The organism is Nocardia sp. NPDC051756 (genome assembly GCF_040681495.1).
Classification (GTDB): domain Bacteria; phylum Actinomycetota; class Actinomycetes; order Mycobacteriales; family Mycobacteriaceae; genus Nocardia.
Genome location: NZ_JBFAYV010000006.1, coordinates 570,962 through 798,780, shown reverse-complemented (window position 1 = coordinate 798,780; position 227,819 = coordinate 570,962). Strand labels below are relative to the sequence as shown.

Below are 227,819 nucleotides of genomic sequence, written 5' to 3'. Positions count from 1 at the left end.
CCGCGGTCAGCGCCGGGCTCGCGTCGAGGAGTAGCTCGGTGATCAGGCGTTTGTGTTCGGCGGCGGTCAGCTGTCCGGAGTTCGACCGATGCTTGGACTTGTGCGGGGCCGGCGGCGGACTGGGCTGGCCACCGACCACACTCAGATTCACCGCCTTCGGCCCGCGATCACCCTCCGTCATGTCGAATTCGAACACCCTGCCCTGGCGCAACTCGTCTTCATCCAGGCCGATGTCGTTGACGTGCACGAATACGTCCGGCCCGCCGTCCTCCGGTCGAATGAACCCGAATCCCCGAGAGCTGTCGAACGACACCAATTTCCCGATGGACACCAACACCTGCTCCTCGCCGCGCCGTCGCTACCCGGTCACCTTAGCCCGCGTTATCGTTGTCGTTGGACGAAAGCGCCTTTTGCAATGAATTGAAAACGGTGAGTCCCTGACCGACCATTCCGTTGACGAGTTCGCTCACTCCGTCCGGCCCGTTGAGCACGGTCAGATTCGCGCCGGCCAGCCCGTTCGAGGCCTGCTTGACGATTTCCGGAAGTTGTTCGATCAACAACTGGTCCAACGCGATCCGGTTGTTCGACGCGGCCGCGGCGGCCTGAATCCTGGTCCGGTCGGCCTCGGCCTCGGCCAGGATGCGCACCCGTTCCGCTTCTGCCTGAGCAGGTTTCACCACTTCGGTCTGCAACTGCTGCTCGCGCAGCTCCGCCGTCTTGCGGGCCTGCTCGGCCTGCGCGGTGAGCACCTCCTGCAATGCCATCGCCTCGGCGAGCGGACCCGCCTGTGCCGCTTCGGCATTCGCCTTGTCGATGTCGCGCTGATACTGTGCGCGCAGGATCGCGGTCTCCCGCTGATACTCCGCCTGCCTGCGCAGCGACTCCTGCTCGGCCTGCGCGGACAGCTGAGCCGCTTGCGATTGCGCGATCTGCGCGTCGCGCTGCACGGTCGCGTTGTGCGGCGCGGCGAGCGCCTGAATGTAGCCGAGATTGCCGTCGTCGATGGACTGGATCTGGAAGGAGTCCACCCAGAGCCCGATATTGCCCATCTCCACCTTCGAGGCGACCAGCACCTCGTCGGCCAGCTTCTGGCGCTCCCGGATGATCTCCTCGACCGTCATCGAGCCGACGATCGAGCGCAGATGACCGGAGAAGATCCGGCCGGTGAGCACCGACATCTCCCGTTCCTGCTCGGACAGGAAGCGTTGCGCGGCATTCACGATCGAGGTGGTGTCGTTGGCGACCTTGAACGCGATCACCGCGCGGACCTCGAGCTGAATCGCCTGCTTGGTGACGCAGCGCTCCTTGATCTCGGCCTCGAACATGGCCAGCGACAGGTAGCTGACCTTGCGGAACAGCGGGATCACCCAGCTGCCGCGCCCGATCACCACCTTGAACGGCGCGTTGTCCTTGCTCTTGGCGCCGCTGATCAGCATCGCCTCGTCCGGGTCGGGTACGTGATAACCCAGCACGGTTGTCTCCCTTACTGTTTCAGATGGTGTCGGCCGGAGTCGGCGTCAGCGGGATCCAGGGCACCACATCGAGGATGCGCCCCGGATTGACGGCGATGACCAATACTGTTGTCCCTGCCGGAATCGCTTCGACGGCACGTGCGATGTACAGCTCCGTCCCCCCTCGAATTGCCACCAGGACCTCCCCGAGCATCCCCGCTCCTCGGATCGGCGATGTGAGCGTACCTGTCAAACCGACCACTGGGTCGCTCATGGCGCCGATCTCCCTTCGCTCGTGTCCAGGCCCGCCACACTACGTCTCGCACAGCACCATTCGATATCGAAATGGCGTCGGCGAAGGTGACGCAATCGTTGGGAAGCCGGAACGGCCAGGTTGCGGGTGTGTGATCTGCTGGGATAGCACGCGGGTATGTTGCTTGCATGGGAGGACGACTCGCTTTGGTTGTCGGGTCCGAGTGTGTGGCGCTGGGGGAACTGGGGTTCACCGGCGAGCTCGCGACGGGGTTGTACGGGAGTCTGACCGAGGCCGGGGGTTGGCGATCCGCGACCGAGGAGGACGGTCCGGTCCTGAATCCGACTGCGGCGCAGCTGGTCACGGCGGTGGACGCGGCGTTCGAGGCGGCCGGGCAGCGGCAGGCGACGTTGCTGCTCGCGTTCATCGGGCACGGGGTCGCGACCAGCGCCGAGGACTTCTATCTGCTCGGGCACGACTCGCCCGCAGTGCCGAACTCGCACAACGCGTTTCATCTCACCCAGGAGATCAGGGAGCGGCTGAACCAGTCGGCTGTCGATGGTTTGGTGGTGCTGGTGGACGCGTGTGAGACCGGGCAGGGGGTGATCGGCGCGGCGCGGCGCTGGACGGATCTGCTCGCGCAGTCGGCGGGGCGGATGGAGATGCTGGTCGCGGCGGGGGAGGGGCCGGCGTTTTCCGGGTGTTTCACTCGGACCTTGCTGTCGACGTTCGATGGTGGGTTGCCGTTGCGCGGGGAGAACCTGCTGCCCGCGGATCTGGTCGATCCGATCGCCGGGGAATGTATTCATCAACAGCCGCAATATCTTTCGTTCACCTCGGGTGCGGTGTCGGTGGCGCACGGTGCGGACCCGGGGCTGTGGCTGGTGCCGAATACGGCGCGGCATCGCGATGCCGTAAGTGGGCGCTCCGCAGCGGGATTCGTCGATCAGCTGACTCGTGGACTGCTCGTGACGCCTGATGTGCGTGAGCATCTGGACACGATCGTGGATGCGGGGAGCAATCGGCTGCGGGTGGTGATCGGGCCTGCGGGCGCGGGGAAGTCGACCTTGCTGGCGATGCTGATTCGGCCGAGTCTGGTGGAGGGGTTGGCCGTGACTCCTGAATACATCACGGCCGCAGTGTTTCTGACCGCTGCCAGTTCGATCGAGGCGGTGGCGGCCGAACTCGCGGCGCAGCTGAGCGCGCGGTTGCCCGGTTTCGCCGAGGCGGCGCAGACGGTGCACGCGCACCGGGCCCGAGACGAGTTCGACATCTTCGATCTGTCGGTGCGGCATCCGTTGGCGCGGTTGTCCACGTCGGGTCGCCGGGTGACGCTCGTGCTGGACGGATTGAACCAGCCGCAGGAAGGCACCCGGCGGTTGCTCGTCTCCGCGATTGCCGATCTGACCAGGCGTGATGATCTACGGCACGTGCGGGTCATCATCGGGATCCGGGACGGTACGGGGGTCGAGGACGCGCCCGCGCTGGCACACATGTACCGGATCGAGGTGGGTGAACCGGCCGCCGACGACATCGCCACCGCGGTCGGTTCCGCGCGGGGTAGTGGTGCGCCCGTCGACCCGGCGGATTGGGTGAACTGGATTCAGTCGTTGCTGAGTCAAACACCAACGGACGTAGAGGGATCCCACGTCGTTTCGGGTGGTTGGCTGCTGGCCAAGATGCTGCTCGAGGTGGCGTCGAGCATCACCGACGGCGCGGTCGCCGAGGGGATCGGACTCGACCGGATCGTCGCGCTGCGGGTCGACGCGGCGTCGCGCGGAATGTATGCCGAAACAGACTGTGCGACAGGTACTTTCCTCAGCATCATGGTCGCCGCCGGGGTGGGGCCGGTGCTGCCGATCGAGTTGCTCGATGCCGCGTTGACGGCTCGCGGTTTCGATCTGCACATCGCCCGAATCCGGGATATGACCGTGGCTTTGGGTGCGCTGGTCACGCGCAGCCGGCCCGGCACGCCACGCGAGTCGCTCGGCGTCACGCACGGCGCCCTGCTGCCCGGTCTGCGCGCCGAATGCCGGAAGCTCGGTGTGGAACTCGAAGACGCGCACCGGGCGATCGTGACCGCGATCAAGCAGAGTCCGAGTGATCGTGCAGCTGATTACGCACGCGGATCGGCTGTGCGTCACTGCCTCGCCTATCGGGATTCGGCCAGCGCTCTGCACTTCCTGGAGTTGTTGCAGACCGCGAGATCCGCCGACAATCGCGATCTTTGGGCCGCTTGGTTGCCCGCCTTCGTCGAGACCCTCGGCCCTGATCATCCCGATACGTTGACTACGCGCAGCCGCGAGGCCTACCACCGTGCCGAAAGCGGTGACTTGGTCGGCGCGATAACCGCTTTCGAACTGCTGCTCGCCGACCGCCTTCGAGTTCTCGGTCCTGACCACCCGAAAACCCTTGGCACGCGTACGAACCTGGCCACCTGTCGAGCCCGCTGCGGCGACTACATCGGAGCCCGAGCCGACTACAAGCGCCTGTTCGCCGACCAACGCCGCATCCTGGGACCGGACGCTCCCGACACCCTTCGTACCCGAAACGATTTGGCTTCCAACCGCGCCGACCTCGGCGACTTGCCCGGCGCCATTGCCGATTTCGAACAGCTACGCCTCGATCGCGCCCGGGTCCTCGGCGCCGACGACCCCCAGACCCTGCGCACCCGCAACAGCCTCGCCTACTGGCACGGCGAGAACGGCGACGTCACCAGCGCCAGAACCGAATTCGAACAACTACTCGCCGACAACCTGCGCATCTTCGGCCCCGACCACCCCGCCACCCTCGCCGCCCGCAACAGCCTCGCCGCCTTCCGTGCCCGCAGCGGTGACCTGTCCGGCGCGGCAACCGAATTCACCCACCTCCTCGCCGACCGCCTCCGCGTGCTCGGCCCCGACCACCCCGACACCCTCACCACCCGAAGCACTCTCGCCGACTACCACGCCGACACCGGCAACCTCCCCGACGCCATCGCCGAACTCGAACACCTCCTCGCCGACCGCCTCCGCGTCCTGGGCCCCGACCACCCCGACACCTTCGCCACCCGCAACGACCTGGCCTCCCGCCAAGCCCAAAACGGCGACCTCCCCCGAGCCATAGCCGAACTGGAAGTCCTCCTGGTAGCCGAACTCCGCGCCCTGGGCCCCACCCACTCCGCCACCATCCGTACCCAAACCACCCTCGCCCACTGGCGAGCCCAATTCGTCAAGTAGGCGGATCGGCAGACGCCCTTCGGGCCTGATCGAGAACCCGGGCACGGGTATGTTGCTGGCATGGGAGGACGGCTGGCGCTGGTAGTGGGGTCGGAGTGTGCGGCCCTGGGGGAGTTGGGGTTCGCGGGCTCGCTGGCCACCGAGTTGCATGGGCGGTTGCGAGATGTGGGGGAGTGGAGGGCTGCTACCGCCACGGCGGGGGCGGTGCTGAATCCGACTGCGGCGCAGCTGGTCAGCGTTATCGACGAGGCGTTCGCGACGGCTTCGGCGCAGCAGGCGACGCTCTTGATCGCGTTCGTGGGGCACGGGGCGGCGATCGGCGACGGGGACTTCTTTTTGCTGGCGCATGATTCGCCGGCGGTGCCCAACTCGCAGAACGCTTTTCACTTGGCGCAGGGGATTCGGGAGCGGATCGGGACGGCGGCGCTCGATGGGTTGATTGTGCTGATCGACGCCTGTGAGACGGGTCAGGGGGTGCAGGGGGCGGCCCGGCGGTGGGCGGATCTGCTCGCTCAGTCGTATGGGCGGATGGAGATGCTCGTTGCCGCGGACGAGGACGCGGCGTTCGGGGGGTGTTTTACGCGGACACTGCTCGAGACGTTCGCGAGTGGGCTGCCGTTGCGCGGGGAGAATCTGCTGCCCGGGGATCTGATCGCACCGATAGCGCACACGTGCCGGTACCAATTCCCGCAGCATCTGTCGTTCACGGCAGGCGTGCTCTCGGTCGCGCCCGGCAGCGATCCCGGACTCTGGTTGGTCCCGAACAACGCCCGCCGTCGCGACGCGCTGACCGGGCGTCCGGCAGCGGGTCTGGTGGATCAGCTCACGCGGAAGCTGCTGCTCACCGACACCATCCGGGAACGCCTGACCGAGATCGTCGAGTCGGGCGGGCACCGGCTTCGCGCTGTCGTCGGCCCGGCGGGTTCGGGGAAATCGACGTTGATGGCGTTGCTGATTCGCCCGAGCTTGTCCGACGGGGTGCCGATCTCGCCCGAATATGTCACGGCGGCAATCTTTCTCACGGCGCACAGTTCCGTCGAGGCGGTCGCCGCCGAGCTGGCGGCGCAGCTGAACGACCGGCTGCCCGGCTTCGGCGAGGCGCGGTCCGCGGCCCGGGATTTCGCCGATGCCGCGTCGGCGGAATCGGCTGCCTTCGATGTCGAGGTCTGTCGTCCCCTGGCGAACGTGCGCAGACCGGGAACCCGGGTCACTATCCTGATCGACGGTCTCGATCAGCCCGAGGAGGGCAGCAGGCGGCAACTGATCGCCGCGGTCGGTGTCCTGACCTGCCGCCACGACCTCGGCCACGTGCGGGTCATCGCCGGGATCCGCGAGGGAACCGGCGTTGAGCTCGATCCCGTACTCGGGCACATGCACCGCATCGCGCTCGCCGCGCCGACCGGTGCCGAGTTCGCGGCCATCGTCCAGGCCAGCCGGGTGCGGCCGCCGTTCGGTTCCGCGTCCTGGGACGGCGACGCGGTGACATTGGGGCCGAACAATCGACCGGACCTCGGCACCGACGCGGGCGGCTGGCTGCTGGCCCGGCTGCTCGTCGAGAGCGAGGCGGCCCTCGCCGGCTCGGCCGAGCTGGTCGAAACGGAGCTCAACGCCCTTGTCGCTCGCCGTGTCCAGCACGCGCTGGCGACGCCTATCGCCGAGGTCGCGAGCGCGATCGGCCCGCTGCTCGCCGTGCTCGTCGCGGCCGGGGCCGGGCCGGTGCTGCCCATCGAGCTGCTCGACAGCGCGCTGTCGTCGTTTCAGCAGAACCTGAGTCCACCGCGAATTCGCGACATCGCGGTAAGCCTGGGCGCGCTGATCACCCGCAGCCGACCCGGCACCGCGCAGGAATCACTGGGCGTCGCCCACGTGGCGCTGCTCGCGCCACTGACCGCAGAGCTCGACCGGTCCGGCGTGCGCATGGCGGACGCACACCGCGCGATCATCGCTGCCACGACCAACAGCACCAGCGCCGAGGCCGCCGAATACGCGCGCGGATCCCTCGCCCACCATTATCTCGGATGCGGCGACACCGAGCGCGCACTCGCCCATACCCGAGGTCGCTCGACAACCGCCTCCCCACCTCCGACCCACCCTTCCCCACCCGACACCACCTCGCGGTATGTCGAGCTGAGACAAGCGATTCGGCGCGCGCTGAGGCGGGATTGACGGTCGTAACTGGCAAACCCACCACGTTCCCCGTAGGAGACGGGACGAAATGGCCTACCAGCCCGCGAGATTGGCGATGACGGCGTACGCCATGAACCCGACGAACACGGCGAATATGGACGCGACGATGTAGAACCAGAGCATCCCCGGCGATTTCTGTGGCCGTGGGTCGAGTGCGCCGGGCAGCATCGCGACGATCGGCGACCGGTAGTAGGTGCGGGTGTTGTGGTCGTGCGGCACGGGGAGAAAAGCATCGGTGAAGCCGAAGTCGTCGCTCAACCGCTGAAGCCCGATGAACTTGGCCCAGCGCAACCCTGCGGTGCACACACGCACGCGGTAGATGCCCGGCGCGAGCGGGATGAACGTGTCACCCCATCCGGCATCGGGCACCTCTTGTCCATTGACGAAGATCCGCGGTGCAGCGAACGCCAGCAGATCCACCGGCAGATACATCCGAAAATGGGACGCGGTAACCGTAATTCCAGTCGGCCCAGGCTCCGGCATATACCTGGGCATAGGTGACCGCGGATCGCGCCCACCCCACGGTATACAGAAGTCCGCAGGCAACTCGACTCTGCCGTACGGCGGCAGATCAACCGTCTGAAACGGGTTGGCCAGCAACACATCCGACGGAATCAACCCCGCCCGACCCGACGAATCAGCCCACGGACCCGCCTGTGGCGGGTACCCCTGAGGAGAATACGGCTGCGGCGAATACTGACGACCATCAGGCCCCTGCGCCCCAGGCCGCCCCCCGAAAGGATTACTCACCCGTCTATCCCCCTCGTACGTAACAGTTTTCGCCAGTGGCAGTCGAGCACTCTACCTAAGGCGGCGCGTGCCGATTCGCGGCTGGTCATCCTTCGCTAGACCCAGATTTGTCCATCACTCATCCGACGCACCAACCTGCGGATCGGTTCCATCGGGTTCTGGTTTCGTGAGCCTTCCTCTGGAGAAGTCGATCAGTCGGCTAGGCGGGTGAAGTCAGGTCGTGGGTGAGGCGGGTTGCGCCGACGATCATGTAGCTGCCGGTGAATGTGGTTGCGGCGAGGGCGGTTGAGCGGGGGATGTCGGCTCGGAGTAGGTGGGCGGTGCCGTGGATGGTGTCGATGATGTCGACCATCAGGCCGAGGCGTTGCCAGCGGGGGCGTTCGGGGATCGGGGCGGTTAGGTAGCCGAGGCCTAGGGCGATTGCTCGGGAGCCGAAGATGCGGGTCATGTAGGTGAGTTCGGGGGTGGGTTGGGCGCCGCATGCGGTGATCAGGGTGCGCGGTGCGGCGATTGCTGCGGCGCCCAAGGCGATTCGGCCGATCGCCAGGCCGCGCAGTGCGCCGGCGAGTAGGGGACGGGGTGGTGGTGCGATGGTTGTAGTCATGGGTACGAGAGTCCCCGGAAGGCGGCGCGGGGTCGATTACCTCCGAGGTAATCAATGTCGTGCCTAGGTCTTCGACGAGGTGACGTCGGCACCGCCTGATCTCTTTGAGCTGCGGGGGTACTAGGCCGTCCACTTCCCTCGAACACCGTCGAAGACCCGGGCCGCCGGATCCGCGGTGATCTTGTCGGAATCGGTGTCGTAGTCGTACAACTCGGCGTAGCGGCCCCAGTCGATGGCGATATCCAGTTGGCGCCGAGCGTCTTCCGGGCCGAACCCGCGGCGCAGGAGGTCGAGGAAGAAGCCGGCGCGCAGGCTGCCGTCGGAGCTGCCGGTGAGGCCTTTGCAGATGGTGCGGACCAGGGGTGCGCGGTGGCGGGCTTGTTCGGCGAAGATGCGCTTGCTCTCCTGGATGTCGGCGGTGGTGAAGCGGATGCCGATCTCGGTGAGCAGGACGTCGCCGTCCTCGACGGTGATGAAGCCGAGCATTTCGGCGGCGTCGACGAGGGGGAGCAGGTCGTCGATCTCGAAGTTGAGTTCGTCGGCGATGTCGGGGAGGTCGGCGCGGCCGTCGGTGGCGTAGACGAGTTCGACGAGACCGGCCAGGCCGCCGACGGAGGCGTCGGGCAGCGGCTGAGCGGTGGGCGTCGCCTTGTCCGGTTCGGTGACTACGGGTTCGTCGTCGCGTCCGGTGAGCAGGCCGTAGATCTGATCGACCATGGCCTCGAACCACGGTGCGCGCCGGTCGCGCGGACGTGGTTGCGAGACATGGATTTCGGCGATGATGCGACCCGGATTCGAACCGAGCACGAGCACCCGGTCGGCCAACTGCACGGCCTCCTCGATGTTGTGCGTGACCACGCAGATCGCCTTGGTGGGGAAACCATCGGTGGCCCAAAGGTTTACGAGTTCGGTGCGCAGGTTCTCCGCGGTGAGCACGTCGAGCGCGGAGAACGGTTCGTCCATCAGCAACAGGTCCGGCTCCAGCACCAGGGCGCGCGCGAAACCGACCCGCTGGCGCATGCCGCCGGAAAGCTCCTTGGGATAGGCGGATTCGAATCCGTCCAGGCCGATCATGTCGATGGCGGCCAGCGCGCGCTGCTTCCGCTCGGCGGGCGGCACATTGCGCGCGGCGAGTCCGAGCTCGACATTGTCCTGCACGGTCAGCCACGGCATCAGCGCGAATGACTGGAATACCAGCGCGGCACCGGGATTGCTGCCGTTGAGCGGGGTGCCGCGATAGGTCACCTCGCCGTCGGACGGCGCGATGAGCCCGGCGATGATGCGCAGCAGGGTGGACTTGCCGGAGCCGGAACGGCCGAGCAGCGCGACGATCTCGCCGCTACGCAGCTGTAGGTCGATGCCGTCGAGCACCCGCAACTCGTCGCCGGCCGCGCCGGTGAATCGCTTGCCGACTCCCGAGATATCCAGCAGCACATCGCGGTTGGCCTCGGTGATGGTCACGGTCATGATCGGTCTCCCGTCGAACGAGTGGAGAAGGAGCGGGCGTTCACAGCGAGTACCGCCGTTCGGCCAGTGCGTAGAGCCGCCGCCAGAACAGCCGGTTGATGCCGACCACATAGATGCTCATGACCAGCACGCCGATCAGGATCCGTGGTGAGTCACCGACTTTGGTCGCCTCGTGGATATAAGAGCCGAGCCCCGCCGCCACCAGCGTGGTCGACCCGTAGTCGACCACCTCGGAGACGATGGACGCGTTCCACGCCCCACCGGCGGCGGTGATCCCGCCGGTCACATAGCTGGGGAAGATGGCGGGCAGGATCAGGCTGCGCCACCACAGTTTTCGCGGCAGTTGCAGGTTGGCGGCGGCCTCGCGCAGATCGGTGGGCACCGCGCTTGCCCCGGCGATGACGTTGAACAGGATGTACCACTGCGCGCCGAGCGCCATCAGGATGGTGCCCGCCCAGTTCAAACTGGCTCCGCTCCACACCAAGACGGCGGTGATGAACGGGAACAGGAAGTTCGCCGGGAAGCTGGCCAGCACCTGCACCACCGGCTGCGCGAGCCGGGACACCTTGGGGTTCAACCCGATCCACACGCCGATCGGCACCCACACGAGGGTGGCGAACACCAGCAGCACCACGACCCGCAACAGGGTCAGGAATCCGAGCCCGAACGCGTGCCCGACCTCACCGAAGCCAGCCGTGGATTCGATGTAACCGACCACCCGATACGCGCCGTAGGCGACCGCCGCCGCGACGACCGCGGCGAACACCAGATCACCCGCACGACGCCGAACCGGCGAGGCATGCAGCGGGTACTCCGCCAGCCCGAACACGGACATCAGCCGATCCAGCGGCGACACCAGCGGACCGAACACCTTGCCCAGCAACAGCGGAATGTGCGAGCGCCGCAACAGATTCAGCATCACACTGCGCGGCGCGTCGGCCGCCCCGGTGTCCTCCACCCGGAACCGCTCCGTCCACGCGGTGAGCGGGCGCCAGAACAGAAAGTTCACCCCGACGACCATCACGATCATCACGCCGATCGCGATGAACACCTTGCCGAGATCGCCGTCCCCGGTGGCCGTCGCGACGTAGGATCCGATGCCCGGCAACGCGTATTCGTGATTGTTCACGCTGATCGCCTCGGACGCGACCAGGAAGAACCACCCGCCGCCGAAGCTCATCATCCCGTTCCAGACCAGCGGGATCATGCCGCTCGGCGCATCCACGCGCCAAAACCGTTGCCAGCGTGACAGTCTCAGGTTGCGCGCCGCCTCGTCCAGCTCGCGCGGCTGCGCGGCCAGGCTGTGGTAGAACGCGAACGCCATGTTCCACGCCTGCGAGGTGAAAATCGCGAAGATGGAAGCACTTTCGAGCCCCAGCTGCGAACCGGGGAACAGCGCGATGAACCCGGCGACGGTGATCGACAGGAACCCGAGGATCGGCACCGACTGCAAGATGTCGAGCAGCGGCAGCAGCACGGTGCGGGCCCGCCGCAGCCGCGCCGCCGCGGTCGCGTAGACGAAGGTGAACAGGATCGACAAGCCGAGCGCCGCGAACATCCGCAGCAGCGACCGGGCCGCGTAGTAGGGCAGCTGCCCGGGATCGGTTGACACCGTGGCCGGCGCGCTGGCCTGGTCGAACGGCACGTTCGCGCTCGCCGAGACGCGCACGACCAGCCAGATCAGCACCGCCGCGCCGACGAACACCACCACATCGGCGAACCGATTACGCGGCCGATCCAGCGCACTGCCGACCGGGTAGGAACGAAGCAGTGTCATGCCTGCGGGCCTTTCACATCCGAGGTGGCGATGTGCCAACCGACGCTGGTCACCGACGGCTCCAGGCTGAGCCTGCTCACCGCCGACTCCATCTGGCGATCGTCGCGCTGGTCGCCGAACAGTTCGGCGCGCACCTCGACCCGGCCCGGCGTGCCGGTGTTCGCGCTGGAGATCGAGATCAGCTGAAAGTCGGTGCGGGTCAACGCTTGTACGAGCAGGGCGCGCACGTGCGCCTCGTTGTCGTCGTTGGTCACGGCGGCGAACGCGTAGGACGCGGGCTGCTCGTGACCGGCTTCGGGCTGTTTGTCCACGGCCCGCCCGGCGGCGCGCAGCGCGACATTGACGCCGACCACCGCGACCGTGCCCGCCGCCGCGGTGCTGTACATCCCGGCCCCGGCCAGCGCGCCGACCGCCGCCGCGCACCACAGGGTGGCCGCGGTGTTGAGGCCGCGCACGTTCAGTCCGTCGCGGATGATCACGCCCGCGCCGAGGAAGCCGATGCCGGAGACGATCTGCGCCGCGACCCGGGTCGGGTCGGCGTCACCGCCGGAGAAACCGTGGGCCGACAGCAGCACGAACAGTGTGGCGCCGGCGGCGACCAGCGCGTTGGTGCGCAGGCCCGCCATCCGGGCCCGGTATTGCCGCTCGAAGCCGATGGCCGCGCCGAAGCCGACCCCGGCGAGCAGCCGCAGGATCATTTCCACTGTTGTCATGACCGCACTCCCTGAACAATCGTCAGCGCACCGTCGAGAACAGCAGGTTACGGGGCTTTTCCCGAAATGAAATCGGCTGTTGAGGTGTCACCGGGTGAATACTTGGCAAACTGGGGATACGGATAATTACCGCCGGGCATCCGGCTCACCTCCTTCGTCCATCAGCGCACGGCAAATACCGCACGGTACGTACTTGATCGTTGCAGAGCGCAGCAGTGGAATCCGACAAAAACGCCGGTGAGCACTTCTCCTCGTAAGACCTTTGGCACTTCACGGCGTAAACCCGGGGGGCCGGGAGCCAATCGGGATCACCCCTTAATCCGGGGAGATCTGTCCTGACCCGGGGCGTCTCTCGACGTTCGGGGTCGCTGGCCTGTTTCCGTGAAGGAGCCTCAGCGAACGATTGGCACCTTGCGCTGGTCAGTAAACACCCGAACGGAAGCATTGGCAACCCGGATGTGATCGCGATCGCATCCCGCGCCGAATTCCGTTGTGCGCGAGCCTTGCTCGCGGCGGGTCAGGATTTGTACAGCGAGCGATACGCGGTGATGACCGCGACGCAGTGGTCGGTGATCTCGTCGCGGGTGGCGCGCAGCGAGCCGTTGAGCCAGGCGGAGAACATGCCCGCGTTGCCGCTGGCCATGGTGACCGCGGCCAGCCTGCGTTTGACCGGATCGTCGATGTGGGAGAACAGGTGGTCCTGCATGAGCCGGGTGAACACCGGCATCACCGAGATGGTGGTCTGGCCGAGGCCGGTGCTGGAGTACGGCTCGACCAGGAACAGCCGGGATTTGCGCGGGTCGTCGAGCACCTTGTCCACCAGGATCCGGGCCAGTTCACGGTCGCGGGTCGGCTCGTCGGTCGCGGCGAACGCGGTCATCGGTTGCAGGAACTCCTCGGCCACCTGCCGGTAGAGCACATCCAGCAGCTCGTCGCGGCTGGTGAAGCTCTCGTAGAAGTAGCGGTCGGTGAGGTTGGCCCGGCGGCAGACCGCGCGCATGGTCACCCCGCTGGCGCCCGCCTCGCCGATCAGATCCAGCGCGGCCTCGAGTAGCGCGGTGCGGCGCGCCTCCCGGCGTTCGGTGAGGGTCGTGCCGCCCCAGATCCGTGGGCCCGCGTCGTCGTCTGATTCCTGGCCTGATTGCACCGCACCAGACTAGTGCCTGGTCGGCCGCGAGCCGGCCGACCCGCACCGGATGGCCGGACCTGTCTGAGCGGCAACGGCTTCGGGGACAGTCGATCTAGGCCGGCTTCCCGAACGTCGCGAGTAGCGCGACGGTGTGCTCGAAGGCGCGATCCGCCCGCGCGCGATCGCCCGTCGTGACCAGATCGAGTTGCAGTCCGCGGACCTGCGCCAACAGCAGCGTCGCCAGCTCCGGCGCCTGACTCGGCGGGCATCCGTAGCGGATCAGGTGGTCCGCGGTGGAACTCAGCCAGTCATCGATGATCGACGGTGCGAGCCGACCCGAACCGTCCGGGTCGCGCGCGGCGCGGGCGACTACCTCGAACAGCAGCACGAACTGCCGTTGCTCCCGCGGCTCGCACAGATACCGCCATACGGCGGTGGCGTATTCCGATATCGAGGTGGCACAGCGGGTTTCGGCGCTGCCGTCGAGTTGTGCGAGGAAGTCGGTGTGGATTCTGTCCACCACTTGCCGCAACAACTCTTCCTTCGAGGAGAAGTGCCGCAGCAGGGTCGCGTGGGTGACGCCGATGCCCTGCGCGATGGTCCGCAGGGACACGTCACTGATCCCGTGCTCGAGCGTGTATTCGGTCGCCGCCGCCAACAGCTCGGGTTGCCGGTGCTGGTGACGCAGGGTCCGTCCGTCCACGCGTGCTGAGTTCACCACCGGATTCTAACGCTCTCACCAGGCTAATTTATCCGAACCAAGTGGTTGTGATAACCAGGTGGTACTGATATTTTTGCGGAATCGCATGAGCACGGAGGCCCCTGAATGACCGAACCCATCGCCGCCCCGACCGACCCCGCCACCTTCCTGGCGGACATGGGCTTGTTCCGCGGCGCTGCCCAGCACGAGAACTTCTGCCGGATGGCGCGCACACTGCCGTCGAGCGAGCTGGCCCCGTCGGCGCGGCCGTATCAGTGGCCGATCGGCGAGCCACTGGAACTGCCGGACCACCACGAATTCGGTGGTCGGCCGAGATCGTCGGAAGACTTCTTTCGCGAAACCGATACCGCGGCACTGCTGGTCCTGCATGCGGGAAGGATTCGACACGAACGGTACGCACTGACCGGTGGGCAAGCGGTGCAGTGGATTTCGATGTCGGTGGCCAAGAGCTTCATCTCGGCGCTGGTCGGTATCGCCGTCGCCGAAGGTCACATACGCGGCATCGAGGAGCCGATCAGCGCCTATGTCCCGGTCGAGCGCGGGTCGGCCTATGACGGGGTCTCGATCAAGCATGTGCTGCAGATGTCGTCCGGGGCGCGGTGGAACGAGGATTACAGCGATCCGGCCTCGGACGTGGCTCGGCTGAACGCGGCGAGCGCCGGTTACGGCACCTACGACGAGTTGGTCGCGACGATGACCCGAGCGGCCGAGCCGGGCCGGGTGTGCCGGTACAGCTCGGCGGACACGCAGGCGCTCGGGTCACTACTGGTGCATGCGACCGGGCGCTCGATCACCGAGTACATGCGGGAAAAGCTTTGTGAGCCATTGGGTTCGACGTCTCCGGGGTACTGGCTGCTGGACGGCGCCGGCCGGGAGGCCGCGTTCGGCGGGCTCAACCTCACCGCGCGCGATTTCGCCAAGCTCGGGGAGCTCTATCGCAACGACGGTCGCTGGCAGGGCGAGCAGATCGTCCCGCAGGCGTGGGTTCGGGATTCGGTGCGCGCGGACGCCGCGCATCTGGCGCCAGGCCGTCCGATCGTCGGCACGCATCCCATCGACTTCGGGTACGGCTACCAGTGGTGGCTGCCGGCAAGTACCCGGGGCGAGTTCTGTGCCATCGGCGTATACAACCAGTTCGTGTATGTCGACCCGACCGCCGAAGTGGTGATCGTCAAGCTGTCCGCCAATCGCGCCTACGGGACCATCGCCGACGAGAGCGTGAATCGGGAGATCGAGACGATGGCGTTTTTCCGCGCTATCGTCGCCGCCGTGCACCGCTGACCCACCGTAAGCCGCACGGATCGGTGACCCGTGCGGCGCGCGGTGGGAACTCGCTCAGGGCAGGACCAGGCAAACCGGTCCGAGGCTGACCCCGTTGCCGACGGTCGCCGTGGTCGAGACGAATGCGCCGCCGTTCTGCACGGCGTAAACGGTGTGGTTGCCGGGGACTATGGGCGTCCACTTCGCGGTGACCGTGCCGGAGGACGGGACGGTGATCCAGCCGCCGGGATCGAAAACGCCGGTGGCGTCGAAGAAGCCGACCACATCACCGGGGGCGGCGGTGGCCGTCGCGATGTAGGAGCAGGACGTGCCGAACGCGGTGGAGCTGCCGAAGCTGAGGCCTGGCGCCACTCCGACGGCGGTGACCGCGGCCGGCGCGGCGGGTGCGGTGAGCACCAGCGCCCCGGTGAGGGCACCGAAGGAGGTCAGTGCGGCAGCGACGGATTTCTTCGACCGGTACATGATGAATCATCTCTCTCGGGCGTGGACAGCGCTGGGTTGCGCGCGTGCTGAGTAGTCTCCGCGCGACGTGAAAGTGACACGCGCGGAATTGGCGGATGGCCCGCGCGCGTCACCCGCCACTTTCCAGCGGCAGCCCGGCATCCCGCCAGGCAACGATGCCGCCGTCCAGGCTGCTCGCGTCGTAACCGGCCTGCTTGGCCCGGGTGGCGAAGCGCAGCGACAGCTCGCCCACCGGGCAGACGAACACCAGCGGTCGCGAGCGCGGGAACGGGACACCGTGCGCGAACATGTCGTCGAGCTGGTCGTCGCGGATATTGAGCGCGCCGGGCACGTGCCCGATCCGGTAGGCCATCGAGCCGCGGGTGTCCACGATGGTCGGCTTGCCGGTTCGGTCCAGCTCGGCCAGCTCGGCGGGCGAAAGGGTCGGCGTCCCAGCCTGTTCCGTGGCGGTGGGCGGCGGCCGGTGCGCGGCGCGATCGAACAGTTCCGGCCTGCGCTTCTTGATGTAGGACAGGTACGGTTCGAGCCGGTCGCAGACGATGAACACGGCGACGATCGGCCCGTCGGTCCGCGCCGGGATATTCGCCGCCGCAAGGGTTTCCAATGCCGCGGCATAACTGGCACCGCTGGTCGGTCCGGCCAGAATGCCGTAACCGGTTGCGAGACGCAGTGTCGCGTCCACCGCGTTGCCTGCCTCGACGGTCACGATGTCGTCGTAGAAGTCGGGTTGGAACAGGCCGACATCCCACATCTCGCTTTCCGAGCGGATCCCGGGAATGAAGTCGGCGCGGTCGGAAACCACGGCGACGGTGCGCAATTCGGGATTGTGCTTGCGCAGGTAGGTGGCGGTGCCCCTGGTCGAGCCCGTGGTGCCGAGACCGCCGATCAGGTAGTCCACCCGGTTGATGCCGTCGGCGGCCAGGTCCTCGTGGATCTCCCGGCCGGTGCCGTGGTGGTGCGCCTCGATGTTCTTCTCGTTGGTGTACTGCGACGGGTGATAGTAGGTGTCCGGCTGCTGCGCCATGGTCGCCTCGATCACCGAGTACACGTCGTTCGGCGTGGTCGGATCGGGGCATTCGGACAGGCCGGGTAGCTCGACGATCTCGGTGCCCAGCAGCTGCAACAGCTCACGCACCTCGGCGACCTTGATCCGGTTGGTCACCGCGCGCAAGCCGACACCGTGCATCGCGCCGAGAATCCGCAACGCCTTCGCGGTATTGCCGCTCGACGCCTCGATGAACGTCTGCCCGCCGGCCACCATGGCGTCGAGCTCGTCGCGGATCATGCCCCACGCCACCCGGTCCTTGACCGAGCCGAACGGGTTGCAGGACTCCAGCTTCGCGTACAACTCGACATCGGCCAGACCGTGCACCGCCGGGTCGAGCCGCAGCAGGGGAGTGTTGCCGATCAGTTCGGTGATGTGGTCGTAGCGCATCAGGACGCCTCGGTGGGTATGCGCGGCGAACGTCGCGCTGCGGGGTGGTGCTCGATCGGCGGGTCCGGTGCGTAGTCGGCGTCCGGGCACACCTGGAAGTCGTTGCCGCGCTGCGTGACCGCGAGCTTGATCGGCGGCGGCCGCATGGAGGCCGTCGCCGCGGACAGATCCATGTGGTAGGCGCCGGTATTCGGGAACACCACCAGATCGCCGGGGCTCGGCCGATTCGACAGCCACACTTTGTGATTGGTGATCAGATCACGCTCCAGGCAGAGCTGACCGGCGAAATACACACCGACCGGGCCGGTTTCGGTGGCTGCCTGCCGCGGCAGGATGATCGGATCGACCATCACCTCCTGATCGGCCGGTGTCACCGAGTCCCGGCTCAGATCGAGGTTGACCAGCACGGTGCCGTCGGCGATCTCCTTGACGAATTCGACCATGGCCACCGTCACCCCCGCGTGATCCACCAGCGCCTTACCCGGTTCCAGCCACAGGTCGAGCAGATTGTCCGAGATCACCTCGGCGATCGTGCGTCCGCCGTGCCGGTCCAGCGGCGCGGTGAACAGGTCCTCGAGCATCCTGGTCGGCGGAATCGTGTTGGCGTATTTATGAAATACCGGAATGCCGTGCACCGCGCCGCCGGCCACGTGATAGCCGAAGGTGTTGCTGCCCCAGCTCATCCGCTCGCCGCGGCCGAGCAGCGATTCACGCAGCGCGTGCACGTAGTCGTCGAACCGATCGGCGTCGGCGGTGAAGACCTGTCGATAGCCGCCGCCGATATTCAGCACCGACGGCGTCAGCCCGTAGCCGTACGCCCGCTCGACCAGCGCCAGGCACGCGTCGATCGCGCGGACCCGTTCACCCGTGTCACCGGAGTCCAGATGAAACGCGAACCCGAGGAACGTGATTCGGTCGCGATGCGCCGCCAGCAACTCGAAGGCACGAACGACGTGACCGAGCGGTACCCCGAATCGGCTCACCTGTGCCTCATCGAAGCCCGAAATACGCAGTAGCACCGGCACTTCGGTGCGATCGCCGGCCAACTCCGGTATCCGCGCCAACTCCCACAGATTGTCCGCATTGATCGTGATGCCGCGTTCGATCAGATCCCGCAGGAACGCATCACCTTTCGGCCCGGTCACCTCGATCCGCTCGGTCCCGAACCCGGCGGCAACCGCGCTGGCCACCTCCTGCGGCGAGGCGGCATCGACGGCGATCCCCGCCCGCGCGGCCGTCCGGACGAACGCACGGGACTGATTCGCCTTGTGCGCGTAGCAGACTCGGTACCGCGACAACAGCCGATCGAGCACCGACCGGAATTGCGCAAGGTTCTCCGCATATACCTGCGGAAACACCAGGTGCACCGGCGAACCGAACCGATGCAGCGCCTCCGCCACGGCGCCCGGGGTATCGAGGAAGGCGCGTACCAGCGGATCGATCTTCGCGGGTAGCGCCGGTGCCGGTGCCGTCATACCGCGGTTTCCGACGGCTGGGCGGCCGGCGCCCCTTCCGTGGCGATCTCCGGCCGTTCGGCGACCGGGTTGTAACCACCGTCCCGGATCGCCTCGAAGGCCCTGGCCCGGTTGCGCGGGCTGCGGAACTCGGCGACCACCCGCTTGCTGATCAGATCGATCTCGAGCACCCGGATGTCCATCGACTCCAGCACCCCGCCGATCGTCCGGACACAGTGCTTGCAGGTCATATCCGGGACATAGAACACCTGATCCTCGGCGGTGGCCGCCCGATCGGCGGTCTCGCCGTCCAGCTCGGCACTCACCTCGACGAGGTCGCAGCGCCCGGCGACCTGGGCGAACACTGCGACGAACTGATCGACCACGATCGGCAGGATGCTGTAGTGACCGCCGCCGAGATGATGCGGCATCGCGGCCAGGCAGGCCGGCCTGGTTCCGGCCGGCAGCAGCGCGTACTGGCGGGAGATGAGGTCGAGGTCGTCGTGATATTTGGCGAGGGCCTCCGGAATACTGAGCCCCTCGACATGCGTCGCCCGCCGCATCACCGTGTGCGCGTCGGCGATCGTGGAGTCTTTCATCGCGCGCAGCATCGCCACGGTCTCGGCGGAGTAGCGCACCGTGCCGTCGGGCTGGGCGATCAGCGTCACCGGAATCATCCCGCGCCGGTAGGTCGAGGCCTGCAACTCCCAATACCAGCGGGTGGCGACCGCGGAGAAGAGGCCGGATTCGTGCATGCCCAAGGCGAATTCGGCCGCGCCGCGGTACGGCGTCTGCCGGGCCAGCAGCGCATGCTGGGCCAGCGCCCGCCCGGCGGCCTCGATCCCGACCCGGAAGATGTCCAGCGGCTCGTGATCGGTGGTGGTGCCGTCCAGCATCGCGTGCTCGCGCGGACCCAGCGCGGAAATGCGTTCGGCGAACGCGGTATTCGCGCTCAGCGCGTGCCACAGCGCCAGCACGGTCTCGCGCATGGCGATCGGGATCAGCGGGCCGAGGCCGTCGGCGCGATAGTGGCCGGTGTTGGGGATGCCGTCGCTGTCGGTCCAGGTTATCCGGTGGGTGGCGCTGGTGACCTGGTAGGGCCGGCACGGCCGCATGAACCGCTCGAGGTACAGCCGCTGCGAGTAGGTGAGGTGACTGTTCGGCTCGGTATGCAGTGCGGTGCAGGTGAATTCGAACCTGCGCCGGTCGGGGACGGGCACCGGCGCCGCGAACAGACCCGGCTGCGCCAGCCCGGCGAGCACCCGGGACGCGGCCCGCCGGTCGTAGCGCGGGGTGTCCATGGTCATCTGACCTCCTCGGCAATCGTCGTGACGCACTGGGTGAATCGGTCGATCTCGTCGGCGGTGTTGTAGATGTGCGTGCTGACCCGCACCGAATCGTCGGCGTCGGCGAGCCGCTCGTCGACCGCGCTGTCCTTGATCGCGACGGTGCAGTGCAGGCCGGTGCGGACCAGGAAACCTAACTCGCTCAACACGAATCCGAGGTCGGTCGCGGAGATGCCGTCGAGGGTGAACGAGGTGATGCCGTAGCCGACCGCGCTCGGCGCGTGCGCGGGCCCGGGCAGGAAGTCGAGGCCGCGGATGGGGCGCAGGCCGTCGATGAGGCGCAGGGTCAGCTCGCGATTGTGTTCCTCGATGGCGCCGATATCGAAGGACTCCAGCACTTCCAGCGCGCTGCCGAGCGCGAGAATGCCCGGAATGTTGTGCGTGCCGCCCTCCAGGAGCGCGGGCATCGCCGCCGGAATCAGTCCAGCCTCGCTCACCAGCACCCCCGAGTTGCCGCCGGGCAGGAATGGCATCAGACTAGCGTGGACTCGCCTGTGGCAGTACAGGATTCCGGTTCCCGGCGCGCCGAACATCTTGTGCGCGGCGAAGATCGCGAAATCCGCGCCGAGTTCGGTGACGTCCACCGGCACGTGCCCGCCGCTCTGGCTACAGTCGAAGCACAGCAGAATCGCGGGATCGAGCAGGCCGCGCAGCGGCGCGAGGGTGGTCAGGCCGCCGTAGACGTGGTGCAGATGGCTGGTGGTGATCAACCGGGTGCGCGGGGTGACCTTGGCGAGGATGTCGGCGGTGTCCGCCTCGCCGTCGTCGGTCACTCGGTAGGGGACCAGCTCGATCCGGCGCCCGAACCGGGCCAGTAGGCCGCGTAGGTGATACCAGGGATGCACATTGGATGCGTGATCGGCTGGGCTGTACAGGATTTCGTCGCCATCCTCCAACGCGGCCAGACCCCAGGACAACGTGACGGCATTGAGCGCCGCGGTGGCACCCCCGGTGAAGACCACCTCGTCCGGATACTGCGCGCCGATGAACCCCGCGGTGCGATCGCGGATCCGGCTCAGCCGGGTGGTCAGGCTGGTCGCCCAGGGATAGGTGCCGCGTCCGGCGTTGGCGGTTCGTGAGCTGTGATAACGATGAATGGTCTCGATGACCGGCAGCGGCTTCTGCGTGGTCGCGGCGCTGTCGAGGTAGATCTCGGTGGATTCGGCCAGTGCGGGGAAGAGCTTCCGAATGTCTGCCGGGGCCTGCGTGCGCGCGAAATGCGGCCTCGAGGCATGGGATCGCAACGTGACGCTCCCTCCGCAAAACCCGTTCACAAGGTGCGTTGGACGCCACCCACGATACGCACTTTTACCGGCCACTTCGAAGGTTATCGAGGGCAACGGCTTTCACCCACTAGGGTGGAGGCCATGGCATTGACCTTGAAAGAGCGTCAAGAGTTCCTCGCGCAGCCGCACGTCGCGGCGTTGTCCGTGGCCGGCGGCGCCGGCCGGGGCCCGCTATCGGTGCCGATCTGGTACCAGTACGAACCCGGATCCGAGCCGTGGTTGATGACCGGGGCCGACTCCCGCAAACTCCAGCTGATCAAGGAGTCCGGGCGTTTCACCCTGATGGTGCAGCGCAGCGAACCGACCACTCGATATGTCTCAGTCGAGGGCTCGGTGTCGAAGATCGTTCCGCTGACCGATGAACTGCACGTGGAAATGGTCGAGCGCTACCTGAGCGGCGACGCCGTCGACAATTACCTGAAGCAGGCGGCCGGCTTCGGCGATCAGGTCGTGGTGTACCAGCGACCCGAGCACTGGCTCTCGGCCGACCTCGGCAGCGCCTAGCGGCCATCGCGGGCCGCCGGGCTCAGTACTTGCCCTGTAGGTACTCGACCAGGTGCTGACGCTCGGTGGCCAGCTCGGAGATCGCGCTCTTCACCACATCGCCGATGCTGACGATGCCGATCAACCGGCCCTGATCTACGACGGGCAGGTGCCGAATCCGATGCTCGGTCATAGTGTTTCGTAGTCCGTCGACCCGGTCGTCGGGCGCGCAGGTGCGCACGTCGGTGGTCATGATCTCCGAAACCGGGGTGTCGAGCAGCTCCGCTCCGCGCGCGTGCAGGTTGCGCACCACGTCGCGTTCGGAGATTATCCCGACTATCCCTTCCCCGTCACGTGACACGACAACCGCGCCGATATTGTGTTCGGCCAGTGTGGCCAACAAGCTTCGAATTGTCGTGTCGGGTGCGATCGTGGCGACGTCGCTACCTTTTCTGCGCAATATCTCGGCTATTCGCATACTTTCACCATCCAGTGTCCGCGGCAGTTTCAGGATCCCAAGGTTGTGTCCTGGTGACCAGCACGAATCCGTTACAGGTCACGCGACGGTCACAACCGGCGGGTGACGCTGTTGTCCAGATCGCGCGCGAGCAGGGCGATGGCGGCCTGCGAAATCCCCGCCGAGGTGGCGAGGTCGATGGTGGTGAGCTGGGCGATGCGGCGCAGCCGGTAGTCGACCGTATTCGGGTGAACGTACAGCTGACGCGCGGTGAGCTGGCGGTTCATGTCGTTGCCGAGGTAGGCGCGCATGGTCTCGAACAGTTCGGCGTGCGCCTCGAGCGGATCGAGGATGGTGGCGATCCGCCGGGTGGCCGGGCCGCCGCGGGTCAGTTGATACTCCACGGCCAAATCGGCCATTTCATAGAGGCCAGGGGGCTTGCCACCGACGCGCACCAGATTGAGCAATTCGTGTGCCTGGTCGGCGGATTCGGGCACCTCGTCGGTGTCGCTGGCGACCACCGTTGCGGTGAGCGGGACCTCCGCGGCCTCGGCCAGTTGCGCCAAGGTCTCGGCGGTCATGGCGGCTTCCCCGTGGTCGCCGACCGGGATGAGCATGGTGCCGCCCTTGGTACTGAGCAGCGCCAGCGCGCGGGAGGCGAACACGGTGGCGAGCGCGGATTGCAGCCGGCGTAGCTTGCGCCGGGCCGCGACGTTCGCGTCGACCCGGGCATCGCGTTCGTCCGGATGTTCCGAAAGGGACAGGGCGACTACCTGATACGCGTCGGCGATCGGGATGCCGGCCTGCCGGGCGAGCGCGGAACTGCCGCGGCCGCTCAGCAGCGCCGAGGCGAGGGTTTGGGCGGCGGTCTGGTGTTCCTTGGCGACGAGATGCTGCTCGTCGACGTAGGCATCGGCCACGGCCGCGGTGACGGCCTCCAGGAGTTCGAGCATGAGATCGGTGGCGACCAGCAGTTGGTCCACGTCCCCGGCCCTGGCGGGCGCGGTGACCAGGCCGAACGCGATGCGCACGCCTTCGTGGTAACCGCGCAGAATTGTGCTGAGCGGCACGCCTTCTCGGGCCCACTGGGCGGCGGCCTCGCGGACCTCGCCGAATTGTTCCTCGCCGGGAACGGTGCGCCGGTCGAACATTTCGGCGACCAAACCCAGGCAGCTGCGGGTGAGTTTGGTGACGTCCCCGCGCAATTGTTCGCCGGGCAGGGTGCGGCACGGTGCCATGCAGGTGGCGAAATAACCCACCATCCGGGAGGCCACCCGGTCGGTGTTCTGCAACGGCACCGAAGCCGGCTGGCCACCGATTTCGAGTGCCGTGTCGGACGAATCAGCGGGAAGATGCAGCGCGGAGAAGGTCATTCGGGTCGCTCCATTGCCACGTCGGGCGTAATAGAACTGTGCCCGAATCGTTCGGCTCACTATACGAAAGGGTTCTGCGCCGGGGGAGTTATCGGCGAGATCCATTGGGAGCCTACGGCATTATCGGGTGACCCATTCGTGACATCGCACTGTGCCGGGACGGCGCCGTACATCCGCGTTATGCTGCATGGAATGTTCGGTGGATGCGAACATCGATGCGTGCCAAAGGATTCGAGCGACTACTCGTCGTCGAGACCGGCGGAGAGGTAGGCGGCGGCGGCCAGCCACTGCCTGCACTGGGGGCCATGGACCTCGTGGGCGGACAAGATGTCGCGCGCCTGCCGATAGGTGAGGCCGGGTGGTTCGACACCGCAGTCGGATACCGGAACCGGAGCGGGACATTGCCGCAAAGTCTCGACGCCGGTGCCGATGACGGCAACCCGGCGGGGAGTCCGGAATGGCTGGCTCATTCGACCGCCCCTCGCGTGTGGCGTGTGGGGAGTTGCTGTGTAGGCGCCGCCGGCTCGAATCTCCCTGCGTACCTCCCCGATATGGGACTGAGTCTAGGCCGCTGTCGCTTACAGATGCAAGTACATTTGCACTCACGGCGCGGATGAACCGGGGTCGAAATCGAGCGAAACAGCGGTCGTCACCGACCGCCGTCGGACTCCACGCACGGGCTACGGCTTACGAGCTACTCCGCAGTAGGCAGAGATCGGCCTGGTCAGAGCCTTCTCGTCGGATTCGCTGCGCCACTGCGTAAGTGAAACGAACCCTGGCGCAACGAGTTCCAGCTCGTCGAAGACGCCGCGGATCTCGTCCTTGGGGCGCGGGACATACGGCGCGCCGCCGGTGCCGGAGTAGTTCTCGCAGAGCTTCACATACTCCGGGCTGTCGTCGGTGCCGTCCCACAGGGCGAGGTAGCTGCCGGATGGCACGGCGGCCATGATCGTTCGCACGACACGCAGCAGGTCCGCATAGGACGCGGCGTGTCCGAGCACCCCCATGAACATCACGCCGATCGGCCGGTCGAAGTTCAAAACGTTCTGCGCGTCGGCGACGATGAGGTCGGGATCGTTGTAGTCGGCCTCTATATAGGTGGTCACGCCTTCGCGAGAGGTGTTGGTCAACAGGGCCCTTGACTGAACGAGCACCATCGGGTCGTGGTCGACGTAGACGATCTTCGACTCCGGCGCGATCGCCTGGGCGACCTCGTGGGTGTTCTGCATGGTCGGCAGGCCGGTGCCGATGTCGAGGAACTGGCGCAGGCCGGCCTCGCCGGTGAGGTAACGGACGGCCCGGATCAGGAACTGCCGCGACTGCCCGGCCATGGTGACGATCTCGGGGTCGATCTCGATGCCGGCGTCACCCGCGATCCGGTCGATCTCGTAGTAATCGTTACCTCCCATCCAGTAGTTCCAGATGCGCGCCGAGTGTGGGATGTCGGTCCGGATCACTGGCCTGTTGTCCTCTTCTGGCATGCGTGAGGCTCCTCTGGAACGCCGATGCGGGCCTGCTTCGGCGGTGCGCATCGGGGGTTGTCGCGAATGACTGATTCATCCGATCTGCTTTGGGACAGTACAAGATTCAACGCTCCAGGATGCTCCTGATCGCCAGCTGACCAGTCGGTTCGTTGGCTGAAACGTCGGCGGCTCAGATCTCCGACCGAGTGGTCCGAATTAGTAGGCGCGCAGTGGCGAACTTCGTGCTATCGTCCAAACTGTTGGTGCAAATGCAAGAACGTTTGAGCGTGCATCTGCACGAACTGATTGGCCAAACTGGCACAACCGAGGAGTGGGGAACATGTCGGAAACATCCACCAACAAGGTCACTGGCTCATGGCGCAAGAGCACGTACAGCAATCCGAGTGGGAACTGCGTCGAGGTCGCCGAGGCGACCAACGGCCAGGTCGCCATGCGGAACTCCCGCGATCCCGAAGGCGGGACGCTCTTCTACACCCGGCCGGAAATCGATGCGTTCGTGCGCGGCGCGAAGGCCGGGGAGTTCGACTATCTGACGAGTTGAGCGGTAACATTAGCGATCGGTGCGGTGTGTTTCGCGACAGGTGGTTGTGACACACTGTGGGCAACCCCCGAGTATCGGAGACGAACTCAATGATCGCTGAACCGGACGACGATGGTCAGGTGCATCCCGTTGTCGCAGAACGTGGTCCGACAGTGCTGCGTATCGCACTGGGCGGCCAGTTACGCAGGCTGCGCGAGGCAAAAGGAATCACCCGCGAGGCGGCGGGCGACGCCATTCGTGGTTCGCACGCCAAGATCAGTCGTCTCGAGTTGGGCCGCACCGGTTTCAAGGAACGCGATATCCGGGACTTGCTGTCGCTATACGGAGTCAACGACGCCGAAGAGCGGGAGCGGTTCCTCGATCTGGCCAGGCAGGCAAACGAACCCGGGTGGTGGCATCGCTACAGCGATCTGCTGCCACAGTGGTTCGGCACCTACCTAGGTCTCGAACAGGCAGCGAGCAAGATCCGCACCTACGAGGCGCATCTTGTTCCCGGACTGCTGCAAACACCCGAATATGCCAGGGCGGTAGTGGCTCTGGGGTATGAGGATGCCGACACCGATCGGCGGGTCCAGGTACGACAGCGCAGGCAAGAAATCCTGCATCGATCGGATCCGCCGGTTGTGTGGGCCGTGATCGATGAGGCCGCGCTGCATCGGCCGGTCGGCGGGCCCCGGGTGCACCGCGAGCAGATGGAGCACCTGATCAAGCTCGGCGAAATGCCGAACGTCACCGTTCAGGTGTTGCCGTACTCGGCGGGTGAACATGCCGCCGCGGGCAGCTCGTTCAGCATCCTCCGGTTCGCCGAGTCCGAACTGCCGGACATCGTGTACCTCGAACATCTCACCAGTGCACTGTATTTGGATCGGCGGCAAGACCTCGCGCTGTACCTGTCGGTGATGGATCGACTGAGCGTGCAGGCCGAGCGGCCGGAGAAGTCGATAGAGATCCTCGGGAAGTACGCCGAGGGCTACGGTTACTGATCGCCCGCGAGGTGATCATGTGGGAATCCGGCACTACGCATACACCAGAACATCACGTGTCACGAAGTCGGCCGTGGTGCTCTGGAGCGAGTGCTGTTCGGCGCCGGGCGGCTCGATGGAGTCCGGTCTCTGTGCGTGAATCTGCGCGGCAATCCTGCCCGCCGGGTATGTCACGTGACGGCAAGTGGGCTGGACGATTCTATGCGGGGTCGGCTATCGGGAATGCGTCCCCGCCTCCGCTGCCGGCACTGCTCGTCGAGTGGATCAGCGCGTGTGGCGCAGGGCAATTCGGCGGGGGAGACCGACGTGATGCCGCACCATTGACACGGAGCGATCTACGGCCGACGGCGTGGGTCAATTCGGCGCGGACGCAGTGGAATTCAGTGGCGGTGCAAGGCGACTCGGCACGCGCACAAGAGGATTCGGCACCGGTGCAGTCCGGCTCGACGCACGCACGGTGCAATTCTCCAGCAGCGCGGGGTGATTCGACCCGCGCGCGACGCAACTCGACGCCGACGCGGCCTGATTCGCTGCGGGCGCAGTGCAATTCAACCCGGGGACATCACCAGGTAGCACGTGCGCCGACGGGCAGCTCGATCCGGTTCGGTGCCTCAGTGCCTTGTGCCGCAAACCCTGCGCCAGAGGGTAGATCATCGCCAGTGGAGCTAGTTGGTTCAGCGCTTGCGGCACAAGGCAATTCGGCCTTCATCGGACATCGGGATGCCCGGAAGTCTCACTGCCTGATGAAGCTGGAGGCTATCCGCCAGAACGTCGACGGCTGCATGGTATGGAAGTCCCAGTCGTCGACCACATCGTGCGCCGTGGTAACGATCCGATCGATATCGAAATCGTGCCGGGTGGCCGCACCCTTGGACTCGACGGCATCGATGACGAACGCGACGGCGGTTTCCCGCGAGTACGCGGTGTTCCTTTGGCCGCTACGGGCCGACGGTGTGCTCATTTTTGTACCGTTCGCTGGTTTGTCGACCAGTGTGGCGGCGGCTATTCCGAGCCGTGCGCCGGAAAGTGGTTGGTTCATTCGAACGCCCCTGACGTTTGGCGGCGGCGGACCCACGGCGACTTCGGCCTTCGGCTCGACCATCCGGCCTCCCCTGGTTGTCCCCTGTAAAGCGTTGCGCGACTGAGTTTAGGTCGCTGTGCCTTTCAGATGCAAGTACATCTGCACGATCGATTTGCAAGCGCACGTGCGGGATTCGGCGTCTGTATGTTTGCTGACACCGTGTACCAATAAGGCGCTCAGTTCACAAAAAGAACGTCTGTGCTGTAGTGAATCTGGGTACCCGGTTCGACATATCGGTCGGCGGCCGCCCGCATCGCCAGGAAATGGTCGGTGAACCGATGCGCCTCGGCCGCCTCATCATCGGTATATAGCTGGTAGAGGAAGAATCGATGCGGGTCGAGGCGATCGGCGCAGACATCGAAACGCAGGCAACCCGGTTCGTCCCGCAGTGAGGACACGGCGCTGCGCGAGATGGCGTCGAGGAAGTCGGCGCGCGATCCCTCCCGGATCTTCATGGATACGATGCGGCTGAACAAGGTTGCTCACTCCTAACGAGAAGGTGAACGTCAATCGGCAAGGGGGGCGGCATCATCCGAAGTTGCCCGGTCGGCAAGTGTCGCGACGGCCCGGTCGATCGACGTGTCGCCGGCGATGAGTTCGAGTGTCGTGCCCGCGGTGTGGGTCGCGGGCAGTAGTTCGGCGAGCACGGCGGCGACATCGGCCCTGGCGATATCGCCACGTCCGACCGGCGGCACGGCCAGCGTGACCAGGCCGGTGCCCGCGGAATCGACCAAACGGCCGGGGCGCAGGATCGTCCACGCCAGGGCGCGCTTGCGCAGATCGTCTTCGGCCTGCGTCTTGGCATCGATATAGGCGGCCCAGATGTCGTCGCTCCCGGGTGCGGGAGGTTGACCGGCGCCCATCGTGGAGATCTGCACGAAACGCCGTACGCTCGCCCGTTCGGCGGTGTCGGCCAACCGGACGGAGCCGTCCCGGTCGACAGTGTACTTCCGTTCGGCACTACTGCCCGGTCCCGCCCCCGCCGCGAAAACCACTGCGTCCGAACCGGCTACGGCGGCGAGCAGGTCGTCCGCGCCGGCCTGTTCCAGGTCGAGCACCGCGGGCTCGGCGCCGACCGCGGTGATATCGGCGGCGTGGTCCGGGTTGCGGATGAGCGACACCACCTGGTCGCCGCGCCGGGTGAGCGCCTCGGCGAGCAGCAGAGCGATCTTGCCGTGTCCGCCTGCGATGACAATGCGCATGGGGGTCGGTCCTTTCGATCGGGGGTGGGCCGGGATTCAGCGTTCGGGGCCACCCGGGTTGCAGCGCGCGTCGACGGTGGCCTGGTAGCCGACCGCGGGGCGCCAGGGTTCCAGATTCCAACTCGGCTTGTCCGGTTCTACCAGCCGGGCCCACACCCAGTGGCAGATGAACTGATCACGCATGCCGGGCGTGTTCGCGTCGGGTGCTTGTCCGAGTACCTCTTGCCAGGCGCGGTCGTCGGTGCCGGGGGAGGTGGTGCGGCGGCCGGCGGTGGTGGGATAGACGAGTAGCCGGGTGCCGTCGACGGCCTCGGTCCAGTCGGTGTGATCGATGAGCGGCAGTCCCGCATAGGGATCGACGGTGGGGGTGGTGGCCGGTTTCGGGGTGGTTGGCGGCGGCGCCGCGGAAACCGTTGTCGTGACCGGGGATACGGCGGCGGAATCATTGGACGCGCAGCCCGCCGCCATCGGCAGCAGTGCCGCGCACAGCAGTACGAGCAGGAACGGCCGGTTCTGATGCCGCACTCCGGCTCCTTTCACGTCGTGCACGGGCCGTGGCTGACCCGGCCCTGCCCTTCGAGCCTAGCGACCGGCCGGTACCTTCGACAGTTCCCTAGCCCGGCAGCGCGCCTGGACAACTCCCGGCGACGTGCGGGCAAACGGTGCGCAGCCCCCGCATAGGCCACTGATTGTGGTGGCTTGCCACGCGGTGTCGCGGTGGGGATAGTCGTTCGATGATGTGTACACGGATCATGGCGGGGGCGGCTGGGGTCGTGATCTCGGTGGGAGTCGCGTTGGCGCCGCAGGCGATGGCGAGCGCGGGCGAGGCGCCGGGGACGGTGACCGATCAGGTGGAACTGACCGGGCGATTCCGGGTCGACGGCGCGGAGACCGCGGAGCGGCTGACCTATTGGTCGCGCGGTCCGCGCGGGCCGATGCAGAGCACCGGCGTCGTCTACGTGCCGCCGGGGCCGCCGCCGCCGGGCGGTTGGCCGATCGTCGCCTACGCGCACGGCACCACCGGCATCGCCGATCAATGCGCGTTCACCTTGGAACCCCGCGTCTACTACCTGGATTCGCTGTACCCGGAGCTGTTGCGCGCCGGGTACGCGGTGGTGATCTCGGACTATGTCGGGCTCGGCACGCCGGGCACGCATCCTTATCTCGACGGACCCTCGCAGGCCCGAAGCGTGATCGATGGCGTCCGTGCGGCACGGGCGGTGGCACCGGCGCTGGGCACCAAGTGGGCGGTGCTCGGCCAGTCGCAAGGCGCGCAAGCGGCCCTGTTCACCGCGTCCCTCGGTCCCGCCGACGCGCCGGAACTCCAGTTGCGCGGCGCGGCCGCCACCGGTCCGCCGTCGAACCTCGAGCTGCTGATTCCGCTTGCCGGACCGTGGATTCCGCGTCTGCCACTGGAGAAAACTCCCGCCTACGTCGCCATGCTGCTGGCCGGACTGCGGGCCAGCGCACCGGAACTCGACGTGGACAGCTACCTGACCCCGACCGGTCAGGAGGCGCTGCGGGTAGTGGAGACGGAGTGCATCACCGAGGCCAATGCCCGCCTGGCCGACGTGCCGATCGGCGAGATGCTGGCCAAGCCGCTGGATGATCCGGCGCTGTGGGCGGCGGCCCGGGCGATGATGCGCATCCCGACCGACGGCTACACGATTCCGTTGTTCGTCGGTCAGGGGCTGACGGATATGGAAGTGCCGCCGCCGTTGACGGCGAAACTGCTGGCCGAGCTGACCCTGTCGGGCACCGATCTCGAAACCCACCTCTATCCGGGCGATCACCTCGGTGCGGCGCGGGCGGCGCTGCCGGATGCCGTGGCCTTCCTGCATCGAGTCCTGGGGCCCGCCTAGGCGATTACCCTCGCCGGAAGTGCGGCCGGTGCCAACCGGCATGGCCTGCCGATGTGCAGGATGTGCCGAAACCGGCGAGTTCCGGCGCGGGTGCGCCGAAATCCGGTCAGTGCCAGAGTGATCGGCAGGGGAGCCGGCGCAAGCCCGGCCGCAGCATGCCGTCCACCGTGACGGTGAGTCCGGCGTGCACCGCGGCGGAGGTGAACTCCCAGGCCTCCGTGCTGCTGGCCGCGTACTCGAGCACCATCGCGTCGTCGGGGGTCGGGCCGTCGAAGTAGACGGTCACCCGCCGCGTCGGAATCTCGTCGAGGTCTTCGCGGTAAGCCAGTTTGCGCGCAGTGCCGTCCATGCCACCGTCTCCTTCCGGACCGGGCGGGGCAATCGCGCCGGTACTGCTGAAAGGTAGAGCCGCAGCATGGACGAGAACATGTTCCGTCTCGTTGGCTGGACATGTCACAGGACGGCGTCGCGGCGGTCGGGCTGTGTCACGAGCGAATGCGCATAACCATCACAGACTGGTCGCTCCACACTTGTGAGATCTCAACACGATCGCCGCGCTACCTGCCGCTCGATGGCGAAATTGCCGAGGATGAGTCACAACGTTGGACCATTCGAGAGGCACCGATCGATGAGTCAGGCCCTACGTTCGATGGGCAGGGGAGCGACCCGCAGACGAGTGACCCGCGCGTTCGGCGCGATGGCGGCCGGACTGGCGCTCGTCGCGACGATGGCCGGACCGGGCCACAGCGCACCCCTCTATCCCGCACCGGACCCCGACCCCTTCTACGCGACACCGGCGAACATCGCGGACAAGCAGCCCGGCGATGTGCTCGCGACCCGGATGATGCCGCCGCTGCCGATCTTCCCGGACACCACGGTCACCGTCGTCCGCTTCCGCTCCACCAGCTCGGAGAACAAGCCGATCGCGGCGACCACCACGGTGCTCACGCCGCGGTCGCACGCCAAAGACGGCCCGCTGCTGTCGTTTCAGCACATCATCAACGGGCTCGGGGCGGAATGCTCGGTCTCCAAGGTCCTCTACACCGCCGACCCGAACCTGGTGGTGCGTGAGGCGCCGGGCTGGAACGTGCTGCTGCAACGCGGCTGGACGGTCGCGCTGCCCGATCACCTCGGACCGAATTTCGCCTACGGCGCCGCGAAACTGGGCGGCCAGATCACCCTCGACGGCATCCGCGCGGTGCAGCGGGTGGCCGAGCTGGAGGTGCAGCAGAGTCCGGTGGCGATGGTCGGCTACTCCGGCGGCGGCATGGCCACCGCGTGGGCGGCGGCGCTCGCACCGAAGTACGCGCCCGAACTGAACATCGCCGGCGCGGCCATGGGCGGCGTGCCGATGAACCTGGTGAAGATGCTGGAGTCACTCGGCCTCAGCTCGCACCCGGTGTTCGGGCTCGCGCTGGCGGCCGGCCTCGGCCTGGAACGTGAGTATCCCGACCGCTTTCCACTCAGCGAGCAGCTCAACGATCGCGGACTCGCGGCACGCGCGAAGATGGCGAACAGCTGCACCAACGACATCCTCTCCGCGGGCGCCGGGCACGGCGCGCTCGATTTCGCGAAGACGACCTCGATGATCACCGACGACACCGCGCGCGGCGTGGTGGAGGAGAACAGCCTCGAGCTGTATGACGGCGTGCCGAAAACGCCGGTCTTCGAATGGCATTCGCCGATCGACGGACTGATCCCGGTGGATGCCGTGGTGAACACCGACAAGCGCTGGTGTGCAGCCGGTGCAAAGGTGCAGACCGAGCAGATTCCGGTACCTGATCACCTGACCGCGGCGGTGCTCGGCATTCCAGATGCGTTGAACTGGCTCGACGCTCGCTTCAGGGGTGAACCGGCACCGAGCAACTGCTGAATGCGCGACCGCAACCCGGGCCGAACTGATTCGCAACCAGCGACATTCGGCCCGGTTGTTGCGGTTCGGCCACGTGTCACACACAACTCGGTCGTTTCAGCGCGGTGTTGCGTGCACGGCGGGTTAGCCTGACTGTCTGGTACAACCAGGGGGCAATTTCGGGGGCGGAAGCCGCATCTCCCTGGCCGCCAGGTGAACCCGACGTCCGCACCCGAAGGCGTGTGCCATGAGATGCTTGCCTGCCATTGCCGTGGCACTGCTGATCGTCTGCCCGACAGTGACCGGGCAGGCGGCCGCCGAGCCGTTGCCCGCGCCACCGGGTTTGCCCGCGTTGCCGCAATTGCCCCCGCTGCCACAGTTTCCCGGCCTGTTCCCGCCGCCGCCGGACGGCGGCTCGCTGTTGCCCGGCGTGCAGAATCTGATCGATCAGGTGATTCCGCCGCCGCCGATCGCGCCGGCGCAGGAAGCGGGACCGCCGGTGTGGGAGGCAACGAGTCTGTCGCCGCCGTTGGTCGCGCTGCGCGATGCGTCGTTGCCGGGCAACGTCGGTGACGCGATGTTCGATGCCTGGCCGTTCGATCTCGCGGGATACGCCGAGGGTCAGGTCATCGAGTCACGTGACGTCACCGCGACCACCGCGCCGCTCATGCTGCTGCCGATCCAGCGCGCGCAACTGCTGAAGTACCGCACCACCGACGCGCACGGCGCACCCTCCTTTGCCACCGCCACCCTGGTGGTTCCGGCCGCGGCCTGGCCGGGTCCGGGTCCACGTCCGGTCGTGGTCAACAACCTGCCCATCGATGCGCTGGGCCGTAGCTGCACTCCGGGATACACGCTGTCGCACGGCCTCAACCCCGACACCAGCGCCACCGATTTCATCCCGCCGACCACCTATGTCGCCGCGTTGCGCGGATACGCGGTGCTCATCCCGGACCACGAGGGCCCGTGGATGGCCTACGCCGAGCCGGTCGTGGCGGGTCACGCGGTGCTCGATTCGATCCGCGCGGTGCGCGGCCTGCTGCCGGATGAGTTCGGTGCCAGCAAATTCGGCATGGCCGGATATTCCGGTGGTGCGATCGCCACCCACGGCGCGGTGAAGCTGATCGATGGTTACGCGCCGGAATTGGCGGACGTGATCGTCGGCGCCGCGCTGGGCGGCGTGCCCGCGGACTACGAGATCCTGTCCCGCAGTATGAACGGCAACCTCGCCTCGGCGGTGTTCATGGCGGCGGTGTTCGGCATCGGCAGGGAGCGCCCCGAGATCCTGGCCAGGATGAACAATCTGGCGCAGTGGGTGGTCACCTCGCCGGCGAAGGACTTCTGCGGCAGCACCTACGGGTTGATCGGCGTGCTCATGCTGCCGATCGATATCGCCGCGAACATTCCGAACCCGCTGCATTCCGCGGTCGCCGACGATATTTATCGAGTCACCAAAATGGCGGACCTGAAATCCGGAACGCCGCTGTATATCTACAACGGTGAGCAGGAATTCTGGATTCCGGCCGAAGGGGCCCGCAATCTCTATCTCGAGCAATGCCGGCTCGGCGTGCCTTCGGTCTATCGCAGTGTGCTGGGGGAGCATGTCATCGCGGCCGCTCTTGGATATCCAGAAGCAATGCTCTGGCTGGATCAACGCCTACAGGGTGCGCCCGCACCGAATGAATGCTGACGATTTGCCATTGTCCGGTGCGTCGTCAAGGCGGCTGAGTAATCGGTGTTAGCGTTTCCCGCGTTTGCGGCGATCTAACACGGACGAACCCCTGCACCCCGATGTCGGCTGGGCCGAGTCCGGGCCGGCTGCCCCAGCGATGCGACCCTGTCGTGTTTCGGTATTGTGGGCCGGTCCGGGCGAGCTCGACGCCAGGATTCGCGAAAGAGGCACATGAACGACATCACGACCACCGCGTCCGAACAGGCACTGGCCCTGGTGGGACGGCATTACCGGATGACCGAGCACTACGAGGTAGGGCGCGAGAAGATCCGCGAGTTCGCCCGCGCCGTGCACGACAAGCATCCGGCGCACTGGCACGAGGACGCGGCCGCCGAGCTGGGGTACGACGCCCTGGTCGCGCCGCTGACCTTCACCTCGATCGTGTTGATGCTGATGCAGCGCAACATGTTCGAGTCGGTGCTGACCGCCTATGACATCGGCCAGGTGTTGCAGACCGAACAGTCGATCCAGGTGCACCGGCCGGTGCTGGCCGGGGATCAGCTGCACTGCGTCTCCTACATCGAGTCGTTCCGGCAGTTCGGCGACAAAGACTTCATGGTGACCAAGAACGTGCTCACCAACCAGCACAAGGAACTGTTGCAGACCGCGACCTCCACCGCCGTCGCGCAGACCGGCGTGGAAATCGCCACCGAGCTGGTGACCGCGGTCGATGGCGTGATCATGACCGGGCAGTCCGGCGCCGACCGCAGCGATGCCGCGGCGCAGCGGGCGGCGCTCGGCGCGGAGGCGGGCGTGGTCGAGTGCTTCGACGAGCCCGCGCAGGCCGACCCGCTGGACCGGCAGCGCACCCCGCGCACGGTCCCCAGTTTCGACGATCTGTCCGTCGGCATGGAACTTCCGGTGCGCTCGATGCCGCTCTCGCGCGGTGATCTGGTGAATTACGCTGGCGTGTCCGGTGATTCGAACCCGATCCACTTCAGCGATGTGGTCGCCCGCAGCGCCGGTCTGCCCGACGTCGTCTCGCACGGGCTACTCACCATGGGCCTCGGCGCGGGCTACCTGACCTCGTGGCTGGGCGATCCGGCCGCCGTCACCGACTACGGCGTGCGATTCGCCGGGTTCGCGCCGGTCGCGGCCACCAAGGCGAGCGAGATCGAGTTCCGCGGCAAGGTGAAATCGCTCGATCCCGAGCGGCGCACGGGCACCATATCGCTCACCGCGAGCTGTGACGGACGGAAGTTGTTCGGGCGCGCGACGGCGGATATCGCGCTGCGCTGAGCCGGACACGCCGCGCCGAGAAGTTGCGCCGATCTCGGTCCGCGCGCCCTCCGTGGAGGGTGCCGTGGTCCGGGATTTCGCGTTCTGGGCGGCCGGTGGACTGGCGGTCCGACACCGGCACAGGGTCTTTCGTCAGTAGAAACAAATAACCCCGGCATGGCAGACTCGGGGAATGCGTCCTTCGGAGGTGCGAAAACCGGCTGATTCCCCGCTGCTCGGCGCGGTGACGCCGGCGGGCGGGCCGACCGTGCTCCGGATGATGCTCGGCAGCAGACTGCGCAAACTCCGTGAAGGCTGCGGGATGACCCGCGAGGACGCGGGCGAGGCCATTCGCGGCTCGCACTCCAAGATCAGCAGGCTGGAACTCGGCCGCACCGGCTTCCGGGTGCGCGACCTGGTCGATCTGCTCGACCTCTATCAGGTCACCGATCCGACCGAACGCGAGGAATACCTGGAACTGGCCCGGCAGGGCAACGCCTCGGGCTGGTGGCATCGCGACAACGACTGGCTGCCCAAGTGGTACGACACCTATCTCGGCCTGGAGCAGGCGGCGACGCTGGTCCGCGCCTACGAGCCGAGGGCAGTGCCGGAGCTGCTGCAAACCCCGGAGTACGCGCGCGCTTTGCTGTCGCTGGCCCATTCGGGCGAGTCGCAGGCCGCCATCGAGCGGCGCGTCGCGCTGCGGGTGCGTCGGCAGGAGATCCTCGACCGCCCGAATCCGCCGCAGCTGTGGGTGGTCGTCGAGGAGGCGGCGCTGTCCCGGCCGATCGGCGGCACCACCGTGTGGAACGACCAGATCGACCACCTGTTGCGGGTCGTCGCCAAGAACAACGTGACCGTCCAGGTGCTGGCCGATCATGTCGGCGGGCCCGCGCTGGCCGACGGCGCGTTCACCATCCTGCGCTTCGCCGAGGCCGACCTGCCCGACATCGTCTACCTCCAGCAGCTGACCAGCGCGCTGTACCTGGACAAGCAGGGCGACCTGGACGCGTATCGCGCTGTGGCGAACCAACTTTCGGTGCACGCCGCGCCGCCGGAGTACACCATCTCGCTGTTGCAGGCGCTGCGCCGCCGTCAGCCGCGAATCCTCGATCAGCCGTCGAGCATCCGCCGGGTCTGACCCACGGCCCGCCTTCATGATTCGGCCGGGCCGAATTGGGCATCTGATAACCAAGCGAAACTCGTAGCGCGCTCAGCGGGAACCAGCCCGCCCCGTTGAGCGACCCCGACCCGAGCCGACCCTGGGCCCGAAGTATTGTCCCAATGGGACAATAAGGTGGTAAGCTGAGGATATGAGCGACGATGGTGTCGATCTCGATGGCCGACGGCTGCGGACCAGGCGCAGCCGGGAAGCGTTGTCGCGCGCGGCCTTCGATCTGCTCACCGAGCGGGGTCTCGGCGCGGTCGCCGTCGAGGACATCGCGGTGCGGGCCGGCGTCACCCGGCGCACCTTCAGTCGCCACTTCACCTCCATCGCCGAAGCCGTCCTCGGCGATGTCGACCAAGACGTGCACCTGTTCAACGAGGCGCTCTGCCGCCGTCCCCTGCACGAATCGCCGCTGCTCGCCTACCGCAACGCCGTGCACGACTGGTTCGCCGTCGAATACGGCGGCGAACGCGCCGCGCTGCTGGCCCGGCGGTGGACGCTGTTCCAGCGCTTCGAGGACGAACCGGATTTGTTCGCCGGATATCAGCGCATTCGCATCGAAGGTCAGCGAGAATCGGTGCGGATCATCGCCGCCCGGCTCGACGTCGACCCGGAGCGGGACGTGCGCCCGGCCACCGCGGTGGCCGCCGGTGCCGGCCTGCTCATCTCGGCGTTGCAGACCTGGGCCGCCGGCGACGATCCGAGCGCCCTGCCCGATCTCATCGAGGACTATTTCGCCACACTCGTCGCGCTCACCACCGAATTCCGGACCGAGGAGTCACTGTCATGACCACAGGGTCGGTGAATATGTACCGCAGGACGTGCCGCCGCGTCGGGCTGGATCGAAACCCGATGCGCCGCAGAGAAGATCGCGTGCAGACCCTGGTCGCCGCGACGCTGGCGCTGGTGTTCCTGATCGTCGTTCCGCTGCTGGTGCTGACCGTGGGCGTCAGCGTGTATCACACGGAAACCGCTGTGGTGCAGGCGAAGACGGCGCAGCTGCACCAGGTCGACGCGACGGTGACCGAGACCGGCAAGGCGCCGCTCTACGCGCCGATCATGCCGGCCAAGGTGCAGTGGAAGGACGCCGACGGCGTCGTGCACACCGAGGACTACCAATCGACCACCCTCGTGCAGCCGGGGCAGACCGTGACCATCTGGCTGAACGGCGCGGACAAGATCGTCGAGCCGCCCTCGGGAACGCAGGCACTCAGCAAGGCCGTATTGCTCACCGGCGGCGCGCTGCTCGGCGCGACGATCGTGGTGGCGGGCTGCTACTTCGCCCTGCGGCGCAGCCTGGACCGCAGGCGCCTGCGGATGTGGGAAATGGAGTGGGCCACAGCGGATCTGCGCTGGGGCAGCCACAGCTGATCATCAGTGCGGCGTGCGGCCTCGGACATTCGTCCTCGCAAGCGCTCCGTGCCCGCCGGACGAGGGTAGGGTACAGGCGCGGCGGGCACGTCGCGTGCCCGAGTCGCGGCGAACGACGGCCGGGCACGTCCTCGAAATTAGATCATCGCGCCCGAAGTCGTTCGGCGCGAACGTGATCACCGGAAATGCCACGAACCGCTACCCGGTTGCGTTGTGACCCAACACAACCGGGTACGCGCGTTCAGACCGGCAACAGGCTGTGCTTGCGCGGATTCGGCTTGGCCGTGTCCTTCTCGCGCAGCAACCGCAGTGCCTTACGAATCTCCAGCCGCGTCTGCGACGGCTCGATCACCGCGTCGATGTAGCCACGCTCGGCGGCGATCCACGGGGTGGCCATGGTGGCGTTGTAGAAGTCGATCATCTGCTGGCGCACCGCGGCGCGCTGGTCGACCGGTGCCGCCTCGAGCTGCCTGCGCCCGACGATGCCGACCATGCTCTCCGCGCCCATCACCGCGATCCGGGCGGTCGGCCAGGCCAGGCTGATGTCGGCGCCGAGCTGCTTGCAGCCCATCACCGCGTAGCCGCCGCCGTAGGCCTTGCGGGTCACCACGGTCACGATCGGCACGGTCGCCTCGATCACCGCGCGGAAGAAGCGTCCACCGCGCTTGATCACGCCGTTGCGTTCCTCTTCGATGCCGGGCAGCACGCCCGGGGTGTCGACCACGAAGATGATCGGCAGCCCGTACGCGTCGCAGAGCCGGATGAAGTGCGTCGCCTTGTCCGAGGCCTGCGCGTCGAGCGCGCCGCCGAGCGCCTGCGGCTGGTTGGCGACCACGCCGACGCTGCGGCCGTCGACCCGGGCGAAGCCGGTGATCAGGTTCTGCGCGGTGCCCGCGCCCAGCTCGTGGAAGTCGCCGTCGTCGAAGATCCGGATCAGGATCTGGTGCATGTCGTAGCCGACCTTGTCCGAATCCGGGATGATCGAATTCAGTTCGAGGTCATGGCTGGTCACCTCCGGCTCCAGCCCGGGATTCACCACCGGGGGCTGCTCCAGGCAGCTGGACGGCAGGTAGCTCAGGTAGTTGCGCACCCAGTCGAACGCGGCCTGCTCGTCGGGCGCGACGTGGTGCACCGTGCCGTTGCGGGTCAGCGCCGCCGCGCCGCCGAGTTCTTCCGCGCTCACGTCGGCGCCGGTCACCTCCTTGGTGACCTCCGGCCCGGTGACGAACATGTAGGACTTGTCCGTGGCGACCAGGACGTCCATGTTGACCGGCCCGTACACCGAACCGGCCGCGCACTTGCCGAGCATGACGGCGACCTGCGGCACATACCCGGACATGTCGCCTTGCCGTCGGCACATCAGCGCGTACCAGGCCAGCGAGGTCACCGCGTCCTGGATGCGGGCGCCACCGGAGTCGTTGATCGCGACCACCGGGCAGGCGTTCTCATACGCGAACTCCATGGCGGCCGCGACCTTGCGGCCGAACATCTCGCCGACCGATCCGCCGTGCACGGTCTGGTCGTGCGCGATCACCACGACCGGCCGGTTGTCGATGCGGCCGCGGCCGGTGACCACGCCGTCGCCGTACATGGCGCCCGGCTGCGCCGACTGGCGCATCAGCGCGCCGATCTCGACGAAGCTGCCCGGATCGAGCAGCGCGCGCACCCGCTGCCGAGCACTCGGTATGCCCTTGGCTTTGCGCTTCGCGATGCCGGTTTCGCCGGCGGGTTCCTCAGCGAGCTCCAGGATCCCCCGCAGCTCTTCCAGCTTCTCTCGCGTACCGGTCATGTGGTGTGTCAATGCCCTTCGAAACTATGCAGCGTCGCCGTACGGGGGCGCAGCGCTCGATGGTATCCGTGGTGAGAGCTACTGCACAGTTGTTCGTCACATCTCATGGGACAGCTCACAGGTTTGGCCGTGGCGTCGGTGGTCCATGCGATACCCCGGGCTGCCTGCGAAGGAGCGCGGTCTTTGTGCAACTTACCAGTCGGCGGGCGGCGCGCCGATGACCGCTCCCGAGGATCGCCGAGATGTCTGTCCGGCGGCCGGAACATGGCGTTAAGGTGACCTCGACGCAGCGCCGGAATGCGCGGTCGGCGCTGCGTCACACATTATTTCGGGGGTCCGGGGATCGTGGCGAAGTGAAAATCGCCGTGCGCAGAGTACGCTGTCCTTACCGGAATTCTTCGGGTCCAGCACGGTTGACATGGCGAAAATCGCTCCGGTACTTGTGATTTCGCCCAATGAGTGACGTGATGGCTGATGACTTACCTGATTTCGGGTGCGTATCCCGATTCGATCACGATCCGTCGCTAGCCTTCGATAGTCATGACGGCTATGCGGGTTGGTTCGAGTTCCGAGAGTCTGGCGTCGAAACTGCTGGACTACCTGGCGCCCCGGGCGGGCGGTGAGCTATCCGGCGAGGTCACCGCGACCACGCGGGATTGTATGGCGGCGGCGGTCGAGTCGCTCGCGCCGCGGGCGACGGCGCGGATAGTCGAGCCGACCGAAATCGCCGGTGCGGCAATGCGCTGGGCGCGCGAGGGAGTCGCGCTGGAAACCGTGCTCGCGGCCTATCACGACGAACTCCGCTCGGGCCTGGAATTCGTTGCGGCACATACCGAAGACGACGACGGCGTGGCCGGCGCGCAGCTCATTCTGCGGGTGCTGGAAATGGTGACGGTCACCGCCTCGACCGCCTACGTCGACGAACATCGTTTGGTAGCAAGGGAACATCAAACCGCGGCGCAGACGATGGTGTCCGCACTGCTCGGCGGACACGCGGTAGGGGAGCTGGTCAACCAGACCGGGATCGCCGTCGCCCCCGCGTACCAGGTGGTGGCGCTGAGCATTCCGGCCCACCCCGACGAACGAAGACCCGGCGCGGGCACCGCGGCGGCCCGGCGCAAGCTGCGCAGAGTGCAGGCCGCACTGGCCGATCCGCTCGGCTCGCGCGCGTTGTCGCTGCTGTCCGCGGCGGGCGGGACGGTGCTGGTACCGGCCGATATTCGCCCCGCCCGGATCGCCGCCCCATCGATGACCGCCGACGTCCTGACCGTGCTGACCGAGGCCGCCGAGGTGCCGCTGACCGCCGTGGTGGCCACCGGCCCCACCGCGCGGATCCCGGAACTCGCCGCCCGCACCCACGACCTGCTCGACCGCATCCGCGCCGCGGGCCGGGCGCCCGGCCTGTACCGGGTGGCCGATCCGCACGAGGCGACCGATTGTGATCCGGCCCAGCAAGTCCGGATACCCGTCGTCACCTCGACCAATGATCACGAAATCGGGCGTTCTGCTTGATCTTTCCGGCTTAGTGTCGAATTTCGCCGCGCTGCCCGCGCCGAGCAAAAGGAGCACGTGTGACGACCGCGTTGACCGATACCGATATTCTCCGGGAACTGGAACCCGTCGCCGAACGATTGCTCAACGAGCATCTGCGCAAAGCCAAAGCGTGGAACCCGCACGACTATGTGCCCTGGGACGACGGCCGCAATTTCGCCGCCATGGGCGGAATAGATTGGGAGCCCGGTCAATCGAAGCTCACCGAGGTCGCCCGGACCGCGATGGTGACCAACCTGCTCACCGAGGACAATCTGCCGTCCTATCACCGCGAGATCTCGGAATCGTTCTCCCTGGACGGCGTCTGGGGTACCTGGGTGGGGCGCTGGACCGCCGAGGAGAACCGGCACGCCATCGTCATGCGCGATTATCTGGTGGTCACCCGCGCCGTCGATCCGGTGCTGCTGGAACAGGCCAGGATGGCGCATATGACCACCGGAATCGCGAAACCGGTGAAGGGACCGCAGTTTCTGCGTTCGGTCGCCTATGTGACATTGCAGGAATTGGCCACCAGAATCAGTCACCGGAACACCGGAACCGCATGCGACGAACCCATCGCCGAGCGTATGCTCCAACGGATCGCCGCCGACGAAAACCTGCACATGATCTTTTATCGCAACATCAGCGCCGCCGCTCTCGACCTGATGCCGAACGAGACGCTTCGTGCCATCACCGACATCGTCACGCGCTTCCAGATGCCCGGCCTCACCCAGCCGAACTTCCGCCGCAACGCGGTGGTGCTGGCCAAGCACGGCATCTACGACCTACGCCAGCACCTGGACGTCGTGGTGCGGCCGGTCCTGCGGGCGTGGAATGTGTTCGAGCGCACCGACCTGTCCGGGGACGGCGAACGCGCGCGCGACCAGCTCAGCGCCTACCTCGACGAATTGGCCGAGAAGGCAACCCGATTCGAGGAACAACGGGATCGGGTGGCGGCCCGGCAGGCAGAACGAGCCGCCGCGACGCGATGAGATACCGAGGGACGATCAGCACGGCGGCGATGGCAGTCATCGCCGCGGCGGTCGCGGTGCCCGCGGTCGCGGACGCCCCCGGCGTGCCGAGTGCGCCGCCGCCCGCGGTCGATCCGGCGATGACCCGGACCGGGCTGATCTCGGTCGACACCGTGGGCCCACGCCGCGAACACCTGAGGATCGCGTCGGCGGCCATGCGCCGGATCATCGAGGTCGACGTGCTGCGCGGCACCGGTGCCGGACCGCGCCCGACGCTGTACCTGCTCGACGGCGTCGACGGCGAAACCACCTCGGGCTGGCTGAGCAAGGGCGGAGCCGCGGAATTCTTCGCGGACAAGCCGGTCGACGTGGTGCTGACCAGCGGCGGCACCGGCAGCATGTACAGCGACTGGGATCGTCACGATGCCGCCCTCGGCCTCAACCGCTGGGAAACCTTTCTCACCGAAGAACTTCCGCCGATCGTGGAATCGCTGCTGAAGTCCAGTGGCCGCCGCGCCATCGCCGGCGTCTCGATGGGCGCGCAGGCGGCAATGATGCTGGCCCAACGACATCCGGGCCGCTACCGGGCGGTGGCGGGCATGAGCGGCTGCTATTCCACCGCCGACCCGCTCGGCCACGCGGTCACCACGATCACCGTCGCCTCGCGTGGCGGCAACGTCGAGAACCTGTGGGGCCCACCGACCTCCCCGGAGTGGGCCGAGCACGACAGCCTGCTCGGCGCGGAGGAACTGCGCGGCACCGCGATCTACCTCTCCGCCGCGACCGGCGTGCCGACCGGCGCCGACCTGGTCGCCATCGCGCAATCGCCGACCATCGTCGACGCACTGCGCCTGGCCGGCGGCGGCGCGGCGCTGGAGGCCGGCGCGCGCTCGTGCACCGAGCGGTTCGCCGGACGACTGAACGAGCTGAACATCCCTGCCACCGTCGAATACGACGCCGCGGGCATGCACTCCTGGCCCGACTTCGAGGCAGAGCTGCCCCGAGCCTGGGAAGTGCTGTCGAAAGCGCTGGAGCTGCCGTCGCCGAAGTGACCGTCGACGCAGCGCGGAATCACCGGCCGCCCGTCGCGTTGACACAGATATGACCTCGGCACTTCCCTCCGTCCGGTTCTCCATCCTGGACCGCTCCCGCGTCCGGCGCGAGCAGAGCCATCCCGCGGCCCTGCGCGACACCGTCGAGTTCGCGCGCCTGGCCGAGGAGTGGGGCTATCACCGGTTCTGGGTGTCCGAGCACCACAGCGTGCCCGGCGTGGCCGGTTCCGCGCCGACCGTGCTCGCCGCGGCCGCCGCGGCGGCGACCGAACGCATCCGGATCGGCACCGGCGGGGTGATGCTGCCGAACCATCAGCCGCTGATCGTCGCCGAACAGTTCGGCGTGCTGGAATCGCTGTATCCAGGGCGGATCGACATGGGCCTCGGCCGCTCGGTCGGGTTCACCGACGGCGTGCGGCGCGCGCTCGGGCACGACAAGCGCGACGCCGAGGACTTCGACGCCCAGCTGAGCGAGCTGCTCGACTACTTCGACCACGGCCGCAACGGCGTGCACGGCTGGCCCGCCGAGGGCCTGCGGATTCCGGCGTTCCTGCTGGCCACCGGTTCGGGTGCGGAGCGGGCCGCGCGATTCGGGCTGCCGCTGGTCATCGCCGCGGTGGGCGGGCTGGACCGGATGGTCGAGGCGATCGAGCGCTACCGGGCCGAATTCCAGGCCACCGCGTGGGGCGCGGAGCCCTACGTCATGGTGTCGGGCTCGGTCGTCATCGCCGATACCACCGAGGAAGCGCACCGGCTGTTGCTGCCGGAGGCGTGGTCGAACGCGTATTCCCGCACCCGCGGCGAATTCCCGACGCTGATCCCGCCCGCCGAGATCGAGACGCTGACCATGACCGATCGGGAGCGCCGGATCTTCGAGGAAGCGCTGCTGGGGCAGGTGCACGGCACCGAGGACGAGGTCGCCGATCAGCTGGAGCGCCTGGTTACCAAGACCGGCGCCGACGAAATCCTGGTGCACACAAGCACTTACGATCGCGCCGCCCGGTTGGAGTCACATCGGCGGCTGGCCCGGCTGGTGGGCTTGCTCAAGGCCGAGGGTGCCGCGCTCTGATCAATCGCCAAGGGGGAAGCGGACTTCCGCCGCGGCGTAACCGAAGAGCCTGCGCCCGTCAGATCGGGCATCGATCGCGATGGTGGCGCGACGACGGCGCATATCGAGTGAGGTCACCCGGCCGGTGAACTCGATCGTGCTCGTCGCGAACTGCGGAATCCGCAGATAGTGCGTGTAATGCGCGAACTGCGCGCGAAACCTGGTGACCGCGGCCGGATCACCCAGCCAGGAACTCAGAAACGCCGCTGCCATACCGAGTTTGAGCATGCCGGGCGCGACCGCCGACGGGAGCCCGCTCGCCGTCGTGTCATCGCAACCGACCGGATCGGTGTCGCCGACCACGGCCGCGTAGTTCGCCAGATCGCCGTGCGAGAGCCGAACGATCCGCGGCGGCAGCTCGGTGCCGACCGTGAGCGCATCGAAATCGACAGTGCTGCAAGGTAGTCGGCTTCCACACGGCGGCACGACCAGGTCCGCGCTCGACTGCCCGGGCCCGGCGGGGGAGTAGTCCCGCACAACGAGGCCGCGCACGGTCTCCGCCAACCGCGGATCCGCGAGCCCGGTCCGGGCCAGCAGGGCGGTCGAGCCGGTCTGCACCGGCTCGCCGTGCTGATCGACCAGCACGCTCTTGATCGACAGCACGTCGTAGTCAGCGAAATGCCGGACGGATTCGAAATAGATGTCGCAGGTCAGCCGGTCGCCCGCGACCAACGGTCGGCCGAGATCGAGAACTTGGTCGGCGTGCAGAATCCGGGAAGATCGATAGCCGGTGAGCACCGTATCCAGTATTTCCCGCTGCACCCGGCTCAGGATGATCGAAGAGAAGGTGGCAGGCGCGAGCAGTCCGGGAAAGCCGAGATCGGCCGCGGCGTCCGCGCTCCAATGCGCCGGATGATAATCCTGGACGGCGCGGGCGAATTCGCGAATCTTTTTCCGGCTCACGTCATACGGCGTGGTCGAACGATAACGGCGATCGACCAAGGCCTGAACCTGTTCGGCGGCATTCATAGAAATATCGCGCATGATTTGCTCCTTTTACGAACCGGGACCGAATTGCCACGTGAGGCGCGGCACCTGATCGGGCGTGACCGCGCCGACGACCTGGACGCCCGCGGCGGTGAATGTGCCGACGGCCCGGTCGATATGGTCGGCCGAGGTGACCACCACGGCGTCGCGCGCGCCGATCGCGTGCATGATCCGCGCGGACCGTTCGGCGTTCTGCACGGTCGAGTCCGCGTCCGGTTCCAGATGGATTCGTTCGGCTGGAATACCGTGCTGGACCAGCCAATCCGCCATCGCTCGGGCCTCGGTGACGCCGTTGTGCGGGTTGCCGCCGGTGACGATGATCGGCGACGCGGGCGCGAGCAGGGCCTGCACGAATCCGGCGTGCAGGCGGTCGACCAGTTCTGGGCGCATGGTGCCGTCGGGCAGCAGGCCGTAGCCGAGCACCACGATCGCGGTGGCCGGACCGTGCAGTGCGGGCAGGGGTTCCGGCGTCGGCGGAACCAGGCTGCGCAGGACATCCGGCAGGGCGACGTCGGCCGAGCCGGTGCTGTCGGCGACGGCGGCGGGCAGGTGCGCCAAGGCGGCCGCGACGGCGACGGCGCCGAACAGGGTGCGGGCGGCGCGCCGTACCGTGCCCGCGGTGCCGCGGTAGTTCGATAAGACAGCAGCGAACATGGCGATCTCCCGGGGTTTGCCACCGGCGTCGCGCCGCTGGCTGGAAAAGATTCACCCATGGTCGGCCGCCACGGCTATTCGCTCCATAATTCCGTCACTTATCTGGACACCTCACCGTCGTGCACGGCCGGCGCTTAGAGAAAGACACGTGCCCTTGTGGACTGCGGTAAGTGCCCGTCGATTGCACTGTGACTATTCCTCACCGAGCTGTATTCCGGGGCTGGACTGTGCCGTTTAACTAACCGCGACAGCGGCTTTGGTGAGCTGTCCAGGAACCGCGTCGTCTGGTGGGTTGCCCGCCGGTTCGGTTTTAGCGTTGGCGCAGTTTCGGTGCCGTCGACCGGCATACCTCGGCGCCGCTACTCGAATTCTGTGCTCGACGTAGGAAGGCATGCAATGAAACGAAGTACCTTCGGCCGTTCATCGCTGACGGCGGCGGTGATCACGGGTGTCTCGGTGCTGGTCATGGGGATCGCCGGTGTCGGTGCGAGTGCCGAGCCCGCGGTGCAATCCTCGGAACAAGAACTCGCCGACTACATCGCGGCGGGCCGCCCGGCGGCGCCGGTCGCGGAATCCGGCAGTTCGTCCGGCTCCGCGTGCAATTCCGGCAGCGGCGCCGGCTCGGGCAACGGCTCCGGCAACTGCTTCGGCGGCTCCGGCAGCAGCTCCGGGCTGAACGGCGGATACGCCAGCGACACAGTCGGTTACGGCCCGGCGGCATCGTCCTGGCTGGCCGCGTTCGGTTATGGCCTGCTGAACCCCGATGTCGCGCCGCCGGGCGCCAACGATTGGAACTGCAAGCCGACCGCCGAGCATCCGCGGCCCGTGGTGATGCTGCACGGCACGTGGATGAACGCGTACAATGGTTTCGCGTTCATGGGCCAGCCGATCAAGGACGCGGGCTTCTGCACGTTCACCTTCAACTACGGCCGGTCCAACCTGATCCAGGGCGGCGGCCTCGGCTCGGTGCTGCCCGGGGTCATGGGCACCGGCTACATCCAGGACTCCGCCAAGCAACTGGAGACGTTCGTCGATCGAGTGCTGGCCGCCACCGGGACCTCGGAGGTCGATATCGTCGCGCACTCCCAGGGCGGCGCGATGGCCAACTGGTACACCAAGTTCAACGGCGGCGCGGCCAAGGTGAAGAACCTGGTCACCCTCGGCGCGACGCATCACGGCACGTCGCTGGACGGGATCGGCGCGCTCGGCCGGGCGATCAACAACTTCGGCATCGACATCCTCGGCTTCATCGAGATCTTCGTCGGCCACGCGGGCATCCAGCAGACCATCGGCTCGGATTTCGTCAACCAGCTCAACGCCAACGGCGACACCGTCTCGGGCGTCGACTACACGGTCATCGGCACCCGCTACGACGAGGTCACCAATCCGTACGACCTGACCTTCCTGAAGGCGGGCCCCGGCGCGACGGTGCAGAACATCACCCTCCAGGACGGGTGCGAACAAGACGTTTCGGACCATCTGACGATGATGTACTCGCCCCGCGCCCTGTCCATCGCACTGCGCGCCCTCGATCCGGTGGGGCATCCCAACCTGGAGTGCACCTTCAACCCGTGGCTGATCGGCGGCGGAGGCGGGCTGTAGCACCCGAATAGACGTGCATCGCGCCGGAACAGGCGAAACCCTAACCCTCACTGCCTGTTCCGGCGGATGCGCCACCGTCACGGGTTCCGCGGGCGCAGAACGGGTCCTCAACCCCGCCCTCAGTTCCGTACCCCATGTCCGTGGCGAACGTGCCCATCGGGCGGCGACCGCACGCGCCGCCCGATGGGCACTGTGCTGTTCGGACCAGGGCGTTTTCACCGAATCTGGAAGAGGTTTACCGAATCTGGACGAGATTTACGTGCCATTGGCGACGTGGTTATATCCGTTCCATGATTCGGTGTTTGCCTGTGTCAATGAAACGACGGACCTCCAGCCGATCATCGATCGTGGCCGTCCTGCTGGGCGTCACGGCGCTCCTGCTCGGCGTCGCCGGCCCGGTCGCGCACGCCGCCCCGGACGAGTCGATCGAACAGCGCATCGCCGACCGCATCGACGCGCGCGGGCGGGGCACGGCCATCACCGACTACGGCTTCAGCGCCGGCCTGTCCGGCGGATTCGCCAGCGATACAGTGGGTTCCGGCCCGGTGCAACCGTCTTGGCTGTCCGCCTTCGGTTACGGCCTGTTCAACCCGGACGCCGCGCCACCGGGCGCCAACGACTGGACCTGCAAGCCGACCGCGGAACATCGCCGCCCCGTGGTGCTGCTGCACGGCACCTGGATGAACGCCTACAACAGTTTCGCGTTCATGAGCCAGCCGATCAAGGATGCGGGCTTCTGCACCTTCGCCTTCAACTACGGCCGCGCCAACCCGGCGCAAGGCGGCGGGCTCCCGCCGCTACTGCCCGGCGTGATGGGCACCGGCAATATCGAGGACTCGGCGAAACAGCTGGCTACCTTCGTCGACCGCGTGCTGGCGGCCACCGGCGCGCCCGCCGTCGACCTCATCGGCTACTCGCAGGGCGGCGCAATGGCCAACTGGTACACCAAGTTCGAGGGCGGCGCGGACAAGGTGCACAACCTGATCACCTTCGGCGCAACGCATCATGGCTCCACCATCGACGGCATCGCCGCATTGGGCCGCGCCATCAACACCCTCGGCATCGACGCCGTCGGCGCCAGCTCGATCGTGGTCGGGCACGCGGTCGCCGAGCAGACCATCGGCTCGGACTTCGTCAATCGGCTCAATGCCGACGGCGACACCATCTCCGGCATCGACTACACGATCGTCGGCACCCGCTATGACGAGATCATGACCCCTTACAACCTGACCTTCCTGCGGCCGAGCCGAGGCGCGTCGGTGCAGAACATCACCCTTCAGGACGGCTGCGAACTCGACCTCTCCGATCACCAGACGCTGATGTACTCACCGCGCGCCCTCTCCATCGCACTGCGCGCCCTCGACCCGGCCGGCCACCCGGACCTCGCCTGCACCTTCAATCCGTGGCTGATCGGCGGTGCCGGACACCTGTAACCCCACCTCGGCGGCGTGCACGTAGCCGGCCGACAGGCTGGTGGTGATGCCGGTCGCGATGAGCGCCGCCGAGGTCTTGGTCGACAGATACTCCGCCCAGGTCCGCTCCTGTGCCAGGGTGATCTCGGAGTGCGTTGTCGCGCAATGGAACTGCGCGCAGGCCACGTCGTCGTCCAGGGTGAAGACGACATCCACGGCAACGGTCCGGTGCAGCGCGGCGGTGATCGCCGCGACCGGTCTGCGCGCGACGACGTGCTTGGCGCGCACGGTCGCCAGCGGCAGGTCACGCACCCGCGGCGTGCTGATGCCGACGACGTTGCCGTGTCGCCAGCGGCGCGCCGAAGGGCCCCCCGACTGGCCGGCGGCCTCGTGCACCGCCAGGATGAGCGCCGCTAGATCCCCGGCTGAAACAGTCACCTCATACGTTTGTCGTCGGTTCACGATCCGTCCCCACACCTTCCGCATGCGGTCTTCAATGCCCGAGAAGATCGTGGGCGTAACGGATCTGCACAACGGCGCGGTGTTCGCCGGCATACCTGGTCTGTTTCGTCCGCGAACCCTGACGATGTCACGATTCGGCATCGTTGTCTGTCGGTCAATCGTCCGACACCACTGCCGGTGGCAGGGGTTCACGCTCGATTCGCATCGGTCGTTCGAATGATTTCGGCGTGGCTATCGCGGTGTTAGCGTCGAATCGAGAGAAAGACAGTGGCGCAGTGCGACTACAACTCGTCCAGCTCGATCAGGCCGTCCTGCAGGGCCCGCGCCACCAGCGCCGCCTTGGTGTTCGCCGCCCGGTCGACCGCCGCGTACTTGCCGCGAATGCGGGTGATGTGCGTGTTGACCGTGCCGATCGAGAGGTAGAGCTGTTTTCCCACTTGGGTTTTCGAGTCGCACTTGACCCAGGCGACCAGGACTTCGAGTTCCCGCGCCGACAGGTGCGGGTCGCGCCACACTCTCGTCTGGTACGGGTGTGATCGGGGATCCGGAACGATGGAAGTCATCAGTTTTCCCGCTTCATGCAGTGTCCGTCGGCGCCGGTACCGCACCTCCCCGAAGGTTGCAGACCAATAACCGATGTGCCCACTGAATATATGATCCGTTTTCGTTCCTGGGAATTCCCCAGCTCTCAGCCCTTAGGTCTGGGGTCTTGCTTCGCTTCGCGAACAAATTGCCGGTCGTCCAGGTCGGACCGGACCGCCCCGGTGGCCTCGACCTCGATCCGCAGTTCACCGTTGTCGCGCAACAGAATCGAGGCCAAAGTGCTGCGGCCCGGCGGCAGTATTCGGGCGGTGACGGTGCCGCCGTCGGCGTAGTCGAGCGCGTCGCGCAAGACGGTGCGCACCTGTTGCCGAAGCTCCGGGTCGACCTCGTCGAGGCCGCCGCCGTCGTCGAGCACGACGGTGACTCCGCGTTGTCGCGCGCAACGGGCCGCGGCGCCGACCGAGTCATCGATCATCACACCGCCCAGGATGTCATCGCGCAACTCGGCCTCGACCAGCCGGCACTCCGCCTGCTCGTGCGCAGTGAGTTGACGGCCGGACGCGATGATCTCCAGTAGCGGCCGCGCGGCGCTGTCCAACCGGGCGACCCGCTCGTCGCGCTCCTGCTGGGCGGCTTGCGCGGCGGCCTCGGCGGCGGCGCGGTCGGTGTCCTGCTGGCGCAATGCGAGAATCGAATGCGCCATCGGGCGAACGACTCTGGCGAAGAAGGTCGCCATGAGCAGCGGGGTCAGGTTGATGAAGGAGAACCCGACGCCGGTGAGCCAGCCCTGACCGGTGTGCATGGTCCACGACGCGCAGATGACGATCTGCCCGAGCACGCCCGCCCACGCCCAGATCGGCGCGCCGCGCACGCACAGGAAATTCAGGAACGCCGACGCCGCACCGAGGAACCAGATCTGCGTCGAGTTGGCCATCGGCACCGGCAGCTGCCAGATGGCCAGCCCGGCGGCGAGCGGGGCCGCCACGGCGGCGGGCACGGCGAACCGGGCGGGCAGCGGATCGCCCGGCGCGAGTAGCACGACGGTGCCCGCGGCCAGGATGAGCACCACCGCGACCGCGGTGAACCGGATGTCCCGGATGCCGTCGTCGGCGGCGAACGCCTCCGAGGTGATCGCGACGGCGAACAGGCAGCACAGCAGCCAGGCCGCCGGGGTCCGCATGCCGAGGATGTCGCGCACGTCGTCGCGCACGGTCCGGGTCGCCATCATGATGCCACCCACCCGGTGCTGATCCGGCAGCCGCGACCCGGCGCCGCATCGATGGCCGACCAGCCGCCGGGCAACTCGGCGAGCCGGTCGATGATGCTGGCGCGCAACCCGATTCGGTCCGGCGGGACCGCGGCGGGATCGAAGCCGACCCCGTCGTCGACCACATCGACCTGCACCGATTCGGCATCGGCGGTCACCAGCACCGCGCAGGCCGCCTCGCGCGTCGGCGAACCGGCGTGCCGCTGCCAGTTGCGCAGCGCCTCGCCGACCGCGGCGGCCAGCGCGGTCGCCACATCGCTGGGCACCGTGAGTGCGACGCCGGCGACCTGGTCGGTGTGCAACTCGACCGAGTCGTCGACCTCGGCCGCGGTCGCGCGGATGCTCGCGACCACCTGATCGAGGGCGAGGTTGTCCTGCGCGGGTTGTCCGGCGCGCAGCCGTTCGAGGTCGCGCAACGTGACATCGGCGTGGTGGGTCAGCACGGCGGAATTAGGTGCGCGCGAGGCCTCGAGCAGCGTCGCGATCACCCAGTCGTGCGCCAGGGCGTCGAAGCGTTTGCGCTCGAAGCGGCGCGCCTCGCCGGCGGCGCTCGCGGTGGCCTTCGCGCGGACCATGTTCGAGGTCTGATCCAAAATGCGCCCGACCTGGACGAGGACCACGCACGCCGCGCAGGGGAGGGCCGAATAGGCCACGGCGAACAGGAAATCCGGCACGATCGGGTTGTGTGCGTCCGGCCCGCGGGCATACGCCGCATCGATCTGATCGATCGCCGCGGCCAGGACGAGATAGCCGAACGGGATGCGCCGCCAGAACAGTGCGAGCGCGACCGCGGGCAGGCCGGGAATCCAAGTGATCCACAAGGATTGCTCGGGCGGCACCACGGCGTCGACCCGCACGACCAGCCAGCTGATCGCGGCGAACAGATAGCCGAACGCGAAAACCAGTACCGCGCAACGCATCAGATCGAAGCGCCAGCCCAGCGCCGCGACCGCGATGAACACGGCGGGCAGGTAGATCACGACGATCGCGAACGGTGTCCACCAGGAGGCGGCCAGTGTCGACTGGGTCAGCGCGGTCGGCACGGTGAGGGCGGCATAGAACAGCCCACCCGACCCGACGAAAAGGCCTGCGCCACGGACCAGGCGGGCTTCGGCGCTGCGCCGGGGCACCGCCGTTTCGATCATCGGGGCCGTGGGTCGCCGCCGATGAAGCCGTCCCGCTTGGCCTCGCGGTAGAGGTCGACGCGGGACCGGACCGGCCGCCCGGCCTCGGCGTAGCGCCGCCGGATCCGGCTCAGGTAGTCGTTGACCGTGTGCTCGGACAGGCCGAGCTTGTGCGCCACCGAGGCCGCGGTCTCGCCGTTCGCGTAGTGCTCCAACACGTCTCGCTGCCGCGGCGGCAGGTCGATGTTGGTCAGCGCCGGGTCGCTGTCGATGGCCGAGGCCCAGGCCATCGTCGCGACCTGCCTGCCGGACGCGGCGGCGCGGATCATCGCGGTGGTGCGTTCGGCCGGGTCGCTCTTCAACGCGACGCCGAGCACGCCGGCCCGGGCGGCCGAACGGATCAGGTCGCGCCAGTCGCCGGTGGTGTAGACGAGGACTGGGATGTCGAGGTTGTGCAGCATCTCGACGTTGGCGCGCGGGCTGGAGCCGTCGGGTAGGCGCAAATCCAGGATGGCCAGGTCGAGATCCGTTGCCTGCGCGAGCAGTTCGGGCACTGTCGGTGCGATCGCGACCACGGTGAGGTCCGGCTGGTCGGACAGGATCGCGGCCAAACCGACCGCGACCGCCTGGTGGTCTTCGACGATGCCGATCCGGCGCACCGTGCCCGGCGTCGCGTACGGGCCGGGCAGGTCGGTGACGGCCACCCCCGCCATAGTGAGCAGTCGACGGATCACCATGAATGGAATTAAATCACTCGGTCCCGAAGGTGCCAAGTCGGGCGGTTCACTTATTCGCTTTGCGCACTACTCCGGCCCGGAACGAATGATGATCGAATGGCGATGCGGAACCCGAATTCGTACAGCGTAAGCTAATATCGACCGGTCGGTTCCATGATCTGGTGTCCGAATCCGCTTGTGCCAGTGGTGATCAGGGAGCGCTGCCGGTGCCGCAACGTCACCGTTCGTACTGTTCGAAACTTCACGACGCCCAATTACGCATTGTCCCGCGAAATATGGTATCCACTGACCTGATCATTATTTCCCAGAATTTCTTCGATTTACCTATTTTGACTTCGCCTACGCGGGAATGGTTGTTGCCGAAATCCTCGATCATGGAGTGATGTCGAGTGTTCGGCGGACAGACAGCAGGCATCGGCGCCACGAGGCTCACTAGGTGAGGACGCGGGGCCGCTCCGCCGCCCCGCGGCAAGACTCAGGAGAGATGAACGTGCACTCCAGTCGGCACCCGGACCGAGCAACGATGCTGTTGTCGCACCTGCGTTTTCCGGTCGGGAACATCGGTTACGGAATTCGGGCCGGCATTTGGCTGCCGGGTTGCCGGGTCTTCTGTCGCGCCTGCCTCGCCGGAAACACCTGGGTGTTCGACGAATCCACCCGATGCGGCGTCGAGGCGATACTCGACTGGCTGCGGGAGTTGCCCGCCGAGCAGCTCGACGGCGTGACGATCTCCGGCAGCGAACCGACCGGCCATCCCGTGGCGCTGCGCGCCCTGCTCGACGGAATCAACTGCTGGCGTGCGGACTCGACCCGTCCCACCGACATCCTGCTCTACTCGGGCCGCTCCACTGCCGCGCTGGCCGAGCAGCTCCCGTGGCTGGCTACGTCGGTGGATGCGCTGGTCACTGAGCATCCTCTTGCGTCCGAGGCGAGCTGCCCCACGCTGCGCGGCGTGGCGAACCGCGAGGTGGTCGTCGGTTCGCCACTCGGTACGCGACGCTATGCCACAGTCGAATTCGAGAGCGACCTCATGTCGTCCGATAGCTACGCGCGACCAGGGCTGATCGCAGGTACCACAGCCCCGACGGTTGCGATGGGTCGAAGCCGGTGAGCTGACCGATGCGCTTGAGCCGGTAGTCCACGGTGTTGGTGTGCACGTGCAGGACCCGGGCGGTGCGCTGGCGGTTGAGGTTGTTGGCGATGTGCCGCTGCAAGGTCTCCAGGAGTTCCGGGTGCTCGTCGAGCGGGTCGAGCAGCTGACCGAGGTACTCGCGGCCGGGGCCCGGGCGGGTGAGCTGGTATTCGAGCGCGAGTTCGTCGAAGCGGTACAGGCCGGGCACCGCCTCCAGCCGCTGCACCATGTCGAGCAGCTCGTGGGCCTGGTCGGCGGCGTTGGGGATCTGTTCGGGGGTGCCATCGATCATGGTCGCGGTGATGCCGACCTGTGCGGCGTGCGACAGCTGGATCACCAGGGCGTCGTAGCCCGCGTTGTCGAAGGTGGCCGCGGGAATGAGGATGGTGCCGCCGTCGACGCTCAGCAGCGACAACGCGCTGTCGCCGCAGCGGGTGGCGAGTTCGGCCTGCACCCGTCTGAGCTTGCGGCGCGCGACGACCTGACTGTCCAGCATCGGATTGTGTTCCTCCCGATGCGGCGGAATCGCCACGGCCAGCACGGCGTACGAGGTCGCGATGGCGATCCCGCATTCGCGCGCCATGGTGGAGGTGCTGTGCCCGCCGAGCAGCGCGGAGGTCAGCGTGTGCACCGCGGTGTGGTGCTCGCTGACCACCGCGCGCAGTTCCCGGATGTAGGCGACCGAGACCGCCGAGCTGATCATGTCCAGCATCTCCAGCACCATCTTGGCGCCGTCGACCAGGCTGTCGTAGTCCTTGATCGACGCATCCGAGATCACCAGGTCCAGGCCCATCTTGAAGCCCTCGTGGATGGAGTGGTGGATGGTGTCGATCGGCACGCCCTCGCGCGCCCAGCTGGAGGCGGCGTCCTGGAGGCGCTGCAACTTCTCCGGAATGTCCTGGCCGTCCAGCATACTGACCGCGAACTCGAGGCAGACCCTGGTGATGGTGGTGACGTCGCCGGAGATCGCGTCGGCGGGCAGCGTGCCGCAGGGGATGACGTTTTCGACGAAGTGCCCGACCATCTGCCGCGATAACGCGCGAACATCCTTGAGCGGGGACGACATCGGCCTGCCTGCCAGAGTCAGGCTCTGCCGTGCTGAGTTGTCGATCGACATTGACGACTTCCTTCCGCCCCCGGGAGATAGCTGTGCGGCGCATTCACACTAAACGGTCCATACCTGCTGCGGATCGATTACGCGGGTTCTATGACGGCCATCAGAGACTGGTCGGTTGGTGGTTGTGTTGCGTCACAGCGGTTGTCCGGTAAATCCGGTACCGCCGGTTCTGTCGGTTGCCGGGAGTGTGGCGGGCCCTTTCGGTAGGATCGCTGCGCCGGGCTTGTCCCAGGAACCAGGGGCTTGCCGGGCATGTGCCGGGCCGGAGAGGGTGAGCTGTACCCATCTGCCGCACGTGCACGCCAGGGAAGGCAGAGACGACGCGATAGGGGGCTAGGACACATGAGACCGGCTCTGAGATGTCTTGTCTGGGAACTGGACAACACATTGTGGGACGGCGCGGTGAGCGACCGGACCAGCGGCGCGCTCCGGCCCACCGCGCTGCGCACGTTACGCCTGCTCAGCGAGCGGGGCATCTGGCATGCCGTCGCCAGTCGCGGCGATCGCGAGTGGACGCTGGACAAGCTCTACCGGCACGGCGTCTACGAGATGTTCTCCGCCCTCGAAATCGGCTGGGGGCCGAAGTCTTCGGCGATCAGCCGGATCGGTCTCACGCTCGGGTTGACGCTGGACACCATCGGCTTCATCGATGACGAGCCGGTCGAACGCGCCGAGGTGTTGCGCGCGCTGCCCAAGGTTCGCTGCTACGCGGCGCGCAATGTGGACGTGCTGCCGGCCATGCCCGATTTTCGGCCGGTCCTGCCCACCGGGCCCAATCCGACGCCGCCGGTCGGGTTTGCCCGGGTGCCCGCGCTGTAGCGGTTGCGGTGCGGCCCAGTGCTATTGGGGGAGCACCGCCAGATCGAGTTCGAGCAGACGGGCGGGATCGGCGATCACCTCGTAGCCCGCGACCCGATCGTCGCGCACCGTAACCGCAAGGGCGAGCAGCAGTTCGCCGCGCGGTGCGACGACGATGCCGACCGCGCCGCCGACCATCGCCAGCGCCGCCACCCGCGAACGACGTTGCAGTAGAACCGTTTCCTTCGCCACCGCGGCAGCGCCACGCACCACCGCCGATAGACCCGCCGGCAGCGCGGCCGGGTCGGCGACCCGGATCACGTCGGGGGCCAGCACGGCGAGCAAGGCGGTGAGATCGCCGCCACGCGCCGCGGTCAGGAACGCTTCGACCACATGCCGTTGCTCGGCGAGTTCGGTTGCCGTCGCGGTTGTTTCACCCTGTACCCGCTGACGCGCGCGACTGGCCAGCTTCTTCGTGGTCGGCGTGGTCCGCCCGACGATCGGCGCGATCTGGTCGAACGGCAGCGCGAACAGATCGTGCAGCACGAACGCCACCCGCTCGTCGGGGCCGAGCGTATCCAGGACCACCAGCAGGGCCCGGCCGACCGAGTCGATCAGCACCGCCTCGTGTTCCGGGTCGCTGTCGTAGGCGGCGTCGCCCAAGTCGGCGACCAGGTCCAGGGGTTCCTCGCGGCGGGCGGTGCGCGAGCGCAGCATGTCCAGGCAGATCCGCGACACGACCGTGGTCAGCCAGCCGACCAGGTTGTCCAGCTCGTCGGTGTCCTGCCGCGCCAGCCGGAACCAGGCCTCCTGCACGGCGTCATCGGCCTCGCTGACCGACCCGAGCATCCGATACGCGACCGCCCGCAGATGGCTCCGATGCGTGTCGAAACGCTGCGCCAGCAGGTCCTGAGCGGGCATCGGTCACCTTTCCGTTCCGTCATCCGTCACACGGTCGACCAGCACACAGCGCCGATCTGCCATCACGATCGCAGACCGGTCGCAGCACGAAACAGGAGGGTGTCACCCATGTCCATCGCCTACGTCATCGTCACCATCGCCGCGGCGGCCGCCATGCTCATCGCGTCGGGCATCGACGTCTTCCGCGCGCAATGGGTGCGGAACAACATGCGCAGCTACGGCATCCCGGACTGGACGCTGTATCCGCTGGCGGTGATCAAGGCGGCCGGCGCACTCGGCCTGCTCGCCGGACTCGCCGTCCCGCCACTGGGCTTGGCCGCCGCTATCTGCCTCGTCCTCTATTTCCTCGGCGCGATCCTCACCATCGTCCGCGCCCGCGGTTACGGCGACCTGGCCTATCCCATGCCCTACCTGGCCTTGGCCGCCGCGTCGCTGGTCTTGTTCGTCGCGTCCTGAACTACCCGTTCTGGATGAACTTGGCCGCCTGCTCGCCGATGAACACGGCGGGCGCGTGCGTGTGGCCGCGGATGAGCATCGGCATCACCGAGGCATCGGCGACGCGAAGACCCTGCACGCCACGCACTTCCAGGTGTGGCGTGACGACGCTGGCCACGTCGGTGCCCATCCGGCAGGTACCGACCGGGTGATACAGGGTGTGCGAGTAGCCGTTCAGGGTGAGTTCGAGGGTGGCTTCCAATTCGGCCGGAGCCTGCGGCGGGTAGATGATCGGTCCCAGAACGGCTTTCATCGCCGGGGCGGCGGCGATGTCGGTGCAGGTGCGCAGGCCGGACATGAGTGCCGCGCGGTCGATGCCCGCGCTGTCGGATAGGTAGCGCGGGTCGATCAGCGGCTTGGCGGCCGGATCGGCCGAGGCCAGGGTGATCCGGCCGCGGCTGTGCGGGCGCAGCAGCACGGTGGCCAGGATGACGCCGTGCTCAGTGGGGTCGACCAGGCCCTCGTAGTAGAACGGCGCCGGGGCGAAGATCATTTCGAGGTCGGGCAGGTCCAGATCGGGCCGGCTGCGCACGAATCCGTACGCCTCACCGACATTCGAGGTGAGCATGCCGCGATGCCGGACCAGGTAGTCGATGAGCTGGCGCGGCTTCTCGGCGGCGAACAGCGAGTCCTCGGCCACGCCGTAGCCGACGCCGGTGACCAGATGGTCCTGGAGGTTCGCGCCCACCTCGGGCGCGTGCCGCAGCGCGCGAATGCCCTGGCGCGCCAACTCGTCCCGGTCGCCGATCCCCGAAAGCATCAGCAGCTGCGGGCTGTTGATCGCGCCGCCGCACAGCACCACCTCGCGCCGCGCGGTGACCGTGTGCGGGCCGCCGCCCTGGTGGTATTCGACGCCGACCGCCTGGGTGCCCTCGAACAGCACCCGGGTGGCCAGCGCCTCGCTGCGGATGGTCAGGTTCGGTCGGCGCAGCGCGGGCCGCAGGTAGCCGTCGGCGGTACTCCAGCGCTTGCCGCCGCGCTGGGTGACCATGGTTTCGCTGAAGCCTTCCGGCTCCGGCCGATTCGGCGGCTCGACGTCGAAACCCGCCTCCCGCACCGCGGCCAGGTACGCGGCGGTCAGCGAGCGAGGGCTGCGCTGGCGCGAGATGTGCAAAGGCCCGTTGGCGCCCTCGTCCGGATACTGTGCGTCCTCGACGCTTTCGATCCGCCGGAACTGCTCGACCGCGGCCGCGAAACCCCACTCGTCGCCGGCCAGCAATGCCCACTCGTCGTAGTCGGCGCGGAATCCGCGCACCCACATCATCGCGTTCATCGACGACGAGCCGCCGAACATCTTGCCCCGCGGCCAATAGATCTGCCGGTTCTTGAGTTCCGGCTGCGGCTCGGTCAGATAATCCCAATCCACTTCGGAGCGAAAGAGTTTCGCGAAGCCGGCCGGAATGTGGGCGAATTTGTTCTTGTCCGCCGGTCCTGCCTCCAGCAGCACGACCGAGGTATTCGGATCGGCACTGAGTCGATTGGCCAGCACCGCGCCCGCGGATCCGGCGCCGACGATCACGTAGTCCGCGATAAGCCCACCTGGTTGCACTATCCACTCCGATCTGCGCTGCCTACGGCAAAGATACGAGCAAGGGGTGCACCGGGGTTCGATTTCGGCGCATCGGGATAGAAGTCACCGACTGTGGCGCCAGAGGAACAGATAGAGTAGTGAGGTGCGTGAGGACAGTCACAAAACGATCGATCGGTCGTATTAATTGATAGTCTCAGCAGAGACCATGCGGTTCCCTTTGATCGAGAGGCTGTGATGGATATGTATGACGACGAGCGCGAACGCAAGATCGCGATGATCGGGCAGTTCTACGAGTTCATCTCGGCGACGCAGTACGAGAAGCTCTACGAGTTGTGCACCGACGACGTGCGGATGTCGATCCCGTACCAGCTGCCGGGTTTCCCGAATCAGGGCGAAGGCAAGGACAATCTGCGGCAATTGAACGGTGCAATGGACAATTACTCGTCCACCGCGCAATCGGTGGTCAAGGTCGAACCCATGCTGAACCCCGACAGTTTCCTGGTCGAGGTCAAGGGCGACATGGTCGTTCGGGAAACCGGCAGGCCGTATCGCAACGACTATGTCAATATCTTCCGCTTCCGCGACGGCAAGATCTGCGAATGGGTCAGTTACCACGACCCGGTGCGTCAGCTCGTCGCCTTCGGCTTCACCGAACTGCCGATCCCCGCCGAATCCTGATCGTCGGTCGCCGCATACGCCACCCGGAAACGAGACGGCGACGTGCCGTAGCGATCGACGAACGCCTGCCGCAGCGTCTCGGCCGAGCCGAACCCGCATCGGGTGGCGATCCCCGCGATCGGCAACCGGGTGCCGGCCAGCAGCTGGGCCGCGGCCTCGGTGCGTGCGCGGCGGACGAAACGACCCGGCGTATGGCCGAGCTCGGCGACGAACAATCGGGTGAGATGCCGTTCGCTGACCCCGATTTCGGCCGCCAGCACGCTCGCGGACAGATCCTGGTCGAGGCGGCTGTTGATGAAGGCCACCGCGCGCCGGACCAGGTCGTGATCGGCGGGCGGCGGCGCGACGAACATGCTCATCTGCGCCTGGTTGCCCGGTCGATGCAGATAGGTGACCTGCGCCCGGGCGATCTGCCGGGCGATCTCGGCGCCGTGATCGTCCTCGATGAACGCGAGCGCGAGATCGAAGGCGCTGGTCACGCCCGCGGCCGTGGTCACGTTCTGCTGGCGGATGTAGATCGGGCCCGCGTCGACGGTGACCGCCGGATAGCGCGCGGCCAGCCAGTCCGCGAAGATCCAGTGCGTGGTGATCCGCTTGCCGTCGAGTAGTCCTGCGGCGGCGAGGATTTCGGCGCCCGTGCAGACCGAGGCGACCCGGGTGCTGGCCGCGGCGAGGCGGCGGATATGGCCGACGGTGCGGGCACTGTCCGCGGCGATCCGGCTGCCGAATCCGCCGACGACGATCAGGGTGTCCAGCGGTCCGGTGAGCCGTTCGAGGCAGGCTTCGCCGCGCAACACCAGTCCCGACTGTGTGCTGATGTCGTGGCCGCCGGGCGTGGCCAGCCGCACCCGGTACTGCGGATCGGCGCCGAGCCGGTTCGCCACGTCCATGCAGCTGGAGACCGCGGAGATCTCGACCAGCTCGCTGTCGTGGTAACCGACGATGACGACTTCGTGCGCCTGCACCCGTCCAGGGTACGTCGATCGACCGGCTTCCCAAGATTTCGGACATCATCGGGCGGAACCGTTGTCCTGCGGTCTGTGCCGGGGGACGGTGACGTCATGGTCTTCGAATCGTCTACCGCGACCGCGGCTCCCGTATTGAACGCGCTGTCCGCCGTGTTGAAGCGGCGCTGGCCGACATTGCTCGGGCTCGCCACGGTGCTGGTCTTCGCCGTCGCGGCGCCGGACGCGTCCTGGATCGGCGTGCTGGTCCTGATCCTCGCCGCGCTCGCCTACCCGGCGTTCGGCCTGTATCGCAGGCACCTGCACGGCGGGAAGGTGTTGCTGGTGCAGGCTGCGGCGCTGGTCGGCTTCATCGGTCTCGCGACGGTGCTGCTCTTCGTGGACGGCACCGCCGGTCGCCTGGTGCTGGCCTCGGGCTTTCTCGCGCATGCGGTGTGGGATTTCGCGCATCATCGCGCGGACCTGATGGTGCCGCGCTGGTACGCGGAGTTCTGCGCGGTGGTCGACGTGCTGGTCGCGGCGGCGCTGGTGCTGGGTGTCGTTATTTCAGGATGAGCAGGGCGGACTTCTCGATGCGGTTGGCGATTTCGGAGTAGGACGCGTAGCCCATGCCGGCTCGGACCAGCGCGCCCGCGTAGAGCAATTCGAGTGACTCGACCACATCGGGATCCGCGTTCTCGCCGAGGGCCCGGATGATCCGCTTGCGGATCTCGGCGCCGATGCGGCCGCGCAGGTGCACCACATCGGGGTCGCGGCCGAGCAGGGCGCTGGTCACCGCGCCGGAGAGTTCTTGTTCGTCGGCGACGAGCAGCGCGATGTTGCGCAGTTCGGCGACCACCCGGACGGTCGGGTCCTGGTCGTCGCTGGCCGGGGACGGGGTGGAAACCAAACGGCGCCAGAAGATCTCGGCGACCAGGTGTTCCTTCGAGGAGAAGTAGGTGTAGGCGGTGGCCGCCCCGACGCCGGCCGCGGCGGCGACCATCCGGATGGTCATGCCCGCAAACCCTTCGCGGGCAAGCACTTCCACCGCCGACCTGGTGAGCTTGTCGACGGTGTCGGCCTGTTTCCCGGACAGCCTGCGGCGGGTCGCCTCGAGAATCACGGAATCGGGTTCGGACATGTGTCTGGATACTACTCCCGCTGGTAGTTCAGTTCTTCGCGGCGGCGATGCCGGCCCGGCGGCCGTAGAAGCTGCCGTCGCCCAGGGACGCTCCGCTCACGTACCCGCCGGCGCAGAGTCCGGAGGTGCAGCGTCCGGCGGCGAACAGGCCGGGGATCGGCTCGCCGGAGACGTGCAGCACCCGGGAGTCCAGGTTGGTGCGCAGTCCGCCGAGCGTGAAACCCGCGGTGAATCCGCGCATGTCGAACGCTGCGAGGGAACCTTGCAGGGGCCGAACCCATTCCGGCTTCTTGCCGAGCAACGGGTCCTTGCCGTCGGCGGCGTGCAGGTTGTAGCAGTCGACGGTGGCCTGCAATGCCAGCGTGGGCAGTCCCATGTCGGCTTCGAGTTCGGCCACCGTTTCGGCGGCCCAGGTCGGCGGCTGGCGGAAGAACGGGGTGGAGGTCTCGGTGGCGAGTCCGGCCTCGTAGGACGCCTCGTCGATGACCAGGAACGCCTGGTTCTCCTGCTGGATCAGCGTCGCCTGGCCGATCCGGCCGGGGTAGGTGTCCTCGGCGATGAACCGCTGGCCGCGCCCGTTGACCAGGATGCCGCGCGCCATCAGCTGAGGGTCGCCGAAGAAGGCCACCTCGGTCGCGTCCATGTGCGCCAGCTCGGCGCCGAGGGCCTGCGCGACCCGGATGCCGATGCCGTCGTGTTCCTCGATCGCGGCGGCCGGCCTGCCGATCAGGCGCGGTGCGTAGCCCTCGATCATCTGTTGGTGATAGGCGAAGCTGCCGGTGGCCAGGACCAGGCCGCGGTCGGCACGGATGGCCACCTCCTTGCCGTAGCGCTTGGCGATCACCCCGACGACCCGGTCGTCGTCGTCCACGATCAGTCGGCCGAGCCGCAGGTCGTATTCGACTCGGACGCCGAGCGATTCGGCGGTCTCGGCCAGCGGTTTCATCAGCATGTAGCCGCCGCTCTTGCGGCCGATCTTCTTGTCCGCCATCTGCGGAACATGGCCGCGCGGAGCGGGTTTCGCGATCGCGTTGAACGGTGCGGCGTTCTCGCCGCCGGAGTACATGAGTCCCTCGTCGTGCGGCGGCTCCCAGCCGGGCTCGCCCCAGAACGCCTCGCGGAACGGCACACCGTTGGCGACGAGCCAGTTGTAGTGCTCGACGCTGCCGTGGGCGTAGTCGCCGATCTTGGCCTTGTCCACGCCGGGGCCGAGCGCAGCCAGCAGGAACGTCTCCATGTTCTCCGGGGTGTCCTCGAAGCCGAGCGCCTGCTGGAGGGGCGTGCCGCCGCCGAGGTAGATGAATCCGCCCGCCATCGCGGCCGCGCCACCCCAGCCGCCGGTGCGTTCCAGGATCAGCACGTCGGCGCCCGCCCGGGCGGCCTCGATCGCCGCGCAGACCCCGGCGATGCCGTAACCGGCGACGACGACGTCGGCCTGCTGGTCCCACTCGGTGACGCTGCTCGCGCGCAGCGGGCGAAGGGTGCTGGCATCAGACATGTTTCGGGTCCTTCACTCGGTGCGTTCGGCTTGTTGCCGACGGGCGTGGGGCGCTTGCGAGGACGAATGTCCGAGGCCGCCCTTCTTTTGTTGCGCCACAATGGTGCCCACCAGGAGGTCGAGTTTGGTGCCGTTCGGCCAACCTACGTAGTGGCAGAGGAACACCGCTATCTCGTGCAGCTGTTCCTCGGTCAGTTCCTCGTTGCGCAGCGCGGCGCCGATCTGGATGCCCGCGGTGTCGATGGCGCCCTGCGCGGTGAGCGCGCCGAGCAGGATCAGCCTGCGGTCGCGGATGGACAGCGCGGGGCGCGACCAGATGTCGGCGAACAGGTGATCGGCGGTGACGGCGAAGTGGCTGCCGGGGTAGTCCTGGAACTCGGTGCCGTACACCTCGGCCATCTTGGCCAGGCCGCGCTCGCGGGCGGAATCGGCGGAACCGTTGTCGGTCATGGGGTTTGCCTTTCGGAGACGCCGACGCCGAGCCCGGGGCCGAGCCGGTCGAGGGCGAGTTCGGCGAGGGGAATCGGGATGTCGAGCCGGCCGGCGAGGTCGAGGGCGAGGCTCAGGTCCTTCTCGCCGAGGTCGCGCACGTGCTGGAAGATCGGTAGCCAGAAGTCGCCGTCCTCGATGGGGGCGGCGGTGTTGCGCAGCATGATGGCGCCGGGTCCGCCGGTGACCGCGTCGGAATGACGAACCACCTTGCCGAGCAGGGCGATATCGAGCCCGGCGGCCTCGGCCAGGCGCAGCGCCTCGGTGACGGCGGTGAAGGAGACGAAGTGGACCAGGTTGCGCGCCAGCTTCATTCGGGTTCCGGCACCGACCGGTCCGGCGTGCACGATCAGGTCGGCGAAGCAGCCGAACGGCGCTTGCACCCGCTCGAACGCGGCCTCGCTGCCGCCGACCATCACCGCGAGCGTGCCTTTCGCCGCGCCCGGCCGGCCGCCGCTCACCGGTGCGTCGACGAATTCGACACCGTGCGCGGCGCATTCGCCGGCCAGTTCCTCGGCGGTCTGATCGCTGATGGTCGAGTGCACGGCCACCACGGTTCCCGGTGCGGCACTGCGCAATATCCCCCCGGGGCCGGTGAGCACGTCGCGTACCTGTGCGTCGTTCACCACCGCGACCGAGATGATCGTGGCCCGGTCGGCGACCTCGGCCGGTGAGGAGGCGGAATCGGCCCCCGCCTCGGTGTACGGCTGCACCGCTTCGGCGCGCACATCGCAGACGGTGAGTCCGCCCGGCCAGTCGAGCAGCCGTTTGGCCATCGGCGCGCCCATCGCGCCGAGGCCGATGAAGCCGAGCTTGGCGTCGGTCATGCGCGAAACACCTGTCCGCCATCGACATTGAAGATCTGCCCGGTGACCCAGCTCGACTCGTCGGAGAGCAGATACAGGCATGCGCCGACCAGATCGGCCGGGGTGCCCATTCGCTTGAGCGGCAGCCGGTTCACCATGTCCTCGACAATGGCCGCGGGAGTCACCGTCTTGGTCGCGTCGGTGTCGATGGGACCCGGGGCGATGGCGTTGATCCGGATGTTCGAGCCGCCGAGTTCGAACGCCAGCTGCTGGGTCAGGCCGTTGATGCCGACCTTGGCCAGGCCGTAGAAGCTGGAGTAAGTCCATGCGGCGGTAGAGGATTGGTTGACGATCGAGCCGCCCGCCTTGCGCATGTGCGGCCAGACCGCGCGAGTCATGTTCAGCGCGCCGTCCATGTTCACGCTCATGAACTTCTTGTAGTACTCCCACGGCACGGTGAGCAGCAGGTTGAGTTTCATCTCGCCGTAGATGGCGGCGTTGTTGACCAGATGATCGATGGCGCCGAACTCGGCGACCGTCAATTCGGCCAGGGCGGCGGCGGATTCGGGCTCGGCGACGTCGACCTGACCGAACAGCGCGGTGCCGCCGTCGGCGGTGATCTTCTCCACGATCGCCCGGCCGCCCTCGGCATTCTTGTCGGCGACAACGACTTTCGCGCCCTCGGCGGCCAGCGCCGCGGCGTAGGCGGCGCCGATGCCCTGGGCGGCGCCGGTGACGATGACGGATCTTCCCGCGAAACGGGCCATGACAGGTGCTCCTCTTATCCAGCGGTCGCGATCAGCTTGGTTTCCAGGTATTCCTCGAACCCGGCGACGCCCATCTCCCGGCCGATGCCGGATTGCTTGTATCCGCCGAAGGGCGCGTCGGCGGAGTACCAGACGCCGCCGTTGACGCTCAGCGTCCCGGTGCGAACGCCGTTGGTGACGTGCCGGATTCGGTTTGGGTCGGTGCCCCAGACCGAGCCGGACAGGCCGTAGGGGGAGTCGTTGGCCAGCCGGATGGCGTCGTCGTCGCCGTCGTAGGGGATGACGACCAGGACCGGGCCGAAGATCTCCTCGCGGGCGACGGTCGCGGTGTTGGGGACGTCGGCGATCAACGTGGGCTCGAGGAAGAAGCCCCGCTCCTGGTTCTTCGGGCGGCCGCCGCCGACCACGATGCGGCCGCCTTCGGAGCGGGCGATGTCCAGGTAGCGCTCGACGCGGGTGCGTTGCCGCTCGGAGATGAGCGGCCCGCACACCGTGCGCGACTCGGCCGGATTTCCGGGCTTGATCCCGGCAATGGTCGCGGCCGCCGCCTGCACCGCCTCGTCGTAGGCGGCGCGGGGAACGAGTAGTCGCGTGGTGATCGCGCAGCCTTGACCGGCGTGCACGCACACCGAAAACGCCGCCACCGCACAGGCTCCCGCGATATTCGCGTCGTCGAGCACGATGAACGCCGATTTGCCGCCGAGTTCCAGGAACGCCTTCTTGAGTGTCGTTGCGGCGCCGCGCATTACCGCGCGCCCGGTCTGCGTCGAGCCCGTGAAGCTGATCAGGTCGACCAGCGGATGCTCGGTGAGTTGCGCGCCGAGCCCATGGTCGGCGGAGGTCACGATGTTCACCACGCCGGCCGGAATGTCGGTCTCCTCGGCGAGGATCGCGCCGACCGCCGCCGCGCACCACGGTGTGTCCGGAGCGGGCTTGAGCACCACCGTGTTTCCGGCGGCGAGCGCGGGACCGAGCTTGGCGAAGGTGATCTGATGCGGGAAGTTCCACGGGGTGATCGCGCCGACCACGCCGACGGGCTCGCGGCGCAGCACCCTGCGGGTCTTGATGCCCATCGGTTCCGCCAGGCCGAGATCGGTTTCCCAGCTGTAGGTTTCGGCCAGCGACGCGGAGTAGGCGAGGTCGGCGACCGGACCCTCCAGTTGCGGGCCGCGGGTGAACATGGCGGGCGCGCCCGCCTCGGCGATGGTCAGCTCGCGCAGCTCTTCGATGTGCGATTGCAGTGCGGTGCGCAGTTGTTCGAGGCAGTGCGCACGGAAGGCGTGGTCGCGGGACCAGTCGGTCTGGTCGAAGGCGGTGCGGGCGGCGGTGACCGCGGCATCCAGGTCCGCGGCGTTCGCGTTCGCGGCGTGGCCGAGGACCTCCTCGGTCGCCGGATTGATCGTGGCGAAGACGCCGTCCCCGCCCTCGACGAGCTTGCCGCCGATCAGCAGGCGCGCACCGTCAGCGGGCAGAAGGCTGGTCATGCGTATCTCCGATGCTGTCTGGACAGGTGTACGGAATATAGTCTCCGGCGTCGATTGTCGGCAAGAACAGGTTCTAACTCTGCCATTCTGGACCAAGCATCGAAGCGCCGTCGCAGAATCTGCGCGGTTCTCGGGCGCGTCCAGGGGTTCGTGCGCAATGGTGTTGGTAAACCACCGGAAACGTTGTCGGAGGTGTAGGCCGATGGTACCGTCCAGACACATGTCCAGCTATGTGTCTCTGTCCGGTTCGGTGCGCGATTCCGATCGAGAGAACTTGTTCTCGAATGGTGGGTGGGTGTCGTGACGGCCGCGTTGGAGCCTTTGACGTTCGACCCGTACGACTACCGGTTCCACGAGGACCCGTACCCGACCTATCGCCGGTTGCGCACCGAGGCTCCGCTCTACTACAACGCCGAACTGGATTTCTGGGCCCTGTCCAGGCATGCCGACGTGACCAACGGATTCCGCGACGCCGTCCGGCTGTCCAGTGCCAACGGCGTATCCCTCGATCCGGCCGCCTGGGGACCGCACGCGCACCGGGTGATGTCCTTCCTGGCCATGGACGATCCGCGGCACCTGCGCATGCGCCGGCTGGTCTACAAGGGCTTCACGCCGAAGCGGGTGGCCGAAATGCAGGGCCGGATCAAGGAATTGACCCTGTCCTACCTCGAACCGGCCATCGCGGAAGGATCGTTCGACTGGATCGACGAGGTCGCGGGCAAGCTGCCGATGGACGTGATCTCCGAGCTGATGGGCGTGCCCGCCAGCGACCGGGTCGAGATCCGCAGGCTCGCCGACCTGGTCGTGCACCGCGACGACGGCGTGCTGGACATTCCGCCGGCCGCGATCGAGGCCTCGATCAAACTGCTCACCTACTACACCGAGATGGTGGCCGAGCGTAAACGCACGCCGAGCGCGGATCTGACCTCGGCGCTGCTGGCGGCCGACGTCGACGGCGACACCCTGTCCGATGAGGAGATCATCGGGTTCCTGTTCCTGATGGTGGTCGCGGGCAACGAGACCACGACCAAGCTGCTCGGCAACGCGCTGTACTGGGGTGCGCGCAATCCGGGGGAGTACGCCAAGGTCGTGGCGGAACCCGCGCACGTGTCGGATTGGGTGGAGGAGACGCTGCGCTACGACACCTCCAGCCAGGTAATCGCGCGCTCGGCCACCACGGATCTGGACTATCACGGCGGCACCATCCCGGCCGGGGCGAAGGTGCTGCTGCTGATCGGCTCGGCCAACCGCGATCCCGCCGTGTTCGACGACGGCGACAGCTTCCGGATCGACCGCGCCGACAAGGCCGGGCTGGCGAGTTTCGGTGCGGGCGTGCACTACTGCCTCGGCGCGCACCTGGCCCGGCTGGAGGCCACGGTCGCGCTGCGCGAATTCGCCGCCCGGGTGCGGTCGTACGGCGTCGTGGATACCGGGGTCGTGCGCGTGCATTCGTCGAATGTGCGCGGCTTCGCGCAGCTGCCCATCGTCGTGGAGGCGAGATAATGCCCCGATTCGAACCCCATCCGGAGCGCCGCCCGGTGCTCGTCGCCGGCGCGTCGTCCGGCATCGGCGCGGGTACCGCCGTCGCGCTCGCCGAACTCGGGTATCCGGTCGCGCTCGGCGCGCGCCGGGTCGAGCAGTGTGCGGAACTGGCGGACAAGATCCGCGCCGACGGCGGCGAGGCGTTCGCGCACCGCCTCGACGTCACCGATGCCGCGTCGATCGACGAGTTCGTGACCGCGGCCGAGAAGGCGTTGGGCCCCTTGGAGATTCTGGTCTCCAGTGCCGGGGACATCGAGTTCTCGCCGGTGCACGAGATGGACCCGGAGCGGTTCCTGGCGCAGGTCGATGTGCATCTGATCGGTGCGCATCGGCTGGTGCACCGGGTGCTGCCCGGCATGCTCGAGCGGCAGCGCGGCGACGTCGTGCTGATCAGCTCGGACTGTGCTCCCGAACCGCGGCCGCGCACCGGCGCCTACAGCGCCGCCAAGGCCGGTCTGGAGGCGATGGCGCAGCAGATGCGAATGGAACTGGAAGGCACCGGGATTCGCGCCTCGCTGGTGCGCCCGGGGCCGACGCTCACCGGCATGGGCATGAATTCCACGCCGGAAGTGGTCGGTCCGCTGCTGGAAGCCTGGAAGGACTGGGGCTTCGCCCGGCATCCGAACATGTTGCGCCCGAGCGACCTTGCCGCGGCGGTGGTGGCCGTCGTGTCTACCCCGCGTGGCGCGCATCTCGTCCTCGTCGAGGTTCAGCCGGAAGCGAAGGTGAAACCGTGAGAGTCATTGCCGATCTGGACCTGTGCCAGGGCCACGCCGTCTGTCAGGACGAGGCGCCGGACGCGTTCCGCGTGCCCAAGCACGGCCAAGTCGAAATCCTGCTGGACGCAGCGGAACCCGCTGATCGCGCCGGCATCGAGCGTGCCATCAAATATTGCCCGACGCAGGCGTTGTCGCTTGCCCCGACGGAAGGTGGCCGGTGATGGTCGCGCGGGACGAACTCGACGAGATGGTCCGCCGCTGGCGGATCGAGAACCAGCGCTGCGAGGAGAAGGGCGACTGGAAGCCGTTGGCGCAGATGTACACCGAGGACGCCACCTACGGCTGGAACTACGGCCCGACCCAGGAATTCATGGCCGTCGGCCGCGACGAGATCCGCGAGCTCGCCCTCGGCCAGGAGATGCAGGGACTCGACGGCTGGACCTATCCGTATCAGGAGTTCGTCGTCGACGACCGCAGCGGCACCGTCATCGGCTTCTGGAAGCAGGTGTCGGAGGTGAAACGCCCGGACGGACGGCCGTTCTCGCCCGAGGGCATCGGCGGCAGCTGGTTCCGCTACGGCGGCGACTACCAATGGTCCTGGCAGCGGGACTTCTTCGACTTCGGCAACGTCTCGCACATGTTCCTGGAGATGATCACCGGCAAGGTGCTGCCTGCGGGGATGCAGAAGCGCATCGAACGCGCGGGCGGCGGACCGCTGCCCGGGTGGTATCCGGTAGGCCGAGGCCCGGCCTCGCTGTGGTGAATGCCGTGCCGGAGAGCAACTTCGAGCAGCTTTCCCGGGCACAGCTCGCCACACTGCTGCCCGAACTGCTGCTGTGCGGCCATCTGATCGACCGCTCCGGCATGGCCCACACCATCGCGGCGTTCGGCCGGGACGGGATGACCGCCGTCGCCATCGAGGAGTGGCAGCTGGCCAGTCCGATCTACACCCGGCGCATGCAGCGCGCGTTCGGGTTCACCGGTGACGATGTGGTCACCATCTTCAAGGGTTTGCAGCTGGATATCGGCGCCCCACCGCAATTCATGGACTTCCGGTTCCGGGTCGACGACCGCGATCACGGTGAGTTCTGGCTCGATCACTGCGGTGCGCTGCTGGACGTGGAGCCCATGGGGGACGACTTCGTGCTGGCGATGTGCCACGACATCGAGGATCCGACCTTCGACGCGACCGCGCTGGCCACCAATCCGCACGCGCAGGTCCGGCCGATCCATCGTCCGCCGCGTCGGCCCGCCGACCGAAAGCCGATGTGTGCGTGGACAGTTACCATCGACGCCGCGCACGTGCCGCCGCAGGTCCCGCCGAACACGACTCGGATTGCGGCATCGGCCGCCGCCCGGCTGGTGCTTGCCGACATCGATGCCGAAGACGAAGGCCGATCCGACTACGCGGGCCCGCTACTGAGTGACCTTCGCTTCGCGGACTTCTCGAAGTCGGCACTGGTGCGCATGGCGGATGAGGTGTGCCTGCAACACCATCTGCTGACCCTCGGGTTCTTGATCGCGCTGCGTTCCCGGCTCGATCCGACGGCGGCAATCGAGCTGTGCCGCAAGCAATTCGCGGGCATCGCCGGACTGACCGCCGAACGGCTGCGCAAGGCGCTGAACCTGGGCGACGACGCGGCCGCCTTGGCGACCGTGCTGCGTCTACATCCGGCATGGAATCCGCTGCCCTACACCGGCATCCGCGTCACCGAAGGCGACAACGTCCGACTGATCATTCCGCGCGACAGCGCCGCACAGTCCGACGGCGCTTGGCCCGCCCTGATCGACGCCGACCACCTCGCGCCCATCGATGCGATGGCCCGCGGGGTGAACCCCCGATTCGCCGCGCACACAGTCGATTCCACCGAGCAAGAGCTGACCATCGAGATCAAGCTCGGGGAGAAACCGTCCCGCGAGTCGACCGAGGTCGCCCTGACCCGATTCAGCACGGGCGCCGCCTTCGCCTTCGCCGACCGCGGCATCCCGCTGCCGCTGACGGTGGTGTGAGATCCGTATCGAGAGAGTGAATTGCCGTGGCACGTAACTTCGCCGACCTGTTCGAGCATTCCGTCGACGCGATGCCCGATCGGGTGGCGCTGCTGACCGGCGACCGCCGCCTGACCTTCGCCGAGGTGGACGCGCGCGCGAACCGGCTGGCCGCGCACCTGACGGCCGCGGGAATCCGCGCGGGCACCCACGTCGGTTTCCAGATGCACAACGGCATCGAGACGATGGAGACGCTGCTCGCCTGCTTCAAGGTCCGGGCCGTGCCGATCAATATCAACTATCGCTACGGCGTCGAGGAACTGCGTTACGTCTACGCCAACGCCGACCTGCGCGCGCTGGTCTACCACTCCGCCTACGCCGCCGCGGTGCACGCGGCCGCGGCGCAGGTCAGCTCGCTGCACCACCGGATCGTGGTGCCCGACGACACTGTCGATACCGATCCGCCGGTCGACGCCGTGCACTACGAGGACGCGCTCGCCGCCGGTTCCGCCGACCGCGACTTCCCCGAGCGCAGCGCCGACGACCTGTTCATGATGTACACCGGCGGCACCACGGGCCTGCCCAAGGGCGTGATGTGGCGTCAGGAAGACATGTGGCGGGTGCTCGGCGGCGGCATCGACTTCTACACCGGTGTCCCGGTGGCCGACGAGTACGAACAGTCCCGGGTCGGCGCGCAGGGGACGCAGAGCACGTGGTTCGTGCTGCCGCCGCTGATCCACGCGGCCGCCATGATGCCGACCTTCGCCGCCCTGTGGTCCGGCAACGCCGCGCTCTTCGAGCCACGATTCGACGCGAACCTGGTGTGGCAGGCGGTCGTCCGGCATCGCCCGCAGGTCATGGTCATCACCGGCGACGCCATGGCGCGGCCGCTGCTCGACGCCTACCGCGCCGCGCCCGTCGACGCGTCCGGGCTGCTGGCCATCGGCTCCGGCGCCGCGCTGCTGTCCCAACCGGTGAAGAACGAACTGCTGGAACTGTTTCCGGCGCTGGTCGTCACCGACTCCATCGGCTCGTCGGAAACCGGTTTCGGCGGAATGGGTTTCGTGCAGAAGGACGACGATCCCGGGCGCGGGCCGCGGGTGCAGATCGGCCGCGGATCGATCGTGGTCGACGACGACGGGCATCCGGTCCGGCCGGGCGAGGAGGGGTGGCTGGCGAAGGCCGGGTCGATCCCGCTGGGCTACTACAAGGACCCGGTCAAGACCGACAAGCTGTTCAAGACCGTCGACGGCGTGCGCATCGTGGTCACCGACGATCGCGCGCGGATCGAGGCGGACGGGTCGGTCACCCTGCTCGGCCGCGGCAACATGGTGATCAACACCGGCGGCGAGAAGGTGTTCGTCGAAGAGGTCGAGAGCGTGGTCAAGTCGCACGACGGCATCTATGACGCGGTGGTGGTCGGCGTGCCGCACGAGCGCTGGGGCTGGCAGGTCGCCGCCGTGGTCTCGGTGTCCGAACCGGTGGATTACGCCGAGCTGATCGCACACGTCCGCAAGCACCTGGCCGGCTACAAGGTGCCCAGGCGGATCTGGCTGGCCGAGGTCATCGTCCGCGCCCCCAGCGGCAAGCCGGACTACCGCTGGGCCAAGGACTACACCGTGCGGCACGCGCCGGACCATCAGGCGGACTGAGCCATGAGACTGCGCGAACGCCCACGCCGGGCAATAGGAACGTGTTCTAATTCGGGAACGAGTACCGGCCCGATACCTGCGGGGATTCCGCACGTCATGGAGAAGTCCCGATGACCACTGAGACCACCAAGAGCCCGACCGCGGCGCTACCCGCGCGGATCGACGGAGCGCTGATCGAGCGGTTGACCGACCTGGTCGTCGCCGACGGTACCGTCGCACCGTACTCGATGACCGAGGTCTACACCGGCGCTGTGGTCGGTGAACTCCCGCAGTCCAGCCCGGCCGACGTCGCCGCCGCGGCCGCGACCGCCCGTGCGGCACAATCGGAATGGGCCGCGCTGCCCGTGCGTCGCAGGCTCGAGGTCTTCGAGCGGATGCACGAACTGATCCTCACCGAGGTCGAGACCATCGCCGATCTCATCCAGGTCGGTTGCGGCAAGACCCGCCGGATGGCCGTCGAGGAGTCGTGCGACGTGCCGATGGTGATCAGCCACTACCTGAAAACCGCACGCCGCGTGCTGCGTTCGAAGCGGCGCGGCGGTGCGATGCCGATCATCACCAGCTCGACCGAGGAACACCGGCCCAAGGGCTTGGTCGCGGTGATCGCGCCGTGGAACTTCCCGTTCGCCATCGCGCTCTCCGATGCGATGCCCGCGCTGATGGCGGGCAACGGGGTAATTCTCAAGCCGGACAACAAGACCGCGCTGTGCGTCCTGTTCGGCGTCGAGCTGCTGCACCGGGCGGGACTGCCGCGCGGGCTGGTTCAGGTGGTGTGCGGTGAGGGGCCGGATATCGGTCCCAGCCTGATCGACGCCGTCGATTTCGTCATGTTCACCGGCTCGACCGCGACCGGACGAGTGGTCGGCGAGCAGGCCGGGCGCAATCTGATCAGTTGCAGCCTGGAACTCGGCGGCAAGAACCCGATGCTCGTGCTCGCGGACGCGAACCTGGACGAGGCGATCGCCGGGGCCGCGTTCGCGGTGTTCGCCAACTCAGGACAGGCGTGCATGCACATCGAGCGGATCTACGTGCACCGCAGCCGGTTCGACGAGTTCGTGCGCGGATTGGTCGCTGCCGCCGACGAATTGAACGGCAAGATCGGGGCGGCCTACGACTATGCCCCGGAATTCGGTTCGCTGGTCTCGGTGCAGCACCGGGATCGGGTCGCCGAGCACGTCGAGGATGCCCGCGCCAAGGGCGCGACGGTGCTGACCGGCGGCAAGGTTCGTCCCGACGTCGGTCCGGCGTTCTATGAGGCGACCGTGCTCACCGGCGTCACGCCGGAGATGACGCACGCGACGCTGGAGACCTTCGGTCCGGTGGTGAGCGTCTACCCGTTCGACGACGAGCAGGCGGCCATCCGGCTCGCCAACGACACCGACTACGGCCTGAACGCGAGCGTGTGGAGCCGGGACCTGGCCCGCGCCAACCGCATCGCCGCCCAACTCCAGGCGGGCAATATCAACATCAACGACGGGTTCGTGGCGACCTACGCGGCCAAGGGCACCCCGTCGGGCGGGGTGAAGCAGTCCGGCGTCGGCACGCGGCACGGCGACCAGGGCCTGCTCAAGTACACCGACACGGTGAACGTCGGCGTGCTCAAACGGCAAGTGCTGTCGGCACGTTCGGGGCAGCCGTACGAGAAGCAACTGAAGACGACGCTGATGTCGCTGCGGCTGATGCGCCGGACCAGGCTGCGCTGAGCATATTCGCTGCGCCGAGGGGCGCGGTTCGCAGTACCACCTGAGGAGGTAGCCGTGGCGACACCGTCGTTGCCGGCCGGATTCGACTTCACCGATCCGGCGCTGTGGGAGACGCGAAGGCCCATCGAGGAATTCGCCATGCTGCGCCGGACCGCCCCGGTCTGGTGGCAACCCCAGGAGGACGATCACTCCGGTGGATTCCGCGACGGCGGCTACTGGGTGGTGAGCAAACTCGATGACGTCAAGGAGATCTCACGCAACCCAGAGCTGTTCTCCTCTGAACGCAAAGGCTCGATCATCCGGCCGTCCGACACCACCACGCCGGAGCAGTCGGCCGCGGCGAGCGTGCTGCTGGTGAACATGGACCCGCCGAAGCACTCCAAGTTCCGCAAGATCATCACGAAGGGCTTCACCCCGCGCGCGGTCGAGGGATTGCGCGCCGCCCTGACCGAACGAGCGCATGCCATTGTGCACGAGGCGAAAAAAGCGGGCGGCGGCAATTTCGTCGAACAGGTCGCGTGCGAGTTGCCGTTGCAGGCGATCGCCGAGTTGATCGGTGTCCCGCAGCAAGACCGGCGCAAGCTGTTCGACTGGTCGAATCAGATGCTCAGCTACGACGACCCGGATTACGGCGATCCCGCGCTCGCCTCCGCCGAAATCCTCGGTTACGCCTGGAACATGGCCGAGCAGCGGCGCGGCGCCCCGGCGGGGGATATCGTGTCCGAACTCGTGCACGCCGACGTCGACGGCGAGTCGCTCGGTTCCGACGAATTCGGTTTCTTCGTGATCCTGCTTTCGGTGGCCGGCAACGAAACAACACGCAATGCCATCACGCACGGCATGAAGGCGTTCGTGGATCATCCGGAGCAATGGGAGCTGTACAAGGAGCGGCGATCGCGCACCGCGCCCGATGAAATCGTCCGCTGGGCCACGCCGGTGACCGCGTTCCAGCGCACCGCGACCGCCGATACCGAGATCGGTGGCACGCCGATCCGGCAGGGCGACCGGGTCGGGCTGTTCTACGGTTCGGCCAACTTCGACGAGGACGCGTTCGACGATCCGTTCACCTTCGACATCCTGCGCGATCCGAATCCGCATGTCGGCTTCGGCGGCACCGGCGCGCACTACTGTGTCGGCGCGAACCTGGCCCGGCTGGAAATCGACCTCATGTTCAACGCCATCGCCGACGCCATGCCCAAGATCACCGAGGTCGCCGATCCGGTACGGTTGCGTTCGGGGTGGATCAACGGAATCAAGAATTGGCAGGTCCGATACGAATGAATCTTCGAAACGTACCGCTACAGACACTGAGCGGTGAACCCGCGACGCTGTCCGAGCTGGTCGGCGACAACGTGGTGCTGCTGGTCAACGTGGCCTCCAAATGCGGGCTGACGCCGCAGTACACCGGGCTGGTCGAATTGCAGAAGTCCTACGGCCCGCGCGGTTTCAGCGTGGTCGGCGTGCCCAGCAACCAGTTCATGGGGCAGGAGCCGGGTACGGCCGAGGAGATCCAAGAGTTCTGCTCGACCACCTATGGCGTGGACTTCCCGCTGCTGGAGAAGACCGATGTCAACGGTGAAAATCAGCACCCGCTGTACGAAACTCTGGTCGAGACCGCCGACGCCGAGGGCGCGGCCGGCGACGTCCAGTGGAACTTCGAGAAGTTCCTGATCGATCGGGACGGGAAGGTGGCCGGGCGTTTCCGTCCCACCGTCACCCCCGATGCGGCTGCGCTTGTTGCAGCCATTGAATCTCTGCTCTGAGTGCACAATTCGAGGCCCGTCCGGACGGACGGGCCTCGAATCATGTCCGGGGGCTTGGTTATTCGAAAGCCAGCATGGGACAGTTGTCCGGATCTACGATGGACAGGTGTCTGGACGGTTATACGACACAGGTGATCGGGCAACGTGGTCACTGTGGTCAGCGGTACGACTGAAGCTGGCCGGCGCCGTCCTGGTCGTCGTTCTGGTCGCGATTGTTGTTGTGGCGCTGTCGATGTTCGCGGGGCGATATGGCGAGACGGCCACCGTGACGGTCGATGCGCCGCGCAGCGGGCTCGTGCTCGATCCCGAGGCGAAGGTGAAACTGCGCGGAGTGGAGATCGGGCGGGTGTCCGCGGTGCGACGGATGGGGGACCGAGTACAGCTGAGTTTGGCGGTCGATCCTGGGGCGTTGCGATTCATCCCGGCGAATGTGCGCGTGGATATCCGTTCCACCACGGTATTCGGCGCGAAGTACGTGAACTTCGTGATCCCGCGGCTGCCATCGGCCGAACCGCTGCGCGACGGCGGGACAGTGCGCGCGGAGGCGGTGACCGTCGAATTCAACACGTTGTTCGAACACCTCACGCAAATCCTGATGCAGATCGCGCCCGAGCGGCTCAATGCCACCCTGAGCGCGCTCGGCACCGCGCTGCAAGGGCGCGGTGAAGAATTCGGCGACCTGCTGGCGCGGGCGGATGCCTATCTGAAGGACATCAATCCGAGCCTGCCCGCTCTGCATCGCGACATGATCGAGACGGCCGGCGTGACCGACGTCTATGCCGACACTATTGATGACTTGTTGCGTACCACGGCCAATGTCACATCGACGGGTACAACCATCGCGGACCAGACGCCTGACCTGGATGCGCTGCTCTTGAATGTCATCGGCCTCGCCGACACGACCTATGCCGTGCTCACCGAGAACGAACAGCCCCTCGACGCCGCCCTTGCCCTGCTCCGCCCGACCACCGCACTGCTGAACACCTATGCGCCCGTACTGAATTGCGTCGTCCTCGGCCTCGCCCGAACGATGCCGGACGCCGAAGCCTTCGTCGGCGGCGTGCAACCGGGCGCCACCTTCAACGCGAGCTTCATGTACGGGGGCGAGCCCTACACCTATCCCGATGACCTGCCGAAGGTCAACGCCACCGGCGGACCGCACTGCGCGGGCGTCCTCGACCACGTACCCGGAACCCACTCGCCCTACGTCGTCACCGACACCGCCGAACACACGCCCTACGTGCCGTCGACCACGCTGACCGTCAACGGCCCCAAGGTATTCCAACTCCTGTTCGCCGGCCTGCCCGGTGTACCGGCCCCATAACCCGTTGCCAGGGTGCACGATCGACCCATGGGGCAAACAACATTGGAGACCGAACGACTGACGCTCGCGCCGCTACGCGAGGAACACACCGACGCCGTCGTGGCGGTGTTCGCGCACGAGAGCATGAGCACCTACATCGACATCGACTTCGGCGTGGAGGAAAACGCGCGAAAGATGGTGCAGCGACGACTCGCCTACGACGGCCCACCGGGGATGGGGCACTGGGCGATCCTGCTCGAGGACGCGGTCGTGGGCCTCGCCCACCTCCGCCCCTCCTGGGAACTGCCAGGAGACCTAGCCGAGATCGGCTGGTACCTCAGTCCCGACCACGGCGGCCGAGGCCTAGCCACCGAGGCCGCAGCGGCGATCCTCCGGCACGGCCTCGAAGACCTAGGCCTGAACTCGGTTTGGGCCCTGGTCCACGCCCACAACGAACCCAGCCTCAAACTCGCCGCCCGCCTGGGCTTCCTGCTCGTCGGCACCGGCTTCCACTACGGCGCCGAGCACCGCATCCACGTCGCGCTGCCGTGACCCACAGTTGTCGTCAGCCGCGGCGGGTGAGGGGGTCGCGGAGGCCGAGGTGGTGGCGGAGAGTGGTGCCGGTGTATTCGGTGCGGTAGACGCCTCGTTCTTGGAGTTCGGGGACCAGCCAGTCGACGATCTCGTCCAGGCCGGAGGGGACGAGGTAGGGGGAGATGTTGAAGCCGTCTACCGCGCCTTGGCGGACCCAGCGGGCGAGTTCGTCGGCCACCTGGGCGGGGGTGCCGGCGAAGCCGGAGCGTTCGGTGGTGGCAATGACCGTCTCACGGAGGGAAAGGTTTTCGGCCTCGGCGCGGGCGCGCCATTCGCGGGCGATGGCGTGCGGGTCCTGGCCGTGACGCGGGGAGCCGCGGGTTTCGGAGATGGGTCGGTGTTCGGGGTCTTCCTTCGGGAGCGGGCCGTCGGGGTCGAGGTGGGACAGGTCGCGGCCCCACACCTGACCGGCCAGGGACAGCGCGGTCTGGCCGGTGTACTGGCCGTTCTTGACCCAGCGGACCTTCTCCTCGACCTCGGATTCCTTCTCCGCCAACACGATCTGGGTGCCGGGCAGGATCTTGATGTCGTCCTCGGGCCGGCCTGCCGCGCGCAGGCGGGCGCGGATGTCGTCGGCGAAGGCGAGGGCGTCGTCGAAATGCGTTCCGTGCCTGGAGAAGATGACGTCCGCGTTGGCCGCGGCGAAATCGCGGCCGGTGGGCGAGTCGCCGGCCTGGAAGATGACGGGATGGCCCTGGGCGCTGCGGGGGAGCGTCGGGGTGATCGACACCTGGAAGTGGTCGGTGGACCGCTCGACCGGGCTGACCGCGTCCTCGCCGGCCCACGAGGGACTCTGCTGCGAGGTGGCGATCGCGCCGTCGCGCCAGGAATCCCAGATCGCGCGGGCGGTGGCGAGGAACTCCCCGGCCCGCTCGTAGCGCAGCGCATGATCCAAATAGCCACCGCGGCGGAAGTTTTCCCCGGTCCAGGCGTTGTCGGTGGTGACAGCGTTCCAACCGGCGCGGCCGCCGGAGATCAGGTCGAGACCGCTCAACCGGCGGGCCAGGTCGGCGGGCTCGTTGTAGGTGGTGTTCTGGGTGGCGACCAAGCCGATGTGCCGGGTGATGCCCGCCAGCGCGGCGAGCTGGGCGATCGCGTCCGGGCGGCCCGCGATATCCAATTCCAGGATCTTGCCGTCCTGTTCGCGCACCCGCAGCCCCTCGCCGAGGAAGAACGCGTCGAACAGCCCGCGCTCGGCGGTCTGCGCGACCCGGCGGAAGGTCTCGAAGTCGATCTGCGAGCCGCTGGCCGGGTCGGACCAGATGGTGGTGTGGTTGACGCCCTGGAAGAACACCCCGAAATGGACCTGGGCGTCCGGACGTGGATGAGCGGTCATGTCGTTGGCTCCTGTCAGTTCGACGCGGCGTAGCGATTGGCGGGGCGGCCCAGGCCGAGGTTGGCGCGCAGCGTGGAACCCGGCACCGGACGGTGCGCGATGCCGGTGCGCAGCAGCGCGGGCAGGACCTCGCGGGCGAGCACCGGAAGGTCCTCGTCGATGACCGCCGGGTGCAGGCGCACGCCGTCGAGGTGGGTGCTGAGGTGGGTCAGCAGGTCGACCAGCTCGGCCGCGGATCCGGAAAAGGCCAGCCGGGCAGGGGAATTCGAGGGTGCGGCGCCGAGGCGTTCGACGGCGGTCGCGCCGGGAGTGTCCAGGGTGACGTCGATTTCGGCGAACGCCATGGGTGCTGTCGACCGGGCGTGTTCGGCCGATTCGATGGCGGCGGCCACCGAGTCGGCCGCGACCAGCCGGACATCGACGTCGCCGCCCGCGCCGAACACCACCGGTTGGCCCTGCGGTGGGCGCGGCACGATCGCCGGTCCCTTCACCGAGTAGGTCTCGCCGCGAAAGTCGATGTAGTGCAGCTTGTTCCGGTCCAGGAACCGTCCGTTGGGGTAATCGCGGATCACTGCGTCGTCGTCCCACGAGTCCCACAGGCGGCGCGCCACCTCGATGGAATCGTCCTGCTCCCTGGCGAGGTCGTCGCCGGGGACCCGCACGCGTCCCCAGGCGGCCGCGGCCCGCGGGTCATCGATCGGTTCGGCGATCCATCCGGCCCGGCCGCGCGAGGCGTAGTCGAGCGTCGCGATCTGCGAGGAGGTGTGGAACGGTTCGGTGTAGCTGGTGGCGACCGTGGGAACCAGGCCGACGGTGCTGGTCGTCCCGGCCACGAACGACGCGCGGGTCACCGCGTCGATCCGCCCCGCGAGGTCTGCCGGCGGCAGGATGGAGTCGGCGAAGGTGACGAGGGTGAAGCCCGCGTTCTCCGCCGTGGCGACCCGGGTGCGCAGGGTGTCGCCGGTGAGCAGCCGATCCGGCGCGTGCGTGGCGCGCCGCCAGGCCTCGGGGTGGAAGCCTTCGCCGTCGAGTTCTATGCCGAGCGCGAAAACGCCCATTCGACACCTTCTTCCGTGCGATCGAGGATTGCGGTGATGACGCCGTTGTCGGCGAGGAGTGCCGGCCGGGCGTCGCCGGCCAGTCGTTCGGCGGCGGCCCGGCGAGATTCACGGACGCCGACGACGAGCAGTGGGGGATCGAGGTGCGCGATGACCAGATCGTCCTGCGGCGCGGCGGTCAGCGTGGCGTGCGTTGCGGAGCCGAGGATCTCGGCCACGACGACCTCGGCCGAGCCGGGCCGATCCAGGACGACAGGCAGAGCCGTTGCCGCGCCGAGTATTTCGAGCGCCTCGGCGACCGTCGCCGTCGACGGAACGAATTCGACCGTGCCGGAACGGCTCTGACCATCTCCGACGGTGTCCGCGGCTCCGACCTCGAAGCCGAGCCGGCCGACCCACTCCTCGTCGAAATACTTGCTCAGATAGGCCCGTCCGGAATCCGGCACGATCACCACCACCAGGGCCTCCGGCGGCAGATCGGCGGCCACCCGCAGCGCCGCCGCCACGGAGACCCCAGCCGACCCGCCGACGAGCAGCCCCTCCTCCCGCGCCAACCGCGCGATCACCGCGAAAGCCTCTGCGTCACCGACCCGTTCGACCCGCGACAGCACCTCGCGGTGATACGACCGCGGCCATTCGTCCTCGACGGTCTCCGGATGCCGGAAGTGACCGACCGCCTCCACGTAGTACGCGCGCCCGTTCCCGCCGCCGTACACCGAATGCTCCGGATCCGCCCCGATGACCTGCACGCGACCGCCGGAAGCCTCGCGCAGATAGCGTCCTGCGCCGCTCACGGTGCCGCCGGTCCCGATCCCCGCCACGAAATGCGTGACGCGCCCGTCGGTCTGCGCCCAGATCTCCGGCCCGGTGGTGCGGTAGTGCGCCTCGGGATTCGCCGGATTGTCGTACTGACCGGCCAGCCACCCGCCGGGGATCTCCGCGGCGAGCCTGGTGGCCAGATTGCGCACATGCTCGGGGTGATGCGTGGGACGGCCGCCGGGCGTCACCCGGACATCCACCCCCAGCGCCCGCAGAATCGAGATCTTCTCCCGACTTGTCTTGTCCGGCACCACAACCACGGTCCGATACCCGAGCGCCGCGCCGACCAGCGCCAGCCCGATCCCGGTGTTGCCCGATGTCCCCTCGACGATCGTGCCGCCGGGGCGCAGCTCCCCGCTCGCCTCGGCCGCCCGCACCATCGACAACGCGATCCGATCCTTCACGCTGCCACCGGGATTGGTGAACTCGAGCTTCGCATACACCGCCGCACCCCCGGCCGCTGGCACCCGGTTCAACCGAACCAGCGGCGTGTGCCCGATCGCGTCGACGACGGACTCGAAGACGTGCGGCGCACCAACGAGACCGGCTCGCCCCACTGGCATTTCGACACCTCTCTGTTCGACGGGCGAAGCAGCCCTGCTCGAGCATGCGGTCCGGCGCGGGGGAGCGCGACGGTTTGCGTCGGGGTGATTCGAAGCCGGTCCGTACAGCGCGAATCCCGGGCCTGCGGGAGGCCCGGGATTCGCGTGGTGCCGAACTACCGTGCGGCGCGAGCCGAGAGACCCGCCGCGACCAGCACCGTCACCCCCTCGGCGATCGCCGTGCCGCCCAGCGCGTGCGACGCGGACAGCGCCGTACTGCCGGCCAGGCCGAGGAACAGCGTGCCGAACGACGCGATGCCGACCACGATGCCGAGCTGCACATTCGTCACCAGGATTCCGCTGGCGTCCGCGGCCAGGCTCATCGGCACCTTGGCCAGCGTCCGCGTCATCAGCGGACTGAACGCGAACCCGTTGCCCATGCCGCAGAGCCCGAGTAGTACCAGTGCCAGCGGCCCGACCTCCGCGCCGTTGCGCAGCAACACGCCCACGGCCACCATGCTCGCCGCGGCCAGCACGAGCCCGAGCGGAATCATCTTGGCGTGGAAGCGATGTGGGACGCGCTCCCAATTCAGGCCGGCGGCGGCGAAGGTCAAACCCATCGGGATGAACAGCAGGCCGGCATGCAATGCGCTGTAGCCGAGCGTGCTCTGCAAGTGGATGGCCATCACGAACATCCACCCGCCGAAGGTCGCCATCACCACGAACAGGGTCGCCGCGGCGAGCAGCAGTCCCGGCGCGGCCAGCACCCGGTGCGAGAACAACGGCTCGCCGTCGCGCGCCGCGACCGCCCGCTCGATCCCGACGAACGCCGCGAACGCGATCACGCACGCGCCCAACGAGATCCACGACCACAGCGGCCAATCGAGCTCGCGGCCCAGCACCAAGGGCAGGACCAGGGCCAGCACCGCCACGGTGAGCACGGTCAGCCCGGCCAGGTCGAGCTTGCGATCGAATCGCTGGGTCACCGTCGGCAGCACCCGCGGCGCGACCACCAGCAGCACCAGGCCGATCGGCACGTTGACCAGGAACACCCCGCGCCAGCCGCTGTCCCACACGTCGGCGTTGACGATGAGCCCGCCGAGCACCTGCCCGGCGACCATGCCGCCGGAGATGATCGCGGAATACACACTGAGCGCCTTGGCCCGGGCATTGCCGGTGAAATTGCGCTGAATGAGCGTCATGATCTGCGGCACCATTGCCGCCGCGCCCACGCCCTGGGCGAATCGGAACACGATGAGCGAGGTTTCGTTCCAGGCCAGCCCGCAGACCAGCGAGGCGAGCGTGAACAGCGCCAATCCGGCGATGAACATCCGCCGCTGGCTGAATCGATCGCCGAGCCGGGCGCCGGTCACCAGCAGAACGGCATAGGCAATGACATATCCGGCCACGATCAGCTGCAAAGCCGCGCCGGAGGTGTGCAGGGAACTGCGAATCGAGGGAATCGCGACATTGACGATGGAGGCGTCGAGCACGGCCATGAACTGACCGGTGAGAATCACTGCGAGGATGGCCAGGGTGCGCCGCGCACCGTACGCGGCGGGTGGTGCTGCCGGGGGCGCGGTAACCGGCTGCGCGGCTGCCGAATCCGGCGACAAGATCTGCGTCATGTACTGATCCTGCGGGCTGCGCGACACCAGTAACAGGAGCCCAATAAAACTGGTACTGGCAACACCCGGATAGGCGTGCGGTTCGCGAGGAATGTCCGCTCCGCGGCATATTATTCCGGTGAGATGTGGCGGAGACCACCTAATTCGTCGCCGGAACGCTGTCTATCCCGAAATACTTAGACAGGCTAACCTGTTTGAAAGATGCAGGGCGTTTCCAACTTTCTCAGCGAGGGAGATTTGCCATGGCGGTTGGTTCACGCGACGAGCGACTACAGCGCCGAATCGCGCAATTGTTTGCCGACGACGAACAGGTGAAGGCCGCGCGGCCGATCGAGGCGGTGGCCGCGGCCATGCGGGAACCCGAGAAGCGGATCGCCGAGGTCGTTGCCACGGCGATGGAAGGTTATGCCGATCGGCCCGCCGTCGGGCAGCGCGCGTTCGAGTTGGTCACCGATGATGCGACCGGCGCGAAATCGGTGCGGTTGCTGCCCAGGTTCGAGACCATCACCTATGGCGAACTGTGGCGGCGAGTCGGCGCGGTGGCCACCGCCTGGCAGAGTGATTCCGAAAAGCCCTTGCGCGCAGGCGATTTCATTGCGCTGCTCGGCTTCACCAGCACCGACTATCTGACGCTGGACCTGGCCATCATGCATATGGGTGCGGTCACCGTGCCATTGCAGGCGAGCGCGGCGGTCTCCCAGCTGACCTCGATCCTCACCGAGACCGAGCCCCGGCTGCTCGCCTCGACGCCGGATCATCTTGCGGCGGCGGTCGACTGCCTGCTCGCGGGCACCTCGCCTGAGCGCCTGGTGGTGTTCGACTACCAGCCCGCAGACGATGCGCAGCGCGCGGCGGTCGAATCCGCCCGCCAGCGCCTGGCCGACGCGGGCAGCACGGTCATCGTCGAGACGCTGGCCGACGTACTGGAACGCGGCAGCGCACTGCCGCAGGCGCCGGTGTTCGTCCCCGGCCCCGACGACGACCCGCTCGCCCTGCTCATCTACACCTCGGGCAGCACCGGCACGCCGAAGGGGGCGATCTACACCGAGCGCCTGGCGCGGGCGGGGTGGCAGGGGCTGGCCACCGGCGTGGGCATCAATCTGAACTACATGCCGATGAGCCACATCGCCGGCCGGTTGTCCTTGATCGGCGTGCTGGCCCGCGGCGGCACCGCGTATTTCGCGGCCAAGAGCGACATGTCGACGCTGTTCGAGGACATCGCGCTGGTGCGGCCCACCGAGATCTTCTTCGTTCCGCGCGTGTGCGACATGATCTTTCAGCGCTACCGCAGCGAGATCGATCGGCGCTCCGGCGCCGGCGTCGATCCGGCTGCGCTTGAGCAAGAAGTGAAAACCGAACTGCGGCAAGACTATCTGGGCGGACGGCTGCTCGGTGCGATCGTCGGCAGCGCACCGTTGTCCGCGGAGATGCGGGCCTTCATGGAGTCCGTGCTCGACGTGCAGCTGCACGACGGGTACGGTTCGACCGAAGCCGGCGCGGGCATCCTGATGGACAACCGGATCCAGCGCCCGCTGGTCACCGAGTACAAGCTCGTCGATGTGCCCGAGCTCGGCTACTTCCGCACCGATCAACCGTATCCACGCGGTGAGTTCCTGGTGAAGGCGAAGACCCAGATCCCCGGGTACTACAAGCGACCCGACATCACCGCGGAGATCTTCGACGAGGAGGGCTTCTACCGGACCGGCGACATCGTGGCCGAGCTGGGGCCCGATGAGCTGGTGTACGTCGATCGCCGCAACAATGTGCTCAAGCTGTCCCAGGGCGAGTTCGTGACCGTCGCCAATCTCGAGGCGGTCTTCGCGACCAGCCCGCTGATCCGGCAGATCTACATCTACGGCAGCAGCGAACGCGCCTACCTGGTCGCGGTGATCGTGCCGACCGAGGCCGCGCTGCGCGACACCGACACCGACGCGCTGAAATCCGCACTGGCCGAATCGATTCAGCAGCTGGCCAAGGCCGCGGACCTCCAGTCCTACGAGATCCCGCGCGAATTCCTGATCGAGACCGAGCCGTTCACCGTGGAGAACGGGCTGCTCTCCGGCATCGCGAAGTTGTTGCGCCCCAAGCTGAAGGAGCGCTACGGGGAACGCCTCGAGCAGATCTACACCGATCACGCGGCCCGGCAGAGCGACGAAATGCTGGAGCTGCGCCGCGAAGCCGCGTCGCGCCCGGTGCTCGACACGGTGAGCCACGCGGCGCGCGCCATGCTCGGCATCGCCGCCACCGAGCTGCGACCCGACGCGCACTTCACCGATCTCGGCGGCGATTCGCTGTCGGCGCTGTCGTTTTCGAACCTGCTCAACGACACCTTCGGGGTCGAGGTGCCGGTCGGCGTCATCATCAGCTCCGCCAACAATCTCCGGGAGATCGCGAAATACATCGAGGCCGAACGGGATTCGGGCGCGAAGCGGCCCACGGTCACCTCGGTGCACGGCACCGGCCCGGAGATCCGCGCCGCCGACCTCACCCTGGACAAGTTCATCGATGCGCGAACCCTGGCCGCCGCCACCACGATTCCGGTTGCGCCGGCGCCGGCGCGGACGGTCCTGCTCACGGGCGCGAACGGTTACCTCGGCCGCTTCCTCTGCCTGGAATGGCTGGAGCGACTGGATAAGACCGGCGGCACGCTGATCTGCATCGTGCGCGGCAGCGACGCGGCCGCGGCCCGCAAACGTCTGGATGCGGCGTTCGACAGCGGCGATCCGAAACTCGTTGCGCACTACCAGGAACTGGCCGCCCGGAACCTCGAGGTGCTGGCCGGCGACATCGGTGACCCGGATCTCGGTCTGGACGAAGCGACCTGGCAGCGGCTCGCCGAGACGGTCGACCTGATCGTGCACCCGGCCGCGCTGGTCAATCACGTCCTGCCCTACAGTCAGCTGTTCGGGCCGAATGTGGTCGGCACCGCCGAGATCATCCGCCTGGCCATCACCGCGCAGCGTAAGCCGGTCACGTACCTGTCGACTGTCGGTGTGGCCGATCAGGTCGATCCGGCAGTGTTCGAGGAGGACACCGACATTCGCGAGATGAGCGCGGTCCGCGTCGTGCGCGAGGGGTATGCCAACGGCTACGGCAACAGCAAGTGGGCCGGCGAGGTCCTGCTGCGCGAGGCGCACGACCTGTGCGGGCTACCGGTTGCCGTGTTCCGTTCGGACATGATCCTGGCCGACCGTCGCTACGCCGGCCAACTCAACGTGCCCGACGTTTTCACCCGCCTCATCCTGAGCATCGCCGCCACAGGCATCGCGCCGTACTCGTTCTACACAACCGACGCCGACGGCAAGCGTCAGCGTGCCCACTACGACGGGCTCCCCGCGGATTTCACCGCCGAGGCGATCACCACCCTCGGCCTCCAGGCCACCGAGGGCTTCCAAACCTACGATGCCTGGAACCCGCACGACGACGGCATCTCCCTGGACGAATTCGTCGACTGGATGATCGATTCCGGCCGCCATATCCAGCGGATCACGGACTATGCCGAGTGGTTCGCGCGTTTCGAAACGGCCATTCGCGCACTACCGGAGAAGCAACGTCAGGCGTCGGTCCTGCCCTTGCTCGACGCCTACCGTCACCAGCGCGCGCCGATCCGCGGTTCGCTCCTGCCCGCCAAGAAGTTCCAGGCGGCGGTGCAGGCCGCGGGAATCGGTGCGGACAAGGACATCCCGCACCTGACCGAAGCACTGATCGACAAGTACGTCACCGATCTGGAACTGCTCCACCTGCTCTGAGCGGTTACGCCGCTGCGTGGACCTCGTCGGCGACTTCGAGGCCCGCGCGGCGGCGGAACAGGACGATGGTCGCGCCGATGAGAACGATGGCGTAGACGATGACGAAGCTGTTGATCAGCAGTTGCGCGCCCGGCCACCACGGTGGGAACAGGAACAGGCCGACGACTACATAGTTCGGGTCGTACTCCCAGGTCCATGCGCCGATCGAGGCGAAAAGCGCTGCGGCGACCAGCCACCAGGCCCAGTGTGATTGCGCTCGGTGCACGAGGTAGACGAACAGGGGCACGAACCAGACCCAGTGGTGGTCCCAGGAGAACGGGGATACCGCGCAGGCGGTGAGGCCGGCCAGGGTGACCGCGAGCAGGTGCTCGCCGTGCCGGACGAGACCGACGGTGATCGCGAGGCTGACCAGGGTGACTGTGCCTGCGATGAGCAGCCAGAGCCAGACCGGCGCGGGGTGATGGGTCAGGTGGGCGATGGCGCCGCGGATGGATTGGTTCGACGGGTGCATGTCGTCGGCGATGCGATTGGACTGGAAGAAGGTTGAGGTCCAGTACTGCCGGGAGTCGGCGGGCAGCACGATCCACGCCAGAACGATCGATGCGACGAACGCGGCCACCGCGGTAGCGGCCGAGCGCCATTGGCGCAGCGCGAGGAACTGGACGACGAAATAGGCGGGGACGAGTTTGATGCCCGCGGCGATGCCGACGCCGATGCCGCGCAGCCTGCTGCGGTCGGTGCGGGAGAAGTCCCACAGGACGAGCAGCATCAGCATCAGGTTGATCTGCCCGTAGAACAGCGTGGTGCGGACCGGTTCGATGAACGCGAGGGTGATCGCCAGCAGGGCACTGACGGCGACGAGTTGGCCGTTGATCCGGTAGCCGAGGATGCGCCAGCTCAGCAGGACGCAGCCGACGAGCACCAGCAGATTCAAGATCAGCCAGGTGTCGGCGACCCACAGCCACGGGATGGCGACGATGGGGATGAAGGCGATGGTCGAGAAGGGCGTGTAGGTGTACAGGAGCCCAGCAATGGTCGGCTCGGTGTAGAGCGGCAGTCCGTGCAGGATGCGCCAGGCGCCGTCCCGATATACATGCACGTCCAGCCCGCCGTCCAGGATGCCTGCCCGGTCCAGCCACGGGTCGACCGTGGTGAACAGCAGGATCACCGCCAGAGCGGCACTCGCGGCCAGTATGAAAAGTGTTGGGCCCGTGCGTGGAAACTCCAGCATCCGGGACTTGGGCACAAGTGATCAACTTACCGAATAACTCGAGCAGGAGCACGCCCCGAACTATCGGGTGCCGGGGCGATGCTCGAATTGTTACCTCTACCAGGGGATTTGTCGGGTGTGCGACATGCCACGCCGACCTAGACGCGGGCGGGTCCGGGGAAGAACCGGTTGGTGCGCGCCTGATAGTCGCGGTAGTCCGGGCGCTTCTGCACGCTGTAGTACTCGGCGGGGACGGCGCCGGTGTAGAAGACCAGGCACCAGTACATGGTGGCCGAGCACCCGATCAGTCCGATGACGAGCCAGATCGCGGTGTACAGGTTCGTCCGGCCGAGATGGTCGACGAGTTCGGGTAGGCACATGATCGCCACGGCGTTCCACTGCATCCACTGGAAGAAGTAGTTCGGGTGCCGGCTGTACTTCCACAGCCCGACATCGCAGCTGCGCTTGACGCCCGCCCGCTTCGAGGCCGCGCCGAATCGTAGCTTCTGCATGTCCGCGGTGGATTCCAGAATCCAGGAACCCGCCCAGACGACGAGTCCGACGATGGTGAGTGCGCCGAAGGTCGGATTGTCGGTGGAGACGGCGAGCGCGGCGGGCACCGCGAGCACCGTGCAGTTCGCCCAGCCCTGCACGAGGACCTCGGCGACCAGGTCGACGCGTTCGCTGCCGAGCGACGTGCGCCGCCAGCGCAAGCGCTGGAACCGATACCGGGGTAGCTCCTTGTCGAATTCGCCGGTGCGCAAGAGGGCGACCGCGGCCAGGCCCATCCGGGCGCCAACGACCAGATAGAAGCAGGCGATCGCGGCGACGAACAGCGAGAAGTCGCCGAATGCCAGGACTTCCACGCCCAGCACGACCAGACCCCACGGCCACGCGATGTCGACGTAAGTCATCCGACGGGTGCGCCACGCCGGAATGCACGCGACGGCAACGAACAAGACCAGCTGCACCACCGCGTTGACGATCGCGAAGGTGCGGATGTTCTCGTCGATCAGCATCGCGAGGAACAGGGGGATGCAGACCAAGGAGGAAATGAACCGCTTGATCGGTTGTTGGGTCGGACTGTCGGCCACGGAGCCTCCTGGATCGGGTGCCCCAGAGATTATTCCAAGTCGATCGACTTAACAAGTCGATCGACATGTTTTGCTATGCTGGGCCGGTGAGCAGCGCGAAGCGGACGCAGGCCGAACGGCGAACCGGAACTGTCGCCGCCTTGCTCGACGCGACCGTCGCCAGCCTGATCGAGGTCGGTTACGCCGGCACCTCCACGCGCACCGTCGCCGAGCGGGCCGGCGTGAGCCAAGGCGCCCAGCAGTACTACTTTCCGTCGAAGGCCGCGCTGGTCGACGCGGCGATGGCCCGGCTAGGGGAGCAGCTGTTCGGTGAGTTCGTCACGTCCCCCGCGCCGGGGTCCAGCGAACGCGAGATCGCCGCGGTGATGCTGGATCGGCTGTGGCGATTGCATTGCCTGCCCATTGCCCCCGCGGTGCTCGAGCTGTTCAACGTCGCCCGCACCGACAGCGAAATCGCGCGCAGCGCAGTCGAACTGACCACGGTCGGCATGGACAGCTTTCGCAGACAGGCGCGGGCGGCTCTGCCCACCTACGCCGAGTCCGCGGGCTTCGAGAGCCTGCTGGACATGGCCGTGGCCACTGTCCGCGGCGTCGCGCTGGTGGCCGCGATTCCCGGCGCGGCGCCGGAGTGGTCGGACTGGACCGCGATTCGCGAGCATCTGCTGAGCAGCCTCGACGCACTCCTGCGCTAAAACGGGTACTAGCAGCACCTGGATACCGCTACCGATTTACGGCACGATCAGTGGATGACCGATGTGCTCGATGTGCGGGCGGTGCGCAAAGCGCGCCGCGCGGAACTGGGAACCTTCCTCAAGTCGCGACGAGCCAAGATCTCCCCGGACGACGTCGGGCTGCCACCCGGACCACGCCGCCGCACACCGGGATTGCGCCGCGAAGAGGTCGCACAGCTGTCCGGCATCGGCGTCACCTGGTACACCTGGCTCGAACAGGGCCGCCAGATCAACGTCAGCGTCCAGGTGCTCGACGCGGTCGCCCGGACCCTGGCCCTCGACGACGCCGAGCGCGGGCATCTCTACCGCCTCGCCGAGGTCCCGACCGTGCCGAGCCCGCACGCGAACAGCGCACTGCCGGAAGAGATGCAGACCATCCTCGACCACCTGGCGCCGCTGCCCGCCGCGGTGCTCAGCGCGCGGTACGACGTGCTGGCCTTCAACGAGCCGTACGCCGCACTCTGCCCGGGATTCCTGATGGGGGAGCGCAACGTAGCCCGCCGCGTATTCCTCACCCCGCAGTGCTGCAACACCTACAAGCACTGCTGGGACGACCTGCGCCGCATGGTCGCCTACCTGCGCGGCGCCTACGCGAAGAACCTCGACGACCCGACCTGGCAGGAGTTCATCGAGGAGATGTGCACCGCCAGCACCGATTTCGCCACCCTGTGGGCCCGCAACGACGTCGCGATCCCGGCCAACCGGATCAAACAGATCCGCAATCTCGCCGTCGGCCAACTGGAAATGGTCATCACCAGCATGTCGATCCCCGCGGTGGCCGGCGCCTGGGTCCAGATCTACACCCCCACCGACGAAACCCATTGGGCCCAACTGCGTTTGCTACTCGCGATGTCCCCGGAGGAACAGCACGAACCCTGGGCCGAACACCGCCGTCGGTACCACTCGGTGCCTACTGCGGTGTGACCTTGGGCAGCGGGAAACGGGCGCGCACCGAGTCGATGTAGATCTGGCGCGAGGTCGGTCCGCCGAAGCGAAGTCGGTCGTAGTCGGTGAACGCGGGCTCCAGGGCGTCGAGTTCGTCGATCAACGCGTGCAGGCGCTCGTACCACTCGGGTGAACCGACATCGGGTTGGTTGGTCGCGGCATCGATCGCGCTGGTCAGGAACTCTTTGCGCTGAATGTTGGTGGGCCGCACCGAATGCAGGCACACGTACTGTCCGCTGAGGTAGGCGTTCCACTCCTGCTGACCGAGGTCCGGATCGGGCCAGCGGGCGGTGAACCAGGCCTCGAGCCGGTCCACGCCGCCCGCGGCCTCGGCGAGGGCGAACAGGTCGCGCGGCACCATCTCGGCGCCGTCGGAGCGCAGGTAACCCGGAATCGGCAAGTGCCGCGCCAACATCAGCCTGCGGGTTTCGTCGGCGTCGCGACCCTGCGCCGCGCACAGCTCATCGAGCACGACGAACTGTGCGCTGACGTAGGCATCGTCGGCGGCCGTCATCGGATGGTCGCCGTTGACCTCACGAAACCGTTCAGCGAGTTGCCGCCTCAGGTCGTCCTCCGGCATGCGCCACCCTCCGTCAGCCGCCCGGGCACCTCCCGCAGCGTGCCCGCATGCTACCGACCGGAACCTATTGCGGTGCTTGGAAGCCGCCGATCCGCTGCTCCAGCAGTTCGGCCAGCCGCAGCGGGGTGCGGTCCTCGAACATCGGACCGATCAGCTGCACGCCCACCGGCAAGCCCGCGGGGGACAGGCCGGTCGGGATGACCGTGGCGGGCAGGCCGGGCATGGTGGCCAGACCGGCCCAGGCGAACTGGTCGAGGAACGGGTATTCGACGCCGTCGATGTCGATCTTCCGTTCGGTGATGCTCTGCTCGTGGTCGTGCGGGAACGCGGGCGTCGAGGTGATCGGGCAGACCACGGCATCGAACTCGGCGAAGAATTGCCGCCAGCCGTGGCGGTGCTGCTCGCGCCGGTTGTTCGCCTGGACCCAGTCGCGATGGCTGAACACCATGCCGCGCAACCACGTCGTGGCCAGACTCTGATCGTCCGCGCTCAGCCCGGCGGCGTGGGCACGCAGCTGCTCGTACCTGTCCGCAGGAAAATTCGCGGAGAGGTTCGAACCCAGCAGTTGCACATAAAGAGTCGCAGCCTCGGTGAGATCGGGCAGCAGCGGGCTGTGCCGTTCGACCTTCGCGCCCGCCTCGGTCAGCGCGTCGGCCACCCGGTTCACGCCTGCCCGCACCGCGGACGAGGTCGGAATGAGCGGGTGATCCTCGAGGACCAGGACGCGGAAGTCGCCGAGTTGTTCGTGGCGCGTGGGCGGCAGCGTCAAGTTGTAGGCGACGCCGTGGGTAAGCGGGTCGGGCCCGGCCATCACGTCCAGCAGAACGGAGAGGTCACGGGCGGTACGAGCCATCGGACCGACGACGGCGAGGTCGTGTTCGGTCGGCAGGGCAGGTGCCGGCGGCGGGACCATACCGCGATTCGCCACCAGTCCGAGCGTCGGTTTGTGCGCGTAGACGCCGCAGAAATGTGCGGGCGTGCGCAGTGAACCGGCGATGTCGGAGGCGATGGACAGCGCGCCGAATCCGGAGGCCAGGGCCGCGGCCGAACCGCCGGACGAGCCGCCCGGCGTGCGGCTGTGGTCCCACGGATTGTTGGTGGTGCCGTAGATCTCGTTGAAGCTCTGCCACTCTTGCAGCATGAACGGCACGTTGGTCTTGCCGAGGATCACCGCGCCCGCGGCTTTGATCCGCGCGACCTGTACCGCGTCCTCGGCGGGCACATAGTCCTCGAACTGCGGCATGCCCCAGGTCGTGGGCAGCCCGGCCATGTTGTAGGACTCCTTGACCGTCACCGGAATGCCCAGCAGCGGGCCGTCTTCGCCGCGGGCGCGGGCCTCGTCCGCGGCGCGGGCGGCGGCGCGCGCGTTGTCGAAGTCCCGCACGCAGACCGCGTTGATCACCTTGTCGTCTCGCTCGATCCGAGCGATCGCCTCCTCGGTCAGCTCGACCGAGGTCACCGCACCAGCGCGCAAGGCGGCCGAAAGCTCTTCGGCCGCACGAAAACTCCACTCCATGAAATCGACCATACCGGCGGGTTCCGAGTGCTCGGCCGCACCGAAATGCGGCCGACGCACCGTTGCGGAAAACGCCCGGCGCGGACCGCGATCAGCCCGCGGCCGGGGTCTCTCTGATCTGCACGATCGGAAGCACCAGCGCGGCAGGCGCGTTCGCGGGTACCACGGGCTTCGCCGGTGCGACCGGAGCGATCTGCTGATAGGCGGTACCGAGCGCGGGCCGGGTATCCACCTCGCCCTTGTTCGGCCAGTACGCCGCGGCGCGCTCGGCCTGAGCGGTGATGGTGAGCGACGGATTCACGCCGAGGTTGGCCGAAACGGCGGCACCATCGACAACGCTGAGCGTCGGATAGCCGTAAACGCGGTGGTAACCATCGATCACGCCGTGTTCCGCGTCCGCGCCGATCACCGCGCCGCCGAGGAAGTGGGCGGTGAGTGGAATGTTGAAGATCTCGCCCCAACTGCCGCCGGCGATGCCGCCGATCTTGGCGGCCACCCGGCGGGTGACGTCGTTGCCCACCGGAATCCAGGTCGGATTCGGTTCGCCGTGACCCTGTTTGCTGGTCAGCTTGCGACCGAAGAGCCCGCGCTTGGTGTAGGTGGTGATCGAGTTGTCCAGGTGCTGCATGACCAGCGAGATGATGGTCCGCTCGCTCCAGTCCTTGGTGCTCAGGAAGCTCAGCAGGTCCATCGGGCGGCGCAGCAGGATGCCGAGGAAGCGCAGCCAGCGCGGAATGCGCCCGCCGCCGTCCACCATCAGCGTCTGCAACAGGCCCATCGCGTTGGAACCCTTGCCGTACCGGACCGGCTCGATATGCGTGTCCGGCGTCGGGTGGATCGACGAGGTGATCGCGACACCCTTGGTGAAATCGACACCGGGCGTGACCTTCTTGGTCGCCGCGCCGACGATCGACTCGGAGTTGGTGCGGGTCAGCTGGCCGAGGCGATCGGAGAGCTCCGGCAGCGCGCCCTTGTCCCGCATGGCGAACAGCAGCTGCTGGGTGCCCCGGGTGCCTGCGGCGAGCACCACGTTCGCGGCGCTGAAGGTCTTGGGCTGCTTGCGCACCCACGCGCCGGTGCGCGCGGTGGACACGTCCCAGGTGCCGTCCGGGTGCGGGCGCAGGTCGGTCACGGTGGTCATCGGAATGACTTCCGCGCCGGCCTTTTCCGCGAGGTAGAGATAGTTCTTCACGAGCGTGTTCTTGGCGCCGAACTTGCAGCCGACCATGCAGTCACCGCATTCGACGCAGCCGGTCCGTTCGGGGCCGACGCCACCGAAGTACGGGTCCGCCACGGTCTTTCCTGGTTCGCCGAAGAACACGCCGACCGGGGTCTGCACGAAGGTGTCGCCCACCCCGAGGTCGTCGGCGACCTGCTTGAACACCTCGTCGGCCGGGGTCATGTGCGGGTTGCGCACCACGCCGAGCATCTTCTGCGCGCGTTCGTAATACGGCTCGAGCTCGGTGCGCCAGTCGGTGATGTCGCGCCACTGCGCGTCCCGGAAGAACGGCTCCGGCGGCACGTACAGCGTGTTGGCGTAGTTCAGCGATCCGCCGCCGACCCCCGCGCCGCCGAGGATGAGGACGTCGCGCAGCAGGTGGATGCGCTGGATGCCGTAGCAGCCGAGTTTCGGTGCCCAGAGGAACTTCTTCAGTTCCCAGCTGTTCTTGGGCAGCTCGTCGTCGGCGAACCGCTGGCCCGCCTCGAGCACGCCGACCTTGTAGCCCTTTTCGACCAGCCGGAGTGCGGTGACGCTGCCCCCGAAGCCAGAACCGACGATGAGGACGTCGAAATCCGTTGCTCGCTGGTCCATAGGAAGCTCCTCGATCGGGTCGCCAGTGACTCGGCTAACACTACTACCGAGTAGGTTGTGCGCCGAACCAGGGCGGGTGCCGCGGCTTTGGGCAGGCGACACCCGCTTTCCGCACGCTCAGGACTGCGATTTCCACCAGGCGGCGGTGGTGGCGACGGCCTCGTCGAGCGGAGTGGGGCGCAGACCCAGCTTGTGCTCGCTGTCGGTGGAGTCGAGCACGAACGGCCGCTCGAGCTGGTAGCCGAGTTCGCTCAGCTCGCGCAGCAGCGGGTTGGCTACGCCGATCAGCTTCATCAGCCAGACCGGCATGGCCGTGATCGTCGGTTTCGGCGCGCCTGCCGCGTCCGCGATGGCGGTGATGAGCTGACGCTGAGTGATGGCGGGTGCGGTGGGCGCGTGCAGGACGGTGTCGTGCAGGGACTTGTCGGCGGCCGCGCGGATCATGGCCGCGGCGAGGTCGGGGATGTAGGTGAAGGAGTGGGGGAGGTCGATGTTGCCGAGGGCGGTGACTCGCTTGCCCGCGAGGATCGGCGTGAACATCTGATCGCCGGCGATCGAGGCGTGCACGTGCGGGCCGAGGAAGTCGGCGGCGGCGACGCTGACCGTCGGGGTGGCGTGTGCGTCGCGGGCGCGCAGCAACTCCTCGCGCACCGCCCCCTTGCCGGAACTGCCTGTGCGGGTGGATGTTTCGCGGATCGGCCCGTCGGTCGGCAGGTAGGAGTACAGGCTCTCCGGGAAGACGACGACCGCGCCGGCCTTTCCGGCCTCGTTCAGCACGACCTGCTCGGCCGCGGGCATCTCGGCGCGCCAGACCTTCGCGGAGTGCTGCGAGCCGTGGATGCAGTGGTAGACCGCCGTCGCGCCGTCGAACTGGCCGGACAGCTGCTCCGGATTCGAGGCGTCGACCCGGCGGAGTTCGATGAGCGGGTGCTTCGGTCCGCTGCCGGAGCGGGTGAGCACGCGCACCTGGTTGCCCGCGGCGGCCAGCTGCTCGGCGATGGTCGTTCCGACGGGTCCGGCGCCGGTGACGATGTGCAGGTCAGACATGTGGTGAATCCCTTTCGAGGGTGGAGCTTTTCGTTTTAGAGAGCAGCGCTCTCTGATGTGAATGAGCATGCGGCAGCGACTTCTGATTTGTCAAGAGCAGTGCTCACTGTTGTTGACAACGCTCTCTGGATATTGCACCGTGAACACATGCCGACGACCCCGCGCGCCCGAGCAAGGGCCCAGACCATGAACGACATAGTCCGCATCGGCCGCGAGCATCTGGCCACCGACGGCGCCGCGGCGCTCTCGCTCCGCGCGGTCGCCCGCGACCTCGGCGTCGTCTCCTCGGCCGTCTACCGCTACGTCAGCAGCCGCGACGAACTACTCACCCTGCTCGTCGTCGATGGCTACAACGACCTCGGCGACGCCGTCGACGCCGCGCTGGCCGAGGCGCCCGACGACCCGATCGAGCAGCTGCGCGTCCTCGCCCGCACCGTCCGCCGCTGGGCACACGCCGAACCCGCCCGCTACGGACTGCTTTTCGGCACCCCGGTCCCCGGCTACGACGCCCCCGCCGACCAAACCATGGCCCCCGGCACCCGGGTCATCATTACCCTGCAATCCCTCTTCGACCGCGCCTACCGCGCGAACCGGCTCCAGCCCCCGGCCGCCGAAGTCCACGTAACCTCGCCCCTCGCAACAAGTTTCGCCCAGATCCGCGCCGAACTCGACGTAGACATCCCCGACTGGCTCATCGTCCGCGGAGTTACCTTCTGGGCCAGCCTCTTCGGCGCCGTGAGCGCCGACCTCTTCGACATGTACGGCACCGAAACCTTCGCCGACCGCGCCGAACTCTTCGAACTCCAACTCGACGGCCTACTCGACATGCTCGGCTACCGCCCGAACCCCTGACCGCGGGTAGCGCCTCCGGTGGTCAGTCGTCGCTGCTGAGGCGATTGCCCAGGAAGTGCAGAAGGGTGGGGTCGGCGGAGGTGAATCGGTCGACTTCTTGGCCGCCGGTGCATTCGTAGAGGCCGATGGTTACTTGGTCCGGCCGACGGGCGAGGACGCGCCAGATGGCTCCGGAGTGCTGCCAGCGTTGGAGAACCCCGGTGGGGTCTGCGGGTTCGGTCATCGGGGGACGGTGACCGGGTCCAGGCAGCTGGCTGCGGCGTCGACGAAGGAGCAGGGTTGGGGTGCTCGGGTGGGGCGGTAGTCGGGCGGAACGCCGCCGGCCTGCGTGAGGGCCGTGTAGGCGGGGACCGCGTCGGTTGGTCGCCGAGTGAGGGTGGGGTCGGTGAGCACGTCGACGGTGTAGAGGCCGAAACGTGGGGTGTAGGAACCCCACTCGTAGTTGTCGGTGAGGCTCCAGTAGTTGTAGCCGATGACGTTCATGCCGTCGGATTTGGCGCGTTGCAGCCAGTAGATGGTGTCGCGGAGGTTGTCGGCGCGGGTGTAGCCGTCGGCTCGGGGTGCGCCGTTCTCGGTCGGCATGCCGTTTTCGACTATGTAGAGCGGCTTTCCGGGGTACTGGCGGGTGTAGTGCTGGAGGGCGTAGTAGATGCCTTCGGGCTGTAGCGGCTGGGTCCACAGGCGTTCGAAGTCGGGTGGGCCGGCCAGCAGGGATTCGGGGGAGAGGCCGTAGTAGTAATCGATGCCGATGTAGTCGAGCCGGCCGCCGATCTTGTCGAGCAGCGGTTTGTTGATCAGGTCTTCGCCGGTGGGGATGTAGGCGACATTGCTGGTGACCTGCGCGCCGGGCTGCGCGGCATGGATGTAGTCGTAGATGCCGTTGTGCGCCTGCGCGATTCGGTCGTGCATCGCGGGGATGTCGGCGGGTGAGATGCCGCCCTTCTGTAACTCGTTGACGATGTAGAAGGTGGGCTCGTTGAAGGTGACCCACAGCGGGTCGGCCGCGGCGTAGCGGTCGACGAGGGCGCGGGCGTTAGCCAGCCAGTCCTCGACGATGCCCGCGTTGCGCCAGCCGCCGCGGTCGACCTCCCAGCCGGGGTAGACCCAGTGGTCGATGGTGAGCATCGGTTGCATGCCAGCCGCGGTGATCGCCGCGATGACGTTGTCGTAGAAGCGGAGTCCGCTCTCGTCCCACTCGCCGGGCCGCGGTTGCACGCGAGCCCACTCCAGGCCGATCCGGTAGACCTTGACGCCGAGTTGCGCGGCCAGGGCAATATCGGAGCGGTAGCGGGTGAAGAAGTCGATCGAATCGCCGTACGGGTCATGGGTTTTGCCTGCGGTGACGTAGCGCGACCAGTTGCTGTCGGGTGCATGGCCCTCGGACTGGTATCCGGATGCGGCGACACCCCAGCGGAAGTCGGCGCCGAGCGGGGCGACCTGTGCGGGTGGTTCCGGTCGGGCGGCGCCGGTTGCGGTGCTGCCGACCGTGAGCACTGCGGTGGCGGCCGCGAGGATGGCCAAGACGTGGCGACGGCGTGCTGATCGCATCGGACTCCTGTTCAACCGGGGGACCGGGCCATGGACCTGGGGGACAGCGTAACTGGTCGTATGTCCGTTTCAGGAGGATCTGCGGCGGTGGGTTGGTCGGGAAGCGAGGGGAGTGGTCAGGCAGCGAGGCCCTTCAGTGGGGAAGGGGAGTGGGATAGCTCGGCGGGCAGTTCGGTTGGGCTACTTCGGGTTCCGGAGAAGGGCGTGTCGTGTAGGTCAGCTAGAGCTAGTAGGTATGAATAGAGAAAATACATCTAGTTACGTAGATATGCGCATCTACGCATGCTGCTCGCCTGAGGTAATACCCACCACAAATCGCCAGCATTCAAACGCCCGACCCAGCCCTCTCATCAGCTCTGACAAGAGGGGCAGGTCCGGCGCAGCTACTCGGATGAGGCGAGCGCCTCGAGGATCTGCGCACCAGCCGTACGGGCAGCGGCCCGCATGACGAATCGGTCGAACCCCCAACGCTTCTGATGCCCCCGCAACTCGGTGACCAGCTCATCGACCGTGCCGATCAAGACGTACGGCGACCCGAGCAACTCGGCGACACCGGTCGTCGGAATGTCCTCGGCAAAGCGAGCACAGGCCGCCTCTGCGTCCTCGGTGATCTCCACGTGCTGCACCAGCGCCTCGAACGCCGGCCTACGCCCGGCTTGCTCCGCAGCGTTGCGCGCGAGCTCGACCTGCGCGTCGATCTGCTCGCGACCCCACCGAACCTCATGATTACGACCATCGGGCAGCGTCCGCCCGAGCCCGGAGAACCCGACGATCTCCGCGTTGGCAGCCGCATACCGAAGCACCCGATTCCCATTGCCGCCGACCAGAACCGGCACCGGCTCCTGTGCCGGCCGCGGTAGCGCCAGCGCCGCGTCCTGAAGCCGAACATGCTGACCCGCGAACGTCACCGTCTCACCGGCCAGCAAACGCCGCGTCGTGTCGGTGACCTCGATCATTCGCGAAACCCGGTCCGCCGCCGACGGATGTTCGCGCCCCTGCATCGTCCATTCCGCCGGATTGTGCCCGGCCCCGATCCCGAACAGCGCCCGCCCGCCGGACAGCACATCGAGCGTGCCGACCTCACCGGCGAGGATCAGCGGCTCCCACATCCCGGCATTGATCACGTTGGTGCCGAGCCGGATCGTCTCGGTGGCCGTCGCGGCCGCGGCGAGCGCGACGAACGGCGAGACGAACACCCCCGGATGGTCGGGCACCATCAGGGCGTCGAAGCCTTCCTTTTCGCACCCGCGGGCAAAGTCCGGCCAGGACCCGACCTCCATCACATTGGCGGTCATCGAGAATTTGATCGGAGCGTTCATGCTCGCCTCCCTTCGAGCTGCCCACGCTAATTCGGGTGCCCCGATGCCGGAACCGATTCCGCTACGGGCGAATTCAGCGGTGGCTCTGCTCCGCGGTGACGACGGGCAGTTGCACGGTGACCGGGTCGGTGATGGGCGTGGTTTCGACGAGGTCGGTCATGCCGCGGGTGCTGGGGTGTTCGTCGTCGAGGACGGGTTCGCCGAGGCCGACGCGTTGTTGGAGCCGTTTCATCCAGGCCGGCGCCCACCAGCAGTCGTCGCCGAGCAGTTTCATGATGGCCGGTACCAGGAGCATGCGCAGGATGGTGGCGTCGATGAACAGCGCGGCGATCATGCCGTAGGCGATGTACTGCATCATCACCAGGTCGGAGAAGGCGAAGGCGCCGGTGACGACGAGCAGGATCAGCGCGGCGGCGGTGATGATGCCGCCGGTGTGCGCGGTGCCGATGCGGACGGCCTCGGTGGTGGTCGCGCCCTTCGCGCGGGCTTCGACCATGCGCGAGAGCAGGAAGACCTCGTAGTCGGTGGAGAGCCCGTAGATGATGGCGATGATCAAGATGAGCACGTTGGCCTGGATCGGCTGCGGGGTGAAGTTGAGCAGGCCCGAGCCGTGGCCGTCCACGAAGATGAGGGTGAGGATGCCCAGCGTGGAGCCGAGGCCGAGCACGCTCATCAGGGCGGCCTTGATCGGCAGCACGAGGGAGCCGAAGGTGAGGAACATGAGAATCGTGGTGAGCAGCAGGACCACGACGACCATGAACGGTACGCGGCCGAGCATGCCGTCGATGGAGTCCTTCTTGAACGCGGGTTGACCGCCGACGAGCATGGTGACTTCGTCGGGTAGGTCCATCGAGCGCAGGTAGTCGATGGTCGCGTCGGCCGCGGCGGTATCGGTGGAGTCGGCCAGTTGTGCCTCGGTGCGGTAGACGCCGGGCCGGATGGTCGAGGCGGTCGGAGTGGCGAATTCGCCTGGTACGCCTGGTCTGAGGTCGGCGAGTCCCGGCGCGCGGTTGGCTAGTTTGACCGCGGCGCCGATGGCGTTGCGGTGGGCTTGGCGGTTCTCGTCGGTGTCTTCGGTGACGAATACCAGTTGCACCGGGTCGGACTTGCGTTTGGGGAAGGTGGAGTCGAATTCCTGCTGTGCGGTTCGGGTCGGGTTGTCCGGTGGCAGATAGGTTTCGCTGAATGTGCCGAAGGCGATGTTCTTGACCGGGATGATCAGCAGGAGCAGGCCGAGGATCAGCGGGATGGCGATCTTCTTCGGGTGCTGCATGACCCAGCGGGTGCTGCGGCCCCAGAGGCCGTTCTCGACTTCCTCGGCGGTTTTGGTTCGGCTGAACCGTTTGATGCCGAGCAGGTCGACGCGCGGTCCGAGGATGCTGAGGATGGCAGGCAGGATGGTGATCGCCGAGAGCGCGGCGAGCGAGACGGTGGCGATGGAACCGTAGGCGAGGGAGCGCAGGAATCCCTGCGGGAAGAACAGCATGCCGCCGAGGCTGATGACGATCATGGTGGCGGAGAACACGACGGTGCGGCCCGCGGTCATGACGGTGCGGCGCAGGGCGATTCGGGTTTCGTAGCCTTCGGCGACTTCTTCGCGGAAGCGGCTGACGATGAACAGGCCGTAGTCGATGGCGAGTCCGAGGCCGATCATCGTGACGACGCTGGAGACGAACGAGTTGACCTGGGTGAACTCGGTGATGAACCGGACGATGCCGTTGGCGCTGATGATGGTGAGCCCGCCGAGGATCAGCGGCAGGGCCGCGGCGACGAGGCCGCCGAAGACGAAGAAGAGCAGGATCGCGACGGCGGGTAGCGCGAGCAGTTCCATGCGGTGCAGGTCGTCGGCGAGGGTGTCGGTGAGCGCGCCTGCGATCGGTTGGAGTCCGGCGACCTGGACGTCGACCTCGGGGATGTAGAAGACGTCTTTGACGGCGCGGAAGTTGTTGACGATGTCGGTGTCGTTGTCGCCTTTGATGGCCACGGAGGCGAATGCGCGGTTCTCGTCGGGTTTTCCGAAGAAGTTGGGGTTGCCGGGTGCTGCCTCGGTCTGCCAGTAGGCGCCGTTGATCTTGTCGATCTGGGGGTATTTCTTCGGCAGGTTGTTCAGGCTGTCGACGATCTTGGCGCTGAACGCGGGATCGTCGAGTTTCACCCCGGGTGGCGCGGTGTAGACCAGGAGCACGTCGGCGCCGTGGTCGCGCAGGAACGCGTCGTCGGCGATTCGTGCGGCGTGCGCCGATTCGGAGGTCGGGTCGTCGAATCCGCTGGCGCCGAGGTGGTTTCCGAGGTCATAGCCGTATCCGCCGAGCGCGAGCATGCCGGCGCCGACGATGCCGATGACGAGGAAGCGGAACCGGTGGACGAGATCTCCCCAGCGCGCGAACATCAGGCGGCTCTTCGTAGGTGCGGGCAGGTCGGTCGGGTGGGGAGCGGCCTGTGGGCACCGATCATCAAGAGATTGCATCCTTCCGGTGGTCGCGCCCGAGGTGCGCGCTCTCCAAGCTACCGGTGTCGCGGAGCGGTCTTCCTGAGAGTTTTGCTAGGAAATGTCGGTGGGGCCAAGGATTTTGCCGAGTGTTCGGGTGAGTGTTCGCAGTTCGTCGGGGTCGAGTTTGGCGGCGAAGCGTTGGTGGATGCCGGCGAGGTAGCGGGGTGCGGCGTCGTGGAGTCGGGTGCGTCCGGCGTCGGTGATGGTGACGAAGGCGGAGCGGCCGTCGTCGGGGTTGGCTTCGCGGGTGACGAGTCCGGCGGTTTCGAGTTCGGTGACCAGGCGGCTGACTCGGGTGCGGCTGAGTACGACGCGTTCGCCGAGGTCGGTCATGCGCAGGGGAGGGACGCCGTCGAGTTCGAGCAGGACGTCGTACCAGGCGAGGGGGAGGCCGGTGGCGGCGCGCAGGTCGGCGTCGAGTTGGGGTACGAGTTGGGCGTGTACGCGCAGTAGGGCGGACCAGGCGTGGCTTGCCGCGCGGTGGTTGTCGGTCACGGGGCGATCTTACCTACTTGTGTGCGTCCGCACGCATATAGTAGCGTGCACACGCACATAGTTTGGTTTTGCCGGAAGGGAAATCTCATGTCTGACGTCATTGCTCGCGAGGAGCTGGCCGCCGCTATCGAGGCGGGTTCGGTGACGGTGCTCGACACGCTCGGGGCCGGGTATTTCGAGAAGGCGCATCTGCCGGGTGCGCGGGTGCTGGTCGAGTCCGAGGTGGAATCGACTGCCGGGCAACTGCTTCCGGATCGGGCGGCGGCGATCGTCACCTACTGCTCGAACGAGGCGTGCCGCAACAGTGAGAACGTCGCGGTCAAGCTGCGGGCGCTGGGGTACACGAATGTGCGCGCGTATCGAGCCGGGATCCAGGACTGGGCGGAGGCGGGTCTGCCGATCGAGGAAGGTGCCTGAATCGGTGGAGTAGGCGGACTGTGCGGCCGGTCCGGATCGGTCGCACAGTCGTCAGCGCTCGAATTCGCTTGTGCCGTTCGGCGGGCGGAGCGGAGCGGTTCCGTCGTTCGTGGAGCGTTGTCGGTCAACGACTTTGCGTTGTGCGATGTGACTTGCCCCTCGGTCGCGGCCTGCCGCTGCCGGTTCGTCACGGGGACGTGTCAGGATTCTGGCATGGTGTCGAATCCGCTGCCTCCGATTGCTCGCAGGTTGGCTCAACAGCGCTGGGTCATGCGCACGGCGCCCGTCGTCATTCCCGTCGAACGCGCGGTTCGGCGCTGGACCGACGGCCGGATGGGGGTGCTGGATCTGGTCGGGCTGCCCTCGATCGAGGTGACTGTCGCGGGGCGCAAGACCGGCATCGCGCGGACCACGTCGCTGCTGTATGTCCCGCGGGGGGAGGACTTCTTGGTCATGGGTTCGAACTGGGGTAGCCCGAAACATCCGGTGTGGTCGTCGAATCTGCGGGCCGCGAGTAGCGCGACGGTGCGGCACAAGGGGGAGCAGTTCACGGTTTCGGTCACCGAGCTGACCGGTGTGGAGCGCAAGCCCGCCTGGGACCTGGCCGTCGAATTCTGGCCCGGGTATGAGATGGAGTACGAGCTTTCCGGTGGGCGTCAGTTCCGGATTTTCGAGCTGCGTCGGGTCTGAGGTCGCGCCGAAAGGTGTTCTCGGCGTCTGTGAGTCGGGTCTGGCCGACCCGGACGAGTGGCAGCTGAGCTGACGTCGTCGACGTGGCAGACCGTTTGTCGGCAAGCCGGGTTACGGTGGGATGGTGACCACGCATCTGACGCATTGGGGCGCCTTCGAGGCAGACAGCGACGGTGAGCGGCTGACCGCGGTGCGGCCGTGGCGCGATGATCCGGAGCCGATGCGGCTGATCGAGAATGTGGCCTCCGCGCAGCACCATCCGACCCGGGTCGATCAACCCTATGTTCGGCTGGGGTGGTTGGAGCACGGGCCGGGTGCGCCCGGGCGTGGGGAAGATCCGTTCGTGCCGGTGTCGTGGGAGAAGGCCCTCGATCTGCTGGCCGGTGAGTTGGGGCGGGTGTATCGCGAGCACGGGGCCGAGGCGGTGTACGGCGGGTCCTACGGGTGGGCGAGTGCGGGGCGGTTTCATCACGCGCAGAGTCAGTTGCATCGATTCCTGAACTGCCTCGGCGGGTATGTGCGGCACGTCAACAGTTACAGCCTCGGGGTGTCGCAGGTCCTGATGCCGCATGTGCTCGGGCATCTCGGATTGCTGCTGGAACACGCCACGTCGAAGACGGTGCTGGCCGAGCACACCGAGTTGGTGGTGGCGTTCGGCGGGTTGTCGCCGAAGAACGCGGCGGTGGCGCCGGGCGGGGTGTCGCGGCACAACACGCGCGGGTGGATCGGGGCCGCGCGGGCGCGGGGCTGCCGGTTCGTGTCGGTCACGCCGTTGCGTGACGACACTCCCGCCGAGGCGGACGCGGAGTGGCTCGCGCCGCGGCCGGGCAGCGATACGGCGCTGATGCTGGCGTTGGCGCAGGTGCTCGACGTGGAAGGGTTGGCGGACAAGGCTTTTCTGGACAAATACACGGTCGGCTACGAGCGGTTCATCGGCTATGTGCGCGGTGCGGACGGGACGGTCAAGTCCCCGGAGTGGGCCGCGGCGCTGACCGGTCTGCCCGCCGAGCGCATCCGGGCGCTCGCGCGGGAGATGGCGGGGGCGCGGACCTTCGTGACGGTCAGTTGGTCGTTGCAGCGCGCGCAGTACGGTGAGCAGCCGCTGTGGTTGGGGTTGGTGCTCGCGGCGATGCTCGGCCAGGTCGGGTTGCCCGGCGGCGGGTTCGGGCACGGCTATGGGTCGGCGGCCAACGTCGGCGAGCCCGCGCGCGAGTTCTCCCCGCCGCGACTGCCGCAGGGACTCAACCGAGTCGACACGTTCATTCCGGTCGCGCGCATCGCCGACATGCTGCTCAATCCCGGACAGCCCTTCGACTACGACGGACAGCATCTGACCTACCCCGACATCCGGCTGGTCTACTGGGCCGGCGGGAATCCCTTTCACCACCACCAGGATCTGGCCCGGCTGCGCACCGCGTTCGCCCGCCCCGAGACGGTCGTCGTGCACGACCCGTTCTGGTCCTCGACCGCCCGGCACGCCGACTTCGTCATCCCCTCGACCATGTCGATCGAACGCGACGACTACGGCGCCGGCGAAAACGACCGCATCCTGTTCCCGATGAAGGCGATCACCCGCCCGCACGGCAACGCCCGCGACGACTACGCCACCTTCGCCGAACTGGCCGAACGCCTCGGCGCAGGCAAGGAATTCACCGAGGGCCGCACCGCCGAGGATTGGCTGCGCCACCTCTACGAAGAATGGCGGCTCCGCCACACCGGCCACGACCTGCCCGACTTCGACACCTTCTGGGCCAGCGAACACATCGAACTGCCGGTTCCGGACCCGCAGCAGATCCTGTGTGCCGACTTCCGCGCCGACCCCGAACGATTCCCGCTCAGCACACCGAGCGGCAAGATCGAGATCTTCTCCGAAACCATCGACAGCTTCGGCTACCCGGACTGCCCCGGCCACCCCGCCTGGCTCGAGCCCGAAGAATGGCTCGGTGCTCCCGCCGCCGCCGAATTCCCGCTGCAACTGGTCGCCAACCAGCCACGCACCAAACTGCACAGCCAACTCGACGTCGGCGAGTTCAGCCAAGCCGCCAAAATCGCTGCCCGCGAACCGGTCCGCCTGCACCCCGACGACGCCGCTGCCCGCAACCTGCACGACGGCGATCTCGTCCGCATCCGCAGCCCCCGCGGCACCTGCCTGGCCGGCCTGATCATCGACGACGCCGTCCGCCAGGGCGTAGCCCAACTCTCCACCGGCGCCTGGTACGACCCCGACCCCACCAACCCCACCTTCTGCCGCCACGGCAACCCCAACGTCCTGACCCCCGACCGCCCCTCCTCAACCCTGAGCCAGGGCTGCGCAGGCCAACTCTCACTGGTCGAAATAGAACGCTACGAAGGAACCGTCCCCAACCTGTCCGTGAACCAGCCGCCGGCTAAAGCTGCGGCGAACCACCTTTCGTGACGCTGCGGGCATGTTATGCGCGATCTGGCAGAGAGTGCGTACCTGCACCTGATGGCATTCGTTCGCTCAGTCGGTAACGGCACGGGATTAATTGCGGTGCAGGGGGACTCGGGGCGGCGATAGGCTCGCCGGCATGATTCTTCGTCACATCGCGATCGACTGCGCCGATCCGTACAAGCTCGCGTCGTTCTGGAGTTCCGTCACCGGCTGGCCGATGTCGGACGCGGATGAAGTGGACGACGACGAGACGTTGCTGGAAGCGCCGTCGCCCTTGCCCGGGTTTCTGTTCATTCGGGTGCCGGAGGGCAAGACGGTGAAGAACCGGATCCACTTCGATTGGATGCCGACCGAACGGACCCGCGACGAGGAAGTCGAGCGGGTGATCGGGATGGGCGCGACACTGTATGCGGATCACCGTACCGCCGACGGTCGTGGGTGGGTCACCCTCCTCGACCCCGAAGGGAACGAATTCTGTGTCGAGCGAAGCACATCCGAACGAGGGGTCGAAGGCTGAGCCCGCCCACCGGCACGACGGGGAATTCGGCGGCTGCCCGACCTGCGGCCACGACCTGGATCCGCGGGACCGCCACATCCGGTTCCAGCTACCGGACCCGGTACTCGACCTGCCCGATCGGGAGCTGACCGCCGGCACCTGGATGAGCGGACCCGCGCCCAACGATTCGGTGATGATGCAGGTCCCGGGAATGGGGGCGTTCATCCGGGTGCTGCTGCCCATCGACCTCACGGCGGGCTACACCCTGACCTACGGCGCCTGGCTGGCCATCGATCCACGCGAGCTGGTCCCGATCTTCGAGGTCTGGTACGCGCCCGAATACACCGGACTGGTGGTCAACGGGTGGCTGGCGAACGCGATCGAACCGTGGGGCCTGCTCGCATCACCCGTCGTCGCCACAGTCCGCGACGCCGACCAGACCCCGTACTGTGACCACTCCGGCGATCCACTGCTCGATCGCGTCCTGCACGAGCAGTGGCCGCACGAACTGTTCCTCGACGACCTCGGCAGAACCTGACCCGGATGCGCGACACTCCGTAATGACCTGTGCGACCGTGTGATCGGCGCCGACCTCTACGATGCCTCGGTGACCTACGACGACCTCGAGCATCTCGACACCTCCCGCCTGCCGGAGCGCCAGCAACGCATCCTCGCCACCATCCGCGACTGGGTGGTGCGGCAGGGCTACGCGCCGAACTCCCGGCAGATCGGGGACGCGGTGGGGTTGCGGTCTTCGTCGTCGGTGTCCAAGCATCTGAACAGCCTCGAGGAGAAGGGGTTCCTGCGGCGCAGCGAGACCATGTCGCGGCCGATCGATGTGCGGATGTTCCTGCAAGGGACCGCGCCGCGCGAAACCAACGAGGACTCGGTGGCGGTGCCGGTGGTCGGCGACATCGCAGCCGGCACCCCGATCCTGGCCGAGGAGCACACCGACGACATGGTGACGATGTCGCGTCAGCTGGTCGGGCGCGGCACGGTGTTCGGTCTGCGGGTGCGCGGGGATTCGATGATCGACGCGGCGATCTGCGACGGCGACATCGTGGTGGTGCGCCAGCAGAACGAGGCGCACTCGGGGGAGATCGTGGCCGCGATGATCGACGGCGAGGCGACGGTGAAGGTGTATCGGCAGCGCACCGGTCACGTGTATCTCGAGCCGCGCAACCCCGCCTACGAGGTCATCGACGGGGACAAGGCCGCGGTGCTGGGCAAGGTCGTCTCGGTGATGCGGCGCGTCTGATCGGCGGCGTCGTACGCTGAAATGATGTCGGAGATCTCGGAACCGGACTTGCAGCGCGCGGTCGATCTGCTGGCCGGTCGGCGGGTGGTGGTGCTGACCGGTGCCGGGGTGTCGACCGACAGCGGGATTCCGGACTATCGCGGGCCGTCCTCGCCGCCGCGTAATCCGATGACCTATCAGCAGTTCGTCGGGGACGCGGTGTTCCGGCAGCGGTATTGGGCGCGCAACCACATCGGGTGGCGGCGGATGGACGCGTCGCGGCCGAATCCGGGGCATCGGGCGCTGGCCCGGTTGGAGCGCATGGGTGTGGTCAGCGGGTTGATCACGCAGAATGTGGATCTGCTGCATACGAAGGCCGGGCATCGCCGGGTGATCGATCTGCACGGCACGTATGCGCGGGTGCGGTGTCTGGCCTGTGAGGCGTTGATTTCGCGGATGGCATTGGCGGAGTTGCTCGAAGCGGAGAATCCGGGGTTTGCCGAGGGGGCGACGACGAACGGGGTGGAGGTCGCGCCCGATGCCGATGCGGTTGTCGCGGACACCGACAGTTTCCGGATGGTCGATTGCGCCGAGTGTGGGGGAATGCTCAAGCCGGACATCGTGTATTTCGGGGAGAACGTGCCGAAGGATCGGGTCGCGGCGGCGTTCGAGCTGGTCGATGAGGCGGATGCGTTGCTGGTTGCGGGGTCGTCGTTGACGGTGATGTCGGGACTGCGGTTCGTGCGGCATGCGGCGAAACGGGGGCGGCCGGTGGTGATCGTCAATCGGGGAGATACCCGCGGGGACGAGTTGGCGTCGCTTACTGTCGATGCTGGATGTTCGGCGATGCTTGTCGCGCTTGCCGACAGTCTTGGGGATGCGCGCGTGCTCGCTGGATCAGCTTCGGCGTAGTCGGCTTTACTGCGGCGCAATAAGTGTCGTTGCCGGCGTAATGGAGTGGCGTTGCATTGGATGCGTGTCGGCATTTGATGCAGCCAGATAGTCAGCCGTTGCGTGGGACGACCTTTCGCCGTGAGCCAATGGCTTCTACGTCGCAGTTTGCGGAGAATTTCCCATCGAATGACTTATGCGACGCTCACGTTTGCGGTTGATGCAAACAAGCAGGCCATGCCGAACGGCAGCGATTTGGCGGCCGGAAACTCTTCCCACCTCAACTTATATCGCACAGGTGGGCTTGCGGCAAGGCCCCGTCAGTGCCGCATACTCGCAGACCCGAGCCCATCCCAGTCACCGGATAACTGCCGACCGCCGCGATTTTCACGCTGCGCACGGCCGGGCGGTACTGCGGATGACCGGGTCAGGCGCAGACGGTTGGAGTACGAACGCTTCGGCGTCACCACATCGCCGCCGGTGCTGCTGATCATGGGCGGCGGCGCGCAGATGATCAATTGGCCGGACGGATTCTGCACCGAACTGGTCGAACGCGGACTGCATGTCGTGCGCTTCGACAGCCGCGACACCGGCCACTCCACACACATGTCCGACGCGCCGGTCGTCGATATGCCCGCCGCAATGGCCGGCGACCTCACTACCGCGTCCTACAACCTGTCGGACATGGCGGCAGACACTGTCGGACTGCTCGACACACTGGGTATCGACAGCGCGCACCTGGTCGGCCTGTCGATGGGCGGAATGATCGCGCAAACCATGGCGATCCAGTATCCGGACCGGGTCCGATCCCTGACCTCCATCAGCTCCCGAACCGGTGCACGCGGTGTGGGCGACGCCGATTTCGCCGCCATCGGGCCGCTGGGTCCACAACCGCACGATCGGCAGAGTTATATCGACTGGCAGATCCGCGCTTCACGGGCAATCTGGTCGCCCGGATTCGAGTTCGACGAAGCCGCCGTCGCCGACACCGCCGCCCGCGTCTACGACCGCGGCCGCGACCACGAGGCGATGATGCGCCACTTCATCGCAGTCCTCGCCTCCGGCGACCGCACAGCGCAACTGAAGGCACTACACGTACCGACCTTGGTCCTGCACGGCGCGAACGATCGCATGTGCGACGTCAGCGGCGGCCACGCCACCGCAGAAGCCATCCCCGACGCGAAACTGATGATCTTCGACGGAATGGGCCACCACCTGCCACGCGAACTGTGGCCGACCTTCGCCGACCACATCGCCGAACTCGTGCGGACCGCAGAGGCCGCCGGTCACTGAGTTATCCGCGTACCGGCACTCGGCGCACCCCGATGCGGATACTGTCGAGCAGATCGCCTCGGAGATACCCGAGTCGGTTTGTGTGGTGTGCGGACGGCATTGCGGTCGGCGCACCGAAGAGAGGGACTCCCGTGCGCCGCAAGCTGTTTGCCGCCGTCATGCTCACCGTCCTCGCCGCCACCGGGCTCAGCGCCTGCGGCAGCACCGATCCGAACGTGTTGAAGATCGGCACCGAAGGCGTCTACGCCCCCTTCAGCTACCAGGGCCCCGACGGCAAGCTCACCGGCTACGACATCGAGGTGGTCCAGGCGGTCGCCGAAAAGCTCGGCAAGAAGGTCGAGTTCGTGCAGATCCCGTGGGACGCGATCTTCGCCGGACTCGAATCCAAACGCTTCGACCTCATCGCCAACCAAGTGACGGTCAACGACGAACGCAAGGTCAAGTACGCGCTGTCGCAGCCGTACACCTACTCCGAGGGCGTGATCGTCACCCGCACGGACAACAACGCCATCGCCACCCTCGCCGACCTCAACGGCAAGATCTGCGCGGAATCCGCGACCACCACCTGGGCCAAGGTCGCCACCAACGCCGGCGCGAAAATCGAAGCGGTCGAAGGCTTCGTGCAGGCCATCCAGCTGCTGAAGATCGGCCGCGTCGACGCCACCGTCAACGACAACCTCGCCGTCGCCGAGTACACCAAGAAAACCGGTGATACCAGCGTCCGGATCGCCGGCAAGACCGGCGCGGCCAGCCTGCAAGCGTTCGCGGCCCGCAAGGGTGATGCGCTGATGGCCGACGTCGACAAGGCATTGCTGACACTGAGCGCCGATGGCACGCTGGCAAAGATCTCCGAGAAGTACTTCGGCACCGACGTCAGCAAGTAGGCAACCTGATTGTCCGGAAGTGGACGAGCTGAAGACGTTCCAGCTCGTCCACCGAGCGCGGCCAGTCACTGGGCGGCTGGCTCGAACGCGGCAGCCCGCGAAGTCGTTCATAGAGCAGCGGATTCGAGCACGTCCACCTGCTCGGCCGTGGTGTCGATCGGCGCCCGCTTCGGCCGCAACGCGATCACCAACACCGCTGCCCCAGCGAGCGCGATGAACATCGTCCACACCGCACCGACATGCATCGCATGAATGAACGCATCATCAGCGGCTCGCACCAGATCCTGCCGACCGATCGCCGACGCCACATGCCTGGCCTGTTCCGCCGACACCCGCACCCGATCCTGCACCTCACCCGGCAGATCAGGCACCGAACCCTCGATCCCACGCCGGTACACGATCGACATGATCGTGCCGCCCACCGCGATCCCGAGCACACTGCCGGTCTGCCGCACGGTATTGGTGACCGCCGACCCCGCACCGGCCCGCGCCAACGGCAGCGTGCTCAGCAACGCCGCGGTCACACTGCCCATCACGATGCCGATCGACAGACCCTGCACCAGCAACACGATCTCGATCCAGACCAACGACGTATGCAGCCCGAAGACCGCCGAGCAGCCCATCGCCAAGGCCGCCACGGTCAACGCCGTCGCGGTCACCGGCCGCAGCGACCAGCGACGAACCAACCGAATACCCAGCGGCCCACCGACAATCGCACCCAGCGCGGCCGGCGAACTGGCGAATCCCGCTTCCAGCGGCGAGAAGCCCCGCGCACCTTGCAGATAGAAGGCGCTGTAGAAACCAGCCGCGGTCATCGCGAAAAGCAGCAGCCCGATCGCCACATTCCCGCCCCCGAACGTACGCTCCGCGAGCAGCCGAGGATCGAAACTGGGCTCCCGCAGCCGCAATTCGACAACCACGAACGCACCCAACAGAACAACCCCGACCACGATCGGCACCCACACATCCACCGGAGTCCAGGAAGCCACCTGCCCCGCCCGAATCAGCCCGTACGCCAACGCCGCCAGCCCGCTGATCGACAGCAACAACCCGGCCGGATCGAGTGGCCGCGGGGTAGGACTACGGAACCCTGGGATCAGCGTCACGATCCCGACCAGGCCGATCAGCACAGCCGGGACATTGATGAGAAAGACCGAACCCCACCAGAAATGATCGAGCAACACACCGGCGAGCAACGGCCCCGCCGCGATCCCGACACCCGCGGAGGCCGAAGAGATGCCGATCGCGGTCGCCCGCGCGGGCCCGGTGAACGTCCAGGTCAGGATCGCCATCGTGGCGGGCATGATCAGCGCGCTGCCCACACCCATCACCGCCCGGGCGGCGATCAGCTGGTCCGCGTCGCCGACATACGCGGCCCATATCGACGCGGCCGCGAACGTCGCCATGCCGGTGGCGAGCACGGTCCGGTGACCGAACCGATCACCGAGCGCGCCCGCGGTGAACATCAGCGCGGCGAAGACCAAGGTGTAAGAACCGGTTGCCCATTGCAACTGGGCCGGGGTGGCGCCGAGTCCGCGAACCGGGTCGGCGAGGGTCTGGAAGGCCAGGCCGAGGATGGTGTTGTCCATCCAGATCAGGAACGAGGACAACACGAGTACGGCGAGGATCAACCGCTGCCTGGACCTGGGCAACGTAGGAGACACGATCATGGAAACCTTCGCTAAGATTGGCAAGAACCTGACGATTAACTCTGCATAATCGTCAGGAACCTGTCAATACCGAGGAGGTCTTTTCGTTGGGTTCCTACCGGGACGAGGTCGGTTCGCTGACCTTCATGGTCCGCAAGGTCTGGCTGCACATGCGGTCGGCAATCGGCGAGGAGCTCAAGGCTTTCGGCCTGTCCACCTCGCAATACGCCACCCTGATGATGACCGCGGGCCATCCCGGAATGTCGGTCGCCGACATCGCCCGCGAGGTCGCCAGCTCCCGCCAGGCCGCCAACGAGATGCTCAACGGGCTCGAACACGAGGGCCTCATCGAACGCCACCCGCACCCCACCGACGGCCGCACCCATCAGATCGCCGTCACCGAGGCCGGCCGCACCCGGCTCGCCGAGGCGCGCGTCGCCGTAGCTCGCCGTGAAGCCGAATTGGAAGCGTCCTTCACACCCGCTCAGCGCGCCGCGATCCGCGACTGGCTCGAAGGCGTGTCCGACGCCTGCCACTGACCGAAGCGGCCCAACGCCTACCGGGGATTTCCCGCCTCGACGGGTGTGCCGGTCTCGGTGAGCCCGGTCAGCGCCTGCGGCAACGGTCCCTCGTGCAGCACGCCGAGGCGCTGAGTGGCGCGCGTGAGCGCGACATACAGTTCCGCCGCACCGCGAGGGCCGTCGGCCAGGATCCGCCCCGGTTCCACGACCAGGACGGAGTCGAACTCCAACCCCTTGGTCTCCGATGCCGTCACCGTGCCCGGCACGCCCGGCGGCCCGATCACCACGCTGGTTCCTTCGCGATCCTCTTCGTCCCGAACGAATTCTTCTATGGCAGAACCGAATCCGTCCGCCGAGACCTGTCTCGACCACGGCTGCACGCCACACGCCCGCACCGACTCCGGCGGCTTGACGTCGGGCGCGAACTCGGCGAGGACCGCCGCGGCGACGGTCATGATCTCGGCCGGGGTGCGGTAGTTCACGGTCAGCGCGCGGTAGACCCACCGGCCGGGCACGTACGGCGCCATCATCGCGTCCCACGACGTCGCACCGGCCACCGACCGGCGTTGCGCCAGATCGCCGACCACCGTGAACGATTTGCCCGGGCAGCGCCGCATCAGCACCCGCCAGTCCATCTCGGACAGTTCCTGGGCCTCGTCGACCACCACGTGCCGGTAGGTCCAATCCCGGTCCGCCGCGGCACGTTCGGCGAGGTCGCGGGTGTCGCGTTCGAGGAAGCGATCGGCCAGGTCCTCGGCGTAGAGCAGGTCCTGGGCGAACAGATGGTCCTCGTCGTCCATCATGTCCTCGCGGCCGACCATCACGTCCAGCACGCCCGCGGCGTATTCGGCCTCGGCTTTGCGTTCCCGTTCGGCGGTCTGATCGGCCGGCTTGTCGCGGCCCAGCAGGTCGATCAGTTCGTCGAGCAACGGGACGTCCGATACCGTCCAGGCGTCGGCGTTCGCGCGCGACAACGCCGCGTCCGCGCCCGCCGCGCGCAGCCGTTCCGGGGACGAATACAGCTGTGCCAGAAGCTGTTCCGGCGTCAGGATCGGCCACAGCTCGTCCAGGGCCGCGGTGAAGGCGGCGTGGTCGGCGAGTTCTTCGACCAGGTCTTCGCGCAGTTCCTCCCAGGCTTCGCGGTCGTCGCGGGTCAGCCAGTCCTTGCCGATCCGGGCGATCGCGCGTTCGGTGAGCACGTAGGTGATGATCTCGCGGAACACGTCGCGGGCCTCGTTGTGCGGGCGTCCGCTCCCGCGGGCCTCCTCCCGGGCCCACTCCGCGGTCGCGGCGTCGATGCGGACTGTGGTGTCGGTCAGTTCGATCGTCACCGGCTCCGCGGGCAGACGCTGACGATCGGCCACCGCGGCGGCGAGCACGTCGAGGATCTTCAGCGAACCCTTGAGCCGGGCCGCTTCCGGGGTGTCCTCGGCGGTGGTACGCAGTCCGGGCACCAGCTCGCCCGCGGTCGTGAACACCACGTTGGTCTCGCCCAGGGACGGCAGCACGTGCGCGATGTGGTTCAGGAACGCCGGGTTCGGTCCGACGACGAGCACACCTTGGCGTTCCATCCGCTCGCGCTGGGTGTAGAGCAGGTAGGCGACGCGGTGCAGGGCCACCACGGTCTTGCCGGTGCCGGGACCGCCCTCGATCACCAGCACGCCCGGATGGTCGAGGCGGATGATCTCGTCCTGCTCGGCCTGGATGGTCGCGACGATGTCGCGCATCCCCTCACCGCGCGGTGCGTTGACCGCCGCGAGCAGCGCCGCGTCGCCGCGTTCGCCGTCGTCGGGCCGGCCGAGCACCTCGTCGGTGAAATCGACTACCTGACGTCCGCGAGTGTGGAACTGGCGACGCCGGCGCATGTTCTCCGGTGTCGCCGCGGTGGCGACGTAGAACGCGCGCGCCGCCGGGGCCCGCCAGTCCAGCAGCAGCGGTTCGAACTCGTTCGCCTCGTCGTAGAGACCGATCCGGCCGATGTAGGAGCGCTCGCCCGACAGGGTGTCCAAGCGGCCGAAGCACAGGCCGTTGTCGGCCACGTCGAGTCGCTGCACCGCTTTGCTCAGCGCGCGGACCTGGTCCTCGCGCTCCATCGCGGACACGTCATGGCCGCGCAAGGCCTCGCTGTATCGGCCTTTCGCTTGCGCACGTTCGGCGTCGAGGCGGGTGTAGAGCCCGGCCACGTAGTCGCGCTCGGACTGTAGTTCCTCGTCGTACCCCTGAGTTGGCATGTGCCCCTTCCTTTTTGGTTGGCTCGACGTTGTCGTGTCGGTCATCCGAGCACCGGTCCTCGGCGAAACGATTGCCCCAACCGGTGAGACGCCGGCCCCACCTCGCCGTGCGACCCACACGTCGACGACAACACACCCAATTCGTGACTCCCATTCCCACCGGTTCTGGCCTCGGCCAGCGAGTATGCGCCTCGACCGGGGCCTTGCCGCAAGCCCCGGGGTGCGATATATATTGAGTACGGAAAGGAAATCGACTTCCTTTCCCTTCTTTTTGCCCGCACTCGACGGGCAACCTCCCCGCGAAGGCACCCGATCTTGCTGCGTCGTAGTGCGCGAACACCGGTTTCCCGCCTGTCTCGGCCTGCCGGACACCGCGATTCGACTTCACCGAAGCCTGTGAGGTGGATCATGCGGAGCCGCGTTTGACTATGCCGTGACGGCGAACGATGTCCTGGGTTCCGACACCATCAACCAGGAGGATCGACATGGCGTTGCCGGAATTCGTCTCGGTAGAGGATTTTTTCGCTGCACCCTTGAACGCGTCGCCGGAAATCTCGCCCGACGGCACCAAGGTCGCCTACCTCGCGCCGCGCAAGGACCGGCTGAACGTGTGGGTCCAAGACCTCGACTCCGGCGAGGCGCGCTGCGTGACCGCGGACGAGAACCGCAACGTCTACCACTTCCGCTGGACCGACGATCCGCGCTGGCTGCTCTACACCCAGGACAACGACGGCGACGAGCAATGGCACCTCTACCGCGTCGACCTCGACGACCCGGACGCGCCGGCGCTCGATCTGACGCCGTTCCCCACCGCGACGGTCATCCAGTTCGAACTGCCACCCGCACGGCCGGGTAAGGCGCTGCTGCACCTGAACAATCGGCAGATCGAACTGTTCGACCTCTGCGAACTCGACATCGCCACCGGCGACCTCACGGTGCTCGCCGATAATCCCGGGCACATCGCCGCGTGGATGTGCAGTCCCGACGGCGATGTGTTCGCCCGCGGACTGACCGCCACCGGTGATATCGAGTTCTCGCGATGGGATGGCGGGACCTTGCATCCCGTCGCGTTGTTCGACGGCGCCGACTATCCGATGGGTGTTTGGCCGGTCCAACCCACCCCGGACGGGACCGGAGCGTGGGTCGGTTCCAACCGTGGCACCGATCGAACCCGGCTGGTCCGGCTCGATCTGAGTACCGGCGTCGAAACCGAGGTCGACAGCCACCCGACGTTCGATCTGGACCCGCGCGGTGCGGTCGCTCCGGTGCTTCCGCCGCCGCTGATCCTCGACCGGCGAACCGGGGCGTTGATCGGCGCCCGCTACCTCGGCGAACGGCAGGTGATCCACGCACTCGATCCGCAGTTCGCCGCCGTGCTGGAAAACCTCGGGAAGCTCTCCGACGGAGATGTGGCCGCGTTGTCCTCCGATGACACCGGGCAACGCTGGGTCGTCACTTTCACCCACGATCGTGACCCCGATGTCGCGTACCTCTACGACCACTCCACGGGCGAGAGCCGCCAACTGTTCCGGCCCTACCCGCATCTGAACCCCGCCTCGATGGCACCGATGACCCCCGTAACGATCCCTGCCCGCGACGGACTGCCCCTGCTCGCCTACCTGACCCTTCCCGTCGGCATCGATCCCCTCGGCCTGCCGATGGTGCTGATGGTGCACGGCGGCCCGTGGCATCGCGACAACTGGGGCTTCGACCCCGCCATCCAGCTACTCGCCAATCGCGGATACGCCGTATTGCAGGTCAACTTCCGCGGCTCGACCGGCTACGGCAAAGCCCACACCAAAGCCGCGATCGGCGAATTCGCCGGCAAGATGCACGACGACCTCATCGACGCCGTCGGCTGGGCCGTCGACCACGGTTACGCCGATCCGCACCGCGTCGCGATCTCCGGCGGCTCCTACGGCGGTTATGCCGCCCTCGTCGGCGTCACCTTCACCCCTGACGTGTTCGCGGCCGCTATCGACTACGTCGGCATCTCCAACCTCGCCAACTTCCTGCGCACCATCCCGTCGTTCTCCAAACCTCACACCGCCAACAACTGGCACCTCTTCGTCGGCGACCCCGACGACCCACAACAGGAAGCCGACATGCTCGCCCGCTCACCGATCAGCCGCGTCGACCAGATCCGCACCCCACTGCTGGTCGTGCAAGGCGCCAACGACGTCCGAGTGGTCCGCGCCGAATCCGACAATCTCGTCGAAGCACTCCGCGGGCGCGGGGTCGAGGTCGAATACCTGATCAAGGACGACGAGGGGCACGGGTTCGTGAACCCGGAAAACCAGATCGAGCTGTTCCACACCATCGAACGGTTCCTCGCGCGGCACCTGGGCGGGCGAGAATCCTGAAGTCTTTGCGGCGGAGCCGAATTCGCTATTCGGCCGAGGGCACTTTCGCTTCGTGCGGCGACTTGTCGGGGCGCAGGCCGCGCCAACTCGGGTGGCGTAATCCGTCGGCGCTGGCCTCGCGGAATTCGATATCGGCGACGAGGATCGGTTCGACCCAGCGGGCGATTGTCGTGACAGCTCGCGGGGCAGGGATGTCGAAAGGGCTTTCGGGGCTAGCGATTTCGTCTAGGCGGGCCTGGAGGGTGTTGCGGTCGCGCATGGTCCAGCCGGTGCCGACATTGCCGATATGCACCAGGTGGCCTGCCTCGTCGTAAGCGCCCATCACGATGGAACCGAAACTGCCTGTGTAGCGGCCGTTGCCGGGGAGCCAGCCCGCGACCACGATCTCGGTGGTTCGGCGCAGCGGAGTTTTGATCCAGGCGGGGGAGCGACGGCCGGGTTGATAGGTGGAGTCGAGGCGTTTCGAGACGATGCCCTCCAGGCCGTGATCGCGGGCGACGTCGAGCATGGTGGTGGCGTCGACATTCGCGTAATACGGCGGCGTGCGGGCGAGCGGAAGATCGATTGTCAGTTCGTCTAGTCGGGCGCGTCGTTCGGTGTACGGAAGGCCCAGGAGCGATTCCCCGCTGTCATCGAGCAAATCGAAGACCAGATACTGCACCGATACTTCCCGGATCAGTTCTGCGCTGGGTTTGACGACGTGCATCCGACGCTGGAGTCTACGAAACGAGGGAACGCCGGTACCTGGTTCCGGAGCCACGATCTCCCCGTCGATCAGCACATCCCTGCCACCGAGTACATCAGCGAAGACAGTGGTCAACTCAGGGAAGGACCCGCTCAAATCGCGATTGCTCCGGCTGAAGAACCGGCATTCCCCGTCCCGCACCCGCCCGATGGCACGGATACCGTCCCACTTCATCTCGACCGCCCACAGACCGGTGTCTACCGGCGGCCGCCCGGAGACGGCCAGCATCGGCGCCGGCACTGAATGCACAAGATCAGCATATCTGTAGCTATCTGTTTGTCCGGGAAATGGAAGGGGTGAGAGCCGGGCGTGGCAGAACTGCACTGCGGCGGTCGTCGACGCATCTCGCTCTTCCGGCCGAATTGCATCGCACAAAACGTGTGCGAAGATCCGCCAGGTTCCAAAATGACCAGTCATTTTCTCGCACAGTCACTTTCGTCAAATGTGAGGCGGAATTGCTTCGCAATTGATTGCGGATATCCGTCCGAAAGTGTCAGTGCCGCAATGTAATCTCCCTCACCATGCCCCCTAAATACATCCATGAGGGTCTAGTCGAACTGTTCCGCTGTCGGCCCGACATGGCAGCGAGTTTTCTACGGGAGGTGTTCGGGCTACTCATGCCCGACTACACGCAAACCCGCACCGAGGCATGCGATTTCACCGACATGGGCCCGAAGGAGTTTCGGGGCGATGTCGCCTTCTCGATGGCCGATGAGGACGGAAACAACCTCGCCGGGATCGTGGTCGAGGTGCAGCTGGCCCGAGACGAGACGCGCAAGTGGAGCTGGCCGGTGTACCTGGCCACCCTCCGGGCGCGGCTGAGATGCCCGACATATCTGCTCGTGGTGACGCCGAAGTCCGATGTAGCGGAATGGGCAAGGCGGCCGATCGAACTCGGGCACCCCGCAATGGTCCTGTGCCCACTGGTCCTCGGCCCGGAGCTGATGCCCGCCGTAACCGACAACGCCGAAGCGATGGCATGGCCCGAACGCGCCGTGCTGTCGGCCATCGCCCACGCCGACGGTCCACAAGCTGACGAAGTCCTATCCGCCCTGATCGCAGCCTTGGAGAAGACCGACGATGAGCGTTCGAAAATGTACTATGACATCGTGCTCGCGACTCTGTCCGAGTCCGCGAAACATCACCTGGAGGAGCTGATGACGACGGGATACGAGTACCAAAGCGACTTCGCTCGGAAGTACGTGGCGGAAGGACGGGCCGAAGGGTGGGCCGAGGGACGGACGACCGAGGCTGCGCACTCGGTCATAACGGTACTCGACGCTCGAGGCATCCCCGTCAGCGACGACATTCGTGAACGCATCACCAGTTGCAGTGATATCGACCAGCTCGATACCTGGATCCGCCGCGCGGTGCTGGTGGAGACGGCGGACGAACTGTTCACCTGACGCCGGTTGACGCAACGGTCGCTGGTAACGCGGCGGCCGTTGCGTGCGTGCGGTATTCGTCGGGGTTGGTCGGTAGTCTCGGCGGATGAGTACGGTGCCGCCGCGTTCTGGCGTCGAGAGGCGTATCCGGCGGGCTGGTCCGTCGGGGGTCAAGCAGGCGGTTTTCCTGGCGTGTGGGGTTGTCGCGGGCGCTTTGCTGTCCGCGTCGGCGCCGCGGGTGGGGAGTCAACCGTTGTGGTTGTTCGCGTTGATTCCGTCGTTGTGGGTTGCGATGATCGGGCTGATCGTGGTGTCGGCGTGGCGGACGAAGACAGTTGTCGCGGGGGTCGCGCGGACGTGGGTCGGGCCGGTGGAGTACTTGGCCGCGGGCTCTGGAGTTGCGGGTGTGGTGCCGTACTTGTCCGGCGATACCGGGATAGCGCGGCTGATCGGCAGTGGATTGCTGGTGTTCGCAGTGTTTCTGGTTGGACTCGCGGCGGTCGGCTATCTGCACCGGTGGCGGCAGCGGGGTGCGGCCGGAGCATTGCGTGCCCGGTCGGTACGCACCCTCGGTGTGGTGACTTCCACTGGGCTGCAAGAGTTTCCGGCGACACCCAATCCGAAGATGGCGCGGCTGACCGTGGAATTCACCGATGACGCCGGCACTCGCCGATGGCTGACACCGAGCGCTTTCCAGGTACCCGGCAATCCGATCGACATCGATGACGAAGTCGTCGTGTGGTTCGATCCCGAAGACCCCGGCGACATCGCGCGGATCGTGGTCGAGTTCGACAACGGGGTCAGCCGAATCACCAAGGCCCGGTGAACCGGCGGAGGGGGTCCGGCGGCGAAAAGGGGTGGCCCGGAAAACGTTCGCGTTGCTACCCTTTCCGAGACCGTGACATCAGCCGAGGAGGTGAGACCCGTGAACACTGTTTCGACATGGGCCCTCTCGCTCGCCGTCATGGTTGGGCGAACGAAGTAGCTGTCGCCGGGAGCGCCCACACCACTGGGCAATTCCGAAAAGGCGACAACCATGAATTCACAACATTTCTCCGCAACCACGAGCGAACCCACGGTAGAGATCACCCGGGTCGACCCGACGCGATGGCGGGCGGTCGACACGGCCTCGGCCTTCGTGGACGAGACCGCCACCGCCGCACGCACACTGTTCGACAGTCTCGGCGGCGCACGCCGAACAGGCGGCAACCTCGAGCTGGTGCTGCGATGACCACTGCCGGGAAACACAGCAAGGGAATCGAAGTCGAGGGCACCGTCGTGGAGTGCCTGCGCAACGCCACCTTCACCGTGGAGCTGCCGAACGGGCACACCGTGCTCGCGCATATCAGCGGCAAGATCCGGAAGAACTACATCAAGATCTTGCCGCAGGATCGGGTGCTCGTCGAAATCAGCCCCTACGACCTGACCCGCGGGCGAATCTTGTTCCGGTACAGGACATAAAAGACCGCGGCGGATGGGTCGACTACCCAGGAGCCGTCCCATCCGCCGACCGGTGAAGCTATTGCGGGCGTGCTCTATTCGGGTCCGTGCGTTGCCGGCGACCTACTCCGGCATCTCGAACCCGCCGATCTTTTCCTCGAGCAGTTCCGCCAGCCGCAGCGGAGTACGGTCCTCGAACATCGGACCGATCAGCTGCACGCCCACCGGCAGACCTTCGGGCGACCGGCCCGCGGGGATGGCGGTGGCGGGCAGGCCGGGCATGGTCGCCACACCGGCCCAGACGAGCTGGTCGAAGTACGGATACTCGACGCTGTCGATGTCGATGTGCCGGTCTTGCAGCTCTCCGTCGTGGTTGTGTGGAAAGGCGGGTGTGGGCGTGATGGGGCAGACCACGGCATCGAACTCGGCGAAGAGCCGGCGCCAGCCGTGGCGGTGGAGTTCGCGACGGTTGTTCGCCTCGACCCAGTCGCGGTGACTGAGCCCGATGGCGCGCAGCCTGGTCGCGTCCAGGCTCTGGTCGTCCGCGCTCAGGGCGGCGGCCCGGATGCGCTCCTGTTCGTACACCTCGATGGGCAGGCTTGCCGCGGCGGTCGACAATATCAGCAGCATGTACAGCTTCGCGGCCTCGGTGAGGTCGGGCAGCAGCGGGCTGTGCCGTTCGACGCGCACACCTTCGTCGACGAGCGCCTCGGCGACCCGGTTCACGCCCGCCCGCACCGCGGCCGAGGTGGGAATGAGCGGATGATCCTCGATGATCAGCACACGAAAGTCCGACAGCCGTTCGTGTCGCGTGGGCGGGAGGGTGACGTTGTACGCGACGCCGTGAGTCAGCGGGTCAGGCCCGGCCATCACGTCGAGCAACAGCGTGAGATCACGCGCGGTACGGGCCATCGGACCGACGACGGCCAAGTCGAGGTCGGTCGGCAAGGCGGGCGCGGGCGGCGCGACCATGCCGCGGGTCGCCGCCAGCCCGAGCGTCGGCTTGTGCGCATAGATGCCGCAGAAATGCGCGGGCGTGCGCAACGAACCGGCGAGATCGGAACCGATCGACAGCGCGCCGAACCCGGACGCCAGCGCCGCCGCCGAACCGCCGGAGGACCCACCCGAGGTACGGTCGTGATCCCACGGATTGTTGGTGGTGCCGTAGATCGCGTTGAAGCTCTGGATATCTCGCAACGTCGACGGCACATTGGTCTTGCCGAGAATCACCGCGCCAGCCGCCTTCAACCGCGACACCTGCACCGCGTCCTCGCCCGGCACGTAGTTGGCGTGCTCCGGTATGCCCCAGGTCGTGGGCGTACCGGCCATGTCGTAGGACTCCTTGACCGTCACCGGAATCCCGAGCAGCGGCAGGTCCTCGCCGCGGGCGCGCGCCTCGTCCGCGGCTTGTGCGGCGGCTCGCGCGTTGTCGAAGTCCCGCACACACATCGCGTTGATCGCCTTGTCCTCGCGCTCGATCCGAGCGATCGCCTCCTCGGTCAGTTCCATCGAGGTCACTTCACCCGTACGCAATGCGGCCAAAAGCGATTCGGCCGAAAGAAGACTCCATTTCATGAATTCGAAGCTATAGAGCGGCCGCATAAGACATAAAATGCCGCCTTATACAACAAGGAAGCCGAACGGGCCTGCCTCGATCGGCAAGGTTGCCCAGTCATCGGAATATCACGCCAGGTCACGGCATCGAAAGTGAGCCGGTCGGGTCGATGCCAGCCATGAAACGCTGATTCGCACAATGGGATAGATGTCTCACCCCCGCGGCATTAGATGCCCATCAAAAGGCAGCGGTATTGCATTCAAAGGTATTCATCCCAAACGCCCGTCAGAGCCCGAGCTTGGTGACAGCGTTGTCTTCCAACGGATTCGCGGTGCGAATGTATCCGTGCACAGTGCGCGGATTGGACCACCGACCTTGACGCATGATCTCGCGATCACTCGCCCCACCGAGCGCGGCTTGGGTCGCGAACCCCGCCCGCAGAGAGTGACCGGAGAACAGATCCGGGTCGAGTCCGGCGCGAGCCGCATAGCGTTTGACGAGTTCGGCGACCGCGCGACCGGACATCGGAGTGCCGCCGACCGTACCGTGACGATTTATGGTGGGGCACAAGGGTAGGTCCGGTTGCTCGGCGAGAGCCGTTCCGGTGAACCCGTGACACCGGTGGATGTCCGGGTCGGTGACATCCTCGGTCAACCACGCGCGCAGACCCGAAGTGCCTGCGGCAGTGTGTATTTCGAGCAGCCGAACCCAATCGGCGAAGGCGCAGACAGGGCACGTGCGTGGACGTTGACCGCGCGGCAACGCGACCCGCTGTTCGGCGACACCGGTCGGGTCGGTCTTCGTCGACGGCAACCGCACCAGCAGCACCGGCTCACCTGTCGCATGATCGAGCTGAACATCCACATCGGCGATCCGCAGCCCGGCAAGTTCGCTACGCCGCAGCGCCCCGGCGAACCCGATCAACAACACGAGCGCATCGCGACGCCGAGCGGGTTCGGTCGGCCAACCGGGTTCGGGCAGCCCCGCCAGCAACTGGTCGAGAGTGTGAAGCAACACCGGCCGTTTACGTTTCGGCTGCGTACGCCGAGTGCGCCGGATACCGCGCAACGTAAGCCGGACAACATCGGATCGAGTTGGCGAAGGCAGCCCATTCGCCGCGTGCACCGCGGCGATCGCCGCCGACTTCCGCTCGAGCGTCGCCGCACTGAACGCCCACTCCCCGGTATCCCTGCGCGCATCAGCGGCCGCTGCCAGATAAACGGCAACATCGAGCGGATCAGCCGGCATCGCCTGCCGACTCTCCGCCACACACCACGCCGACCACGCAATCCAATCGGTCCGGTACGCACGCAACGTATTCGCCGACTGCGAAGCCTCGAGATACCGGCGCAACGACCCCGCCTGATCATCATCGAACCGCTCCCGCACCAACCGCAGCGCCGCCGCATCCACCAGCACGCTACGCACCCCACGCCGCAACTCGGTCCGCACCGACTCCGGCATCGCGACCACAGCGGCGCGCTCGTCCATCGATCCACTCCCAATCCCTAGACCACCCCCATTCTCAATCTGCCCCAGCCCAATTCGCCGCATAGGCAGTTCCCCCGCGCGTCGGCGCGTCGGTCGCTCACAGCACCCGTAGGTGCTGAAACCGCAATATCGAATCTCCGGAATTGCTGCCGACGTCGAATAGCCGGTCGGAGGATTCGCCGGACGACTGTCTACCGAGCGCGCACCGCGGCACTGCAATAGATCCGCGTGATCGGCTCACCATCCAGGACCCGGGCGACGCCCATAGCTTCGCCCTGGCCGCGCGCGGTGAGTGCCGCCGCCGGGGCAGCTCCGGCCACCGGACATTGAATTCCGTCGAAGGTACGCGACCGATTCCCAGCTCGATCGGAGGATGGGATGAACGACTGGATCAGGGCAGCGCGCAGGCGACTTCGGATAGGGACTCGGGGTCAGGGGGTGGGGGTTCGGGTGGGGCGGAAGCGTAGTGGGGGTTCGGTGTATTCCTCGAGGGTGTGGGCGGTCCAGCCGATGGTGCGGGCGAGGGCGAAGATTGCCTCGCCGGCGTCGGGGCGCATGTGGTAGGCGTGCATGAGGACGGCTAGGGCGAGGTCGATGTTGGGGATGGCGGTGTGGGGGGCGCCTAGGTGGGTGGTGAGGGTGTCGATGGCGGTGAGGGCGGATTGGGCGGCGGGGATGGTGCGGAGTTCGGTGAGGAGGAGCTCGGCTCGGGGGTCGGTGGTTTGGTAGACGAGGTGGCCGAAGCCGGGGAGGCCGCCGCCGAGGCGTAGGCGGTCGGAGGCGGCGGCGAGCGGGTCGGGGATGGCTTCGGCGAGGAAACGGTAGGCGACTGTGCTTGCGGCGCCGTGATATTGGCTGTCGAGGGCGCCGAGGCCGGCGGAGATGATGCCGTAGGGGTGGACTCGGGCGCTGGCGGCTACTCGGGCGGCGACGGTGGAGATGGCGAGGCCGTGGTCGGCGAGCAGGGTCAGGGTCGAGTCGAGTAGGTCGGTGGGGATGGGGTGTTCGGACAGGCTGGGGCCCAGTCGGTGGGCGAGGGTTCCGGAATCGTGGGTTGTGCCGAGGGAGTCGACCTCGACGGCGAGCAGGATTCGGGCGGTTCGCCGGACACCCTGCGGGGACAGGTCGAAGCGGAGTTGATCGCTGGCGCCGGCGACGGTTACCGCGACGCGCATGCGGTCGGTCAGCCGCACACTGTCAGGGAGTGCTGCGACCGCGGCGCGGCAGGTGGCCAGGATCTCGGTGGGAGCGGTGAATTCTTCTGGCGGCGGGGCCAGTTCGCCGGTCCACAGCAGGTTGGCCACCGATTCGACGGGGTGTGCCGTCACCAGATCCGCGACGTTCCGGCCGCGGTAATACAGCTGGTCGTCCTCGATGCGCGAGACCGTGCTGACGATGTCTTCCACCGTTGCCCGGCGATCACCGCCGTGCCGTCGACCGTGCGCCAGCCGCGCGACCTCGTCCTCCCGGAACAGGCTGCCGCGCCGCCCCGACGCCGGGATCTTGGTGAGCAATCCGCGACTGACGTAGGCGTAGACGGTCTCGGGTTTGATCTCGAGTCGGCTCGCCACCTCGGCGGTGGTCAGGTGGCGTGCGTCACCTTTGTCGGTCATGACCTGCCTTTCCCGTCTTATATTGACTTGATCAATATTGACTGTAGTTGAGAGTGATCGCACAGTTCAGTCAAGGAGGTCTGAACGATGACTGTCAACGGTGTCGAACTCGACGAGCTGATCGACGTACCCGCTGGACTGCGCAATGTGGTGGCAGCCGAGACCCGGCTGAGTGATGTGCGCGGGCAGGAGGGGTTTTATCACTACCGCCAGTACTCGGCGATCGAGTTGGCGACGGCGTGCACGTTCGAAGAGGTGTGGTTTCTGCTGTTCGAAGGGCATCTGCCCGACCGGGCCGAGTTGAGCGCGTTCACGGCCGAGGTGGCGCGAGCTCGAATGCTGCCGTCGGAGCTGCCTCCGGTGTTGCCGGCGATGGCGAGCGGGGATCCGTTCCGGCCGATGGTCGGATTGCGGACCGCGCTGTCGATGCTGGCCGGAGTGCGGGACCTGCGGCCGGTGTGGGATGAGGATCCCGCGGCGCGCAAGGCCGACGCGCTGCTGATCTGTGCGGTGACGCCGACGATTCTGGCCGCGTTGCATCGGCTCGATCGTGGTCTGGAGCCGGTGGTTCCGCGGGCGGACCTGTCGACGGCCGCGAACTGGCTGTACATGCTGACCGGGGAATCGCCGCGGCCGCAGGCGGTCCGGGCGATCGAGCAGTACTTGATCTCGACGATCGATCACGGGTTCAACGCGTCCACCTTCACCGCGCGGGTGGTGGCTTCGACCGGTGCCGATGTTGCCTCGGCGGTAATCGCGGCGATCGGCGCGTTCACGGGTCCGCTGCACGGTGGTGCGCCGGATCGTGCGTTGGACGGGTTGGACGAGATCGGCAGTATCGACCGTATCGACGGCTGGGTGCGGGACAAAATCACCCACGGCGACCGAATCATGGGTTTCGGTCACGCCGTGTATCGCACGGCGGACCCGCGCTCGGTTCTGTTGCGCGACATCGGTATTCAACTCGGTGGTGATCTAGTGGAGTTCGCGACGACCGTGGAACGACGAGTCACCGAACTGCTCGCCGAACTCAAGCCCGGGCGGGATCTGTATGCCAATGTCGAGTTCTATGCCGGAGTCGTGATGGAACTCTGCGGGATTTCACGATCGATGTTCACGCCGACCTTCGCCACCAGTCGAGTCGTCGGGTGGACGGCCAACGTGCTCGAGCAAGCCGAGACCTCGAAGGTGATCCGGCCGGCCGCGCGGTACGTCGGTCCGCGCGCACCGGAACCGGTGCCGTCGCGCATCTAAAGCAGATCGAGAGTGTCGAACTGGTGGGTCGACCAGATCTGGCGTGAGCGTTCCTCGGGGTAAGGCTGGGTGGTCGGCTCGGCGGTGTAGACGCGGGTGGATCGGGTGTCCGGATCGTAGGACGGCCAGCCGGGGTTGCCTGTGGTTGCGAAATTCAGCCAGTCAGTACGCATGTAGCGGCCGACGCGGATGGCTTCTTCGGCGGCGTTCGGGTCAGCCGATGGATGGTTTCGGACGTCATCGAGGCTGAGCGTGCCGAACACGAGCAGCATGTCGAGGCTGTGCGAGGCCCCCTGATCGGGGTTGTAGCTCCAGCACAGTTCGTAGGTCCGAGGTCGGCCGCCACCGGCGTGGTGGGCGTTGGCGAGATGCAGGCTCGGCATCCGAAACAGCCAGTCGCAGTTGACGAGTTCGTACAGCTCACCCGGACTGGCCTCAGGGTAGAGAGCCCGGTAACCGCCGTTGCCGTTCGGGGCCGGCGCGAAACGATCAAGTGCCACGGTCAGCTGTTCATCGCTCACCTCGGTGCCGAACAGGGGATTGAACAGTCGGTATTCGTCACGAGTGTGCCCGACGAGCAGATCGACCTCCCGACCGGCACCGGCCGTAAGTGCGCGCCACGGCGCGTAAGGGAGTACATCATCGACGATCGGCGAGAACGGTGTCGGGGTCAGCGCGACCGGTCCCCACGATTCGACGTGCTCGGGCATCTGCTCGAGCACCGCACCCGTTGCTTCGATCAGTGCGCGTGCAGGGATACCGGCCAACTCGCCGGTCGTCGCCCGCACACCGAGTTCCGCGGCGATCGTCGCCGAGATCGCGGCCGCGAGCCCTTCGGAAAAGTAGGTACCGGGAACACTCTGCGCAATCGCACGACGAAACAGACCCGCCGCCAACGGCATTGCGAGTAACGCCGCGATGCAACCCCCGCCCGCGGATTGACCGAACACAGTGACGTTGCCCGCATCGCCACCGAACGCGGCAACATTCTCCTGCACCCACCGCAACGCGGCGACCTGGTCGAGGATGCCCCGATTGTTCGGCGCGCCAGAGATGTACGCGAAGCCCTCGACCCCGACGCGGTAGTTCATGCTGACCACGACCGCACCGGAACCGGCAAGCAGCGCACCATCTTGGTGTGGATTACTCGCAGTGCCCTCCAGATATCTGCCGCCATGAATCCACACCATCACCGGCAGACCAGCACCGAGGTCAGGTGTCCAGACGTTGAGGGTCAAGCAATTACCGGCATCGCCGGACCACGGGCTACCGGCCTGCGAAACAGCCGGACCGAACTCCAGCGCATCACGCACGCCCGCCCACGCCCGCACCGCATCGGGCGCCGCAAACCGTCGCGCACCGACCGGTGACTCGGCGTAGGGGATACCGCGGAAGACCGCGACGGCACCCTCCCATCTACCTCGCACAACTCCGGCAGCCGTACGGATCTCAGGTTCGGTCTTCATTCGGCGACTCTGCTTTCCGTCGGTTGGGCAGCGATCAGGAATCGAGAAAGTCGGCGAGCAACGGCACCAGCATCGCCGGCCGGTCGAGGGGGATGATGTGCCCACAGTCCTCGATCAAATGCCCGGTCAGGGTGTCGGCGATGGGCCGGAGCTGGCTTTCGAGTGCGGTGCCGACCGGGTGGGATCCGATGGCCATCGTCGGCACGGTGAGCCGGGCGGTATCGACAGCCTGCCGGATCTGCCCGGCGCTGGTGGGCATCGCCCGATAGTAGGAGAACGCACACCGCAAGGAATCAGCGCCCGTGTAGGCGGCGACGAAAGCATCGCGGGCTTCCGCGGGTACGCCGCGACCCCGGGTGCCGGTCGCCAGAAACCAGTCGAGGTAATCGGATTCGTTTCCGGCAAGGACCTTTTCGGCCAGACCCGGCACCGAGTGAAAGCCGAACCACCAGGGCGGCCCGCCGGCCAGAAAAGCTTCGGCACCGGGCAGCGTGCCCAATAGCGATTCCATGAGCACCAGCCGGTCGACTCGCTCGGGCCGCCGCATCGCCAAGAGGAACGCCGGAGGAGCACCGGCATCGATCGCGACGACGGAGGCGCTGGTCTCACCCAAGGCGTCGAGCAGTCCTGCGGCGTCGGTGGCGAGCGTGTCCGCGTCATATCCGTCCGCGGCTCGCGTGCTGGCGCCCAGGCCACGCAGGTCCGGCGCGATTACCCGATGACGTTGCGCGAGCGGGCCCATCACCTCGCGCCACAGCTGCCAGGTGTGCGGAAAGCCGTGCAGCAGCAGGACCGCCGGTCCGGTGCCGGCGATCGCCACGTTCGCCTCGATGCCGTTGGTTGCCACCTTCCGCACACTGAGATCTGGCAGTTCGTGCGACATTCGATCCTCCGCAGTTAGGTTACCGATGGTTACTAGCTGACCGTAGGTAACCTGGGGTAACCTGCCAAGACGGCACTTTCGAGACAGGTGGTGAGCTCCAGGTGACTACCTCACCCAGCACAGGCCAGCGCGGGGATCTGTTCGCGCTGGGCTGCCCGACCCGCCAGCTACTCGATCGGCTGGGTACCAAATGGGTGTCCATGGTGGTGAAACTGCTCGCCGAGGCCGCGCCCGACGAGGTGCGCTTCGCCGAACTGCAGCGCAGGATGCCCGGCGTCTCGCAGAAGATGCTGTCGGTCACCCTGCGAAGCCTGACCAACGACGGCCTGGTCGCCCGCCGCGTCGAACCCACCGTTCCGCCGCGCGTGCACTATCGCCTCACCGATCTCGGACTGTCCCTGGAGAATCCGCTCGCGGCACTGCGCGCGTGGGCGGAGGACCACATGGCCGAGATCGACGCCGCAAACTCTGCGGACCACGCCTGATCGCAGTCGCGGACTGAGCAGGTCGCGAATATCAGCTGAGTGCTTGAGTTTCGGTCGCTAGCCTCTCCTGGCTAGCCGCCCATGACGCCAATAGGGCTAGCCCGTCTGCGGTCGCTGTGCCGGCGGGCGCGGTGTAGACGATCAGGAGCAGGCCGGGTTCGGCAGGCAGTTCCATCGACTCGACGTCCAGGTCGAGCTGGCCCACTATCGGATGGTGCAGACGCTTGCGTCCGGACCGGTGGAGCCGAACGTCCTGCGATGCCCACCGCTGCCGAAATAGTTCGCTGCGTGTCGACAATTCACCGACCAGGGCGATCAGCTCCTCGTCGTGCGGATTGCGGCCGGCTTCCATGCGTAGTTTCGCGGCCACATCGCAGGTGATTCGGTCATAGTCGGCGAAGAACGTTTGTGCCGCTTCGGGATCCAGATACACGAACCGCGCGGTGTTCGCCGGCCGTCGCGAGTCGGCCAGCACCGGTGAATACAGCGCGCGGGCGAGGTGATTCATGGCCAGCACGTCGAAACGGCTGTTGCAGATCCACGCCGGCGCATCGGTGATGGCGTCGAGCACCTGCCGAAGCGCCGGACGCACCGTCACCGCGGGTCGCCGGCGGCGTGCACCGCTGGGCGCCCTGGACTGCCGCGCGAGATGGAACAGGTGATCGCGCTCGGCCTCGTCGAGTTGCAAGGCAGCGGCGACCGCGTCGAGCACCCCGTCGGAGGCGCCGGTCAGGCTGCCGCGCTCCATCCGCACGTAGTAGTCGACTGATACTCCTGCAAGTAGAGCTACCTCTTCGCGACGCAGCCCTTTGACCCGGCGGTTGCCGCCGTAAGCGGGTAGTCCGGCCCGCTCGGGCGCGATTCGAGCGCGACGCGAGCTCAGGAATTCCTTGATCTCGGTGCGCAGATCGATCGTGGTCACCCCTTCACCGTAGGCCCTGCCCGCAGGCGGAGGGAGGCTCTGCTGGTACCCCCAACCAATCAACACTCGTCGACGTGCTGAAGCAGATTGCCGACGAAAGGGGATCCACACCAGCTCAGGTCGCTCTCGCCTGGGTGCTGGCGCAGAAGCCGTGGTTCGTGCCGATCCCCGGCACAACCAAACTGCATCGCTTGGACGAGAACCTGGGAGCACTCGAGGTCGAGTGGACGTCCGGGGGTCTGCAACGCATCGAGAAGGCCGCGAATCATATCGAGGGTGCGCGTGTCCCCGAGTGGTTGAAGTCTCTGTTCGGCCGCTGAGCCCCGCTACCTTCTGCGCCCCCTCGATGTGGATCAAGTGACGCAGTTCTGCTGAGAGTTCTCAAACTGGTACGGGCGTACAGGGGTGCACAGTTTTCGAGGGGTTACGTAGCGGTTTCGTTTCGTTTGGCACAACCAAACGTAAACGTAATAGATCCAACCGTTTTGGGGGAGTCTGCGAAAGTCAGTTCGAGTCTGACCGCCGATAATGTTCACTTATCGGCGGTCAGAAACCGAGGTCAGCAAATGAGTCCGTTTGCGACACGGAACTTTTCGTTTCGTCTCAATACGTCACTAATGACGAAATCAACGCTACGATTTTCCGGTGTCCAACGTCTGCAACTACCCGGGCTGCTCCCGACCGATCACGCGCGGCGGGGGACCCGGCCGCCCCTCCGAATACTGTGATCACCCGGACCACACGAGATGGCGCGCGTGGCGGGAACGTCAACGGCAACAACAGGAGTCGGAGGTACCCCTCGCTTCTGTCACTGTGACGCCGCAAGGCCCGGTTACCGTGGCACGTCTCCGGGCAGATGAGCTGCTCACCCAATTCCGTGGACTCGCAGACCAACTGGGCAACACCCTCAACGCCGCCGTCGCTGAACTGTCCACCCTGGGCGACCCGTCTGTCGCCGAAGCGCAGGTCCAGGCAGTGCAGGCCGATGCCGCACGCCGGATCGCCGAAGCCGAAATGGCCACTGTCGCCGCCGAACAGGCCCGCCGCGAAGCCGAGGAGGCCCGCGCCCTCGCCGAAGAAGCCGCCGACGACGCGGCCGGCGCGGCCGAACGCGCGGAAGCCGCCGTCGCCGACGCACACAGCACCCGTGATGACGCACTACGCGAAATGGAACGCGCGACCCGGCAAGCCGCCGACGACGTGTTCGCCGCCCGCAGCGAAGCCGAGGCCGATGTCCGCACCGCCCGCCGCGAAGCCGCCGAGGAAATCGAACGAATCCGCGCCGAAGCCGCCGAACAGGTGGACCGCGCCGAACGCCGCGTCGCCACCGAAATCGCGCACGCCCAACGCGAATCCGCCGCCCAGGTCGCGGCCGCCCACTCCGAACGCGACCTCGCCGTCCAACGCGCCGCCGACGCCGAACGCGCCACCGAACGCGCCGAGCAAGCCGCCATGGAACGAATCGAAGCCGCGAACGAAGCTCGCGAGGAATGGCGCAGGGTCCGCGCCGAACTCGACACCACCCGCACCGAACTCGCCGACATCCGCCGCACCGCCGCCACCGAAATCGCCGCCGCCCGAGCCGAATCCGCAGCCACCATCGACAAGGCCCGCACCGAAGCCGCCCACCGCATCGAGGCCCTCGACCAAGCCCGCACCCAAACCCTCGCCCGAGCCGAACGCGCCGAAGCCCAACTCGACGAACTACTCGCCGACGCCCGTCGCAAACCAACCCCTGCCACGGAGGTAAGCAGTCGCACAGGAGCGTGAGCCGGGAATGGGCTCAAGGCGCGAGGCCTAAGGCAGACGAGGCGGACCGGCCACGAGGGCAAGCCCACACAACCTGGCCGGCCGGTTACTCCGCCAAGTAATCACGGGCGCGACGCCACAAGGGTTTCTTGGGCGGCGGTGCTATTCGAGCCGGCAGCGTCAGGACAATCCGTCCGCCGCTGTATCTCGACATCGCCGCCGCCACTCGCAGCCAAGTCGAACGCTCCGATTCATCGAAGTCGGCCAGCTTATGTCCACCGATCCGGGCCGACCACAAGTCAATCGACGCATCCGCCGGTGCACCCCACACATACAGTGCCAGCTGGGTGTCTTCGGCGGTCGAGGTGAACGCCACTCCGGTGACCGCGGACCATCGACAGTCGATCTTGCTCAACCGGCCGGGCAGGGCGGTCATGTTGCCGAACCGCAAGGTGGTGCCCCCACCGGTATACACCTGGAAAATAAAGCCCATCGGGTCGAACGAGAAATCTCCACCGGCCACTGCGATGGTGTGCGCGCTACTTCCGGTTGGGGTACCCATGCTCGCTCCAAGCGTCGCTGTCGGGGGATACGCTCCGTCACGAAAACACCACCCTAAGAATATCTCGGCAGAGCGCAGGGATATCGAAGAACGCTGAGCCACTCGGCAATTACATCCGAAATCCGGGTGGTGGCAACGGAATCGGTACGGCCGGCGCATCCGGGTCCCATAAACTCGGGGCACAGCGCCGCCTCGGCGCGGAAGCAGGAGGACTCGGAGCATGGCCGTCATCCACGAGACGACGATGGTGCCCACCAAGGTGGAGTTGTTGGCTTCGTGGTTGCCGACCAGGTCGTGGTATCGCGGCGGCGCCGGCCCGGTGCTGGATCGGGTCGGGGGATTTCGGCTGGATGATCCGGACGGTGAAGTCGGGATCGAGTTCGTGGCGGTGACCGATAGTTCCGGCGACGAGCCGGTCACCTATCAGGTGCCGTTCGCCTATCGCGGGGCGCCGCTCGCCGGAGCCGAGGACGCGCTCATCGGCACGTCGATGCATGGTGTGCTCGGGCACCGGTGGCTCTATGACGGGACGCGCGATCCGGTGGTGGTGGCGCAGATCCTGGCGTTGCTCGACGGCACGGCGCAACCCCAGGCGCAGCACGACAGCGGAAAGGCAGACGAGTCGGTCGCGGTGGTGACCCCGGAGATCGCGGTTCCCGCACTGGGTTCGGAGCCGGTGTCGGCGGAGGACGGATCGGCGCGCACCGACATCATGGTGGGAGCGCGGGTGCCGGGCAGTACGGCGATCGTCCGGATCAATCGGATTCTGCAACCCGGTGACGCGCGGTCCGAACGGGCCGGCGCGGGTCACGTCACCGCGCCGTGGCGACTGCCCGACGGTTCCTCGGTGCGCGGGGTGTTCCTGAGTTTCGCCGGGCACGCCGAGGATTAGCGGACGGTCGAAACCTGAACGGCCGCAAGAACGTTCAATCTAGTTGACGAGACACGCGCCGGGTCACCTGGGACCATATCCTTATCGGAGTGAACGGTTAGTGCCGCAGTGGGGGGACGGCTGCTCCGACGACGAAAGGATCTGATTCCTATGTCGAAACGGACTAGACGGTACGCACGGATCGCCCTCTGCGCCGCGGTGATCGGGGCCGCGGGATGCGCGAATACCCCGGCCTCGGACGAGGCTTCGCCGAGCGTCGGTAGCAAGCAGGTTTCCCCCTGTGCGCCAGGCCGGCTCGTGCTCAGCGCGACCGAGGTCTCGCCCGGCGCAACCCATCGCGGCGTGCAGATCACCATCGGCCTGATCAACGGCACTCCAGCCTGCGAGCTCTCGGGCTACCCCGAGGTCGAGGCCGACGAGGGCGGGCCGGCCATCCGTGCCGATCACACGCTCCGCGGCTACCTCGGCGGACTCCCACCCGATCGCGACGCACCACCACCGGTCACCGTGACCGACAGCAACGTCCCCGCCGCCGGTGCCGCCGCGGCCATCGTCGAGGGAATGGCGGTCGACGACGCCGGCAATCCTTGCCCCACCTACACCCGCCTGCTCGTCACCCCGCCCAACGCCCCCGCACCTCGACCCGTCGCCGCCACGATCACCGCGTGCACGTTGGAAGTTCATCCGCTACTCGGCGCAGACATGCACTCGTAAGCGGCGTCGGCGCGGAAGGCTGAGCCGTCCGCCTCGGACGCCAGCGAGATTCCCGCCCGCTACACCACCTTCCGTGCGCTGATCCTCCAGCTCGACACCGCCTGATCACCGCACGCCGATCGCCGCACCGAGTGAAAGCAAACACGCGGCTAACCGAACGATCCCGCCATATCATGTAGCTATGCCCGAAAGCGAGCTAGAAGGGCTTACGGAACCACTGTCCGGGAATGCCCGGCAAGCGATAGTGGTGGCCGGTGCCTGCTCGATGATCGTGGGTGTGGTCGTAGCGGTGTGGCCACACAAGTCGATGCCGACCGCGGAACGGTTGTTCGGTCTATATCTGCTGCTCAACGGCGGTTTGCAGATGGTCATCGCGTTCGGTGCGAAGTTCGCGCCCGCCTTGCGAGTGCTCGTCTTCGCCAGTGGTCTGGTGTCGATGTTGCTGGCCGTGCTGTGTTTCGCCGGCGGGAATTCGGCGCTGCTGCTGTCGTTCTGGATCGGGTTGGCCTGGTCGGTGCGCGGGATCTGCCATGCCACGGTCGCGGTCTGGGCGAACAATCTGGCCGGCGCCGGCCGGCAGGAGGTGTTCGGCCTGGCGACGATGGTGCTCGGCATCCTGGTCGGTGTGCTGCCGTTCGACTCGGTGGACGTGCTCGGGCTGGTGGTCGGCCTGTTCCTCATCCTGATCGGGACGATGGAGGTGCTGAGCGTCGCCGCGGTGCGGCACGGCGTGGTGGACCTGCCGGGAGTGTCGCGCATGCGCGCGGTTCGCTGACGCGGGCGATGCCGATATGCGGCCGTCGCGTAACTCATTACCGCAGTGCCCGGTCCGCGCACGCGGTTGACTTGGACGATGGCATCGCAGCAATCCGCGCCCCGCTCGCAGCCGGAACTGATCGTGGTCACCCACGGCCCGGACACCTCGCTCACGCCGAGCGCACTCAGCGATAGCCGCGGCACCGAGGCCCGGTTGACCGCGCTGCTGCCGGAAGGCGGCCGGCTCGCGCGCATCTTCGGTCCGCCGAATCGGCTGTACGCGCGCGTCGCGGGAACTCCGCACGAACCGGTCGCCGCCGAGTATCTGAAGTTCTTCTCCGTCCGCGGCGTCACCGACGGACTCGCGGACCTCGCCGCCCTGCTCCGCGAAGACGACGCCGTCGACGGCGCCTACCTCAAACCGCCCGCCGAACCACCGATCGCCCCGGTCGGCATCATCGACACCGCCGCCGCCGACGCACCGCCGGCCACCCCGAATTTCGAAGCGCGCCAAGGCTACCTGGACGCCGCACCGCAGGGGATCGACGCGCGCTGGGCCTGGACCGTGCCAGGTGGACGCGGACAAGGCGTGCGGGTGATCGATATCGAAGGCGCGTGGCGGTTCACCCACGAGGATCTGCTCGCCAATCAGGGCGGCGTGATCGGCGGCGACCCCTCACCGGATCAGGGCTGGCGCGATCACGGCACCGCGGTCGCCGGCGAGATCAGCGGTGACGTGAACACCTTCGGCATCACCGGCATCGCACCCGACGCCCTGATCCGAGCCGTCTCGATCTTCGGACCTGGATCGGCCGCCGCGATCCGCACGGCCGCCGATGCGTTGAGTGCAGGCGATGTCATCCTGCTCGAACTGCACCGTCCTGGACCACGATTCAATTACGCGGGCCGCCCGGACCAGGCGGGGTATACCGCGATCGAGTGGTGGCCGGACGATCTCGCCGCGATTCGGTACGCGGTCGGGCGCGGCGTCATCGTGGTGGAGGCCGGCGGAAATGGCGCGGAAGATCTCGACGCCGCCCTCTACGACACTCGCCCAGTGGACTTTCCCGCCGCGTGGCGCAACCCGTTCCGCGGTGGCGCGGCCGATTCCGGCGCGATCATCGTCGGCGCGGGCGCACCACCCTCGGGGTTCCACGGTCACGACCACGGACCCGGCCGGTCTCGACTGGCGTTCTCCAACTTCGGTTCCCGTGTGGACGCCCAAGCGTGGGGGCGCGAGGTCACCACGACCGGTTACGGCGATCTGCAAGGCGGGTCCGACGAAGACCTCTGGTACACCGACGTGTTCAGCGGAACGTCCAGCGCCTCACCGATCGTCACCGGGGCCGTCGCCGGCTATCAGGGGATCAGCACGGCCGCCGGTCAACGCAGAACACCCGCCGAGGTGCGTGCTCGCCTGCGCGCCACCGGATCACCGCAGACGAGCGCACCCGGCCGACCGGCAAGTCAGCGCATCGGCAACCTTCCCGATCTGAAGGCGATGGCCGCACCACACTGAGGTCCCTCGGGCTCGGATTGTGTTCTGGCACAGCATGCGTGCCGGCACAGAATGCTGCCGCACCGTCGAGCCCTGAAATCACCGCGCGGAGACGATCTATCGCGCTCCACGTCCGTCCGGGACCCACAGGCCCGCTCGGGACCTGCTTGCTTCAGCTCCGCTTCAGATCTCGCCGTGCAGCATTCGCAACAGGCGGTCGAGGACGCGTCCGCTGCTGACGCGAAGCCCGTCGTGCTCGTACTCGTTTGTCGCCCACAGCTGTAGGCCCCGGATGGTCTCAGCGGTCTGCAACGAGTAATTGGCGTCGACGTACATGTCGTCGAGATAGACGGCGGCGGCCACGGGGACCTCGTTCGCGGCCAAGCGCTGCGGATCATAGAGGTCGGGCCAATCCTCGCGAGCGAACAGCACCTCGGCGGGCGCGCGCAAAGGTGTGAGACAGGGTTGGTCGAAGTGGCACCGGTAGGTCATCTCGCCGGTGAACAACACGGGGTCGTCCCCGGCCAACGCCCTGCGCGCGTCGAATTGAGGGAACTCGCCCCGCACCCGCTCGGCCGCCCAGTTCGTCGCGCCGGTGCCGCGCTGGGCGTAGGTGAGTTCGTGCATGAGCGGATTCAGCGGGAGTTGGGCGTAGCTGAGGAAAGCCGTGGCGCGGGCGAGGAAGCTGTCGGACAGTTCCGCTCCGGCCCAAGGGTCTTCGAGAAGGTAGTGCAGGACGTCCGCGCCGTCGCCCGTGCCGAGCATCAGCCCGAGCGACTGGAAGACCTCGACGGTGAGCAAGGATCCGTCCGGCATCGGTGCCGGACGTTCGATCAGGTGCGCGGCGATCCGGCGGACCGCGGCGGCGTCCTGCGGGTATCGGCGATAGTAGGCGGTGTTTTTGCGGTGCACGCGCGGATAGGTGGCGCGGTAGACCTCGTTGGCGGTGACGCGCAAACCGGGAAGACCGCCGGTGATGATCGCCTCGCGCAGGCCCTCGGGCGCGAACGAGAGGTAGGTGACGGCGCACATGCCGCCGAAACTCTGACCGAGCAGCGACCACGGTTCGTCGGTCAGTTCGCGCCTGATCAGTTCGGCGTCGCGGACGATGGCGTCGGCGCGGAAATGGGTGAGGTAGTCGGCCTGCGCGGCGGGTTCCCCACGGGCGGGGAGTGTTTGACGGGTGATCGGCGTGGAGCGACCCGTGCCGCGCTGGTCGAGGAGTAGGACGCGGTAGTCGTCGAGTGCGCGGTCGAGCCAGGAGTCCCGGCCGACCGGGCGCGGCGGCAGCATGCCGGGCCCGCCTTGCAAGAACAGCAGCCAGGGAAGTCGCTCGCGTCCGGTGGCGACGACCTCGCGCGCGTAGACCTCGATGTGCTCGCCTTCCGGGCGATCATGGTCGAGGGGAACGGAGAAGAGATGATCGGTCAGCGTGATACCGGGCATGAAAAGCTCCTTTGCGGCAATCGAGTGATCTTGATACAGGCGCAGCTTCGGCGCAGGGTGAACACCGTCGCGGCGTCAAGTGGGCCTCGGCTTTACGAGGATGCTGATGGCGTTGGCCGCGATGATCGCCGCGATGCTCAACCAGGCGGCCACGTCGAGCTGCTGTCCCAGGACGAGCACACCGACAACTGCGGCGATCACCGGGTTGACGCTCATGAACAATCCGAACGCCTCGGCGGGAACACGGCGCAGCGTGAACAGGTCCGCGAGGAACGGCACAGCGGAGGACAGGATCCCGGCCGCGACAGCGGCGCCGAGCGCCCCGGCGGATGGCGGGTGCTGCACCGCGACGACGGCTCCGATCGGCAGAAAGACCAAGGCGGACAGCGCCGCCGCGGCGGCCGTGCCCTGCGCGCCGGGGATGCGTTGCCCGACGGAACGATTCAGCAGGATGTAAGCGGCCCAACCAGCAGCGGCGAGCAGACCGAGCCCCAAGCCGAGGTAATCGGCGGTAGGGCGCGGTCGCATCAGCGCGACGACTCCCGCCACGGCGAGTACGGCGCAGCCCAGGTCCACGCGTCGGCGCGAGCCGGCCAGCGCGATCGTGAGGGGGCCGAGGAATTCCAGGGTCACCGCCAGGCCGAGCCCGATCCGGTCGATCGCGGTGTAGAGCGACAGGTTCGTCACACCGAAGTCGGCCGCGAGCAGCAACACCAGCACCCACTGCCCCCGAGTGAAGGACCGAAAGCGGGGCCGACCGAGGATGAGCAGCACCGCCGCCGCGACGTACTGGCGAACCGCGATGACGCCGGCCGGGCCGAGCACCGGAAACGCCAGCGACCCGATCGCGGCGCCGAGCTGGGTCGAAACGCCGCTGGCGAGCATCGTGCAGACCCCGGTGATGGACACGGCGTCACGCTTCGTGGGCAGGACGGCGCGGTCTGATGGGCGAGTGGGGACTGCTTGCATGCGTCGATCCTGTGCCGCACCGGACCGTGCGCAAAATGCATGGCGCGCAAGAACTATACGATTCGGTTATGGATATCGAGCTGCGTCAGTTGCGCTGCCTCATCGCGATCGTGGACGAGGGCACGTTCACCGACGCCGCGATCGCGCTGGGTGTGTCCCAGGCCGCGGTCTCCCGCACACTCGCGGCACTCGAGCAGCGCCTGGGCGTACGGCTGCTACGACGTACGTCCCGCGAATCCTCGCCGACCGCGATCGGACTACGCGTCGTGGCGCACGCCCGGCGCGTGCTGAACGAGGTCGACAACCTGATACAGGACGCGACATCGGGCCACGTCGAACTGCGAATCGGCCACGCATGGTCGGCACTCGGCCGACTCACACCCGCCTTTCAACACCGATGGCAGCAATCGCACCCGGAAACACAACTGCACCTGCTTCGGATCAACTCCCCGAGCGCCGGCCTGGCCGAGGGGACCGCGGATCTCGCGGTCCTGCGCAGGCCGCTGCCGGACCGCCGCTTCGAGGACGCCATCGTGGGTCTGGAAACACGGTGGTGCGCGATGGCCGCCGCCGACCCCTTGGCGGCAAGCGGCTCGGTGCGTCTGGCCGATCTCAGCAGCCGCGTCCTGCTCGTCGACCGGCGCACCGGAACGACCACCGCGGATCTGTGGCCGGCGAACGCGCGTCCCACGGAACAGGAGAGCCGCGACATCGACGACTGGCTCACGGTCATCGCCACCGGTCGCTGCGTGGGGGTCACCGCGCAGTCCGTCGTCGACCAATATCCGCGGCCCGGCATCGTCTACCTGCCGGTACGCGACGCCGAACCGATCGTCGTACGACTGGTCTGGTGGCGCTACGACCCCCACCCGGCCACCCGCACCGTGATCGAGCTGCTCACCGAGCTTTACCGCACATGACCGCTGCGGGACCGGACGAGTTCACAGGTCGGTGATCTCGAGCGTGGTCTTCGACAGCGGACAACCCACGCACGTCAGGATGAAACCGTCGGCTTTCTGTTGCGGCGTCAGGCAATTCGGTTCGCTCTGCGTGACGTCACCGCCGCGGAGTTTCACCATGCAATCGCCGCAGTTGCCGACCGTGCAGGAGTAGGGCATCGGGAGGCCGGCGGCGAGTCCTGCGTCGAGCAAGGTCTGGCCGGGCTCGACAACGACTGTGCCGACCAGGTTTCCGTCTTGTTCGACGGTCATCTCCTGTGGCGCGGTTACTTCGGCAGTGTCCGTCCCGCTGAGGTAAAGCTCGTGGTGCACCAATTCTTCGGGGACCCCGAGTCCGGTCACCGCGCTGCGGACGGCGTCCATCAGCGGTTCGGGTCCGCAGACGTAGTAGTGGGTGTCCTCGGCCGGCGACAGATCGGTGACCCAGCGACCGATGCCATCCGCGTCGAGCCGCCCGTCGCGCCGAGTCAAGACGTGGGTGACAGTCAGTCGTTCGGGATTGTCTTTCGCCAGCCGGGCCAGCTGCTCGGCGAAGATGATCTCCTCCTCGCAGCGGCTGCTGTAGAGCAACGCGATCCGGGCCCGGCTCGCCGAATCCGCCAGCTGCGTACGGATGATGCTCATCATCGGCGTCACACCACTGCCTGCGGCGACCAGCACGATCTGGTCCGGCGGTTGCGGCTCGAGGTGGAAGGAACCCGCCGGGCCACGCACCGCCAGTTGATCGCCGGCGCGCAGACCTCGGTGCACATGCGTGGAAAACCGCCCGCCCGCAACGTGTTTGACCGTGACCTCCAAACGAGTGGCCCCGGGTGCCGACGAAGCCGAGTACGCCCGCCGCTCCGGACGACCGTCGATATCGGTGACGAGAGTGAAGAACTGGCCCGCGCGGAAGTCGAACGAACCCGGACGGTCGACGTCCTCCAGCACGAGGGTGACCGTGGTCGGCGTCTCCGCACGCATCTCGACGATCCGCACCTCCCGCACGAGATTGCTCGTCTCACGGTCGCCAGGAAGCCGGCGGCCGGTCTCGATGTCCTCGTAGCCCTCCTTCGTCAACCCTGACCGGTAAGCCCAGTTCATCACCAGCCGGACCAACCGAGTCGACCCCGGAATCGCCCCGATGGCGTTGAGCAAGAACCCGGACAGACCACCCTTCGTGGTCGCGGCATTGGCGGCAAGATGCTTCCCGGCCAATCCCATCAGGTCGGGCACCGCACTGCGATCGACCAGCGCGCCCGACGTCCACAGCCTCGACCGCACCACCGCGTCATTGCCGACCACCTCGGCAGCCTCGACATCGATGAGCAGCGCCGCGTGCGGCGCCATCCCGCGCAACGTCAACGTATCGAGCAGCGCCGGATCGTCGGTGATCGAGCCGCGCCCACGCACATGCAGCACACCGCTCCGGCCCGGGACCAGCGCCGCGAACGAGAGCTGATCGTCGAGCAACATATTGTGCAGCGTGTCGGCCCGCTTGTTACCCCGCCGATCCGGGATGACGAGCGTGTGGCCATCCACGATCCGCGCCACCGCCTGCCGATCCCCACGTGGGCTCGTGTCACTCCCGCCGGACGAATCCCACGAGGACAACGCGAGAAACGGTGCCGCAGCCAGGAATTCCGCGACCCCGGGACCGAACAACGGACCGACCCCCTCGATGGCGACCGCGGGCACGGCCGGGACCGGCGGCTGCCACAGTCGCGCCCGCAGCACCGCCTGCGCGCAATGCACGAACGCCTCCTCGATCTCGACGATCGTCTGCGCGCCCTTCCGCCCGGCCACCGAACCGTTGACCCGCAGCACCTCCCCGACACCGGGCAGCAGGAAGCAGAACGACACCGGGCCCTGCGGCGCACCGGACCCGGTCAGCGAGAACGAAATCCGCTTCGCCGACTGCACCCGCACGAACCCCGGCGTGCCGCCGATGAACGTCGTCCGGCTGATCCCGTCGCCGTCCCGGTAGCCGAACGCCGCGATCGGGCAATGCGCGAGCACCGTCCGGCAGCCCTCGTCGAGCGCATCGAGTTGCTTGAGCATGATCACCGACGCCGGGCGTCCGATAAGCGTCTCGATCTCGTCCACCGTCGTCAGCCGGTGCCGGGTCGTCGAGTTGCCGGTCCCGTTGCTCATCGCGGAAGTGGACATGTTCTCCCAGGTCATGCCACTATTGTGAACAATTGCTCACCTTTTTGGCTACTCGCTTTTCGCGTCACTCAGGAGGTACCGAATGCCGTCGGCCGGCCGCCAGCTCGACCCACGTCGCAAGCCCCGGCAGGTGCGCGCGGAGCTCACCCGCGAACGCATCCTGACCGCTGCTGCTCACGTTTTCGCCGAGCACGGCTACGCCGCGGGTACCACCAACCGGATCGCCGAACGCGCCCGCATCTCCATCGGCTCGCTGTACCAGTACTTTCCGAACAAGGACGCGATCCTCGCCGAACTGCTGATCCAGCACGTCGATCGCGGCCGGTGGACCGAGGCCGACCAACTCGATCTATCCGCGGGAAGCCTGCCCGCGACAGTGCGGGCGCTGGTCCGCGACGCCATCGACAACCACGGGGACGACCCCCGGCTGCTGCGCATCATGATCGAGGAGGCGCCGCTGTCGCAGGAGCTGCTCGACACCGTCGATCGGCATGGCAAGCTGCGCGTCGGTCAGCTGCGCGAACTGCTCGCCCGGCACCCGGACGTGCGCGTGCGCGACCTCGACACCGCGGCGGAACTGATCCTGTTCACCGTCGAGATGAACACGCACAAACTCATGGCCGACCCGCGCGGCATCGCGATCGACGCGGTGGAGAACGAGCTGGTGGACATGGTGACCCGGTACCTGCGCGGCTGAATCCAGCGGCGCTACCCGCCGAGTCGGCAGGGTGTTCGCGCTGCCAACCACGGGTGTCGAGTAGCTGGTCACGGGGTATTCGAGTAGCCCGGCACTCGTGGCACAGCTGCCGAATGTTGGCACTGTGAGGGTGGCAAGGAAGGAGCTCACAATGAGTGCAATTCATATTCGCGCCCCCGGACACCATCATCAGCCCGGACTGGCAGGCGGTGCAGGTCTGCACAACATGGTCGTTTTCGGCACCGGCGTCGACTGCTACGTCTCGTATCGGCCGGCGTTCCAGGCGCCCTACAACTTCCAGATCCTGCTCGCCGTCGAACTGGACGAGCGCGGCAGCCGGGCCCTCGGCGCGGATCGGCGGATCGGTTACACCGACATCCATACCTTCGATCCCGAGGATTTCCCGGTCGCGGAGCTGGATCCGAATCGTGCGCGCCCGCGCCGAGCGTTCCACGGCACCCTGATCCGTGGCCGGCGCGAACGCGGCGGCATCGCGATCGCCACCGGCGTGCGCGCCACGGTGCGCGAGGTCGTCCACTTCGCCGAACTCGAACCGGACCGCGAACGCGCCCGCGGCCTGCTCACCCACATCTGCTTCGGACGGCCCGACCGGATGTATCTGGCGCACCACATCACTCGCCAACCCAGCTTCGATCAGATCGTCTCGGCCCGGCTCATCCCCGGAACCGTGACCGACCTGCTCGGCGAGCCGCTGGCCGACGAGGTCGCCGCGGCGGGTTTCACGCAGGCGCAACCGATTATCCTCGGGCAGCGCGAATTCACCGGTTCCCGGTTGCGTGCGGGGGAGTTGGCGGTCGCCGCATTCCCGGCCACTGCCGGTGGCGCACAAGGGTTTCTGGCCGAGATCGCGGTCGAACGGCAGATCTATCTGGAGGTCGCTGACCTCGCGTGAGCGATGTCAATACGCCGTAGGTCGCGGTCGCGGCCGCCAGAGGTCGGGGCGCGGGTCAGCCCGTCGACCGACGCGCAGGCCCGGCCTCGGCGGCTAATTTCGACACATGTCCGAATCGGTTGTCCCCGTCACGACGTCGGGTCGACGGATCGCCGAGGTCGATATTCTGCGCGGGTTCGCGCTGTTCGGCATCCTCGTCACCAATGTCATGGTCGCGACCATGCTGTGGTCGTTCGGCGGAACCGCCGACGACCCGCAGCTGCGCTTCGACGGACCGATCGACCACTTCGTCAGCGCGGTGGTCAACGGGCTGTTCGAGGGCCGGTTCTATCTGCTGTTCGCGTTCCTGTTCGGTTACTCGTTCACCTTGCAGATCGCGGCGGCGCAGCGCGCGGGCGCCTCGGCCAACGCGCGGTTGCTGCGGCGCTGCCTGGCCTTGCTGGCGATCGGGCTCGCCCACGTTTTCCTGCTGTGGATCGGCGAGATCCTCACCCTCTACGCCGTCCTGTGCCTGATCCTGATCCCGCTGAAGAAGCTGAAGCCGCGCACCGCCGTGATCACCGGGGTGATCCTGTACGTGCTGTGGTGCGGCTGGGCGTTCCTGCCGAGTGACACCCCCGACGACGGAATGAAGGCGCTGGCCGGCCTTTTCGACCTGCAACGGATCCACGACGGATACAACGGCAGCTTCGGCGACACGTTCGCCGATCAGATGTGGCTGGCACCCATCTTCATCGCGCTGATCTGGTTCACCCAGGGCGTGACCAGCTTCGCCATGTTCCTGCTCGGCATGGCGGCAGGCAAGCGCGAGCTGCTCACCGATCGAGAGACGTTGCGGCGCTGGGCGCCTCGGGTACTCGCCGGCGGTCTGACGATCGGCCTGCCGGTCTCGGCGGTGACCTTCGCCGCAACGATGCAATGGTTCACCCCGCCCACCATCTGGGCCGGCGTGCAACAGCTCGTCAATCCGCTGATGACCTTCGCCTACATGGCCGGCATCATCTGCCTCACCCAATCGCCGCGGACCGCTCCCTTCATCAGCCGGCTCGCTCCGGCCGGGCGGATGGCGGCATCGAACTACATCGGCCAATCCATCGTCCTCATGGTGATCTACACCGGCTACGGATTCGCCCTGGCCGACAAGATCCCACCGGCCGGCGTCATCGCCATCGCCCTACTCACCTACGCCGCTCAACTCGCCCTGAGCACGTGGTGGTTGCGCAACCACCGATACGGACCGGTCGAGTGGGCCCTGCGCTCCGCGACGTACTTGTCGATCCCGGAGTGGAAGCGTCACCCGGAACGGGTTCCAGCGCAAGTAGATTGAGCGTCAGGTCAGCGAGTCGCCGTCGACAGTTTGCCGAAGGTCGATTCGAGGATCTTCGCGTTCTCGTCGACAACACTGCTGCTGATCTCGCCGCTCAACCCGGTAATGGTGACTCGCGCGCCGGCAGTTGCCTCGGACGGTCGGCCGATCATGCGCTGCTGCACGAAATGCGCGATGTTGCCGGAGCGAGTACCGCCGACCACCGATTCGCTGACGCCGGTGATTCGGTATCCGACGTACGCCATTCCTTTTTGCGGCTCGAGCCCGGCCGGTGTCGAGATTTCGAAGGAAATACGCTGGCTATCGGATTCGGCGACTATCGATTTACATCTGCCCACGAGATCACTCAGGACAGCCAAATCCGGGTCCGGCTCTGGTATCTCCACCAAATACGCCACTGCGACATCGTTGTTCGCCAGACCGGTCGCCGCATGTCGACCGGTGACGGTAGTAGCGACCAGTGGACGGCACGCTTCGTTGTCGAGCGTCATCGCGGAAAGACTGTCGTCGCCCTGCGTGCCGGTGGTCGTCGGCGGGGACGTGACCCGATACCCGGCCGGAAACTCCGCAGGTTGCGGAAGGAACTGAACCAGATCGGCGGGCGTCGCCTGAGCGCTCGATCCCTGGCTGCCACAGCCGGTGACAACTGCGAGCGTCACCGACAGGATCATCACCGTGCCCCCGCCGCGAATGCACCCTTGCCGCGTCATATCGCCTCCATGGGATCAGGAATCGAGGGAGTCCATTCGATGGAACGCATCAGATCGCTCAGGTCATCGTAGGAGATGTCCTTCCATTGACTGGCCGGTCCCGGAATCGGATATCCCTGACCGCCGGGCAGGGGCATGTTCAAAACCTGCTGCTGAATCTGGTACTGCGGTGTCCACAGCACAATAATCTTCCCGTTGTAGTTCACGAGGTATGACGGAGTAAGGCTGACGAGTCGCACCCGGTACGAGATGCCGGTCTGCACGTTTCCACTCGGCACCGACCACTGCGGTTTCCATGGCGACCAGTCCGAGGTGTAGTAGTCCGCGTCGACCGCCGTCTTGGGTTGCGGAGGTAACGCGATCCGCTCGAAGTTCGGCGCGTCGGGATCCGGGAATGGTTCGTCGGTCTGCTGGGAGTACAAGCGGACTATCGAAGGAGACGTCAGGATCGGCACGTCATCCTTGGCGAAGACGACGCCGGGCAGGTCGGAAGAACGCCCGAACCGGCGCCTCCGCAGGGCCGGGGCGAGAAATGCCGCCGCACCGGCCAGAAGCAGCAATGGTATTCGACGGTTCGACTCGGTGTTGTCAGTCGAGACCGCGGACGGAGGTGGTGCCGTCGAGCTTTCCGGAGAGGTAGGCGCCGTCGACGGTGCCACGGGAGCGGTCGCCTCTGCCGAAGGAATCTCAGGGATTGAATTCGGCGGAGGTGGCGCCGGAACCTGCGCAGGTTCAGACGGTGGTAGGTCGGGGATCTGCGGCGGAGCCGCGATGCCTGGCGGCGTGGGGTTTTCGGCACCGGGTACCGGCACGATCGGGGTCCCGTTGCCCGGCGCGACGGGCGGTGGGATGAGCGCGCCGGCGCCGCTACTGCTGGGCGGTTGGCCGGGCATCGCCGGAGCCGGCAGGGGTGGTGGCGTGGCCGGCGGTCCCGGGGGTGGTGTCTGCGGGAGCGTCGGGGTGTCGATGCAAGGCCATCCGGGGTGCATCTGCTGCCACTCCGCGCACGGGACCGCCGATGCGGAAGGTGTTGCGAAGGAAGCGAATCCGATACCGATACCTACGACTGCGGTCGCGAAGGTGGTCGCTGCCAGCTTGATGATCGGCCGCGGCCGGTTCACCGGCCCGACTGTCGATCGCCTCGTCACCGCAGGAATCCCCTCCACTAACAGTAAACTTCCAGCAAACTTCTACATCGCCAGACTGGCACGGGGTCCGCTGTCGCAACAGGTGAATGAGACGCCCATCACGGGACGGCGCGAATGGCGCGGCAGTCACAGCCTTCGGGAGGTTGTGTCAAAGATGTTCTCGCACCGCGCGATCCACGACTGCTCGATCGGCCGCGACGGTCAACCGCCAATGGTCGCGTATCCAGATCGTTACGTTGGCCGAGAGGTGGTTGGTTCCGCAGGTTCCAATGATCCGCCCGCGTGCGCGCGGATCATTGCAGCCTGCGGCCGTGTGCACCCACGAAGGGTCAGGGTTGTGGGGGCCGTTGTCGGACAGTGTAATTGGTGATCGGATGGTTTGAAGCGTGATCATCCACTGAGGCTTTGGCCGGTCCGTTGCGGTGGATCGATGTCACATTTTGTTAGTAGTTAGTAACTGGTAACTTAGCGCTCATGGCGGAGCGGATGAGCGGGGTCGAGCGGCGGAGTCAGGTGCTGGCTATTGCGGCGAAGGAGTTCGCGGAGCACGGGTTGCACGGGGCGTCTACGGAGGCGATCGCGCGGGAGGCGGGGATTACGCAGGCGTACATCTTTCGGATGTTCGGGACGAAGAAGGCGTTGTTCCTGGAGTTGGTTCAGGCGGCGTTCGAGCGGGTCAGCGACGGGATGCGGGCGGCGGGCGAGGGGAATACGGGGCTGGACGCGTTGTCGATGATGGGCGCGCAGTACTTCGATCTGCTGGCCGATCGGACCGGATTGTTGTTGCAGCTCCAGGGTTTTGCCGCGTGTGGGGATCCGGAGGTGCGGGATGCGGTGCGGGCGTGTTTCGCTCAGCTGTGGGGCGCGACCGAGGAGGGCACCGGGCTCGAGCCGGTGACGGTCAAGACGTTCCTCGCGTTCGGGATGCTGTTGAACGCGGGCGCCGCGATGGGTATCGAGCAGGTCGACGGGGCGTGGGCGGAGGGAGTTCGCACCCGGATTCAGCCGGGTCTGTTCGCGCACATCACCACCGAGACGAACCGATGAACACCCGCAGCGATGTCGCCGTTCAGCAGGACGGACGGCTGGGCATCGCACTGGTCGGTACGGCGTTGGCGGGAGCGGTGGTCGGCAGCGTCGGCGCGCCGCTGATCACGCCGGTCGCCACAGGAATGCATGTGTCGCTGAATGCGGCGCAGTGGACGTTGACCATCACGCTGTTCAGCGGAGCGATCGCGGGCCCGGTGCTCGGCCGGCTCGGTAGCGGGCCGTATCGGCGGGTCACGATCCTGGCCACGCTTGCTCTGGTCACGGCGGGCGGGCTGTTGACGGTGTTGCCGCTTCCGTTCGCGGCGTTGCTGATCGGGCGTGGATTTCAAGGGCTCGCGGTCGCGGTCGGGGCGTTGTTGATGAGCGTTGCCCGCACACACCTGCCGCCGGAGCGGTCGGCGTCGACGATCGCGGCGATATCGGTCGCGTCGACGGTAGGCATCGGGGTCGGCTACCCGGCGATCAGCTTGCTCGACCAACTCGCAGGCCTGCGCGCGGCGTACGGACTCGGACTCCTGCTGTCGGTGGCCGCGCTGGTCATCGCCTGGCGAACACTTCCCGTCGAAGCACCCGGCCGGCTGCCCCGAATCGATGTCACCGGCGCGCTGCTCCTCGCAGTCGGCACCCTCGGGATCCTGCTCGTCGTCGCCGAGCCGTCGATGTGGGCGAACGCGTGGCTGGCCGGTGGCATCCTCGCCGGTGCCATCGCGATCCTGGCCATGTGGGCATTCGTCGAATTGCGCAGCACTGCACCATTGGTGAACCTGCGACTCCTCGGTCACGCACCCGTTCTCCGCGCGAACCTGGCGATACTGGTGGCCGGGGGCGGTTTGTATCTGCTGTTCAGCCTGTTCACCCGCTATGTGCAGACCCCGGCCGGCGCCCACTACGGATTCGCCCTTCCCGGTGTCGCCGCGGGTGCGGCGCTGATCCCGTTCTCACTACTCGGATTCGTTGCGGGGAAAGCGGTGCCGCGACTCATCGCGCGCATCGCCGAACGTCGGACGTACGCACTCGCGGTCGTCATCGCCGTCACCAGCGCAGTGCTGTTCACCGTCGCCAGCGGGTCACTACTCGCTGTCCTCGCCGCAATCGCCCTGCTCGGCTTCGCCGTAGGCGGCGTCTTCGCGGTGATGCCCAAACTCGTCCTCGTCGGTGTGCCACACGAAGAGACGGCCAGCGTGCTCTCGATCAACCAAATCGCCCGCAGCATCGGCATGAGCATCGGCAGCGCGGTCGCAGGGTTCCTGCTCGCCGCCAACACCCCGACCGGCGCAGTCTTCCCCGCCCAGAACGGATACGTCACCGCAGCACTATGGGCACTACCCCCGCTCGCCGTCAGCGCCCTCATCATCGCCACGAACAGACCAACTCGAGCATCCTGACCGAGTCGATGCGCAGGACGAAGCGGCCGGCAAGCGCGGCCCGCCGGAGCAACAAGAACTACCGACGATGTCCGGTCATCACGACAGTGCCGGGATGACTTCGGTGATGCTCGCGGCACATTTTGCCGACCGGGGGCGCCACAGGTCCAGGAGAGACAGGCCGCACGTCCGAGCGTCCCGTGGCAGATAGTGCACCCGCACCTTCAGCAGTTGGTCGGCGAACTCAGCCAGCTCCCCGGCGAAGCCAACATGGCCACTGAGGAACTCCGTCAACACGGGCGCCGACTCGCGACACCTAGCGCACTCGCGCCGCGAGCAGGATCTCCAGTAGGAGGACGCGAACTCGGTAAGGACTTTGATGGAACCGCGATAGCAGCCGGGGAATGCAGCCGCCGGGGCGGCGACACGCGACAGTTGGGGCGCTCGTGCCGTGAGCTACAGGTCCAGCACTCAGACAGCGGAGCGGATAAGCGGTTCGGCGAAACCGGCATGCCCACTATCGGATTCGGCCGGCTCGGGCGTTGGCCGAGCCGGCTACGGCACTCGCGCCGCGAGCAGGAGGTCCAATAGTTGGGCGGCGAATTCGGTCGGCGCTTCGGTGAAACCGCTGTGGCCGCCGGGGAATTCGGTGAGGGGGAGATGTAGGCGGTCGGCGAGGGTGGCGGCGGGGCGGTGGGGGAGGTGGCCGCGAGTTTCTTTGCCCGCGGCGAGGATCAGGCGATCGGTGTGGGTGGCGAGGGTGCGTTCGTCGGGGAGGTAGGCGGTGATGGGGCGGAGTTCGTGGGCCATCATCAGGGCGGCGTTGGCGTGAAGGCGGTGGATCATTTCCGCGGCACGAGGCGGCAGGTCGGCCGGATTCGGCATGGGCTTCATGGTTCCGCCGATGCCTTCCATGAAACGTGCACCCGCGACGGCGACTCCCTCTGTGCGGAACAGGGTGTAGACCTCGTCGATGAACACCTTCTGTTCGGCGGCGTCAGGAAGTATTGCGAAGCAAGGTGGTTCGTGGGCGACGACCAAACGGAGACGCTCGGGGTGGTGGGCGAGGAGGTCGAGAGCGACGACGGCACCACCACTTCCACCGAAGACGTAAGCGTCTTCGCCTGCGGGAGTCAGGGTTTCAATCAATCGATAGGCGTCGTCCCGTTGCACCGCGACCTGCTGATCAACCGGCTCAACGGAATCGAGGGTGCTGCGCGAGTAGCCGCGCGGGTCGAGCGTGACAACGGTGAACTGCGCGGCCAGGGTATCGGCGATCGGATCGAACACGGCCGCATCACCACCACTACCCGGCAGCAGTAGCAACACAGGTCCGTCGCCGCGCACCTCGTAGTAGAGCGACGCGCCGGGAACCTTCAGGGTCTCAGATCTCATTGCTGTTCCTTGTCCTTGACCGGCCACTGCTCGAGCGTGACGTGCAGGACGTCGATGATGCGCGCCCACGAGGCGGTGGTGTCGCGCGAATGTCCGAAGCCACCGGTCGCCTCGAGCGCGGCGTATCCGTGAAAGGTGCTGCGCAGCAACCGAACCGCGTCGGTGAGGTCGGGTTCGGTCAGACCGTAGGCGCGCAGCATGCTGTAGGTGAGTTCGATGCCGCGCAGCGCACTCGGATCGACGTCGATGATCCCGGGTGCCGCCGGCGTTTGAGTCGCGGCGTAGCGCCCCGGGTACTGCAACGCATACTCACGCCAGGCATTCGCGAACGCGGCGAGCGCGTCACGGCCGGCTCGCCCCGCGACGGCACTCGCGATCAGGTCGGTCTTCTCGATCGCGGCGAGCATGGTGACTCGCGCGCGGAGTTCCTGAAGGTTCTTGACGTGCGAGTAGAGACTGGCGTCCTTGACCCCGAACTTCTTGGCCAACGCCGACATCGTCACGTTGTCGAAGCCGATCTCATCGGCGAGATCGGCCGCGGCACGGGTGATCCGCTCGGCGGTCAGCCCGGCTCGTGCCATCATGTGCGCCTCCATAACCTAGTGTCCCTAGTTTATAAACTAGGGACACTAGGTTTGGCAACTCAGTCGGCCGCGCCGAACCACCTCGCCAGCGTCCCGTCCAGCTCCTGCTGATCCTCGCCGACCCACGCCACATACCCGTCCGGCCGCAACAGCACCGCGGGCACCTCCAGTTCCTCGCTCACGTCGACCACGCAATCGACCCGATCCGTCCAGCCCGCCACCGAAAGCCGGCCCGTCTGATCGAGCAACAACCCTCGACCGTCCCGCATCAGCTCATACAGCCGCCCCCGCTTCAACCCCACATCCCGCAGCCGCCGCCCGAGCAGCGCATGCCCGTCACCGAAGTCGTACCGAACCCCGACCGCGATGATCATCTCGGTCAGAAACCGGCTCACCTCCTCGAAGTCCATCAGCCGCGCCACCAGCCGCCGCACCGCCTGCGCGCCCGGCTCGAGCGACAGCAACTCCATCTGCGCCCGCGTGTTGTCGAGCACGTCGGCCGCCACCGGATGCCGTTCGTTCTGATAGCTGTCCAGCAACCCTGCCGGCGCCCAGCCGTTGATCTCGGCAGCCAGTTTCCAGCCGAGGTTGAACGCGTCCTGAATACCGAGATTGAGCCCCTGCCCACCCATCGGCGGATGGACATGCGCCGCATCGCCGGCCAGCAGCACTCGGTCGACCCGATAACGCTCGGCCTGCCGCGTGGCATCACCGAAACGCGACAACCACCGCGGTGAATGCGCACCGAAATCGGTGCCCGCGGCCGCCACCAACTGCTGTTTCATCTCCTCGAAGGTCGGCGGCGTCCGACGGTCCTCGGCGACCTCCGCGGCCGGCGCGACGACCCGAAACACCCCGTTCCCCAACGGCATTGCACCGAACCGCAGCTGAGTCTTGCGGACTTCGGCGTTCACCTCGTTGATCGTCGCCAACGACGCGGTCAACTCCATCTCGCCCAGCAACGTGTCGACCCGGCTCGGCTCGCCGGGAAACTCGACACCGAGCAACTTACGCACCGTGCTGCGCCCACCATCGCAACCGACGAGATAGCGCGACCGCAACCGCGTGCCATCGGCCACCTCGACACTCACCCCGTCCGCGTCCTGACTCAGCCCGACCACCTCACACCCACGCCGGATCTCGGCACCGAGTTCGACGGCATGCTCGGTCAGCAGGCGCTCGGTGATCGGTTGCGCGATGCTGAGGACATACGGATGCGCGGTATCCAGCGGCCCGGTCGGCTTACGGATACCGGCGAAGAAACCATTCAGCGGATGCTGGGTACCGAGCTCGAGGAACCGCTCCAGCAGACCGCGCTGATCCATGATCTCGATGCTGCGCGCATGCAGACCCAGCGCACGGACCACCTCGGTCGGCGCCGCCTCCTTCTCCAGCACGAGCACCTCCACCCCGCGCAGCCGCAATTCCGCGGCCAGCATCACGCCGGTCGGTCCACCACCGGCAATGATCACGTCAAGCATGCAATCTCCCATCATTTCCGCAGGTTGTGGCGTCGGCCGATCATTGTGCGGCACCACCCGGGTCTTGCCGCAAGCCCCCATGTGCGATATATGTTGAAGTGGGACAAGGAGTGCATGCGCTTCTTGTCTTCGCTGTTTCCGGCGGGCCGATGAGTTTCGAACGCGCACACCGTCGACAGTCATGAGCACCCAGCTCTGTTGCAGAGGAGAACTCATGACCCAGACCTCGTCCGTCACCACCCACACACTCGACGTCCCGGGCGCCCACCTGTACTACGAGCTGCGCGGCAGCGGACCGCTGATCGCCATGGTCGGCGCGCCGATGCCCGCCGCGTCCTTCGCCCCGGCCGCTGAACTGCTCGCCACCGACCACACGGTGCTCACCATGGACCCGCGCGGACACCAGAACAGCGTCCTCGACGACCCCGAACAGGACTCCACCCCGGAACTCCGCGCCGACGACCTGGCCCGAATCCTGACCCACCTCGACGCGGGCCCGGCAGTGGTCTTGGGTTCCAGCGGCGGCGCGGTCACCACGCTGGCGCTGGTCCAGGCGCACCCGGAACTGCTCAGCACCGCCATCGCCCACGAGCCCCCGCTCAACCTCGTGCTCGACAACCACGCCGAATTGCGCGCCGGGACAGACGATCTCGTCGCCACCTACGCCAGCGGTGACGTGCTCGGCGCCTGGCGCAAGTTTTTCGCAAGCGCCAACATCGAGATGCCGGAGCCGATGCTCGAGCAGATGTTCGGCGGCGACCGCGCGCCGGCCGATGTTGCGAGCGAGCGCTTCTGGTACCTGCACGAGATCGAGGGAACCAGTTGGTGGGCACCGGATCTCGCGGCGTTGGCCGCGACCCCGGTCCGGGTGGTGGCCGGTATCGGCGAGGCTTCGGCGAACGAGTTCTGCGATCAGACGACGCGGGCGCTGGCCGCGAAGATCGGCATCGAGCCGACCCTGTTCCCGGGCGGGCACGTCGGATTCGTCGAGGACCCAGCCGCTTTCGTGAACCGGTTGCGTGAAGTGCTGGGTTGAGCGTCATCGAGTGTCGGTGACGCCCTGGACGGCGGCGCTGCCCTCACCGCCGTCCAGGACGCGGACCGGGCGACCTGATGAGGGCAAGGCCGCCCGGCGTCACCGCCCACGTCGTCCGGCACGCGGGCACTGACGTTCTTTTAGGTGAGACCCCGGATGAATTCGGCCAGGTACTGCCCGCTGTAATCCGGCTTGCCGTTGTTCTGCACCGCGGCCGCGCCGATCGTATCGATGTGGGTATAGCCCGGCAGGGTCTCTACCTGTGCGGTCGGCGGGGTCGGCACCCAGGTGCCCACGCCGTACTGCACGACGCTGTCACCGGCGAAGGCGACGAAGTTCGGCTTCGTGCGACTCATGTTGTGGTACCGCAGATTCACCATGTCACCGCTGCGCGCGCCGGTGAGGCCCGCGCCGAGATCGATGATCATGCGCAGCGGAAAGTAGGTCTCCCAGTAGGCCGTTGGCGCGCCGGTGCCCAATTGCCTTGCCACCTCGTGGATGTCGGCGGTCTCCCGGTTCGGTGCGGTCCACGGGACGCCGACCACGTCGTTGTAGTTGCGCCAGGTGTAGAGCGCGGTCCGGTCGGTCGGCGCGACGCGAGTCTGCGGGCCCGCGCTGATCCGCAGGTAGTTGCCCAGCACCGGAATCTGGGTCGCCCCGCCGCCGTTCGGGAACGTCTTCTCCTGCACCGGACCGCCGGACAGCGCGCCGACGCCCTGCTGCAGCAGCGCGAAATTGCCGGAGTTGTTGTCGATGAACGTGCCGAGCAACGCCGCGTTGGTGAACCGGTAGTCGCGGATGGTGCCTTCCCCGTCGGCGCCGCCGGTCGCCACCGCGGCCCAGCTCTGGCCGAACATGGTGGTGAGCGTCGCCTCGACCTCGGGATCGTGCAGGTGCGCGAGCAGTTGGCTCTCCTCGTCCGGCGCGAGATGCGCCGCGAGCCCGGCCAACCGATAGAGCACCATCGCCTTCGTGCCGATCACCGGAACCGGGCCGAGGGTGCGCATCGGCAGCACGCCGCTGTCGAAACCGGCCTTCAGCACGTTGTTCGTCGGGCTCATGATGGCGTCGGTGATGTCGTGGAAGAACGGGGTGTTCTGGATCGCGGCCGGATCCGAGGAGACCATCGTGTCCTGGGCGGCGAACGCGGCGCACTGGTTGTAGCCGGCGTCGGCCTGGGTGGCCGGGTTGCCGTCGAAGTCCCAGTCCGAGAAGAGGCCGGTGACCATTCCGCCCATCGAAATGCCGGTGCACACGTACTTGTGTTGCCGCTCGGCCTGATCCGGCATCTCGTGCAGCATGATCTCGTACTGGTCCCGGATCACCCGCTCGACGCCGATCGAATCCAGGATCGGCAGGTCCTGCGAGGCCTTGAAACCGGGGAAGGTGCGACCGCCGATCGGCTTGCCGTTGAAGTAGTAGTCGACCGCGTCCAGATAATTCCCGGTCTGCAAGGCGTAGTCGAAGCCCGCTGTCTCATCCAAGCAGGACCCGCGCCGCGCCAGCGACCAGAACTCGATGTTGCGCCCGAGCGACTTCGCCGACCGCACCGTGTTGCCCGCCACGCCCTCGGAATTGACTGCGCCACCGGCCAATCCCTGCTGCTGCACGACCACCGCGTCGGCCTCGCGCGAATTCTCCGGCCCGCCGACCGGCCGATACCGCAGATACCCGGTGCGATCGCAAGCCTCCGGATGCGCGGGCGCACTCGCCGGCAACGGCAACCGGAAACTGACGTACGACACCGCGATTCCATCGCGCGTCGCAATCGGCTGCTCCTGCCGATCCGTCGCCACCGAAGCGGGCGGCACATCGGCGGCCGCCGATCCCGGCGGTAACAAACCGGCGGCCACCACCGACATCACCACCGTTGCCGCCCAACCATTTCGGCGCTCCCCGCGCCCCCACCCCTGTTGTACCGACCGTCCGAGACGCCGCGCCGCAATTCTCACGCTGAGTGACGTTGCCATGCAATGCGACCCACGTCACTGGGAGATTTGTCAGGAGATCCGGGCGGCGTTCATGCAGTTCGCCAAGATCGCCGCGGGTTGACGCCGACGAAAGTCCCCCCGGCCCAGACGGTCCCAGCGGCATTGCTGCTCGATAGCGAAGTGGTCACCCTGGTATGCAGCTCGGGGCACCGTCCCCTCGACAGCACACGGCTGTCGACCGAAGTGGCTCCCGTTTCAATCGATCCGCGGAATTGTTCAGCCCCAGCTCGCCGTAGACTCCGATGACCACCCGCGCATCGCAACTGACTCAGCGGTGCACGAGACATCACCCGAGCCGAGCCAGCCCTCCGGCGATGCCTGCCGCCGGCGAACCCGGTACGCCACGCCTCGATAGGGACCTGGTCGCGGAAAAGTGCGAGTGGGCCCAACACCATGCCCCGCTCGACGAACAGGCGGCCGCCGAGTGGGACATGAGGGCGGCGAAACACGAGTAGACGTGTACTCATGTCCCGTTCGAGGAAGATGGTTACCGAGTGGGACGTGGCAGCGGCGCGCAACCTCGGCCAACTCCATCCGGGTAACGCCGGCGAGTGACCCGACGTCTGGCGGTTCGGCGCGTCGGGGCGGATGAGGAGTCTGGTGAATCGGGCCCTCGGATACAGTCGGCGCATGTTCCGCGTATGCGTGTTCGCGCTGGTCACTGCGGTGACGACGACATGGGTTCCGGGTGAGGCGGTTGCTGAGGAGCCGGGTGGGCGGGACGTGATTGCGCAGATGTTCGGGTGGAATTGGCGGTCTATCGGGCGGGAGTGTCAGACGACGCTGGGGCCGCTGGGGTATAGCGCGGTGCAGACTTCGCCGCCGGAGGAGCATTCGGTGTGGCCGGAGAAGGGGTTTCCTTGGTGGCAGGGGTACTCCGCGGTGTCCTACAAGTTGGAGAGTCGCTTCGGTACGCGGGATGAGTTGGCGGCGATGGTGCGTAGCTGCCATGAGTCGGGTGTGCAGGTGTACATCGATGCGGTGATCAACAATATGTCGGCGTTGGAGGGGTGTGGGGTCGGTAGTGGGCTCACACCGTATTGCCACGAGTTGTATCCGGCGGTGCCGTACACCGAGCGCGACTTTCATCATTGCGGCACGCCGGGGAACACCGTCGCGAACCTCGCGGACCGCTACCAGGTCTTCAACTGCCAGTCGTTCAACGGGGCAGACCTCGCGACCGGCGACGACTCCGTCCGCGACCGCATCGCCGGCTACCTCAACGACCTGCTCTCCCTCGGCGTCGACGGCTTCCGTGTCGACTCGGCCAAATACATTGCGCCAGAAGACCTTGCCGCGATCGAACAGCGCCTGACCCGACCGGCCTACGTCTACCAAGAGGTCATCTACGGCTGGCAAGAAGCCGTGCAACCCGAGGAGTACCTCGCCACGGGAGCCGTCATGGACCTCCGCTACGCAGGCACCCTGAGCGCCATCTTCCGCCAAGGCCGCCTAGCCGGCCTCCGAACCTTCAGCTCGGCACTGCCGTCGGACAAATCCGTAGTCTTCGTCGCCAACCACGACACCGAACACCAAGGCACCACCCTCACCTACGCCGACCGCGACCGCTACACGCTAGCCAACGCGTTCATGCTCGCCTGGCCCTACGGCCGCCCAAAAGTGCTGAGCGGCTACGCATTCAGCTCCTACGACGAAGCGCCCCCGTCCGACCCGCTCGGACGCGCCACCGACGCCCACTGCGGCGACGGCCACTGGCAATGCGAACACGCCTGGCCCGGCATCGGCCCCATGGTCGCCTTCCACCAACAGGTCCAAGGCCAGCCGGTAGTCGACTGGTCCGACAACGGCGGCAACCGCATCGCCTTCGGCCGAGGCGCCGAGGGCTACCTCATCCTCAACGGCGAAGACTTCCCAGCCACCGACACCACCTACCAAACCTCCCTCCCCGCAGGCCGCTACTGCGACGTTATGCACGGCACCGTCCAGTCCGACACCTGCACCGGCCCGACCTACCAGATCGACAACGCCGGTTTGCTCCACACCGACGTCGCCCCCCAATCCGGGCTCGCACTCCACACCGGTGCCGTCATCCCCGACTAACGGTCCGACCACGCGCACGGATAGTCGCGAATCACACCGGGGGCCCCTTCTCTGAGTAGCGGCCAAACATTCTGTGTACCAACAGCTCTGACGCTCATTCAGGTTCTCGACTCCGAATGAGCCGCAAGTCGCGCCGGTTGGACATCTGCGCGTGCCACCACAGGGATGCCAGCCAGCGATATGTCAGTCGGCGCACGAGTGACCGCATCTTGGTTGAGCAGCGGCACACCACGACGAACCTCTCGAGGACGCGGCCACCAGACGCCACTCGTCAATCTGCCTCCACCTGATCATGCTGCCGCCGACCGGCCGCGGAATTATCCTCGCCCACCTAGACACCACAGAGGACTCACCCGCGTCGTGGCACCATCATGTCCCGTTCGGCGCACCGCACTTGATCGACCGGGACATGACGGGACATGATGGTGCGCCCCACCCATGATTCGTCTCACTCAGGTCCCGCTCGGCGCATCACACCTCATCGAATGGGGCATGACGGCGGCACACCTGTGTTTCGCCTCGGCCAGGTCCCGTTCGGCGACAGGCGAAACTGACCGGCGGCAGAAGGTGTCGCCGCCGGCGGCCGACGAGTTGAGACTCACCCGCGTCCTGGCACCGTCGCGTCGCGTTCGGCGCATCGCACCTGATTGAACGGGACATTGCGGCGGGGTCACCTGCGATTTTCCTCGGCCAAGCCCGTCCGGCGACAGGCGAAACCAGACCGGCGGCAGGCGAAGTTGCTGACGGCTGACGGTTGGGACTCATCCGCGTCCTGGCGCAACTACGTCCCACTTGGCGCGTCACACTTGATCGAACGGGATATGGCGGCGGGGTCACCTGCGATTTTCCTCGATCAAGCCCCGCTCGTGAGCAGGCGAAAGTGACCGGCGGGAGTTGTCGCCGAGGAACGCTGACGGGTGCGGGCCAACCCTTAGTGCTGACAACAGACTTGGTTGTCGACATCGAGCTGAGGCGCGAGTCGGTCGACGGGGGATCGGCCGGGTGCACAGCCGCAGGGCGAGGGTCGGACCCGCATCTGGGTGCTACTACCGCGAATGGAGGCCGGTGCCGCGTGCGGGACGAGTCGTGGTCGTCGATGCGCCGAGGTACGTGGCCGCAGGTTGCCGATATCGGGGGGACGGTGGGTGGACCGGGATGGCAAGCTGAGGGCATGGTGATCACAGGATGAGTCGGGGTGTGTTGGTTACGGGGGCTTCGCGGGGGATCGGGCGGGCAATTGCGGTGGCGTTCGCGGAGATCGGTGATCGGGTGGCGGTTCACTACTCGTCGGGTCGCGAGGATGGTGAAGAGACCTTGCGCGGGTTGCCGGGTGCGGGGCATGTGCTTGTCAATGGTGATATCGGTTCCCCGAACGCTGTTGCCGGAATCGTCGATGCGGCCATCGAGGGGCTCGGTGCGATCGATGTCCTGGTGAACAACGCTGCGGTCAACATCGCCCATCCGGTGACCGGAACAGAGTATGCCGATTGGCAGCGGGCCTGGCAGAAGACCTTGGACGTCAACGTGTTCGGCACTGCCAACATGTCCTACTGCGTGGCCCGGCACATGATCGACAACGGCATCGCCGGGCGAATCGTGAATATCGGCTCGCGCGGCGCGTTCCGCGGCGAACCCGAGTACACGGCCTACGGCGCCAGCAAGGCCGCGGTGCACGCGCTGGGCCAGTCGCTGGCGGTCGAGTTGGCACCGCACGGGATCGCCGTCGCCTCGGTCGCACCCGGCTTCGTCGCCACCGAACGAGTCGCCCACCGCGTCACCGACGACGTTCGCGCCCAGAGCCCCTTCGGCCGCGTCGCGGCTCCCGAGGAAATCGCCTCGGCCGTCCGCTATCTCGCCTCACCCGAGGCAACCTGGACCTCCGGCGCCGTCCTCAACGTCAACGGAGCCTCCTACCTCCACTAGAACCCGCCGCGTTGCAAGATCCGCACCCAGTCTCGGGATTCGCACTGTCCCTAGGGCCCTATTCCGAGTGCGGATCCCGAGACAGGGTGCAGATCTTCGCCGCACATGGCGAGGGACGTCCGCGGGGTACCTGTTGGCTGTTCGGGTGCGGGGTGTGCGCGAAACGAATCTGCCGCACACCCCGAAAGGTGTGCGGCAGAGGTGAAGCGGTGGAGAACCAACTTCACCGAACGAACGTCGCCGCCCGATCCGCCAGATCCAGCAGCAGCTGCGGGAAGATGCCGAGGATGAGAGTCGCACCGGCGCCGAAGGCGACGACGGTGGTGGTCAGGAAGGGCGAGACCACGATGGGGGCGTCGGCGGGTGGGTCGGTGAAGAACATCAGGACGATGACCCGGATGTAGAAGAACGCCGCGATGGCGCTGCAGATGACGCCGACGATGACCAGGAAGGTGGCATCACCGGAGGCCGCTGCCTCGAAAACCGCGAACTTGCTGACGAATCCGCTGGTCAGGGGGAGACCGGCGAAGGAAAGCAGGAACAGCGCGAAAACGCTGGCGAGCCAAGGGGAGCGACGGCCGAGGCCGGCCCACTGGGACAACGCGCCGGCTTCCTCTCCGGAGGCATCGCGAACCAGGCTGACGACGGCGAACGCACCGACAGTCCCCAACCCGTAGGCGACCAGATAGAACAGGATCGCCGAAACACCCTTGTCGTTGGCCGCAACCAAACCGGTCAAGATGAAACCGGCATGCGCGACAGACGAATACGCGAGCATCCGCTTCACGTCGGTCTGCGTGATCGCCATCACCGCGCCCACCGCCATGGTGGCGATAGCGATCGCGGCGAGCACCGGCCGCCAGTCGTCCTTCAACCCGGGCACCGCAACTTGCAGCACCCGCAACAGCGCACCGACTGCCGCGATCTTGGTCGCCGCCGCCATGAACGCCGTAACCGGCGTCGGCGCACCCTGATACACGTCGGGCACCCACGACTGGAACGGCACCGTGCCGATCTTGAACAGCAACCCCACCGCCAGCAGCGCCACCCCGAGCAGCGCGAGCATCGCGTTATCCGGATGCAGCGCAATCGCATCGGCGATCCCGGTCAACCGAACCGTCCCGGCCTGCCCGTACAGCAGCGCCACACCGTAGAGGAAGAACGCCGAGGAAAACGCCCCGAGCAGGAAGTACTTCAACGCCGCTTCCTGCGACAGCAACCGCTTGCGCCGAGCCAGCCCGCACAGCAGATACAGCGGCAGCGACAACACCTCGAGCGCGACGAACATGGTGAGCAGATCATTCGACGCCGGGAACAGCAGCAACCCGCCGACCGCGATCAACGTCAACGGGAACACCTCGGTGGTCGCGATCCCCGCTTTCAGCGCGGTCCGCTCCATCGCACTGCCGGGCACCGAAGAGGCCTGCGGCGTAAACGCATCCACCCCACGCCCGAGCGTCGCCGCGGCCGCACTCCAGGTGCCCGGACCGCTGCGCGCCTGGACCCGAGGCTCAGCACCCCGCTCACCCATGAACAGCACACCGAGGATCGAGACCACCAGAATGGTGCCCTGCAAGAACAGCGTCACCCCGTCGACGGCGACCGCACCGCCCATCGCGGTGGCATTGGTCCCCGCAAGCAAGATCACCGCGACCAAAGCGGCGATCAGTCCGACCAGGCTCAGCAGCATCTGCGCGCCGAACCGGAACCGCCGTCCCATGAACGCCTCGACCAGCACGCTGACCACGCCGACACCGAGCACGATGAGCATCGGCGAGAGGTGCCCGTACTCGACGCTCGGCGCCGGAATGCTTGCGGCGAGGGTTGTTCCGTAGTCCAAGGAAGTCACTTAGGCCGTCCTCGAGAGGGAGATCACCGCGGCGAGCAGCCCCGCGACGATGAGAGCGATGGCGACGCGAACACTGGTGCGACTCATTTGTGGGCTCCTCCGGAATGTTCGGCTTTACCGGCCTCGGGCAACGCGGGTACAGACGGTGCCGGGTCGTGCTTGCCGATGGTCGTCAACGTCTGGCTCACCGCGGGATTGATGAAGTCCAGGATCGGTTTCGGGTAGACGCCGAGGAACAGCAGCGCCGCGATCAACGGCACCACCACCGCGAGCTCGCGCGGCACCAGGTCGTAGATGCGCTCGTTGCCCTCCTTGACCGGCCCGGTCATCATCCGCTGATACATCCACAGCACATACAGCGCCGCGAGCACCAGCGCACCGGTCGCGATCACCGCGGCGACCTGGTAGCGGGCGAAGGTGCCGACCAGCACCAGGAATTCGCTGATGAACGGTGCGAGCCCGGGCAGCGAGAGCGTAGCCAGGCCGGAGATGAAGAAGGTGCCGGCCAAGACCGGCGCGACCTTCTGCACGCCGCCGAAGTCGGCGATGAGCCGAGTCCCGCGCCGCGACACCAGGAATCCGGCGATCAAGAACAACGCGGCGGTGGAGATGCCGTGGTTGACCATGTACAGCGTGGCGCCGGTCTGTCCCTGGCTGGTCATCGCGAAGATGCCCAGGATGATGAACCCGAAGTGCGAGATCGAGGTGTAGGCGATCAGCCGCATCACGTCGGTCTGCCCGATGGCCAGCAGCGCACCGTAGATGATGCCGATCACGGCGAGCGTGATCACCAGCGGCGCATAGGTGCTCGACGCGTCCGGGAACAGCATCAGGCAGTAGCGCAGCATGCCGAACGTGCCGACCTTGTCGACCACCGCCATCATCAGCACCGCGCTCGACGGGGTCGCGGCCACCGCCGCGTCCGGCAACCACGTGTGCAACGGCCACAGCGGCGCCTTCACCGCGAACGCGAACATGAACCCGAGGAACAGCGCGTTGAGCACCGCGGGCGCCGCGGTGAGCTGCCCGGAGTTGGCCGCGGCGACCACCGCACGGAAATCGAAGGTGCCCGCCGAGTCCGCGCCGAGCCCGTCGCGCGCGGTGACCACGTACAACCCGATCACCGCGGCCAGCATGATCAGCCCGCCGAACAGGTTGTACAGCAGGAACTTCACCGCGGCCCGCGAGCGCTGCTGGCGCAGCTCCAGATTCGCCGACCGCGGCCCGAACCCGCCGATGAGGAAGTACATCGGGATCAGCATGGCTTCGAAGAACACGTAGAACAGCAGAATGTCGAGCGAGACGAAGGAGATCAGCACCATCGCCTCGACCAGCAGGGTCAGTGCGACGTAGGTGTGCGAGACCCGCCGCCCGCTGCCGACCTCGCGCTCGTCGTGCCAGCCGGCCAGGATCAGCAACGGCACCAGCACCGTGGTGAGCAGCACCAGCACCAGCGCGATCCCGTCGACGCCGACGGTGTATCCGGCGCCGAACGCCGGGATCCACTCGTGGTCCTCGACGAATTGATATTGCGCCCCACCGGGTTCGAAGCGCACCGCCAGCACGATCGCGAACACCAGCACCGCCACCGACACCGCCAGCGCCAGGCAGCGCGCGAGCACGCGTTGCGCCGCGGGCAGCACCAGCACGATGACCGCGCCGATCGCCGGCGCCAACCACAACGTGGTCAACCAGGGAAAGTCCGTCACCACAACCTCACTGCCAGCAGGGCGGCGGCGACGAGGGCCGCGCCGGTGAACATGGACAGGGCATAAGACCGCACGAATCCGGTCTGCACCCGCCGGATCCGGCCGGACAGACCACCGATCAGCGCGGCCGTCCCGTTGACGATTCCGTCGATGCCGCGGTTGTCGAGGAACACCAGGGCGCGGGTCAGGTGGCTGCCGGGCCGCATGAAGGCCGCCTCGTTGAGCGCGTCACCGTAGAGGTCCTTGCGCGCCGCGATGGTCAGCGCGGACACCGATTCCGGTGCGGTCTCCGGGATTTCACGCTGGGCGAACTGGTAGTAGGCGAAGCCGACGCCGATGGCGACGACCACCAGCGCGAGCGCCGTGACCACCCCCGCCGGGACCGTTTCTTCGCCGTGATGCGCGCCGACCACCGGTTCCAGCCAGTTCTGCAACGAGGACCCGAAGGCGAACAGCGCACCCGCCGCGACCGATCCGATGGCGAGCAGGATCATCGGCCCGGTCATCACCGCGGGGGATTCGTGCGGATGGGTATCCGGCTTCCAGCGCTTCTCGCCGAAGAAGGTCATCATCATGACCCGGGTCATGTAGAAGGCGGTGAGGCCGGCACCGATCAGCGTCACCGTGCCGAGCGTCAAACCGCTTGCGCCGCCCTGGTTGAACGCCACCTCGATGATCTTGTCCTTGGAGAAGAACCCGGCGAACGGCGGCACCCCGATGATCGCGAGGTAGCCGAGCCCGAAGGTGACGTAGGTGATCGGCAGCAGCTTGCGCAGTCCGCCGTAGCGGCGCATGTCGGTCTCGTCGTCCATCGCGTGCATCACCGAGCCGGCGCCGAGGAACAGCCCGGCCTTGAAGAACCCGTGGGTGAGCAGATGCATGATGGCGAAGGCGTAGCCGGCCGGGCCGAGGCCCGCGGCCAGCACCATGTAACCGATCTGGCTCATGGTCGACGCCGCGAGCGCCTTCTTGATGTCGTCCTTCGCGCAACCGACGATCGCACCGAAGAGCAGGGTCACCGCGCCGACGAGCACCACCCCGAGTCGCGCGTCCGGCGCCAGATCGAAGATCGGACCCGAGCGCGCGATCAGGTACACGCCCGCGGTGACCATGGTGGCCGCGTGGATGAGCGCGGAAACCGGTGTGGGGCCTTCCATCGCGTCCCCGAGCCAGGATTGCAGCGGCACCTGCGCGGACTTACCGCAGGCGGCCAGCAACAGCAGCAACCCGATCGCGGTGAGCGTTCCTTCCCCGGCCTGCGGGGCGCCCGCGAACACGTCGGTGAAGTTGATCGACCCGAAGGTGGAGAACATGACGAACATGGCGATCGCCAGTCCCATGTCCCCGACCCGGTTGACCACGAACGCCTTCTTGGCCGCGGTGGCCGCGGTCGGCTTGTGGTACCAGAACCCGATCAGCAGGTAGGACGCCAGGCCGACGCCTTCCCAGCCGAGGTAGAGCACCAGGTAGTTGTTCGCCAGCACCAGCAGCAGCATGGCCGCGAGGAACAGGTTGAGGTAGGCGAAGAAACGCCGACGTCCCGGGTCGTGGCTCATGTAGCCGATGGAGTAGATGTGGATCAGCGAGCCGACGCCGGTGATCAGCAGCGCGAAACACATGGACAGCTGGTCCAATTGGAGGCTGAAGTCGGCTTGCAGCCCGGCCACCGGCACCCAGCTGAACAGGTCGGTGTGGATGCCGCGCTCGGCGTTGTCGCGGCCGAGCATGTCGAAGAAGCCGAGGCCCGCGACCACGAAGGCGGCCAGCGCCATCACGGTGCCGAGCAGGTGGCCCCACTTGTCGCTGAAACGACCGGAGAGCAGCAGGATTATCGCGCCTGCGAGGGGCAGGGCGGGCAGCAGCCAGAGCGTCGCCGTATCCACGTCAGAACTTCAGCAGGTTGGCGTCGTCGACCGAGGTCGAGCGGCGGGCGCGGAAGATGGTCATGATGATGGCCAGGCCGACCACGACCTCGGCCGCGGCAACCACCATGGTGAAGAACGCGAACACCTGGCCGTCCAGGTTCGAGTGCAGCCGGGCGAAGGTGACGAACGCGAGGTTCACCGCGTTGAGCATCAGCTCGATGCACATGAACACCACGATGGCGTTGCGCCGCAGCAGCACCCCGGCCGCGCCTATGGTGAACAGCAGGGCGGACAGGAACAGGTAGTTCTGGGGATTCACCGCTTGCCTTCCTCGTCGCTCTGGCTCTGGTTCGCGGCCGTGCCGACCGGTGCCGGGTCCTGCGCCGCGACCGAGATGACGGCCGCTTCGGTGAGCGCCCGGGTGCGGCGGTGCCGCAGGATGGTGCTGACCGACAGTTCCTCGAAGGACCCGTCGGGCAGCCTGGCCGGAATGTCGACCGCGTTGTGCCTGGCGTAGACGCCGGGGGTGGGCAGCGGGGTGGCCCGGTGGCCTGCCTCGCGGAACCGGCGCACCGACATCTCGCGCTGGCCGATCTTCGGCCCGAACTGCTCGCGGTGCGCGAGCACCATCGCGCCGATGGTGGCGGTGATGAGCAGCGCGCCGGTCAGCTCGAACGCCCATACGTAGCGGACGAAGATCAGCTCGGCGAGCTCGCCGATCACGTCACGTCCGGCGAAACCCTTGGCGGGGAAGGAGATTCCGGATTCGCGGATGCCGCGGGCGATGCCGCTGATCAGTAGCAGGCCGAAGCCGAGCCCGACCGCCGCCGCGGCGAGCTGTTGCCCGCGCAGGTTTTCCTTCAGCGATTCGGCCGAATCGACACCGACCAGCATGAGCACGAACAGGAACAGCATCATCACCGCGCCGGTGTAGACGACGATCTGCACGACGCCGAGGAACAGCGCGTCCTGGGCCATGTAGAACACCGCGAGGATGATCATGGTGGCGGCCAGGCAGATCGCGGAATGCACTGCCTTGCGGGCGAATACCATGCCGAGCGCGCCGATCGTGGCCACCGGCGCGAGCACCCAGAAGTTCACCGCTTCGCCGGTGCCGGTCCGGGTGAGCGGCTCGGCGGCGAGGATAAGTTCGTTCACCGCACGCCTCCTTCCACGCCCGCTACGGCGGGTTCTTTCGGACTGTCCGGCGCGCCGTTTCCGTTGCCGCCGTCGGGTTCCCGGATGCTGCCGAGCACGTTGCCGAGGTAGTAGTCGCTGTCGTCGGTGCCGGGCTGCATGGCGTGCGGCGGGGCCTGCATGCCGGGCTGCAACGGGGCGAGCAGCCGGTCCTTCTCGTAGATGAGTCCGGCACGGTTGTCGTCGGTCATCTCGTAGTCGTTGGTCATGGTCAGCGCCCGGGTCGGGCACGCCTCGATGCACAGGCCGCAGCCGATGCAGCGCAGGTAGTTGATCTGATAGACCTGCCCGTACCGTTCACCCGGCGAGAAGCGTTCGGTCTCGGTGTTGTCCGCGCCCTCGACGTAGATCGCGTCGGCGGGGCAGGCCCAGGCGCACAGCTCGCAACCGATGCATTTCTCCAGACCGTCCGCGTACCGGTTGAGCTGATGACGCCCGTGGTAGCGCGGCGCGGTCGGCACCTTCTGTTCCGGATAGAACTCGGTGTTCGGCTTCTTGAACATGGTCGCCGCGGTGACCGCGAAACCGGCCAGCGGATCGAACAGGCCCGACTTGGCTACCGGGCGAGCGTGTTCGGGCAGCGGCGGCGTCGGGAAGCCCAGGAAGACCGCCCCGTCCGCACTCGGCGCCGCGGGTTCCGGCTCGGCCGGCGGTGCGGCGCCACCTCGGCGGCCCGCCCGCAGGAACACCCCGACCATCAGCGCGGAGATCACCAGACCGCCGATGACCAGCAGCGGGGTCTGCACGTGATACCCCTCGGCCTGCAACACCCGAGCCCCGCCGACCAGCATGACCCACAGCAGCGAGGTCGGGATCAGCAGCTTCCAGCCGAGATTCATGAACTGGTCGTAGCGCAGGCGCGGCAGCGTACCGCGCAGCCAGATGAACACGAACAGGAACGTGCACACCTTGGCGGTGAACCACAGCACCGGCCACCAGTTTTCGTTGGCGCCGGCCCACAGGCTCAACGGCCACGGCGCGTGCCAGCCGCCGAGGAACAGCGTGGTGGCGAGCGCGGAAACCGTGGCCATGTTGATGTATTCGGCCATCATGAACATGGCGAACTTGAGCGAGGAGTACTCGGTGTGGAAGCCGCCGACCAGCTCGCCCTCGGCCTCGGGGAGGTCGAACGGCGCCCGGTTGGTCTCGCCGACCATGGAGACGCAGTAGATGAGGAACGAGGGCAGCAGCAGGAAGACGTACCAGGTGTCGTGCTGGGCGGAGACGATGCCCGAGGTGGACATGGTGCCGCCGAGCAGGAACACGGTGGCGAAGCACAGCGCCATCGCGATCTCGTAGGAGATCACCTGCGCGGTCGAGCGCAGCCCGCCGAGCAGCGGGTACGTCGAGCCCGACGACCAGCCGGCCAGCACGATGCCGTACACGCCGATCGAGGTGATGGCCAGGATGTAGAGCACCGCCACCGGCATATCGGTCAGTTGCAGCGCGGTGTGATGGCCGAAGACGGAAACCTCGGGGCCGAACGGGATCACCGCGAACGCCATCACGGCCGGGATCAGCGAGATGATCGGCGCCATGATGAAGATCGGCTTGTCCACGATGGCCGGGACGATGTCTTCCTTGAGCGCCATCTTGACGCCGTCGGCGATGCTTTGCAGCATGCCGAACGGACCGATCCGGTTCGGACCGATCCGCATCTGCATGCGGGCCACGATCTTTCGTTCCGCGACCACCGCGATCATCGGGATGAGCAGCAGGAAGACGAAGATGGCGAGGGATTTCCCGATCACCAGCCACAGGGGGTCGTGGCCGAACAAACTGAGGTCACTCATGCCTGTGCTCCTTCATCCTCTCGTCGGCGCGTCGCAGTGCCACGATGCCGCCGGGGTAGGTGGCCAACTGTTCGGCGATCGAGCTGCCCGGTGAGTGCTGCGGCAGCCAGACCACGCGGTCGGGCAGGTCGGTGATCACCAGCGGCAGCGTGACGGTGCCGTAGTCACTGGCGACGGTCACCAGATCGTCGGTCGCCGCGCCGATTTCGGCGGCGGTCGCGGGCGAGAGTCGGGCGACCGGGGTGCGGGCGATGCCGGCCAGGTTGGGTTCGCCCTCTTGCAGGCGGCCGAGGTCGAGCAGCATCCGCCAGCTGGCCAGCACCGCGGTGCCGGGTCCGGGCTGGGTCAGCGGGTGCGGGCGGTGCGCGGGCGCGGCGACGGCCGCCCCGTCCCAGGCGCCGAGTTCGGCGAGTTCGGCGCGGGCCGCGTCGGTGTCCGGCAGGCCGAGGCGCACCTTCATCTCGTCCGCAATCGCTTGCAGCACACGCTGATCCGAGAGCGGGGCGGACTGGCGGCGCACCATGTCGTCACCCAGCGCGGCCGCGAACTGGCGCGCCCGGCCCTCCCAGTTGCGGAAGGTGCCGGACTTCTCCATGGCGGTGGCCACCGGGAAGACCACGTCCGCGCGCTCGGTGACCGCGCTCTGCCGCTGTTCCAGGCTGACCACGAACCGTGCGGCATCGATGGCGGCGAGTGCGCCCTTCGGGTCCGGCAGGTCGGTGACGTCGACGCCGCCGATCACCAGCGCACCGAGACCGGGCGCGGCATCCAGGATGGCCGCGGTGTCCCGACCGGCGGTGGCCGGCAGGTCCGGCACATTCCAGATCTCCCGGACCTGTTGGCGTGCAGAGGGATCCGCGACCGGACGACCACCGGGCAGCAGACCCGGCAACGCGCCGGCCTCGACCGCGCCCCGCTCACCGGCGCGCCGCGGCACCCAGGCGAGCGCGGCCCCGGTCTCGTCGGCCAGCCGCACCGCGGCGGACAGCGCGCCGGGAATCCCGGCCATCCGCTCGCCGACCATGATCACCGCGCCGGGTTCGCGCAGCAGTCGGCTGACATCGGAGATCTGCGTGGGATCGGCTCCCGGCGTGGCGGTGTCGCCGCTGCGGACCGCCTCGAGCAGGTGCGGTTCGGCGCCGGGCATCGCCTGCATCAGCTTGCCCGACATCCGATCCAGCCCGCGCGAGGAGTACGGCGCGAGGGAGTAGATCGGCAGGCGATGCTTGCGCGCGGCCTTGCGCAGCCGCAGGTAGACGATCGGCGACTCCTCCTCCGGCTCGAAGCCGACGAGCAGGACGATCGGCGCGGTCTCCAGGTTGTCGTAGCTGACCGCCATGCCCTGACCGGCGATGCGCGCGGCCAGGAAGTCGGCCTCCTCGGCCGAGTGCACCCGGGCGCGGAAGTCGACGTCGTTGGTGCCCAACGCGATTCGGGCGAACTTGGCGTAGGTGTAGGCGTCCTCCTCGGTGACTCGGCCACCGACGAGGACACCCGCGCTGCCGAACGCGGCAGCCAGCCCTTCCGCGGCCGCGGCCAGCGCCTCGGACCAGGAGGCGGGTGCGAGGTTGCCGTCCCAGCCGCGGACCAGCGGCGTGCTGAGCCGGTCGCGTTCGGTGGCGTAGGCGAACGCCCAACGCCCCTTGTCGCAGTTCCATTCCTCGTTGACCTGCGGATCGTCACCGGCCAACCGGCGCAGCACCTTGCCGCGCCGGTGATCGGTGCGCTGCGCGCAGCCGGAGGCGCAGTGCTCGCACACATTCGGGCTCGACACGAGGTCGAACGGGCGGGCGCGGAACCGGTAGCTGGTGCCGGTCAGCGCGCCGACCGGGCAGACCTGCACGGTGTTGCCGGAGAAGTAGGAGTCCAGCGGTTCGGCCTGCGCGGTGCCGACCTGTTGCAGCGCACCGCGTTCCAGCAGCTCGATGAACGGGTCACCGGCGACCTGCTGGGAGAACCGGGTGCAACGCGCGCACAGCACGCAGCGTTCCCGGTCCAGCAGCACCGCGGTGGACAGCGGAATCGGCTTGGGGTACGTGCGCTTTTCGCCCTCGAACCGGGTTTCGGGGCGTCCGGTGGACATCGCCTGGTTCTGCAACGGGCATTCCCCGCCCTTGTCGCACACCGGGCAGTCGAGCGGGTGGTTGATGAGCAGCAGCTCCATCACGCCCGCTTGCGCCTTGTCCGCCACCGGGGAGGTGAGCTGGGTGCGCACCACCATGCCGTCGGTGACGGTCATGGTGCAGGACGCGACCGGCTTGCGCTGGCCCTCGACCTCGACGATGCACTGGCGGCACGCGCCGACCGGGTCGAGCAGCGGGTGGTCGCAGAAGCGCGGGATCTGGATGCCGATCAGCTCGGCGGCCCGGATCACCAGCGTGCCCGCGGGCACGCTGACCGTGGTGTCGTCGATGGTGACGGTCACCAGGTCCGCGGGTACGACCCCGCTGGTATTGGCGTTCACGGTGGCGGTCATCGCACTCCTTCCGTGTCCTTGTCGCGCGAATGCGGTACTGCCCCAACGCCGTTCGCCCATGCGGTGGTCCGCGCCGGATCGAACGGGCAGCGGCCGCCGGTGATGTGTTCGACGTACTCGTCGCGGAAGTACTTCAGCGAGGAGATGATCGGGCTGGCCGCGCCGTCGCCGAGCGCGCAGAACGACTTGCCGTTGATCGTGTCGCTGATGTCGAGCAGCTTGTCCAGGTCGGACTCGGTGCCCCGGCCGGACTCGAGCCGGTGCAGCAGTTGCACGAGCCAGTAGGTGCCTTCGCGGCACGGGGTGCATTTGCCGCAGGACTCGTGCATGTAGAACTCGGTCCAGCGCAGCACCGCGCGCACCACACACGTGGTGTCGTCGAAGATCTGCAAGGCCTTGGTGCCCAACATGGATCCGGCGGTCGCGACGCCCTCGTAGTCCAGCGGCACGTCCAGGTGCTTGTCGGTGAACAGCGGGGTGGACGAACCACCGGGCGTCCAGAACTTCACCGTGTGCCCGGTGCGCACGCCGCCGGCGTAGCCGAGCAGTTCGCGCAGGGTGACCCCGAGCGGCGCCTCGTACTGGCCGGGCCGGTTCACGTGACCCGAGAGCGAGTACAGGGTGAAGCCGGGGGACTTCTCGCTGCCCATCGAGCGGAACCAGGCGGTGCCGTTGAGGATGATCGGCGGCACGCTGGCAATGGATTCCACGTTGTTCACCACGGTCGGGCAGGCGTAGAGACCCGCGACGGCCGGGAACGGCGGCCGCAGCCGCGGCTGACCGCGGCGCCCTTCCAGGGAATCGAGCAGCGCGGTTTCCTCACCGCAGATGTAGGCGCCCGCGCCGGCGTGCACGATGAGTTCGAGGTCGTAGCCGGAGCCGAGGATGTTGCGGCCCAGGAAACCGGCCGCGTAGGCCTGCGCGACCGCGGCTTGCAGCCGGCGCAGCACCGGCACCACTTCGCCGCGCACGTAGATGAACGCGTGCGCGGCGCGAATGGCGTAGGAGCCGATGATGATGCCCTCGATCAACGCGTGCGGGCTCGACAGCATCAACGGAATGTCTTTGCAGGTACCGGGTTCGGACTCGTCGGCGTTGACCACCATGTAGTGCGGCTTGCTCACGCCGTCGGGTCCGGCGCCCTGCGGGATGAAGCTCCACTTCATGCCGGTCGGGAAGCCCGCGCCGCCGCGGCCGCGCAGGCCGGCGTCCTTGACGGTCTGGATGACCTGGTCCGGCTCCATGGCCAGGGCCTTGCGCAGCGCCTGGTAGCCGTCGTGGCGGCGGTAGGTGTCCATCGTCCACGACTGCGGGTCGTCCCAGTAGGTGCTGAGTACGGGGGTCAGCGTCATTCGGCGGCCTCCGAATCCTGTTGCGCCCCGGGCGCGTTCATGTTCTGCTCGCGCGCGGCGTGCAGTCCGGCCAGGGTGGCCTCGCCGACTGCGTGGTCGAGCACGCCGGGGCGTTCGTCCGGGAAACCGGCCAGGATGCGCGCGGTCTGCTTGAACGTGCACAGCGGCGCGCCCCGGGTCGGGGTCACCTGCTGACCCGCGCGCAGCGAATCCACCAGGGCCTGCGCCGATTCCGGGGTCTGGTTGTCGAAGAATTCCCAGTTGACCATGATCACCGGCGCGAAATCACAGGCCGCGTTGCACTCGACGTGCTCGAGCGTGATCTTCCCGTCGGCGGTGGTGTCGCCGTGGCCGATGCCGAGGTGGCGTTCCAGCGTGGCGAGGATGGCGTCGCCGCCCATCACCGCGCACAACGTGTTGGTGCACACGCCGACGTGGTAGTCGCCGGTCGGGGTGCGCCGGTACATCGAATAGAACGTGGCCACCGCGGTGACCTCGGCGCCGGTCAAGCCCAGCTGGTCGGCACAGAAATCGATGCCGGTGCCGGTGACACAGCCCTCTTCGGCCTGCACCAGATGCAGCAGCGGCAGCAGTGCCGACCGCGGCTCCGGGTACCGGCCGATGATCTCCTTGGCATCCAACTCCAGGCGCTCACGAACGAACGGCTGGAACGGTTCCGGCCGGGTGCTGAGCTTCAACATGATCTCGGTCATCGGTCCACTCCGCCCATGACGGGGTCGATGCTGGCGACCGCGGCGATCACGTCGGCGACCATGCCGCCTTCGCAAGTAGCCGCCACCGCTTGCAGATTGGTGAACGAGGGGTCGCGGTAGTGCACCCGGTAGGGCCGGGTGCCGCCGTCGCTGACCATGTGCACGCCCAGCTCGCCGCGCGGCGACTCGACCGCGGTGTACACCTGACCGGCCGGCACCCGGATGCCCTCGGTGACCAGCTTGAAGTGGTGGATGAGGCCCTCCATGGACGTGCCCATGATCTTGCCGATGTGCTTGGGGGAGTTGCCGAGTCCGTCCGGACCGATCTGCAGGTCGGCGGGCCAGGCGATCTTCTTGTCGTCGACCATCACCGGGCCGGGGCGCAGCTTGTCCAGGCACTGCTCGACGATCTTGAGCGATTCCTTCATCTCGTCCACCCGGATCACGTAACGGCCGTAGCAGTCACAGCCCGTGGTGGTGGGGATGTCGAATTCGTAGTTCTCGTAACCGCAGTACGGCTGGGCCTTGCGCAGGTCGTGCGGCAGGCCGGTGGCGCGCAGCACCGGGCCGGTGATCCCGAGGGCCATGCAGCCCTGCAGGTTCAGGTAGCCGATGTCCTGGGTGCGGGCCTTCCAGATCGGGTTCGAGGTGAGCAGCTGCTCCATGTCCTTGAGCCGCTTGGGCATCAGGGCCAGCAGCTCACGGACTTTCGCGACGCCGTCGTCGGGCAGGTCTTGGGCCAGGCCGCCCGGCCGGATGTATGCGTGGTTCATCCGCAGGCCGGTGATGGTCTCGAACACGTCCAGGATCAGTTCGCGCTCGCGGAAACCGAACAGCATCGGGGTGAGCGCGCCGAGCTCCATGCCGCCGGTGGCCAGCGCCACCAGGTGCGAGGAGATCCGGTTCAGCTCCATGAGCATGACCCGGATGATGCTGACCCGCTCCGGGATCGCCTCGGTGATATCGAGCAGCTTCTCCACGCCGAGGCAGTACGCCGTCTCGTTGAAGAACGGCGACAGGTAGTCCATCCGGGTGACGAAGGTGACGCCCTGGGTCCAGTTGCGGAACTCCAGGTTCTTCTCGATGCCGGTGTGCAGGTAGCCGATTCCGCAGCGGGCCTCGGTGACCGTCTCGCCCTCGATCTCCAGGATCAGCCGCAGCACGCCGTGCGTGGACGGATGCTGGGGACCCATGTTGACGACGATGCGTTCCTCGCCCGCGCCGCGCAGCGAGTCGGAGACCTCTTCCCAGTCCTGGCCTGCGACGGTGACAACAGTGGGTTCCGGCCCAGCGTCGCCTTCGACGTCGGGCCGGGTATCGGTGTCGTTCAGCCCACCCGTCGCCCGACCGCCACCCCTCACGGAATCGCTTCGCGATGTAGTCATTAGTTGTAAGCCCTCCGCTCGTCGGGCGGCGGTATCCGCGCGCCCTTGTACTCGACCGGGATCCCGCCGAGCGGGTAGTCCTTGCGCTGGGGGTGGCCGCGCCAGTCGTCGGGCATCAGGATTCGAGTGAGCGAGGGGTGCCCGTCGAAGATGATGCCGAAGAAGTCGTAGGTCTCCCGCTCGTGCCAGTCGGTGGTCGGGTACACCTCGTACAGCGACGGAATGTGCGGGTCGGCGTCGGGCGTGGACACCTCGACGCGCAGCCTGCGGTTGTGCGTGATGGACATGAGCGGATACACCGCGTGCAGTTCGCGGCCCGCGTCCTCGGGATAGTGCACGCCGCTCACGCCCAGACTCAGCTCGAAACGCAGTGCGGGATGGTCACGCAACACCTGCGCGAGCGCCACCAGGTGCTCGCGGTGCACGTGCAGGGTGAGCTCGCCGCGGAACACGACGATCTTCTCCAGCACGGTCTCGAGCCGGCTGCCCGCCTCGGCGAGCGCGGTGCGCAGCGCGTCGACGATCTCGTCGAAGTAGCCGCCGTAGGGTGCCGGCGTGCTGCCGGGCAGGCTGACCGGGCGAACGAGGCCGCCGTAGCCGGAGGTGTCGCCGGAGCCGGTGACGCCGAACATGCCGTGCCGCACGCCGATCACCTCGGCGCCTGCGGCATGCTGCTCGTCCTCACCGGGCAGGGTGCCTTCCGGTCCCGCCGTGGCGGCCGCGTCGAGGTCGTCGTTCGCGGTGGCCGTGCTGTTGTCGGAGGAATCGAACGTCATCGCAGCAGACCCTCCATCCGGATGGTCGGGGTCGAGGCCAGTGCCGCCGCCTCGGCGGCTCGGATGGCCTCTTCACGATTGACGCCGAGTGGCATCTCCTGAATCTTGGCGTGCAGCGCCAGAATCGCGTTCAACAGCATCTCCGGCCGCGGCGGGCAGCCGGGCAGGTAGATGTCGACCGGTACGACGTGGTCGACGCCCTGCACGATGGCGTAGTTGTTGAACATGCCGCCCGAGGACGCGCACACGCCCATGGCGAGCACCCATTTCGGTTCGGTCATCTGGTCGTAGACCTGCCGCAGCACGGGGGCCATCTTCTGGCTGACCCGGCCCGCGACGATCATCAGATCGGCCTGCCGCGGCGAGGCGCGGAACGCCTCCATGCCGAACCGAGCGATGTCGAAACGTCCACCGCCCGTTGCCATCATCTCGATGGCGCAGCAGGCGAGGCCGAAGGTGGCGGGCCACAACGAGCCCTTCCGCATGAACCCGGCAAAGTCCTCGACAGTGCTCAGCAGGAAACCGCTGGGCAGTTTTTCCTCTAACCCCATATCCGACTAACCTTCACTTCCACTCGTCGCCCGAACACGTTGCGCGGCAATCAGTCCCAACTGAGCCCACCGCGTCGCCATTCATAGGCGTAGGCCACGGAGACGTTGAAGATGAACAGCGCCATCGCGGCGAGACCGAAGAGACCGAGCGCATCGAAGTGGACTGCCCACGGGTAGAGGAACACGATCTCGATGTCGAAGATGATGAACAGCATCGCGGTGAGGTAGTACTTCACCGGAAAGCGTTGGCCGGTCACGTTTCCCGGGCCGCCGGCGATGGCGTGCGGTGTCGGTTCGATACCGCATTCGTACGCCTCGAGCTTGGCTCGGTTGTCGCGCTTCGGCCCGACCAGGGCCGCCATGATGATGGAGAACACCGCGAACGCCGCGGCGATCGCGCCTAAAACCAGAGTGGGCATCTCGATATTCACGACTGCGCTCTCCCTTTGATCTGCGCAAGCCCCTCCTTGCGAGCTGGAGCCTGCGGGTGGGTGTCCGTTGCCGGACAGCAGCTTCCGAGGCGGGCTGACGTCGTTGTCCGCCTCGGCCAGACACGCCCCATGGCCTGCTCGACGCGAGTAGGGCTGGTACCCGCGCTGGTGTGAGCTAGGGCACAGCCTACAACTGATCGCTCTGAGTGCTACACGTTTGGCTGCTGCGTTTGATCGAATTCGCGACGCCGATTCATGACTGAAACGGGGGTAATCCGAGGTCTTGTCACGTCACGTTGGTTGACCGGTCAGTCTGTGCAGCGAAAACACCGGCCATGCTGTGCTTTTCGGTACGTCATCGTGGCGTTCGCCAGGCTTGGGTCGGGACTTCGAACGGCTAACTCACGGCTTCCGCCCGGATCGGGCCCGGTGCGGCGCGGTGGGTTTGTCCGGATTAGCGGCAGTGCATCAAGTGCAGGTCAGACGCGATTGATTAATGTGCACTCGGCATAACCGAGTGGGCGGAACCGGACTTTTCAGGCTGCCGAACGGTTGCGCAGCAGCCCGACCACGGCCTCGGTGAGCCGGATCGGATCGATCGGATGCGACACCGCCGCCTCCGCGCGCGACCAGTTGGCCAGCCAGGCGTCGTCGGGGCGGCCGGTGAGCACGAGCACCGGTGGGCAATGCTCGATTTCGTCCTTGAGTTGCTTGGCGATGCCGAGCCCGCCGGTCGGCGCCGACTCCCCGTCGAGGATGACCAGGTCGATGCCGCCCGCGTCCATCTGCTCGATCACCACGGGGCCGGTGGCCACTTCGAGGTAGTCGAGTTCGGGTAGTTCGGGGTGCGGGTGTTTGCCCAGGGCCAGGATCACCTGGCGCCGGGTATCGGCGTCGTTGCTGTACACGAGGACCCGCAGAGGGGTGGAACGAATCGAGTCGGCCACCAGCGCATGCTACTTCCGCGAGGGGCCGGTCCGTGGCAGGTTGGGCCAGATCGATCTCCGCGCGTCGCGCACCGCGCGTCACCGGGAGTGCTTGGCGCCGAAGGAAGATCGCAAGTTATCCGTAAGAACGGGCCGGTAGAGTCCCCGAAATGCGGGGCGATCTAACCCAGGCGCTCGTCGATACCGACGTGTGGACCGATGAAATGCTGAACAGCACCGGGATTCCGGTGATCGATGTGCCGTTCGTGACGATCGGCAGCGGGATCGGGTCGTTCGTCACCTATGACACGTTGCGGATCTTCGGGGTGCCCGCGCAGTCGATGGCGGTGCTCGGGCCGCAGGAACACCCGTGGTCGTCCTATGAGTATCTGACCCGGGTCTCGCAGATTCCGCGCGGCGAGCGGTTGCGCAGCGACTCGGCGTCCGAGCCGGACAACATGTGGGGCTTTCCGTCCTACGCGGTGCGCGAGGCGTTCGCGGACAAGTCGATCAGGCCGCTGTGGAACGTGTTCGTGGAGCCGATCTTCGCCAACTACTACACGCCGCGGGCCGGGCAGGCGTTCGTCGGGATGGAACGCGAGTTCAAGCGCATCGACTACGCGAGTTCGTTGCATCGCGGGCAGGTTCGCATGGTGCGCAAGCGTCACGGCGGCGGGTACTTCACGATCCTGACGCCGGCCGCGGGGTCGACACCGACCAAGCGAGTGGCGTTTCGCAGTACGTATGTGCATGTGGCCGTGGGGTATCCGGGGCTGAAGTTGCTGCCCGATCTTCAGGAGTATCGGGAGACGCATCGAGATCCGACGCGGGTGGTCAACGCCTACGAGCCGCACGAGCACGTCTATCAGGCGTTGCAGCGGCGGCCGGGGACGGTGCTGATTCGCGGTAGCGGGATCGTGGCGAGCCGGGTGTTGCAGCGGCTCATCGATGATCGGGACCGGTTGCAGTTGAACACGCAGATCCTGCACCTGTTCCGCACCTACATCGCCAAGGCGCACGGCAAGAATGTGTTCAATCGGCGCAAGGGGGCTGACGGCTGGGCGTATCAAGGCTTCAACTACCCGAAGTCGGTGTGGGGCGGGCAGCTCAAGCAGAAGATGCGTTCGCTGCAAGGCGCGCAGCGGGCCGAGGCGTACAAGGAGATCTCCGGCACCAACACCCCGATCCGGTACTCCTGGCAGGAGCAGCTGCGGCGCGGGCGCAAGCAGGGCTGGTATCAGGTGATGGCCGGGACCATGCGCGCGCCGCGGCCCGCCGAGGGGCGACAGGGCGTGGTGGCCACCATCATTCCGGACATCAGTGCCGAATTGCCGACTCCGCCGCCGAGTCAACCGTTCGACACGACGGTGGATTACATCATCGACTGCACCGGACTCGAAGCCGATATCCGTGAGCATCGGCTGCTCGCGGATCTGCTGGATCACGCAGGCGCCGGGCGTAATCCGGTCGGCCGGCTCGACGTCGACACCACCTTCGAACTGATCGGCACCCGAAGTGGCACCGGACGCATCTATGCATCCGGTAGCGCGACGCTCGGCGGGCCGTTCGTCGGCGTCGACACCTTCCTCGGGTTGCAGATCGCCGCGCAGGAGATCGCGGACGATCTTGCCGCGCTGGGGTTCTGCCGCCGGATGGGCCCGCTGCGCTCGACGAGCCAGTGGTGGTCCTGGATGACGAACAAGAAGATCTGAGCTGATGCTGCCAACATTGAACGGGCGAATCCAGACCCGGGTCCTCGCGCTGGGCGTGATCGGGTTCTTCGTCGCGCTGATCATCACCCCCGTGCTGCCCACCGGATCGCTGAGTCTCGGGCAGGCCTATCGGGTGACCCTGTCCATCCTGCTCGCCACAGTTCTGGTCGGGGTGCTGTGGGAGTTGCTTTACCATTTCTTACAACAGTTCCGCTGGGAAAAGGACTGGCCGACCTTGTTCGGCTTCCTGACCATGGTCAACGAGGGGGCGCTCATGTGGGTGCTCGTCCGGTACACGACCGTCGTGTTGCCCGAGTCGTTGCGTCCGTCGCTGACCGCGTTCCTGATCCAGTTCGTCGTCACCTGGATCACGTTCTGGCTCATCGTCAACGGTCCCATGCGGGTTGTGTTCCATAGGTGGCGTTTCCAAGGTGGCAGGTTCGTGTGAGTAGGCAGATCGAGGTTCTTCCCGGTGCGCACCTGGTGGCGAGCGCCGGCGGTGTGGTGGTAGTCGTCGCGCATCGCGGCGGAGGTGTGGTGACCGCGGATTCGGTGGCGGCGCGGGCGATGACGGCGTTGCTGGGGATCGTGCGGCAGGCCACGTCCCAGGAGCCGCGGCGGAGCGGGCGGACGGTGGCGCGGTTGGCGACCAACTGGTTGATGGGGTTGGCGAACGGGGATGCGGACGAGGTCGAGTTCGGGGTGATCACGCCGGGGGACGGTGGGATCGCGGTGTTCTTGCACGGTGGGGTTACGGCTGTGCTGAACGGGGTGGAGCGGTCGGAGGTGCTGCGGGGGCGCGAGGCCGGGTTCACGGTTGATCGGGTGGTGACGCCGGTGCCGGGGGTCGGGGCGGGGTTGTTCGTGGACGAGGCGGGGGAATGGGGTGAGATGTTGCCTGCGCGTGGGGTTTTCGCGCTGGGTGAGGGGACTGCGCCGGGGGCGGGGGCGGTGGTGTGGTTCGGGGGTGTCGAGGATGCTCGTGAGGTTGCGCCGGGACGCGGGTATGGGGCTGTTGCCGAGCCTTTGCGTGGGTTCGGAGGGCAGGATGTCGCCGGGCCGCCCCAAGGGTTCGAGGGGCGAAGGGCGTTCGAGGGGCAGCGTGGGGCTTTTTCGGCGTTCGAAGGGCAGGATGTCGCCGGCCCCTCGCGTGGGTTCGAGAGGCAGGACGTCGCCGGGCCGCCCCAAGGGTTCGAGGGGCAGCGTGGGGCTGGGACTTCTTCGGCGTTCGAAGCGCAGCATGCTTCGGAACCGCAGCAGGCATACGGAACCCCACGCCCATCGGAATCCCAGCAGGCATTCGAGTCGCCGGATAACGCGGTGCCGCAAAGGCCATTCGCAGAGCCGCGGTCGTCGGAGTCGGCGTTCGAGGGGCAACATGCGTCCGAATCGCACCAGCCGTACGGGTCGCCGCGTCCCGCGGAACCGCATCGGGCGTACGAAGCACAGCAGGCATCGGATCGTCAGATAGCGTTCGAGTCGCCGGATAGCGCTGAACAGCAACGGCCGTTCGGGTCGCGGCCTTCCTCGGAACCGCACCGTGCGTACGAAGAACAGCAGGCATCGGATCCCCCGACAGCGTTCGAGTCGCCGGATAGCGTTGAGCAGCAACGGCTGTTCGGATCGCAGCCTGCCTCGGAGTCGCTTCGGGCATACGAATTGCCATCTGCGTCGGAACCGCATCAGGGATATGACGCGCAGCGTGCGCCGGAACCTCATCAGCCGCATGAGGCGCGGCGTGCGCTGGAATCGCAGCAGGGGTACGAGTCGCCGTATGCGTCAGGGCCGCAACGGGCGTACGAGCCGCAAGATGTCGCCGAGCCACAGTGGGGCCCGGACCTGTGGACGCGCGACGACTCGGTGGATCAGGCGACCGAGAACTACAGCACCTCCCCGCTGTCACGGGACCCCGAAGCACCCGAGCTATCCGGGCCGACCGTCGGTGAACCGCTGCGCTATCCGAGCGTGTCGACCCACCTCGCCGGCGGGCCCGCGAACTCGCCGCGGTTTCCGGACCCGGCGACGCCCCCGACCGACGAGCCGCCGAACGAAGATTCCGGACCGATGAGCGGCACACCGCCGCACTCACACGATTCCGCGAAGACGCCACCTTCGACTGTTCCGCCGCACAGTCACGATCCGGCTGCGCGCGCGAATGCCGAATGGCCGCATGATGATTCGTCTCCCATCGGCGGGATCCCGCAGCGCTCATATGGATCCGGAGCCGAGTCCCCGAGCGAGGATTTCGGACCGATGAGCGGCACACCGCCGCACTCCCATGATCCCGCGACGGCACCGCCCTCGACTGTTCCGCCGCACAGTCACGATCCAGCTGGGCGCGCGAATGCCGAATGGCCGCATGATGATTCGGCACCCATCGGCGGGATCCCGCAGCGCTCATTTGGAGCAGGAGCCGAGTCGCCGGGCGCAGAATCGGCATTCGGCGGTGCGACGCCGCATGCGGCCAACGCCGAGTGGCCGGAACAACCTTCGGGACCGATGCGAGTCACGCCACCGCGCTCGGCGGGATCACCGGACTCCCACGATCCCGCGAGTGCCGATTGGCCGACGGAGGATTCGTCGCCACTACAGCGCTCCCATCGTGCGGGCGCCGAATGGTCGAACGAGGACTCGTCGGCCGTCGGTGGGACACCGCAGGGTGCCCATGGTGCTGGCGCCGATTGGCAGAGCGGGGAGTCGCCGGTCGAGGAGGGTGCACCGCACTCATCCGGTGCGAATGCCGGGTGGCTCGAGGAACCTTCTGGGCCGATGCGGGTGACGCCGCCGCAGGTGGCCATGCCGCAGTCGCATAGTCCGGCGATGCCCGCGAATGCTGATTGGCCGACTGAGGATTCGTCGCCGATCGGTGGGCAGCAGCCGCAATCCTATGGCGCGAAGGCGGGATGGCAGAGCGCGGAGTCGCCGTCCGCGGGTTCGCCGCAGGGCGCGTTCTCGCCGAACTTGCGCAAGCCGGCGGGGGAGTCGGAACGCGTTGCGCACAGCGGCGAGCAGCCGGGCGTTGCGCATCATGATCCGGACGAGGCTCCCGTCCGCAACGTCGATCTCGAAGAGACCATGGTGCCCGACGAGACGATGGTGTCGCGCATCCTCGATCACATCGGGGTGCCCGAGTCACCCGGCGTGGTGGTCAAGGGATTCAAGTGTGCGCGTGATCATCTCAACGATCCGCGTGTGTCCTTCTGTGCGGTCTGCGGCATCCGGATGGACCAGCTCACCTGCGTGCTGACCGACGGCGTGCGCCCGCCCCTGGGTCTGTTGCTGCTCGATGACGGAACCTCCTTCGTCCTCGACAACGACTGCGTCCTCGGCCGCGAACCCGAACACGCGGACGCCGTCGCCCGCGGCGCCCGCCCCGTCCGCTTGGAAGACGCCTCCGGCGGAATGTCGCGCGCCCACGCCGAGATCCGCCTCACCGACTGGGACGTCACCGTCGTCGACGGCGGCTCCACCAACGGCACCCACGTCCGCCAACCCGCCCACCAGGACTGGACCCGCGCCATCCCCGGCCACCCGGTCAAATTGACTCCCGGCGCCCAAGTCCAACTAGGCGGCCGCGTAGTCACCTTCGACTCCCAACACGGCCAGCTATAGCCAAGCCCCAACGGGACACGGCGGTGCCCCCGCACGACCAACCGCCACCATGTCCCGTTGACCACCAACGCGCCCACTATCACCGACAGCCGCACCCGCTCTCGGGATCCGCACCCAAAATAGGGCCCCAGAGTCAGTGCGGATCCCGAGACAGGCTGCGACTCTCGACGCTGGACGTCGTCGTGCGAGTAGCCCACCGCGTATCCCGCTGATCATGATCAGGAACGCAATGACCAACAGCCGCACCCACTCTAGGGATCCGCACCCAAAGTAGGGCCCCGGAGTCAGTGCGGATCCCGAGACAGGGTGCGACTTTCGACGCTGGGGCGCCGTCGTACGAGTGACCCACTGCGTACCCCGCTGATCATGATCAGGAACGCAATGACCAACAGCCGCACTCCCTCTCGGAATCCGCACCCTAAGTAGGGCCCCCGAACCAGCGCGGATCCCAAGACAAGGTGCGGCTCTCAACGCTGGGGCGTCGTCGTGCGAGTAACCCTCGGTGTATACCGCTGATCGTGATCAGGCTTGCAATGACCAACGGCCGCACCCAATCTCGGGATCCGCACCCAGAGTAGGGCCCCAGAGTTAGTGCGGATCCCGAGTCGGGGGTGCGGCTCTCGAGTCAGGGTGCGGATCCCGAGTCGGGGTGCGGATCCCGAGTCAGGGTGCGGCTCTCGACGCTGGGGCGTCGTCGTGCGAGTAATCCACCGCGTATCCGCTGGTCGTGATCAGGCTCGCAGTGGCCAACGGCCGCACTCTCTCTCGGAATCTGCACTGGATCTGGGGCCCTACTTTGGGTGCGGATCCCGAGAGAGGGTGCGTGGACCTGGACACCCTGGTGTTTCCGGCGGGGCTGAGGCTCGTGGGTGGTGGGCCGGTCATCGCGTGGGTGCAGGGGATCGTTGGAATCGGCGGCGAGTGTGCACTTTGGCATCGCCGGACAGTGTGCTGCTGGCGAGACAGGGCCCAGCTCAGGTGTTGCTTCGTCTTGGAATCGGCGGCGAGTGTGCTGCTGGCGAGATCGGGGACAGTTCGGGTGTTGTTTCGTCTTGGCATCGCCGGGTCGTGCGCTGCCGGGGAGACCGAGCCCAAGTCGGGTGTTGTGTCGTCGCGAACAGGGTTACCAGGATCAGGGGAACTGGTGCAGGCATCGCCTGAGAGGCCGCCTGCACCAGTCCCCTGATCATGAAATTGTCCGAATCCGTGGCGGCCGCACACGCTTTCGGAGTCGGCACTCTTGATTGGCATCCGTAGCGAATACTGGGCTCGGGAATCGGTGGAGATATTCAGCGCGCATTCGAATGCCAGCGATGATTCTCGGTGAATTCTCGGTACGGCGGCTCCCCAGTTGTCGCCATTGGAGTTGATCATTCTGCGTGTGTTTCTACTTGGGTTATGACTTCCAGAAATGGCTCGCGTGGGGTCGGCCGCCGCTCGGCACTGCTCCGATTCGCAATGGTTTTATTGGCGGCGATCGGCACGGCGGTGGTCGCGGTCGCGCCGGGGGTTTCCGCGGCTCCGGCGGACGTCACCTGTCCCACCAAGCCGAAGCCCAGCGGTAAAGTGCTGCAAGGGTATTGGGAGAACTGGGACGGCGCGTCCAACGGGGTGCATCCGGGGATGGGGTGGATCCCGATCACCGATGCGCGCATCGCCGCGCATGGTCATAACGTGATCAACGCGGCGTTCCCGGTCATCGAGTCGAACGGGACCGCACGCTGGGAAGACGGCATGGACTCGACGGTGAAGGTGGCGACGCCGGAGCAGATGTGCCAGGCCAAGGCGGCCGGCGCGACCATCCTGATGTCCATCGGCGGCGCCGCGGCCGGCATCGACCTCAATTCCAGCGCCGTCGCCGACCGGTTCATCGCGACCATCGTGCCGATCCTCAAGCGCTACAACTTCGACGGCATCGACATCGACCTGGAAACCGGCCTCACCGGTAGCGGCAACATCAAGACCTTGTCCGCCTCCCAGGCCAACCTGGTGCGCATCATCGACGGCGTCCTCGCCCAGATGCCCGCCGGCTTCGGCCTGACCATGGCCCCCGAAACCGCCTACGTCACCGGCGGCAGCGTCACCTACGGCTCGATCTGGGGCGCCTATCTGCCGATCATCAAGAAGTACGCCGACAACGGCCGCCTCTGGTGGTTGAACATGCAGTACTACAACGGCAGCATGTACGGCTGCGCCGGCGACTCCTACCAGGCCGGAACCGTCCAAGGCTTCATCGCCCAGACCGACTGCCTGGCAAAGGGACTCACCATCCAAGGAACAACCATCACCGTCCCATACGACAAGCAGGCCCCCGGCCTCCCCGCCCAGCCCGGCGCGGGCGGCGGCTACATGGCTCCGAACCTGGTCGCCCAGGCCTGGAACCACTACGGCACCGGCTCCGCCAACTCGCTCAAGGGCCTGATGACCTGGTCCATCAACTGGGACGGTTCACGCAACTGGACCTTCGGCAACAACGTGAAATCCCTCCAGGGACGTTAACCCGTCACCACCACCGGGACTACTACAATATGTAGTGTGACAGCGAATGTCAGTCCGGTGCGCATGGGTTTGGGGCGCCGCGGTGCATGGGCGGCGCTCCTCGCCGGTGTCGGTGCGCTGGGGGTGGTGGAATTTTCCGTCCTGCACCTGCTCGCCAATGGACTACTACCGTCGACCGTCGCCCTCATCATCGACTTGGTCGTCGGAATCCCCACCGCCGCACTGATACTCGCGGTCGCTTCCCCGCTGTGGAGCGCTCACCGCCTCGACCGCACCCATCTCCGCCTCCGCTTCGGCTGGCTGGCGACCATCGACATCCCCCTGACCCTCATCGACACGGCCGCCGTCTACCGCCCACCCGTCCAGCACCCCGCTCAGACCGGACTGGACTTCGACGAGAAATCAGCCAGGTGGACCGCCATTCGCTCCCCGTCCGCCGCGCTGGTCCGCATCGATCTCACCGAACCGATCCCCGCTCGCACCCAAGGTTGGCGCCGGGTATCCGCGCGATCGGTTGTGATCAGCGTCGACAACGCCGCGGATTTCCTTTCCGCTGTCGATTCAGCGCGCGGCGACTAGCGCGAAACCGTCTGTCCGCCAATGCGATTAGGGCGACGTCCGAGGCTTCGGATGTCAAACCTCGCGTTTCCAGCGCGGATCGGCGAATGCGATGGGTGGCGTGGCCAGGTGCCGCCATCGCAGTACCAGACTATTTCTGCTGGAAGCGGACGACGCCGGACCAGGGGCGGCGCATGGGTTTACGGAGGTCGGGCGCGGGGAGGTAGGCGAGCGGGCCGAGGAACCAGGGCGCACGATGGAGGCTGCGTGCGGCTTGCAGGAGCTCCTCGATTTCGGCGGGGTGCCAGTTGAGGGATTCGAAGTAGGCGAGGCCGCCGGGGGGTTGGAATTTGAGCGGGGCGTTGTCGAGCAGGGAGTCGGAGCGCATCTTCAGGGGGCTCAGCAGGATGTCCGACATCCACCACGCGACTTCGGGTCGGGCGAGGGCGCTCAGGAGCGCGGTGACGGTTTCCAGCTCCAGGTAGAGCAGAAGTCCTTCGGTAAGGACGAGGGCGTTGGTGGCGCGGGTGGTGACGGGGCCGATGGCGCCGAGGGCTTCGTCGAGGAACTTCTCGCGGGCTTCGTGGTCGGCGAGGTCTACCGCGCGGCGGATCAGGGTGCAGGTCGGGGTTTCGCCGGCGAGGATGGTTTCTTTTTCCTCGAGCAGTTCGGGGAGGTCGGCTTCGACCCAGACGAGGTCGGCGGGAAGGTCGAGTCGATAGGGGCGGGTGTCGAATCCGGCCGCCAGGTTGAGGATGCGGTCGCAGCCCTCGGCGATGGACCTGGTGATGAGGTCGTCGATGAGCGCGGTTCGAGCGAGTACCGGCCAGCCGTTGCGGATGATCCGCGGGGCGGCGTCGGCGATGGCATACCCCTGAGCGCCGGCGAGGCGGTCGGCCAGGGGGTCGCGGAACAGCGCGTCGGGGCGGGCGGTTTCGCGTGCGCGGTAGGCGGCGACCCATCGTGCGGTGTCGGATACGTTCGAAATGGGTGGTTGCCCGCCAGTCATGCGGCTCAGTTTCGCACAGCACCGACCGGTTGGGACTGTGGTCCACGTCACGCCCGGATCGCTCAAATGTCTTGCACGGGAGCCGTTTCCGCTGGTATCAGGCGGGATGGAACGCGTTGGGGCCGACCTCGCCGGGGTCCAGCAGATGGGCGAGGAACAGGCGCGTGGTGGGGGTGGGCGTGCGGGTGGTGATGGCGTGCCAGTGGCGGTCGAGCGGTGTGCCGGTGACCGGGAGTATTTGCAGGGCACCGGATTCGAGGTCGCCGGAGACGGCGTCGCTGTGGATCAGGGTGACGCCCAATCCTTCTCGGGCGGCGGCGAGGACCGCGCCGTGGCTGCCGAGGGTGAGCGTGGGCGGGGCGATGTCGAGCTGGTCGAGCAGGGCCAGGGTGGCGTCGCGGGTGCCGGAGCCACGGCCGCGCAGGAGCCAGGTGGTGTGCAGCGGGTCGGGGCAATGGGCGGCGGCGCCGACGACGATGAGCTGGCTGGGCCTGCGGGCGCGGATGACCAGGCCGGTGTTGCGAGGAGGGCGCCCGGCGATGACGAGATCTGTTTCGTGGTGCTGCAATTCGACGAACAGAACGTCGCGCGGGTGCACGGAGAGGCTGAGTTCGATGTCGGGATAGCGGTTGCGGAACGAGGCGAGCGGGCGCAGCAGGACGAATTCACCCGCGGTGGCGACCACGCCGATGCGTAGTCGCCCGGTTTCGGCCTGCTGGACGGCGGCGTGCGCCTCGTTCATCAGGCCGAGGATGCTGCGGCAGTATTCGGCGTAGATGCGCCCGGCCTCGGTGAGGGCGATGCCGCGCCCGGATTTGGCGACGAGCTTGGCGCCGAGCTGTTTTTCGATGTGCGCGACGGCGGCGGAGACGGCGGCCTCGGTGATGTGCAGCTGGGTGGCGGCGCGGCGGATGCTGCTGAGGCGGGCGACCACCAGGAATGTTTCCATCCTGGCCGCACTGACCGATCCCATCCGGTGACGGTAGCAAATCCTCGACGGTGACTCTGGTGCCAACGGAATTGACGGCTCCACGGTTGCGGCGAATGGGTGGTGGTCTGTGGAAACATCGATGGTGTCGAGGTCAACCCGACAGCGGCGCGTGATCCCCCTTCCGCGCCGCGCACGAACACCCCGGGCCGGTGCGCGACCCGGGGTGTTCGTTGCGTTTCCGGAAGTTTTCCGTTGCCCGCGAATTTCTTACCCTATTCGGGTCGCACGAAACCTGACTGTTTCATTGAGCTTTCGCAGGAACAATCAAATTGTTTGTTGTCCGCGCTGCCGTCATCCTGGAATTCGTCAGGCGCACAACCGGTAACGGGGCGTCCCGCGGTACGACTGCCAGGAGGAACGATGGCCGAACAATCCGAGCGGGACCGGTGGGATCCGGGTGTTCAATCGTATGCGTCGATGGGATATTACGCGCCGGACTATCAGCCGTCGGACACCGACGTGCTCGCCGTATTCCGGGTGACCCCGCAGCCCGGGGTGGACCCGATCGAGGCCTCCGCCGCCGTCGCGGGCGAATCGTCAACGGCCACTTGGACAGTGGTGTGGACCGACCGGCTGACCGCGCACTCGAAGTATCAGGCCAAGTGCTACCGCGTCGACGAGGTACCGGGGCGGCCGGGGGAGTACTTCGCGTATGTCGCTTACGATCTCGACCTGTTCGAGGAGGGCTCGATCACCAACCTGACCTCGTCGGTGATCGGCAATGTGTTCGGTTTCAAGCCGCTGCTGGCGCTGCGCCTGGAGGACATGCGGATTCCGGTGGCGTATGTGAAGACCTTCCAGGGTCCGCCGCACGGCACGGTGATGGAACGCGAATACCTGAACAAATACGGTCGCCCGCTGCTCGGCGCGACGGTGAAGCCGAAACTCGGTCTGTCGGCCCGCAATTACGGCCGGGTGATCTATGAGGCCTGCAAGGGCGGATTGGATTTCACCAAGGACGACGAGAACATCAACTCCCAGCCGTTCATGCGCTGGCGCGACCGGTACCTGTTCGCGATGGAGGGCGTGAACCGGGCGATGGCCGAGACCGGCGAGATCAAGGGCCATTATCTGAATGTCACCGCGGCTTCGATGGAGGACATGTACGAGCGGGCCGAGTTCGCCAAGGAGCTGGGCAGCGTCGTGATCATGATCGACCTGACCGTCGGTTACACGGCGATGCAGTCGATGTCGCACTGGGCGCGGCGCAACGGACTGCTGCTGCATCTGCACCGGGCCGGGCACTCCACCTTCACCCGCCAGAAGACCCACGGGGTGAGCTTCCGGGTGCTGGCCAAGTGGTGCAGGCTGATCGGGGTCGATCATCTGCATGCGGGCACGGTGGTCGGCAAGCTGGAGGGCGATCCGGCGACCACGCGCGGCTTCTATGACACGTTGCGGGAGAACCACATTCCGGCGAACCCGGGCAACGGGATCTTCTTCGACCAGGACTGGGCGAGCCTGCCCGGGGTGATGCCGGTGGCCTCCGGCGGCATCCACGCGGGGCAGATGCACCAGCTGCTGGATCTTTTCGGCGATGACGTGATCTTGCAGTTCGGCGGCGGCACCATCGGGCACCCACTGGGCATCGCGGCCGGCGCGGAGGCGAACCGGGTGGCCCTGGAGGCGGTGGTCAAGGCGCGCAACGAAGGTCGCGATCTGCTCAAAGAAGGTCCGGATGTGCTGCGTAAGGCGGCCGAGATCTGCCGTCCGCTCGAGGTCGCGCTGGCGACCTGGGGGGATGTCACCTTCGACTACACCTCCACCGACGCGCCGGACGCGGTGCCGACGGCCACTCGCTGAAATCCCTTGGAGGACAGACTATGTACCTGCGTCACGGAACCTTCTCGTATCTGCCCGAATTCACCGACGCGGAGATCGCCGCTCAGGTGCGTTACGCGCTGCTGAACAGCTGGCCGGTGTCGATCGAATACACCGACGACCCGCATCCGCGCAACGCCTACTGGGAGATGTGGGGCCTGCCGCTGTTCGATCTGGACGAGCCCGACGGTGTGCTCGCCGAGATCAATGCCTGCCGTTCGACTTTCCCGCGGCACTACGTGCGGGTGCTGGCCTATGACGCTCGCTTCGGCAGGCAGACCACGGCGCTGAGCTTCCTGGTGCAGCGCCCGGCCGACGAACCGGGCTTCGTGCTGACCCGTTCCGAGGGCCCGGACCGGCAGCAGAAGTACGGCCTGCACTCCTACGCCACCGACAGCCGCCAGGGACAGCGGTATGGCGGCTGAGGCCAACGGATTCCGGCTACACCGCCCCGGCACCGGCGACAGCAGGCCGCTGCGGGCCGAACCCGCCGATTCGGTGGCCGAGCCGGAGATCCTGGATGACGATGCGGTGCTGGATCTTTCGACCGACATCGCGGGCAACGACGTGGCGGATACGTTGCGCCGGCTCGACGCCGAACTGGTCGGGCTGGCCAACGTCAAACGCCGGGTGCGCGAGATCGCGGCGTTGCTGCTGATCGACCGTGCCCGGCAGCGTTTCGGCCTGAGTTCGTCGCGGCCGACCATGCACATGAGCTTCACCGGCGGGCCGGGCACGGGGAAGACGACCGTCGCGTTGCGCATGGCCGAGATGCTGCATTCGCTGGGCTATATCCGGAAACCCAAGGTGCACACTGTTACCCGCGACGACCTGGTGGGTCAGTTCATCGGTCACACCGCGCCGAAGACCAAGGAGGCGCTGGCCAAGGCGGCCGGCGGGGTGCTGTTCATCGACGAGGCCTACTACCTGTTCCGCCCGGAGAACGAGCGCGACTACGGGCAGGAGGTCATCGAGATCCTGTTGCAGGAGATGGAAAGTGAACGCGCCAGCCTGGTGGTGATCTTCGCCGGCTATCCGGATCGGATGGAACGGTTCTTCTCCGCCAATCCCGGCCTGTCCTCGCGGGTGGCCCACCATCTGGAGTTCGCCGACTACACCCACGCCGAGCTGCTCGGCATCGCCGAACTGATGGTGGCGCGGGAAAACTTCCACTTCGACGCGCCCGCCCATGCGGCGTTCTCCGAGTATCTGGAATTGCGGATGACCCGGCCGCGCTTCTCCAACGCCCGCAGCGTCCGTAATGCGCTGGACCGCTGCCGGTTACGGCAGGCCAAACGCCTCGTCGAGCTGCACAAGCCGCTGACCAAGACCGATCTGATCACGCTGACCGACCGGGATGTCTACGGCAGCAGCGTCTTCACCGACAGCACCGAACCGCAGGACGGGCCGAGCGCGCGGACCCCAGCGTGACGAGATCGAGGCGCCCATGCCAGAGGGACTGAAGACGCTCACCCGATACACGATCGAGCAGGAGCACCGCCATCCCGGCTCGTCCGGGGAGTTCTCCGCCCTGGTGAATGTCGTTGCCACCGCGACGAAGATCATCGCCAATCAGGTGACCCGGGGTGCCATCGTGGGGTCGTTGGGCTCGGCCGAGCCGGATAATCTGCCGCCGACGGTGCATCGCAAGCTCGACGCCATCGCCAACGACGTCATGGTGTCGGAAACCCAGTGGACGGGGCATCTGGCCGCGCTGCTGTCGGAGCAGATGCCGGCCATTCATCCGGTGCCCGACGCACATCGGCGCGGCAAGTACCTGCTGGCCTTCGACCCGCTCGACGGCTCCTCGAATATCGACGTAAATCTGCCTGTCGGAACGATTTTCAGCGTGTTGCGAGCCCCGGAGCGGGAGAACGGCTCGCCCACGGCCGACGACTTCCTGCAACCCGGCGTGCGTCAGGTGTGCGCCGGGTTCACCCTGTACGGCCCGGCGACCATGCTGGTCATCACCACCGGCAGCGGCGTCGACGGCTTCACCCTCGACCGCGAGATCGGCGCGTTCGTGCTGACCCACCCGCGGATGCGCATCCCCGAGGACACCTCCGGGTTCGCCATCAACGCCGCCAACGAGCGGTTCTGGGAGCGGCCGGTGCGCCGCTACGTGCACGAGTGCCTGGACGGCGTGGAGGGGCCGCGCGGGCGCGATTTCAACATGCGCTGGGTGGCGTCGCTGGTCGCGGACACCTTCCACATTCTGACCAGGGGCGGGGTCTATCTGTATCCGCACGACAACCGGCCGCCGGTGCGTCCGGGGCGGGTGTCGTTGCTCTACGGGGCCAATCCGATCGCGTTCATCGTCGAACAGGCCGGCGGGTGGGCGACCACGGGTGGTGAGCGGGTCCTGGAGGTGCCGCCGGAGCATGTGCACCATCAGGTGCCGTTGATCTTCGGGTCGCGCAACGAGGTCGAGCGGATCGAGCGCTATCACAGCGAACCCGACGACGGGCATGTCTTCGACAGCTCGCTGTTCGGGTCGCGGTCGCTGTTTCGACCGGCGCCGCACTGAAATCTGTTGTCCGGCAATCGAGGAGGTGTCATGTCGGTCAAACATCCCGTGGTCGCGATCACCGGATCATCCGGTGCGGGAACGACCAGCGTCACCCGGACGTTCCAGGAGATCTTCCGTCGCGAAGGCATCAATGCCGTTGTGGTGGAGGGTGATTCGTTTCACCGCTACGACCGCAACGAGATGAAGCTGGCGATGGCCGAGGCCGAACAGCATCGCAATCTGACCTTCTCCCATTTCGGGGAGGAGGCGAATCTGCTCAAAGAGCTGGAGACGCTGTTCCGCGACTACGGCGAGACCGGGGTCGGTTCAGTGCGCAAATATCTGCACGACGAGCTCGAGGCCAAGCCGCACGGGCAGCCCGCGGGGACGTTCACGCCGTGGGCCGATCTGTCGCCGGGCAGCGATCTGCTGTTCTACGAGGGATTGCACGGCGCCGCGATCACCGACAGCGTGAATGTCGCGCAGTACGCGGATCTGCTGGTCGGGGTGGTGCCGATCGTGAATCTGGAGTGGATTCAGAAGGTGATCCGGGACAAGACCGAACGCGGGTATTCCAGCGAGGCGGTGATCGACACGATCCTGCGCCGGATGCCCGACTACGTGAAATACATCTGCCCGCAGTTCTCCCACACCTACGTCAACTTTCAGCGCGTGCCGACGGTGGACACCTCGAATCCGTTCATCGCGCGCAGCATACCCACCGCCGACGAGAGCTTCGTCGTCATCCGCTTCGCCGACCCGAAGGTGATCGACTTCCCCTACCTGCTGTCGATGCTGCACGACTCGTTCATGTCCCGCCCGAACTGCATCGTGGTGCCCGGCGGGAAGATGGAACTGGCCATGCAGCTGATCTTCACGCCGCTGATCCTGCGGCTCATGGACAAGCGCCCGAAACGATCTCGCTGATCGCCGGTTCCTGGGTTACCCTCGAACCGACCCTATTCAACGAGTTGCATATGCGAGGTGCCGTCATGACCACGTTCCGCGAGGCCGTCGAAGCCCGAGACACCGATGCGGTCGAGGCGCTGCTCGCCGACAACGTCGTGTTCACCAGCCCGGTCGCGTTCAAGCCCTACCCGGGCAAGGCGCTCACCGCCGCCATCCTGCGCGGCGTGCTGCGGGTGTTCGAGGACTTCCACTACCTGCGCGAGATCGCCAATCCGGACGGGCGCGATCATGCGCTGATCTTCGAGGCGAAGGTGGACGGGAAGACGGTCAACGGGTGCGACTTCCTGCACTACGACGACGACGGGAAGATCGATAGTTTCACCGTGATGATCCGGCCGCTCTCGGCCGCACAGGCGTTGGCCGAGGCGATGGCTGCGCAGTTCCCGCGGATTCAGGAAGAGGCGTTGGCCGCTGTGCAGGCGCAGTCTGCTTCGTAGCTCAGACTGGGGTTGCTTCGAAGCGTCATGGCCCAGCGAGGTCCTCGCGATGCGGCCGGCATGAGCGTTATCAGTCCGGTAGCAACGGGACGGAAAGACCCTCGCCGCGGCCGAGTAGTGCGGCGCGGGTGACGGCGGCGGAGCCGAAGCGGTGGCGCAGGTCGTCCAGGGTCGCGTCGAGGGTGTTGGTCGCGCGAGCCTCGAAAGGGAGCGACAGCTGGAACGGATCGGCATCGGCCAAGTTGGTGAGTGCCAAGCCGATCAGGGTGAGGCCGCGTTCCTCGATCATCGGCATGGCGGTCGCCAGCAAGGACCTTGCGGCGGACAACAGAGTTTCGGTGTGATCGGTCGCCTCGGGCAAGGTGTGCGAGCGGGTGGCTCGGGTGAAGTCGTCGAAACGCATGCGCAGCACCAGGGTTCGGCAGATGCGGTCGGCGGCGCGCAACCGGCGGCCCAGTCGGTCGGTGAGTCCGTGCAGATACGCCTCGATCTCGTCGGGCGGATGCGACTGCCGGCCGAGGGCTCGCTGGGCACCGATGGAGCGTCGGCGCACGCCGGTCTCGACGCGGCGTGGGTCTCGAGCCCAGGACAGCGCGTAGAGGTGACGAGCCGCGCCGGCGCCGAGGATCGCGCGCAGCGGGCTCTCGCCGAGGTCGGCGAGCTGGCCGACGCGGGTGATGCCGTGTTCATGCAACGTACGAGCGGTGACTTCGCCTACGCCCCACAGTCTTTCGATGGGCAACGGGTGCAGGAAGTCGAGTTCGGCATCGGGCGGCACAACGCGCAACCCGTCCGGCTTGGCGACGGCGCTGGCGACCTTGGCCAGGAACTTGGTGCGCGCGATACCCACCGAGATCGGCAGCCCGACCTGCTCGCGCACCTGGCTGCGTAATCGTTCGGCGATGCCGATCGGTTCCCCCGCGATCCGCCGCAACCCGCCCACATCGAGAAACGCCTCATCGATCGAAATGCCCTCGACTACCGGCGTCGTGTCATGGAAGACCTCGAACACCGCCTTGCTCGCCTCCGCGTACGCCGACATGCGCGGCGGCACGACGATCGCGTGCGGACACAGCCGCCGCGCCTGCCCGCCGTTCATCGGCGTGCGCACCCCGTACGCCTTGGCCTCATAGCTGGCCGCCAGCACCACACCGCCGCCGACGATCACCGGCTTGCCGCGCAGCCGCGGATTGTCGCGCTGCTCGACCGAGGCATAGAACGAATCGAGATCCGCGTGCAGGATCGACGCTTCGGCGCGCGCGACGATCCGCGGGCGGGAGGCGGGCGCGTCGGACACGAACATATGTTCGCATGGACCACCGACAGCATCGAGGAAAATCTTCGAATCTACGGCTTGGCTACGTAGCAATTCGGACGAACCGGTACGCTGGCCCGACAGCAGGGCACGTTTTGGATGAGGGAGTCGGTACTGTGCGCGGATTTGGAGACCTGGAGGCGGTGATCATGGACCGCATCTGGGATCGGGACGCAGAAGACACCACGGTGCGCGAAATATTCGACGAACTGTCCGCCCAGCGCGACATCGCCTACACCACCGTCATGTCCACGATGGACAACTTGCACCGCAAGGGCTGGCTGGCACGCGAGCGTTCGGGCAAGGCGTACAAGTACTGGCCGACGCTGACCCGCGAGGAGCACAGTGCCCGGCTGATGCTCGAGGCGCTCGGCGCGGGCGGGCGCTCCGATCTGGTGCTGAGCCATTTCGTCGACCGGATCAGCGCCGAGGAATCGGCCGGCCTGCGGGCCGCGCTACGCAGGCTCACCGCCCGCAAGACCCCGGACGGACCGCCGGGCGCCGAAGGCGCCGCCCCGTGACCCTGGCCATCGCACTGATGTTGTACGGCGCCACGGTGGCCACCCTCGGCCCGCCGGTGCTGACCCGGCTGACCAGGCGCGGCAACGCGCCTCGGCTGGGCATCATCGCCTGGGTCGTCGCGATCGCCGGCACGCTCGGCGCGTGGGCGGCGGCCGCGACCATGCTCACCGTCGAATTCGCCACCTACTGGGGACATCCGCACGACGCGTTGCGCGCCTGCTTCACCATCCTGTGGAGCCCGATGCACGACGACGGCCGCGGCGCGACGAAGGCGGTCACCTTCGCGATCGGCGCGTTGGTCGCGACCTGCACGATGGCGGTGGTGGCGCGCGCGGTGTCGGTGGTGCGGGAGATGCGCAGGCGCACGCACCTACACGCGAAGGCGTTGCGGTTGGTCGGGCGGCGGGTGCCCGGAGTGGGTGCGCTGGTGCTGGATTCGCCGGAGCGGCAAGCCTATTGCGTGCCGGGGCGGCCGGACACGATCGTCGTCACCAGTGCCGCGCTGGAGGCGCTGGCGCCGGATCAGCTGGACGCGGTGCTGGCGCACGAGCGGGCGCATCTGTCCGGCAGGCACGCGCCGTTGACCGCGGTGCTGCGGGCGATCGCCACGACGTTGCCGGGGTTGCGGGTGGTCACCACGGGGACCGCCGAGATCACCCGGTTGCTCGAGATGTGTGCCGATGACAAGGCCGCCGACAAGCACGGTTCGGAACCGCTGCTCGGTGGGCTGCTGGCGATCCTCGGGGTGACCGAGGTGCTGCCCGAAGGGGCGCTGGCCGCCGCGGGGACCGCGGTGCTGGCCCGGGCCGAACGCCTGGTGGATCCGGTGAGCCCGATCCGGCTCGCGACGACCCGCACCGCGCTGCTCGGCGTGATCGCGGCAACGGTAACCGGATTGGCCTCGGCCGCGGCTACGGTAGCGTTCTGCAGTGCCGTTCTGGGCTGATCGAAGGAGTACCCATGCGCCTCACCTGGGATCAGGTTTTCGCGTGGCGGTTGGGGCGGCAGTACGTCGCGCCGCGGGCGGACAGCGTCGCCGAGATCGTCGGGCGATTGTGCGGGGTGCAGGCGCAGGTCACCTCGGCGGCGGAACTGGCGGTGGCACTGCGCAGTTCGGCCCCACGGGCCGGTGCGCTGGTCGATGAACTGAACAACGGCACCCTGATCAAGACGTGGGCGATGCGCGGCACGCTGCACGCGCTCCAACCGGATCTCGCCGCCGCCTGCCTTTCGTTGCTCGCGTCCGCGCGCACCTGGGAAAAGCCTTCGTGGCAGCGTACTTTCGGTGCGTCACCGGACGAGGTCACCGCCTTGACCGAGGAGGTGCGCCGCATCCTCGACGGAGCCGTACTCACCCGCGAGGAACTGGTCGACACCCTCCTCGCCGACCCCACCTACCACCGTCTGGGCGAGCAGCTGCGTTCCGGTTGGGGCGCGTTGCTCAAACCTCTTGCCTGGCAGGGGGCGATCTGCCACGGCCCCGCCCAGGGCACCAAGATCACCTTCGCCAGCCCGGCCCAGTTGATCAAGGGCTGGCCCGGCATCCCGGAACCCGACGTCGCCGGCCCGCAAGCGATCACCGCCTACCTCAACGCCTACGGCCCCGCGACCCCCGAAGCGTTCGACGCCTGGCTCAGCCGCGGCAGCCTCCGCAAAACCGTTCTGCGCCGCTGGTTCTCCGAACTGGGGGACACCCTCACCCAGGTCGAGGTCGAAGGCCGCCCCGGCTACCTGCTGAGCGAACACCTCGACGACCTCGCCGCCACCGAACCCACCACGTCGGTGCACCTGCTCGGCGGCTTCGACCAATACGTCCTCGGCCCGGGCACCAACGACACGGCCTTGCTGCCCGGCGACCACCGCGCCAAGGTCAGCCGCACCGCAGGCTGGATCTCCCCGATCGTCGTCGCCGGCGGTCGTATCGTCGGCACCTGGGAACTCGCCGCCGACACCGTGGCCCTCTCGATGTTCGACGGCGCTGCCCTCCCGAAAAAGGGTCTCGACGCGGCAGTAGCCCACCTCGCCACCGCCCTCGGCCACAACTCCCTACCCGTACAAGCCACCCCTCAATAGCCGCACACCTTCTGATTTCCCGCACAAGAAATCGCATGCCATTCGCTGTGCGGGAAATCAGAAGGTGTGCGGCTTACGGAGAACGTGCGGTGCGTCTGCGTCTCTGCCTCTCGCCGGAAAAGAGGCAGAGGCACAACAGGATTCTTGTCCACGGTGAGGCGGGGAGTTCGAGTTGACGAATCTGGGTATGAGCAGGGATATCGGTCAGGCTATCGGGACTCGCGAGCTGGGTAGCGAACGAGGGCCGGTGTCGGTTGAGGTCGGAATGCCGCTTCAGATGCATGACGACGTGCCTGCCGCGTGGATGTGTGGCGTGCAGATCACCGGAATGAGGCCAGAACCGCTCATTATCTGGGCACCGGGTGTGGACTCCATGGACGCGCTGATCAGCGCCCTGCGAATGGCAGGCGATCGGCTGAGTCTTTCGGGCCTTCACCTGACCTGGAACGGTGTCGCCAACACGTTGATGCCGGTTACTCAGACTGACGGCACTATCCTCGTCCCGCAAATAACCGAGCAGCAGATCGCTGATGCTTTCGGTGCGGATGTCGCCGCTGGAATGACCGCGCAACGGACTGCTCTCGATGAGAAGCTGGAAGACCATTTGAGGGCTGAACGGGACGCTGCTGACGACGAGTAGCTGAACTGGCAAGCCTGGTCCCGACGAGCGCGAGGCGGTCCCGGATTGAACCCGGGGCCGCCTCGTCTCCTGCGTATGGGGAGTTTTCACGTGAAGAACCGGAACAACTCCTCGATGCTGGCATGGTCGACTGGGTGGTGTCAGCTCGGCACCGGGCTCGTGGGTGCTGGTTGGGGCGCGGTCGGATCTGGTTGGGGGGCAGTCGGTGACGGCATTTTGGCGGCCAGGCCGATGAGGCCGGCGAGGATGGCGACGGCGGCGGTGACGTACCAGCCTCGGTGGAAGGCTTCGAGGGTGGCGTCGGGGCCGGTGGGGGTGCCGAGGACGGCTACGAACAGGGCGACGCCCACGGCCAGGCCGATTTGGCGGGCCATGCTCAGTACTGCCGAGCCGGTGGCGAAGCGTTGGGGTGGGAGGGCGCTGGTTCCGGCGGCGAAGGCGGTGGGGAGGCTGAGGCCGACGCCGAGTCCGCTGACGAGCATGCCGCCGAGGAGACCGCCGGGGTAGTCGGGGTGCAGGGTGATCGATTGGGTCCACCAGAGCATGCCTGCGGCGAAGGTGATTCCGCCGGCGGCGATGACCGGGCCCGCGCCGATGCGGGCGATGAGTTTGCCGGCCAGGATGGCGACGATCGGTACGACGAGCGGGCCGGGGGCGATGGCGAGGCCGGTGCGCAGAGCCGACCAGCCCCAGGCGTTCTGCGCCCACAGCACCGAGGAAAGCAGCATGGCGCCGAAGGCCATGTGGAAGAAGATCGAATTTCCGGCCATCAGCGCGAAATTGGGGGCGCGCAGCAGGGCCGGGTCGACGACGGGACTGTGGTGGCGGGCCGAGGAGATGGTGAAGGCGATCGCGAGCAGCACGGCGGCGGCGAACGCGAGCAGGACCCCGGCTGAGGACCATCCCCAGTCCTCGCCCTTGACCAACGCGAGAACGAACGTCGCGATGGTGCCGACGAGCAGGAGCGCGCCGAACAGGTCGGGCAGCCGGCCGCCGTCACCGGGCGGGTCGGGCAGCAGTCGCAGGCCGAGGACGACGGCGATGATGCCCAGCGGAACGTTCACCAGAAACACCCAGCGCCAACCGAATTCGACCAGAATGCCGCCCAGCACCGGGCCGAGCGCGGCCCCGAGCCCGCCGAAGGCCACCCACAACCGCACCGCGACCGGCCGCCGCTCGGGCGGCGTGGCGGCGAGCACCAGACCCAGCGAGGTGGGGATCAGCATCGCCGCGCCCACGGCCTGCAACACCCGGAATCCGACCAGCGACCCGACATCCCACGCCGTCGCGCACAGCGCGGACCCGAGGACGAACACGGTGAGCCCGACCAGGAAGGTGGTGCGGTTGCTGCCGCGATCACCGAGGCGCCCGGCGGGCACCAGCAGCGCGGCGAACACGATGGCGTACGCGTTGAGTACCCAGGACAATCCGGCGATGTCGGCGCCGCCGAAATCGGCGGCCATGTCGGGCAATGCGACATTGACGATGAACAGGTCCAGGCTCGACAGCAATACGCCGATCGAGACGATGGCGAACACGATCCGCGAATCGGCCCGCGGTGCAGAACGAACAGTCACGACAATTTCTCCGATTCAGCCGAGCACGCGGCGGGTTTGCCTGGCGGAGGCCAGAATTCGGCCGTCGCGGTCCCAGATATCGATATCGTCGACCGCCCAGCCGCCGCCGGTGGAGGCATTGGCGGCGCGTACCAGCACCGGTTGCGGCGCGGGGTCGAGCAGATCGGTGTGCAGGTGCATCGACAGTGCGACGGTGGGGACCGCGACCGGCGTGCTGAGCGTGGGAAAGAAGGCCGGCGGCAAGGCATCGACCAGGATCGCCAGCGTCGCCGCGTCGGTGGGCATGCCGGGGACCATCGAGATCCAGGCACACATCATGGATTCCGCCGCATTGGTCAACGGCAACGGTCCCGCCGCGGGCCGGATCTCGAAATGCGCTCCCACCGGGGTGATTTCGGGTGGCAGCGCGAAGCTCGGGCAGTCCTCCGGAGCAGGCACCTCCGGCGTGGGCGTCCCGGCGTGCTCGGCGACGCCGGTCGCGATGGTGCGGCCGAAGGTCACCGACGCCGAGGCCATCAGCCCCGCACCCTGATACGCCTGCACGTCGATCACCACGGTGCTGCGTCCCACCGTGTGTGTCGTGGCCCGAAAGGTGAACGCCCCCTCGCTCGGTCGCCCGAGGAACCGCTGATCCACCGCACGCACCGGCAACTCGCTTCCGCCTGCCCGCCGTGCCACCTCGACGAGCAGCGCGGCGACGACCCCGCCGTGCGGTCCGGTCCAGCCGCGCCACGACCGATCCACGTACGCCTGCCAGATCCGGTAGTCGGTCTCGGCGATCGCGAACACATCGCTGACCGACCGCCCAGTGAGTTGCATCATGCAACGAACCATAGGCGAGTGAGTTCTATGAAGCAACCGACTATGCTGTGGCCATGCGCAGGACGAGCTTCGAAGACATGAACTGCTCGCTGGCCCAATGCCTCGAGGTGGTCGGCGAGTGGTGGACGCTGCTGATCGTGCGCGACGCGCTGCTCGGCGTGACGCGCTTCGACGACTTCCGCGAACGCCTCGGCATCGCCCGCAACGTGCTCACCCAGCGCCTCGAGCACCTCGTCGAGCACGACATCCTGACCCGGGAGCCCTACCAGGACAACCCCGTTCGCCACGACTACCGCCTCACCCCGAAGGGCCGCTCGCTGTGGCTGGTCGTCACCGCCATGCGCCAGTGGGGCGACGACTGGGCCGCCCCGGACGGCCCGCCCCTGGAGGTCGTACACAAGAGCTGCGAGCACACCGCCGTGATCGAGCCGGTCTGCTCACACTGCGGCGAGCACGTCGCCGTCGCCGACCTCCGCGCGGTCCTGGGCCCCGGCGCGCACACTCCGGCGCTGCTCCCGATCCCCGTCCACTGAGCGACAACTCGCCGCAGCACTGCTCCCGCCCGAGCCACGCACAGCAGACTCGCTGATGTCGGGTTGCCCGCCCGTCATGGCGAATGGTTAGGGTGCGTGGGTGGACGGGCAGCTGATCGACACGGTGGCGTGGGTGCGGATCGAGGGCGGGCGCATCCTGTGCGCGCGACCGCGCGGTAAGGACGTCTTCTACATCCCCGGCGGCAAACGCGAGGGCGCGGAGACCGACCTGCAAACCCTGCTGCGCGAGATCGAAGAGGAACTCACCGTCGCGCTGCTGCCCGAGACCGTCGCGCACGTCGGCACCTACGAAGCCACGCACGGCCCGGCGCAGGTCGTGCGGATGAGCTGCTACACCGCCGACTATCACGGCACCCTGGCCGCGAGCAGTGAGATCGAGGAGATGGCCTGGTTCAGTTACGCCGATCGGGCCCTGGTGCCGCCGGTGGATCAGCTGCTGTTCGACGATCTGGTGGATGCGGGCCGATTGCGTTGAGCCGCAGGCGCAACGCGCTACGGTCGGCTCTATGAGTTTGGTCCTGGCGTGGCTGCGTGCGGCGGCCTATGCGCTGTGGGCGGTGCCGCTGGCGGCCGGCCCGATCCCGCCGCGGCTACGGGTGCCGCGGCGATTGCTCGGCGAATGGGTCAATCCGCGTAAGTATTCGGCAGCGCGTGCGTTCTGGCACTCGATGCTCAGCGGCGCGCTCGGCGTGGTGACCTGGTTTCTGGCGTTCCTGGCCGTGCTCGGCGCGGTGCGGGGGCTGTTCTATCCGCTGCTCACCTCGGGCGGCTACGGGAACGCCTGGGGCGGGCCGACATTGGCCGGCGCCTGGGCGGTGCACGCGCTGATCGGGGTGGCGTTGTTGCCGGTGTGGCTGCTGCTGTGCGCCGGAATCGGCGCGTTGCAGGTGCGGCTCACCCGCGCGATTCTCGGCCGCGCAGGGCCACGCTGGCCGGTCGCGCTGACCGTGCTGCTGTGTGCGGCGGGCGTGTTGTTGTTCGTGTCCTGGGTGCAGCAGGTGTGAGGCTCAGCAGAGCGGGAACTTCGACCCCACGAACTGCCCCTTGATCAGGCACACGACGAAGTAGACGAATTCGCGTGCGTAGGTGGCCGATCCGGACTCCTGCGCGACCGCGCCCACCGGCATGGCCTCGGGTGCGGCGACGGCGGGCGCGGCCGGCAACACGAGGGCGCCGGAAACCACCACGGCGGCAAGGGTTCGTTCGATACGCATAAAACCTGACTCTCTTCGAACGGTGTGTGCCCGACAGCCCCGAACCGTTCGGGGCTGTCGGGGAACTCAGGTGGTGACGATCGGCCGCTGCACGCGCTCGATGAGGTGCTCCACCAACGTCATCAGCACCGTCTTGCACGAACCGCGGTCGCGCGCGTCACACAACAGCACGGGGGTGTTGGGATCGAGGTCGAGCGCGTCGCGCACCTCGTCGATCGTGTAGACCGGCGCACCGTCGAAACAGTTGACCCCGACGATGAACGGCAACCGCCGCCGCTCGAAGAAGTCAACGGCGGCAAAGGAATTGCCGAGTCGGCGGGTGTCGGCCAGCACGACCGCGCCGAGCGCGCCGCGGGCCAGTTCGTCCCAGAGGAACCAGAAGCGGTCCTGTCCCGGTGTGCCGAACAGATACAGCACCAGGTCCCGGTCGATGGTGAGCCTGCCGAAGTCCAGTGCGACCGTGGTCGTGGTCTTCTGTTCGACGCCGGACAGGTCGTCGACGCCGGTGCTGACCTCGGTGATCAGCTCCTCGGTGCGCAGGGGCGCGACCTCGCTGATCGCCGAGACCATGGTCGTTTTGCCGACACCGAACCCGCCGGCGACGAGGATCTTGACCGAGGCGGCCAGGTGCGGCGTGCCGCTGGGGTCAAAGTTTTCGGATTCCATCCAGTACCGCTCGCAATATGTTGAGGTCTTCGGGCCCGGCTTCCGTCGGGACGGGAGCCCGGAATATGAGGTGCCCGTCGCCGATTAGATCGCCGACGAGGATCTTCGTCACCGCGAGCGGTAAACGCAACTGTGCCGATACTTCGGCCACCGTTTGCGAAACACGGCACAGCCGAAGGATATCGGCGTATTCGGGTTCCATCCGGCGAGAGGCGCCCGCCGAGTCGTCGGTGACCACGGACGTGAGCATGTCCAGTTCGGGACCGGCTCCGGTGGTGCGCCCGCGCGTCACCGCGTACGGGCGGACCAGCGGGCCTGCCGCTTCGTCGAACCAGGGCTCACGCGGGTGGGTCATGACAGATTCGATTCACCCTGTCCGACGAGGTCGTGCCGTGGCGTGGTGGACAGGTAGTTGCCGACGCGCTGGACGGTGAGGTTCATCTCGTAGGCCACCATGCCCAGGTTCGCGGACTCGATCGCTTGCAGTGCGAGACAGGCGTTGTCGCCGGCGGAGGTGACGAACAGCACGGCCCGGTCGAGTTCGATGACGGCCTGGCGCACGCCGCCGCCGTCGAATCGGTTGCCCGCGCTGCGCGCGAGACCGTAGAGCGCCGAGGACATCGCGCCGAAGTGTTCGGCGTCTTCCCGAGTCATCGCGCTGGAGCGCCCCAGTAACAGTCCGTCGGTGGACAGCACCACCGCGTGGCGTACCCCGGCCAGCCGGTCGACGAGATCGTCGAGCAGCCAATTGAGATCACCTGTGGGAGAAGAGGACACCCCTAACCTTCCTGTTCGTCCGGGATGGCGGCGGAGCGTCGGCCCTGCCTGGTCCCGTTCTCGATCGCGGACATCAGATCACGAGCTTGTTCGGCCGAGCGGGCCGGCGCCGCGGGGGCGGGTTGCGCGGGTGTGGGCTCGGCCAGTTCCGGCGCCAGGTTGGTCTGCCTGCTGCGGCGGGGCAGGGCGGGCCGTCCGTCGCCGTCGGGCTGCGGCGCGGGTGGGATGTGTGGTCGTGGGCTGTAGGGCGCGGGGGATTCGAGGGCCAGGGTCGCGACCGAACCGGTGACCGGCTGGGCGGCTTCGGCGGGTTCGCTGGTCATCGGTGCGGCCAGGCGGCGCCGGCGGCCGGGGTCGGTCAGTTCCGAAGGTGATTGCGGCGCAATGGAATCGGCGACGATCAGCGCGGACGGGATGAGCACGATCGCCTTGATGCCGCCGTAGTCGGATTCCGAGAGCCGCACGGTCACGCCGTGGCGCACCGCGAGCTGGGCGACCACGAACAGGCCCAGGCGTGAATCGGCCGACAGTGCGGCGACACCGAAATCCGGTGGGGTGCGCAGCATGTCGTTGAGCCGGGTGAGTTCGCTGTCGGGCATGCCCATGCCCTGGTCGCTGATCTCGGTGACCACGCCCTTGCCGACCACGTTGCCGCTGACCTCGACCCGCGACTGCGGCGGGGAGAAGGCGGTGGCGTTGTCGACGAGTTCGGCGAGCAGGTGGATGAGGTCGGCGACGACGGTGCCGACGACGTGCACCTCCGGCAGCCGTGACACCCGAACCCGGGCGTAGTCGAGGGTTTCCCCGACCGAGCTGCGCACCAGATCCATCAGCGGCACCGGGTTGCGCCACTGCCGGCCGGGCTGGCCGCCGCCGAGGATGGTCAGATTCTCGGCGTTGCGGCGTTCGCGGGTGGCCAGGTGGTCGAGCCGGAACAGGGTGTCGAGCAGGGCCGGATCTTCTTGGCGGCGTTCGGCTTCGTCGAGGATCTCGAGCTGGCGGTGCACCACGATCTGGCTGCGGTGGGCGATGTTGAGGAACACCGCCTTGACGCCCTCGCGGGTGCGGGCCTCGGCGACCGCGGCGGCGATGGCGGCGGCGTGTGCGTGCTGGAACGCGCGGGCCACCTGGCCGATTTCGTCGTGGCCGAAGTCCAGGACCGGGGTTTCGGCCGCGGGGTCGATGGTTTCGCCGGCGTTGAGCCTGCGCATCGTGTCCGGTAGTCGCTCGTCGGCGAGGGCGAAGGTTTGCTTGCGCAGTCGCTTGAGCCTGCGGATGATCCGGTTGGCCAGCACGAGGGCGATCAGGAAGGCCGCGATGCTGACCACCAGCACGCCGCCGCCGGCGTAGAGGGAATTGGCGGCGGAGGTGTCGGCCTTCTCTTCGGCCAGTTCCTGGGAGCGCCGGTTCTGCGAGATCCACACGTCGATCATCGAGCGGTTCACCTCGGCGGCGGCGTTCTGCCAGTCGGTGGTCGACAGCGGCAGCGCGGGCAGTTTCGAACTGCCGGTGGCGGTGCTCGACGAACTACTCGACGAACCGTTCGATGAGTTCGATCCGCTCGACGTGCTGGTGGCGGCGTTGGCCTGCGCGGCGAAATAGCGTTGCGCGAGTGCGGTTTCCATCAGCGAGAGCTGCTGCCAGTTGGTGCTGCCGGTGAGCTGCTGGAGCCGGTCGTGCATGGGGCCGGTGGGGAATTCGGCGGACAGGTTGCCGATCTCGTTGTGGTAGAAGCCGACCTGACGCAGGAACTCCTCAATCGGGATCGGGGTGGGCCCGGTGGTGGTGGCGAGCATGACGCCGAGGGCGTTGCTGCGCGCCATCGATTCCGCGGCGTTGAGGAAGCGCATGCCGTCGGCTATGGCGACGCCGATCTCGGTGTCGGGTGCGGACTGCTCGGCGATCTCGGTGCCGACGGAGATGACGTCGAGGATGCGGTTGTAGAACATGTAGGCGTCCGACGGTTGCAGCTGGGCCGCGTCGGTGGCCATGCGGACCTGCGTCATCTGGCTGAGCAGGGTGTTGAAGCCCGCGACGTCGTCGCCGATCTTGGAGTCGTCGACCTCGCGCAGGCCGGTGGAGACCTCGATCAGTCCGCGCATGGCGCCGTCGAGGCGGATCCGCGCCGCGGCCAGGGCCGGGGGCACGGTGTCGTCACCGGCGAGCTGAGCCAGGGTCAGGCGGCGTTCCTGCTGAACCGCCTCCATCAACTCCCTGGTGTGCGGGATGGCGTTCTGATTCTGGACCGCCCATTCCTTGGCCTTGGTCCCCTCGGCTACCAGATACCCCGCTGCGCCCACGCCGACTACAAGCAGAGTCAAGCTCGGAATGAGCGCGATTGCCAGAATCCGCGTACGAACCCCGAGCCTCGCTCTGAACATCGGCACAACCTAAACCACAAAACGAACCGCACGGCCGTTGTGTCCCGGTGAGTGGGACTGGAATTGACTTTGCCGCCCTGACCGCGCTGAGGGGCACGCACAAGCGTCAAAACCCGCCGAGTAGGCGGCGATCACCGCCGACGTATGATTTCCGGATCGCCGAGACGGGCGACACCGGGGGAGGCACTGATTGCAAACATGCACGCGTTGCGGTGTGACCCTGTCTCTGGACACGTTGTCCCAGTGCACTATCTGTGGTTCACAGACGCTGGTTCCCGGCGGACCTCCGCGCACCGACAAAGGATTCACGCTGAGCTATGGGGTCTTCGGATGTGAAGACTGCGGCGCGATCTACAGCTTGGATCGCGGTGAGAGTGCCTGCCCCGGTTGTGGATCCGCGCACGATCTGCCCGATCGTCACGTCGAAGCCCGGGTTCGGCACTTCGGCGCCGACCTCGTTCGTCTCCAGGAACGGCTCGAATATGCCCACAACTGCGCGCATTCGGATCGAGGAGCGCGCGGGCCCGACGGCCGGTACGAGGTGTGGCTCAGAACGCTGATGCTGCCGAACTTTGTGCGGTGGGCAGATGCGCTCCCCGCCGAGATGGGCAGCGGGGATTTCAGCGACCCAGAGGCCGAGCACACCCGGCTGGCGTGGACGAACCTGCTGACCTTGGCGAACGAGGTGATCGATGTTTCCCTGTCGCTCAAGCGAAATCCCGGTCCGCCGCATCTGCTCGCCACCCACCGCACACTGATCCACGGTGTCCTCATGTTCGCATCGGCGATCATCGACTTCTTCACGACACTGACCGCGCCGACAATCAGCGTCGCGATCGAGCGGATGAAACGCGGCCAGGAACTTCTGGACTCGTCCGGTTCGACCGTCGCCGAAGCATGTAGCTTGCTGCAACCATTGCATCAGGAGCCGGAATTTCTGCTCAGCGGATCCGCGGCAGCGGCCGTCTTCGCCGAGCTGAGCGACCTGGCCGCCAAGGACCCGGTTCTGCTCCGGCCACTCCTGCCACTGGCCGCGACGTCCAGGAGCATGCACGATCCCAGACGGCGAGCCGAGCGTGTCGCGCTGACGCGGTCCGCACTCGACGCGGCGACTCAGGCCGCACCGGACTGGACGACCGCGCTCGATGAATTCGTGGCACAGAGCGCGACGGCCTGGCGCAAGGTCGTCGAGCAGCATGAGCGGCTGGTTCGCCTGATCGAAAGCTCGCGGCAACGGCGAGGATGGGTCGATGACGCCCTCGACATCAGCATGCGAGTTGCCGAGGGTCCCTATCAGCTCTACGGCCAGATCGTCGTGATTGCGAGCAAGATCTCGACTGGAGCGGAGTTTGCCTTCGACACCGAGGCCCGCGGCAGGCATCGCGGCTTTCCTACGGTGCTGAAAGGCCTCCGTGCCGAATTGCCGGGGCTGGCCGATGGGATCGATCCACTCCTGCGTAACGCCTCGGCACATTACGACTACATGGTCGACGGCGACCGTGTGCTGATAAACCACGTGTATGGGAAGAACGCGCCTCCCCAAGTCGATGAACTTCGATTCGATGACCTTCTTGCCCTGGTGGCCAACCTGTTCGAACAGGTGATCGCCATGGCAATCGGCATCTTGACCTGGGTGTGGCAATCCGCGGGTTCGGCGGATCGGGAGAAGTTCCGACAAGCATGGCTCACCGCTTGAGGATGCCGTCGGCTCGAACTGTTGCACGGTTGGCCGATATACCTGCGTTGTTGTCCTGCTCTCCGGCGTAGATTGTGTGTATCTCGCGGTTACACGAGATCGCATCGACACACACGTAGGAGGCAACGATGCCCGCGCCGCAAGCCGCCGTCTTCGATCGTCTGAGCGCGCTGGCCGCGATCGACGGTCCCGACGCTCGTTCGCGCAAGACGATTGCCGAGACGTTCACCGGCACGCCGCTGGGCAGCGTGCCCGTCGGCACGGCCGAGGATGTGGCGGTGGCGTTCGAGAAGGCCAGGGCCGCGCAGGCGCGGTGGGCCGCGCGGCCGGTCGCCGATCGCGCGGCGGTGCTCGAGCGGTATCGGGCGTTGATCGTGGAGCACCGCGAGTTCCTGATGGACGTGGTGCAGGCCGAGACCGGCAAGGCGCGCTGGGCGGCCCAGGAAGAGATCATGGGCCTGATCTTCGCGGCCCGCTACTTCGCCAGGAACGCCGCGAAACTGCTTGCCCCGCACAGTGTTCCGGGCGCTTTCCCGGTACTGAACCGCACCTCGGTGCGGACCCAGCCCAAGGGTGTCGTCGGGGTCGTCGCGCCGTGGAACTATCCGATGCTGCTCTCGATCGGTGACTCGATTCCGGCGTTGATCGCCGGCAACGCCGTGGTGGTCAAGCCGGACAGCCAGACGCCGTTCTCCTCGCTGGCCAACGCCGAACTGCTCTACCGTGCAGGGCTGCCGCGCGATCTGCTGGCCGTCGTGCCGGGCCCGGGTACCGTGGTCGGCACCGCCATCGTCGACCAGTGCGACTACCTGATGTTCACCGGATCCTCCGCGACCGGGCGCACCCTGGCCGAGCAGTGCGGGCGGCGGCTGATCGGATTCTCCGCCGAGCTCGGCGGCAAGAACCCGATGATCGTGGCCAAGGGCGCGAACCTGGACAAGGTCGCCAAGGCCGCGGTGCGCGCGTGCTTCTCCAATGCCGGCCAGCTGTGCATCTCGATCGAACGGCTCTATGTCGAACGTTCGGTCGCCGCGGAGTTCACCGAGAGGTTCGTCGCCGCGGTCGAGGCCGCGAAACTCGGTGCCACCTATGACTATTCCGCCGATATCGGGTCGCTGATCTCCGAGGCGCAGCTCGAGACGGTGACCAAGCATGTCGCCGACGCCACCTCCAAGGGCGCGAAGGTGCTGGCCGGCGGCAAGGCGCGCCCGGACCTGGGTCCGCTGTTCTTCGAGCCGACCGTGCTCGCGGACGTGACCGACGAGATGGAGTGCGGGCGCAACGAAACCTTCGGCCCGCTGGTCTCGATCTACCCGGTCGACTCCGTCGACGAGGCGATCCGGCTGGCCAACGACACCGAGTACGGGCTCAACGCCAGCGTGTGGGCGTCGAGCAAGTCCGAAGGTGAACGCATCGCCGCACAGTTGCACGCGGGCACGGTCTGCGTCGATGAGGGTTACGCGCCCGCGTGGGGCAGCACGGCCGCGCCGATGGGCGGCATGGGCATCTCCGGGGTCGGCCGCCGTCACGGTCCGGACGGGTTGCTCAAGTTCACCGAGCCGCAGACCGTCGTGGTCACCCGGTTCCTGAATCTGGATGCGCCGCCGATGGTTTCGCAGGACAAGTGGCAGCGGTTCCTGATGACGGTCGCGCGCAGCCTGCGGTTCCTGCCCGGTCGCTGAGCCAGCGTCCGCCAGGTGGTCGTGCGCCACCTGGCGGACGCCGCCGGCCGGTCGCCCCGACGGGCGCGCGTACCCTCCGACCCGCACATGGCCGCGGCGGGTGCGGAGCACGCCCGTGCCGTGCGATCGTTCGTTCCGATCGCGCGGTCTCGGGGCCACCGGTGGTCTAGGTCAGCCGATCGGCACCGGTGCACGGCGGCGGCATGGTGGCCACCTCCTCGTCGGTGAGCAGCCGCGAACGCAGCAGGAACCGCACATTCTCGGGCGCTTCCAGCGAGCAGCTGCTGCCGCGCCCGTTCACCACGTCGACGGTGACGTGGGTGTGCTTCCACAGCTCGTATTGCTCGGCGCTCATCCAGAATTCGGTGTGCCAGGGCAGATAGCCCAGCAGCACGTCCGCGCCGCCGATGCGGAACTCGCGCACCGGCAGGCACACCGGCGAACTGCCCTCGGCGCGGCCGCCGGACTGGTGGAACAGCACCGCGCCGTGGCATTCGATCAACTGCCGCAACACGGTTCGGGCTCGCTCGGTGATGGCGACCCGGTGGGTTCGATATTGCTGCATCAGAAGAACCCCAGCTTCGTCGGTGAATAACTGACCAGCAGGTTCTTGGTCTGCTGGTAGTGATTCAGCATCATCTTGTGGCTCTCCCGGCCGATGCCGGATTTCTTGTAGCCGCCGAACGCGGCGTGCGCGGGGAAGGCGTGATAGCAGTTGGTCCAGACCCGGCCGGCCTTGATCGCGCGCCCCATCCGGTAAGCGGTGCCGCCATCCCTGGTCCACACCCCGGCGCCGAGGCCGTAGAGGGTGTCGTTGGCGATGCGCACCGCTTCCTCGACGGTGTCGAACCGGGTCACCGCGACCACCGGTCCGAAGATCTCCTCCTGGAACACCCGCATGGTGTTGTTGCCCTCGAAGATGGTCGGCTGGATGTAGTAGCCGCCGGGTAGACCTTCGACCTTGCGTGCCTCGCCGCCGGTGCGGACGCGGGCGCCCTCCTGCCTGCCGATGTCCATGTAGGACAGGATCTTCTCGTATTGGTCGTTGCTGGCCTGGGCGCCGATCATGGTGGCGTCGTCGAGCGGGTCGCCGCCGGTGATCGCCTCGGTCCGGGCCACGCAACGGGACAGGAATTCGTCGTAGATCGAGGAGTGGATCAGCGCGCGCGACGGGCAGGCGTACACCTCGCCCTGGTTGAAGGCGAACATGCCGAAGCCCTCGATCGCCTTGTCCAGGAACGCGTCGTCCTCGGCCATGACGTCGGGCAGGAAGATGTTGGGGCTCTTACCGCCGAGCTCCAAGGAGATCGGGACGATGTTCTCGCTGGCGTACTGCATGATCAGCCGCCCGGTGGTGGTCTCGCCGGTGAACGCCAGCTGCGCCACCCGCGCACTGCACGCCAGGGGTTTCCCGGCTTCGACGCCGAATCCGTTGACCACGTTGAGCACTCCCGGCGGCAGCAGGTCCGCGATCAGCTCGACGACGAGCATGATCGAGGCCGGGGTCTGCTCGGCGGGCTTGAGCACGATGCAGTTGCCCGCGGCCAGCGCGGGCGCGATCTTCCACGCGGCCATCAGGATCGGGAAGTTCCACGGCAGGATCTGCCCGATCACGCCGAGCGGTTCGTGGAAGTGGTAGGCGACCGTGTCGCCGTCGATTTCGGCGACGCTGCCCTCTTGGGCGCGGATGGCGGCGGCGAAGTAGCGGAAGTGATCGACGGCCAGCGGGAGGTCCGCGGCCAGGGTTTCGCGGACCGGTTTGCCGTTGTCCCAGGTCTCGGCGATCGCGAGGGGTTCGAGGCTGCCTTCGATCCGGTCGGCGATCCGGTGCAGGACGGCGGCGCGCTGCGCGGGTGAGGTGGCGGCCCAGCGCGGGGCCGCGGCGTGGGCGGCCTCCAGGGCCAGGTCGATGTCGGCGGCGCTGGATCGGGCTATCGCGCAGAACGTTTCGCCGTCGACCGGCGAGGGGTTGTCGAAGTAGCGGCCTTCGATGGGTGCGGCCCAGTCGCCGTCGATGAAGTTGTCGTACCGGGTGGCGTAGCTGACTATGCCGGAGTCGGACCCCGGTCTGGCGTAGATCATGGCTTCGCTCCTCACAGATTTACTCTGAGAGGGCCACTATGGACGGTGAAGGTTGGCGCGAGGTTGGTGTGGAAGGTTCAACCTTCGCAACCGCGGGCCTCAGCTGCGCAGCGCGGTGTGCAACCGGGCGGCGACCACGGCGCGGCGCACGTCGTCGATCGGCAGCAGGCGCAGGGCGTGCTCGTGCACCTCGATATCGCCGGGCGAACGTTCCCCGAAGGCGACAGCGTGTTCGGCTCGATCGCTGGCCAGGACCGCATTGCGCACGCCGACATCGAGATACGAGCGCCACTGCACCACGCCCGGGGTGTCCGAGCCGGGCAGCAGCGGGCCGCGATAGAGCCACACCGCGGAGGTGGTGTCGCCGGCCGCGACGGCGGCCAGCAAGTCCACCGCATCGCAGGCGACCGGTCCGGTGAGCAGATAGCGGCGGTTGGTGATCTCCCCGCCGGTGGCCCGGCGCAGGTGGGAGACATCGGCTTTGAGAGTGCTGGTGGAGACGGCGCGGTCGCCGTAGACCGCGGCGTGCAGCTGTTCGGGGGTGAAGCCGTCGGGTTCCAGGGCCAGCAGGGCGAGGATCTCGAGCTGGCGGGGCGGCAGCGGGACCGGGCGGCCGTCGCGCAGAAGCCGTGCGGTGCCGAGACATTCGAGGCGCACGCCCGGAGTGGGCGCGGGTTCGGCGACGCGCAGCATGGTTTCCACGGCGGTCACCAGCGCGCGGACCGAGGTCATCACGGCGGGGTGGGAGCGGTCCCAGGAGCTGGACAGGTCGAGCACACCGACCTGTCGGCCGTCGGGGGCGTGGATCGGGGCGGAGTAGCAGACCCAGCCGTGCAGGGCGGCGACGAGGTGTTCGGCGGAGAACACCGAGCAGGGGCGGTCGTCGTGCAGGGCCAGCGACAATCCGTTGGTGCCCATGTGGGTTTCGTCCCAGCAGCCGCCGGGGGCGAAGTTCACGTCCTCGGCTTGCCTGCGCAGGGTGCGGTCGCCACAGGACCACATGATGGTGCCCGCGTCATCGGTGACCACGGCGAGGTAGCCGGCGTCCTCGGTGATGCTGCGCAGGTCCGAGGACAGGTCGGTGATCGGAGTGCGTAACGGCGATCGGGCCCAGGTGTCGCCGATGTCGTCGAGGCCGGGCGCGACGGTGACCGACGGGTCGACGGTGTGCAGCGAGCGTTGCCAGGATTGGGCGACGTCGGTGCGCAGCAACGTCGTTCGAGCCGGCGGAGTCGCGATCTTGGGGGCCGTAGCCCAGCGCTCCCATTCCTTTTCCAGTTCGGCCCGCTGCTGGGTCAGGGTGCGGAACTGTGCCACTTCGGGGAACCCCATCGTCGTGTGAAGTCACATTCGCTCTCTCATTCTGGCGTACGCACGACGACGGCGGGAGGGTTTGATGGCAAACCGAACGGTCCCCATGGGAGTGGGGCGGGGTGTCTCGGCGTGGCGTACAGCGTGTTCGCTGTGGGGTCGCGCGGTCTGTTTCGGACGCGGTTATTCGCGTCGTCCCGGCGGGACATGGCTGAGGCAATTCGCGAGGAGTGGCACCGTGATGTCCCGTTGAGGGCGCTGCGGGTTTTCCGGCCTCGTTTTACCTACGCGGCATCGGCCGGGTGCGCCGTTATGCTGCTGGTATGGCTAGCGTTTCCCGGCGGGCCAAGGTTGCCGACGTGCACAAGCTGGCTACCGGCATGCCGCATGTGACGCGGGTCGACGGACCCGCCGGCAACGCGGTGTATCAGGTCGGCGGTAAGTCGTTCGTATTCTTTCGCACCCCGCGCCCGGACGCCTTCGATGCCGAGACCGGTGAACGCTACAGCGACGTGATCGTCTTCTGGGTGCCGTCGGACTCGGATAAACAGGCACTGGTCCAAGACCCGGGCCTACCGTTCTTCACCACCACGCATTTCGACGGCCATCCGTCGGTGCTGGTGCGCGGCAGCCGGATCGGTGAGCTGAGTCTCGCCGAGCTGTCCGAGGTCGTCCAAGACGCCTGGCTGTCCCGCGCCTCCCGCAAACGAGCCGCCGACTGGTTGACCGCCCATCCGCCGAAGTGACCGATTGTGCAGTCGATGCAGCGAGGCATCGACTGCACCTCGACTCACTTGTTGATGAAAATGCCTGCTACGTCGGCGTTCTTGATGGGGGTCTCGGCGTTGCGCTGGCCGCCGCAGAGGATGTCGACCGAGACCATGGTGGCGTCGACGGTGGTTCCCGCGGGTTCGTGATCGTCGTTGGTCTGCTGCTTGACGAACTTGGTGATCGTCATGCGCTTGTCGTCCTGGTTCTGCTTGACGTACTCGCTGCACGGAGTGTCGCCGCCGCGGTTGAGTGCGCGCTGGACGTCGGTGCACCCGGCGAGCATCAGGGCGACCGCCGCGATCCCGAGGCCGGTCCGCCCGGTCCGTGACAACGTGGCGTTCATGTGCTCCTCCTGAATGCTTCGTCGCCCGGCGATCCGCGGCGATCGCCGTCCAGCCTAGAGCCTCGCACCGCTCAGGAACGGAACGTGCACAGCGGGATGTCGACTTCGGCGGGGGTGAGCGAGCCGTGGTGGCCGATCATGATCGATTGGATGGGTTCGGCGCCGCTGCGGATGATGCCGCGGCCGCCCTGTGCGGCGACGACGAGGTCGCCGATGCGTTCGGCGACGGGCGCGGTGACGGTGGGGCCGAACCAGCCGCGCTCGATCACCTCGGCGCGCGGGAGGACGGCGAAGTCGTCGCCGAGGATCTCGCGCCAGGCGGCGGCGACGTCGGCGGTGGCGCCGGGTTCGGTATAGACGTGGCGCACACGGGGTTCCCCGCCGAGCTGGCGGATGCCGTCGCGCAGTTCGGGGCGATGGTCGTAGTCGATGCGTTCGTCGAGTTCGACCATGCCGTGGTCGGCGGTGACGAGCAGCGCGGCGCCCGGCGGCAGGCGTTCGGCGATCTCGGCGGCGATGCGGTCGACGTGGGCCAGTTCCAACAACCACGCGTCCGAGGACGGGCCGCGGGCGTGTCCGGTGGTGTCGAGATCGGCGTGGTAGGCGTAGACCAGCGAGCGGGTGCCGGTGCGCAGGGCGATGCCGATGCCGTCGATGAGGTCGCCGACGGAGAAGTTGGGGCGGAATTCGCAGCCGCGCAGGGCGGCGCGGGTGAGCCCCGATCCGTTCTGATAGCCGGGCGCGACCTGGGTGACGGTGATGCCGTGGGCGGCGGCGCGCTCGAATACCGTTGGGGTGGGCTGGAATTGCTCGGGGACCAGATCGCGGAGCAGATCGACCTTCGGCCCCTCGCCGTGCAGACTCCAGCGCAGCGTGTTGACCAGACGCTCCTGGCCCGGCACGCGCACCAGGTAGCCGACGATGCCGTGTTCACCGGGCGGCACACCCACACCGAGCGAACTGAGACTCGTCGCGGTCGTGCTTGGGAACCCGGCGGTGAGCGTGGCCGAGGTCAGCCCCGACAAGAACGGCGCCGCACCGGAGTTGGCGGCCAGCGCGTGCGCGCCTAGCCCGTCGATGAGCAGCACGCACACCCGCTCGGCGCTGATGCCCAGGCCGAGCCGGTCCGTCTCGCCGGGCACCCCGAATCCGGCGAGCAGCGAAGGGAACACATCGGCCAGGGAACCCGTACCGTAACGGGGCGCGTCGAACACGAGGCTCAGAATGTCAAGTCCGGTGCGGCACAAGCAAGTCCGTTACGCCTGCCCGGTCTCGAAGCGGGCGACCTTGCCGTCGCGCACGGTGAACCGCCAGCTGGTGCGCATCGAACCCCAGCGCGAGTTGGTGTAGTCGGCGACCAGCGCGGTACCGCCGTCGTCGATGGACTCGACGTTCATGTGCCCGTTGCTGCCGAACACCTCCGAGTCGGTCCACTGCCCGACGTTGCGTTCCACGCCGTCGTCGGACATGGTTGCGTCGTCGGTGAGCGCGGCGAAGAGCCGGTCCTGGTCGTTGGCGTTGAGCGCGTCGACGAATTCCTGCACCACGGGATCTAGCTCAGTCATCTGGTTATTCCTCTCGGATCAGGTGGCGGAGCACGAGCGGTAGTTCAGCAAATCTCTGGCGTCCACTGTAGGACAGAACGCGGACCGACGCCGGGATGGCTGTGCTGTTGCCGCGCGCCGCCTGCTGGTAGACAGGGACGCGTGACCGCGCAGCGTGCATTCCGGTTCGGTGTCAACATGGTGACGCCGGACTCCCGGGGCAACTGGATCGAAAAATGCCGCAGGGCCGAGGAACTGGGTTTCGACGTGATCGGGGTGGCCGATCACCTGGGCTGCCCGGCGCCGTTCCCGTCGATGATCCTGGCCGCGGCGGTGACCGAGCGGGTCCGGTTGAACACGTTTGTGCTCAATGCCCCGTTCTACAATCCGGTGCTGCTGGCCCGCGACATCGCCGGCGCCGATCAACTCACCGACGGGCGAGTGGAGATCGGGCTGGGCGCGGGGTATGTGCAGGCCGAATTCGAGGCCGCGGGCATCCCCTTCGAAAGCGGCGGCAAGCGGGTCGACCATCTCGAGCGCACGGTGACCACGTTGCGCACCCTGTTTTCCGATCCGGAGTATCAGCCGCGGCCGGCACAACCGTCGGGACCGCCGCTGTTGATCGCGGGCTGGGGTAACCGGATCCTGCGACTGGCCGCCGAACACGCCGACATCATCGCGTTTCCCGGCGCGTCGGCCACGGAGAACGGTGGGCCGCTGCATCTGGCCGGAGTCGGTGAGATGAGCGAGAAGGTCGAGTATGTGCGCGGTCTGCTCGGTGCCCGCGCCGACACTGTCGAATTCAACATCCTGATCCAGCGTGTGGTGCCGCCGGAAGAACGCACCGCGGTGCTGGAGTTGTTCGGGCCCGCGCTGCCCGACGATGTCGCCGACCATCCCGAGGATTTGCCGACCCTGCTGATCGGTACGCCCGAGGAGATCGCCGAGCGGGTGCGCGCGCATCGTGACCGCTACGGCTTCAGCTACATCACCGTGCTCGAGCACTCCATGGAACAGTTCGCCCCGGTGATCGAACTGCTGCGCTGAGGATCGCTGCCCATCCGCCGCAGTGACTTACCGATGGGCCGTCCCGATCTGTCGGCCGGCCCGCGATGCGTCTCCGCCACGTCGCCGCACGCCTTCTGATTTCCCGCACCGGAAATCGCATGCAAATCTCGGTGCGGGAAATCAGAAGGCGTGCGGCAGCGGTCATGTGAGCGCTGACCTGGCGGCCGTCAGCGTTGAAGGTGAGCGGATCAGCCGGTGGATGTGTATCCCGCCGAATCGCCCGACAAACCTTGTGCGGCAGATCGATAACCATGCGGCAGCGATGTTGCCAGGCGGGTCCGGGCAGCGGGGCGGTTCCGCAAACCCACACCGTCGGAGCAACTCGCGCCAGGGTCGGCCGACGGCATAGGTATCAGGGCAACGGGTCGATGATTACGCGCGCGTCGAGTTGGCGCAGTTTCTTCGGGCGCGCGGTCAGGCATGGCCAGTCGCGGGTGATTGCTTCGTGGGTCGCTTGACTTGCCGGCAGTAGTGCTTCGGCGTTGGCGGTGCCGGTGAGGGCGGTGCCGAGGCGTTCGGCGGCGGCGCGGTCCAGGATCGGGACGATGGTGTGCGGTAGTTCGAGCAGCGCCTCGAGGATGTCGAGGCGGTCGGCGGGGATGTGGGCGCGGGCGACGCCGAGGACGGTGGCGGGTACGACGATCGTGTTGCCCGCGTTGACCGTTGCCCAGACCACGGCCTGGGCGTAGTTGGCTTGGTTGGCGAATCCGATGACGGCGGCGGTGTCGAATACGACACCGCCCAGCGCCGCGGTGATCACGCGGCGCCGGCGTGCGGTCCGCCTGCCTCTTCCTCGGATAACGGGGGTAAGCCCTGCGCGGCGCGCGCCCGGTTGATCAGATCCAGCGGCGGGCGCCCGCCGAGGACCTGTTCGAGCTTGGCCAGCGATTGGGTGCGGTTGATGCGCGCCTGCACGGCTTCGGCGACGAACGCCGACACCGACTCGATGCGACCGTTCCCGCGCCAGGCTTCCAGGGTCGCGAGCAGTTCTTCGGGCAGCGTGACGGTGACTTTCCGTGTTTTCTGCTCCCGCGACGGCATGGTTCGACTGTATCGCGAGCGGGTTTCGCGAGCGAGACCTGGACAGATTTGCGTCGGCGGGGGTCCGGCGTGGCGTGTGCAGGTCAGAGGCCGAAACAATGTGATCTGCATCACAATACCGTGGGTATTTTGTCGGTATCGGATGGCATGGTGTCCGTATGTCTTTCGCCGAATCCACCGTTCCCGCCGATGTCATCCGAGTCCTCGGTGCCAGCGAGCACAACCTGCGCAATGTGTCGCTGGAGATTCCCAAGAACAAGATCACGGTGTTCACCGGGGTGTCCGGTTCGGGCAAGTCCTCGATCGTGTTCGACACGATCGCGGTGGAGTCGCAGCGCCAGCTCTACGCGACGTTCCCGGCGTTCATCCTGAACTTCCTGCCGCGCTATGAGCGTCCGCATGCCGAGGCGATGGAGAATCTGACCGCGCCGGTGATCATCGATCAGCAGCCGGTCGGCGGCGGGCCGCGTTCGACGGTCGGCACGATGACCGACATCTTCTCCATGGTGCGGGCGATGTTCGCCCGATTCGGTTCGCCCTCGGCCGGTTTCGTCTACAACTACTCGTTCAATGTGCCGCAGGGGATGTGCCCGGACTGCGACGGCCTGGGCATCACCGTGCGCGCGGATCCGGATCGGCTGCTGGATCGGACCAAATCGCTCAACGAGGGCGCGATCCTGTTGCCCGGATACGGCGTGGGCGGCGGCGAATGGCAGATGTACGGCAGTTCGGGGCGCTTCGATCCGGACAAGAAGATCGCGGACTACTCCGCGGTGGAGTTGCAGGATCTGCTCTACGGGGCCGGCGGCAAGGTGGAGCTGGCCTTCGCGAAGGGGACGTGGAAGGCGAACTACGAGGGGATCGCCGCGAAGTTCACCCGCACGCGGCTGCAACGCGACACCTCCGCGTTGAGCGAGAAGACCCGCGAGCAGATACGCCAGTTCCTGACCGAGGGCATCTGCCCGACCTGTCACGGGGCCCGGTTGAACGCCGAGGCGCTGGCCACGAAGATCAACGACCGCAATATCGCCGACTGGGCCGGGTTGCAGATCACCGATCTGATGGTGGTACTCGACGAGATCACCGATCCGGCCGCGGCCGGGCTGGCCGCCGCGATCCGGACCTCGCTGCAGCGGGTGACCGATATCGGGCTGGGCTACCTGAGCTTGGACCGGCCGACCTCGACGTTGTCCGGCGGTGAGGGGCAGCGGTTGAAGATGATCAAGCATCTGTCGAGCACGCTGATCGGGATGACCTACATTTTCGACGAACCCAGCGTCGGGTTGCATCCGCGGGATGTGGGGCGGTTGAACGATCTGCTGAAGGCGTTGCGGGACAAGGGGAACACGGTGCTGGTGGTCGAGCACGATCCCGATGTCATCCAGATCGCCGATCACATCGTCGATGTCGGGCCGCGGGCCGGGCTGCACGGCGGGCAGGTGGTGTTCGAGGGCAGTTTCGCGCAGTTGCTGGCGGCCGATACGCCGACCGGGGCCGGGTTGCGGCGGCAGTTCGCGGTGAAGGACACCTTCCGGGCGGGCACGGGTGAGCTGCTGATCGAGCAGGCGAGCGTGCACAACCTCAAGGACGTGAGCGTAGCGATTCCGACCGGGGTGCTGACCTCGATCACCGGGGTGGCGGGCTCGGGCAAGAGCAGCCTGATCCGGGATGTGTTCGTGGTCGAGCATCCGGAGGCGATCTTCGTCGACCAGTCGGCCATCGGCGCGTCTTCGCGGTCCACGCCGGCGACGTATCTGGGGTTGATGGATCCCATCCGCAAACTGTTCGCCAAGGCGACCGGTGAGTCGACGGGGCTGTTCAGTTTCAACTCCGCCGGTGCGTGCAAGCAGTGCGAGGGCCGCGGGGTGATCATCACCGAGATCGCCTACATGGACCCGGTCACCACCCACTGCGATGCCTGCGACGGGCGCCGCTTCTCCGATGACGTGCTCGCACTCACCTTGCGCGGCAAGTCGATCGCCGACGTGCTGGAGATGACCGCGGAGGAAGCGCTGGCGTTCTTCCCGGAGAAGGCACTCAATGCCAAGTTGCGCACCATGAACGAGGTCGGCCTGGACTACCTGAGCCTCGGCCAGGCGATGAGCACGTTGTCCGGTGGTGAGCGTCAGCGGATCAAACTCGCCACCCAGCTGGGCAATACCGGTTCGGTCTATGTGCTCGACGAACCGACGACGGGTCTGCACATGTCCGATGTCGACACTCTGCTGGCGCTGTTGGACGGGCTGGTCGAACGTGGCAACACCGTGATCGTCATCGAACACAACCTCGACGTCGTCGCCCACTCCGACTGGGTCATCGACCTCGGCCCCGACGGCGGCAAAGCAGGCGGAGAAATCGTGTTCACCGGAACCCCCGCCGCACTCCTCGAAGACCCGGTCTCGTTGACCGGTGAGTACCTGCGCAAATACAAAGCGGCATAGCGGAGATCGCCACTGTCGGTCGCGGGCCTCTCCGGGGACGGCCCGTGACCGGCAGTGGGAGTGTCAGGCTCCGCGGCGATCCCCACCGATTCGGGTCCACCGATTCGGGTCCAGCGACGAGGACGCAGACGTCAGAGCGCACGGACACAGCGAGCAGGCAGCCGCACACCTTCTGATTTCCCGCATACAGACTCGCCGCGCTGACACGCGTGCGGATGTCAGAAGGTGTGCGGCTGCGGTGAACGGAGTCGCACACCGTTTCCTGCTCGTCGGCACCAACTCCGGACGTCGCCGCCGCACACCCGATACGTCTTTCTGCTGTCGGCTTCATCTCCTGCATCACCGCTTCGGTGGCAAGCGGCGTTCCGCTCGATCATCCCGAGCGGGACTTGCACGGCATCAGACATGGTGGCGTACCTCCACACTGAACCGTGAAGATCGAGGAGCAGCGTGCGGATCCCTTACGCGGCGGGTGTGATGTGCCGTGATTCTCGCCGGGCCGCAACGGGTCATCGGCGGCAGCGGCCACCGTCACGGCTCCCGCTACCGGCGCGTCCCGCGCAGCGGCGGGATCTGCTGGCGGGGCTGCGCTTCGGGTGTCTCCGGTGCTGATGGAGCAGGTGATATTGCCTCGCACGGCCACACTGCGCTGCCCCGTGGCAGCAACGGTCGAAGGTGCTTCTGGTGTATTGGATTGGCGCACAAACTGCCAGAGCGATGCCGCGAACCCAGCCGCTGTTAATGCGCCGACGGATTGGTGGCAGCTTGATGACGCGCACGGCAGTCACCAACTCGACGCCGGCGAGTTCAGCCAATCCGCCGAAATCGCCACCCCAAGCCGGCGATGGTTTCGGAGAAGATCTCGATCGTGCCGGTCGGTGGGCTCGATGTCCGGTGCCGAACCCGGTTATGCCGAATCCGGTTCATGCCGAACCCGGTTAAGGGACCAGCACGAGCTTGCCGGGTGTGTGGCCTGCGATGCCGGCCTTGTGGGCCTGTGCGGCTTCGTCGAGGGGGTAGATGCTGTCGATCAGGACGCGCAGTTCACCTGATGCCGCGCGGGCTGCCAGCTCGGACCGGATGGTGTTGCGGTATTCGGCGCCCGCGTCTTGGCCGGGTCCGTTGCCGATGACCTTGATGCCTGCGGCGGCGCGGCGGTCGGTGCCGGTGATCGAGGCGATGCGGCGGCGGTCGGTGACCAATTCCAGTGAGGTGTCGAGTGCTTCGTCGCTGCCGGCGCAGTCGATCGCGGCGGTGACGCCGTCGGGTGCGGCGGCGCGGACGCGGTCGAGCAGGCCGGGGCCGTAGTTCACGGGGAGGGCGTCGAGTTCGCGCAGCAGGTCGTGGTTGCGTTCGGCGGCGGTGGCGATGACGGTCGCGCCGGCGGCCGCGGCCAGCTGCACGGCCAGCAGTCCGACGCCGCCGGAGCCGCCGTGGATGAGCACGGTGTCGCCCTGGCCGACAGTGGTGGCGTGCAGGGCGTGCATCGCGGTTGCCCCGGCGAGGATCAACGAACCGGCCTCGGGCCAGCCCAGACCGGCCGGCTTGGGGATCAGCGAGGTGGCGGGCGCGGTGACGTAATCGGCGTAGGCGCCGGCGACCGGGTAGACGATCACCTCGTCGCCGATGCGGGCATCGGTCACGTCCGCGCCGATCGCGGTGACGACTCCGGCGCATTCCAGGCCGAGCCGTGGCATCGTCTCCGCGAGCCCGGCCGAGTCCTTGTGCTTGTCGGCCACGGTGTGGAAGGCGCCGCTGTAGAGCTTCCAGTCGATCGGGTTGACCCCGGCCGCGCGGACCTGCACGACGACACCGTCGGCGGCCGGCCGCGGCATCGGCGTCTCGATGATCGCGAGGACGTCCGGTGTTCCGTAGGCGGTCGGTCGCACGGTTCTGGGCATGGGTCGTTCGCTCCTGTTATCGGCTGGTCGGCTACTGCGCAGGCAGCGGGCCGGAGAGAAGGGCGGTGCGGCTCGATTCGGGCAACCTGCCGGGGGCCGAGTCGACTTTGGTTTCAGGCCAAGGGAACTGCGGTTCCGTCCGTCATGAACTCAGTCTCGAACGTGATCCGCTTGATGTCCAGTGCATGGTTTGCACATATGTATTGCGTTGAACGCAATACTGGAAAGAGCTCCGCACGCCGGCTGCGCGAATCGAAACCCCGGCCGCCGTCAACGCCATCACGTACGACCTTCTTCGTTGCAACGCCCGGGACGCGCCAATCACCCACTGCCCCAACGATTCCGGCTCGACCGGTGGCCGAGTGGGCGGTCGCCGGAACCTTCGCAGTGGATCACTGAATCTCGGACAAGCCCTCTGACTGCCGTCTGCCTCGGCGCACTCGGGTGAGCCAGTTGCGCATCGATCGGATCACCACGGCATGCGCCTCGCCCGTACGCAACCAGATGCCGCAGTGCGACTCCCGCCGTAGGTCCGACACCGTCGATCGCATTGAGCGGCCGCCCGATTCCCGCCCTGGTTTCCGGCGGTGATCAGGCCCGGAGTGGGTATCTCGCAGCCAGGGGTTGCCTCCTGAGTAACTAGGAGTACGCTCAGAAATGAGTCCACTCATTATTGGGAGGTGCTGGGAATGATGACCACGCCCGAGGCGGTGCAAGCCGGCCGCCGGCTGCGCAACATGCGGGACAAGCAGTCCCGGATTTTCGAGGCCGCGGCGGCGTTGTTCGCCGAGCGTGGGTTCGACAGCGTGACCACTCAGCAGATCTCCGATCGCGCGGATGTGGCGGCCGGGACGTTGTTCCGGTACGCGTCGTCCAAGGGCGAGCTGCTGCTGATGGTCTACAACGAGGAATTCCGTACCGCCCTGGAACAGGGTGAACAGGAATCCCGTTCGGAAAACGATCCGGCGCAGGCGGTGCTGGCCATGGTGGCCCCGATCGTCGACGCCGCGGCCACCCGCGTGGAGAACACGGTGGCTTATCAGCGTGAGTTGCTGTTCGGCGCACCGACCGAGCAGTACCGCGCCGAAGGTCTCGCCTTGGTCGCACGGCTGGAGTCGATGATCGCCGAACGGCTCACCGCGGCAGTCTCAGCCGGCGAAGCGGACCAGCAGGATCTGTTCGCCCGCGCATTGCTGACCGGCCGCAGCGTGTTCGCTGTGCTGCATCTCATCCTCGCTCAACCATCGACGGGCGCGCATCCCGGCCGCGACGCGACCGATGACCTGCGTGACCAGATCGCCCAGATCGTCGCGGGTTTCTTCGCCTCGATCCAGTGATGTGGACGCCGAGGGGCGAACCTCGCCTCCGGCAGGAAGGAAATCATCATGACCATCCGCAAGGTGACCGTCCTCGGCACCGGTGTGCTCGGTTCGCAGATCGCATTCCAGACCGCGTTCCACGGCTTCGAGGTCACCGCCTACGACATCAATGACGACGCGCTGAAGGCCGCGCACGATCGTTTCACCAAACTGGTCGCGATCTACCGCGACGAGGTCGAGGGCGCCGGTGACGGCAAGGCCGAGAAGGCCGCCGATTCCATCGTGACGACCGCCGATCTCGCCGAAGCGGTGAAGGACGCCGACCTCGTCATCGAGGCGGTCCCCGAGGTGCTGAAGATCAAGCAGGAGACCTACCGGAAGCTGGCCGAGCAGGCCCCGCAGCGCACCATCTTCGCGACCAACTCCTCGACCCTGCTGCCCAGTGATCTGAAGGACGCCACCGGCCGTCCCGACCGTTTCCTGGCCCTGCATTTCGCCAACGACGTGTGGCGCTACAACACCGCCGAGGTGATGGGCACCAAGGACACCGATCCGGAGGTCTTCCACGCGGTCGCCGAGTTCGCCGACGCGATCGGCATGGTCCCGATCGAATTGCACAAGGAGAAGGCCGGTTACGTGGTCAACTCGCTGCTCGTGCCGCTGCTGAACGCGGCGATGGGGCTGAGCGCGGGCGGTTACGCCGACCCGGAGTCGGTCGACAAGACCTGGCGCATCGCCACCGGCGCCCCGTTCGGCCCGTTCCAGATGATCGACGTGATCGGTCTCAAGACCCCCTACAACATCCTGGTCAACAGCGACGCCGACGGCAAGAAGCTGGCCGCGTGGCTCAAGGACAACTACATCGACCAGGGCAAGCTCGGCGTGTCCAGCGGTGAAGGTTTCTACAAGTACTCGTAATCACAAGTGCGGCAGGGCATTCCGAACCAGCACGAGGAGAGGAGTCACATGTACTACAGCAGCGGCAACTACGAGGCCTTCGCCCGACCACGCAAACCGGAGGGTGTGCAGAACAAGACGGCGTGGTTCGTCGGGGCGGGGCTGGCCTCGATGTCGGGTGCGGCATTCCTGATCCGCGACGGGCAGATGTCGGGTGATCAGATCACCGTGTTCGAGCGGTTGAAGCTGCCCGGCGGTGCGCTCGACGGCATCAAGGAGCCGAAGAAGGGCTTCGTGATCCGCGGCGGGCGCGAGATGGAGAACCATTTCGAATGCCTGTGGGATCTGTTCCGCTCGGTGCCCTCGATCGAGATCGACGGGGCCAGCGTGCTCGACGAGTTCTATTGGCTGAACAAGGACGATCCGAATTCCTCGTTGCAGCGCGCGACCGAGAAACGTGGTCAGGACGCGCACACCGACGGCTTGTTCACGCTGAGCAACAAGGCGCAGAAGGACATGGTCAAGGTGTTCCTGGCCGCGCCGGAGGAGATGGAGAACAAGCGGATCGACGAGGTCTTCGGTGAGGACTTCTTGCAGAGCAATTTCTGGATGTACTGGCGGACGATGTTCGCGTTCGAGGAATGGCACAGCGCGCTGGAGATGAAGTTGTATCTGCATCGCTTCATCCACCACATCGGCGGGCTGCCGGACTTCTCGGCACTGAAGTTCACCAAGTACAACCAGTACGAGTCGCTGGTGTTGCCGCTGTATCGGTGGCTGCTCGATCAGGGGGTGAGTTTCCGGTTCGATACCGAGATCACCGATATCGACTTCGACCTCACCGGTGACCGCAAGCAGGCCACCAGGATTCACTGGGTGTCCGAAGGCACCGAGGGCAGTGTGGATCTGAGTGAAAACGATCTGGTGTTCACCACGATCGGCTCGCTGACGGAGAACTCCGACGACGGCGATCACCACACCCCGGCGAAACTGCTCGACGGCCCGGCCCCGGCGTGGGACCTGTGGCGGCGGATCGCGGCCAAGGATCCGGCGTTCGGGCATCCGGATGTGTTCGGCGGGCATATCGAGGAAACGAAATGGGAGTCGGCGACCGTCACCACCCTCGATGAGAAGATCCCGGGTTATATCCAGAAGATCTGTAAGCGGGATCCGTTCTCCGGCAAGGTCGTCACCGGCGGCATCGTGACCGTGCGGGATTCGAGCTGGCTGATGAGCTGGACGGTGAATCGGCAGCCGCATTTCAAGCAGCAGCCGAAGGATCAGATCGTGGTCTGGATCTACTCGCTGTTCGTCGACGTGCCCGGCGATTACGTGAAGAAGCCGATGAGCGAATGCACCGGCGAGGAGATCACCAGGGAGTGGCTGTACCACATGGGCGTGCCGGAGGCGGAAATCGCTGAGCTGGCGGCGAATTCGGCGAAATGCGTGCCGGTGATGATGCCGTATGTGACGGCGTTCTTCATGCCGCGCAAGGCCGGCGATCGCCCGAATGTGGTGCCCGAGGGCGCGGTGAACTTCGCGTTCATCGGCCAGTTCGCCGAGTCGACCCGCGACTGCATCTTCACCACCGAGTATTCGGTGCGCACGGCGATGGAGGCGAGTTATCAGCTGCTCGGTATCGAGCGCGGGGTGCCGGAGGTGTACAACTCGACCTTCGATGTGCGCAAGCTGCTGGCCGCGACGAGCCGACTACGCGACGGCGACGAACTGCACATTCCGGGTCCGGAGATCGTGCGCAAGAAGTTGATGAAGAAACTGGAGTCGACCGAGATCGGCGTCATGCTCGAGGAGTACGGGCTGGTCGGAGACAAGAAGTAGGTTCCGTGCAGTGGGGCCCGGTCCGCATCGACCGGGCCTCTGCGCTGTCCCGGCCTCGCTCGGTGTACCGCCCATGCGAGGCAAGCCTTCCGGTCGGGTAGCGCCGCTCACGCCGAGGCGTTGACCGGGCGGCTCGGCCTAGGTCTGTGAGCTGGGATGATTCGGATTCACCCATCGAATGCAAGCGGTGCGGCTGAGTGCTTCAAGCGTGGTCGCTGAATTGCTGGGTGCCGGTGATGCGGAGCAGGTCCAGGGCCGAGGCGGCGGGGGTGTCGGGGGCGGCGGAGTAGACGACGACGGATTGGTCGGCGTCGGGAACGAGCAGGGTGTCGCATTCCAGGACGAGCAGGCCGAGTTCGGGGTGGGCGATGGTTTTGGTGGCGCTGCGCCATTGCGCGGACGGGCGTTCGTTCCAGAGTTGTTCGAAATCGGTGCTGCGGGAACGTAGTTCGGCGATCAGGCGGTCGAGTTCGGGATCATCCGGGTATCGAGCTTTGGCGCTGCGCAGCGTACCGACACCGAAGGCGGCGACCATCCGGAACTCTTCGGGGTTGAACCGCACCCGGCTCGCCTCCTCGCCGAGGAAGCACTGCCAGATGATGTTGCGCCGCGCCGGTGGCCAGGCGGAGAAGTCGCCGAGCAGCGCGGTCGCCATCGAATTCCAGGCCAGGATGTCGCCTTTCGCGGACATCACCAGGGTGGGCAGGTCAGACATGCGGTCGAGCAGGCGCAGCACGCTCGGGCGGACCACCTGGGCGATCCGGCCGGCTTGTGGTGGTGCGGATCCGGCGAGCCGGAACAGCAGGTCGCGGTCGTCGTCGTGCAAGCGCAGGGCGCGGGCCAGGGCGGCGAGGACGGCGGTCGAGGGATGCGGGCCGCGGCCTTGTTCGAGGCGCACGATGTAGTCGACGCTGACCCCGGCCAGCTGGGCGACCTCTTCGCGGCGCAGTCCGGGCACCTGCCGGCGCGGGCCTGCGGGGAGGCCGACGTCGCGCGGCTGGATGCGGGTGCGCGCCTGCCGCAGCAGCGCCGCGAGTTCCGAACGGTCCATCCCTCGATCATCCCGCAGTCGCGCGGGCCGGGGGTGG

At 67.0% G+C, this 227,819-nt stretch carries 205 protein-coding genes, 3 pseudogenes and 1 riboswitch (1 of these 209 cut by a window edge); of the genes and pseudogenes, 97 read left to right on the top strand and 111 right to left on the bottom strand.

Going from position 1 to position 227,819, the window contains the following annotated elements; genetic code table 11:
- The 3 genes in view from AB0M22_RS29810 to AB0M22_RS29800 are tightly spaced (at most 34 nt apart) and all read right to left on the bottom strand, a layout consistent with a single transcriptional unit that may run on beyond the window.
- Positions 1-337: the 5' portion of a cold shock domain-containing protein gene (locus AB0M22_RS29810; RefSeq protein ID WP_364733783.1), read on the bottom strand. It extends 68 nt beyond the left edge of the window; only the first 337 of its 405 coding nucleotides appear in the window; the start codon lies at positions 335-337; its stop codon lies off the left edge, out of view.
- A 34-nt stretch (positions 338-371) separates the two neighbouring features.
- Positions 372-1,472, bottom strand: coding sequence for an SPFH domain-containing protein (locus AB0M22_RS29805; protein WP_364733780.1), 1,101 nt, complete (start codon positions 1,470-1,472; stop codon positions 372-374).
- 19 nt (positions 1,473-1,491) lie between these two features.
- Entirely contained in the window at positions 1,492-1,665 is a 174-nt protein-coding gene (locus AB0M22_RS29800) for a hypothetical protein (RefSeq protein ID WP_364733778.1), read from the bottom strand.
- A 227-nt stretch (positions 1,666-1,892) separates the two neighbouring features.
- Here AB0M22_RS29800 and AB0M22_RS29795 point away from each other — a divergent pair, with 227 nt between their 5' ends.
- Positions 1,893-4,922 carry a tetratricopeptide repeat protein gene (locus tag AB0M22_RS29795; protein ID WP_364733775.1) on the top strand — a complete coding sequence of 1,010 codons (3,030 nt, stop codon included), beginning with the start codon at positions 1,893-1,895 and terminating at the stop codon, positions 4,920-4,922.
- Positions 4,923-4,982: 60 nt separating this feature from the next.
- Positions 4,983-7,088, top strand: coding sequence for an AAA family ATPase (locus AB0M22_RS29790; protein WP_364733772.1), 2,106 nt, complete (start codon positions 4,983-4,985; stop codon positions 7,086-7,088).
- Between the two features lie 54 nt (positions 7,089-7,142).
- Here the strand turns inward: AB0M22_RS29790 and AB0M22_RS29785 are convergent, their stop codons facing one another.
- The 7 genes from AB0M22_RS29785 to AB0M22_RS29755 all read right to left on the bottom strand — a co-directional run bounded on the left by AB0M22_RS29785 (position 7,143) and on the right by AB0M22_RS29755 (position 14,267).
- Positions 7,143-7,541, bottom strand: a complete 399-nt coding sequence (locus AB0M22_RS29785) for a hypothetical protein (protein WP_364733771.1) — start codon at positions 7,539-7,541, stop codon at positions 7,143-7,145.
- Positions 7,542-8,058: 517 nt separating this feature from the next.
- Complete coding sequence (locus AB0M22_RS29780; protein ID WP_364733770.1) at positions 8,059-8,463, bottom strand: hypothetical protein; 405 nt, start codon at positions 8,461-8,463, stop codon at positions 8,059-8,061.
- A 120-nt stretch (positions 8,464-8,583) separates the two neighbouring features.
- Positions 8,584-9,930 carry a nitrate/sulfonate/bicarbonate ABC transporter ATP-binding protein gene (locus tag AB0M22_RS29775; protein WP_364733768.1) on the bottom strand — a complete coding sequence of 449 codons (1,347 nt, stop codon included), beginning with the start codon at positions 9,928-9,930 and terminating at the stop codon, positions 8,584-8,586.
- Positions 9,931-9,970: 40 nt separating this feature from the next.
- A complete protein-coding gene (locus tag AB0M22_RS29770; protein ID WP_364733766.1) occupies positions 9,971-11,707 on the bottom strand; it encodes an ABC transporter permease subunit in 1,737 nt (578 codons plus the stop codon).
- Entirely contained in the window at positions 11,704-12,420 is a 717-nt protein-coding gene (locus AB0M22_RS29765; protein WP_364733763.1) for an MgtC/SapB family protein, read from the bottom strand. Before AB0M22_RS29765 ends, AB0M22_RS29770 begins: the two co-directional genes overlap by 4 nt.
- A 240-nt stretch (positions 12,421-12,660) precedes the next feature.
- Positions 12,661-12,831, bottom strand: a riboswitch (M-box (ykoK) riboswitch).
- Positions 12,832-12,937: 106 nt separating this feature from the next.
- The gene (locus AB0M22_RS29760; protein WP_364733761.1) at positions 12,938-13,567 is read right to left on the bottom strand and encodes a TetR/AcrR family transcriptional regulator; all 630 of its coding nucleotides are present in this window, start codon (positions 13,565-13,567) and stop codon (positions 12,938-12,940) included.
- Positions 13,568-13,661: 94 nt separating this feature from the next.
- Positions 13,662-14,267, bottom strand: coding sequence for a TetR/AcrR family transcriptional regulator (locus AB0M22_RS29755; protein ID WP_364733758.1), 606 nt, complete (start codon positions 14,265-14,267; stop codon positions 13,662-13,664).
- A gap of 108 nt (positions 14,268-14,375) precedes the next feature.
- On the opposite strand from AB0M22_RS29755, the gene AB0M22_RS29750 reads away from it, so the two are divergent.
- Positions 14,376-15,551 (top strand): serine hydrolase, encoded by a 1,176-nt coding sequence (locus AB0M22_RS29750; RefSeq protein WP_364733755.1) that lies wholly within the window; start codon positions 14,376-14,378, stop codon positions 15,549-15,551.
- 54 nt (positions 15,552-15,605) lie between these two features.
- Here AB0M22_RS29750 and AB0M22_RS29745 read toward each other — a convergent pair whose 3' ends face one another.
- From AB0M22_RS29745 to AB0M22_RS29725, 5 genes are all read right to left on the bottom strand, one after another.
- On the bottom strand, positions 15,606-16,013 hold the full coding sequence (locus AB0M22_RS29745) for a hypothetical protein (protein WP_364733753.1): 408 nt from the start codon (positions 16,011-16,013) through the stop codon (positions 15,606-15,608).
- A gap of 109 nt (positions 16,014-16,122) precedes the next feature.
- The gene (locus tag AB0M22_RS29740) at positions 16,123-17,448 is read right to left on the bottom strand and encodes a pyridoxal-phosphate dependent enzyme (RefSeq protein WP_364733750.1); all 1,326 of its coding nucleotides are present in this window, start codon (positions 17,446-17,448) and stop codon (positions 16,123-16,125) included.
- A complete protein-coding gene (locus tag AB0M22_RS29735) occupies positions 17,448-18,923 on the bottom strand; it encodes a decarboxylase (protein WP_364733748.1) in 1,476 nt (491 codons plus the stop codon). The genes AB0M22_RS29740 and AB0M22_RS29735 overlap by 1 nt, the downstream gene beginning before the upstream one ends.
- Positions 18,920-20,209: a heavy-metal-associated domain-containing protein gene (locus AB0M22_RS29730; RefSeq protein WP_364733745.1), complete on the bottom strand. Its 1,290-nt coding sequence runs from the start codon at positions 20,207-20,209 to the stop codon at positions 18,920-18,922. Before AB0M22_RS29730 ends, AB0M22_RS29735 begins: the two co-directional genes overlap by 4 nt.
- Positions 20,206-21,492 (bottom strand): aminotransferase class V-fold PLP-dependent enzyme, encoded by a 1,287-nt coding sequence (locus tag AB0M22_RS29725; RefSeq protein ID WP_364733742.1) that lies wholly within the window; start codon positions 21,490-21,492, stop codon positions 20,206-20,208. The genes AB0M22_RS29730 and AB0M22_RS29725 overlap by 4 nt, the downstream gene beginning before the upstream one ends.
- Positions 21,493-21,615: 123 nt before the next feature.
- On the opposite strand from AB0M22_RS29725, the gene AB0M22_RS29720 reads away from it, so the two are divergent.
- Positions 21,616-22,038: a pyridoxamine 5'-phosphate oxidase family protein gene (locus AB0M22_RS29720; protein WP_364733740.1), complete on the top strand. Its 423-nt coding sequence runs from the start codon at positions 21,616-21,618 to the stop codon at positions 22,036-22,038.
- Between the two features lie 22 nt (positions 22,039-22,060).
- Here AB0M22_RS29720 and AB0M22_RS29715 read toward each other — a convergent pair whose 3' ends face one another.
- The 4 genes from AB0M22_RS29715 to AB0M22_RS29700 all read right to left on the bottom strand — a co-directional run bounded on the left by AB0M22_RS29715 (position 22,061) and on the right by AB0M22_RS29700 (position 25,328).
- Positions 22,061-22,495 (bottom strand): CBS domain-containing protein, encoded by a 435-nt coding sequence (locus AB0M22_RS29715; RefSeq protein ID WP_150401599.1) that lies wholly within the window; start codon positions 22,493-22,495, stop codon positions 22,061-22,063.
- A gap of 89 nt (positions 22,496-22,584) precedes the next feature.
- Positions 22,585-23,847, bottom strand: coding sequence for a helix-turn-helix domain-containing protein (locus AB0M22_RS29710; protein ID WP_364733737.1), 1,263 nt, complete (start codon positions 23,845-23,847; stop codon positions 22,585-22,587).
- 239 nt (positions 23,848-24,086) lie between these two features.
- A complete protein-coding gene (locus AB0M22_RS29705; protein ID WP_150401597.1) occupies positions 24,087-24,317 on the bottom strand; it encodes a hypothetical protein in 231 nt (76 codons plus the stop codon).
- 210 nt (positions 24,318-24,527) lie between these two features.
- On the bottom strand, positions 24,528-25,328 hold the full coding sequence (locus AB0M22_RS29700; protein WP_364733735.1) for an SAM-dependent methyltransferase: 801 nt from the start codon (positions 25,326-25,328) through the stop codon (positions 24,528-24,530).
- 322 nt (positions 25,329-25,650) lie between these two features.
- On the opposite strand from AB0M22_RS29700, the gene AB0M22_RS29695 reads away from it, so the two are divergent.
- On the top strand, positions 25,651-25,872 hold the full coding sequence (locus AB0M22_RS29695; protein WP_364733732.1) for a DUF397 domain-containing protein: 222 nt from the start codon (positions 25,651-25,653) through the stop codon (positions 25,870-25,872).
- A gap of 89 nt (positions 25,873-25,961) precedes the next feature.
- Positions 25,962-26,855 (top strand): helix-turn-helix transcriptional regulator, encoded by an 894-nt coding sequence (locus AB0M22_RS29690; RefSeq protein WP_364733730.1) that lies wholly within the window; start codon positions 25,962-25,964, stop codon positions 26,853-26,855.
- A gap of 733 nt (positions 26,856-27,588) precedes the next feature.
- Here AB0M22_RS29690 and AB0M22_RS29685 read toward each other — a convergent pair.
- From AB0M22_RS29685 to AB0M22_RS29670, 4 genes are all read right to left on the bottom strand, one after another.
- Positions 27,589-27,957, bottom strand: a complete 369-nt coding sequence (locus tag AB0M22_RS29685; RefSeq protein WP_364733728.1) for a hypothetical protein — start codon at positions 27,955-27,957, stop codon at positions 27,589-27,591.
- A gap of 155 nt (positions 27,958-28,112) precedes the next feature.
- Positions 28,113-28,391, bottom strand: a complete 279-nt coding sequence (locus tag AB0M22_RS29680; RefSeq protein ID WP_364733726.1) for a putative quinol monooxygenase — start codon at positions 28,389-28,391, stop codon at positions 28,113-28,115.
- 51 nt (positions 28,392-28,442) lie between these two features.
- Positions 28,443-29,138: an SDR family oxidoreductase gene (locus AB0M22_RS29675; protein ID WP_364733724.1), complete on the bottom strand. Its 696-nt coding sequence runs from the start codon at positions 29,136-29,138 to the stop codon at positions 28,443-28,445.
- Between the two features lie 36 nt (positions 29,139-29,174).
- On the bottom strand, positions 29,175-29,663 hold the full coding sequence (locus tag AB0M22_RS29670) for a DUF2599 domain-containing protein (protein ID WP_364733721.1): 489 nt from the start codon (positions 29,661-29,663) through the stop codon (positions 29,175-29,177).
- Positions 29,664-29,872: 209 nt separating this feature from the next.
- Between AB0M22_RS29670 and AB0M22_RS29665 the strand changes: the two genes are divergently transcribed.
- Positions 29,873-31,000, top strand: a complete 1,128-nt coding sequence (locus AB0M22_RS29665) for a lipase family protein (protein ID WP_364733719.1) — start codon at positions 29,873-29,875, stop codon at positions 30,998-31,000.
- Between the two features lie 106 nt (positions 31,001-31,106).
- Here AB0M22_RS29665 and AB0M22_RS29660 read toward each other — a convergent pair whose 3' ends face one another.
- A complete protein-coding gene (locus AB0M22_RS29660; RefSeq protein ID WP_364733717.1) occupies positions 31,107-31,349 on the bottom strand; it encodes a hypothetical protein in 243 nt (80 codons plus the stop codon).
- 348 nt (positions 31,350-31,697) lie between these two features.
- On the opposite strand from AB0M22_RS29660, the gene AB0M22_RS29655 reads away from it, so the two are divergent.
- From AB0M22_RS29655 to AB0M22_RS29630, 6 genes are all read left to right on the top strand, one after another.
- Positions 31,698-32,873, top strand: a complete 1,176-nt coding sequence (locus AB0M22_RS29655) for a lipase family protein (protein ID WP_364734048.1) — start codon at positions 31,698-31,700, stop codon at positions 32,871-32,873.
- 226 nt (positions 32,874-33,099) lie between these two features.
- The gene (locus AB0M22_RS29650; RefSeq protein ID WP_364733715.1) at positions 33,100-34,542 is read left to right on the top strand and encodes a lipase family protein; all 1,443 of its coding nucleotides are present in this window, start codon (positions 33,100-33,102) and stop codon (positions 34,540-34,542) included.
- 213 nt (positions 34,543-34,755) lie between these two features.
- Positions 34,756-35,823, top strand: a complete 1,068-nt coding sequence (locus tag AB0M22_RS29645) for a fused (3R)-hydroxyacyl-ACP dehydratase subunits HadA/HadB (protein WP_364733712.1) — start codon at positions 34,756-34,758, stop codon at positions 35,821-35,823.
- A gap of 172 nt (positions 35,824-35,995) precedes the next feature.
- Positions 35,996-36,943, top strand: a complete 948-nt coding sequence (locus tag AB0M22_RS29640; protein ID WP_364733710.1) for a helix-turn-helix transcriptional regulator — start codon at positions 35,996-35,998, stop codon at positions 36,941-36,943.
- Positions 36,944-37,115: 172 nt separating this feature from the next.
- Positions 37,116-37,760, top strand: a complete 645-nt coding sequence (locus tag AB0M22_RS29635) for a helix-turn-helix domain-containing protein (RefSeq protein WP_364733708.1) — start codon at positions 37,116-37,118, stop codon at positions 37,758-37,760.
- A complete protein-coding gene (locus AB0M22_RS29630; protein WP_364733705.1) occupies positions 37,757-38,341 on the top strand; it encodes a hypothetical protein in 585 nt (194 codons plus the stop codon). The genes AB0M22_RS29635 and AB0M22_RS29630 overlap by 4 nt, the downstream gene beginning before the upstream one ends.
- A gap of 241 nt (positions 38,342-38,582) precedes the next feature.
- Here the strand turns inward: AB0M22_RS29630 and AB0M22_RS29625 are convergent, their stop codons facing one another.
- Positions 38,583-40,130, bottom strand: a complete 1,548-nt coding sequence (locus AB0M22_RS29625; protein WP_364733703.1) for an acyl-CoA carboxylase subunit beta — start codon at positions 40,128-40,130, stop codon at positions 38,583-38,585.
- A 540-nt stretch (positions 40,131-40,670) separates the two neighbouring features.
- On the opposite strand from AB0M22_RS29625, the gene AB0M22_RS29620 reads away from it, so the two are divergent.
- The 4 genes from AB0M22_RS29620 to AB0M22_RS29605 are packed head-to-tail and all read left to right on the top strand — an operon-like array spanning position 40,671 to position 44,752.
- Positions 40,671-41,642, top strand: a complete 972-nt coding sequence (locus AB0M22_RS29620) for a transcriptional regulator (RefSeq protein ID WP_364733701.1) — start codon at positions 40,671-40,673, stop codon at positions 41,640-41,642.
- Positions 41,643-41,701: 59 nt separating this feature from the next.
- Complete coding sequence (locus tag AB0M22_RS29615; RefSeq protein ID WP_364733699.1) at positions 41,702-42,652, top strand: acyl-ACP desaturase; 951 nt, start codon at positions 41,702-41,704, stop codon at positions 42,650-42,652.
- A 29-nt stretch (positions 42,653-42,681) separates the two neighbouring features.
- On the top strand, positions 42,682-43,683 hold the full coding sequence (locus AB0M22_RS29610) for an alpha/beta hydrolase family protein (RefSeq protein WP_364733696.1): 1,002 nt from the start codon (positions 42,682-42,684) through the stop codon (positions 43,681-43,683).
- A gap of 49 nt (positions 43,684-43,732) precedes the next feature.
- A complete protein-coding gene (locus AB0M22_RS29605; RefSeq protein ID WP_364733693.1) occupies positions 43,733-44,752 on the top strand; it encodes an LLM class flavin-dependent oxidoreductase in 1,020 nt (339 codons plus the stop codon).
- On the opposite strand, the gene AB0M22_RS29600 is transcribed toward AB0M22_RS29605, so the two are convergent.
- Positions 44,753-45,775 (bottom strand): fused (3R)-hydroxyacyl-ACP dehydratase subunits HadA/HadB, encoded by a 1,023-nt coding sequence (locus tag AB0M22_RS29600; RefSeq protein ID WP_364733691.1) that lies wholly within the window; start codon positions 45,773-45,775, stop codon positions 44,753-44,755.
- Positions 45,776-45,787: 12 nt separating this feature from the next.
- Positions 45,788-46,432 (bottom strand): YdcF family protein, encoded by a 645-nt coding sequence (locus AB0M22_RS29595; protein WP_364733689.1) that lies wholly within the window; start codon positions 46,430-46,432, stop codon positions 45,788-45,790.
- Positions 46,433-46,828: 396 nt separating this feature from the next.
- On the opposite strand from AB0M22_RS29595, the gene AB0M22_RS29590 reads away from it, so the two are divergent.
- Together AB0M22_RS29590 and AB0M22_RS29585 are read left to right on the top strand one after the other, a co-directional pair.
- Complete coding sequence (locus AB0M22_RS29590; protein ID WP_364733687.1) at positions 46,829-48,034, top strand: alpha/beta fold hydrolase; 1,206 nt, start codon at positions 46,829-46,831, stop codon at positions 48,032-48,034.
- Positions 48,035-48,348: 314 nt separating this feature from the next.
- Complete coding sequence (locus tag AB0M22_RS29585; protein WP_364733684.1) at positions 48,349-49,467, top strand: alpha/beta fold hydrolase; 1,119 nt, start codon at positions 48,349-48,351, stop codon at positions 49,465-49,467.
- Here AB0M22_RS29585 and AB0M22_RS29580 read toward each other — a convergent pair.
- The 5 genes from AB0M22_RS29580 to AB0M22_RS29560 all read right to left on the bottom strand — a co-directional run bounded on the left by AB0M22_RS29580 (position 49,360) and on the right by AB0M22_RS29560 (position 53,555).
- Complete coding sequence (locus tag AB0M22_RS29580) at positions 49,360-49,884, bottom strand: hypothetical protein (RefSeq protein WP_364733682.1); 525 nt, start codon at positions 49,882-49,884, stop codon at positions 49,360-49,362. The two genes, AB0M22_RS29585 and AB0M22_RS29580, sit on opposite strands and share 108 nt — an antisense overlap.
- Before the next feature lie 305 nt (positions 49,885-50,189).
- Entirely contained in the window at positions 50,190-50,471 is a 282-nt protein-coding gene (locus AB0M22_RS29575; protein WP_364733679.1) for a helix-turn-helix transcriptional regulator, read from the bottom strand.
- Positions 50,472-50,596: 125 nt separating this feature from the next.
- Positions 50,597-51,679, bottom strand: coding sequence for a hypothetical protein (locus tag AB0M22_RS29570; protein WP_364733677.1), 1,083 nt, complete (start codon positions 51,677-51,679; stop codon positions 50,597-50,599).
- Complete coding sequence (locus AB0M22_RS29565) at positions 51,676-52,863, bottom strand: ATP-binding protein (RefSeq protein WP_364733675.1); 1,188 nt, start codon at positions 52,861-52,863, stop codon at positions 51,676-51,678. Before AB0M22_RS29565 ends, AB0M22_RS29570 begins: the two co-directional genes overlap by 4 nt.
- Positions 52,860-53,555 (bottom strand): response regulator transcription factor, encoded by a 696-nt coding sequence (locus AB0M22_RS29560; protein WP_364734045.1) that lies wholly within the window; start codon positions 53,553-53,555, stop codon positions 52,860-52,862. Before AB0M22_RS29560 ends, AB0M22_RS29565 begins: the two co-directional genes overlap by 4 nt.
- Positions 53,556-54,063: 508 nt before the next feature.
- Here AB0M22_RS29560 and AB0M22_RS29555 point away from each other — a divergent pair.
- Positions 54,064-54,690 carry a 4Fe-4S cluster-binding domain-containing protein gene (locus AB0M22_RS29555; RefSeq protein ID WP_364733672.1) on the top strand — a complete coding sequence of 209 codons (627 nt, stop codon included), beginning with the start codon at positions 54,064-54,066 and terminating at the stop codon, positions 54,688-54,690.
- Here AB0M22_RS29555 and AB0M22_RS29550 read toward each other — a convergent pair.
- Positions 54,608-55,828 carry a helix-turn-helix domain-containing protein gene (locus tag AB0M22_RS29550; RefSeq protein ID WP_364733669.1) on the bottom strand — a complete coding sequence of 407 codons (1,221 nt, stop codon included), beginning with the start codon at positions 55,826-55,828 and terminating at the stop codon, positions 54,608-54,610. The two genes, AB0M22_RS29555 and AB0M22_RS29550, sit on opposite strands and share 83 nt — an antisense overlap.
- A 342-nt stretch (positions 55,829-56,170) precedes the next feature.
- Here AB0M22_RS29550 and AB0M22_RS29545 point away from each other — a divergent pair, with 342 nt between their 5' ends.
- On the top strand, positions 56,171-56,647 hold the full coding sequence (locus AB0M22_RS29545) for an HAD-IIIC family phosphatase (RefSeq protein WP_150401570.1): 477 nt from the start codon (positions 56,171-56,173) through the stop codon (positions 56,645-56,647).
- A gap of 21 nt (positions 56,648-56,668) precedes the next feature.
- Here the strand turns inward: AB0M22_RS29545 and AB0M22_RS29540 are convergent, their stop codons facing one another.
- A complete protein-coding gene (locus AB0M22_RS29540) occupies positions 56,669-57,547 on the bottom strand; it encodes a sigma-70 family RNA polymerase sigma factor (RefSeq protein WP_364733666.1) in 879 nt (292 codons plus the stop codon).
- Positions 57,548-57,655: 108 nt separating this feature from the next.
- On the opposite strand from AB0M22_RS29540, the gene AB0M22_RS29535 reads away from it, so the two are divergent.
- The gene (locus AB0M22_RS29535) at positions 57,656-58,003 is read left to right on the top strand and encodes a DoxX family protein (RefSeq protein ID WP_364733662.1); all 348 of its coding nucleotides are present in this window, start codon (positions 57,656-57,658) and stop codon (positions 58,001-58,003) included.
- Between the two features lies 1 nt (position 58,004).
- Here AB0M22_RS29535 and AB0M22_RS29530 read toward each other — a convergent pair whose 3' ends face one another.
- Positions 58,005-59,591 carry a GMC family oxidoreductase N-terminal domain-containing protein gene (locus AB0M22_RS29530; RefSeq protein ID WP_364733660.1) on the bottom strand — a complete coding sequence of 529 codons (1,587 nt, stop codon included), beginning with the start codon at positions 59,589-59,591 and terminating at the stop codon, positions 58,005-58,007.
- 216 nt (positions 59,592-59,807) lie between these two features.
- Between AB0M22_RS29530 and AB0M22_RS29525 the strand changes: the two genes are divergently transcribed.
- Positions 59,808-60,251, top strand: a complete 444-nt coding sequence (locus tag AB0M22_RS29525) for a nuclear transport factor 2 family protein (protein WP_364733658.1) — start codon at positions 59,808-59,810, stop codon at positions 60,249-60,251.
- On the opposite strand, the gene AB0M22_RS29520 is transcribed toward AB0M22_RS29525, so the two are convergent.
- The gene (locus AB0M22_RS29520; RefSeq protein ID WP_364733655.1) at positions 60,200-61,216 is read right to left on the bottom strand and encodes a helix-turn-helix domain-containing protein; all 1,017 of its coding nucleotides are present in this window, start codon (positions 61,214-61,216) and stop codon (positions 60,200-60,202) included. The genes AB0M22_RS29525 and AB0M22_RS29520 overlap by 52 nt on opposite strands.
- A 96-nt stretch (positions 61,217-61,312) precedes the next feature.
- Between AB0M22_RS29520 and AB0M22_RS29515 the strand changes: the two genes are divergently transcribed.
- Positions 61,313-61,771, top strand: coding sequence for a hypothetical protein (locus AB0M22_RS29515; protein WP_364733653.1), 459 nt, complete (start codon positions 61,313-61,315; stop codon positions 61,769-61,771).
- Here the strand turns inward: AB0M22_RS29515 and AB0M22_RS29510 are convergent.
- Genes AB0M22_RS29510 through AB0M22_RS29485 form a run of 6 tightly spaced genes read right to left on the bottom strand, consistent with a single transcriptional unit; the run spans position 61,758 to position 67,380 of the window.
- Positions 61,758-62,336, bottom strand: coding sequence for a TetR family transcriptional regulator (locus tag AB0M22_RS29510; protein ID WP_364733650.1), 579 nt, complete (start codon positions 62,334-62,336; stop codon positions 61,758-61,760). The genes AB0M22_RS29515 and AB0M22_RS29510 overlap by 14 nt on opposite strands.
- 28 nt (positions 62,337-62,364) lie before the next feature.
- The gene (locus tag AB0M22_RS29505) at positions 62,365-63,834 is read right to left on the bottom strand and encodes an FAD-dependent oxidoreductase (RefSeq protein ID WP_364733647.1); all 1,470 of its coding nucleotides are present in this window, start codon (positions 63,832-63,834) and stop codon (positions 62,365-62,367) included.
- Positions 63,835-63,846: 12 nt separating this feature from the next.
- Positions 63,847-64,284, bottom strand: coding sequence for a carboxymuconolactone decarboxylase family protein (locus AB0M22_RS29500; RefSeq protein ID WP_364733645.1), 438 nt, complete (start codon positions 64,282-64,284; stop codon positions 63,847-63,849).
- On the bottom strand, positions 64,281-65,150 hold the full coding sequence (locus tag AB0M22_RS29495; RefSeq protein ID WP_364733642.1) for an NAD(P)-dependent oxidoreductase: 870 nt from the start codon (positions 65,148-65,150) through the stop codon (positions 64,281-64,283). Before AB0M22_RS29495 ends, AB0M22_RS29500 begins: the two co-directional genes overlap by 4 nt.
- Complete coding sequence (locus AB0M22_RS29490) at positions 65,147-65,896, bottom strand: SDR family oxidoreductase (protein ID WP_364733639.1); 750 nt, start codon at positions 65,894-65,896, stop codon at positions 65,147-65,149. Before AB0M22_RS29490 ends, AB0M22_RS29495 begins: the two co-directional genes overlap by 4 nt.
- Before the next feature lie 14 nt (positions 65,897-65,910).
- Complete coding sequence (locus AB0M22_RS29485; protein WP_364733637.1) at positions 65,911-67,380, bottom strand: aldehyde dehydrogenase; 1,470 nt, start codon at positions 67,378-67,380, stop codon at positions 65,911-65,913.
- A gap of 300 nt (positions 67,381-67,680) precedes the next feature.
- On the opposite strand from AB0M22_RS29485, the gene AB0M22_RS29480 reads away from it, so the two are divergent.
- The 11 genes from AB0M22_RS29480 (at position 67,681) to AB0M22_RS29430 (ending at position 78,603) form a co-directional block, all read left to right on the top strand.
- Complete coding sequence (locus tag AB0M22_RS29480) at positions 67,681-68,883, top strand: cytochrome P450 (RefSeq protein ID WP_364733634.1); 1,203 nt, start codon at positions 67,681-67,683, stop codon at positions 68,881-68,883.
- On the top strand, positions 68,883-69,659 hold the full coding sequence (locus AB0M22_RS29475; protein ID WP_364733631.1) for an SDR family oxidoreductase: 777 nt from the start codon (positions 68,883-68,885) through the stop codon (positions 69,657-69,659). Before AB0M22_RS29480 ends, AB0M22_RS29475 begins: the two co-directional genes overlap by 1 nt.
- Positions 69,656-69,862 carry a ferredoxin gene (locus AB0M22_RS29470; protein WP_364733628.1) on the top strand — a complete coding sequence of 69 codons (207 nt, stop codon included), beginning with the start codon at positions 69,656-69,658 and terminating at the stop codon, positions 69,860-69,862. The genes AB0M22_RS29475 and AB0M22_RS29470 overlap by 4 nt, the downstream gene beginning before the upstream one ends.
- Positions 69,862-70,404 carry a nuclear transport factor 2 family protein gene (locus AB0M22_RS29465; RefSeq protein WP_364733625.1) on the top strand — a complete coding sequence of 181 codons (543 nt, stop codon included), beginning with the start codon at positions 69,862-69,864 and terminating at the stop codon, positions 70,402-70,404. The genes AB0M22_RS29470 and AB0M22_RS29465 overlap by 1 nt, the downstream gene beginning before the upstream one ends.
- Positions 70,398-71,651, top strand: coding sequence for a hypothetical protein (locus AB0M22_RS29460; protein WP_364733623.1), 1,254 nt, complete (start codon positions 70,398-70,400; stop codon positions 71,649-71,651). Before AB0M22_RS29465 ends, AB0M22_RS29460 begins: the two co-directional genes overlap by 7 nt.
- A 26-nt stretch (positions 71,652-71,677) precedes the next feature.
- Positions 71,678-73,282 (top strand): acyl-CoA synthetase, encoded by a 1,605-nt coding sequence (locus AB0M22_RS29455; RefSeq protein ID WP_364733620.1) that lies wholly within the window; start codon positions 71,678-71,680, stop codon positions 73,280-73,282.
- A 110-nt stretch (positions 73,283-73,392) separates the two neighbouring features.
- Complete coding sequence (locus tag AB0M22_RS29450) at positions 73,393-74,985, top strand: succinic semialdehyde dehydrogenase (RefSeq protein WP_364733617.1); 1,593 nt, start codon at positions 73,393-73,395, stop codon at positions 74,983-74,985.
- Positions 74,986-75,039: 54 nt separating this feature from the next.
- On the top strand, positions 75,040-76,266 hold the full coding sequence (locus AB0M22_RS29445; protein WP_364733614.1) for a cytochrome P450: 1,227 nt from the start codon (positions 75,040-75,042) through the stop codon (positions 76,264-76,266).
- A complete protein-coding gene (locus AB0M22_RS29440; protein ID WP_364733611.1) occupies positions 76,263-76,748 on the top strand; it encodes a glutathione peroxidase in 486 nt (161 codons plus the stop codon). The genes AB0M22_RS29445 and AB0M22_RS29440 overlap by 4 nt, the downstream gene beginning before the upstream one ends.
- On the top strand, positions 76,708-78,072 hold the full coding sequence (locus tag AB0M22_RS29435; protein ID WP_364733608.1) for an MCE family protein: 1,365 nt from the start codon (positions 76,708-76,710) through the stop codon (positions 78,070-78,072). Before AB0M22_RS29440 ends, AB0M22_RS29435 begins: the two co-directional genes overlap by 41 nt.
- Before the next feature lie 27 nt (positions 78,073-78,099).
- The gene (locus AB0M22_RS29430; RefSeq protein WP_364733605.1) at positions 78,100-78,603 is read left to right on the top strand and encodes a GNAT family N-acetyltransferase; all 504 of its coding nucleotides are present in this window, start codon (positions 78,100-78,102) and stop codon (positions 78,601-78,603) included.
- Positions 78,604-78,616: 13 nt separating this feature from the next.
- On the opposite strand, the gene AB0M22_RS29425 is transcribed toward AB0M22_RS29430, so the two are convergent.
- The 4 genes from AB0M22_RS29425 to AB0M22_RS29410 form a co-directional block, all read right to left on the bottom strand.
- Positions 78,617-79,981, bottom strand: coding sequence for an NtaA/DmoA family FMN-dependent monooxygenase (locus tag AB0M22_RS29425; protein WP_364733602.1), 1,365 nt, complete (start codon positions 79,979-79,981; stop codon positions 78,617-78,619).
- 14 nt (positions 79,982-79,995) lie between these two features.
- Positions 79,996-81,039 carry an LLM class flavin-dependent oxidoreductase gene (locus tag AB0M22_RS29420; protein ID WP_364733599.1) on the bottom strand — a complete coding sequence of 348 codons (1,044 nt, stop codon included), beginning with the start codon at positions 81,037-81,039 and terminating at the stop codon, positions 79,996-79,998.
- Positions 81,015-82,421, bottom strand: a complete 1,407-nt coding sequence (locus AB0M22_RS29415) for a pyridoxal-phosphate dependent enzyme (RefSeq protein WP_364733596.1) — start codon at positions 82,419-82,421, stop codon at positions 81,015-81,017. Before AB0M22_RS29415 ends, AB0M22_RS29420 begins: the two co-directional genes overlap by 25 nt.
- A 155-nt stretch (positions 82,422-82,576) precedes the next feature.
- Positions 82,577-84,028: an MFS transporter gene (locus tag AB0M22_RS29410; protein WP_364733593.1), complete on the bottom strand. Its 1,452-nt coding sequence runs from the start codon at positions 84,026-84,028 to the stop codon at positions 82,577-82,579.
- A 242-nt stretch (positions 84,029-84,270) separates the two neighbouring features.
- Between AB0M22_RS29410 and car the strand changes: the two genes are divergently transcribed.
- Positions 84,271-87,777, top strand: a complete 3,507-nt coding sequence (gene car / locus AB0M22_RS29405; protein WP_364733590.1) for a carboxylic acid reductase — start codon at positions 84,271-84,273, stop codon at positions 87,775-87,777.
- A 4-nt stretch (positions 87,778-87,781) separates the two neighbouring features.
- Here the strand turns inward: car and AB0M22_RS29400 are convergent, their stop codons facing one another.
- Both AB0M22_RS29400 and AB0M22_RS29395 read right to left on the bottom strand, forming a co-directional pair.
- Positions 87,782-88,945, bottom strand: coding sequence for a glycosyltransferase 87 family protein (locus AB0M22_RS29400; RefSeq protein ID WP_364733587.1), 1,164 nt, complete (start codon positions 88,943-88,945; stop codon positions 87,782-87,784).
- A gap of 200 nt (positions 88,946-89,145) precedes the next feature.
- The gene (locus AB0M22_RS29395) at positions 89,146-90,081 is read right to left on the bottom strand and encodes a DUF1295 domain-containing protein (protein ID WP_364733585.1); all 936 of its coding nucleotides are present in this window, start codon (positions 90,079-90,081) and stop codon (positions 89,146-89,148) included.
- An 86-nt stretch (positions 90,082-90,167) separates the two neighbouring features.
- Here AB0M22_RS29395 and AB0M22_RS29390 point away from each other — a divergent pair, with 86 nt between their 5' ends.
- Both AB0M22_RS29390 and AB0M22_RS29385 read left to right on the top strand, forming a co-directional pair.
- Entirely contained in the window at positions 90,168-90,773 is a 606-nt protein-coding gene (locus tag AB0M22_RS29390) for a TetR/AcrR family transcriptional regulator (protein WP_364733583.1), read from the top strand.
- A gap of 54 nt (positions 90,774-90,827) precedes the next feature.
- Positions 90,828-91,736, top strand: coding sequence for a helix-turn-helix transcriptional regulator (locus AB0M22_RS29385; protein ID WP_364733580.1), 909 nt, complete (start codon positions 90,828-90,830; stop codon positions 91,734-91,736).
- Here AB0M22_RS29385 and AB0M22_RS29380 read toward each other — a convergent pair.
- The 4 genes from AB0M22_RS29380 to AB0M22_RS29365 form a co-directional block, all read right to left on the bottom strand.
- Positions 91,723-92,337, bottom strand: coding sequence for a DUF6058 family natural product biosynthesis protein (locus tag AB0M22_RS29380; RefSeq protein ID WP_364733578.1), 615 nt, complete (start codon positions 92,335-92,337; stop codon positions 91,723-91,725). The two genes, AB0M22_RS29385 and AB0M22_RS29380, sit on opposite strands and share 14 nt — an antisense overlap.
- 64 nt (positions 92,338-92,401) lie before the next feature.
- Entirely contained in the window at positions 92,402-93,853 is a 1,452-nt protein-coding gene (locus tag AB0M22_RS29375; protein WP_364733574.1) for an amidase, read from the bottom strand.
- A gap of 91 nt (positions 93,854-93,944) precedes the next feature.
- Positions 93,945-95,666: a GMC family oxidoreductase gene (locus AB0M22_RS29370; RefSeq protein ID WP_364733571.1), complete on the bottom strand. Its 1,722-nt coding sequence runs from the start codon at positions 95,664-95,666 to the stop codon at positions 93,945-93,947.
- Between the two features lie 117 nt (positions 95,667-95,783).
- A complete protein-coding gene (locus AB0M22_RS29365) occupies positions 95,784-96,713 on the bottom strand; it encodes an NAD-dependent epimerase/dehydratase family protein (RefSeq protein ID WP_364733568.1) in 930 nt (309 codons plus the stop codon).
- 147 nt (positions 96,714-96,860) lie between these two features.
- Between AB0M22_RS29365 and AB0M22_RS29360 the strand changes: the two genes are divergently transcribed.
- Complete coding sequence (locus tag AB0M22_RS29360; protein ID WP_364733565.1) at positions 96,861-97,565, top strand: WHG domain-containing protein; 705 nt, start codon at positions 96,861-96,863, stop codon at positions 97,563-97,565.
- Positions 97,566-97,587: 22 nt separating this feature from the next.
- Here AB0M22_RS29360 and AB0M22_RS29355 read toward each other — a convergent pair whose 3' ends face one another.
- The 5 genes and pseudogenes from AB0M22_RS29355 to AB0M22_RS29335 form a co-directional block, all read right to left on the bottom strand.
- The gene (locus tag AB0M22_RS29355) at positions 97,588-97,788 is read right to left on the bottom strand and encodes a hypothetical protein (RefSeq protein ID WP_364733562.1); all 201 of its coding nucleotides are present in this window, start codon (positions 97,786-97,788) and stop codon (positions 97,588-97,590) included.
- A complete protein-coding gene (locus AB0M22_RS29350) occupies positions 97,785-99,113 on the bottom strand; it encodes a family 1 glycosylhydrolase (protein ID WP_364733559.1) in 1,329 nt (442 codons plus the stop codon). The genes AB0M22_RS29355 and AB0M22_RS29350 overlap by 4 nt, the downstream gene beginning before the upstream one ends.
- A gap of 383 nt (positions 99,114-99,496) precedes the next feature.
- Positions 99,497-100,432, bottom strand: coding sequence for a TIGR03621 family F420-dependent LLM class oxidoreductase (locus AB0M22_RS29345; RefSeq protein ID WP_364733556.1), 936 nt, complete (start codon positions 100,430-100,432; stop codon positions 99,497-99,499).
- 97 nt (positions 100,433-100,529) lie between these two features.
- A pseudogene (locus AB0M22_RS29340) lies at positions 100,530-102,821 on the bottom strand (MMPL family transporter); the annotation flags it as partial.
- Between the two features lie 153 nt (positions 102,822-102,974).
- The gene (locus AB0M22_RS29335) at positions 102,975-103,418 is read right to left on the bottom strand and encodes a MarR family transcriptional regulator (RefSeq protein ID WP_364733553.1); all 444 of its coding nucleotides are present in this window, start codon (positions 103,416-103,418) and stop codon (positions 102,975-102,977) included.
- Between the two features lie 87 nt (positions 103,419-103,505).
- On the opposite strand from AB0M22_RS29335, the gene AB0M22_RS29330 reads away from it, so the two are divergent.
- From AB0M22_RS29330 to AB0M22_RS29290, 9 genes are all read left to right on the top strand, one after another.
- Entirely contained in the window at positions 103,506-103,835 is a 330-nt protein-coding gene (locus tag AB0M22_RS29330; protein WP_364733550.1) for a rhodanese-like domain-containing protein, read from the top strand.
- Positions 103,836-104,105: 270 nt separating this feature from the next.
- Positions 104,106-104,525, top strand: coding sequence for a nitroreductase family deazaflavin-dependent oxidoreductase (locus AB0M22_RS29325; protein WP_364733547.1), 420 nt, complete (start codon positions 104,106-104,108; stop codon positions 104,523-104,525).
- A gap of 121 nt (positions 104,526-104,646) precedes the next feature.
- Positions 104,647-106,941, top strand: coding sequence for a molybdopterin-dependent oxidoreductase (locus tag AB0M22_RS29320; protein WP_364733544.1), 2,295 nt, complete (start codon positions 104,647-104,649; stop codon positions 106,939-106,941).
- A gap of 133 nt (positions 106,942-107,074) precedes the next feature.
- A complete protein-coding gene (locus AB0M22_RS29315) occupies positions 107,075-107,455 on the top strand; it encodes a VOC family protein (protein ID WP_364733541.1) in 381 nt (126 codons plus the stop codon).
- On the top strand, positions 107,415-107,972 hold the full coding sequence (locus AB0M22_RS29310) for a hypothetical protein (protein WP_364733538.1): 558 nt from the start codon (positions 107,415-107,417) through the stop codon (positions 107,970-107,972). The genes AB0M22_RS29315 and AB0M22_RS29310 overlap by 41 nt, the downstream gene beginning before the upstream one ends.
- Positions 107,973-108,041: 69 nt before the next feature.
- The gene (gene lexA, locus AB0M22_RS29305; protein WP_364733536.1) at positions 108,042-108,692 is read left to right on the top strand and encodes a transcriptional repressor LexA; all 651 of its coding nucleotides are present in this window, start codon (positions 108,042-108,044) and stop codon (positions 108,690-108,692) included.
- Positions 108,693-108,716: 24 nt separating this feature from the next.
- Positions 108,717-109,583 (top strand): NAD-dependent protein deacetylase, encoded by an 867-nt coding sequence (locus AB0M22_RS29300; protein ID WP_364733534.1) that lies wholly within the window; start codon positions 108,717-108,719, stop codon positions 109,581-109,583.
- 420 nt (positions 109,584-110,003) lie between these two features.
- Positions 110,004-110,855 (top strand): alpha/beta hydrolase, encoded by an 852-nt coding sequence (locus AB0M22_RS29295; protein WP_364733532.1) that lies wholly within the window; start codon positions 110,004-110,006, stop codon positions 110,853-110,855.
- A 131-nt stretch (positions 110,856-110,986) separates the two neighbouring features.
- Positions 110,987-111,739 carry a transporter substrate-binding domain-containing protein gene (locus AB0M22_RS29290; RefSeq protein WP_364733530.1) on the top strand — a complete coding sequence of 251 codons (753 nt, stop codon included), beginning with the start codon at positions 110,987-110,989 and terminating at the stop codon, positions 111,737-111,739.
- A 107-nt stretch (positions 111,740-111,846) separates the two neighbouring features.
- Here the strand turns inward: AB0M22_RS29290 and AB0M22_RS29285 are convergent, their stop codons facing one another.
- Complete coding sequence (locus AB0M22_RS29285) at positions 111,847-113,409, bottom strand: MFS transporter (RefSeq protein ID WP_364733527.1); 1,563 nt, start codon at positions 113,407-113,409, stop codon at positions 111,847-111,849.
- Between the two features lie 86 nt (positions 113,410-113,495).
- On the opposite strand from AB0M22_RS29285, the gene AB0M22_RS29280 reads away from it, so the two are divergent.
- The gene (locus AB0M22_RS29280; protein WP_364733525.1) at positions 113,496-113,927 is read left to right on the top strand and encodes a MarR family transcriptional regulator; all 432 of its coding nucleotides are present in this window, start codon (positions 113,496-113,498) and stop codon (positions 113,925-113,927) included.
- Positions 113,928-113,944: 17 nt separating this feature from the next.
- Here AB0M22_RS29280 and helR read toward each other — a convergent pair whose 3' ends face one another.
- A complete protein-coding gene (helR, locus tag AB0M22_RS29275; protein WP_364733523.1) occupies positions 113,945-116,140 on the bottom strand; it encodes an RNA polymerase recycling motor ATPase HelR in 2,196 nt (731 codons plus the stop codon).
- 485 nt (positions 116,141-116,625) lie between these two features.
- Here helR and AB0M22_RS29270 point away from each other — a divergent pair, with 485 nt between their 5' ends.
- The gene (locus AB0M22_RS29270) at positions 116,626-118,503 is read left to right on the top strand and encodes a S9 family peptidase (protein ID WP_364733520.1); all 1,878 of its coding nucleotides are present in this window, start codon (positions 116,626-116,628) and stop codon (positions 118,501-118,503) included.
- Positions 118,504-118,528: 25 nt separating this feature from the next.
- Here AB0M22_RS29270 and ligD read toward each other — a convergent pair whose 3' ends face one another.
- Positions 118,529-119,476 carry a non-homologous end-joining DNA ligase gene (gene ligD, locus AB0M22_RS29265; protein WP_364734042.1) on the bottom strand — a complete coding sequence of 316 codons (948 nt, stop codon included), beginning with the start codon at positions 119,474-119,476 and terminating at the stop codon, positions 118,529-118,531.
- Positions 119,477-119,718: 242 nt separating this feature from the next.
- Between ligD and AB0M22_RS29260 the strand changes: the two genes are divergently transcribed.
- The 4 genes from AB0M22_RS29260 to infA all read left to right on the top strand — a co-directional run bounded on the left by AB0M22_RS29260 (position 119,719) and on the right by infA (position 122,094).
- Positions 119,719-120,654, top strand: a complete 936-nt coding sequence (locus AB0M22_RS29260; protein WP_364733518.1) for a hypothetical protein — start codon at positions 119,719-119,721, stop codon at positions 120,652-120,654.
- A gap of 85 nt (positions 120,655-120,739) precedes the next feature.
- Positions 120,740-121,459: a hypothetical protein gene (locus AB0M22_RS29255; RefSeq protein WP_364733515.1), complete on the top strand. Its 720-nt coding sequence runs from the start codon at positions 120,740-120,742 to the stop codon at positions 121,457-121,459.
- Positions 121,460-121,669: 210 nt separating this feature from the next.
- Positions 121,670-121,864, top strand: a complete 195-nt coding sequence (locus tag AB0M22_RS29250) for a hypothetical protein (RefSeq protein WP_364733512.1) — start codon at positions 121,670-121,672, stop codon at positions 121,862-121,864.
- Positions 121,861-122,094: a translation initiation factor IF-1 gene (gene infA, locus AB0M22_RS29245; RefSeq protein ID WP_150401517.1), complete on the top strand. Its 234-nt coding sequence runs from the start codon at positions 121,861-121,863 to the stop codon at positions 122,092-122,094. Before AB0M22_RS29250 ends, infA begins: the two co-directional genes overlap by 4 nt.
- A 102-nt stretch (positions 122,095-122,196) precedes the next feature.
- Here the strand turns inward: infA and AB0M22_RS29240 are convergent, their stop codons facing one another.
- The 3 genes from AB0M22_RS29240 to AB0M22_RS29230 form a co-directional block, all read right to left on the bottom strand.
- Positions 122,197-123,648, bottom strand: coding sequence for an amidase (locus AB0M22_RS29240; protein ID WP_364733508.1), 1,452 nt, complete (start codon positions 123,646-123,648; stop codon positions 122,197-122,199).
- 265 nt (positions 123,649-123,913) lie between these two features.
- Entirely contained in the window at positions 123,914-125,119 is a 1,206-nt protein-coding gene (locus AB0M22_RS29235) for a site-specific integrase (RefSeq protein ID WP_364733506.1), read from the bottom strand.
- A 431-nt stretch (positions 125,120-125,550) separates the two neighbouring features.
- Complete coding sequence (locus AB0M22_RS29230; RefSeq protein ID WP_364733504.1) at positions 125,551-126,732, bottom strand: citrate synthase; 1,182 nt, start codon at positions 126,730-126,732, stop codon at positions 125,551-125,553.
- 87 nt (positions 126,733-126,819) lie between these two features.
- Between AB0M22_RS29230 and AB0M22_RS29225 the strand changes: the two genes are divergently transcribed.
- Positions 126,820-127,986, top strand: a complete 1,167-nt coding sequence (locus AB0M22_RS29225) for a citrate synthase (protein ID WP_364733502.1) — start codon at positions 126,820-126,822, stop codon at positions 127,984-127,986.
- Here AB0M22_RS29225 and AB0M22_RS29220 read toward each other — a convergent pair.
- Positions 127,983-129,452, bottom strand: a complete 1,470-nt coding sequence (locus tag AB0M22_RS29220; RefSeq protein WP_364733499.1) for a carboxylesterase family protein — start codon at positions 129,450-129,452, stop codon at positions 127,983-127,985. The genes AB0M22_RS29225 and AB0M22_RS29220 overlap by 4 nt on opposite strands.
- 34 nt (positions 129,453-129,486) lie before the next feature.
- The gene (locus AB0M22_RS29215) at positions 129,487-130,335 is read right to left on the bottom strand and encodes an alpha/beta hydrolase (protein WP_364733497.1); all 849 of its coding nucleotides are present in this window, start codon (positions 130,333-130,335) and stop codon (positions 129,487-129,489) included.
- Between the two features lie 101 nt (positions 130,336-130,436).
- On the opposite strand from AB0M22_RS29215, the gene AB0M22_RS29210 reads away from it, so the two are divergent.
- The gene (locus AB0M22_RS29210; protein ID WP_364733494.1) at positions 130,437-130,820 is read left to right on the top strand and encodes a helix-turn-helix domain-containing protein; all 384 of its coding nucleotides are present in this window, start codon (positions 130,437-130,439) and stop codon (positions 130,818-130,820) included.
- A 31-nt stretch (positions 130,821-130,851) separates the two neighbouring features.
- Here AB0M22_RS29210 and AB0M22_RS29205 read toward each other — a convergent pair whose 3' ends face one another.
- A complete protein-coding gene (locus AB0M22_RS29205; RefSeq protein ID WP_364733491.1) occupies positions 130,852-131,742 on the bottom strand; it encodes a helix-turn-helix transcriptional regulator in 891 nt (296 codons plus the stop codon).
- Between the two features lie 35 nt (positions 131,743-131,777).
- Here AB0M22_RS29205 and AB0M22_RS29200 point away from each other — a divergent pair.
- Together AB0M22_RS29200 and AB0M22_RS29195 are read left to right on the top strand one after the other, a co-directional pair.
- Positions 131,778-132,062 (top strand): annotated as a pseudogene (locus AB0M22_RS29200) (aldo/keto reductase); the annotation flags it as partial.
- A 517-nt stretch (positions 132,063-132,579) separates the two neighbouring features.
- Entirely contained in the window at positions 132,580-133,512 is a 933-nt protein-coding gene (locus AB0M22_RS29195) for a hypothetical protein (protein ID WP_364733489.1), read from the top strand.
- An 85-nt stretch (positions 133,513-133,597) separates the two neighbouring features.
- Here AB0M22_RS29195 and AB0M22_RS29190 read toward each other — a convergent pair whose 3' ends face one another.
- Positions 133,598-134,053: a hypothetical protein gene (locus AB0M22_RS29190; protein WP_364733486.1), complete on the bottom strand. Its 456-nt coding sequence runs from the start codon at positions 134,051-134,053 to the stop codon at positions 133,598-133,600.
- Between the two features lie 220 nt (positions 134,054-134,273).
- On the opposite strand from AB0M22_RS29190, the gene AB0M22_RS29185 reads away from it, so the two are divergent.
- From AB0M22_RS29185 to AB0M22_RS29170, 4 genes are all read left to right on the top strand, one after another.
- Positions 134,274-134,945 carry a 1,4-alpha-glucan branching protein gene (locus tag AB0M22_RS29185; RefSeq protein WP_364733485.1) on the top strand — a complete coding sequence of 224 codons (672 nt, stop codon included), beginning with the start codon at positions 134,274-134,276 and terminating at the stop codon, positions 134,943-134,945.
- 150 nt (positions 134,946-135,095) lie between these two features.
- Entirely contained in the window at positions 135,096-135,659 is a 564-nt protein-coding gene (locus AB0M22_RS29180) for a DUF4232 domain-containing protein (protein ID WP_364733482.1), read from the top strand.
- 181 nt (positions 135,660-135,840) lie between these two features.
- Positions 135,841-136,434 (top strand): DUF308 domain-containing protein, encoded by a 594-nt coding sequence (locus tag AB0M22_RS29175; RefSeq protein WP_364733479.1) that lies wholly within the window; start codon positions 135,841-135,843, stop codon positions 136,432-136,434.
- A 78-nt stretch (positions 136,435-136,512) separates the two neighbouring features.
- Positions 136,513-137,934, top strand: coding sequence for a S8 family peptidase (locus tag AB0M22_RS29170; RefSeq protein WP_364733477.1), 1,422 nt, complete (start codon positions 136,513-136,515; stop codon positions 137,932-137,934).
- A gap of 162 nt (positions 137,935-138,096) precedes the next feature.
- Here AB0M22_RS29170 and AB0M22_RS29165 read toward each other — a convergent pair whose 3' ends face one another.
- Positions 138,097-139,359 carry an alpha/beta fold hydrolase gene (locus AB0M22_RS29165; protein WP_364733474.1) on the bottom strand — a complete coding sequence of 421 codons (1,263 nt, stop codon included), beginning with the start codon at positions 139,357-139,359 and terminating at the stop codon, positions 138,097-138,099.
- Positions 139,360-139,434: 75 nt separating this feature from the next.
- Positions 139,435-140,268, bottom strand: coding sequence for an EamA family transporter (locus AB0M22_RS29160; protein WP_364733471.1), 834 nt, complete (start codon positions 140,266-140,268; stop codon positions 139,435-139,437).
- A 128-nt stretch (positions 140,269-140,396) separates the two neighbouring features.
- On the opposite strand from AB0M22_RS29160, the gene AB0M22_RS29155 reads away from it, so the two are divergent.
- Positions 140,397-141,248, top strand: a complete 852-nt coding sequence (locus AB0M22_RS29155) for a LysR family transcriptional regulator (RefSeq protein ID WP_364733469.1) — start codon at positions 140,397-140,399, stop codon at positions 141,246-141,248.
- A 21-nt stretch (positions 141,249-141,269) separates the two neighbouring features.
- Here AB0M22_RS29155 and AB0M22_RS29150 read toward each other — a convergent pair whose 3' ends face one another.
- The gene (locus AB0M22_RS29150) at positions 141,270-143,450 is read right to left on the bottom strand and encodes a 2Fe-2S iron-sulfur cluster-binding protein (protein ID WP_364733466.1); all 2,181 of its coding nucleotides are present in this window, start codon (positions 143,448-143,450) and stop codon (positions 141,270-141,272) included.
- A 67-nt stretch (positions 143,451-143,517) separates the two neighbouring features.
- Between AB0M22_RS29150 and AB0M22_RS29145 the strand changes: the two genes are divergently transcribed.
- From AB0M22_RS29145 to AB0M22_RS29135, 3 genes are all read left to right on the top strand, one after another.
- Positions 143,518-144,132, top strand: a complete 615-nt coding sequence (locus AB0M22_RS29145) for a TetR/AcrR family transcriptional regulator (protein WP_364733463.1) — start codon at positions 143,518-143,520, stop codon at positions 144,130-144,132.
- A 151-nt stretch (positions 144,133-144,283) separates the two neighbouring features.
- Positions 144,284-145,045: a hypothetical protein gene (locus AB0M22_RS29140; RefSeq protein WP_364733460.1), complete on the top strand. Its 762-nt coding sequence runs from the start codon at positions 144,284-144,286 to the stop codon at positions 145,043-145,045.
- A 106-nt stretch (positions 145,046-145,151) separates the two neighbouring features.
- A complete protein-coding gene (locus tag AB0M22_RS29135; protein WP_364733458.1) occupies positions 145,152-146,372 on the top strand; it encodes a DUF418 domain-containing protein in 1,221 nt (406 codons plus the stop codon).
- 8 nt (positions 146,373-146,380) lie between these two features.
- Here the strand turns inward: AB0M22_RS29135 and AB0M22_RS29130 are convergent, their stop codons facing one another.
- Positions 146,381-147,082 (bottom strand): hypothetical protein, encoded by a 702-nt coding sequence (locus AB0M22_RS29130; protein ID WP_364733456.1) that lies wholly within the window; start codon positions 147,080-147,082, stop codon positions 146,381-146,383.
- A complete protein-coding gene (locus tag AB0M22_RS29125) occupies positions 147,079-147,642 on the bottom strand; it encodes a hypothetical protein (protein WP_364733453.1) in 564 nt (187 codons plus the stop codon). The genes AB0M22_RS29130 and AB0M22_RS29125 overlap by 4 nt, the downstream gene beginning before the upstream one ends.
- A gap of 1,062 nt (positions 147,643-148,704) precedes the next feature.
- Here AB0M22_RS29125 and AB0M22_RS29120 point away from each other — a divergent pair.
- Positions 148,705-149,277, top strand: coding sequence for a TetR/AcrR family transcriptional regulator (locus AB0M22_RS29120; protein ID WP_364733450.1), 573 nt, complete (start codon positions 148,705-148,707; stop codon positions 149,275-149,277).
- Complete coding sequence (locus AB0M22_RS29115) at positions 149,274-150,665, top strand: MFS transporter (RefSeq protein WP_364733447.1); 1,392 nt, start codon at positions 149,274-149,276, stop codon at positions 150,663-150,665. Before AB0M22_RS29120 ends, AB0M22_RS29115 begins: the two co-directional genes overlap by 4 nt.
- Before the next feature lie 534 nt (positions 150,666-151,199).
- Here AB0M22_RS29115 and AB0M22_RS29110 read toward each other — a convergent pair.
- From AB0M22_RS29110 to rox, 3 genes are read right to left on the bottom strand one after another with little or no spacing between them, the layout of a single operon-like run.
- Complete coding sequence (locus AB0M22_RS29110) at positions 151,200-152,039, bottom strand: alpha/beta hydrolase (RefSeq protein WP_364733444.1); 840 nt, start codon at positions 152,037-152,039, stop codon at positions 151,200-151,202.
- The gene (locus AB0M22_RS29105; protein ID WP_364733441.1) at positions 152,036-152,623 is read right to left on the bottom strand and encodes a WHG domain-containing protein; all 588 of its coding nucleotides are present in this window, start codon (positions 152,621-152,623) and stop codon (positions 152,036-152,038) included. The genes AB0M22_RS29110 and AB0M22_RS29105 overlap by 4 nt, the downstream gene beginning before the upstream one ends.
- A gap of 59 nt (positions 152,624-152,682) precedes the next feature.
- Positions 152,683-154,104, bottom strand: coding sequence for a rifampin monooxygenase (gene rox, locus AB0M22_RS29100; protein ID WP_364733439.1), 1,422 nt, complete (start codon positions 154,102-154,104; stop codon positions 152,683-152,685).
- A gap of 214 nt (positions 154,105-154,318) precedes the next feature.
- Here rox and AB0M22_RS29095 point away from each other — a divergent pair, with 214 nt between their 5' ends.
- The gene (locus tag AB0M22_RS29095; RefSeq protein ID WP_364733436.1) at positions 154,319-155,140 is read left to right on the top strand and encodes an alpha/beta hydrolase; all 822 of its coding nucleotides are present in this window, start codon (positions 154,319-154,321) and stop codon (positions 155,138-155,140) included.
- Positions 155,141-155,280: 140 nt separating this feature from the next.
- Here AB0M22_RS29095 and AB0M22_RS29090 read toward each other — a convergent pair whose 3' ends face one another.
- Positions 155,281-156,885 carry a hypothetical protein gene (locus tag AB0M22_RS29090; RefSeq protein WP_364733434.1) on the bottom strand — a complete coding sequence of 535 codons (1,605 nt, stop codon included), beginning with the start codon at positions 156,883-156,885 and terminating at the stop codon, positions 155,281-155,283.
- Between the two features lie 876 nt (positions 156,886-157,761).
- Between AB0M22_RS29090 and AB0M22_RS29085 the strand changes: the two genes are divergently transcribed.
- Together AB0M22_RS29085 and AB0M22_RS29080 are read left to right on the top strand one after the other, a co-directional pair.
- Complete coding sequence (locus AB0M22_RS29085) at positions 157,762-159,192, top strand: alpha-amylase family protein (protein WP_364733431.1); 1,431 nt, start codon at positions 157,762-157,764, stop codon at positions 159,190-159,192.
- A gap of 1,185 nt (positions 159,193-160,377) precedes the next feature.
- Positions 160,378-161,115 (top strand): SDR family oxidoreductase, encoded by a 738-nt coding sequence (locus tag AB0M22_RS29080; RefSeq protein ID WP_364733428.1) that lies wholly within the window; start codon positions 160,378-160,380, stop codon positions 161,113-161,115.
- A 223-nt stretch (positions 161,116-161,338) separates the two neighbouring features.
- Here AB0M22_RS29080 and nuoN read toward each other — a convergent pair whose 3' ends face one another.
- From nuoN to AB0M22_RS29005, 15 genes and pseudogenes are all read right to left on the bottom strand, one after another.
- Positions 161,339-162,964, bottom strand: a complete 1,626-nt coding sequence (nuoN, locus tag AB0M22_RS29075; protein ID WP_364733425.1) for an NADH-quinone oxidoreductase subunit NuoN — start codon at positions 162,962-162,964, stop codon at positions 161,339-161,341.
- Positions 162,965-163,047: 83 nt separating this feature from the next.
- A complete protein-coding gene (locus AB0M22_RS29070) occupies positions 163,048-164,673 on the bottom strand; it encodes an NADH-quinone oxidoreductase subunit M (RefSeq protein WP_364733422.1) in 1,626 nt (541 codons plus the stop codon).
- Positions 164,670-166,556: an NADH-quinone oxidoreductase subunit L gene (gene nuoL / locus AB0M22_RS29065; RefSeq protein WP_364733419.1), complete on the bottom strand. Its 1,887-nt coding sequence runs from the start codon at positions 166,554-166,556 to the stop codon at positions 164,670-164,672. The genes AB0M22_RS29070 and nuoL overlap by 4 nt, the downstream gene beginning before the upstream one ends.
- A gap of 1 nt (position 166,557) precedes the next feature.
- Complete coding sequence (gene nuoK / locus AB0M22_RS29060; RefSeq protein WP_040735043.1) at positions 166,558-166,857, bottom strand: NADH-quinone oxidoreductase subunit NuoK; 300 nt, start codon at positions 166,855-166,857, stop codon at positions 166,558-166,560.
- Entirely contained in the window at positions 166,854-167,696 is an 843-nt protein-coding gene (locus tag AB0M22_RS29055; RefSeq protein WP_364733414.1) for an NADH-quinone oxidoreductase subunit J, read from the bottom strand. Before AB0M22_RS29055 ends, nuoK begins: the two co-directional genes overlap by 4 nt.
- Positions 167,693-168,280 (bottom strand): NADH-quinone oxidoreductase subunit NuoI, encoded by a 588-nt coding sequence (nuoI, locus tag AB0M22_RS29050; RefSeq protein WP_364734039.1) that lies wholly within the window; start codon positions 168,278-168,280, stop codon positions 167,693-167,695. Before nuoI ends, AB0M22_RS29055 begins: the two co-directional genes overlap by 4 nt.
- 15 nt (positions 168,281-168,295) lie before the next feature.
- Positions 168,296-169,528: pseudogene (nuoH, locus tag AB0M22_RS29045) on the bottom strand (NADH-quinone oxidoreductase subunit NuoH); the annotation flags it as partial.
- Positions 169,521-172,004, bottom strand: coding sequence for an NADH-quinone oxidoreductase subunit G (locus AB0M22_RS29040; protein ID WP_364733412.1), 2,484 nt, complete (start codon positions 172,002-172,004; stop codon positions 169,521-169,523). The pseudogene nuoH and the gene AB0M22_RS29040, both read right to left, overlap by 8 nt.
- On the bottom strand, positions 172,001-173,356 hold the full coding sequence (nuoF, locus tag AB0M22_RS29035) for an NADH-quinone oxidoreductase subunit NuoF (RefSeq protein ID WP_364733409.1): 1,356 nt from the start codon (positions 173,354-173,356) through the stop codon (positions 172,001-172,003). Before nuoF ends, AB0M22_RS29040 begins: the two co-directional genes overlap by 4 nt.
- The gene (gene nuoE / locus AB0M22_RS29030) at positions 173,353-174,069 is read right to left on the bottom strand and encodes an NADH-quinone oxidoreductase subunit NuoE (RefSeq protein ID WP_364733406.1); all 717 of its coding nucleotides are present in this window, start codon (positions 174,067-174,069) and stop codon (positions 173,353-173,355) included. The genes nuoF and nuoE overlap by 4 nt, the downstream gene beginning before the upstream one ends.
- A complete protein-coding gene (gene nuoD / locus AB0M22_RS29025; RefSeq protein WP_364733403.1) occupies positions 174,066-175,454 on the bottom strand; it encodes an NADH dehydrogenase (quinone) subunit D in 1,389 nt (462 codons plus the stop codon). The genes nuoE and nuoD overlap by 4 nt, the downstream gene beginning before the upstream one ends.
- Positions 175,454-176,230: an NADH-quinone oxidoreductase subunit C gene (locus AB0M22_RS29020; RefSeq protein WP_364733401.1), complete on the bottom strand. Its 777-nt coding sequence runs from the start codon at positions 176,228-176,230 to the stop codon at positions 175,454-175,456. Before AB0M22_RS29020 ends, nuoD begins: the two co-directional genes overlap by 1 nt.
- Positions 176,227-176,781 (bottom strand): NADH-quinone oxidoreductase subunit B family protein, encoded by a 555-nt coding sequence (locus AB0M22_RS29015; protein WP_364733399.1) that lies wholly within the window; start codon positions 176,779-176,781, stop codon positions 176,227-176,229. Before AB0M22_RS29015 ends, AB0M22_RS29020 begins: the two co-directional genes overlap by 4 nt.
- A 50-nt stretch (positions 176,782-176,831) precedes the next feature.
- Entirely contained in the window at positions 176,832-177,212 is a 381-nt protein-coding gene (locus tag AB0M22_RS29010; RefSeq protein ID WP_364733396.1) for an NADH-quinone oxidoreductase subunit A, read from the bottom strand.
- Positions 177,213-177,748: 536 nt separating this feature from the next.
- Complete coding sequence (locus AB0M22_RS29005) at positions 177,749-178,159, bottom strand: hypothetical protein (protein ID WP_364733394.1); 411 nt, start codon at positions 178,157-178,159, stop codon at positions 177,749-177,751.
- Between the two features lie 149 nt (positions 178,160-178,308).
- Between AB0M22_RS29005 and AB0M22_RS29000 the strand changes: the two genes are divergently transcribed.
- The 5 genes from AB0M22_RS29000 to AB0M22_RS28980 all read left to right on the top strand — a co-directional run bounded on the left by AB0M22_RS29000 (position 178,309) and on the right by AB0M22_RS28980 (position 186,540).
- Positions 178,309-179,850 carry a hypothetical protein gene (locus tag AB0M22_RS29000; protein ID WP_364733391.1) on the top strand — a complete coding sequence of 514 codons (1,542 nt, stop codon included), beginning with the start codon at positions 178,309-178,311 and terminating at the stop codon, positions 179,848-179,850.
- Positions 179,851-179,854: 4 nt separating this feature from the next.
- On the top strand, positions 179,855-180,298 hold the full coding sequence (locus AB0M22_RS28995; protein ID WP_364733388.1) for a hypothetical protein: 444 nt from the start codon (positions 179,855-179,857) through the stop codon (positions 180,296-180,298).
- Between the two features lie 2,372 nt (positions 180,299-182,670).
- The gene (locus AB0M22_RS28990; RefSeq protein ID WP_364733386.1) at positions 182,671-183,462 is read left to right on the top strand and encodes an FHA domain-containing protein; all 792 of its coding nucleotides are present in this window, start codon (positions 182,671-182,673) and stop codon (positions 183,460-183,462) included.
- A gap of 1,398 nt (positions 183,463-184,860) precedes the next feature.
- Positions 184,861-185,961 (top strand): chitinase, encoded by a 1,101-nt coding sequence (locus tag AB0M22_RS28985; protein ID WP_364733384.1) that lies wholly within the window; start codon positions 184,861-184,863, stop codon positions 185,959-185,961.
- A 36-nt stretch (positions 185,962-185,997) separates the two neighbouring features.
- Positions 185,998-186,540 (top strand): hypothetical protein, encoded by a 543-nt coding sequence (locus AB0M22_RS28980; protein ID WP_364733382.1) that lies wholly within the window; start codon positions 185,998-186,000, stop codon positions 186,538-186,540.
- Positions 186,541-186,670: 130 nt separating this feature from the next.
- Here the strand turns inward: AB0M22_RS28980 and AB0M22_RS28975 are convergent, their stop codons facing one another.
- Both AB0M22_RS28975 and AB0M22_RS28970 read right to left on the bottom strand, forming a co-directional pair.
- Positions 186,671-187,528, bottom strand: a complete 858-nt coding sequence (locus AB0M22_RS28975) for a class I SAM-dependent methyltransferase (protein WP_364733380.1) — start codon at positions 187,526-187,528, stop codon at positions 186,671-186,673.
- Between the two features lie 97 nt (positions 187,529-187,625).
- A complete protein-coding gene (locus AB0M22_RS28970) occupies positions 187,626-188,501 on the bottom strand; it encodes a LysR family transcriptional regulator (RefSeq protein WP_364733378.1) in 876 nt (291 codons plus the stop codon).
- Between the two features lie 378 nt (positions 188,502-188,879).
- Between AB0M22_RS28970 and AB0M22_RS28965 the strand changes: the two genes are divergently transcribed.
- The 6 genes from AB0M22_RS28965 to AB0M22_RS28940 all read left to right on the top strand — a co-directional run bounded on the left by AB0M22_RS28965 (position 188,880) and on the right by AB0M22_RS28940 (position 194,255).
- Positions 188,880-190,322 carry a form I ribulose bisphosphate carboxylase large subunit gene (locus tag AB0M22_RS28965; protein ID WP_364733376.1) on the top strand — a complete coding sequence of 481 codons (1,443 nt, stop codon included), beginning with the start codon at positions 188,880-188,882 and terminating at the stop codon, positions 190,320-190,322.
- A gap of 20 nt (positions 190,323-190,342) precedes the next feature.
- Positions 190,343-190,765, top strand: coding sequence for a ribulose bisphosphate carboxylase small subunit (locus AB0M22_RS28960; protein WP_364733373.1), 423 nt, complete (start codon positions 190,343-190,345; stop codon positions 190,763-190,765).
- Entirely contained in the window at positions 190,755-191,771 is a 1,017-nt protein-coding gene (locus AB0M22_RS28955) for an AAA family ATPase (protein ID WP_364733371.1), read from the top strand. The genes AB0M22_RS28960 and AB0M22_RS28955 overlap by 11 nt, the downstream gene beginning before the upstream one ends.
- Before the next feature lie 16 nt (positions 191,772-191,787).
- Complete coding sequence (locus AB0M22_RS28950) at positions 191,788-192,867, top strand: class 1 fructose-bisphosphatase (protein ID WP_364733368.1); 1,080 nt, start codon at positions 191,788-191,790, stop codon at positions 192,865-192,867.
- Positions 192,868-192,897: 30 nt separating this feature from the next.
- The gene (locus AB0M22_RS28945) at positions 192,898-193,776 is read left to right on the top strand and encodes a phosphoribulokinase (protein ID WP_364733365.1); all 879 of its coding nucleotides are present in this window, start codon (positions 192,898-192,900) and stop codon (positions 193,774-193,776) included.
- 65 nt (positions 193,777-193,841) lie between these two features.
- Complete coding sequence (locus tag AB0M22_RS28940; protein WP_364733362.1) at positions 193,842-194,255, top strand: nuclear transport factor 2 family protein; 414 nt, start codon at positions 193,842-193,844, stop codon at positions 194,253-194,255.
- A gap of 70 nt (positions 194,256-194,325) precedes the next feature.
- Here AB0M22_RS28940 and dinB read toward each other — a convergent pair whose 3' ends face one another.
- Positions 194,326-195,558, bottom strand: a complete 1,233-nt coding sequence (gene dinB, locus AB0M22_RS28935; protein ID WP_364733360.1) for a DNA polymerase IV — start codon at positions 195,556-195,558, stop codon at positions 194,326-194,328.
- A 128-nt stretch (positions 195,559-195,686) separates the two neighbouring features.
- Between dinB and AB0M22_RS28930 the strand changes: the two genes are divergently transcribed.
- The 4 genes from AB0M22_RS28930 (at position 195,687) to AB0M22_RS28915 (ending at position 198,805) form a co-directional block, all read left to right on the top strand.
- Positions 195,687-196,091, top strand: coding sequence for a BlaI/MecI/CopY family transcriptional regulator (locus AB0M22_RS28930; RefSeq protein WP_364733357.1), 405 nt, complete (start codon positions 195,687-195,689; stop codon positions 196,089-196,091).
- Entirely contained in the window at positions 196,088-197,038 is a 951-nt protein-coding gene (locus AB0M22_RS28925; protein WP_364733354.1) for a M56 family metallopeptidase, read from the top strand. The genes AB0M22_RS28930 and AB0M22_RS28925 overlap by 4 nt, the downstream gene beginning before the upstream one ends.
- Before the next feature lie 14 nt (positions 197,039-197,052).
- Complete coding sequence (locus AB0M22_RS28920; RefSeq protein ID WP_364733352.1) at positions 197,053-198,165, top strand: winged helix DNA-binding domain-containing protein; 1,113 nt, start codon at positions 197,053-197,055, stop codon at positions 198,163-198,165.
- A 187-nt stretch (positions 198,166-198,352) separates the two neighbouring features.
- Positions 198,353-198,805: a hypothetical protein gene (locus AB0M22_RS28915; protein ID WP_364733349.1), complete on the top strand. Its 453-nt coding sequence runs from the start codon at positions 198,353-198,355 to the stop codon at positions 198,803-198,805.
- A 140-nt stretch (positions 198,806-198,945) separates the two neighbouring features.
- Here the strand turns inward: AB0M22_RS28915 and AB0M22_RS28910 are convergent, their stop codons facing one another.
- Entirely contained in the window at positions 198,946-200,382 is a 1,437-nt protein-coding gene (locus AB0M22_RS28910; protein WP_364733347.1) for an MFS transporter, read from the bottom strand.
- A gap of 15 nt (positions 200,383-200,397) precedes the next feature.
- A complete protein-coding gene (locus tag AB0M22_RS28905; RefSeq protein ID WP_364733344.1) occupies positions 200,398-201,204 on the bottom strand; it encodes a thioesterase family protein in 807 nt (268 codons plus the stop codon).
- A gap of 53 nt (positions 201,205-201,257) precedes the next feature.
- Between AB0M22_RS28905 and AB0M22_RS28900 the strand changes: the two genes are divergently transcribed.
- The 3 genes from AB0M22_RS28900 (at position 201,258) to AB0M22_RS28890 (ending at position 202,762) form a co-directional block, all read left to right on the top strand.
- Positions 201,258-201,737, top strand: coding sequence for a helix-turn-helix domain-containing protein (locus AB0M22_RS28900; protein WP_364733342.1), 480 nt, complete (start codon positions 201,258-201,260; stop codon positions 201,735-201,737).
- A gap of 100 nt (positions 201,738-201,837) precedes the next feature.
- Complete coding sequence (locus AB0M22_RS28895; protein WP_364733340.1) at positions 201,838-202,233, top strand: NUDIX domain-containing protein; 396 nt, start codon at positions 201,838-201,840, stop codon at positions 202,231-202,233.
- 31 nt (positions 202,234-202,264) lie between these two features.
- A complete protein-coding gene (locus AB0M22_RS28890; RefSeq protein WP_364733338.1) occupies positions 202,265-202,762 on the top strand; it encodes a hypothetical protein in 498 nt (165 codons plus the stop codon).
- 3 nt (positions 202,763-202,765) lie between these two features.
- Here AB0M22_RS28890 and AB0M22_RS28885 read toward each other — a convergent pair whose 3' ends face one another.
- From AB0M22_RS28885 to AB0M22_RS28865, 5 genes are all read right to left on the bottom strand, one after another.
- On the bottom strand, positions 202,766-202,972 hold the full coding sequence (locus AB0M22_RS28885; protein ID WP_364733336.1) for a hypothetical protein: 207 nt from the start codon (positions 202,970-202,972) through the stop codon (positions 202,766-202,768).
- A gap of 66 nt (positions 202,973-203,038) precedes the next feature.
- Positions 203,039-203,638, bottom strand: coding sequence for an ATP/GTP-binding protein (locus AB0M22_RS28880; RefSeq protein ID WP_364733333.1), 600 nt, complete (start codon positions 203,636-203,638; stop codon positions 203,039-203,041).
- Positions 203,619-203,993: a DUF742 domain-containing protein gene (locus AB0M22_RS28875; RefSeq protein ID WP_364733331.1), complete on the bottom strand. Its 375-nt coding sequence runs from the start codon at positions 203,991-203,993 to the stop codon at positions 203,619-203,621. Before AB0M22_RS28875 ends, AB0M22_RS28880 begins: the two co-directional genes overlap by 20 nt.
- Entirely contained in the window at positions 203,990-204,415 is a 426-nt protein-coding gene (locus AB0M22_RS28870) for a roadblock/LC7 domain-containing protein (RefSeq protein ID WP_364733329.1), read from the bottom strand. Before AB0M22_RS28870 ends, AB0M22_RS28875 begins: the two co-directional genes overlap by 4 nt.
- Before the next feature lie 2 nt (positions 204,416-204,417).
- On the bottom strand, positions 204,418-206,736 hold the full coding sequence (locus AB0M22_RS28865; protein WP_364733327.1) for a nitrate- and nitrite sensing domain-containing protein: 2,319 nt from the start codon (positions 206,734-206,736) through the stop codon (positions 204,418-204,420).
- A 733-nt stretch (positions 206,737-207,469) separates the two neighbouring features.
- Here AB0M22_RS28865 and AB0M22_RS28860 point away from each other — a divergent pair.
- Positions 207,470-208,492 (top strand): hypothetical protein, encoded by a 1,023-nt coding sequence (locus AB0M22_RS28860; protein WP_364733324.1) that lies wholly within the window; start codon positions 207,470-207,472, stop codon positions 208,490-208,492.
- Positions 208,493-208,620: 128 nt separating this feature from the next.
- Positions 208,621-210,174 carry a succinic semialdehyde dehydrogenase gene (locus AB0M22_RS28855; RefSeq protein WP_364733322.1) on the top strand — a complete coding sequence of 518 codons (1,554 nt, stop codon included), beginning with the start codon at positions 208,621-208,623 and terminating at the stop codon, positions 210,172-210,174.
- Positions 210,175-210,340: 166 nt separating this feature from the next.
- Here AB0M22_RS28855 and AB0M22_RS28850 read toward each other — a convergent pair whose 3' ends face one another.
- The 3 genes from AB0M22_RS28850 to AB0M22_RS28840 form a co-directional block, all read right to left on the bottom strand.
- Positions 210,341-210,739, bottom strand: coding sequence for a DUF779 domain-containing protein (locus AB0M22_RS28850; RefSeq protein ID WP_364733319.1), 399 nt, complete (start codon positions 210,737-210,739; stop codon positions 210,341-210,343).
- Complete coding sequence (locus AB0M22_RS28845) at positions 210,739-212,256, bottom strand: aldehyde dehydrogenase family protein (RefSeq protein ID WP_364733316.1); 1,518 nt, start codon at positions 212,254-212,256, stop codon at positions 210,739-210,741. The genes AB0M22_RS28850 and AB0M22_RS28845 overlap by 1 nt, the downstream gene beginning before the upstream one ends.
- A 99-nt stretch (positions 212,257-212,355) precedes the next feature.
- A complete protein-coding gene (locus AB0M22_RS28840) occupies positions 212,356-213,573 on the bottom strand; it encodes a transcriptional regulator (protein ID WP_364733314.1) in 1,218 nt (405 codons plus the stop codon).
- Positions 213,574-213,890: 317 nt separating this feature from the next.
- Between AB0M22_RS28840 and AB0M22_RS28835 the strand changes: the two genes are divergently transcribed.
- Positions 213,891-214,313: a hypothetical protein gene (locus AB0M22_RS28835; protein ID WP_364733311.1), complete on the top strand. Its 423-nt coding sequence runs from the start codon at positions 213,891-213,893 to the stop codon at positions 214,311-214,313.
- 44 nt (positions 214,314-214,357) lie between these two features.
- Here the strand turns inward: AB0M22_RS28835 and AB0M22_RS28830 are convergent, their stop codons facing one another.
- The 3 genes from AB0M22_RS28830 to AB0M22_RS28820 form a co-directional block, all read right to left on the bottom strand.
- The gene (locus AB0M22_RS28830) at positions 214,358-214,681 is read right to left on the bottom strand and encodes a hypothetical protein (protein ID WP_364733309.1); all 324 of its coding nucleotides are present in this window, start codon (positions 214,679-214,681) and stop codon (positions 214,358-214,360) included.
- Positions 214,682-214,752: 71 nt separating this feature from the next.
- Complete coding sequence (locus tag AB0M22_RS28825) at positions 214,753-215,895, bottom strand: nucleotide pyrophosphatase/phosphodiesterase family protein (RefSeq protein ID WP_364733306.1); 1,143 nt, start codon at positions 215,893-215,895, stop codon at positions 214,753-214,755.
- A 42-nt stretch (positions 215,896-215,937) separates the two neighbouring features.
- A complete protein-coding gene (locus AB0M22_RS28820; RefSeq protein ID WP_150401486.1) occupies positions 215,938-216,246 on the bottom strand; it encodes a nuclear transport factor 2 family protein in 309 nt (102 codons plus the stop codon).
- A 141-nt stretch (positions 216,247-216,387) separates the two neighbouring features.
- Between AB0M22_RS28820 and AB0M22_RS28815 the strand changes: the two genes are divergently transcribed.
- On the top strand, positions 216,388-217,272 hold the full coding sequence (locus tag AB0M22_RS28815; protein ID WP_364733303.1) for an LLM class F420-dependent oxidoreductase: 885 nt from the start codon (positions 216,388-216,390) through the stop codon (positions 217,270-217,272).
- Positions 217,273-217,645: 373 nt separating this feature from the next.
- On the opposite strand, the gene AB0M22_RS28810 is transcribed toward AB0M22_RS28815, so the two are convergent.
- On the bottom strand, positions 217,646-218,053 hold the full coding sequence (locus AB0M22_RS28810; protein ID WP_364733300.1) for a hypothetical protein: 408 nt from the start codon (positions 218,051-218,053) through the stop codon (positions 217,646-217,648).
- Complete coding sequence (locus AB0M22_RS28805) at positions 218,050-218,334, bottom strand: ribbon-helix-helix domain-containing protein (protein WP_364733297.1); 285 nt, start codon at positions 218,332-218,334, stop codon at positions 218,050-218,052. The genes AB0M22_RS28810 and AB0M22_RS28805 overlap by 4 nt, the downstream gene beginning before the upstream one ends.
- Positions 218,335-218,492: 158 nt before the next feature.
- On the opposite strand from AB0M22_RS28805, the gene AB0M22_RS28800 reads away from it, so the two are divergent.
- On the top strand, positions 218,493-220,775 hold the full coding sequence (locus tag AB0M22_RS28800) for an excinuclease ABC subunit UvrA (RefSeq protein ID WP_364733294.1): 2,283 nt from the start codon (positions 218,493-218,495) through the stop codon (positions 220,773-220,775).
- A gap of 938 nt (positions 220,776-221,713) precedes the next feature.
- On the opposite strand, the gene AB0M22_RS28795 is transcribed toward AB0M22_RS28800, so the two are convergent.
- Complete coding sequence (locus AB0M22_RS28795) at positions 221,714-222,676, bottom strand: NADP-dependent oxidoreductase (RefSeq protein ID WP_364733292.1); 963 nt, start codon at positions 222,674-222,676, stop codon at positions 221,714-221,716.
- A 689-nt stretch (positions 222,677-223,365) separates the two neighbouring features.
- Here AB0M22_RS28795 and AB0M22_RS28790 point away from each other — a divergent pair.
- Genes AB0M22_RS28790 through AB0M22_RS28780 form a run of 3 tightly spaced genes read left to right on the top strand, consistent with a single transcriptional unit; the run spans position 223,366 to position 226,731 of the window.
- Positions 223,366-224,013 carry a TetR/AcrR family transcriptional regulator gene (locus AB0M22_RS28790; RefSeq protein WP_364733290.1) on the top strand — a complete coding sequence of 216 codons (648 nt, stop codon included), beginning with the start codon at positions 223,366-223,368 and terminating at the stop codon, positions 224,011-224,013.
- Between the two features lie 48 nt (positions 224,014-224,061).
- Complete coding sequence (locus AB0M22_RS28785; RefSeq protein ID WP_364733287.1) at positions 224,062-224,913, top strand: 3-hydroxyacyl-CoA dehydrogenase; 852 nt, start codon at positions 224,062-224,064, stop codon at positions 224,911-224,913.
- Positions 224,914-224,961: 48 nt separating this feature from the next.
- A complete protein-coding gene (locus tag AB0M22_RS28780) occupies positions 224,962-226,731 on the top strand; it encodes an oleate hydratase (protein ID WP_364733284.1) in 1,770 nt (589 codons plus the stop codon).
- Between the two features lie 202 nt (positions 226,732-226,933).
- On the opposite strand, the gene AB0M22_RS28775 is transcribed toward AB0M22_RS28780, so the two are convergent.
- A complete protein-coding gene (locus tag AB0M22_RS28775; protein WP_364733281.1) occupies positions 226,934-227,782 on the bottom strand; it encodes a helix-turn-helix transcriptional regulator in 849 nt (282 codons plus the stop codon).
- Between the last annotated feature and the right edge of the window lie 37 nt (positions 227,783-227,819).

What these genes read in the sequence shown, in the direction of transcription:
- AB0M22_RS29800 (WP_364733778.1), bottom strand. Translation starts at nt 1,665, where the DNA reads ATGCTCGGGGAGGTCCTGGTGGCAATTCGAGGGGGGACGGAGCTGTAC.
- AB0M22_RS29795 (WP_364733775.1), top strand. Translation starts at nt 1,893, where the DNA reads ATGGGAGGACGACTCGCTTTGGTTGTCGGGTCCGAGTGTGTGGCGCTG.
- AB0M22_RS29790 (WP_364733772.1), top strand. Translation starts at nt 4,983, where the DNA reads ATGGGAGGACGGCTGGCGCTGGTAGTGGGGTCGGAGTGTGCGGCCCTG.
- AB0M22_RS29785 (WP_364733771.1), bottom strand. Translation starts at nt 7,541, where the DNA reads ATGTATCTGCCGGTGGATCTGCTGGCGTTCGCTGCACCGCGGATCTTC.
- AB0M22_RS29780 (WP_364733770.1), bottom strand. Translation starts at nt 8,463, where the DNA reads ATGACTACAACCATCGCACCACCACCCCGTCCCCTACTCGCCGGCGCA.
- AB0M22_RS29775 (WP_364733768.1), bottom strand. Translation starts at nt 9,930, where the DNA reads ATGACCGTGACCATCACCGAGGCCAACCGCGATGTGCTGCTGGATATC.
- AB0M22_RS29770 (WP_364733766.1), bottom strand. Translation starts at nt 11,707, where the DNA reads ATGACACTGCTTCGTTCCTACCCGGTCGGCAGTGCGCTGGATCGGCCG.
- AB0M22_RS29765 (WP_364733763.1), bottom strand. Translation starts at nt 12,420, where the DNA reads ATGACAACAGTGGAAATGATCCTGCGGCTGCTCGCCGGGGTCGGCTTC.
- AB0M22_RS29750 (WP_364733755.1), top strand. Translation starts at nt 14,376, where the DNA reads ATGACCGAACCCATCGCCGCCCCGACCGACCCCGCCACCTTCCTGGCG.
- AB0M22_RS29745 (WP_364733753.1), bottom strand. Translation starts at nt 16,013, where the DNA reads ATGTACCGGTCGAAGAAATCCGTCGCTGCCGCACTGACCTCCTTCGGT.
- AB0M22_RS29740 (WP_364733750.1), bottom strand. Translation starts at nt 17,448, where the DNA reads ATGCGCTACGACCACATCACCGAACTGATCGGCAACACTCCCCTGCTG.
- AB0M22_RS29735 (WP_364733748.1), bottom strand. Translation starts at nt 18,923, where the DNA reads ATGACGGCACCGGCACCGGCGCTACCCGCGAAGATCGATCCGCTGGTA.
- AB0M22_RS29730 (WP_364733745.1), bottom strand. Translation starts at nt 20,209, where the DNA reads ATGACCATGGACACCCCGCGCTACGACCGGCGGGCCGCGTCCCGGGTG.
- AB0M22_RS29720 (WP_364733740.1), top strand. Translation starts at nt 21,616, where the DNA reads ATGGCATTGACCTTGAAAGAGCGTCAAGAGTTCCTCGCGCAGCCGCAC.
- AB0M22_RS29715 (WP_150401599.1), bottom strand. Translation starts at nt 22,495, where the DNA reads ATGCGAATAGCCGAGATATTGCGCAGAAAAGGTAGCGACGTCGCCACG.
- AB0M22_RS29710 (WP_364733737.1), bottom strand. Translation starts at nt 23,847, where the DNA reads ATGACCTTCTCCGCGCTGCATCTTCCCGCTGATTCGTCCGACACGGCA.
- AB0M22_RS29705 (WP_150401597.1), bottom strand. Translation starts at nt 24,317, where the DNA reads ATGAGCCAGCCATTCCGGACTCCCCGCCGGGTTGCCGTCATCGGCACC.
- AB0M22_RS29700 (WP_364733735.1), bottom strand. Translation starts at nt 25,328, where the DNA reads ATGCCAGAAGAGGACAACAGGCCAGTGATCCGGACCGACATCCCACAC.
- AB0M22_RS29695 (WP_364733732.1), top strand. Translation starts at nt 25,651, where the DNA reads ATGTCGGAAACATCCACCAACAAGGTCACTGGCTCATGGCGCAAGAGC.
- AB0M22_RS29690 (WP_364733730.1), top strand. Translation starts at nt 25,962, where the DNA reads ATGATCGCTGAACCGGACGACGATGGTCAGGTGCATCCCGTTGTCGCA.
- AB0M22_RS29685 (WP_364733728.1), bottom strand. Translation starts at nt 27,957, where the DNA reads ATGGTCGAGCCGAAGGCCGAAGTCGCCGTGGGTCCGCCGCCGCCAAAC.
- AB0M22_RS29680 (WP_364733726.1), bottom strand. Translation starts at nt 28,391, where the DNA reads ATGAAGATCCGGGAGGGATCGCGCGCCGACTTCCTCGACGCCATCTCG.
- AB0M22_RS29675 (WP_364733724.1), bottom strand. Translation starts at nt 29,138, where the DNA reads ATGCGCATTGTCATCGCAGGCGGACACGGCAAGATCGCTCTGCTGCTC.
- AB0M22_RS29665 (WP_364733719.1), top strand. Translation starts at nt 29,873, where the DNA reads ATGATGTGTACACGGATCATGGCGGGGGCGGCTGGGGTCGTGATCTCG.
- AB0M22_RS29660 (WP_364733717.1), bottom strand. Translation starts at nt 31,349, where the DNA reads ATGGACGGCACTGCGCGCAAACTGGCTTACCGCGAAGACCTCGACGAG.
- AB0M22_RS29655 (WP_364734048.1), top strand. Translation starts at nt 31,698, where the DNA reads ATGGCGGCCGGACTGGCGCTCGTCGCGACGATGGCCGGACCGGGCCAC.
- AB0M22_RS29650 (WP_364733715.1), top strand. Translation starts at nt 33,100, where the DNA reads ATGAGATGCTTGCCTGCCATTGCCGTGGCACTGCTGATCGTCTGCCCG.
- AB0M22_RS29645 (WP_364733712.1), top strand. Translation starts at nt 34,756, where the DNA reads ATGAACGACATCACGACCACCGCGTCCGAACAGGCACTGGCCCTGGTG.
- AB0M22_RS29640 (WP_364733710.1), top strand. Translation starts at nt 35,996, where the DNA reads ATGCGTCCTTCGGAGGTGCGAAAACCGGCTGATTCCCCGCTGCTCGGC.
- AB0M22_RS29635 (WP_364733708.1), top strand. Translation starts at nt 37,116, where the DNA reads ATGAGCGACGATGGTGTCGATCTCGATGGCCGACGGCTGCGGACCAGG.
- AB0M22_RS29630 (WP_364733705.1), top strand. Translation starts at nt 37,757, where the DNA reads ATGACCACAGGGTCGGTGAATATGTACCGCAGGACGTGCCGCCGCGTC.
- AB0M22_RS29625 (WP_364733703.1), bottom strand. Translation starts at nt 40,130, where the DNA reads ATGACCGGTACGCGAGAGAAGCTGGAAGAGCTGCGGGGGATCCTGGAG.
- AB0M22_RS29620 (WP_364733701.1), top strand. Translation starts at nt 40,671, where the DNA reads ATGACGGCTATGCGGGTTGGTTCGAGTTCCGAGAGTCTGGCGTCGAAA.
- AB0M22_RS29610 (WP_364733696.1), top strand. Translation starts at nt 42,682, where the DNA reads ATGGCAGTCATCGCCGCGGCGGTCGCGGTGCCCGCGGTCGCGGACGCC.
- AB0M22_RS29605 (WP_364733693.1), top strand. Translation starts at nt 43,733, where the DNA reads ATGACCTCGGCACTTCCCTCCGTCCGGTTCTCCATCCTGGACCGCTCC.
- AB0M22_RS29600 (WP_364733691.1), bottom strand. Translation starts at nt 45,775, where the DNA reads ATGCGCGATATTTCTATGAATGCCGCCGAACAGGTTCAGGCCTTGGTC.
- AB0M22_RS29595 (WP_364733689.1), bottom strand. Translation starts at nt 46,432, where the DNA reads ATGTTCGCTGCTGTCTTATCGAACTACCGCGGCACCGCGGGCACGGTA.
- AB0M22_RS29590 (WP_364733687.1), top strand. Translation starts at nt 46,829, where the DNA reads ATGAAACGAAGTACCTTCGGCCGTTCATCGCTGACGGCGGCGGTGATC.
- AB0M22_RS29585 (WP_364733684.1), top strand. Translation starts at nt 48,349, where the DNA reads ATGAAACGACGGACCTCCAGCCGATCATCGATCGTGGCCGTCCTGCTG.
- AB0M22_RS29575 (WP_364733679.1), bottom strand. Translation starts at nt 50,471, where the DNA reads ATGACTTCCATCGTTCCGGATCCCCGATCACACCCGTACCAGACGAGA.
- AB0M22_RS29570 (WP_364733677.1), bottom strand. Translation starts at nt 51,679, where the DNA reads ATGATGGCGACCCGGACCGTGCGCGACGACGTGCGCGACATCCTCGGC.
- AB0M22_RS29565 (WP_364733675.1), bottom strand. Translation starts at nt 52,863, where the DNA reads ATGATCGAAACGGCGGTGCCCCGGCGCAGCGCCGAAGCCCGCCTGGTC.
- AB0M22_RS29560 (WP_364734045.1), bottom strand. Translation starts at nt 53,555, where the DNA reads ATGGCGGGGGTGGCCGTCACCGACCTGCCCGGCCCGTACGCGACGCCG.
- AB0M22_RS29555 (WP_364733672.1), top strand. Translation starts at nt 54,064, where the DNA reads ATGAACGTGCACTCCAGTCGGCACCCGGACCGAGCAACGATGCTGTTG.
- AB0M22_RS29550 (WP_364733669.1), bottom strand. Translation starts at nt 55,828, where the DNA reads ATGTCGATCGACAACTCAGCACGGCAGAGCCTGACTCTGGCAGGCAGG.
- AB0M22_RS29545 (WP_150401570.1), top strand. Translation starts at nt 56,171, where the DNA reads ATGAGACCGGCTCTGAGATGTCTTGTCTGGGAACTGGACAACACATTG.
- AB0M22_RS29540 (WP_364733666.1), bottom strand. Translation starts at nt 57,547, where the DNA reads ATGCCCGCTCAGGACCTGCTGGCGCAGCGTTTCGACACGCATCGGAGC.
- AB0M22_RS29535 (WP_364733662.1), top strand. Translation starts at nt 57,656, where the DNA reads ATGTCCATCGCCTACGTCATCGTCACCATCGCCGCGGCGGCCGCCATG.
- AB0M22_RS29525 (WP_364733658.1), top strand. Translation starts at nt 59,808, where the DNA reads ATGGATATGTATGACGACGAGCGCGAACGCAAGATCGCGATGATCGGG.
- AB0M22_RS29515 (WP_364733653.1), top strand. Translation starts at nt 61,313, where the DNA reads ATGGTCTTCGAATCGTCTACCGCGACCGCGGCTCCCGTATTGAACGCG.
- AB0M22_RS29510 (WP_364733650.1), bottom strand. Translation starts at nt 62,336, where the DNA reads ATGTCCGAACCCGATTCCGTGATTCTCGAGGCGACCCGCCGCAGGCTG.
- AB0M22_RS29505 (WP_364733647.1), bottom strand. Translation starts at nt 63,834, where the DNA reads ATGTCTGATGCCAGCACCCTTCGCCCGCTGCGCGCGAGCAGCGTCACC.
- AB0M22_RS29500 (WP_364733645.1), bottom strand. Translation starts at nt 64,284, where the DNA reads ATGACCGACAACGGTTCCGCCGATTCCGCCCGCGAGCGCGGCCTGGCC.
- AB0M22_RS29495 (WP_364733642.1), bottom strand. Translation starts at nt 65,150, where the DNA reads ATGACCGACGCCAAGCTCGGCTTCATCGGCCTCGGCGCGATGGGCGCG.
- AB0M22_RS29490 (WP_364733639.1), bottom strand. Translation starts at nt 65,896, where the DNA reads ATGGCCCGTTTCGCGGGAAGATCCGTCATCGTCACCGGCGCCGCCCAG.
- AB0M22_RS29485 (WP_364733637.1), bottom strand. Translation starts at nt 67,380, where the DNA reads ATGACCAGCCTTCTGCCCGCTGACGGTGCGCGCCTGCTGATCGGCGGC.
- AB0M22_RS29475 (WP_364733631.1), top strand. Translation starts at nt 68,883, where the DNA reads ATGCCCCGATTCGAACCCCATCCGGAGCGCCGCCCGGTGCTCGTCGCC.
- AB0M22_RS29465 (WP_364733625.1), top strand. Translation starts at nt 69,862, where the DNA reads ATGGTCGCGCGGGACGAACTCGACGAGATGGTCCGCCGCTGGCGGATC.
- AB0M22_RS29450 (WP_364733617.1), top strand. Translation starts at nt 73,393, where the DNA reads ATGACCACTGAGACCACCAAGAGCCCGACCGCGGCGCTACCCGCGCGG.
- AB0M22_RS29440 (WP_364733611.1), top strand. Translation starts at nt 76,263, where the DNA reads ATGAATCTTCGAAACGTACCGCTACAGACACTGAGCGGTGAACCCGCG.
- AB0M22_RS29435 (WP_364733608.1), top strand. Translation starts at nt 76,708, where the DNA reads ATGCGGCTGCGCTTGTTGCAGCCATTGAATCTCTGCTCTGAGTGCACA.
- AB0M22_RS29430 (WP_364733605.1), top strand. Translation starts at nt 78,100, where the DNA reads ATGGGGCAAACAACATTGGAGACCGAACGACTGACGCTCGCGCCGCTA.
- AB0M22_RS29425 (WP_364733602.1), bottom strand. Translation starts at nt 79,981, where the DNA reads ATGACCGCTCATCCACGTCCGGACGCCCAGGTCCATTTCGGGGTGTTC.
- AB0M22_RS29420 (WP_364733599.1), bottom strand. Translation starts at nt 81,039, where the DNA reads ATGGGCGTTTTCGCGCTCGGCATAGAACTCGACGGCGAAGGCTTCCAC.
- AB0M22_RS29415 (WP_364733596.1), bottom strand. Translation starts at nt 82,421, where the DNA reads ATGCCAGTGGGGCGAGCCGGTCTCGTTGGTGCGCCGCACGTCTTCGAG.
- AB0M22_RS29410 (WP_364733593.1), bottom strand. Translation starts at nt 84,028, where the DNA reads ATGACGCAGATCTTGTCGCCGGATTCGGCAGCCGCGCAGCCGGTTACC.
- car (WP_364733590.1), top strand. Translation starts at nt 84,271, where the DNA reads ATGGCGGTTGGTTCACGCGACGAGCGACTACAGCGCCGAATCGCGCAA.
- AB0M22_RS29385 (WP_364733580.1), top strand. Translation starts at nt 90,828, where the DNA reads ATGACCGATGTGCTCGATGTGCGGGCGGTGCGCAAAGCGCGCCGCGCG.
- AB0M22_RS29380 (WP_364733578.1), bottom strand. Translation starts at nt 92,337, where the DNA reads ATGCCGGAGGACGACCTGAGGCGGCAACTCGCTGAACGGTTTCGTGAG.
- AB0M22_RS29375 (WP_364733574.1), bottom strand. Translation starts at nt 93,853, where the DNA reads ATGGAGTGGAGTTTTCGTGCGGCCGAAGAGCTTTCGGCCGCCTTGCGC.
- AB0M22_RS29370 (WP_364733571.1), bottom strand. Translation starts at nt 95,666, where the DNA reads ATGGACCAGCGAGCAACGGATTTCGACGTCCTCATCGTCGGTTCTGGC.
- AB0M22_RS29365 (WP_364733568.1), bottom strand. Translation starts at nt 96,713, where the DNA reads ATGTCTGACCTGCACATCGTCACCGGCGCCGGACCCGTCGGAACGACC.
- AB0M22_RS29360 (WP_364733565.1), top strand. Translation starts at nt 96,861, where the DNA reads ATGCCGACGACCCCGCGCGCCCGAGCAAGGGCCCAGACCATGAACGAC.
- AB0M22_RS29355 (WP_364733562.1), bottom strand. Translation starts at nt 97,788, where the DNA reads ATGACCGAACCCGCAGACCCCACCGGGGTTCTCCAACGCTGGCAGCAC.
- AB0M22_RS29350 (WP_364733559.1), bottom strand. Translation starts at nt 99,113, where the DNA reads ATGCGATCAGCACGCCGTCGCCACGTCTTGGCCATCCTCGCGGCCGCC.
- AB0M22_RS29345 (WP_364733556.1), bottom strand. Translation starts at nt 100,432, where the DNA reads ATGAACGCTCCGATCAAATTCTCGATGACCGCCAATGTGATGGAGGTC.
- AB0M22_RS29330 (WP_364733550.1), top strand. Translation starts at nt 103,506, where the DNA reads ATGTCTGACGTCATTGCTCGCGAGGAGCTGGCCGCCGCTATCGAGGCG.
- AB0M22_RS29325 (WP_364733547.1), top strand. Translation starts at nt 104,106, where the DNA reads ATGCGCACGGCGCCCGTCGTCATTCCCGTCGAACGCGCGGTTCGGCGC.
- AB0M22_RS29320 (WP_364733544.1), top strand. Translation starts at nt 104,647, where the DNA reads ATGGTGACCACGCATCTGACGCATTGGGGCGCCTTCGAGGCAGACAGC.
- AB0M22_RS29315 (WP_364733541.1), top strand. Translation starts at nt 107,075, where the DNA reads ATGATTCTTCGTCACATCGCGATCGACTGCGCCGATCCGTACAAGCTC.
- AB0M22_RS29300 (WP_364733534.1), top strand. Translation starts at nt 108,717, where the DNA reads ATGTCGGAGATCTCGGAACCGGACTTGCAGCGCGCGGTCGATCTGCTG.
- AB0M22_RS29285 (WP_364733527.1), bottom strand. Translation starts at nt 113,409, where the DNA reads ATGATCGTGTCTCCTACGTTGCCCAGGTCCAGGCAGCGGTTGATCCTC.
- helR (WP_364733523.1), bottom strand. Translation starts at nt 116,140, where the DNA reads ATGCCAACTCAGGGGTACGACGAGGAACTACAGTCCGAGCGCGACTAC.
- AB0M22_RS29270 (WP_364733520.1), top strand. Translation starts at nt 116,626, where the DNA reads ATGGCGTTGCCGGAATTCGTCTCGGTAGAGGATTTTTTCGCTGCACCC.
- ligD (WP_364734042.1), bottom strand. Translation starts at nt 119,476, where the DNA reads ATGCTGGCCGTCTCCGGGCGGCCGCCGGTAGACACCGGTCTGTGGGCG.
- AB0M22_RS29255 (WP_364733515.1), top strand. Translation starts at nt 120,740, where the DNA reads ATGAGTACGGTGCCGCCGCGTTCTGGCGTCGAGAGGCGTATCCGGCGG.
- AB0M22_RS29250 (WP_364733512.1), top strand. Translation starts at nt 121,670, where the DNA reads ATGAATTCACAACATTTCTCCGCAACCACGAGCGAACCCACGGTAGAG.
- infA (WP_150401517.1), top strand. Translation starts at nt 121,861, where the DNA reads ATGACCACTGCCGGGAAACACAGCAAGGGAATCGAAGTCGAGGGCACC.
- AB0M22_RS29240 (WP_364733508.1), bottom strand. Translation starts at nt 123,648, where the DNA reads ATGAAATGGAGTCTTCTTTCGGCCGAATCGCTTTTGGCCGCATTGCGT.
- AB0M22_RS29235 (WP_364733506.1), bottom strand. Translation starts at nt 125,119, where the DNA reads ATGGACGAGCGCGCCGCTGTGGTCGCGATGCCGGAGTCGGTGCGGACC.
- AB0M22_RS29230 (WP_364733504.1), bottom strand. Translation starts at nt 126,732, where the DNA reads ATGACCGACAAAGGTGACGCACGCCACCTGACCACCGCCGAGGTGGCG.
- AB0M22_RS29225 (WP_364733502.1), top strand. Translation starts at nt 126,820, where the DNA reads ATGACTGTCAACGGTGTCGAACTCGACGAGCTGATCGACGTACCCGCT.
- AB0M22_RS29220 (WP_364733499.1), bottom strand. Translation starts at nt 129,452, where the DNA reads ATGAAGACCGAACCTGAGATCCGTACGGCTGCCGGAGTTGTGCGAGGT.
- AB0M22_RS29215 (WP_364733497.1), bottom strand. Translation starts at nt 130,335, where the DNA reads ATGTCGCACGAACTGCCAGATCTCAGTGTGCGGAAGGTGGCAACCAAC.
- AB0M22_RS29190 (WP_364733486.1), bottom strand. Translation starts at nt 134,053, where the DNA reads ATGGGTACCCCAACCGGAAGTAGCGCGCACACCATCGCAGTGGCCGGT.
- AB0M22_RS29185 (WP_364733485.1), top strand. Translation starts at nt 134,274, where the DNA reads ATGGCCGTCATCCACGAGACGACGATGGTGCCCACCAAGGTGGAGTTG.
- AB0M22_RS29180 (WP_364733482.1), top strand. Translation starts at nt 135,096, where the DNA reads ATGTCGAAACGGACTAGACGGTACGCACGGATCGCCCTCTGCGCCGCG.
- AB0M22_RS29175 (WP_364733479.1), top strand. Translation starts at nt 135,841, where the DNA reads ATGCCCGAAAGCGAGCTAGAAGGGCTTACGGAACCACTGTCCGGGAAT.
- AB0M22_RS29170 (WP_364733477.1), top strand. Translation starts at nt 136,513, where the DNA reads ATGGCATCGCAGCAATCCGCGCCCCGCTCGCAGCCGGAACTGATCGTG.
- AB0M22_RS29165 (WP_364733474.1), bottom strand. Translation starts at nt 139,359, where the DNA reads ATGCCCGGTATCACGCTGACCGATCATCTCTTCTCCGTTCCCCTCGAC.
- AB0M22_RS29155 (WP_364733469.1), top strand. Translation starts at nt 140,397, where the DNA reads ATGGATATCGAGCTGCGTCAGTTGCGCTGCCTCATCGCGATCGTGGAC.
- AB0M22_RS29150 (WP_364733466.1), bottom strand. Translation starts at nt 143,450, where the DNA reads ATGACCTGGGAGAACATGTCCACTTCCGCGATGAGCAACGGGACCGGC.
- AB0M22_RS29145 (WP_364733463.1), top strand. Translation starts at nt 143,518, where the DNA reads ATGCCGTCGGCCGGCCGCCAGCTCGACCCACGTCGCAAGCCCCGGCAG.
- AB0M22_RS29140 (WP_364733460.1), top strand. Translation starts at nt 144,284, where the DNA reads ATGAGTGCAATTCATATTCGCGCCCCCGGACACCATCATCAGCCCGGA.
- AB0M22_RS29135 (WP_364733458.1), top strand. Translation starts at nt 145,152, where the DNA reads ATGTCCGAATCGGTTGTCCCCGTCACGACGTCGGGTCGACGGATCGCC.
- AB0M22_RS29130 (WP_364733456.1), bottom strand. Translation starts at nt 147,082, where the DNA reads ATGACGCGGCAAGGGTGCATTCGCGGCGGGGGCACGGTGATGATCCTG.
- AB0M22_RS29120 (WP_364733450.1), top strand. Translation starts at nt 148,705, where the DNA reads ATGGCGGAGCGGATGAGCGGGGTCGAGCGGCGGAGTCAGGTGCTGGCT.
- AB0M22_RS29115 (WP_364733447.1), top strand. Translation starts at nt 149,274, where the DNA reads ATGAACACCCGCAGCGATGTCGCCGTTCAGCAGGACGGACGGCTGGGC.
- AB0M22_RS29110 (WP_364733444.1), bottom strand. Translation starts at nt 152,039, where the DNA reads ATGAGATCTGAGACCCTGAAGGTTCCCGGCGCGTCGCTCTACTACGAG.
- AB0M22_RS29105 (WP_364733441.1), bottom strand. Translation starts at nt 152,623, where the DNA reads ATGATGGCACGAGCCGGGCTGACCGCCGAGCGGATCACCCGTGCCGCG.
- rox (WP_364733439.1), bottom strand. Translation starts at nt 154,104, where the DNA reads ATGCTTGACGTGATCATTGCCGGTGGTGGACCGACCGGCGTGATGCTG.
- AB0M22_RS29095 (WP_364733436.1), top strand. Translation starts at nt 154,319, where the DNA reads ATGACCCAGACCTCGTCCGTCACCACCCACACACTCGACGTCCCGGGC.
- AB0M22_RS29085 (WP_364733431.1), top strand. Translation starts at nt 157,762, where the DNA reads ATGTTCCGCGTATGCGTGTTCGCGCTGGTCACTGCGGTGACGACGACA.
- AB0M22_RS29080 (WP_364733428.1), top strand. Translation starts at nt 160,378, where the DNA reads ATGAGTCGGGGTGTGTTGGTTACGGGGGCTTCGCGGGGGATCGGGCGG.
- AB0M22_RS29040 (WP_364733412.1), bottom strand. Translation starts at nt 172,004, where the DNA reads ATGACCGCCACCGTGAACGCCAATACCAGCGGGGTCGTACCCGCGGAC.
- nuoF (WP_364733409.1), bottom strand. Translation starts at nt 173,356, where the DNA reads ATGACGCTGACCCCCGTACTCAGCACCTACTGGGACGACCCGCAGTCG.
- nuoE (WP_364733406.1), bottom strand. Translation starts at nt 174,069, where the DNA reads ATGACCGAGATCATGTTGAAGCTCAGCACCCGGCCGGAACCGTTCCAG.
- nuoD (WP_364733403.1), bottom strand. Translation starts at nt 175,454, where the DNA reads ATGACTACATCGCGAAGCGATTCCGTGAGGGGTGGCGGTCGGGCGACG.
- AB0M22_RS29020 (WP_364733401.1), bottom strand. Translation starts at nt 176,230, where the DNA reads ATGACGTTCGATTCCTCCGACAACAGCACGGCCACCGCGAACGACGAC.
- AB0M22_RS29015 (WP_364733399.1), bottom strand. Translation starts at nt 176,781, where the DNA reads ATGGGGTTAGAGGAAAAACTGCCCAGCGGTTTCCTGCTGAGCACTGTC.
- AB0M22_RS29000 (WP_364733391.1), top strand. Translation starts at nt 178,309, where the DNA reads ATGCGGGGCGATCTAACCCAGGCGCTCGTCGATACCGACGTGTGGACC.
- AB0M22_RS28995 (WP_364733388.1), top strand. Translation starts at nt 179,855, where the DNA reads ATGCTGCCAACATTGAACGGGCGAATCCAGACCCGGGTCCTCGCGCTG.
- AB0M22_RS28990 (WP_364733386.1), top strand. Translation starts at nt 182,671, where the DNA reads ATGCCCGCGAATGCTGATTGGCCGACTGAGGATTCGTCGCCGATCGGT.
- AB0M22_RS28985 (WP_364733384.1), top strand. Translation starts at nt 184,861, where the DNA reads ATGACTTCCAGAAATGGCTCGCGTGGGGTCGGCCGCCGCTCGGCACTG.
- AB0M22_RS28975 (WP_364733380.1), bottom strand. Translation starts at nt 187,528, where the DNA reads ATGACTGGCGGGCAACCACCCATTTCGAACGTATCCGACACCGCACGA.
- AB0M22_RS28970 (WP_364733378.1), bottom strand. Translation starts at nt 188,501, where the DNA reads ATGGGATCGGTCAGTGCGGCCAGGATGGAAACATTCCTGGTGGTCGCC.
- AB0M22_RS28965 (WP_364733376.1), top strand. Translation starts at nt 188,880, where the DNA reads ATGGCCGAACAATCCGAGCGGGACCGGTGGGATCCGGGTGTTCAATCG.
- AB0M22_RS28960 (WP_364733373.1), top strand. Translation starts at nt 190,343, where the DNA reads ATGTACCTGCGTCACGGAACCTTCTCGTATCTGCCCGAATTCACCGAC.
- AB0M22_RS28955 (WP_364733371.1), top strand. Translation starts at nt 190,755, where the DNA reads ATGGCGGCTGAGGCCAACGGATTCCGGCTACACCGCCCCGGCACCGGC.
- AB0M22_RS28950 (WP_364733368.1), top strand. Translation starts at nt 191,788, where the DNA reads ATGCCAGAGGGACTGAAGACGCTCACCCGATACACGATCGAGCAGGAG.
- AB0M22_RS28945 (WP_364733365.1), top strand. Translation starts at nt 192,898, where the DNA reads ATGTCGGTCAAACATCCCGTGGTCGCGATCACCGGATCATCCGGTGCG.
- AB0M22_RS28940 (WP_364733362.1), top strand. Translation starts at nt 193,842, where the DNA reads ATGACCACGTTCCGCGAGGCCGTCGAAGCCCGAGACACCGATGCGGTC.
- dinB (WP_364733360.1), bottom strand. Translation starts at nt 195,558, where the DNA reads ATGTTCGTGTCCGACGCGCCCGCCTCCCGCCCGCGGATCGTCGCGCGC.
- AB0M22_RS28920 (WP_364733352.1), top strand. Translation starts at nt 197,053, where the DNA reads ATGCGCCTCACCTGGGATCAGGTTTTCGCGTGGCGGTTGGGGCGGCAG.
- AB0M22_RS28915 (WP_364733349.1), top strand. Translation starts at nt 198,353, where the DNA reads ATGAGCAGGGATATCGGTCAGGCTATCGGGACTCGCGAGCTGGGTAGC.
- AB0M22_RS28905 (WP_364733344.1), bottom strand. Translation starts at nt 201,204, where the DNA reads ATGATGCAACTCACTGGGCGGTCGGTCAGCGATGTGTTCGCGATCGCC.
- AB0M22_RS28900 (WP_364733342.1), top strand. Translation starts at nt 201,258, where the DNA reads ATGCGCAGGACGAGCTTCGAAGACATGAACTGCTCGCTGGCCCAATGC.
- AB0M22_RS28890 (WP_364733338.1), top strand. Translation starts at nt 202,265, where the DNA reads ATGAGTTTGGTCCTGGCGTGGCTGCGTGCGGCGGCCTATGCGCTGTGG.
- AB0M22_RS28885 (WP_364733336.1), bottom strand. Translation starts at nt 202,972, where the DNA reads ATGCGTATCGAACGAACCCTTGCCGCCGTGGTGGTTTCCGGCGCCCTC.
- AB0M22_RS28880 (WP_364733333.1), bottom strand. Translation starts at nt 203,638, where the DNA reads ATGGAATCCGAAAACTTTGACCCCAGCGGCACGCCGCACCTGGCCGCC.
- AB0M22_RS28875 (WP_364733331.1), bottom strand. Translation starts at nt 203,993, where the DNA reads ATGACCCACCCGCGTGAGCCCTGGTTCGACGAAGCGGCAGGCCCGCTG.
- AB0M22_RS28855 (WP_364733322.1), top strand. Translation starts at nt 208,621, where the DNA reads ATGCCCGCGCCGCAAGCCGCCGTCTTCGATCGTCTGAGCGCGCTGGCC.
- AB0M22_RS28850 (WP_364733319.1), bottom strand. Translation starts at nt 210,739, where the DNA reads ATGCAGCAATATCGAACCCACCGGGTCGCCATCACCGAGCGAGCCCGA.
- AB0M22_RS28845 (WP_364733316.1), bottom strand. Translation starts at nt 212,256, where the DNA reads ATGATCTACGCCAGACCGGGGTCCGACTCCGGCATAGTCAGCTACGCC.
- AB0M22_RS28835 (WP_364733311.1), top strand. Translation starts at nt 213,891, where the DNA reads ATGGCTAGCGTTTCCCGGCGGGCCAAGGTTGCCGACGTGCACAAGCTG.
- AB0M22_RS28830 (WP_364733309.1), bottom strand. Translation starts at nt 214,681, where the DNA reads ATGAACGCCACGTTGTCACGGACCGGGCGGACCGGCCTCGGGATCGCG.
- AB0M22_RS28820 (WP_150401486.1), bottom strand. Translation starts at nt 216,246, where the DNA reads ATGACTGAGCTAGATCCCGTGGTGCAGGAATTCGTCGACGCGCTCAAC.
- AB0M22_RS28805 (WP_364733297.1), bottom strand. Translation starts at nt 218,334, where the DNA reads ATGCCGTCGCGGGAGCAGAAAACACGGAAAGTCACCGTCACGCTGCCC.
- AB0M22_RS28800 (WP_364733294.1), top strand. Translation starts at nt 218,493, where the DNA reads ATGTCTTTCGCCGAATCCACCGTTCCCGCCGATGTCATCCGAGTCCTC.
- AB0M22_RS28795 (WP_364733292.1), bottom strand. Translation starts at nt 222,676, where the DNA reads ATGCCCAGAACCGTGCGACCGACCGCCTACGGAACACCGGACGTCCTC.
- AB0M22_RS28790 (WP_364733290.1), top strand. Translation starts at nt 223,366, where the DNA reads ATGATGACCACGCCCGAGGCGGTGCAAGCCGGCCGCCGGCTGCGCAAC.
- AB0M22_RS28785 (WP_364733287.1), top strand. Translation starts at nt 224,062, where the DNA reads ATGACCATCCGCAAGGTGACCGTCCTCGGCACCGGTGTGCTCGGTTCG.
- AB0M22_RS28780 (WP_364733284.1), top strand. Translation starts at nt 224,962, where the DNA reads ATGTACTACAGCAGCGGCAACTACGAGGCCTTCGCCCGACCACGCAAA.
- AB0M22_RS28775 (WP_364733281.1), bottom strand. Translation starts at nt 227,782, where the DNA reads ATGGACCGTTCGGAACTCGCGGCGCTGCTGCGGCAGGCGCGCACCCGC.